Genomic DNA, 230,686 nt, shown 5'->3' on the forward strand with positions numbered 1-230,686 from the left:
ATTCGTTGTGGTCAACTAAAATAACATCTTGACCGTCTAAATTATCTTCTAATAACTCTGGTGCATCAACATTGAAGTGATCTAATGCGTATTGAGTTTCAGCTCCAACTTCACCTAAGCGATAAGCTTTAGCGCCTGCATTACCTGTTAATTGTTCAAAGTCAGCCATAATAATTGCTGATGAAATTGCGTCAGTATCTGGGTTTTTGTGTCCAAAAATGTAAGTGTTTGCCATGGATATATGTCTCCCTTATTCATTAGTTATTTTATTGATATTATATAGTTATTTTAGCATGACTATAGCTTATTCTTCTACCTCTGCGCCCAATGAGTTTTGAAAATGATTTAATGCCCATTCATGTCCAGATAGATTAAAGGAAGCAACACCCTTCTTTGGCACATGAATCTTATAACCTAAATTGTATGCGGAAATAGCAGTATGTAAAACGCAAATGTCAGTACAGACACCAACGATTTCTAATGTGCTAATTGTTCTTTCACGTAATAAACTATCTAAAGGTGTACCGTAAAATGAATCATAACGTGTTTTATCAAAGTAATGAATATTGCTTTGATATTTATTCGCTTCATAAATGTCTCCAACTGAACCATAAAGTTGTCGTCCTGAAGTACCTTCAATATTATGTGGTGGGAATAGTTTAGATTCTGGGTGGTAATTATCATTTTCATAATGTAAATCCATCATAAAAAAGATATCTTCATTATTTTTAATATAGTGATGAATGCGATTTGTAATAAATGTTTCTAATTTTTGTCCAGGTTCACCACAAGTTAACTTTCCATCAGATGCAATAAAGTCTACTGAGTAATCTACTACAATTAAAGCTTTTTTCTCCATTTAATAACATCCTTCCCAAAATAAAAAATAATCATTGTCTTCGATCATATCATTCAATTTTATTAAGTTAATTAAAAATTTCATCTAATTGCTTAAAAAATGTTTTATAAGATTAATCATAGTATATATATTTATCAAGAGGACTACAATTAAATATGAAACAAAGGAGAAATTGGATGTTCATAAATGTGAAAGATTTTGGCGCAGAAGGTCATAATAAAGTAAAAGATACAAAAGCAATTCAAAAAGCATTGAACAAAGCAAAAAATGGTGAACATACGGTGTATATCCCAAAAGGGACTTATCATATTGGCAAAGCGTTAGTGATTTATGATTCTACAACACTGCTTTTAGATGATGAAACAGTATTATTGAGATATAGCAAAGATGCACTATTAAAGAATGGGAAACCATATATTTTCTATCATGAATACAAAGGAAATAGTCATATACATATTAAGGGGGGCACATTTGATATGAATGGCTCTCATTTTCCATATAACAACACCGCTGTATGCATGGGGCATGCAGAAGACATTCAATTTATAGGTGTGACTTTTAAAAATATTGTAGGTGGACATGCCATAGATGCATGTGGTTTAAATGGATTAAGAATAGCGAATTGTTCTTTTGAAGGTTTCTTAGATATTGATGGTGATAGATTCTTTTCGGAAGCGGTTCAACTGGATATCCAAGTGCCTGGTGCTTTTCCAAAATTTGGTACAACCGATGGGACAATAACTAAAAATGCCATTATAGAAAATTGTTATTTTGGACCGTCAGATGACCCAAAAATGAAACCTTGGAATAGGGCAATCGGGTCACATGCAAGTAGATATCATCGTTATTATGAAAATATTCATATCAGAGACAATGTGTTTGATCAAATTCAAGAATATGCATTAACGCCGCTAAAATCTCAAAATACATTTATATCTAAAAATAAGTTCATAAATTGTGTAGGGGGCATACGTTTTTTAGGTGTCAAAGATGGTAAAAACGCAGCGGATCCTTATACTGGAAAAGACATGGGGACACAAGCAGGTTCTAATTTTAATGTAATTGGCAATGAATTTATTGGAAAAATGGAAAAGGATGCTATACACATTAGAAGTTATAATAATGTAAAACATACGCAAATATTTATTGTAGGCAATACATTTAATGATAAATCTCAAAAAATACATCTCGAAGATATCGATGATTTAACATTGAATCAAGACGATCATTTAGTGTCTATAGAAAAAAAGAATGTAGAAAACATAAAATAATATAAAAACGCTTTTCCCTAATTATTAGAGTAAGGGAGAAGCGTTCTTTATTATCTTATTTATAAAATGAACCAACAAGCTTGGTTTCAAAATCAAGTGTATTAAGGATAGTCATCACTTTTTTGACATCTTGTGATACAGGTGCATCTGCCTGAACAAAAAAGTGATATTGGCCTAGTTTAGTCTTCAGAGGCCGTGATTCAATCCATGATAAATTGATATTAAATAAAGCGAAAGTATTTAAAATACTCGCTAAAAGGCCAGGCTTATCGTATTTTGGTGTGATTAGGAACATTGACGTATTCGTATTACTATCGAAATTAGCATGGTTTTTAATGATTAAAAATCGTGTCGCATTATGAGCAAAATCTTGGATATGTGTATCTAAAATTTCAAAATCATAATCATTCTCGTTAGCTAGTGGAGCGATAGCCCCCGTATGTTTATTAATCATATCAAATCCTTTAACAGTGCTATCAACATAATCATAGTCAAATTGATGTTTCATAATATAATTTGAGGTTTGACTAATGGCTGGAGCTATCGAATAAACTTTCTTGATATCACTAATTTGACTACCGGCTTTACCATATAAAGCAAAATCTATATCTAAATGTAATTCGCCATGTGCATATACATTTTGTTGTGCAAGTGAATCAGCAACGATATTAATTGTGCCTTCTATTGAATTTTCAATTGGTACAATTCCTATTGATGCGTTATCTTGAGAAACATATTTGATCACTTCATATAAATTAGCTTTTGGTACAAAGTCATAATGTTGTATTCGATTTTGATTAACAAACCTCTGAGAAGCTAAATAGGAAAATGTACCTTTTGGACCTAAATAATATATTTGCATGCCTTCACCTCTAATGATGTTTTAATGGAAAGGGCACTTTGTCTCACTTGATTGTTTATAGAAAAAGTTTGGATCACGCATCGTATTATCAAAACCATGATGATAATTATTAGTTAGTGTCGGGGAAATAGGTGGTGCTAACCATGACCATTTACCTGTTACTGATCTCTGATGCTTTGCTTCATTCTTTTCAAACATTTCAAATTGTCTAGAAGCTGTTAAATGATCCACAATTGAAACACCCTGTGATTTGAATGAATGATAAACTGCGTAGTTAAGTTCGATAAGTGCTCTATCCTTATTAAAAGAATTATTTTTAAGTGTATCAAACTCGAACGCTTCTGCAACCTTTTCTAATAAATCATAACGATAACTGTCAGTAAAATTCCTTACTGCAATTTCAGTAACCATATACCAACCATTGAATGGGGCAGTAGGATAGATAATGCCACCAATTTGTAAGTCCATATTCGAAATGATAGGTACTGCATACCATTTTAAATTTAAATCTTTCAATTTAGGATAATGTTCATGCTCAATTGAGACTTCTTTGATGATGGATTTAGGATATTCATAAAATTTAATTGGGCCGTCATTGATTTGATAAATGAGGGGTAACACGTCAAAGTCGCCACCTTCTCCTAGCCATCCCAAATGTTGTGCTAATCGTGTCACATCACGTTCAGATGGGTCGCCACAATCCTCATAACCTGCATAACGTATTAATTGATTATTGTAAATCTTAGGAGGTTTGTCAGGACTGAATATAGTTATATAAGGTTTGATCTTTCCATCGTTAGTGCCCTTGATAATATGGTCTTCAATAGTTTCTAAAAAATGTGTTTCATCATTGATATCTCTAGCATCTTTGACATTAAGTGACTCCCAAAAAAATCTACCGATACACCGATTTGAATGTCTCCAAGCCATTTTAGCACCATAAGTTAATTCTTCTAATGTATGTGTGTAGGTACCAGTTTTTTCAATCTCTTGATTAATTTCTTTAAGTATCTTATCAACTTCATCTTGCGTATAATTTAATTCAGAATACATCGTTTGGATAAATGTTGTTGCTTTATCTATTAACATTTCAAACACCTCATAAGTATTATAATCGACACGATTGATTTACACATTCATTAATGATAATTGTCACGAATTTGTCGCAACGTCATAGATGTATGGGTAAAGTCATAAAATGCTTGAAAGTAAATTTTGAAATCATTCATGTGTAGTTAGTAAAACCAATTCAGTTGTTACCTAGTTAAATTGAATTATGATAAAATAATGATAAAAGAATGGTCGAAATGGAGAGATACGAGTGTACCAATTTGAAGACGACAGTTTGATGTTACAAAATGATTTATATCAAATTAATATGGCTGAAAGTTATTGGAATGATGGTATTCATGAAAGAATGGCTGTGTTTGATTTGTACTTTAGAAGTATGCCATTTAATGGTGGTTATGCAGTTTTTAATGGACTTAAACGTGTTATAGATTTTATGGATAATTTTGGTTTTTCAGATACAGATATTGAATATTTAAGATCAATTGGTTATCAGGATGATTTTTTAGATTATCTGAAAAATTTAAAATTTACAGGACATATTCATTCAATGCAAGAAGGAGAAATATGTTTTGGAAACGAACCATTGATGAGAGTAGAAGCCCCTTTAATTCAGGCACAATTACTGGAAACAGTATTATTAAATATTATTAACTTCCACACGCTCATTGCTACGAAAGCAAGTCGTATTCGTCAAATAGCGAATGACGATATTCTTATGGAATTTGGGACACGTCGTGGTCAAGAGTTAGATGCAGCATTATGGGGTGCTAGAGCTGCTTATATTGGTGGTTTTAATTCCACAAGTAATGTACGAGCAGGAAAATTGTTTGGTATACCTGTATCAGGTACTCATGCACATGCACTAGTTCAAACTTACGGTGATGAATACATTGCATTTAAAAAATATGCGGAACGTCATAAAGACTGCGTATTCTTAGTAGATACCTTCCATACGTTAAAATCGGGTGTACCTACAGCTATTAAAGTTGCTAAAGAATTGGGCGATAAAATCAATTTTATTGGTATACGTTTGGATTCAGGAGATATCGCATATCTCTCTAAAGAAGCACGTCGTATGCTAGATGAAGCAGGATTTAAAGATGCCAAAATTATAGCCTCCAATGATTTAGATGAAGAAACAATAACAAGTCTTAAAGCCCAAGGTGCTAAAGTAGATTCATGGGGTGTAGGTACGAAGCTTATTACTGGATTTGATCAACCAGCATTAGGGGCAGTATACAAATTAGTTGCTATTGAAAATAGTGATGGAGAATACAGTGATCGTATCAAATTATCTAATAATGCAGAAAAAGTAACGACTCCTGGTAAGAAAAATGTATATCGAATCATTAATAAGAAAACAGGTAAAGCAGAAGGGGATTATATTACTTTACACGGAGAAGATCCAACTAAAGAAAAGCCATTAAAATTATTCCATCCTGTACATACATTTAAAATGAAATTTATAAAATCATTTGAAGCGATTGATTTACATCATGCTATTTTTGAAAATGGTCAACTCGTTTATGATTTACCAAGTGTTCATGATGCACAAGCTTATTTAACAGAAGGACTTAAAACATTTTGGGATGAAAACAAACGTTACTTGAATCCCCAAGAGTATCCAGTTGATTTAAGTACAGCTTGTTGGGAAAATAAACATAAACGCATCTTTGAAGTGGCCGAACATGTAAAAGAAATGGAGGAAGACCATGAGTAATTTACAAGATATCGTAGTAAGAGAGATGAAAGTAAAACCTCAAATTGATGTTGAAAAAGAAGTACAAGAGATTAAACAGTTTGTTAAGAGTTACGTACAATCTCATTCATTTATCAAATCATTAGTGCTAGGTATTTCTGGTGGGCAAGATTCAACATTAGCTGGTCGCCTTGTTCAATTAGCAGTTAACGAATTACGTGAAGAAGGCAGAGAATGTCAATTTATAGCGGTTAAACTGCCTTATGGTGTGCAATCAGACGCTGATGAGGTTGAAGACGCGTTAACCTTTATTAATCCTGACCAAACAATTACTGTTAATATTAAACCTGCAGTCGATACAAGTGTAAAATCATTACAAGAAGCAGGGATTCAATTAACAGATTTCCAAAAAGGGAATGAAAAAGCAAGAGAACGAATGAAAGTACAATTTTCAATTGCTTCAAACCAATCAGGTATTGTTGTGGGAACTGACCATTCTGCAGAAAATATCACTGGGTTTTATACTAAATATGGTGATGGTGCAGCTGATATCGCGCCGCTATTTGGTCTGAACAAGCGTCAAGGTCGATCATTACTTAAATATTTAGGTGCGCCAGCACATTTATATGAAAAAACACCTACAGCAGATTTAGAGGAAGACAAACCTCAATTGCCTGATGAAGAAGCCTTAGGTGTAACATATAACGATATAGATGATTATTTAGAGGGCAAAGAGGTTTCTAGTGAAGCGAAAGAAACGATTGAAAATCATTATGTTAAAAATGCACATAAACGCGAACTTGCTTATACACGTTATACTTGGCCTAAAAATTAGAAAGTAATCTATAAACTAACCTAAGAATAGAACGTACTTTTTTATCATTTTCATAAAAAATAACGTTATTAATCATTTTATAATATTAAAGTTAAATTTGACGTGACAAAGCTTAAAATGACTGTTAAAATAATTTGAATTTCAAGTAAGAAAAGAGGAATAATATGTCAGCGATTGCTCAAAACCCTTGGTTGATGGTGTTTGCTATCTTTGTAATCAATGTGTGTTACGTCACATGTTTAACAATGAGAACCATTTTAACTTTAAAAGGTTACCGTTATGTGGCTGCGATTGTAAGTTTTGTTGAAGTCTTAATTTATGTCGTAGGTCTAGGGTTGGTAATGTCTAGTTTAGATCAAATTCAAAATATTGTTGCTTATGCATTTGGTTTTTCAATAGGTATCATTGTGGGTATGAAAATCGAAGAAAAATTGGCACTCGGTTATACTGTAGTTAATGTGACATCTTCTGAATACGAGTTAGATTTACCTAATGAACTCCGTAACTTAGGGTATGGTGTTACACACTATGAAGCGTTTGGACGAGATGGAAGCCGAATGGTAATGCAAATATTAACGCCAAGAAAATATGAATTAAAGTTAATGGATACAATTAAAAACTTAGATCCTAAAGCCTTTATCATTGCTTATGAGCCAAGAAATATTCACGGTGGCTTCTGGGTTAAAGGTGTACGTAAACGTAAACTTAAAGCTTACGAACCAGAAGAATTAGAAAGTGTTGTTGAGCATGAAGTATAAAGTAAATGATAATGAGACGATTGCTGATTGCCTACAAAGAATGAAAGCCGATGGTTATATGCCAACAAGACGCATTGAAAAGCCAATTTATAAAGAAAATAAAGATGGAAGTTTAGAAGTTTTAAAACAAGACATAATTTTTATTGGTAAGAAGATAACTGAATAACACATGACAGAGACCACTCAATAAGTTGCTTTGAGTGGTTTTGATTTTGGAATTGTGTTTGACAAAAATATGAAATAAAATAGGAATATAAGTTAATTAGAATTATACAATCGATAGGTATTCTGTTAGAATTAAAGTAAATCGTCAAAGACGAACTTTTGTGTTTATTTTACTTTTAATGTACAGATTTTGGAATTTGAAATATGAATATACATACGATAGGAGTTTAAAAAATGATTGAACGTTATTCTAGAGAAGAAATGTCGTCTATCTGGACAGACCAAAACCGTTATGAAGCTTGGCTTGAAGTAGAAATTTTAGCATCTGAAGCATGGAGTGAACTTGGATATATTCCTAAAGAAGATGTTCAAAAAATTCGTCAAAATGCAAAAGTTGATGTAGCGCGTGCTAAAGAAATAGAATTAGAAACAAGACATGATGTCGTAGCATTTACTAGACAGGTTTCAGAAACATTAGGTGACGAAAGAAAATGGGTTCATTATGGTTTAACTTCTACTGATGTTGTAGATACAGCACTTAGTTATGTCATTAAACAAGCAAATGATATTATTGAAAAAGACTTAGAAAGATTCATAAAAGTTTTAGAAGAAAAAGCTAAAAATTACAAATATACATTAATGATGGGTAGAACGCATGGTGTACATGCCGAGCCAACAACGTTCGGTGTCAAAATGGCATTATGGTATACAGAAATGAAACGTAATTTAAAACGTTTTAAAGATGTACGTGAAGAAATAGAAGTAGGAAAAATGAGTGGTGCGGTAGGTACGTTTGCGAACATTCCACCAGAAATAGAAAGCTATGTGTGTAAACATTTAGGCTTAGGTGCAGCACCTGTTTCAACTCAAACTTTACAACGTGACCGTCACGCTTACTATATCGCAACATTGGCGCTTATTGCGACTTCATTAGAAAAATTTGCAGTTGAAATTAGAAACCTACAAAAGACTGAAACACGTGAAGTTGAAGAAGCTTTTGCTAAAGGGCAAAAAGGATCTTCAGCGATGCCACATAAACGTAATCCAATTGGTTCTGAAAATATTACGGGTATTTCTCGTGTGATTCGCGGTTATATCACTACCGCTTATGAAAATGTACCATTATGGCATGAACGAGATATTTCACATTCATCCGCTGAACGTATCATGTTACCTGATGTAACAATTGCCTTAGATTATGCATTAAATAGATTTACAAATATCGTAGATCGTTTAACAGTATATGAGGATAATATGCAAGCGAATATCAATAAAACATTTGGATTAATTTATTCACAACGCGTATTACTTTCTCTAATCAATAAAGGTATGGTACGTGAAGAAGCGTATGATACAGTGCAACCTAAGGCTATGAAATCTTGGGAAACTAAAACACCTTTCAGAGAATTAATAGAACAAGATAGTAAGATTACAGATGTATTATCTAAAGAAGAATTAGATGAATGTTTCAATCCAAAACACCATTTAAACCAAGTCGACACCATCTTTAAAAGAGCAGGCTTAGAATAACATTAGAAATTATAATTAAATCCTATACAAATTCAATTAAAACTACTACACTTTACCTTGTTAGTAAGTTAAAATAGTAAAAAGAATATGCATATAGGAGCTGTTATGATGCAAATTGAAAAATTACGTGGGGATGCGTTAAATGAATTATTTGATGCAATCCTTACATTAGAGAATAGAGAAGAATGTTATCAGTTTTTCGATGATTTATGCACAGTGAACGAAATTCAATCACTTTCTCAACGACTTCAAGTTGCTAAAATGATTAAACAAGGATACACATATGCAACAATTGAACAAGAATCAGGCGCGTCAACGGCAACGATTTCTCGAGTGAAGCGTTCTTTACAATGGGGCAATGATGCATACACAATGATATTAGATCGCCTTAATATCGATACAAAAGAATAAAATAATGCAAAACGATCGTAACTATTAAAGTTCAACATCTTTAATATGTTAACGATCGTTTCTTTTTTAGTATCAAAAGTGAAAAATAAGTTATACAATTTCATATGATCTGTTTAGAACTAGCATGTTAAAAATGATATAATTTAAGGTATGTTAAAAAAAGGAGTTTCACGTAATGTATGATATTAAACAATGGCGTCATGTATTTAAATTAGACCCTGCTAAGCCTATTTCAGACGATGATTTAGATGCGATTGGTATGTCAAATACAGATGCTATCATCATCGGTGGCACTGATAACGTAACTGAAGATAACGTCATTCATTTAATGAGTAGAGTACGACGTTATCCATTACCACTTGTTCTTGAAATTTCTAACTTAGAGAGTGTTATGCCAGGTTTTGATTTTTACTTTGTACCTACTGTTTTAAATAGTAACAATGTAAAGTATCATAATGAAATGCTATTAGAAGCTTTAAAGGAATTTGGTCATGTTATTAACTTTGAAGAAGTCGTCTTTGAAGGTTATTTAGTACTAAATGAAAATAGTAAAGTTGCGCAAAAAACAAAAGCAAATACGCAATTAGATATAGATGATGTAGATTCATATGCATTAATGGCCAATGAATTATATCGTTTCCCTATAATGTATCTCGAATATAGTGGTGAATATGGGGATGTAGAGAAAGTGAAGTCAGTAGCAAATACACTAACGACAACACAATTATTTTATGGTGGCGGAATAACATCGTTATCACAAGCAAAAGAAATGGCTGAGTTTGCTGATACAATCGTCGTTGGTGATATTGTATATCAAGATATAAAGAAAGCATTAAAAACAGTTAAGATAAAGGAGTCTAGTAAATGAATTCATTAGTAAAGAATATGAATGCAGAGCAAAGTGAAGCTGTCAGAACTACAGAAGGGCCACTATTGATTATGGCAGGTGCAGGATCTGGTAAAACACGTGTGTTAACACATAGAATCGCTTATTTATTAGACGAGAAAGATGTATCACCTTACAATATTTTAGCCATAACGTTTACAAATAAGGCTGCTAAAGAAATGAAAGCTAGAGTAGAACAATTAGTAGGCGAAGAAGCACAAGTAATATGGATGTCTACATTCCACTCTATGTGCGTTCGTATATTACGTCGAGATGCAGATCGTATCGGCATAGAACGTAATTTCACGATTATTGATCCAACTGACCAAAAATCAGTGATCAAAGATGTTTTAAAGAATGAAAATATCGATAGTAAACGTTTTGAACCACGTATGTTTATTGGTGCCATTAGCAATTTAAAAAATGAATTAAAAACGCCAGAAGATGCTCAAAAAGAAGCTAATGATTATCATTCACAAATGGTTGCTACTGTGTATAAAGGCTATCAGCGTCAACTTTCAAGAAATGAAGCGTTGGACTTTGATGATTTAATTATGACAACGATTAATTTATTTGAAAGAGTACCAGAAGCTTTAGAATATTATCAAAACAAATTCCAATATATTCATGTTGATGAATATCAAGATACGAACAAAGCACAATATACGCTAATTAAATTACTAGCGAACAAGTTTAAAAATTTATGTGTTGTAGGTGATTCAGACCAATCTATCTATGGCTGGCGTGGTGCTGATATTCAAAATATCTTGTCATTCGAAGAAGATTATCCAGACGCCAAAACAATCTTCCTAGAACAAAACTATCGTTCAACAAAAACAATCTTAAATGCTGCTAATGAAGTCATTAAAAACAATACTGAAAGAAAGCCTAAAGGGTTATGGACTGCTAATACAGGCGGAGATAAAATTAATTATTATGAAGCAACAACTGAACGTGATGAAGCAGAATATGTTGTTCGTGAAATTATGAAGCATCAACGTAATGGTAAAAAATATAGTGATATGGCTATTTTATATAGAACCAATGCACAATCGCGTGTACTTGAAGAAACATTTATGAAATCAAACATTCCTTACACAATGGTTGGCGGACAAAAATTCTATGATCGTAAAGAAATTAAAGATTTATTAAGTTATTTAAGAGTGATTGCCAATAGTAATGATGATATTAGTTTACAACGTATTATTAATGTACCTAAACGAGGTGTAGGACCGTCATCAGTTGAAAAAATTCAAACTTATGCAGTTCAAAATAATATCAGTATGTTTGACGCATTAGGTGAAGTTGATTTTATTGGATTATCTAAAAAAGTAACTCAAGAATGTATCGCTTTTTACGAAATGATTCAAAATCTTATTAAAGAGCAAGAGTTTCTTGAAATTAGCGAAATCGTAGAAGAAGTACTAGTCAAATCTGGTTACAGAGATATGCTTGATAGAGAACAAACACTTGAATCACGTAGTCGTTTAGAAAACTTGGACGAATTTATGTCGGTTCCCAAAGACTATGAAGAAAACACGCCATTAGAAGAGCAATCATTAATCAACTTTTTAACGGATTTATCACTTGTAGCTGATATTGATGAAGCGGATACAGAATCGGGTGTTACATTAATGACGATGCACTCTGCCAAGGGTTTAGAATTTCCAATTGTGTTTATCATGGGTATGGAAGAGTCGCTATTCCCGCATATAAGAGCAATTAAAAGTGATGATGACCACGAAATGGAAGAAGAACGACGTATCTGTTACGTAGCAATTACACGAGCAGAGGAAACGTTATATATTACGAATGCAACAACTCGAATGTTATTTGGTCGTTCTCAATCAAATATGCCATCACGTTTCTTAAAAGAAATACCTGAAGATTTAATGGAGAGTCATTCTGGTAGTAAACGACAAACGATTCAACCTAAAGCAAAACCAACTCAAAAACGTGGATTTAGTAAACGTACAACGTCATCTAAGAAACAAGTCACATCTTCAGATTGGAAGGTAGGAGACAAAGTGACTCATAAAGCATGGGGAGAAGGAATGGTTAGTAACGTTAACGAAAAGAATGGTTCTGTCGAATTAGATATTATTTTTAAATCAGAAGGACCTAAACGATTACTTGCACAATTTGCACCAATTGAGAAAAAGGAGGACTAGTGGATGAGTCAATTACAAAATCGTGTAGATGAATTACATGATTTATTAAACCAATATAGTTATGAATACTATGTTCAAGATAACCCATCAGTGCCAGATAGTGAATACGATAAATTATTACACGAACTCATTCATATTGAAGAAGAACATCCTGAATTTAAGACACCAGATTCACCTACAGTGCGAGTAGGTGGCGAAGCACAATCATCCTTTGAAAAAGTGAATCATGATACGCCTATGCTTAGTTTAGGTAATGCTTTCAATGAGGAAGATTTAAGAAAGTTTGATCAACGTATACGAGAAAATATTGGCAAAGTAGAATATATGTGTGAACTTAAAATAGATGGTTTAGCGGTCTCTTTAAAATATGAAAACGGCCGTTTCGTACAAGGATTAACTCGTGGTGATGGTACAACGGGTGAAGATATAACTGAAAATTTAAGAACGATTCATGCCATTCCATTAAAAATTAAAGAACCACTTAATTTTGAAGTTCGTGGAGAAGCATATATGCCAAGAAAATCATTTATGAATTTAAATGAAGAAAAAGAAAAGAATGGCGAGCAACCTTTTGCAAATCCTCGTAATGCAGCAGCAGGGTCGTTACGCCAACTAGATTCTAAGCTAGCTGCTAAAAGAAAGTTAAGTGTATTCTTATATAGTATTAACGATTTTACTGACTTTGAAGCGACTACTCAAAGTGGTGCATTAGATGAATTAGATCAATTAGGATTTAAGACAAATCATGAACGTGAGAGAGTATCTGATATAGACGGCGTGCTTAAATATATTGAAAAATGGACAGCTGAAAGAGAAACCTTACCTTATGATATAGATGGCATCGTTATCAAAGTCAATGATTTGGAACAACAAGATGAAATGGGATTCACCCAAAAATCACCTCGATGGGCTATTGCTTATAAGTTTCCTGCTGAAGAAGTTGTTACAGAGTTATTAGACATTGAATTAAGTATAGGACGTACAGGTGTTGTTACACCTACGGCAATCCTCGAACCAGTGAGAGTGGCAGGTACGACTGTATCAAGGGCTTCATTACATAATGAGGATTTAATACATGAAAGAGATATCAGAATTGGTGATAGTGTTGTTGTCAAAAAGGCAGGCGATATTATCCCAGAAGTTGTGAAAAGTATTATTGACCGTCGACCTGAAGATGCTGAAACGTATCATATGCCGACGCATTGTCCAAGTTGTGGTCATGAGTTAGTAAGAATAGAAGGCGAAGTGGCTTTACGATGTATTAATCCTAAATGCCAAGCGCAGTTGATCGAAGGTCTTATTCACTTTGTTTCACGTCAGGCTATGAATATTGATGGTTTAGGTACTAAAATTATTCAACAGTTATATGAAAATGATTTGATTAAAGATGTTGCCGATATCTTTTATTTGGAAAAAGAAGATTTATTACCTCTTGAACGTATGGGAAGTAAAAAAGTTGAAAATTTATTAGAAGCTATAAAACAAGCTAAATCACAGTCGTTAGAACATTTATTGTTTGGTTTAGGCATTCGTCATTTAGGTGTAAAAGCAAGTCGTGTTCTAGCTGAAAAGTACGAAACTATGGATCGTCTTTTGACAGTAACTGAAGAGGAATTGATTGCCATTCATGATATTGGTGGTAAATTAGCACAATCAGTAGTCACTTATTTAGAAAATGATGACATTCGTGCATTAATTCAAAAATTAAAAGATAAAGATGTTAATATGACATATAAAGGTGTTAAAACTACTGAAATTGAAGGACATCCTGATTTTAGTGGTAAGACAATTGTATTAACTGGTAAATTAGAACAAATGACACGTAATGAGGCTTCGCAGTGGTTGCAAATGCAAGGTGCGAAAGTGACGAACAGTGTCACTAAGAGTACAGATATACTCATTGCTGGAGCTGATGCAGGTTCTAAATTAACTAAAGCAGAAAAGTTTGGAACGGAAATATGGACTGAAGAAGAATTTGCAACAAAACAAAATGAAATAAACAATGAGTGAGGTACGTCGATGAAGCGAACAATAATTTTACTTATCTCGACAATTTTTATTTTAACCGCATGCAGTAACGATAAAGATAAATCATCTGACCAAGAAGCAGATCATACTAAAGGAAGTCATTCATCTCAGGTCAAACAAGTGGCTACAGATAAAAACGTACAAGGCGATAATTATCGTACGATTTTACCATTTAAAGAAAGTCAATCACGTGGGTTATTACAAGATAATATGGCAAATAGCTATAACAGCGAAGGCTTTGAGAGTGGTCTGTTAGAACTAAGTAAAGAAGTTTTTCCTACAAACAAATACTTATATCAAGATGGGCAATTTTTAGATAAAAAGACAATCAATGCTTATCTTGATCCCAAATATACTAAAAAAGAAATAGAAAAAATGAGTGATAAAGAGAAGAAAGATAAAAAAGCTAATGAAAATTTAGGCCTTAATCCTTCTCATCAAGGAGAAACAAATCCAACTAAAATAGCTGAAAAATCGCCAGCCTATTTATCTAATATTTTAGAACAGGATTTCTATGGTAATAGTGATACTAAAGGTAAAAATATTAAGGGTATGACCATTGGTTTAGCTATGAATAGTGAATATTATTATCAGAAAGAGAAAGATGGCGAAACGTATAGCAAGAAGTTAGATGACAAAGAAATAGAGAAGCAAGGTAAAGCAATGGCGAGTGAAATATTATCTAGATTAAGAGAAAATAGTGACTTAAAAGATATTCCAATTCACTTTGCTATATATAAACAAAGTAGCCAAGAGTCTATTACGCCGGGTGAATTTATGGCAGGCGCAACTGCTGATGATGGTCAAACGAAAATCAATGATTGGAAAACAATTAATGAGACAACTGCTTTATTACCTTCATCTACAGCAGGTAAATATGATGAATCATTAAATAATAACTTTAAACAATTTAATGATAACCTACAATCTTATTTCTCTAACTTTACTCAAGCAGTAGGTAAAGTGAAATTTGTAGATAAAAAAGCAAAACAGTTAACAGTGGATTTACCAATTGACTATTATGGTCAGGCTGAAACGATTGGAATCACACAATATGTGACAGAACAAGCTAATAAATACTTTGATGATATAGATGAGTATGAAATTAGAATTAAAGATGGTAACAATCCAAGAGCACTAATTAGTAAAAATAAAGATGATAAAGAACCACAGGTTCACATTTATCATAATTAATTTATAAAAGTAAAAAGCGCGTAGAAAAGGTTGGCCTTTTCTACGCGTATTTTTTATTTTTCTTTAACAATTTGTTTTACTTTAGCTAAGTCTTGATTTACAAATTCTCCAGGTGAAGCCGTTAATTTACTTACAATATATGTCACAATAATACTTACAAGAAAACCTGGAATAATTTCATACATACCAAATAATTCATTTATAGAAGCTAATGGTTTAATCCATGCTATCCATATAATCACAACTAAAGCACCACTAATCATACCGCTAATAGCACCAGCTCTCGTCAAACCTTTCCAATATAATGAGAACAATACTAATGGACTAAAAGATGCACCAAAACCTGCCCAAGCATTACCAACTAAATTGAGAATTGTATCATTTGGATGCCAAGCAATAGCGATGGCTACGATAGCTACAACTAATACAGATAATCGTCCTACCATTACAAATTCTTTTTGATGTGTTGCTGCTTTTTCTTCCCCACGAATCAATTTATAAAAATCTTCAGTTAATGAGCTTGAAGTAACCAAAAGTTGAGATGAAATAGTGCTCATAATAGCAGCAAGGATCGCTGCAAGTAAAAATCCGCCAACTAGTGGGTGGAATAGTATTTGGCTCATAATAATAAATAATGTTTCTGGGTCTTCCATTTTAATATGACGTTCAGAGATAAAGGCAATACCTGTTAATCCTACGCAAACCGCACCAAGTAAGCCTATCGTCATCCAACTGATTCCTAAGCGTCTCGCTTTTGGTAATAATTTATGAGATTTAATAGACATAAATCTAACAATAATATGAGGTTGACCGAAATATCCTAATCCCCATGAAAATAGAGAAATAATACCAATTAATGTCGTGCCTCTAAATAAATCCATATTTGTTGGTTTCATTGCTGCTACTTTACTAAAAGTATCAAATCCATTTAACTGCATCATTGCTACAATAGGTACCATGACCATAGCGATTAACATAATAACACCTTGGAAAAAGTCTGTAATAGATACAGCTAAATAACCACCGAAAAATGTATAAAAGATAACAATAACAGCGACGAGAATTAATCCAAAATGATAATTTAATCCAAAGGCACTTTCGAATAATTTACCGCCTGAAACAAAACCAGAATGTGTGTATAAAGTGAAGAATATAACGATAATTAATCCTGAAATAATTTTAATAATATTTTGTTGGTCATTTAATCTGTTCTTAAAGAAATCAGGGAGTGTAATGGCATCTCCTGCAATTTCTGTATAAACTCTTAGCCTAGGCGCTACAACCCAGTAATTAATATAAGCACCCAGTGTTAGACCGATTGTTATCCAAATGGCTGACAAACCAGTACTATAAACAGAACCTGGTAATCCCATGATCATCCAACCACTCATATCCGAAGCTCCTGCGGATAGTGCAGTTATGTAAGGACCTATATTACGACCACCCAACATGAATTCACTTAAATTACCAGTTGCTTGTTTATAGCCATAAAAACCTATAATAAGCAGAATAATAAAGTAAATGGCGATCATGATGTAAGTTTGCCAATTTGCATCAACTTGTTGATTTAGTTCAGTCCCCAAATATAGCATATTAACCACTCCCTCTTATAATTCATTGATTTGTGTCACATGTAATATTATACATTATAGTTAAATGTTTAGAAAAGTGAAAAAATAAAATTTTATTTTTAAAGAACTGACAAAACAGCGATATAGCGCTTACATTATAAATTTTAATTAATATTCCCACTTATAAATATTGCATAATCATAAATGATTAATATAAAATCTAGTGTTTTAATAGAAATATATGATAAATACATATAAATAAGTTACACCTAAATGAATCAATCTTTGATTATTGGATTATGTAATGGAAATGACTAAAAACATGTTCAAAAAAGTGAGGACAGTGATTTAAATTGGCATTATGCAATAAATACTTAGATTTTTAAATGAATATTTGATACAATTTAGTGATGAATGAGTAATAAGGAGGCTTTTATTTAATGACTAAAGTAACACGCGAAGAAGTTGAACATATAGCTAATTTAGCCAGACTTCAAATTTCTCCTGAAGAAACGGATGAAATGGCCAATACATTAGAGAGTATTTTAGATTTTGCTAAACAAAATGATAGTGCAGACACTGAAGGTGTTGAACCAACATACCACGTATTAGATTTACAAAATGTATTACGTGAAGATAAAGCTATCGAGGGCATTCCTCAAGAATTAGCATTAAAAAATGCAAAAGAAACTGAAAATGGACAATTTAAAGTTCCAGCCATCATGAATGAGGAGGACGCTTAAGATGAGTATTCGCTATGAGTCTGTTGAGAATTTATTAACTTTAATTAAAAATAAAGAAATTAAACCTTCACAAATTGTAAGTGATATTTATGATGCTATTGAAGAAACTGATCCTACAATCAAATCTTTCTTAGCTTTAGATAAAGAAAATGCGATGAAAAAAGCGCAAGAATTAGATGAATTACAAGCCAAAGACCAAATGGAAGGTAAATTATTTGGTATTCCAATGGGGATTAAAGACAACATTATAACTAAGGATTTAGAAACAACATGTGCAAGTAAAATGTTGGAAGGTTTTGTACCTATCTATGAATCAACTGTTATGAATAAATTGCATAATGAAAATGCAGTTTTAATTGGTAAATTAAACATGGACGAATTTGCAATGGGTGGTTCTACTGAAACATCTTACTTTAAGAAAACAGTGAATCCATTTGATCATTCTGCTGTACCAGGTGGTTCTTCAGGTGGTTCAGCTGCGGCTGTAGCAGCAGGTTTAGTACCATTTAGTCTAGGGTCAGATACTGGTGGCTCTATTCGTCAACCTGCATCTTATTGCGGTATCGTGGGTATGAAACCAACATACGGACGTGTGTCACGTTTTGGCTTAGTCGCATTCGCTTCATCATTAGACCAAATTGGACCATTAACTCGTAACGTTAAAGATAACGCATTAGTGCTAGAAGCTATTTCTGGTTTAGATGCTAATGATTCAACAAGCGCTCCGGTTGATGATGTTGACTTTACTTCTGAAATTGGAAAAGATATTAAAGGCTTAAAAGTAGCACTTCCTAAAGAATATTTAGGTGAAGGTGTTAGCGAAGATGTTAAAGCATCAGTAAAAAATGCAGTAGAAACATTAAAATCATTAGGTGCTGAAGTAGAAGAGGTATCATTACCTAATACGAAATATGGTATTCCATCATATTATGTTATTGCATCATCAGAAGCATCAGCAAACTTAGCTCGCTTTGATGGTATCCGTTATGGTTATCACTCCAAAGAAGCACAATCACTTGAAGAACTTTATAAAATGTCTAGATCAGAAGGTTTTGGTGACGAAGTTAAACGCCGTATCTTCTTAGGAACATTCGCGTTAAGTTCAGGTTATTATGATGCATTTTATAAGAAATCACAAAAAGTAAGAACTTTAATTAAGAATGACTTTGATAAAATCTTTGAAAAATATGACATTGTTGTAGGTCCAACTGCACCAACAACAGCGTTTGATTTAGGTGATGAGATTGATGATCCATTGACAATGTATGCCAATGATTTATTAACTACACCAGTTAACTTAGCAGGTTTACCAGGTATTTCTGTTCCTTGTGGACAATCAAACGGACGCCCAATTGGATTACAATTTATTGGTAAACCGTTCGATGAAAAGACGTTATATCGTGTTGCATATCAATATGAAACACAATTCAACCTACATGACGCTTATGAAAAATTATAAGGAGTGGAAATAATGCATTTTGAAACAGTTATCGGACTTGAAGTTCATGTTGAGCTAAAAACAGACTCAAAAATGTTCTCTCCATCACCTGCACATTTTGGAGCAGAACCTAACTCAAATACAAACGTAATTGACCTTGCATATCCTGGTGTTCTACCTGTTGTTAATAAAAGAGCAGTAGACTGGGCAATGCGTGCGTCAATGGCTTTAAATATGGATATCGCTACAAATTCTAAATTTGACCGTAAAAACTACTTTTATCCTGATAATCCAAAAGCTTATCAAATTTCTCAATTTGATGAACCAATCGGTGAAAATGGATATATCGACATCGAAGTAGACGGTAAAACAAAACGTATTGGTATTACTCGTTTACACATGGAAGAAGATGCTGGTAAATCAACACATAAAGATGGATATTCTTTAGTTGATTTAAACCGTCAAGGTACACCATTAATCGAAATCGTATCTGAACCAGATATCCGTTCACCTCAAGAAGCGTATGCTTATTTAGAAAAGTTACGCTCAATTATTCAATATACAGGTGTATCTGATTGTAAAATGGAAGAAGGATCATTACGTTGCGATGCTAATATTTCATTACGTCCATATGGCCAAGAAGAATTCGGTACAAAAGCTGAATTGAAAAACTTAAACTCATTTAACTATGTTCGTAAAGGCTTAGAATACGAAGAAAAACGCCAAGAAGAAGAATTGTTAAATGGTGGAGAGATTGGTCAAGAAACGCGTCGTTTTGATGAATCAACAGGTAAAACAATCTTAATGCGTGTTAAAGAAGGATCTGACGATTATCGTTATTTCCCTGAGCCAGATATCGTACCATTATATGTAGATGACGAATGGAAAGAGCGTGTTCGTCAAACAATTCCAGAATTACCAGATGAACGTAAAGCTAAATATGTTAATGATTTAGGATTACCTGAATACGATGCGCATGTTTTAACACTTACTAAAGAAATGTCTGATTTCTTTGAAGGTGCTATAGAACATGGTGCAGACGTGAAATTAACTTCTAACTGGTTAATGGGTGGCGTAAATGAATACTTGAATAAAAATCAAGTAGAATTACAAGATACAAAATTAACACCAGAAAACTTAGCAGGTATGATTAAATTAATCGAAGACGGCACAATGAGCAGTAAGATTGCCAAAAAAGTCTTCCCTGAATTAGCAGAAAATGGTGGAGATGCGAAACAAATTATGGAAGATAAAGGTTTAGTTCAAATTTCAGACGAAGCTACTTTATTAAAATTTGTTAATGAAGCATTAGATAATAATCCTCAATCAGTTGAAGATTATAAAAATGGTAAAGGTAAAGCAATGGGCTTCTTAGTTGGTCAAATTATGAAAGCTTCTAAAGGACAAGCAAACCCTCAAAAAGTAAACCAATTACTTAAACAAGAGCTAGATAAAAGATAAATAATTTGATTTTCACTCCTATAACGTTTAGTGTAAACTATTCGTTGTAGGAGTTTTTTGAATGTCATTCTTTTTGGTGGAGAAATAAGTAGTCCTTAACTAAGATTGAAAGCATTTAGATATAAAACAAAACGTATGAATAATAATTAATACAAAAGTTAAATTAAACACTTTAATATAGTTATATTTGAAAACTTTAGCAAAGCTCATATATAAGCGCTTCTAAACAATAAATTACTATCAAGTTCTAAAAAATACTTTCAACTCGAGTGTAAATCATTTAATATTAAATATGAGTATATGAAGTCGAGGGATATGATATGAGAAAACGAGCAAGAATTATTTATAACCCGACATCTGGTAAAGAGCTATTTAAACGAATGCTACCTGATGTTTTAATTAAACTAGAAAAAGTTGGATACGAAACAAGTGCTTATGCTACAGAGCGCGAAGGTGATGCTACTTTAGAAGCAGAGCGAGCACTTAAACAACAATATGATATTTTAATAGTAGCGGGTGGCGACGGTACATTAAATGAAGTAGTCAATGGAATCGCTGAGCAACCTAATAGACCGAAATTAGGTGTTATACCTATGGGCACAGTTAATGACTTTGGACGAGCGTTGCATTTGCCAAACGACATAATGGGTGCGCTTGATGTGATAATTGAAGGACACAGTACTAAAGTTGATATAGGTAAAATGAACAGTCGTTACTTCATTAACTTAGCAGCAGGTGGTCAACTGACACAAGTCTCATACGAAACACCAAGTAAATTAAAATCTATCGTCGGGTCATTTGCGTATTACATTAAAGGATTCGAAATGTTACCGCAAATGAAGGCTGTTGATTTAAGAATCGAATATGATGATAAAGTCTTTCAGGGAGAAGCATTGCTATTCTTACTAGGACTAACTAATTCAATGGCAGGTTTTGAAAAATTAGTACCTGACGCAAAGTTAGATGATGGTTACTATACATTAATAATAGTAGAAAAGGCGAACTTAGCAGAATTAGGTCACATCATGACTTTAGCTTCAAGAGGCGAACATACAAAGCATCCTAAAGTGATATATGAAAAAGCAAAATCTATTAATATTTCATCATATACTGAAATGCAATTAAATGTTGATGGTGAATATGGCGGCAAATTACCAGCTAATTTCTTAAATTTAGAAAGACATATCGATGTATTTACACCTCATGATATTCATAATGAAGAATTACTTGATCAACCAACAGTAACACCACAGATGAAGGCTGAGGATTATCAACATAATTCAGAAGACGAAGTTTAATAAATATTTAAAGAACACAAGGTTAGGATAGGCAAGATGATATGTCCTAACCTTTTTATATGTGGGGGAAATAAAGTGGAAACATTGAAGAAAAATGATGTACTAACAGGCCAGGTTGTAGATTTAACACATGAAGGCCATGGCGTTGTAAAAATTGATAGATATCCGATATTTATCCCAAATACGTTAATAGATGAGAAGATTGAGTATAAAGTGATTAAAGTAAAGAAAAACTTTGCAATTGGAAAATTAATAAAAGTGATTACTGAAAGTGATGCTCGAGTAGAGCCACCATGTATATATTATTACAAATGCGGAGGATGCCAACTTCAGCATATGTCATATCAAGCACAACTCAATATGAAAAAAGAACAGGTGGTTAATTTATTTCACAGAAAAGCAAAATTTACAAATACAGTTATCAAAGATACTGTTGGTATGGAAGACCCTTGGCGATATAGAAACAAATCACAAATCCCCGTTGGTTTAAGTAAGGATCAGCAACCAATAATGGGATTTTACCGACAACGAAGTCATGACATCATTGATATGGAAAGTTGTTTAATTCAGGATCAACAACATCAACAAGTGATGAACGATCTAAAACAACTGATATCTGAGCTAAATATAAGCGTTTATAATGAAAAAACTAAAAAAGGATTACTTCGTCATTTAGTAGTGAGAACAGGACATTACACGAATCAATTAATGATTATATTAGTGACCAATGGTAAGGCGTTCAAACAAGCTGAATCTCTGGTGGATGCACTAGTTCGAAAATATCCTAATGTCACAAGTATTAAACAAAATATTAATGATGCACATTCAAATGTGATAATGGGGCCTCAATCTATTACGCTTTATGGTGAAGAAGAAATTGAAGATCAATTAAGTGAAGTCACTTTCAATATAAGTGATCAATCGTTCTATCAAATCAATTCACATCAAACAGAAAAATTATATCAACAAGCATTAGATTATGCCCAATTAACCGGGGATGAAATTGTACTTGATACATATTGTGGTATCGGTACAATCGCTATATACATGGCTGAAAATGCTCGACACGTATATGGTGTCGAAGTAGTACCTTCAGCAATTAATGATGCAAATCAAAATGCGACTAAAAACCAATTAGAAAATACAACTTTTGTCTGTGGGAAAGCTGAAGAAGTTATTCTAAAATGGAAAGCAGAAGGAATAAGACCAGATGTTGTTATGGTCGATCCACCAAGAAAGGGTTGCGATGAAACGTTCTTAGAAACAATATTAGAACTTAATCCTAAACGAATTGTATATATATCATGTAATCCGTCTACACAACAACGTGATGCACACATACTTAATCATCAGTATGATTTAAAAGAAATTACACCTGTTGATATGTTCCCGCAAACAACACATATTGAAACAGTGGCATTATTTGAAAGAAAATAATATCATTTGTCGAGATATTTGAAGAAGTTGATTGCTAAAACAAGACGATTATTAAAATTATATTACAAGCAACTTACTTTCTTGAAAATACCTTTAGTATCAATCCTAAACAATGTATACTAAAGTTGATTTTAGAGAAAAATGGAGGGTTGGTTGTGCATAAAATTGATTTGTTTCCACATAAAATTAATATTCGTCGCTTTGTATTAATGCAAATTGTTTTAATTATGTTTGTCATATTATTTACATATAAGTGGGCTTATACCGTGACACATATTATAGAACAAAATATTGTTATGAACTTAGTTTATGGTTTTGCTGGCTTTTTAGTTTTATTAATTATTCATGAGTTGATACATCGTGTATTATTTATTTTATTTTCTAAAGGTGAAAAGCCTAAAATGAAATATAAAAAGGGAACAATGTTATTACAATTTACTGAAACTTGCTTTAACAGATGGCAATTTAGCACAATCATGTTAGCGCCTCTTGTATTAATAAGTTCACTTTTACTTGTACTAATTAAGACTTATGCATATTCCTCGTTGATATTTATGTTTAGTATCCATATTGGCTATTGCGTGCTTGATGTTTTATTAGTGTCGTTAGCACTTGCCAGTAATTTTAAATATATTCAAAAATATGATGAAGGATTATATCTATATCAACACAAACCTAGTCAAATGAATCAAGAATAGTCAATCATTATAGTCATCTTTCTTAAAAGAGAAGATGGCTTATTTTAATGCCTTAATTTAAAAGCATGAAATTCGTGAATCGTCGTCATACATTTTATAATAAAAGTAAGATAATACTAAAAGTGAAAGTGTGGTGAAATAATGGAAGAAAGAAGAATTATTCACATTGACATGGATTACTTTTTTGCGCAAGTTGAAATGAGAGATAATCCGAAACTAAAAGGGAAACCAGTAATTGTTGGAGGAAAGGCAAGTAACAGAGGGGTCGTTTCTACTGCATCTTATGAAGCTAGAAAATATGGTGTGCATTCTGCCATGCCCATGTCACAAGCACATAAACTATGTCCTAATGGTTATTATGTAACGAGTCGCTTTGATGCTTATAGGGAAGCTTCTAAGAAAATTATGGACATATTTCGCAGTTATACTGAAATTGTAGAGCCCTTATCTTTAGATGAAGCTTATTTAGATATTACACATTTAGTGAGACCTGATCTACCAGCTTCTAAAATAGCTAATTTTATACGAAGAGATATATTAGAACAAACTGAATTAACAGCGTCTGCGGGGGTATCTTATAATAAATTTTTAGCGAAATTGGCAAGTGGCATGAATAAGCCTAATGGCCTCACAGTAATAGATTATAATAATGTACATGACATTTTAATGAATTTGGATATTGGTGAATTTCCAGGTGTTGGAAAAGCATCGGAAAAGGTCATGCATGATAATCAAATTTTTAATGGTCAAGACTTATACAATAAGGATGAATTTGAATTAATACGTTTGTTTGGAAAAAGAGGGAGGGGTTTATACAATAAAGTAAGAGGTATTGACCATAATGAGGTAAAATCGACCCGAATACGAAAATCTGTAGGAACAGAACGTACTTTTGCAACAGATGTTAATGATGATGATGAGATTTTAAGAAAGGTTTGGGAATTATCTGGAAAAACGGCGGAAAGATTAAATAAGTTACAAAAATCAGGTAAAACTGTGACGGTGAAAATTAAAACCTATCAATTTGAGACGTTATCAAAGCAAACCAGTTTAAGGGATCCTGTTAATTCAGAAACAGATATTTATAATATTGCCTATTCACTTTATACTGATTTGAAAGATCCTGATGTACCTATACGATTAATAGGTGTTACAGTAGGTAACCTAGAGCAATCAGCATATCGCAATATGACTATATATGATTTTATATAAAAGGCTAGTAATGTAAGATAATGTCTACATTATTAGCCTTTATCTTTTAAATCTTTACCATAGATATTGAGCATGCTTGGTAAATCATCATAATGTTTTAATAATCTAAAGGTGATCATTGCACAAGCTTTCGCATCATTCAACGCGTCATGATGCCCATGGAAATCAAGTTGATAATAGTCCATCATGTGTTTTAAGCCATAGCGATGTGATTGTACTGTTCTTTTTGCTAATTGATATGAACAAAAATAAGTAAGATGAGGTGTTTCTAACCCTATGGCTTGAATACTTTGATGGAGTACATTCATATCAAATGCAGCATTATGCGCCACGACTGGAAGTTGATCGATAAACTGCATCATATAGGGATATACATATGAAAAATTTGGAGAGGATGCTACATCTTCTGGATGTATACCATGTACACTAATATTTTGTTCAGAAAAATAATCATTTGGATTGACTAGAGTATGGAAGGATTCTGTAATTTGATTTTCTATTACTTTAACCATACCTACTGAACATATGCTAGTACGTTTTCCATTAGCAGTTTCAAAGTCTAGTGCGACAAATGCATTCTCGCTCATTGTATCGCTCCTTTCTATCAAAGATCATAAAATATATTTTAATATATCAAAGCTATAATGGATAGTAAAAGGGAAAAGGTTAACATCTATAAACATTCTAATTAGGGAATGTGTTTTGAAAAATGATTTTTGAAATTTCACGAAAAAAACTGCCAATTAACTTATTAGGTTAATTGACAGTCCCTCTGTTGTTAATCAATGATTTAAAGAGTTATTTTAAATTATTCTTCGTCAAATGTACGAGTAGCTAATTCTTTTTCATATAAATATAGAGTATTACAGTCATCACCAATTCGATTTAAGTAATCGATATGAGTTTCGAACATTGATTCTTCTTCGACTTGTTCGTCTAAGAACCAGTTTAAGAATGAAATTGTAGCATAATCTTTATCTTTATGTGCGATTTCTGATAAATTGTAGAAACGTTTTGTTACATCTTGCTCTTGAGCTAGACCGTCTTTAAATGTTTCTAAAATAGAACTAAAATCTACTTTAGGTGCTGGTAATGCAGTAAATTTCGCATGTCCACCACGATCGTTAATATAATCATAGATTTTTTTGCCATGGTATCTTTCTTCTTTAGCTTGTTGAATGTAGAAGTTTGCAAATCCTTCGTATGATTGAGAATCGCAATAAGATGCCATTGCCATATATGCGTGAGCAGCAAAATACTCGTGATTCATTTGTTCATTTAATGCTTCTAATAATTCTTTGTTTAACATAATATTCACCTCATATGAAAATTTTCATTTTCTTTCTCTGTTGACTAAAATGAGTATAACAAACTTATTCTCATTCGTAAATAATAATTATTATAATCTGGAGTGCATTTTTATCTTTTTAATTGAGAATCTTTTTAGTTATACCCTCTGCATGTTATAATTATGCGAGTGAATAGTAATAGGGAGGAAACAAATGAGACAATGGACTGCAACCCATTTAGCGAAGTTAGCGCGCAAGGCAAGTAGAGCCGTGGGTAAAAATGGAACTGACTTACCAGGTCAAATCGCACGTAGAGTGGATCAAAATATATTAAGAAAATTATCAGAACAAGTTGATGATATTGTCTTCATAAGTGGTACAAACGGTAAAACAACAACATCTAACTTAATTGGACATACATTAAAGGCTAATCAAATTGATATTATTCATAACAATGAAGGTGCCAATATGGCAGCAGGTATTACATCTGCCTTCATTATGCAAACAACAAAGCAAACTAAAATCGCTATTATTGAAATAGATGAAGGATCGATACCGAGAGTACTTAAAGAAGTAACGCCATCTATGATGGTATTTACAAACTTCTTTAGAGACCAAATGGACCGTTTTGGTGAAATAGACATCATGGTAAATAATATTGCTAAATCAATTAGTGATAAAGGTATAAAACTATTATTAAACGCAGATGATCCATTTGTAAGTCGACTTAAAATAGCAAGTGAGACTCGTATTTACTATGGTATGAAAGCACATGCTCATGAATTTGAACAAAGTACAATGAATGAAAGTAGATATTGTCCAAATTGTGGTCGTTTACTTAAATATGATTACATACATTATAATCAAATTGGTCATTATCATTGTGAATGTGGCTTCAAACGTGAACAACCTAAATATGAAGTATCTTCCTTCGAAACATCACCGTTCCTAAAATTAAATATAGGAAATGCCACATTTAATATGAAAATTGCTGGTGATTTTAATGCATACAATGCGCTTGCAGCCTATACTGTGTTAAGAGAATTAGGATTAAATGATGCATCTATTCAAAAAGGATTTGAAACTTATACATCTGACAATGGCCGTATGCAGTATTTTTCTTTAAATCAAAAAGAAGCGATGATTAACTTAGCTAAAAATCCAGCAGGAATGAATGCAAGTTTATCAGTTGGCGAGCAATTAGAAGAACGTAAAGTATATGTTATTAGTTTAAATGATAATGCTGCAGATGGAAGAGATACGTCATGGATTTATGATGCAGACTTTGAAAAACTGAGTCATCAAGATATTGAAGCAATTATTGTTACAGGTAATCGTGCTGAAGAATTACAACTAAGATTAAAATTAGCTGAAGTGGATGTACCTGTAATTCTTGAAAGGGATATATATAAAGCAACTGCTAAAACAATAGACTTTACAGGGTTTACAGTAGCGATACCGAACTATACTTCATTATCACCGATGCTAGAACAATTGAATCGTTCTTTTGAAGGAGGACAATCATAATGAAGCACGAATTAACGATATATCATTTTATGTCCGATAAATTAAATTTATATAGTGATATTGGTAATATTATTGCCTTAAAAATAAGAGCCAAAAAAAGAAATATTAAAGTGAATGTGGTAGAAATTAATGAAACAGAGGGTGTAACATTTGATGATTGTGACATCTTCTTTATTGGCGGTGGCAGTGATCGTGAACAATCACTTGCTACAAAACAATTAAGTAAAATTAAAACTCCATTAAAAGAAGCTATTGAGGATGGAATGCCTGGTTTAACTATTTGTGGTGGATACCAATTTTTAGGAACTAAATATATTACACCAGATGGTACAGAATTAGATGGGTTAGGTATTTTAGATTTCTATACTGAATCTAGAGAAGATCGATTAACTGGTGATATCATTATCGAAAGTGATACGTTCGGAACAATTGTTGGTTTTGAGAATCACGGGGGAAGAACTTATCACCAATTTGGTACCCTAGGTCGAGTGACACATGGTTATGGTAATAATGATACGGATTGTAAAGAGGGTATCCACTATAAGAATTTACTAGGAACTTATCTACATGGTCCTATCTTACCTAAAAACCATGAAGTTACAGATTATTTATTAGAAAAAGCTTGTGAAAGAAAAGGTATACCATTTGAACCAAAAGAAATAGATAATACTGAAGAAGAAGCTGCCAAACAAGTTTTAATAGATCGTGCAAATAAAAGTAAATAATTTAAAAGAAGAGGTTGCGACTTTTATAACGAGTCGCAACCTCTTCTTTCTTATATTTGACATCACCTTAAGCATAACGATGATCTAATATTTTATAGATTAACAATATTTCATAAATAAGGTGACTTTTAATCTGATTTTGATCAAATTCTTCTAGCTGCTTCACTGATGATTTTAGTGTTGAAGCGGATTTTCGTTCACGTTTAAATGTACCATCACATAGAATTTGGCTAATACTTGTACTAATTTTTAGAATCGCCATTTTTTCTTCAGGTGTAAAGAATACGTGTGCATCTTTAGGTAAATAAATAATGTTCGCTAAATGGGTCATCAGTAATCGATTAGTATAAGCTCTATTCGTTAATTTATTTAGTTTTTTCCAATCATCAGCCTTGTTCTGATGATATGTGAGCTCATCACGTTGATACCCAGTTAGCATATCGATTTTCTGGTTTAAATTACTGATTTGAATAATCTTTTTATTACTTTTATCAGACTGAAATCGACCAAGTAACAATTCATGACATCGTTGATTAAATAATGCGTACATTTTTTCTTCAGAGTCATAAAGATGATCTTCTAACTGATTATAATATTTAGGTGGTAAAATCATAAAATTGACTAGACCTGCTGTAACTAATCCAATTAAGGCAGTTAATAAACGTGAAAAGAAGTTAAATACATAAGCTTCATGTATACCTGGTATCATTGCAACTGACGTTAATACTGCTACTGTCGTACCTACTTGCAAATTGAGTTTAGTACAAGCTAAAATCGTCAATGTTGCACTTAATGCATAAGCAAATGGCGATTGGTCGCCAAATATAAATGTAAATATAACTGCAAATAATGCGCCAATAACTGTAGCAGGTAAACGGTGATAGCCTTTTTTAATTGAGGCTTTAGCAGTAGGTTCTATTGTTACTATAGCAGTTAATATGGCAAATATTGGTGTGAGATTTAATAGCATACAAAAGACAGTTGTAAAAAATGTAGCTAAACCTGTCTTGATAGTGCGTGCACCAATGAGATTTTTATACCATTTTTCATTCAAAATGTTGTCCCCCTTGAAAAGGGAATTTTTAAAACGATTTACGCTTTTACAAATTCTCTTTCTTAATCAAACAAAATAAAGTCATTTCTATGCATTCATGTTTAGTATATCAAAAAATTTTTGCTATAATAAGATAGAATAATAAATAAAAAGGAACGGGATAAAAATGATTGTAAAAACAGATGAGGAATTACAAGCTTTAAAAGAAATTGGCTATATTTGTGCAAAAGTAAGAGACACAATGCAAGCTGAAACTAAACCAGGTATTACAACAAAAGAGTTAGACAATATTGCTAAAGTTTTATTCGAAGAACATGGTGCGATTTCAGCGCCAATTCATGATGAGAATTTTCCAGGTCAGACATGTATCAGTGTCAACGAAGAAGTGGCACATGGCATACCTGGAAAACGTGTGATTCGTGAAGGTGATTTAGTTAATATTGACGTTTCAGCATTGAAAAATGGGTATTATGCAGATACTGGCATTTCATTTGTGGTAGGTGAAGCAAGTGATCCAATGAAACAAAAAGTTTGTGACGTTGCAACAATGGCATTTGAAAATGCAATGGCTAAAGTAAAACCAGGTACAAAATTGAGTAATATTGGTAAAGCTGTGCATGCAACAGCACGTCAAAATGATTTAACAGTTATTAAGAATCTAACAGGTCATGGCGTTGGTCAATCATTACATGAAGCACCTAATCATGTCATGAACTACTATGATCCTAAAGATAAAACACTTTTAAAAGAAGGACTTGTTATTGCAGTAGAACCATTTATTTCATCTAAAGCAACATTTGTGACTGAAGGTAAAAATGAATGGGCATTTGAAACAAGAGATAAAAGCTATGTTGCACAAATAGAACATACTGTTATCGTTACCAAAGAGGGTCCTTTATTAACAACTAAAATTGAAGATTAAAGTATATTCTTCCTTTAGATAGTAAAGTTATTCATTTTACTTAGACTAAGACTAAAGGACTAACAAGATATGGTTCCGGAGCCTATTACTGATGGTTTCGGAATTGTTTTATAATAGAACCTAATCAAGGGCGAGGTGGTTCTATGAATTACATGGAGATTTACTTAAATAAAATATTTAAAACATCATTACGATACAATATTGATGATTATAAAATGAAATTAGACAAAAAATTGAAAGATATTGAAGAGTATATAGCTTATTTAAGTGAAAAGCGAATGCAACTCAAAAAGTTAATTGACAGTATTTCTTTAGCATTAGAAAATAAATATATAGATATCGCAGATTTATATAATATTAGATGTGCAGAAGAGGTACATGATAATGAAATTGCGTCATTAAGAAATAATTTAAATCAAATTGAAGCGTATTGTGCTCAAATTGAGTCTAAAATAAGTGAACAAGCAAAAGAGAAAATGACTATAGAAAAAGAATGTCATTTAATTCATTATATGAGTGCTGTGGCATAGAAAGGTGGCGAATCATGACACATAAATATATATCAACAGAATTGTTGATATTTTTTACAGCATTAATGATTATTGCTAATTTTTATTATATATTCTTTGAAAAAATAGGATTTTTACTCGTTTTACTTTTAGGATGTGTACTTGTCTATGTAGGATATATTTACTTTCATAAAGTACGAGGTTTGTTATCCTTTTGGATTGGTACTTTATTAATTGCATTCACCTTATTATCTAATAAATATACGATTATCATTTTGTTTATATTTTTATTGATATTAATTGTAAGGTACTTAATTTATAAATTTAAACCTTTAAAAGTAACAGCAACTGAAGAAGAAGTTACATCGCCAGCATTTATTAAGCAGAAATGGTTTGGTGAGCAACGTACACCAGTATATGTATATAAGTGGGAAGATGTTCAAATCCAACATGGAATTGGAGATATTCATATCGATTTGACTAAAGCCGCGAATATTAAAGATAACAATACTATTGTTGTGAGACATATATTAGGTAAAGTTCAAGTGATTGTGCCATTAAATTATAATATTAATATCCATGCTACTGCATTTTATGGTTCAGCAAATATAAATGAAAAATCATATAAGATAGAGAATAATAATATTCATGTTGAAGAGAAGACAAAAGAAGAAAATTATACGGTTAATGTCTATGTATCAACATTTATTGGTGACCTAGAGGTGATATATAGATGAATCACTATATAAGAGCTATTGGGTCAATGCTGATATTGATATATAGTATGTTAACGGCGTTCTTATTTATTGATAAAGTTTTTGTCAACATCATTTACTTTCAAGGAATGTTTTATACACAAATTTTCGGTATTCCAGTGTTCTTATTTTTAAATATTATAGTTATATTATTATGTATTATAGTTGGATCAGTTCTAGCATATAAAATTAATCAACAGAATGATTGGATTAAAACTCAAATTGAGCGATCAATTGAAGGGGAAACTGTTGGAATTAATGATCAAAATATTGAATTGTATAGCGAGACGTTAGAAATATATCATACACTTGTCCCGTTAAATCAAGAGTTACATCGATTAAGAATGAAAACACAAAATTTAACTAACGAAAATTACAATATGAATGATGTTAAAGTTAAAAAGATTATTGAAGATGAGCGACAACGCTTAGCTAGAGAATTACATGATTCTGTAAGCCAACAATTATTCGCTGCGAGTATGATGTTATCTGCAATAAAAGAAACACAGTTAGAACCACCATTAGATCAACAAATACCCGTACTTGAAAAGATGGTCCAAGATTCACAACTAGAGATGAGAGCATTGTTACTTCATTTAAGACCATTAGGATTAAAAGATAAATCATTAGGTGAAGGTATTAAAGATTTAGTCATTGACCTTCAAAAGAAAGTACCAATGAAAGTAGTGCATGAAATTCAAGAATTTAAAGTGCCAAAAGGAATTGAGGATCATTTATTCAGAATTACACAAGAAGCAATTTCAAATACATTGAGACATTCTAATGGCACAAGAGTAACGGTTGAATTATTTAATAAGCAAGATTATCTGCTTTTACGTATACAAGATAATGGTAAAGGTTTTAATGTAGATGAGAAACTTGAACAAAGTTATGGATTAAAGAATATGCGTGAACGTGCACTAGAAATTGGTGCTACCTTCCATATCGTATCGTTACCAGACTCTGGTACACGTATTGAAGTTAAAGCACCATTAAACAAGGAGGATTCGTATGGCGATTAAAGTATTATTTGTAGACGACCATGAGATGGTTAGAATAGGTATATCAAGTTACTTATCAACACAATCTGACATTGAAGTAGTGGGAGAAGGAGAGTCTGGGAAAGATGCAATTGCAAAGGCACACGAGTTACAACCAGATTTAATTCTAATGGACTTACTGATGGATGATATGGATGGTGTAGAAGCGACAACAGAAATAAAAAAGGATTTACCTCACATCAAAGTAGTAATGCTTACAAGTTTCATTGAAGATAAAGAAGTATATCGAGCTTTAGATGCTGGTGTAGATAGTTATATTTTAAAGACTACAAGTGCTAGTGATATCGCAGAAGCGGTTCGTAAAACATACAATGGTGAATCGGTGTTTGAACCAGAAGTATTAGTTAAAATGCGTAACAGAATGAAAAAACGCGCTGAGCTATATGAAATGTTAACAGAAAGAGAAATGGAAATTTTATTGTTAATTGCTAAAGGTTACTCCAATCAAGAGATTGCTAGTGCATCTCACATTACAATAAAAACAGTTAAAACACATGTAAGTAATATTCTAAGTAAATTAGAAGTTCAAGATAGAACACAAGCAGTCATTTATGCTTTCCAACATAACTTAATTCAATAATTATAAAAAGGCCAGGTGGATGATGTTTATCAATTCCACTTGGCCTTTAATTTTATGATTAAGAATGTTTATCTTCAGAATCATTATTTTTATTTTTATTAACAATTTTATCTTTCATTGTACTTTGATCTTCTTGATACTTGTCATTAGCATCTTTATCAATATTATAATCTTCATCTTTACCAATTTCACGATGATCATTATATTCATAAGTTGTATCTTCGTTGTAATGGTTTTGGTTGTTATCATCATGTTTCAATGCTGCTTCTTCTGGTGTTTCACCTTTAATTACATGACGTTGGTGAATAATCGCATTGATTTCTGCGCCTATAATAATGATGAAACTTGTTAAGTATAACCAAATTAATAAAATAATGATACCTGCGATACTACCATACGTTTTAGAATAGTTACCAAAGTTAGAAATATACCAACCAAATGCAAATGATCCTAGTAACCAAATGATAGAAGTAAAAATAGCACCTGGCAATACAGATAGGATTTTTGTTTTTACATTAGGTGCAACTGAATATAGCACAATAAATAAAACTAAAATGATGATAAGTGGTAATACCACTCTTATTAAATTGAATACCCATTTCACTTCAGAATCTAAGCCTAATGGCCCGAATAAGTAATGACTTATTGCAGAACCTAATGTTGGTAATGCCATTGCGATAGCAAATACAACACCCATTACTACTGTAAATACAACACTTAGAAGTTTTAGTAAAATACCGTTACGACTATCTTCAACATCGTAAGCAACGTTAAATGAGTTCATAATTGCTGTCATACCGTTTGAAGCTGACCAAATTGCTAAGATCAAACCGACAGATAGTAAGCCACCACTTGAGTTCTTCGTTACATCGCCAATAACACCTTTTATGATTGATGATGTTTCAGATGGTGCACTGCTTAACATGCTAGTAATTTGGCTTTGTTCAATATTAAAGAATGGTAACAATGTTAATAAGAAAATCAACATAGGGAACATCGCAAGAACGAAATGATAAGTCATTTGTGCTGCTAAACCTGAAGCATCATCTTTACCAATTCGATAAACTAAATATGAAAAGAAATTTGAATTCTTTGTATATTTAGCAGGTTTGTTTAATCTTGATAAGAAGAAAACTTGATTATCTTTCTTAGGTTCCTTAGATTGAAACTCCTGTGGTTCAATATATGTACGGTCTACTTTAATTTTATTATCACTATTTTTGTCATCCTTATGCTCTTCGTATTCTTTTGCAGAGTTAAGGAATTTGGAACTTGTTTTTTCTTTCTTTGACATAACAATCTCCTTTAGTCCTTTGACATCGAATTTTAATTTATGATTAGTTGTAAAGAAAGGGAGTGAGAAAGAACTCATTTGGAAATGAATTCTTAAACTCACCCCCGTATTAATGGAGTGGGACAATAATATTAGAAGTATTTCACTATTTTATATAGCTAGATTACTCATTGGCTATAAAGCCAATATTCAATAAAATTGCCCATTTGGCATTCCATTACTTACCAATACGTTCATTTTTTCTATTAACAAATGTGTCTTTAGCATCTTTAATAGAACGTTCTAATTCTGGATTGTTACGACGAATTTCTTCGATAACATCTTTCCAGTACATTACTTCATCTTTAATGCTACTCACTTTAGAAGGTTTTTGAGATTTTTTGCCTTCTTTAACATTAGAGAATGATTGTTTTAATGAATTACGAGTTGATTTATCAGCTAATGTTGCTGCGCCACCGATAACAGCGCCTAATAATACACCAGGAATGAATTTGTTTTCCATAATTTTTTACCCCTCTTTCAAATTTGCATCTTTTACGATGTAGTCAATTAAATGATCACAAGATGATTGTACCATTTTATATACACCTTCAAAATTGTTTGTGTAGTATGGATCTGGTACATCACTTTCTTCCATATTACTAAATTCTAACAGTTTGAACAATTGTCCTTGAATGTTAGGATTAATTGCTTTGATATTTTCTATATTACTTTGATCCATTGCAATAATATAGTCAAAATCATCTGTTGGTTCAAATAGCTCACTAATCATACCATCAAAAGGAATTTGATGTTCATTAAGAATCTTTTGAGTACCTTCATGTGGAGGTTCTCCTAAATTCCATTTTCCAGTGCCACGAGAATGTACTTGAACATCTTTAATGCCTCTGTCTTGAAGTCTTTGTCTCATGATAGCTTCAGCCATTGGAGAACGGCAAATATTTCCAAGACATACAAAAGCAACGTCTACCATATTGATTCCTCCAAACCATGTAATTATATCCCCATTTTAATGGTTCTTCAAACAATTAGAAAGTAAATTTTTTCAATTTCTATTAAAGTTCCATAAAGTATGTTAGTTTGATAGAATATGATTACTAATATAAAGAGGTGAGACGCGTGGCATTATCTAATGAAGAGATGATTACTGAGATTAGACAAAAATTAAATATTGTCAATAAAGCACTTATCGATCCAGATAAATTTAAAGAGGCAAATCATGATGAAATTAAAGAAATTCACCAATTTGTCACTTCAAAAGATTCTTTTTCACCTAGCGAAGTCACTGCAATTGCAGATGCACTAGGACAATTACGACAATAAGGGGGAACCTAAATGAGTAACTATCAAGACAAATTAAGACAATATGCACAGCTATTAGTTAGAGTAGGGATGAATGTCCAAGATAAGCAACCCGTATTTATTCGATCATCAGTTGAAGCATTGGAACTGACTCATTTAGTCGTTGAAGAGGCATACATTGCTGGTGCTTCAGATGTAAGAGTTGAGTATGCTGATCCACGTTTAAAACTATTAAAATTTGAACATGAATCTCTAGACCACTTTGAAAATAACGACGTTAAGTCATATGATGTTGAAGCTAGAATGGACTTTGTAAAAAGAGGGGCTGCAAATCTAGCAATTTTAACTGAAGATCCAGATTTATTAAGTGGTATCGATGCAAGTAAATTAAAAGCATATCAATTACAATATTCAAAAGCGTATAAAGGTTATATGGAAGCGAGTCAAAAGAATCAATTTCCATGGGTCGTAGCAGCATTTCCATCTAAAGCTTGGGCACAACGCGTTTATCCTGATAAATCAGTGGAAGACGCATATACAACTTTTGTTGATGAAGTGTTTGATATTGTACGAGTTGATGGTAACGATCCGATTCAAAATTGGCAATCTCATGTCAAGAATTTAAGTGTGCATGCTGATAAATTGCAGAAAAAACAATATAAAGCATTACACTATCTATCAGAAGGTACAGACTTAGTTGTTGGCTTACCAAAAGGACATATTTGGGAAGATGCGACTAGTTATGTCAATGGTGATCAACAGGCTTTTATTGCTAATATACCTACTGAAGAAGTATTCACTGCACCAGATAGAAACAACGTTAATGGATATGTGACAAATAAATTGCCTTTAAGTTTTAATGGTAATATTATTGATGGCTTTACATTGACATTCAAAGATGGAGAAATCATTGATTTTAAAGCAGATAAAGGTGAAGATGTGTTAAGAGACTTATTGGATACAGATGAAGGTGCTAAACGATTAGGTGAGGTTGCGTTAGTACCAGATGATTCACCAATTTCTAATCGTAATACAATCTTTTATAATACGTTATTTGATGAAAATGCATCTTGTCATCTAGCAATAGGTTCAGCATATGGGTTCAATATTGAAGGTGGGACAGAAATGACTACCGAAGAAAAAATTGCAAGTGGTTTAAATGATTCAAATGTGCATGAAGACTTTATGATTGGAAGTGCAGATTTAACTATTTATGGCATATTAGAAGATGATACAAAAGAACTCGTATTTGAAAATGGTAATTGGGCAAACTAAACATCATGTTATATAAAATATGAGGAGTCAAAATTCATTAAGAGATAGGAAGATATGAATGGCAAAACAACAAGTGACTAAAAAAGCAATGTCAGAATCTAAAAGTTTGAAGTCTAGACAAGTCTACCCACAAGATACAAATCATCATCATACAATGTTTGGTGGTACATTAATGGCTAATGTTGATGAAATTGCAGCAATTACTGCAATGAAACATGCTGGTAACTCAGTTGTTACAGCATCGACAGATTCTGTTGATTTTTTACTACCGATTAAAAATGGGGATATTTTATCATATGAAGCGATGGTTTCGTACACAGGTAGTAGTTCAATGGAGGTATGTGTACAAATTATTATTGAAGATGTGTTCGAAGGTGAACGAAAATTAGCTGCCCTCAGCTTTTTAACTTTCGTTGCATTGGACCAAAGTGGTAAACCAACACAAGTACCTCAAGTCTATCCAGAAGATAAAGTTGAAAAATGGTTCCATGAAACTGCGCCACAACGTGTGGCCCGTCGCAAAGAACGTCGTGATGAAAGCAAAAATACAATCGAGTATTTATCAAAAATCCAACATATTGAAAGATAATACTTAAATTAATTCATAATAAAAGTACCTCTATCTCAATGCATTGAAACACATTGAGATAGAGGTACTTTATTTTAAGCTATATCTGTTTTAAATTAAAATGCTATACAAATTAGGCGTTACGAGAAAATATGTTTAGCATGCATTGCTTTTTCATTTTCTCTGAAATCTGTATTAGGGTAGTACATATTTTTCACTAAAACATTGGGTCCTAAGCACTGATATTCAGCACAATGACAGTTGAGTGATTGTGCTAAATCAGAATTGAGCCATTGATTAAAAACATCAGTCAGTTTATCTTTTTGAATATTAGAGATAGTACCATTTTCATCACCAAAATCAGTAACAATGACATTACCTGTAAATACATTTACATTTAAACGGCTACGACCATCTGGGTCATTTCGCATCGTAACGTTTTTAGCATTTCTTAATCGTTGTAATAAAAGTTGGTCATTTTCGTCATTAATACATGGATAAATAGGTAATGTACCAAAAAGCATCCATGTATCTTCGTTTCTAATATCTAATAAATGATGTATTGCTTCTTTCATTTCTTTTAATGACAACACATTTAATGAACTAGCAAAGTCAGCAGGGTACATTGGATGTACTTCATGGCGACTACATTTCATATCGTTCACAATCTCTTGATGGATTTTATTTAAATAGGGTAAAGTACTTTGATTCAACATTGTTTCTGCGGAAACGAACATACCTTGCTCAGAGAGCGTGCTAGCGTTATCAAGCATTTGTTCATATAGTTTGAGTTTCGCTTTCAAAGGTGGTTGTTTTTTCATAGCACCGAATCCCACATCTGTAAATTCTTGGATAGTACCCCAGTTATGAGAAATATGCATCACATCGATATACTCAGCGATATCTAGATATCTATCTTGTGGCAATGTTAAATTTGAATTCATTTGAACGTAAATCCCACGCTGATGTGCATATTTTAATAATGGTTTAACAACATTTTTGATGGATTTTTTTGAGAACATGGGTTCGCCACCTGTAATTGATAACGTACGTAAATTTGGTATTTCATCTAATCTACGGTATATAATATCCATGGGTAAGGGTTCGGGGTCCTTTGTTTGAAGTGTATAACCAACCGCACAATGACTACATCTCATATTACATAAATTAGTAGTTGTAAACTCTATATTGCTTAAAGTAAGTTGCCCATTATCAATGACATCATTATAGGCTTCCCAAGGATCGTTATATATTGAAATAGGTTGTTTATTAGTTGTTAACATGATAATTACTCCTAAAAGAGGAGACGTTAGTATAAAATTAGATGTGAAAAAATGTAAATCATTAGTATGTATTTGTTCATTACAAAATATATGTATATCTAACTTTTACCAAGTCTTGCTCTTTAAATTTTGTAAAAAGTACAGTAAACATTATTAAGATTATATCCCTTTTTGTCAAATTCTGTTAGGATGATATTATCAAAAAAACAAATCAAAGGAGCGCTTATTTAATATGAGTGAACAACAAACGATTGACCAAATTAAAACACGATTAAACAAATTTATTGAAGATATTGATCACGTAAACCCTGATGAAGTACGCGTTGAAGACATTGATGAGTGGATTGGATTATTAGACCAATTAGAAGAAAAAGTGAAACAAGTTTCAAAATAATTATTAGGTAATTAATAATAGTGACACTTTAGTGACGATTATTTTTCAATTGTTAGATGATGTTTAAATTCACCTAAAAGAGTGAAAGTAATAAATATAATCGAACAATAGAAAGGTGATTACATTATGAGTAAAAAAGTAGCTATTATTTTAGCAGATGAATTTGAAGATATAGAATTAACAAGCCCTAAAGAAGCATTAGAAAATGCTGGCATTGAAACTGTTATTGTTGGAGATAACGAAAACCAAGAGGTTGTAGGTAAACATGGTGAAAAAGCAACAGTTCAAGTAAGTATTGCCGATGCTAAACCAGAAGATTACGATGGTTTATTAATACCAGGTGGATTTGCACCAGACCATTTACGTGGTGATGCAGAAGGTAGATACGGCACTTTTGCTAAATATTTCACAACAAATGATGTACCTGCTTTCGCAATTTGCCATGGTCCTCAAGTATTAATTGATACTGATGATTTAAATGGTAGAACATTAACAGCAGTATTAAATGTTCGAAAAGACCTATCTAATGCGGGTGCTCATGTTGTAGACGAATCAGTAGTTGTAGATAACAACATTGTAACGAGTCGTACACCAGATGATTTAGATGATTTTAACAGAGAAATTGTTAAACAACTAGAAGACTAATTTATGAGTTTAATAAGAGTTCACAAAAGCCTGTTGATTAATTTCAACAGGCTTTGTTTATAGAATTTAAATATTAATGATCAGAAGTTATAATCATTTTTTTGACAATTTTAAGTAAAAACGTATAGAATCAAGTACACCCTGGGACTGATTTTTAAGATAAAGTATAGCTAATCCTCTTAACTACTGGTAAACTCACATTATAACAGTGAGTTTAAGTAAAGGAGCAAATGCATGAAAAGAAGCGATAGATTTGCACAATCGAATGAAACGTATCAACAAGATATGCGTGAACCTCACTATAATACTTATTATCAACCAGTAGGAAAACCACCTAAAAAGAAAAAAAGTAAACGTATTTTTTTAAGAATTTTAATCATATTAACAATTATTATTGTTCTATTTTTAGGATTAATGTATTTTATGTCTTCTAGAGCTAATGTAGATGATTTAAAATCGATAGAAAATAAAAATGATTACGTTGCTGCTGATCAAATGCCTGAATATGTAAGAGGTGCATTTATTTCGTTAGAAGATGAACGATTTTATAAGCACCATGGATTTGATTTTAAGGGTACTTCGCGTGCATTATTTTCAACATTAAGTGATCATGATGTTCAAGGTGGTAGCACGATTACACAACAAGTTGTTAAAAATTATTATTACGATAATGAACGTTCATTTACAAGAAAATTAAAAGAATTATTTGTTGCACACAAAGTTGAGAAACAATATGATAAAAACCAAATACTAAGTTTTTATTTAAATAATATATATTTTGGTGATAATCAATATACGGTTGAAGGTGCAGCCAATCATTATTTCGGTGCAACTACTAACAAAAACAATCAAAACTTAAAGCAAATTAGTGTATTGCAAAGTGCTATATTAGCTAGTAAAGTCAATGCACCAAGTGTTTATAATATCGAAGATATGTCTGATAATTTTATAAATAGAGTTAAAACAAACTTAGAAAAGATGAAGCAACTTCATTATATTTCTGATGAACAATATGAAGAAGCAATGGCACAATTAGGTAACTAAAAAGTACCCTATCACGCGCAATATAAACTGACTCAATTACAGTAATGTGTAAATGATGTTCTAATATTGTGTAGTTGATAGGGTGTTTATTTTTTTGTAAAGCAATGGTTTTTAGATAATCATCAAACTATGTCATAATATGTAATATACAATACGCAAGTGGAGGTGTATGATGCCTAAAATCACTAAGTTAGAAGTTCAAAAGAAAAATAAAGAAAGATTTAATCTATATCTTGATAACGAGTTTGAAATGGGCATTGATATTGATACTTTAGTTAAATTTAATTTAAAGAAAGATCAAATACTAGAGCCCTCAGATATGGAACAAATACAAAAGCATGATCATTATCGTAGAGGTTTAAATGATGCAATTCAATTTCTATCATATCGAAAACGCACTGAAAAAGAAGTTAGACAGCATTTATTAAAAAACGAAGTTTCTGAAGGGGCAATTCAACAAGTCATAGATTATTGTTACCAAGAAAAACTAATAGACCATGATGACTATGCAGAAAGTTTAAAAAATACAATGATTAATACAACTGATAAAGGTCCTGAAATATATAAGCAAAAGTTGTATCAAGCTGGTATAGAACCTAATATCATTGACCAATATACAGAAATTTATTTAGAACAGCAGCCACTAGAGGATATAGTTAAAGTTGTGAATAAAGTAATACGAACTAAAAAAGGTCCGACGTCTAAGCTAAAACAAAAAGTCATGCAATCATTGATGCAAAAAGGGTATACGATGGAAAGAATTAAAGAAGCTATGGATGAATTAGATTTCACAGAAGACGAAGACCAACTTGATTATATGTTACAAACAGATTTAGAAAAAGTATATAACAAGCAACAAAGAAAATATGAAGGTCAACAAGTTATTAGAAAAACGATAGAAACGCTTATGAGAAAAGGCTATAAATATGATAAAATTAAATCTAAATTAGAAGAAAGTGGTATCGAACATGGAACAGAAGAAATTGAGTGAGATGTCTGAACAAGAATTAAGACATGAAATTCAAACATATAAAGAAAAAATGAGAAAAGCAGAAATGAACGGTATTTTAAATGAATATGACGTCTATCAAAGTAAAGTCATTGTAGCAGAAAGCTACCTTGTTGATCGTAACCAAATTGAGTTAGGCCGTATTTATCAATTAAATGATGGTAGTGATCAATATTTTAAAGTAGAAAGACTGAAAGGTATATTTGCTTGGGGCTTCAGAATTAAAAGTAGTGAACCCGAAGAAGGATTACCAATTGCATTATTAAAATTGTAGAAGGATGAAATAAAATGGGAAGTTCAATCGTTTTAAAGTTACTGAAAGTCACTCACTATTATAGAAACAAAAAAACTAAAAAATGGTACTTACCTTTTGGTTACGGCGCAGAAGACATTGATTTAAATAATATTTCACTACATATATACCAAGGAGAATCTTTAGGTATTATTGGAGAACCAGGTTCATCAAAAAGGCTAATAGGAAGGTTGTTATCCGGATCTATCGAACCAGATAAAGGTAAATTAGTACAACTGGATCATATATATTATGGAGATATCGAAGATAGACGCATGATTCATCAAACTGTTAAGGATTATGTCACTCATATCGTTGAACTATTTCCTTATCAAATATCAAATCATAAAGCAGATCAAGTTATACAATATGCTCATGTAAATGAGCAACAAGTTATTTCTAAAATGTCAAAACAGGAATTTGCGCAATTGTTATTAAGCGTGGCGAGATCATGCAAATCTAACATCATCATTTTAAATCATGTGCTTCAATATTTAGATGAAACATTTATGGATAGAGCAGTTGAACTATCTAATGAATACATAGATAATAATCAAACAATGGTCTTCATCGATGATGACATTGATAAAATAGAACAAGTAAGTAACTATATTACATGGGTTTCTCATGGTCAAATTCGTATGGAAGGCTCTGTTAATCAAGTTATTCCTACCTTTAAAGAGCATGAAAAAGATAGAAAAAGTATTGAATCAAAAGAAGAACTTGCATCATTTGATCTCGATTGGAAAAAAAGTAGAACAAGAATGCCAGAAATGACTTATAATTTTAAACGAATTGAACGATATAATCATGCGAAACCACCGGTATTCTTGGTAAGATTTTGGACTTTAATGGTTAGCTTTATTTTAGGTTTAGCACTAATGGGCATATTTATATTGAATAATTTAGGCATTGTTAACGTACCTGAAAATAACCAAGCTACACTTCAATCACAATCAAAAGATACATATGAGGATAAATTGGCTTACGGAATTGCATTAAAGGGCAGTAGTAAACTTTCTGGTTCAAGCAATTTAACTTTGCCCAAATACAGTGTCGTGACTATTGATGGTGAAAACAGTAAAAATTATCGTGTTGATGTTAGTGGTAAACGTTATACTATAGCTAAGAATCAATTAGAATACTTTAATCCAGCAGGTTTATATGAAAAACATAGTTTTAAAACATTGTCTCCATTTATTAAATCCAATTACAGTAAATATGTGGATTATTTTAACAGCCATTTACATAAAGACCATGATTCTGTGAAAAAATCACTAGTACCTGAAGATGATAATCGTTTTGTGGCTGATATTACATCACAACCGATTAAAATGCTATTTAATGATGAGAATCAATTAAATGGATTTGTCATTCCGATTGTTGATAAAAGCGAGCTCAAAGATAAGTTTAATATCAAAAAGGATATTTGGATTTGTAAATCAGGAGATGGTTACTTTATTGCTGATTTAAAAGATAATAAATGGATATATATTGAATTGTAGGTGTAAACATGATCGATAATATAATATTATATTTTAAAAACTTACCACATCTTTTAACATACACCATAAAAAGGATTAAAAGTTTATGGAAGTGGTTTACTTTAAGTTTTATAGTTGGCTTAGTGTTTATTTTAATAGCAGAACTATTTTTTAAATTTACAAATGCTACAGAAGTTATCCATGGCATTTGGTTATATAGACTATTAACACTATTTGCATTTATCTTTATCATGCTCACTTTATACGGTTGTTATAGATTATACGCTAAAGATTATTTAATTACGAAATCTTTTCATATTACACCAGTAACACCTACTGTAATTACCGCTATAGTTGGAAGTGTAGTTATATTTATACTAATGACTATCATTGCATTATTGAAACCTATAAACTATGAAAGTTCATTAATAGCTACGTTATACTTTGTATTTGTTGCTATAGTGCTTATAAGTTTATTGTCAGTGACATTTGGTCTATTGAAAATTCTTAATTATAAAATTGATAAATATTTCTATATCTTTTGTATAGTAGAATTTTTTATATTACCTATTATCTATATGCCAAAGACACACTTGTCACTTGTAGAACATTTATTAATGTTAAATCCTTTATATTATGTGGTTAATGGATTGGCGCAATCAGTGTTATTTGGAAATGTGAGCGTAGCAAACATTCCTTACCACCTATACATGGTATGTTTTATTGCGATCATTTCTATTATTAATTTTGCATTGTCACGTTATGTAGCTCATGCGAAATATAGAAATCAAAATATAAAATTACAAAAAGTAGTTCAATCTAATGATGAGAAAGAAAGCTTAAATGAAATAAATAAAAATGAAAAAGTAGAGACTAATCAAAAGAAATAACGAGAAAAATAGCCAAGGACTTGGAGATTGAAGTCATCCAAGTGCCTTGGCTATTTTATTTGGCAAATAATTTACGTTGAAGTTTATCTTCGCTAAATACCCATCCAATGTAAGAGTGATCGATTTCATCTTGTTGAGTTAAATGGGCAATTGCAACAAATGCGTAATGATCGTTATTTAAATATCTCAAGTCCATTAATCTAATTTCAGTAGTACCATCTTCTAATGGTGTTGTTTGCCAACGATAAATAGATGAGAAATTTAAAAATGTTCTAATATCTTTATTGTTTTTAACTTTCCATAATAATGAATCAATTGATAAATGTTGACGTTTGACCTTATCACTAAAAACAATATTTCTACCATAGGATCTACCAACATAATCATGTTCATCTGTTTGAATCGCTATACGCCATTCCATGAATTTTAATGTAGGAATAACGAAAACTTTAACTGGATTATGTTCTTGTTTTATTTGCTTTAATGCTTGTTTTCTTAAGAATGATTGCATTTTAAATCGTACAATGTAGTATATAATGAGTACCCCGATAATTGGGAAAAAGGCTAAGTATGGATGTACACCAAATGTCCATAATGCCACGCCAATACATAAAATAATAAATATTATTGGATCGAAAGTATTAATTACACCTAGTTGAATCCACTTATTTGTAATAGGTCTTAATGCTTGTGTACCATAAGAATTAAAGATATCAACAAATACATGCAAGAAAACAGCTAATTGAGCCCACATCCATACATGTAAAGGGTTCGTATGGTTAAATATGACAAAAATTAAAAATGTGATTAAAATAGGCCATAAGATTGTAAATGGTATAGAGTGTGTAATACCTCTATGGTGTGAAATATAAGTTGAATTATCTTTTAGTTTTAATACTGTATCTCCATCAGGTATCAGTGATCCTGCAATTAATGTTGTAGCGGTTGCCGCAAATGTATCAGACATAGCAGGATCTTGTGTTGCAAGTGCTGTAAGACCAACACCAATCACGATATGCGTGGCTGTATCCATATATGTTCACTCATTTCGTCTTAATTTATAATATATTATAATCTAAAAGTTGGAATAACAAAATCAACTCACATTACTTTATATAACATGTATGTAAAATAGCCATTGTGCTTAATTTAAAACATCATAAATGTTGTAGGAAGGGAAATATATGTATTTAGAAGACAATTTTAAAAATAATATAATGCAATGGTTTAATCAAAATCAACGCTCTATGCCTTGGCGTGAAACGACGAATCCATATTATATATGGTTAAGCGAAGTCATGTTGCAACAAACTCAAGTTAAAACAGTTATTGATTATTATGATAGATTTATACAACGCTTCCCTACTATTGCTGATTTAAGTGAGGCACATGAAGATGAAGTACTCAAATATTGGGAAGGGTTAGGATACTATAGTCGTGCGCGAAACTTTCATCATGCGATTAAAGAAGTTCAACATGATTATCAAGGTATTGTGCCATCGGATCCTGAACATTTTAAATCTTTAAAAGGCGTTGGCCCCTATACACAAGCAGCGGTTATGAGTATTGCATTTGACCATCCACTCCCTACCGTTGACGGCAATGTATTTAGAGTATGGTCTAGACTGAATAATGACAGTAGAGATATAAAACTACAATCTACTCGTAAAGCATATGAACAAGAATTACTACCATATGTACAAGAAGAAGCTGGTACATTTAACCAATCTATGATGGAACTAGGTGCTTTAATTTGTACACCTAAAAATCCGCTTTGCATGTTTTGTCCAGTACAAGAAAATTGTGAAGCATATGATAAAGGAACTGTATTAGATTTACCAGTTAAAACTAAGACTGTTAAAAAGAAAACGATTGAGCAAAGTGTTTTTCTAATTCGTAATAGTCGTGGTGAATATTTATTAGAAAAAAGACAAGAAAGATTATTAAATGGTATGTGGGAATTTCCAATGTTTGAAACAGCCCATGCGATTGACCAAATATCAAAGCAATTAAATCACCAGATTGAGCCTTTATCTGAACCTATTTTTAAATTAAAACATCAATTCACACATTTAATATGGCATATTAAGGTGTATAGTGTACCAGAGGAACTTGAGATTGAATCAGTATCTCTACCTGATCATATGATATGGTTCGATTTAGAACAACGTGATCAATTTACTTTTCCAGTACCTATGGCTAAGATTTATCAATTTATTGAAGGGTAACTATAGAAAAATAAATGAATTTAAAGCATAAATTTAATTGCATCAAAGTTCAGAAGTACTTTATAAATATGATATAATCTAAATGGTTAAAAAGTATAAAGGTGGTGTGGAGTATGGTAAAAGAATCCATACCTAAAGAAGGACAAGATATAAAGATTCAAAGTTATAAGCATGATGGTAACATCCATCGTGTATGGTCTGAAACAACTATTTTAAAAGGAACTGATCATGTAATTATCGGTGGTAACGATCATACACTAGTAACAGAAAGTGATGGTCGTACATGGATTACTAGAGAACCAGCAATTGTATACTTTCATTCAGAATACTGGTTTAATGTCATTTGTATGTTTCGTGAAGACGGCGTTTACTACTATTGTAACTTGTCTTCACCGTTTGTAAGTGATGAGGAAGCTTTAAAATATATAGACTATGACCTTGATATTAAAGTTTATCCTAATGGTAAATATCATTTATTAGATGAAGATGAGTATGAACAACATATGAATCAAATGAACTACCCTCATGATATAGATGTTATATTGAGACGTAGTGTGGATATTTTACAACAATGGATTGAACAGAAAAAAGGCCCGTTCGCACCAGACTTTATTAAAGTATGGAAAGAGCGATATAAGAAAATTAGAGATTATTAAGCAAATAAGATGTAAAACATATAGAGATGGTTTATATTATTCCATGTTGCATTGGATTATTTAAAAAGATAATTTGATATGAACCAATCTCTATCAACATAGCTAAACTTGATAATCATATCATTCAGAGGTTGAGATATGTAAGTAAATTACCGTAGAATAACATTCATTAACTATTTTTCTAATTATTAGTGATAGTTGCGATGAGTTGTTATTCAAAAAGTATTTACCGTATCCAACCTCTGTTCCATTTTAAATAAATCAAAATCAAATAAAAGTGGGGGGATTACAACAAATGATTAGACGATATTTAGAATTTGTAAAACCATACAAATATCGAATCATTGCTACTATTATTGTTGGTATTATTAAATTCGGTATACCGATGTTAATTCCATTACTTATAAAATATGCGATTGATGGTGTTATTAACAATCACTCCCTAAGCGCTAGTGAAAAATATTCACATTTAGCAATTGCCATAGGTATAGCTTTATTTATCTTTTTAATTGTAAGGCCACCAATTGAATTTATAAGACAATATTTAGCACAATGGACAAGTAATAAAATTTTATATGATATTCGTAAACAGTTATACAATCATTTACAAGCATTAAGTGCTCGATTTTATGCCAACAATCAAGTTGGACAAGTGATATCACGAGTAATTAATGACGTGGAACAAACTAAAGATTTTATCTTAACAGGTCTTATGAACATTTGGTTAGATTGTATTACAATTATTATTGCTTTAACGATTATGTTCTTCCTTGATGTTAAATTAACATTTGCAGCAATATTTATATTCCCATTTTATATTTTAACTGTATATTTCTTCTTTGGAAGATTAAGAAAGTTAACTAGAGTTAGATCTCAAGCATTAGCAGAAGTGCAAGGTTTTTTACATGAACGTGTTCAAGGTATGTCTGTTATCAAAAGCTTCGCTATTGAAGACAATGAAGCACAAAATTTTGATAACCGAAATCAAAACTTTTTACAAAAAGCCTTCAAACATACAAGATGGAATGCATATTCATTTGCAGCAATTAACACTGTAACTGATATAGGTCCAATAATAGTAATTGGTGTAGGTGCGTATTTAGCTATTAGTGGATCTATTACAGTAGGTACCTTAGCCGCATTTGTTGGATATCTTGAACAATTGTTTGGACCTTTAAGACGTTTAGTTTCATCATTTACTACACTTACACAAAGTTTCGCTTCAATGGATCGTGTATTTCAATTAATTGATGAAGATTATGACATTAAAAACGGTGTAGGTGCACAACCTATAGAGATTAAACAAGGTCAAATCGAATTAAAACATGTAAGTTTCAAATATAATGAGAATGAACAAGAAGTTTTAAAAGATATTAATCTTACAATAAATAAAGGAGAAACAGTTGCTTTTGTAGGAATGAGTGGTGGAGGAAAATCTACCTTAATCAATTTAATACCAAGATTTTATGACGTTACTGATGGTGAAATACTAGTTGATCAACATAATATTAAAGACTTCTTAACAGGTAGCCTTAGAAATCAAATTGGTTTAGTTCAACAAGATAATATATTATTTTCTGACACTGTAAAAGAAAATATTTTATTAGGTCGACCTGATGCGACAGATGAAGAAGTTGTTGAAGCGGCTAAAATGGCCAATGCTCATGATTTTATTATGAATTTACAAGATGGATATGACACTGAAGTAGGGGAACGCGGTGTCAAATTATCAGGTGGGCAAAAACAAAGACTATCAATAGCACGAATTTTCTTAAATAATCCTCCAATACTAATATTAGACGAAGCAACAAGTGCATTAGATTTAGAAAGTGAAGCGATTATTCAAGAAGCACTTGATGTGTTAAGTAAAGATCGTACTACTTTAATCGTGGCACACCGATTATCAACAATCACACATGCAGATAAGATTGTAGTGATGCAAAATGGACAAATTGTCGAAACGGGCACTCATCAAGAATTAATCGATAAAAAAGGTGCATATGAACACTTATACAGTATTCAAAATTTATAAATATGACAAAGAAGAGCTTAAAGCATTTTAGTGCCTTAAGCTCTTCTTTCTGTTTGAATTGGATATTTATTGCTAACATTCATTGAGGTTTATAAATCAAAATCTTCATCAGCGATATCAATATCAGAATCTGAACGGTGATATGTGAAGAAACTAATACGTAAACGATCTAAATGTTCTAAATGATATCGATACTCTTCAATAGCTGCGATGATTTGCATAATATTGGCATAGGAATAAAGCGTTTGATATGGATTATGGATTAATTCATTTTGAAAGGCATCCATTAAATCTTTCTTTTGTGGATTATCAACTTCATATTGAAATTGAGCCACATTATATTTTGCTTTTTTAGATAAACTTTTTAAAATTTGTTCATGGAAAGCAATAAGTGAATCCAATTCTAATTTAATCTGTAATAATAATTGATTATTAAGTTGATGTAAGTCATTTTGATAACGTGACATTCTATTTAACACTTCATAAGCTAATCTAGTCGTTCTTACTACTTCTTTGAATAAAATTTTCTTTCGATATTGTGCGTGGATATGCTTTTTAAATAGTGGTCTTTCTTCGTGATAAAAATTATAAATCTGCTCTAGTTTATTGATCCTAGTATTGAGTTGTTCGCCATCTTGTTTAATATTATGAAATTCGGATGTATCATTTAATACGAGTTTAAACCATACAAATATATCAGACGAAATGTTAGCAGAATTATAATAGATTTTCGTTTCGAATTTAGGGGGCAAGAATAACAAGTTCACAATTGAAGAACTTAGTACACCAATCATCACTAAAACAAATCTAAAGAAAGCGGCAACATAGAAAGACCCTGTATGTTGTCCCATAATGATTAATGCAGTTACACTTGCTAATGTAGCAACATGGGCTAAGTTAAATCTGAATAAAATTGCAATTAATAATATAACTGTGACACCCATAATAATGAAATTATCACTAAAGATCGTCACCATAGTGACAGCCAATAACGCACCAATAATGTTACCTATAGCTTGGTCTGAAACTGTTTTTATCGACTTATAGACACTGGGTTGCATTGCAACAACAGCACTGACGCCGGCTAATGATTTAAGACCAACATTATCAGGTAGTAAAGAAGCGATAGACATAGCTAATATAATTGCTATACCAGTTTTTAAAATCCGAGCTCCAAGTCTCAAAAATAGCGCTCCTTTTAAGTTTTATTGAATATAATAATAAATTCGTATTCATTATTGTTATACACTGACTGACAATAAATTTCAAGTGAATATGAGCATTACTCATGACAATTAAATTGCATTAACTATGGCGTTTATTTTAATAAATAGAGTAGTTTAATAATAAGAGGTAAGGTAGCCAATACTTAACATGCTATAAATATAAAATTTCATAAATAGAAAATGTGATTTATTTTCAATTAGACATAGTCTAACAAACCGAAATTATAATGCTTTATATAAATAAAATCCAAGACAAAGTTTATGTCTTGGATTAATTAACGGCATCCCCAAAGCAGGATTATAGGTAAGGACTCTTTTATCACAGCCGCTTGAATAACCAAAAATTATTTCATTTGACTAAACGCATAATCAGCTGCTTTAAGTGTTTGATCAATGTCTTCTTCAGTATGTTCTGTAGTTAAGAACCAAGCTTCGAATTTAGAAGGAGCTAAATTAATACCTTGATTAAGCATTAATTTAAAGAATTTTGCAAAAGCCTCACCATCAGAATTCTCTACTTGTTCATAATGGGTAATCTTTTCATCAGTAAAGTACAATGTGAGAGAACCGTATATACGATTAATTGTTGCGGTGATTTGATGTTTTTCAATTAATTGTAATAGACCGTCTTCTAATCGTTTCCCTAGTTTATCTAATTTCTCATAAACACCGTCTTGTTCTAAAACTTCAAGTAAAGCAATACCTGCTTTCATTGATAATGGGTTACCAGCCATAGTACCTGCTTGATAAGCTGGCCCAAGTGGCGCTACATGTTCCATTATATCTTGTCGGCCGCCATAACCTCCGATTGGTAAACCACCACCTACAATTTTACCAAAAGCAGTTAAATCAGGGATGACACCAAGTAAGTCTTGAGCAGCACCATAATGAAATCTGAACGCTGTAATGACTTCATCATAAATGACTAAACTATTGTTTTCGTTAGTAATACGATTAACTTCTTCTAAAAATCCTGGTTCTGGCATTACCATACCAAAGTTACCTACTATAGGCTCTACTAAAACGGCAGCAACGTCGTCACCCCAGTGATTAATTGCCTCTTTGTATGATTCAATATCGTTAAATGGTACAGTAATCACTTCTTTAGCAACGCTTTCTGGGACACCTGCAGAATCAGGGGAGCCAAGTTGTGAAGGACCACTACCAGCGGCAACTAGTACTAAATCCGAATGTCCATGATATGAACCGGCAAATTTAATGATTTTATTACGTTTAGTATAGGCACGTGCAACTCTTATAGTAGTCATAACAGCTTCAGTACCAGAGTTTACAAATCTAATTTTTTCAAGAGAAGGAATGGCCTCTCGCAATTTCTTACTAAATTCAATTTCTAATTCAGTAGGTGTTCCATATAATACACCTTTAGCAGCTTGTTCTTGAATTGCTTTTGTAATGTGAGGATGCGCGTGACCAGTAATGATAGGACCATATGCTTGTAAATAGTCTATAAATTTGTTGCCATCTACATCATATAAATAAGCCCCTTTACCTTCTTTCATTACTACTGGTGCTCCACCACCAACTGCTTTATAAGAACGAGATGGAGAGTTTACGCCACCTAAAATATATTCATTCGATAATTCCTGAAGTCGTTCACTTTCAGTAAAGTTCATATTATCAACCTCTTTTAATTTAATATTGTCGTTTATTATCGTATCATAAAATTAACATAATGAAGAAACAGGTGATTAAATGTTAAAAAAAGGTGATCAATTCCCAGAATTTTCATTAGAAAATCAAAATGGAGAACGCATTACTAATGAAACGATAAAAGGTCAAGTGACAATATTATATTTCTATCCTAGAGATAATACACCAACTTGTACTACAGAAGCTTGTGATTTTCGAGATAATATCGAAATGTTTAATGATTTGAATGTGAATATCTATGGTGTGAGTGGTGATTCTAAGAAAAAGCATCAAAATTTTATAGAGAAACATAAGCTTAACTTTGATTTACTCGTAGATCAAGACTATCAACTTTCCAATGAAGTCGGTGTATATCAATTGAAAAAATCATTCGGTAAAGAAAGCATGGGCATAGTTCGAACAACGTTTGTTATAGATGAGCAGGGCATAGTTAAAGATGTTATTGAAAAAGTAAAAGTTAAGACCCAAATTGAAGAACTAAAAAACATTTTGGAGTGATATTGATGAAAGTAGTTAGTCTGTTTAGATTAGGAGAGTTAGAAGATAAATTAAAAGAAACATTTCCGCAGGTAGAATTTAAATTTATTAAGAAAGCTAAAAATATACCAAATGAAGACAGACAATCACTCGATATCTTAATTGGATATGATGGAAATCTAGATGAAACATTGTTAGAGGATTGCCCAAATCTTAAGTGGATTGCTTGGTATGCTACTGGTGTTAATTCTTTACCATTAAAATATATTAAGGAACACAATATTACGTTAACTAATAGTAGGGGAGTACAAGCAAAACAACTATCTGAATTCATCATTGCATTTATTTTAGATGATTATAAGAAAATGAGAACGTCTTATATTAATCAACAAAACAAGATATATGATTCGAAAATGACAGGCAGAAGATTAAATGGTGATTGCATATTGTTTTTAGGCACAGGAGCAATCGCACAACGAACAGCAAAGTTAGCGAAAGCTTTTGATATGAAGGTTATAGGTGTAAGTAAATCAGGCAAACAGAAAAAATGGTTTGATGAAGTACACAAAATTGAATATCTAAGTGACTTATTAGAAAAAGGCGATATAGTAATCAATAGTTTACCAGAAACAAATGAAACGATTCATTTATTAAAATATGAAGACTTTGAAAAAATGAAAGCAAGTACAATGTTTATTAATGTCGGTAGAGGTACAATAGTTGAGGAAGATACATTGATTGAAGCATTAAGCAATAATGAAATCAGACATGCTTACTTAGATGTATTTGAAAAAGAGCCATTAACACCAGATAACTCATTATATGAACTAGACAACGTAACTATAACTGCGCATATTACAGGAAATGATCAAGGTATTAATGAGGACGTTACAAAAATATTTATTAAAAACTTGGAACATTTTCTCAATTATAGCAGCGTAATTGAGAATGAAGTGGATCTAGAAAAAGGATATTAATGAAAATACAACTGTTTTATTGACATTTGTAAATTGTAACAGTTATATTAGTATTAAGTAATAATCATTATTAACTAGAAAGATGGTGAAAAAAATGAGCGCGGAATTAGAATCAATAGAACATGAACTTGAAGAATCAATTGCGTCTTTAAGAAAAGCTGGTATACGTATAACACCTCAAAGACAAGCAATCTTGAAATTCATGATTTCTTCAAAAACACATCCTAGTGCCGACGAAATTTATCAAGCACTTTCACCAGATTTTCCTAATATAAGTGTTGCGACAATATATAATAATTTAAGAGTATTCAAAGATATAGGCATTGTAAAAGAGCTCACATACGGTGATGCATCAAGTCGATTTGATTTCAATACTCACAATCATTACCATATTATTTGTGAAAAATGCGGTAAAATAGTTGACTTCCATTATCCACAATTAGACGAAGTGGAACAGCTAGCACAACATGTTACTGAATTTGACGTAACACATCATCGAATGGAAATTTATGGAATATGTAAAGAATGCAAAGATAAAGAAGAATAGGCATCATATACTCATAAAGATAAATCAATAGTAAATAATAATTAAAAACCATGTTTGACTCATAATAGTCAAACATGGTTTTTATATATTTAAAAGAATAAAAAAGTAATGTAAATGTTTTATATGAAAAAAATATAACATGTACTTAGAAAACTTAAGTCAGATACGAAAGAAGAGTTATTGTAAAATAGGGATCAATTTTGAGATGAGGATTACACTTTAAAAAATGATAGTTCACTTTAAATTAAAATAAGGTATACTTCGAGTAAATTTTTACAAATTAAATAGTTGAAATGCGTTGACGTTAATATAATTACTTGGTAATATATAAAAGTCGTCAAAACGATATTAACTATTTGAAAAGATTTCATTAACTTTTTAAAGTAAATGTTGATAAAGTGTAATTTTGACTATTGAACTTTCAATTCAAACATTATATTATAGATTTTGTTGAGTCATTAATAACAAAGTTCTTAAAAAAGAATTTAAATTTATTGTTGACTTCATAAAACAAACGCGATATAATAAGATATTGTAAGCGAAAAAACGAACATTGAAAACTGAATGACAATATGTCAACGTTAATTCTAATAATGTAACGAAAGTTACAACAATTAATTTAGTTTTATGAGCTAATCAAACATCATAAATTTTTATGGAGAGTTTGATCCTGGCTCAGGATGAACGCTGGCGGCGTGCCTAATACATGCAAGTCGAGCGAACAGATAAGGAGCTTGCTCCTTTGACGTTAGCGGCGGACGGGTGAGTAACACGTGGATAACCTACCTATAAGACTGGGATAACTTCGGGAAACCGGAGCTAATACCGGATAACATATTGAACCGCATGGTTCAATAGTGAAAGGCGGCTTTGCTGTCACTTATAGATGGATCCGCGCCGTATTAGCTAGTTGGTAAGGTAACGGCTTACCAAGGCAACGATACGTAGCCGACCTGAGAGGGTGATCGGCCACACTGGAACTGAGACACGGTCCAGACTCCTACGGGAGGCAGCAGTAGGGAATCTTCCGCAATGGGCGAAAGCCTGACGGAGCAACGCCGCGTGAGTGATGAAGGTCTTCGGATCGTAAAACTCTGTTATCAGGGAAGAACAAATGTGTAAGTAACTGTGCACATCTTGACGGTACCTGATCAGAAAGCCACGGCTAACTACGTGCCAGCAGCCGCGGTAATACGTAGGTGGCAAGCGTTATCCGGAATTATTGGGCGTAAAGCGCGCGTAGGCGGTTTTTTAAGTCTGATGTGAAAGCCCACGGCTCAACCGTGGAGGGTCATTGGAAACTGGAAAACTTGAGTGCAGAAGAGGAAAGTGGAATTCCATGTGTAGCGGTGAAATGCGCAGAGATATGGAGGAACACCAGTGGCGAAGGCGACTTTCTGGTCTGTAACTGACGCTGATGTGCGAAAGCGTGGGGATCAAACAGGATTAGATACCCTGGTAGTCCACGCCGTAAACGATGAGTGCTAAGTGTTAGGGGGTTTCCGCCCCTTAGTGCTGCAGCTAACGCATTAAGCACTCCGCCTGGGGAGTACGACCGCAAGGTTGAAACTCAAAGGAATTGACGGGGACCCGCACAAGCGGTGGAGCATGTGGTTTAATTCGAAGCAACGCGAAGAACCTTACCAAATCTTGACATCCTTTGACCGCTCTAGAGATAGAGTCTTCCCCTTCGGGGGACAAAGTGACAGGTGGTGCATGGTTGTCGTCAGCTCGTGTCGTGAGATGTTGGGTTAAGTCCCGCAACGAGCGCAACCCTTAAGCTTAGTTGCCATCATTAAGTTGGGCACTCTAAGTTGACTGCCGGTGACAAACCGGAGGAAGGTGGGGATGACGTCAAATCATCATGCCCCTTATGATTTGGGCTACACACGTGCTACAATGGACAATACAAAGGGCAGCTAAACCGCGAGGTCAAGCAAATCCCATAAAGTTGTTCTCAGTTCGGATTGTAGTCTGCAACTCGACTACATGAAGCTGGAATCGCTAGTAATCGTAGATCAGCATGCTACGGTGAATACGTTCCCGGGTCTTGTACACACCGCCCGTCACACCACGAGAGTTTGTAACACCCGAAGCCGGTGGAGTAACCATTTATGGAGCTAGCCGTCGAAGGTGGGACAAATGATTGGGGTGAAGTCGTAACAAGGTAGCCGTATCGGAAGGTGCGGCTGGATCACCTCCTTTCTAAGGATATATTCGGAACATCTTCGAAGAAGATGAAGGAATAACATTGACATATTGTATTCAGTTTTGATTGTTTGTTTTACAAATAATTAATGGGCCTATAGCTCAGCTGGTTAGAGCGCACGCCTGATAAGCGTGAGGTCGGTGGTTCGAGTCCACTTAGGCCCACCATTAATTAATATTTATTTGGGGGCTTAGCTCAGCTGGGAGAGCGCCTGCTTTGCACGCAGGAGGTCAGCGGTTCGATCCCGCTAGTCTCCACCATTATAATTGTACATTGAAAACTAGATAAGTAAGTAAAATAGATTTTACCAAGCAAAACCGAGTGAATTAGAGTTTTAAAGCTTGAATTCATAAGAAATAATCGCTAGTGTTCGAAAGAACACTCACAAGATTAATAACGCGTTTCCTGTAGGATGGAAACATAGATTAAGTTATTAAGGGCGCACGGTGGATGCCTTGGCACTAGAAGCCGATGAAGGACGTTACTAACGACGATATGCTTTGGGGAGCTGTAAGTAAGCGTTGATCCAGAGATTTCCGAATGGGGAAACCCAGCATGAGTTATGTCATGTTATCGATATGTGAATACATAGCATATCAGAAGGCAGACCCGGAGAACTGAAACATCTTAGTACCCGGAGGAAGAGAAAGAAAAATCGATTCCCTGAGTAGCGGCGAGCGAAACGGGAAGAGCCCAAACCAACAAGCTTGCTTGTTGGGGTTGTAGGACACTCTATACGGAGTTACAAAAGTATATATTAGACGAATCATCTGGAAAGTTGAATCAAAGAAGGTAATAATCCTGTAGTCGAAAATATATACTCTCTTGAGTGGATCCTGAGTACGACGGAGCACGTGAAATTCCGTCGGAATCTGGGAGGACCATCTCCTAAGGCTAAATACTCTCTAGTGACCGATAGTGAACCAGTACCGTGAGGGAAAGGTGAAAAGTACCCCGGAAGGGGAGTGAAAGAGAACTTGAAACCGTGTGCTTACAAGTAGTCAGAGCCCGTTAATGGGTGATGGCGTGCCTTTTGTAGAATGAACCGGCGAGTTACGATTTGATGCAAGGTTAAGCAGCTAATGTGGAGCCGTAGCGAAAGCGAGTCTGAATAGGGCGTTTAGTATTTGGTCGTAGACCCGAAACCAGGTGATCTACCCTTGGTCAGGTTGAAGTTCAGGTAACACTGAATGGAGGACCGAACCGACTTACGTTGAAAAGTGAGCGGATGAACTGAGGGTAGCGGAGAAATTCCAATCGAACTTGGAGATAGCTGGTTCTCTCCGAAATAGCTTTAGGGCTAGCCTCAAGTGATGATTATTGGAGGTAGAGCACTGTTTGGACGAGGGGCCCTTCTCGGGTTACCGAATTCAGACAAACTCCGAATGCCAATTAATTTAACTTGGGAGTCAGAACATGGGTGATAAGGTCCGTGTTCGAAAGGGAAACAGCCCAGACCACCAGCTAAGGTCCCAAAATATATGTTAAGTGGAAAAGGATGTGGCGTTGCCCAGACAACTAGGATGTTGGCTTAGAAGCAGCCATCATTTAAAGAGTGCGTAATAGCTCACTAGTCGAGTGACACTGCGCCGAAAATGTACCGGGGCTAAACATATTACCGAAGCTGTGGATTGTCCGTAGGACAATGGTAGGAGAGCGTTCTAAGGGCGTCGAAGCATGATCGCAAGGACATGTGGAGCGCTTAGAAGTGAGAATGCCGGTGTGAGTAGCGAAAGACGGGTGAGAATCCCGTCCACCGATTGACTAAGGTTTCCAGAGGAAGGCTCGTCCGCTCTGGGTTAGTCGGGTCCTAAGCTGAGGCCGACAGGCGTAGGCGATGGATAACAGGTTGATATTCCTGTACCACCTAGTATCGTTTTAATCGATGGGGGGACGCAGTAGGATAGGCGAAGCGTGCTATTGGATTGCACGTCCAAGCAGTAAGACTGAGTGTTAGGCAAATCCGGCACTCATAAGGTCAAGCTGTGATGGGGAGAGGAAATTGTTTCCTCGAGTCGTTGATTTCACACTGCCAAGAAAAGCCTCTAGATAGATAACAGGTGCCCGTACCGCAAACCGACACAGGTAGTCAAGATGAGAATTCTAAGGTGAGCGAGCGAACTCTCGTTAAGGAACTCGGCAAAATGACCCCGTAACTTCGGGAGAAGGGGTGCTCTTTAGGGTTAACGCCCAGAAGAGCCGCAGTGAATAGGCCCAAGCGACTGTTTATCAAAAACACAGGTCTCTGCTAAACCGTAAGGTGATGTATAGGGGCTGACGCCTGCCCGGTGCTGGAAGGTTAAGAGGAGTAGTTAGCTTCTGCGAAGCTACGAATCGAAGCCCCAGTAAACGGCGGCCGTAACTATAACGGTCCTAAGGTAGCGAAATTCCTTGTCGGGTAAGTTCCGACCCGCACGAAAGGCGTAACGATTTGGGCACTGTCTCAACGAGAGACTCGGTGAAATCATAGTACCTGTGAAGATGCAGGTTACCCGCGACAGGACGGAAAGACCCCGTGGAGCTTTACTGTAGCCTGATATTGAAATTCGGCACAGCTTGTACAGGATAGGTAGGAGCCTTTGAAACGTGAGCGCTAGCTTACGTGGAGGCATTGGTGGGATACTACCCTAGCTGTGTTGGCTTTCTAACCCGCACCACTTATCGTGGTGGGAGACAGTGTCAGGTGGGCAGTTTGACTGGGGCGGTCGCCTCCTAAAAGGTAACGGAGGCGCTCAAAGGTTCCCTCAGAATGGTTGGAAATCATTCATAGAGTGTAAAGGCATAAGGGAGCTTGACTGCGAGACTTACAAGTCGAGCAGGGTCGAAAGACGGACTTAGTGATCCGGTGGTTCCGCATGGAAGGGCCATCGCTCAACGGATAAAAGCTACCCCGGGGATAACAGGCTTATCTCCCCCAAGAGTTCACATCGACGGGGAGGTTTGGCACCTCGATGTCGGCTCATCGCATCCTGGGGCTGTAGTCGGTCCCAAGGGTTGGGCTGTTCGCCCATTAAAGCGGTACGCGAGCTGGGTTCAGAACGTCGTGAGACAGTTCGGTCCCTATCCGTCGTGGGCGTAGGAAATTTGAGAGGAGCTGTCCTTAGTACGAGAGGACCGGGATGGACATACCTCTGGTGTACCAGTTGTCGTGCCAACGGCATAGCTGGGTAGCTATGTATGGACGGGATAAGTGCTGAAAGCATCTAAGCATGAAGCCCCCCTCAAGATGAGATTTCCCAACTTCGGTTATAAGATCCCTCAAAGATGATGAGGTTAATAGGTTCGAGGTGGAAGCGTGGTGACACGTGGAGCTGACGAATACTAATCGATCGAAGACTTAATCAAAATTTATGTTTTGCGAAGCAAAATCATTTTACTTACTATCTAGTTTTGAATGTATAATACATTCCATTTGTCTGGTGACAATGGCAAGGAGGTCACACCTGTTCCCATGCCGAACACAGAAGTTAAGCTCCTTAGCGCCGATGGTAGTCGGACTAACGTTCCGCTAGAGTAGGACGTTGCCAGGCAAATATACTGGAGAATTAGCTCAGCTGGGAGAGCATCTGCCTTACAAGCAGAGGGTCGGCGGTTCGAACCCGTCATTCTCCACCATTTATAGCCGGCCTAGCTCAATTGGTAGAGCAACTGACTTGTAATCAGTAGGTTGGGGGTTCAAGTCCTCTGGCCGGCACCATCTTTAGAGCCATTAGCTCAGTTGGTAGAGCATCTGACTTTTAATCAGAGGGTCAGAGGTTCGAATCCTCTATGGCTCACCATTTTAATAGCGGGTGTGGCGGAATTGGCAGACGCACTAGACTTAGGATCTAGCGCCTTACGGCGTGGGGGTTCGACTCCCTTCACCCGCATATGCAGAAGTAGTTCAGCGGTAGAATACAACCTTGCCAAGGTTGGGGTCGCGGGTTCGAATCCCGTCTTCTGCTCCATTATTAGTGCCGGGGTGGCGGAACTGGCAGACGCACAGGACTTAAAATCCTGCGGTGAGAGATCACCGTACCGGTTCGATTCCGGTCCTCGGCACCATCTTATTATTAATATGCGCCCGTAGCTCAATTGGATAGAGCGTTTGACTACGGATCAAGAGGTTATGGGTTCGACTCCTATCGGGCGCGCTTATTCTACGGGAAGTAGCTCAGCTTGGTAGAGCACTTGGTTTGGGACCAAGGGGTCGTAGGTTCGAATCCTGTCTTCCCGATAGCAACAATTATTATATATATGGGGGCTTAGCTCAGCTGGGAGAGCGCCTGCTTTGCACGCAGGAGGTCAGCGGTTCGATCCCGCTAGTCTCCACCATATTAAATTTACAAACTAGATAACGGCGGTGTAGCTCAGCTGGCTAGAGCGTACGGTTCATACCCGTGAGGTCGGGGGTTCGATCCCCTCCACCGCCACTACTATTAGTTGTAAGATTATATTTGGGACCTTTAGCTCAGTTGGTTAGAGCTAACGGCTCATAACCGTTCGGTCGCAGGTTCGAGTCCTGCAAGGTCCATATAATTTTGGAGGAATACCCAAGTCCGGCTGAAGGGATCGGTCTTGAAAACCGACAGGGCCTTAACGGGCCGCGGGGGTTCGAATCCCTCTTCCTCCGTTTTATATTTGGTCTCGTAGTGTAGCGGTTAACACGCCTGCCTGTCACGCAGGAGATCGCGGGTTCGATTCCCGTCGAGACCGCCATTTTAATTTAATAGCAATTTACCTATAATCATGGAGGAATACCCAAGTCCGGCTGAAGGGATCGGTCTTGAAAACCGACAGGGCCTTAACGGGCCGCGGGGGTTCGAATCCCTCTTCCTCCGTTTTTATTATTTATTATTATCGCGGGATGGAGCAGTTCGGTAGCTCGTCGGGCTCATAACCCGAAGGTCGGTGGTTCAAATCCGCCTCCCGCAATACATAGTTTTAATAGGTCTCGTAGTGTAGCGGTTAACACGCCTGCCTGTCACGCAGGAGATCGCGGGTTCGATTCCCGTCGAGACCGCCATTATTAATATTATGGTTCAGTAGCTCAGTTGGTAGAGCAATGGATTGAAGCTCCATGTGTCGGCAGTTCGACTCTGTCCTGAACCATTTCACAAGCCGGCCTAGCTCAATTGGTAGAGCAACTGACTTGTAATCAGTAGGTTGGGGGTTCAAGTCCTCTGGCCGGCACCATCTCTTGGAGGGGTAGCGAAGTGGCTAAACGCGGCGGACTGTAAATCCGCTCCTTCGGGTTCGGCAGTTCGAATCTGCCCCCCTCCACCATCTAAATAGGGGCATAGTTCAACGGTAGAATAGAGGTCTCCAAAACCTTTGATGTGGGTTCGATTCCTACTGCCCCTGCCATGGCGGTTGTGGCGAAGTGGTTAACGCATCGGATTGTGGTTCCGACACTCGAGGGTTCGATTCCCTTCAACCGCCCTTATTATTAATGGGCTATAGCCAAGCGGTAAGGCAACGGACTTTGACTCCGTCACGCGCTGGTTCGAATCCAGCTAGCCCAGTTATTGGCGGCATAGCCAAGTGGTAAGGCAGAGGTCTGCAAAACCTTTATCACCGGTTCAAATCCGGTTGCCGCCTCCAGGTTATATTAAGCGGGAGTAGTTCAACTCTAAGAACACGTTCCTTCCCGGAACGAGGTATAGGTGTAAGTCCTATCTTCCGCTCCATAATTTACATCAAGCGGGAGTAGTTCAACTCTTAGAACACGTTCCTTCCCGGAACGAGGTATAGGTGCAAATCCTATCTTCCGCTCCATAATTTATATCAAGCGGGAGTAGTTCAACTCTAAGAACACGTTCCTTCCCGGAACGAGGTATAGGTGTAAGTCCTATCTTCCGCTCCAATTTTATATTAAGCGGGAGTAGTTCAATTCTTAGAACACATTCCTTCCCGGAATGAGGTATAGGTGTAAGTCCTATCTTCCGCTCCAATATTACTTCCAAGTGGAAGTTTTTTCTTTATATTGAGCCGGCGTGGCGGAATTGGCAGACGCGCGGGACTCAAAATCCCGTTCCTTTTTGGAGTGTCGGTTCGATCCCGACCGCCGGTATAAAATAGATAAAGTATGAGGAAAAGTGGTATTTGTGTAAACACATTTACCACTTTTTTTATATCAATAAATTTCTGTATAGAGTTCAAGTAGATTATCTTTATCATATTTTAGTTTGTATCATTTTGTAATATGATATATGATAATTTTATTATGCTTTGGAGGTTCATTATGAGTAAAAATAGTACTAAAATGGGTGGTAAAATTTTCTTTAGTAATATTCTAAATGCAGTTGGTGCAGGAGTTGTAATTGCCTTATTACCTAACGCTTTATTAGGAGAGTTACTTAAATTTTTTAAAGATGGTAATGAGATCTTAGAGACTATCTTTCGTCTTGTTACGGTTATACAGTCTTTTATGGCATTTATAGTAGGAGTTTTAGCAGCTCATCAATTTAAATTCAATGGGTCAGGTGCTGCTATTGTTGGTACTTCTGCTATGTTAGGTTCAGGCGCAATAATATTTAATAATCAAGGCATTATGATTAAAGGTATTGGGGATATAATCAATATTATTTTAGTAGTGATGATTGCCTGTTTTTTATATTTATTATTCCAAGGAAAATTGGGCTCATTTGAAATGATTATTTTACCAGTTTTAATTCCAGTTGTTAGTGGAACTATTGGTATGATGACATTACCATATGTTCAAGTCGTTACTCATACAATTGGTAAATTGATTAATTCATTTACTGATCTTAATCCATTAACGATGTCAATTTTAATTAGTGTGACTTTCTCTTTACTTATGGTTACACCAATTTCATTAGTAGCCATTGCTACTGCGATAGGTTTAACTGGATTAGGTAGTGGTGCGGCGAATATGGGTATTGTTGCTGCTTGTGTTACATTTTTATTTGGATCTTTAAGAGTTAATTCTATTGGGGTCAATTTGGTATTGCTTATTGGTGCAGCTAAAATGATGATACCTGTTTATTTAAAACATTTAATCATAGCTATTCCTCTAATCATTAATGGAGTTGTTACTGGTATTATTGCTTATTTCATAGGTATCAAAGGTACACCTTTATCTGCTGGATTTGGATATACTGGCCTTGTTGGACCTATAAATGCTTTAAACCGTATGCCTGGAGATCAAATGACAAATATTATCATGCTAGTTGTAGGGTACTTTATTATTCCATTTATCAGTGGATTTATAGTACATGAATTATGTAAAAAATTTATACAATCATATAGTGACGAAATATATAAATTTGAAATTCCTAAAGATTAAACAAAACTCTGTGTAGCCGTTAAGGCTGCACTTTTTTTATGGTATTTAAAAATAAATATTGCATATTAATGTAAGTATTTGTATAATAATGAATATTATAAAGGAGGGTTGCTTTAATGAAATATTTTATTAAAGTATTTTTGGTATTTTTAATTATAGTAGGTTCAACATTAACAATGAAACAACCCAATATTAATGCTGAAGAAAATGATACAAATTGGCAGAAAATAAAAGAGAGTGGAGAACTTCGTGTTGGCTTATCAGCTGATTATGCACCGATGGAATTTGAAAAGAATGCAAATGGGAAAACTGAATATGCTGGTGTCGATATAGAGTTAGCTAAGAAGATTGCTAAAGATAATCATCTCAAACTGAAAATTATTAATATGCAATTTGATAGTTTACTAGGTGCGCTTAAAACTGGCAAAATTGATATTATTATTTCTGGAATGACAACGACACCTGAACGTGAAAAAGAAGTAAGCTTTACTAAACCATATATGATGACTAATAATATTATGTTAGTTAAGAAAAATGAAAAAAATCATTTAAAATCTATTAGCGATTTTAAAGATAAAAAAATTGCAGTTCAAAAAGGGACAGATCAAGAAAAAATAGCTAAGACTGAAATTGAAAATGCAGATGTTACTTCATTAAATAAATTACCAGAAACTATTTTATCTGTGAAAAGTGGTAAAACTGTAGGAGCAATTCTTGAAAAACCTGTAGCAGAAGCATACATAAAACAAAATCCTGAACTTGCATTTTCAGATGTGAAATTTAATGAAGAAAAGAAACCAACTTGTATTGCAGTACCTAAAAATTCACCAATTCTATTAAAAAAATTAAATCAGACAATCAATGAAGTAAATGATAAGAATTTAATTGATAAGTATATGTCTAAAGCAGCAAACGACATGCAGGATGATGGTAATTTTTACACAAAATATAAAAGTTTCTTTATTAAAGGATTAGAAAATACAATTTTAATTTCATTTATTGGTGTAGTATTAGGTGCTATTTTAGGAGCGTTTATCGCACTAATGAAATTAAGTAAATTTAAACCATTATCTTGGATTGCTTCAATATATATAGAATTCTTAAGAGGTACACCATTATTAGTACAAGTTTTCATAGTATTTTTTGGTACTACTGCAGCACTTGGACTAGATATTTCTGCTTTAATTTGTGGAACAATTGCGTTAGTTATAAACTCATCAGCATATATTGCAGAGATATTTCGTGCGGGTATTAATTCCATCGATAAAGGACAAACAGAAGCTGCACGCAGTTTAGGTTTGAGTTACAACCAAACGATGAAATCAGTTATTATGCCACAAGCTATTAAGAATATTTTACCTGCACTAGGTAATGAATTTGTTACTTTAATTAAAGAATCATCAATTGTATCAACAATAGGTGTTGGAGAAATTATGTTTAATGCACAAGTGGTTCAAGGTATTTCATTTGATCCTTTTACACCATTATTGGTCGCAGCAGGAATGTACTTTATTCTAACCTTTGCATTATCACGCATCATGAACTTTATAGAAGGGAGAATGAAAGCCAGTGATTAAAATTCAAAATTTAAATAAAAAATTTGGTAACAATGAAGTATTGAAAGATATTAATTTAGATATTAATAAAGGTGAAGTCGTAGCTATCATTGGCCCATCAGGTAGTGGGAAAAGTACTTTATTAAGATGTATGAATTTATTAGAAACACCCACTAAAGGTCATGTCATATTTGAAGGAAACGATTTAACAAAAAAGGGTGTTCAATTAGAGCAGTTACGACAAAAAATGGGCATGGTGTTTCAAAACTTTAATTTATTTCCTCATAAAAAGGTTAAGGAAAATATTATGTTAGCCCCTAAATTGTTAAAAAAGAATGATGATTCAACTCTAAATGAACAAGCGATTGAATTACTAGATAAGGTAGGATTAAAAGATAAAGCAGATGTTTATCCTAATCAACTTTCTGGTGGACAAAAGCAGAGAGTTGCGATAGCAAGAGCATTAGCTATGCACCCAGATGTTATTTTATTTGATGAACCGACATCTGCACTTGACCCTGAAGTAGTTGGGGATGTTTTGAAGGTTATGAAGGATTTAGCAAAAGAAGGAATGACAATGGTTGTCGTTACACATGAAATGGGATTCGCAAAAGATGTCAGTGATAAAGTAATATTTATGGCGGATGGCGTTGTTGTTGAATCTGGTACACCACAGGAAATATTTGAAAAGCCACAACATGAAAGAACTAAAAATTTCTTATCTAGAGTATTATAAATATAAAATAGTTAAAAAATTAAATTATGAAAGTCTGAGAGATGTCAATTTCTCAGACTTTCATTTTTTGATAAGCTAACAGTCAATTGTTACATGTTTTTAATGATTAACGTTAATTGAATAAATATTAAATGATGTAACAAAGTCAATGTCTTACATACTTTTAATCAATAATCATACATCACTATTTATTCATATGTTAAAATAACAAGAGTATATTTTTATAATGTGGGGGCAGAATTTTGGATGTAAAGCAGTTAAAAAAAGATATCATTGAATACGCACATACAATTGGTATTGACAGTATTGGTTTTACGACTGCCGATCCATTTGATGAATTGAAACAAAAGCTAGAAGATTATCACTCAAAAGGATATGCTTCTGGGTTTGAAGAATCTGATATAGCATTAAGAACGGAACCTAAATTAAGCTTACCGACAGCGAGATCTATTATTGCGATAGCAGTTGGATATCCCAATAAACTTAAAGGAGCACCTAAAAGTGTACGTGGTGATAGACGCGGCATGTTTGCACGTGCTTCATGGGGACAAGATTATCATACAATAATGAGAAAACGATTGGATCTATTGGGAACATATATCCAATCAAAAGTACCTGATGTTGAAATTAAGTCGATGGTTGACACTGGGGTATTATCAGATAGAGCGGTAGCTGAACGTGCAGGACTCGGATTTGCAGGACGAAATGGATTTATTATTAATCCTGATTTAGGCACATGGACCTATCTAGGTGAAATGCTTGTTAGTATACCTTTTGAACCAGATGATCCTATTTTAGATAGTTGTGGAGATTGTACCATTTGCGTTGATAGATGTCCTACGGGTGCTTTAGTTGGCAATGGCCAATTAAATAGTCAAAAATGTATTAGCTTTTTAACGCAAACTAAAGGTTATTTGGCTGATGAATACAGATATAAAATCGGCAATCGACTATATGGGTGTGACACATGCCAACAAGTTTGTCCTAAAAATAAAGGCATTAATACAGAACATGACGACATTATTTTAGAACCTGAAATTTTGAAACCTAGATTAGTCCCATTATTACAAATGAGTAATAAAGAATTTAAAAATACATATGGTCATTTAGCAGGTGCGTGGAGAGGTAAAAAACCTATACAACGTAATGCTATATTAGCTTTAGTTCATTTTAATGAAACAGGTGCTATACCTGATTTAAAAGAAGTTGCGTTAAATGATCCTAGACCTATGATTAGAGGGACTGCATATTGGGCAATCGGTCAAATTGAAGGTGAAAATGCACGCGAATTTATTCATACACATTATGAAAATGAAATTGAAGAAGTCCAAGTTGAAATGTTAAAAGGCTTGGAAATGAGGAGAGAAAAATAAATGACAAACCATATTGTATTATTTCAACCCGAAATCCCTGCAAATACTGGTAATATAGCTAGAACTTGTGCTGGTACCAATACGCACTTACATTTGATTAAACCACTTGGATTTAGTACAGATGATAAGATGTTAAAAAGAGCAGGATTAGATTACTGGGAACATGTTAATATTACATATCATGAAGATATAGAATCATTTTTTGAATCAACTAATGGTGAATACTATTTGTTAACAAAATTTGGTAAGCAAACATATAGTGACTTTGATTTTTCTGATACGAACAATAATCATTATTTTATTTTTGGTAGAGAAACAACTGGATTACCAGATTGGGTCAAAGATAAGTATCAAGATACTGCATTAAGAATTCCAATGAGTGATAAAATTCGTTCATTAAATCTTTCAAATACAGCAGCGTTATTGATTTACGAAGCTTTAAGACAACAATCATTTCCTGGCTTATCATAATAAAGATGTTTGAAATTCAAAGTAGATGAACGAAAAGTTGACTACATGTTATATTAATTGGTGAGAAAATAGTATTCTATAATCATAGGTTAGTTTGAACGATAAATAATTAGGGTATAAATGAATTAATATTAACCATACTATTCTATGTAAGCAAACTAAGAGGAGTGTATTTTAAAATGGCAATGAACTTTAAAGTATTTGAAGATAAACAAAGAGTAGCTGAATATACAGCAGACATTTTGAGAAAACAATTTAATAACAACCCAATGACAATCGCAGGTGTTCATTTAACAAAAGATCATGCACCTGTATTAGATGAATTAAAAAAGAATGTTGATTTACATGCAGTTGATTTCAGTCAAATTAATATTTTAGATTATGATGAAAATCAATCATATTATGAAGCGTTAGGTGTACCACAAAGCCAAATTTATTCATTATCATACAACCAAGATGCTAATGACTTTATTTCAGATAAAATTAAAACAAAGGAAAATAAAGGTAAATTAGTCTTACAAGTTGTTTCAATTGATGAAAATGGTAATTTAGATGTAAGTGTAAGACAAGGGTTATTAGAAGCACGCGAAATCTTCTTAGTTGTTACTGGTAGTAATAAACGTGAAGTAGTCGAAAAATTATATAACGAAAATGGAAAATCTAATTTTGAACCTGCAGACTTAAAAGCGCACCGTATGGTTAACGTTATTTTAGATAAAGAAGCAGCAGCTGGATTACCTGAAGACGTGAAAGAATACTTCACAGCTCGCTTTGCATAAAGAATAAGTCAGAAAGAGGTTATCTATATGACTCAAAATAAAGATTCTAAAACGAATTACCACGAAGAAGAAAATGCAATGGTAACCGATTTAGATGATTTAAAAGACTTAGGAAAAGAAATGGAACAAATTTCTGAAGAAAATGATGAAGAAAAATTAAATCAATCTCATGATTCAGATGTTCGTTCTGATTTAGATCAAGATTAAATATTAACTCTTGTAATAGTGAAAATTCTATTGCAAGAGTATTTTTTATAGAAAAGACGAAATAATATTTTAATGGATGTCATCCATCAATTCTTGCATTATGATAAGATATTGAAGAATCATGTTTAAAAGGAGATTACATATGCTAGGGAAGTATTGGAAATATTTAATGATCGCAACTGTTATTGTAAGTTTAATTTCAATCAAGGCATTTCCATTAGCACTAGGCGCACTATACTTGCCAGTTTTATTTAAAATAGTACAATTACAGTTAAATCTTTCGAATGGTTTAATTGATGATGTCAGTGCTCAAACATTTATAAAAAGTAATCAATCTGGCATTATCATCAGTGTAATATGCTGTTTAGCTATAACAGGTATTTTAATGTATACATTAGATGGGTTTTATAATAGCTTAACAGGTATTTTAAGTATATTAATTAAAATAAGTCCATTTACGATTGTAATAAGTGCGATTTTATATATTTTAACAGCAATCGCGACTGTTCAAGCAACAAAACAAAAATTTCAATAATATATAATTAAGCTCTAGTTTTTTACTAAATTTATATTAGTAACTAGAGTTTTTTTATACAAAAAATATATGTAAACGTTTTACTTCTAAATTGATATGACAAATTGAATAGTGATATACTAGGATTAAACAATGATAATAAGGGGAGAATAAAATGTCAGTACGTATTGAACATGATACATTTGGAGAAATTGAAGTACCTGCAGATAAATATTGGGGTGCTCAAACAGAAAGAAGTAAAAGAAACTTCCCAGTAGGTAAAGAGAAAATGCCTATTGAAGTCGTATATGGATTTGCACAACTTAAAAGAGGTGCTGCATTAGCTAACAACGAATTAGGAAAATTAAGTGATGCTAAAAAAGATGCTATCGTATATGCTTGTGATAAAATTTTAAATGGTGAATTAGATGAACATTTCCCACTAGTTGTATGGCAAACAGGAAGTGGTACACAAAGTAATATGAACGTGAACGAAGTAGTTAGTTATGTAGCAAATGAATATTTAAAAGAACAAAAAAGTGATGAGTCAATCCATCCCAATGATGATGTGAATAAATCTCAAAGTTCTAATGACACATTTCCAACAGCGATGCACGTTGCACTATATCATGAAGTTGAAACTAAATTAGTACCAGCGTTAAAACATTTACGTCAAACTTTTAAACAAAAAGAAGATGAATTTGAATCTATTATTAAAATTGGTCGTACACATTTACAAGATGCTACACCAATTAAATTAGGGCAAGAAATTAGTGGTTGGCGTTATATGTTAGATAGATGTGAAACATTATTAAATGAGTCTAAACAACACATTCTAAACTTAGCAATTGGTGGTACTGCCGTAGGTACAGGAATCAATGCACACCCAGAGTTTGGTGACAAAGTTGCTAAATTTATCTCAGAAAATACAGGTTATGCATTTGTATCATCAGAAAATAAATTCCATGCATTAACTGCACATGATGAAGTTGTTCAATTGCATGGTACATTAAAAGCACTAGCTGGAGATTTAATGAAAATTGCTAATGATGTAAGATGGTTAGCTTCAGGTCCAAGAGCAGGTTTAGCTGAAATCTCAATTCCTGAAAATGAACCGGGTTCTTCAATTATGCCAGGTAAAGTTAATCCAACACAATGTGAAATGTTAACAATGGTAGCAGTGCAAGTGATGGGTAATGACACTGCAGTAGGTATCGCAAGTTCACAAGGTAACTTTGAATTAAATGTATTTAAACCAGTTATTTTACACAATACATTACAATCTATATACTTATTAGCAGATGGTATGGAAACATTTAATAATAACTGTGCTGTAGGTATTGAACCTATTGAGGAAAATATTGATAATTACTTAAATCAATCATTAATGCTTGTTACTGCTTTAAATCCACATATTGGATATGAGAAAGCTGCACAAATAGCTAAAAATGCACATAAAGAAGGCTTAACACTTAAAGAATCAGCCATTCAATCTGGTTATGTAACTGAAGAACAATTTGAAGAATGGATTAAACCAGAAGATATGGTAGACCCTCACTAGAAACAATATAATTATTAAAAGCTAGGAAGATTAAATTACATTAATCTTCCTAGCTTTTTTTTATGAAATATCATCATCTAAACTAACTGATATCCATTCTTTAGTTAATGGATGTTCTAATTCGATTTTATAACTATGTAATTCTAATTGTCTTAATGTTGAATCTCCGTATAATGGATCTCCAATTACAGGGTGTCCAATTTCTGCTAGATGTACACGAATTTGGTGTGTGCGTCCAGTATCTAATTTAATTTCTAACTCGCATACATTTTCTTTAATCATATTTGAAGATAAAATATGTGTGATCGCACGCTGACCTGTATTAGATATACGTTTCTTATTTGGATGAAACTTATCTTTACCAATTGGCATATCAATTGTTTGTGGTTTAATTGGTAATAAAGCTTTAACATGTGCTTTATAAATACGAGTGATGTCATTTTCTTCTAGCATTCTATCTAATATCTTTTTCATTAACGGATTTTTTGCCACAATTAATAAACCTACAGTTTCTTGGTCTAATCGATGTATGGGTTCTACATAATCACTATCAATAGTATAAATAAGATGATTCATTAGCGTATTACTTTCTTTTAGGTCATTTGGATGTGTTTTGACGCCTTTAGGTTTTAACACAATCGCAAAGTCGTCATTTTCATAATAAACTTGTGCATATCGATAACTTGGTAAGTAATTACTTTTTTCTTCCGGTGTAGGTATAAATACTTCATCGCCGGAATTGACCTTATCAGATAAACGACTTGTTTGTTTATTAATAGTAATATCCTTAGACATATTTAATAAGTGTAAGTCTTTTTTAGGTAACTTTAAATCTTGGAAAATCTCTCTCAATGTATATTGATCATAATTTTCAGGTATTGTAAATTTCATAAAATCCTCCTATAGTTACTTTTAATCATATCACAAAATGTATTATTGCAATATAAAATTAAAGTAATTAGTATCCTTTGAATCGCCGTCATGATTCATTATGACATTGAGCGGTTTTTTTATATTACATGAAACGGTATAATAGAATAGATATTCGAAATATTTTTGGAGGTATTTATGGAAAAACCAACACGTATCGCTCTCCTTAAAGAAATTGCAGAATTTTTGAATGAAGAAACAGAAATATACAGTATGATGCAAGGTGCAATTCAATATTTGATTGAAGGAAGTGACTTTACGACGGGTTGGATTTTCTTTATCAATCAATCTGGAAACCATGAATTAGTCTCTAGTGTGAACTTACCAGGCGCACTCTCTAAAAATCAATGCCACTATATGACTGATGGGTCTTGTTGGTGTGTACGTGCTTATCAAAATGAAAAACTGACGAAAGCCTCTAATATCATTAATTGTTCAAGAATTAATTTGGCAAATCGAGCGCATCATGAGGAAACAGATGGTATTACACATCACGCAACAGTGCCACTTAGATCTGGTGAAGAACAATTTGGATTATTAAATGTTGCAACGCCAAACAAAAGTCATTATAGCCAGGAAGATTTAGCACTGTTAGAATCAGTGGCCTTTCAAATTGGTTCGGCAATCAAGCGAATCATGTTAACCGATAAAGAAAAGGAAAATGCCCGAATTAATGAAAGAAATCGGTTAGCCAGAGATTTGCATGATTCGGTTAACCAAATGTTATTTTCATTAAAATTAACTGCACATGCTGCCTATGGTATTTCAAACGAAGAGATGTCAAAAAAAGCTTTTAAAACTATAGAGGAAACAAGTCAAAATGCGGTTAATGAAATGCGTGCACTCATATGGCAATTAAAACCTGTTGGATTAGAGCAAGGTATGTTACATGCATTAAATCATTATAGTGAATTACTACAGTTAAATTTGACCGTTCATGTGGATGGTTTGATTGATGTAACAAATATGATTGAAGAGAATGTTTATCGCATGGTTCAAGAATGTCTGAACAATGTTAGAAAACACGCACATACGAAAGAAGTAACTTTAACTTTAAAACAAACCAATGAAAAACTTTTTGTGATTGTTCAAGACGAGGGAAAAGGATTTGACAATGAAAAGCAAATGTCCAATACAGCGAATGGTTTAAAACACTTACAACAACGCACTGATATATTAAAAGGACAATTACGTATTTATTCAAAGCCATCAAAAGGTACTCGTATTGAAATAGAAATACCATTGAACTGATTATTTAAAGGAGTATAGCGATGAAGAAAATCATATTAGTCGATGATCATCATATTGTCAGACAAGGCTTAGAATTTTTATTATCTACTGTAGAAGATATAGAGGTAGTACAGGGGTTTGCTGAAGGTAAATTGTTTTTAGATTACCTTGAAAATAATGAACAACCGGATATTGTGCTATTAGATTTAGTTATGCCAGATATGAATGGTATTGAAATAACGGAATATTTGAAAAATAACTACCCTAACATTAAAATTCTGGTATTAACCAGTTATGTTGATGATGAACATGTCATTTCTGCTTTAGAAAAAGGTGCTGATGGCTATGAAATGAAAGACGTAGAACCACAGAAACTTATTGAAACGATTCATAATGTTCTTGATGGGAAGAGAATCATCCATCCAGACGCCAAACATGTTTTAGATTCTATGAGTTCTAAGCCACATTTTACAAATAAATTATCTAAAAGAGAAACAGAAGTACTTAAAGAAATGGTCAAAGGAAAGACCAATAAAGAAATTGCTAATACGTTATTTGTATCTGAAAAAACAATTAAAACACACGTGAGCCATATATTCAGTAAATTACAAGTGAGTGATCGTACACAAGCTGCAATTTATGCTATGGAAAATAAACTGATTTAATTAAAAAAATAAATATAAGTAATAATTACGCTCAATTTATGATGGTTAAATAACTAAGTTTTTACAAATTATGTTAAAAATTTAAGTATTTTGATAATTTTGCCTTTAATAAAAATGAGCTTAAAACGAAATTGACTCTTTTATTTTCATTAAAAATATATTAAGATGTAATTTGTGTTTCAAGAAATGTGTATAATTGCAATTTCTTGTGTCCGGATATAAATTCTCTTCAAGAAAGGTAGATAATAGAATGGATAGACAGAGTTTTACAGATTTAATTCAAACAAAATTTAAAATGGTTCGTATAGAAGCAGGATATACACAAGATACTATGGCTCAAACTATTGGGCTTTCAAAGAAAACGTTAGTTCAAATTGAAAAAGAACGTGTATTACCAAATTGGACAACATGTGTTTCAATTTGTGCATTATTTAGAGATTCAGATGTTTTAAATAGCACGTTTGGTTGTGATCCATTAGAAATCGTCCAAACTATTTCTAGAAATCATTGTGCATACCCAAATCACTCAACAACTAGTGATATTTATTGGAATACAATTGAAACTAGAAGCGGTTATATTTTACAAAGTAATAAAGTTAGCAATATTTACCGTGTATTAAATCCTGAAAAACAACCTATTTTCGGTACTTCTAAAATGAGAGAAGCAGAAACTTATTTCAATAGAAATGCTAAAGAAGAATTAGTTCATATTTAATTTTTTCTCGAATAAGTGATAGTAGAATCGTAAAATGATTTAATCACTTATTTTTATTAACATAGAAGATGTTTTAGTTACTGACTATACATATTAGCCTAGGTCGTCAAACAATGATGACTTAGGCTTTTATTTTATTATGGGTTATTTAAAGATACATTTTAAGTTAAAAGATATATGAAAAAGTTTCATAAGTTTAAACTAACGAAACCTAAGGAAATTAAATGCTATAATAAATCATGATTTTTATATTTTGAAGGGAGTCTATGTCATGCACGCTTTATTAATCATTTTGTTTATGATGGTGGTCGGTGCCATTATTGGTGGGGTAACTAACGTCATAGCTATCAAAATGTTATTTCACCCGTTCAATCCATATTATATTTTTAAAATAAGAATTCCATTCACACCTGGTTTAATTCCGAAAAGAAGAGATGAAATCGCAAATAAGATTGGTCAAGTTATAGAAGAACATTTGCTTACAGAAGAGCTCATGAGACAAAAATTAAATGATGGAAAAGCTAAAAGTGCGATTAACGATATTATTTTAAAACAGATACAACAACTGAAATCAGATGATATGACGATTCACCATATTGCAGAAAAATTCGATTTTAATATCGATTATTTTATAGAACATCAACTTCATGAAGAAGTAGAATCGATTTTAATGAACTATTATAGATCTCATCAACAATCTGAAGTTAAAGATGTATTACCACAAGAATTGGTTGAGCTCATTCAACATAGACTCAATGATGTTGGTGATTTGATTTGTGAACGTGCGCGAGTATATTTATCTTCTCCAAAAGGAACGAAGGACATCAATGATATGTTAGAAACATTCTTTAATGAAAAAGGGAAAATTGTAGGTTTATTACAAATGTTCATGACACGAGAGAGTATTGCTGATCGAATACAACAAGAATTAATTCGTTTAACAAATCATCCCAAAGCCAAGTCAATTATTGATCAAGTCATTCAAAATGAATTTGAAACATTCAAAAATAAGCAACTAGGGGAATTAGTATCAGAAGACCAATTTGAAAACATTGCTACAACTGCAACATCATTAATGATTACGCAATTTAATTTACAAGATAAAATAAGAAAACCTATTAATGAATTGGCTCCTCAGTTTATCCAATATTTAGAAAACGAATTATCTAACAAACTGACCAACATCATTATTCATCAATTATCAAGTAACTTAACAACGATTATGCATAAAATTAATTTAAGACAACTTGTTGAAGATCAAATCAATACCTTTGATTTAGACTATATTGAAAAAATCATTATCGATATTGCTAATAAAGAATTAAAATTAATCATGTCTTTAGGTTTTATACTTGGTGGTATTATAGGAATTTTCCAAGGTATAGTCGCAATCTTTGTCTAACTAAATGATATGTGTTACATTTATTAAGAGTGTTGAAACACAAATTAACTCAAAGGAGTGCAATGAACAATGGCAGTAAATTTATATGATTATGCAAATCAATTAGAGCAAGCATTAAGAGATAGTGATGAATACAAAGCTATTAAAGATGCTTATGCTAAAGTAAAAGATAACGAAGAATCAAAAAAATTATTTGATGAATTCCGTGAAACTCAAATGAATTTCCAACAAAAACAAATGCAAGGTGAAGAAATTCCTGAGGAAGACTTACAAAAAGCTCAAGAACAAGCTCAAGCAATTGAAAAAGATGAAAACATCTCTTCATTAATGCAAGCTGAACAAAAAATGAGCCAAGTATTCCAAGAAATTAACCAAATCATCGTTAAACCTTTAGATGAAATTTATGCTGACTAATAGTTAGTCATTTTATCAAAGCTACAGTACTTATTTAAGTGCTGTAGCTTTTTTATGTTATTGATGAATAACTATGTTCAACATCGACTGTTATGTTTCACATATGGTAAAATGATTAGATATAAAGGAATATTGTGACTGGATTTTTATTCGATAATTAGAATAGTAAATGTATTTTTATTATGTTAAATACATTTTAATTGTCTACAGTCATTAAGTGTCTTTAATAAGGAGAATAGAGCTTATGGTTAAATTTATACATTGTGCGGATTTACATTTAGACAGTCCTTTTAAATCTAAAAGTCATTTGAGTCCTAATATATTTGAGGATGTTCAAAAAAGTGCATATGAAAGTTTTCAACATATTGTTGATTTAGCATTAGAAAAAGAAGTAGACTTTATTATCATTGCTGGTGATTTATTCGATAAAGAAAATCGTACGTTACGAGCTGAAGTGTTTTTAAAAGAGCAATTCGAACGATTAGAAAAAGAACAAATTTTCGTATACATTTGTCATGGTAATCATGATCCGTTATCTACAAAGATATCATCAAATTGGCCTAAAAATGTATCTGTATTTTCAAATCAAGTAGAAACTTATCAAGCAATAACTAAAGATGGAGAGACCATTTTTATACATGGATTTAGTTATCAAAATGATGCAAGTTATGAGAACAAAATTGATAGCTTTCCATCTAGTCAGGGACAACAAGGTATACATATAGGTGTGCTACATGGTACTTATAGTAAGTCATCAGTTAAAGATAGATATACTGAATTTAGACTAGAAGATTTAAATAGTAAATTGTACCATTATTGGGCTTTAGGTCACATTCATGAAAGACAACAATTAAGTGACTTACCAGTTATTAATTATGCTGGTAATATACAAGGTCGACATTTTAATGAAAAAGGTGAAAAAGGTTGTTTACTTATCCAAGGGGATAATTTAAAGCTAACTACACAGTTCTATCCGACACAATCCATTAAATTTGAAGAAGCGACAATTGAAACTTCAGAAACGACTAAACAAGGTTTGTATGAAGCAATTCAAGCATTTAAAGATAAAGTACGAGAAGAAGGGAAAGCATTTTACCGTTTAAATGTCATTATCAATAGTGAATCAACGATGTCACCTCAAGATATATTACAAGTCGAAGAAATGATTACAGATTATGAAGAAAATGAAAAAGATTTTGTATTTATTGAGGATTTAAATTTAAAATATAAAACGAACGACGAGTCGCCTTTAGTAAATGAATTTTCGAATGATTTATTAAATGATAGAACAGTATTCGATAAAGCAATGTCAGATTTATATTTAAATCCACGAGCATCTAAATATTTAGATGACTATACAACATTTGATAAAACAGAGCTAGTCAATCATGCTGAAGACTTATTAAAGGCAGACATGAGAGGTGAACAAAATGATAATTAAATCACTTGAGATATATGGCTATGGACAATTTGTTCAACGAAATATTGAGTTTAACCAATCATTTACTGAAATTTTTGGTGAAAATGAAGCTGGCAAATCAACGATTCAAGCTTTCATCCATTCTATATTATTTGGATTTCCCACTAAGAAGTCTAAAGAGCCGCGTTTAGAACCAAGATTAGGTAATCAATATGGTGGTAAATTGACGCTTCAATTAGACGATGGAAATGTCGTTGAAGTTGAACGTATTAAAGGTAGTGCCCAAGGTGATGTTAAAGTATACCTAGAAGATGGTAGCGTGCGAGATGAAGAATGGTTACAAAAGAAATTGAATTATATATCTAAAAAAACATACCAAGGTATATTTTCTTTTGATGTCTTAGGCTTGCAAGATATTCATCGTAATTTAGACGAAAAACAGTTACAAGACTATTTACTCGAAGCGGGCGCTTTAGGATCTACTGAATTTACAAGCATGAGAGATACGATAAGTCAGAAGAAGGACGAATTGTATAAAAAGTCGGGTAAAAATCCAATTATTAATCAACAAGTGGATCAGTTAAAACAATTAGAAGCGCAAATTCGAGATGAAGAAGCAAAACTTGATACTTATCATAGATTAGTTGATGAAAAGGATAAATCGTCACGACGCCTTGATAATATTAAACAAAACTTGAACCAACTTTCTAAAATGCATGAAGAAAAACAAAAAGAAGTAGCTTTACATGATCAAACACAAGAATGGAAACAATTAGAACATGCACTCAATGTTGAACCATTACACTTCCCTGAAAAAGGAATTGATCGTTATGAAGCTGCAAATGCACAAAGACAATCCTTGCTTAGAGACATCAGTTTAAGAGAACAGCAATTGTCTCACATCAAAGAAGATAATCAATCTATAGAACCTGCTAAACAGTCTGATATCGATGCTTTTAATAGTTTATATCAACAAGAAAATGAGATTAAACAAAAAGAATATGAATTACGATCTATAGAAAAAGAAATTTCTGATAAACAACGTGATAAAGAAAGTATGCAATCGAATATCGGTTGGAATGAAACTTATCATGATGTTGATAGTTCAGAAGCAATGAAGAGTCATATTAGTGATCAAATTAAAAACAAGCAAGAACAAGTGGCTTATATTCAACAATTAGAACGTAGTATTGAAGATAATAAAATTGAACAAAACGCAAATAGCAATGAATTAGATCAATTAGAAAATCTACTTGTTCCAGAAGAAACGTTCGAAAAGAAAAAAGAGCACAAACAACAAATTGTTGAATTAAACGAGAAAGAAAACCTCTATGAAAAATTAAAAGAAACATTTGAAATTGAACAAGAGCGTAAAAGCAAACGACAAAAAATGTTGCGTATGGTATTTATTTTACTAGCAATAGTTGGCGCAGCGTTGACCGTTTTTGCATTTTTAACTCAAAACATGATTTTTGGAGTTATATTTGCAGTATTAACTGTTGTGTTTGTTATCGGTATATTCCTAGTGAAATCTAAGGAAGTAGATTATAGTGAAACAATCACACAAGAAATTGACGATTTAGAAAACCAATTAGAAGTTTTAGAAAATCAATATGATTTAGACTTTGATTTAGACGAACAGCAACGTACACGTGATCATTGGCAACATGCATTAAAAAATAAAGATGTTCTAGATGAAAAATCCAATTATATGAACAATGCTTTATCTAAGGCAGAACAACGTTTAAATGATATCAATCATAATATAGAAGTTGCGAAACAAGAGTTACATCTTTCGCCTAAAATATCAGATAGCCTAATTGTTGAAAGTATAGGTACAATGGGACAAATCAAATCAAACGACCAGTATATTGATGAATTAAATTCAAAGCGTCATCAAATAGTAAGTGATTTAGAGGCATTTTATAATCATGCAGAAGCAGTTACACAATCACAATTTACTTATTTTAACAAAATGTCGTTCTTCCATGATGTGAAACAATGGCTTAAAAACGCTGAGGATAGTAATGAAAAATGGCATAAAAATACTGAACAAAGTAAATTATTAAATGATGAGTTATCACAGCTACGAGCACACTTAGAGGAAAATAATCAAACGATTAACGAATTATTTAATCATATCGGCGTCTCAACAGAAGAAGAATACTATCAACATCATGAAAAGTATCAAACATATACTAATCAATTGACGCGTTTCAATGATTTAACAAAATATCTTGAAAATCAAAATTACTCATATGATGCTAGTTCACAATTAAGTGATAAAACCACAGCACAGTTAAATGAAGAAAATCAATTACTAGCACAGCAAGTTGATCAATATAATGAACAATATCTTGATATGCAATCTGAAGTTAGTGATCTCAATGCTCAAATTAATCATATGGAAACAGATACGACATTAACACAACTACGTCATGAGTATCATAGTCTAAAAAATAGAATGAATAGCATAGCTAAAGATTGGGCAAGTTTAAGTTACTTACAAAGTTTAGTAGATGAACATATCAAACAAATTAAAGATAAACGTTTACCACAGGTGATTAATGAAGCCATTCTTATATTCACAAATCTTACTAATGGAGCTTATACTAATATTTATTATTCAGAAGAAGCCATTCAAGTTAAACATGAAAATGGTCAAATGTACCAACCTGTAGAGTTAAGTCAATCTACGAAAGAGTTATTATATGTTGCACTTAGATTGAGTTTGATCAAAGTATTAAAACCTTATTACCCATTCCCAATTATTGTGGATGATGCGTTTGTACACTTTGATAAAGATCGTAAAGAAAGAATGATAAATTATTTAAGAACATTATCAACGGAACATCAAGTAATATACTTTACATGTACTAATGATAATATTGTTCCAACTAAAGAAATGATTACTTTAAATAAATTAGAGAAAGGCGGGAAATAATGAGAAATGTAGAAAAATTAAATCCCGGTGATTCAGTTAATCACTTCTTTTTAATCCACAGAGCAACACAAGGTGTGACAGCTCAAGGTAAAGACTACATGACGCTATATTTACAAGATAAAAGTGGAGATATCGAGGCTAAATTATGGACTGCTACGAAGGAAGATATGCAGACATTGAAGCCAGAAGAAATCGTACATGTAAAAGGTGATGTCATTAATTATCGTGGCCGTAAACAAATGAAAGTGAATCAAATTCGATTAGCGACACCTGAAGATAACATGAATACACAAGATTTCGTAGATGGTGCACCTATGTCTCCAGCTGAAATACAAGAAGCACTTTCACATTATATGTTAGATATTGAAAATGCTAATTTACAACGTATTACAAGACACTTAATTAAAAAGTATCAAGAAAGCTTCTTTACATTTCCAGCAGCTAGTTCACATCATCATAACTTTGCTAGTGGTTTAAGCTATCATGTTTTAACGATGTTAAAAGTTGCTAAATCTATTTGTGATATATACCCACTATTAAATAGAAGTCTCTTATATAGTGCCATCATTTTACATGATTTAGGTAAAGTAAAAGAGTTAAGCGGTCCTGTGGCTACGACGTATACAGTGGAAGGTAATTTATTAGGGCATATTTCTATTGCAAGCGATGAAGTGGCTGAAGCAGCAAAAGAACTTGGCATTGATGGTGAAGAGGTCATGTTATTAAGACATATGATCTTAGCTCATCACGGTAAGTTAGAGTTTGGTTCACCTAAAATGCCACATTTAAAAGAAGCCGAGATTCTATTTTTCATAGATAATATAGATGCTAAAATGAACATGTTTGAAAAAGCATTTAAGAAAACGGATAAAGGTCAATTTACAGAGCGAATTTTTGGTCTTGAAAATAGACAATTCTACAATCCAATACAATTAGATTAATATGAAAAAAAGGTGATGAACTCGAATATGAATTCATCACCTTTTTTAATTTAATCTATAATCAGTATATTTCAAAAGTGAGTAGAGATGATATAATTATATCGTCGCCTATCTCTCAGGCGTCATTAAGACGATGAGAGGGGGTGTTACTTCCATGACTGAAATCTTTGTTCATATCGCAACTACTGTTATTAGTGGTTGTATCGTTACATTATTTGCGCATTGGCTACGCCATCGTAACGACAAGTAAATAGGCGACATATGTAGCTACACTAAAAAATCCCCTCACTACCGCAAATAGTGAGGGGATTGGTGTTTCCATACTGAAATCTTTGTTACATATATTATAACATGTGTATTTAAGATTGCAAAATGTTACTATCTATTATGCTAATTACGAATTATGATCCTGTCATTCCTGGAGCACCTTGTTGCATGCTAGCGCCACCTTGTGATGATTGTTGTTCTTGTTGTTTAATCTTGTCTGGATCTAAAATTGTATCATCAACAGCTTTTTTAATATCTCTATCTTTATAATCTACTTTATATTCGTCCAGGATTTCTTTATAAGCATCAGTTAATAATTTAGGGTCTTTTTGAATTTTTTGTTCTAAAATTTTAGATTTCAGATTTGACTTTTCTGAGTTAAAGTCAGTTTCTTTGTCAGCTTTAATGATATGGTAACCATAATCAGTTTTGACAACTTTAGAAACTTCGCCTTCTTTTAGTTTAAATAGCGCTTTGTCGAAGCTTTCCATCATTTGTCCTTTTGTTACATAACCAAGGGAACCATCTTTTTTAGCACTAGATTTATCCATAGATTCTTTTTTAGCGATTTCTCCAAATTTACTTGGATCTTTAGAAACTTCTTTTTGAATTTCTTCAGCTTTTTGTTTTGCTTTTTTATCTGATAATCCTTCTTTATCACTGTCTTTAGATTTAACTTTGATTAAGATATGAGAGGCTTTTTTAGTATTATCTTTGATTTCTTTATCAGACACTTTTATCTTATCATTTAATAATTCTTTCTGATATGCGGATAAACGTTTTTGATCTTTGTAATCATCCATTGACATACCTTGTTGCTTTAAGACACTTTCAAATTGTTCCTTACCACCATATTGCTTTTCTTCTTTTTTAATATCTTTATCAATATCTTTAGTATCTACTTTATCTTTATATTTATCAGCGAGAATTTTATCTAGAGCGATACTGAATGATTTACTAGCAATTTGGTCTTTACCAATTTTCTTCATAACATCCTCAACTTTAACATCTCCAGCTTTAGATGATATGAGCGTGTTTTCTTTTGAATCTGTCGCATCTGATCCGCATGCACCTAGTAAAAGGGCACTAGCAGTCACTGGTATCATGATTTTGTTAAATGCTTTCATATGTTGTTAGCTCCTTTATGTATATAATCAACGTAAATATAACATATAAAAGGGAAGGTACCAATTCAAAACCCTCTCTTTAGGACTATAGTACTAGGTAATTTAAAGATTAAAAACAATCCCCATAAAAAAACTGTCAATCAAGATAATAACTTGAAAGACAGTTTATATTTAAACCTATATAGAAGCGATAAATTTTTCTTTCTTCAAAATGTGTATGCCAGATTGGTGTTCTTCAATATAATTCCCATAATTTGAAAACACTAAAATTTTTAAATAAAGTAAATCAAGTACAGAAAAACCAAAATTAAGTGCTAATAGAAACATACAATAATGTCCATATTGTGGAAAATACATACATAAAAAAATAAATAATGATGATATTAATATAAAAGGTAATATCAAATTGATACAAAAATAAACTTTATGGATGGGTGTGTTTACATAAGTATTAAAATATGGAATCCATTTTTTTCGTGTTAATTTATGAATTCGAAATGATTTGTAAAAGGGTAGGAAAAATAATAAATGAACCCCTTTATGTAATGGATACATAAAAAATACAAGTAAAAGCACAATTAGGAAATGTTTATCAGATAATGGCGTGTTACTAAAAAAGTACATGACTTCATAACTAAACAAAAACATTATAATGGTACCAACAATACTCATGAATGCAATTCTAGGGATACCAAATCTTTCATGAATATCAATTTGTCTTGTACATAAAAACATGCAACATGCCTCATTTCTTAGTCAATATATGTATGGTATTATCTATTGAATTATGGATGAAGTCAATAGGAATTTAGGATAAATCAATCAAATAATATTTTTTTAATAGGTGTGTCAATATATTAGAAAACCCTATTCAACAATTGCAATCGATGATTACATTTTTGAATAGGGAATACCATACAATAAATTATTTATTTTTCTTTAGAAAATGTATTACTAATTTCTTCGCCACGGTTTTGTAAATTCTCAATGTGAGATTTTAGCTTTTCAATATTAGGGTTAATATCAGACTTGAAGTTACCGATTAATGTTTTAATTTCATCACCGATTGAACTACCGAACTCTGTACCTTCATTTTTAATTTGTGAACTATAATTTAATATGTCATTAAATGATTGTTTCATTGTTTCTAGTTCACGTTGTAACTCTGATTGAGCGCCAGTTGGCTGTCCGCCATCAATAGTGTTATTCTTAACGCTTTGGTCATCACGATTACGCAATGATACTGCGAAACCAGCGGCAACACCTACGCCAATACCAAACAATACGCGTGTTACTTTCATTATAAATCTCCTCACTTTTATATCTCGGATAATTGTATTATTCATCTTATACCCATTTTAATACAAATTAAGCATGATTATTCAAATTGAGCTTGAATTTGAGCAGCAATTTCTTTTTTAGTTTCATCATTTATTACATCTTCATGTGTTTCCCACTTATAACCAAAGCCATCAATGTCATTTTCATATCTTGGAATCAAATGGAAATGTAAATGGAAAACTGATTGATCAGCGAATTCACCATTATTTTGTATAATGTTTAAGCCATCAGGATTAAATGCTTTTTTAATTGCATTCGCTACTTTAGGAAGGGCAACACCAATATGTTTCATTGTTTCTTCATCTGTTTCAAAGATATTTGCTGAAGCTTTTTTAGGAATTAAAAGTGTATGACCTTTCGTTACTTGAGAAATATCTAAAAAGGCATAGACATAATCATTTTCATAAATTTTAAAGCTAGGAATTTCACCAGTAATAATTTTACTGAAAATCGTTTCAGACATGTTGATTACACTCCTCTTCTCTTCATCTTAAAATATATTATAGCATTACTAACAAAAATTCGTCATTCATCATAGCTAATTTTAGGTGTAATTCATAATTTTTGATACAATAGGTCTCGTGGAGGTGCCTTATGACAGTAAAAGTAGAACATCTAACAGGTGGTTACGGTAAACGACCTGTAATTAAAGATATCAATTTTGAATTAAGAGAAGGCGAAATCGTTGGATTAATAGGTCTAAATGGTGCTGGTAAAAGTACTACTATCAAACATATGTTAGGACTTTTAACTCCTACATCTGGATCATTATCAATTTCTAACACTAATATAACTGACGATATTGAAACATATCGTCGAAAATTATCATATATTCCAGAGTCACCAGTTATTTATGAAGAATTAACGTTACAAGAACATATTGAAATGACTGCAATGGCATATGGACTATCACAAGATGAAGCAATGAAAAGGGCAGAACCGTTATTAAAAATATTTAGATTACAAGATGAATTAAAGGTTTTTCCAAGCCATTTTTCAAAAGGTATGAAACAAAAAGTGATGATTATATGTGCGTTTATCGTAAATCCTGAATTGTATATTATTGACGAACCATTTTTAGGTTTAGATCCGTTAGGTATACAGTCCATGCTTGATTTAATGGTAGAAAAGAAAAATGAAGGGCGCACTGTGTTGATGAGTACACATATCTTAGCAACTGCCGAACGCTATTGCGATCGTTTTATTATTTTAGATAAAGGTGAAGTTGTCGCTTTTGGAAATTTAGATGAATTAAGGGCACAAACTGGGCTCAACCATCATACACTAGATGATATTTATATACATGTTACTCAAGGTGGACATGCCAATGAATAATCAAGCAACAATATTATTTAGAAAGCGTCAAAAGGCGATACGTAAAGAAAAAAATTACTATAATAAATTTATTTTTAATGGTCATTTTACAGTCTTTCTTTTAATCTTGTTTGGTGCTTTTATCATGGGGTATGGTGAGTGGTTAAAACATATACCGGAGCATATTGATTATGCACTTATAACTAGTATCATTTTGGCGATTGCTTCATTATTTCCATTAAGAACATTATTAAAAGAAGCAGATCAAATCTTTTTATTACCATTTGAAAAGTACATGAAACGCTATATGACATTAAGTATACAATATAGTTACTTTGCAAGAATAGTAACGCAATTGGTATTACTCATCGTACCATTGCCATTATTTTATAAATTGAATCATCACCATTTGCAATACTATATTGTTTTTGTAGTAATCGCACTCATTCTACCTTATTTAGTGTTATGCCTAAGATGGATTGGTTATCGATTAGGTGTATCAACTTGGTTAATGAATATAGGCTTTTTTATTATTTTAAGTATGAACTATTATTTGATCCTCGGATTACAAACGTATTTAGCGTTAATTGTCACTTTATTAATTTTAGTATTGATTGCTACTTTAAAACCTAAAGCAGACAAACAATTATATCCATGGGATAGAATGATTGGATTAGAACATAGACATCATACAAATTATTATAAATTTGTAAATATGTTTACCGATGTCAAACATTTGAGAGAGTCAGCGGTTAGACGTAGTTATTTAGATTTTATTTTACCGGTACCGAAAGGTCGGAAATTTAATGCTAATCAAATGTACTTATATTTATTTATACGAAGTTTTGTACGAGGTAGAGATGCTTTCAGTATCATATTAAGATTGACACTTATAGCAGTGATATTAATGGTATGGCTTTCAAATCCGGTAATCTCTATATTAATAGGTAGTTTATTTATGTATATCACATTATTACAAATGTCTCAGTTCTATACTCAACAAGCTTATGGACTATGGCCACAGGTTTGGCCTGTACCTGATACAATTGTTATCAAAGGTTATGAGAAGTTTTTATATAGACTTATGATTATTATTGGTTTGATATTTACAATTACATTTTCAATTACGAATCCAACATTATTTTTCTTTTCAATCGTATTCTTCTTAGTTGGATATTTAACGATTAGAAGTACGATTAAAAAATTAAAATACCAAGAAACATTATTAAGAGATTAAATAAAAAGTTGTCCTAATAGCAAAAGTAATATCTTTGCTATAGGACAACTTTTTTATTTTTAATTATGATCTACTGGATATAAGTAACGTTCAAAGTAACTTGAATGTTGGCCACTATATCCAAAGAATTGATTTAATGCTGCTTTAGAAAAATGATCTTGGAATAAGTCAGATGACTTAAAGTCTTCATATGCACTACGATTAGCAAAACCAAAATACAATTTATATGTATTGCCTTCTAATGGTCGTAATAATCGATAACTTTTGAACCCGCCGAAATTGTCAAAAGGTGCACCAAAATGAAGTAATTGTTTTTCTAATTGATTTTTATGATCTTCAGATGAAGGAATGAATAGAGCGCAGTAAAAATGTTCTTCATTAAATTCGCCCACGCTATATAATACTTCATATGCACTTGGATGTTTTAGTACAGATTTTCCTTCAGTTTCTTCTAATATAACTGAAGTATCTGATGCTGAATATTGGAATAAATCATGGTCTGGATTATTAAGTTGAATTTGATTTAAAAATCCATAAGTCCCATAAGATGTATATAAATTCATGACAGTTACCTCCCTTGTTTTTATTAATTATACGATTATCATTTTTTATTTTCTACCTTAAAAGTCTGATTTTTAAAATAAATGTATAAGAATGTATTGATTTATTACAAATTAAACTGAAATTAAATGGAATTATATTATATCCATGATATAAAATGACGAGTTATTATATTGAATTTCAATATCTAAATAAAAAATTATGACAATTTGTAAGTAGTTCATATTTCCAAATAATTTTACTATGTCTTTTTTATGACATTTAAGCACAATAAAATACGAACGAACATACAATATGATATTATAGATAAGAATGATTTTAATTTAGGGGGACTAAATGGTGCATACCAAGAATGATACGATTTTAAAAATGATAAAAGGTGAAAAGACATCCCATACACCAGTCTGGTTTATGCGTCAGGCAGGGAGGTCACAACCAGAATACCGTAAATTAAAAGAGAAATATTCGTTATTCGAGATTACGCATCAACCTGAATTATGTGCATATGTCACACACTTACCAGTTGATAATTACAATACAGATGCTGCGATTTTATATAAAGATATTATGACACCGTTAAAACCTATTGGTGTAGATGTTGAAATTAAATCTGGAATCGGACCAGTGATACAAAATCCAATTAAATCAGTACAAGATGTTGAAAAACTTTCTCAAATTGATCCAAAACGAGATGTACCATATGTTTTAGATACGATAAAAATATTAACTGAAGAAAAATTAAATGTACCGTTAATTGGTTTTACTGGTGCTCCATTCACTTTAGCTTCATATATGATAGAAGGCGGACCATCTAAAAATTACAATTTAACTAAAGCAATGATGTATCGAGATGAAGCTACTTGGTTTGCTTTAATGGATCATTTGGTTGCTATTTCCATAGATTACGTTAATGCACAAATAGAAGCAGGTGCCGAGTTGGTTCAAATCTTTGACTCTTGGGTAGGCGCTTTAAATGTTCAGGATTATAGAAAATATATTAAGCCAGGTATGGATAAACTAGTAAATGGTATTAAGCGTCAACATCAAGTTCCAGTTATATTGTTTGGTGTTGGTGCGAGTCATTTAATTAACGAATGGAATGATTTACCAATTGATGTGCTAGGTTTAGACTGGAGAACATCCATTCAGCAAGCTCAACAAATGGGCGTAAACAAAACATTACAAGGCAATTTAGACCCATCATTGCTATTAGCGCCATGGGAAGTAATTGAAGAGAGATTAAAAGACATTTTAGACCAAGGTATGTCTAGAGGCAAACATATCTTTAACCTTGGGCATGGTGTCTTCCCAGAAGTTCAACCAGAAACACTTCGCAAAGTAAGTCAATTTGTACATGATTATACTCAACAGTAGTTCTATTAATTCAATTTGAATAACGTAAGTAATATGATTAGATTAAAGGGTGGTTTTATAAATGAGTAAAACAATAGGATTATTAGTAATGGCTTATGGCACACCTTACAAAGAAAGTGACATTGAACCTTATTATACTGATATCAGACACGGTAAAAAACCAACAGATGAAGAACTACAAGATTTAAAAAACCGCTATGAATTTATTGGTGGATTGTCACCATTAGCAGGTACTACAGACAGACAAGCAGAAGCATTAAAAGATGCCTTAAACGACGCATATGACGATGTTGAATTTAAGTTATATTTAGGTCTTAAACATATTTCACCATATATAGAAGAAGCGGTTGAGTCTATGAATAATGATGGGATTACTGAAGCAGTAACTGTAGTTTTAGCACCACATTATTCAAGCTTTTCAGTCGGCTCTTATGATGAACGTGCTGATCAAGAGGCTGAAAAATACGGTATTCAATTACATCATGTTAAACATTATTATCACCAACCGAAATTCTTAGAATTTTGGACTAACCAAATTAATGATACTTTAAAACAGATTCCATCTGAAGAACATGACGATACTGTATTAGTTGTATCTGCACACAGTCTACCTAAAGGATTAATTGAAAGAAACAATGATCCATATCCTAAAGAGCTACATGACACAGCAGAACAATTAAAAGTTAAATCAAATATTATCCATGTTGCTGAAGGTTGGCAATCAGAAGGTAATACTGGTACACCTTGGTTAGGGCCTGACGTACAGGATTTAACAAGAGATTTATATGATGCGCATGGCTATAAAAACTTTATCTATACACCAGTAGGATTTGTATGCGAACATTTAGAAGTTTTATATGATAATGACTATGAATGTAAAGTTGTTTGTGACGACATCGGTGCAAATTATTATCGTCCAGACATGCCTAATACGCATCCATTATTTATCGGTGCAATTGTAGACGAAATTAAATCAGTATTTTAATAGAAGGAAGCGTGAATGATTTTGAGTAAGAATGTAGCAATCATCGGTGCAGGTATAACCGGCTTAACAAGTGCTTACTATATGAAAAAACAAAATCCTCATTTAAATGTAACCATTTATGAGGCAACCAATCGACCAGGTGGAAAAATCCAAACATACCGTAAAGATGGCTATACGATTGAATTAGGCCCAGAGTCTTATTTAGGTAGAAAAACGATTATGACTGATATAGCTAATGAAATTGGATTAGGTAATGATTTAATTACCAATACGACAGGTCAATCATACATTTATGCTAAAAATAAATTATATCCGATACCGGGTGGTTCTATTATGGGCATACCAACGGATATTAAACCTTTTATCAAAACTAAATTAATTTCACCATTAGGTAAACTTAGAGCTGGATTAGATTTATTTAAAAAGCCTATCGAGATAGAAGATGACATTTCAGTAGGTGATTTCTTTAGACAACGTTTAGGTGATGAAGTTCTTGAGAATTTAATTGAACCACTAATGGGTGGTATCTATGGTACAAATATAGATGACTTAAGTTTAATGAGTACATTTCCCAATTTTAAAGAAAAAGAAGAAGCCTTTGGTAGCTTAATTAAAGGTATGAAAGATGAAAAAGAACAACGTATTAAACAACGTCAATTATACCCAGGTGCGCCTAAAGGACAATTTAAACAGTTCAAGCATGGTTTAAGCTCATTTATCGAAGCACTTGAAGAAGCTGTTAAAAATCAAGGTGTAGACATTCAATATAACACTAAAGTTGAAGATATTATTGTATCTCAAAGAGACTATCAAGTGGTTGTTGATGGTAAAAATGAAGTATATGATGGTGTATTAGTCACTACACCTCAACAAGTGTTTATGCAATGGTTCAATCATGATCCAGCGTTTGATTATTTCAATACGATGGATTCAACAACAGTGGCAACAGTTGTCCTAGCATTTGATGAAAAAGATATTGAAAATACTTATGATGGTACTGGTTTTGTAATTGCTAGAACAAGTAATACAGATATTACGGCATGTACATGGACATCTAAAAAATGGCCATTTACAACACCAGAAGGCAAAGTTTTAATAAGAGCTTATGTTGGTAAACCAGGTGATACTGTTGTGGATGATCACACAGATGAAGAAATTGTTTCTATAGTACGTCGTGATTTAAAACAAATGATGACATTTAAAGGTGATCCTGAATTCACAATAGTCAATCGATTACCGAAAAGTATGCCTCAATACCATGTAGGTCACATTAAACAAATTAGAAAAATTCAAGAACATATTAAACGAACTTATCCGCGATTAAAAATTACAGGGGCGCCATTTGAAGCGGTTGGCCTACCTGATTGTATCCAACAAGGTCATAATGCGGTTGATGAAATGCTAGAGGAATTACGTTAATACGTTTTATAATTTAATTAAAGCACTTTAAAAGGATAACAATGTCTTTTTAAAGTGCTTTTGATATAGAATAAAGATAAATACGTTCATGATAAAGACTGCTACTTAATCTAGAAGTGAGGTTGATAAAAATGACAGATGTCATCATTGTTCATTCAAGTGTAGGAAATGCACATAATCATTGGTATGAATGGTTAGGTCACAATTTAACGTTAGAAGGATATAAAGTCTCTCTTTTTAATTTAGAAGCTAATACTCCTGCTAAAATTGATATGTGGGTTAAGCAAATGCAACAACAATTAAATGTAAGAAAGAAAGATACATATTTTGTAACACATGGATTTGGAACGATAGCGACTTTGAAATTTATAGAAACATTAGAACAAAATGTTGAAGGGCTATTCAGTATTGCTGGTTTTAAAGATGATGCAGTAGACATAGATGAAAATATTGATTTACATGGAGTAACGATTAATTATGAACGAGTTAAAAGTAAAGTAGATCATTTTTATGGTTTGAGTTCTAAAAATGATACACATGTTTCATATAAAGAAACGAAGCGACTTATGGATACCTTAGATGGACGTATGAGAGTTGTTGAAGATGGTGGCCATTTTATGGAAGAGGATGGTTTTACTACATTCACATCACTACAAAATCGTATGCAAGGATTTATGACGCAATAGGGTAGGGAAATTAATAATATAATTTTAAATATGCGCCGTACTTATTTAGAATAGATAAGTATGGCGTTAGTCATTTGATATTGTGATCCATTTAGTAGCAGTAAGGGACGAAAAACAGAAAACATGAAAAATAGAAGATGATCATTTAATAGAAAAGGTATCAATATTGGATGAAAGTTAATATAATAGAAGGCCATTTAGACACTTTTGTTATAAAATGAAATCAAGTAGTAATTTTTACACATTTTAATTTGGAATTAATATTGACTAATAGTAACAAACTTAATATACTAATAAAGTGTTAAGCGAGAGCGTATTAAAGCAACTTGAACGTATCGATTGTTTTATTAATTCAAACAATGTAAATTTAGTTTTAAAAAAGTGTTGACTTTATTAAGCTAATGATGGTACAATAATCAAGTAGTCAAAAATAATATTATCGCGGGATGGAGCAGTTCGGTAGCTCGTCGGGCTCATAACCCGAAGGTCGGTGGTTCAAATCCGCCTCCCGCAATACATAGTTTTAATAGGTCTCGTAGTGTAGCGGTTAACACGCCTGCCTGTCACGCAGGAGATCGCGGGTTCGATTCCCGTCGAGACCGCCATTATTAATATTATGGTTCAGTAGCTCAGTTGGTAGAGCAATGGATTGAAGCTCCATGTGTCGGCAGTTCGACTCTGTCCTGAACCATTCGTCATTTTTGGCGGTTGTGGCGAAGTGGTTAACGATTCGGATTGTGGTTCCGACATTCGAGGGTTCGATTCCCTTCAACCGCCCCATAATCGTATTACATTTCACATGCGGGTGTAGTTTAATGGCAAAACCTCAGCCTTCCAAGCTGATGTTGTGGGTTCGATTCCCATCACCCGCTCCATTATTATTCCACAGTAGCTCAGTGGTAGAGCTATCGGCTGTTAACCGATCGGTCGTAGGTTCGAGTCCTACCTGTGGAGCCATGGCTCCTTGGTCAAGCGGTTAAGACACCGCCCTTTCACGGCGGTAACACGGGTTCGAGTCCCGTAGGAGTCATACAAACAGAAGTGAAATATCGCTTCTGTTTTTTTATTTATCATATTATGATGGAGAGTTGTCCGAGCTGGCCGAAGGAGCACGCCTGGAAAGTGTGTAGGCGCCACAAGCGTCTCGAGGGTTCGAATCCCTCACTCTCCGTAAAAACGCCTAGAATGGTTTTAATCCATTCTAGGCTTATTTTTGTTTTCTTTTAAATTAGGCATTAATTTGAGGATAAGAGAATTTAAATGAAAGTCTAAATTCTAATAAAAGTGAGTAAAGTTGCCCAATCAAAAATTGAAGACCATAAAGAAAGACAACCACACAACGTTAAAAAAAGAAATGAAACATTAGAATTATATATTGAGAAATAAAATAAAAATGTTATAATATATATAAGTCAACGACCATGCGTGGACTTTAAAACAAAATACATTAATTACAGTAGCCGTCTTACTATGAGGCAAGGCGTAATAATGAATATCATAGTATTATGCAGGATTGAGTTTTGTACTCTTCCTGCTTTTTTAATTTAAAGAGGTACATCATGAGAATTTATACAATTAAACAAAAAATTATATTATAGAGATTGAAGTATTACTATTTAAATCTCTATTTTTTTTATGGATAAATTCAAATGAAAGTTATAAGAGAAGTCAATATGATTATGAGTCACTGTTTAACAATATAATAAATGTTAGTAATCACCAGATTTGGGATTATAAAAATAGAAGGGGTTAAGGTTATCAGAAATTTGGCAATTGATTTTGAAAACATTGCAATTATTTTATGTCTGTTTATAATTTCAAAGTCATATATGAAGCATATCTGAGTATCTTAGTAACAATAATATTTATAATATATTCTTTTTCATTCAAACTTTGTCTACCAATTAAATAAAACTATATCCACATATAGCATATCAAACATATAAGAAAAACCCTAAAGCGATACGATAAGGTATGCTTTAGGGCCATAGGATTATGGAACTTGAGTTCCAGGATGATCATGATGCAGATTATTTGTTACCAAATAAACCTTTGAAGAAATCTACTGCTTTTTTGATAAGATCTGTGATAAATTGCATTGTGATTCACCTCCTATAATTTGTATCTTTAATATAAATCTTTTTTAATCTTTTTAGGGATTTTTTTCTTATTTTATATACGTATTTCCCAAGGTGTAGTTTTTATAATTTAAAAGGACATTCTTGAATGCAAGGGTGTAGATATACATTTATTTCTACATACTTTATTTAGAAATTTAAGATTTGACCACTGATAGATTCAATTAAAATCGTTATAATTAAATATGTAATGATAAATGGAGGAATGACTCGTGGACTTTTGGTTAAAAGAACAATCTATCAAGAATAAAAATAAAATAGCTGTGACTGATGGACAACACTCGCTTACATTCAAAGCTTTATATGATGAAGCGCATGGACTTTCACAACATTTAAACCAATTATCTCAGTCAAGAATTGGTTTACATATTAATAATCGAATTGAGTCATTGATTTTAATACATGCATGTTGGCTTGCTAATATTGAAATTGCGATGATTAATACTCGGTTAACGACTAATGAAATGATTGCTCAAATGAATTCAATCGATGTTAATACAATTATCACAACGACATCTTTAGAATTAGAAGGTTTTAATATATACAATATTGAGGAAATTCAGCTTTTAAATCAAATAGAAGATCAAATGAATATTTTTAAATTAGAAAATATCGCATCAATCATGTTTACATCGGGTACGACTGGTCCACAAAAGGCTGTGCCTCAAACGTTTAAGAATCATCTAGCAAGTGCAGAAGGATGTAAAAGGAGCTTAGGATATAGTCAACAATCTAAATGGTTATCTGTACTCCCGATTTATCATATATCAGGTTTGAGTGTGATATTACGTAGTGTGATGGAAGGATTTACTGTCAGACTATTAGAGAAATATAATACAGAAAATATGCTTGATATTATTAAAAATGAAGATATTACTCATGTGTCACTTGTGCCACAAACATTAAAATGGTTAATGGATGCAGGTTTAGAAAAGCCATATCAATTAGAAAAGATTCTGTTAGGTGGCGCAAAGCTTTCTTCAAATTTAATTCAACAAGCATTAGATTATCGCTTGCCTATTTATAATTCGTTTGGAATGACTGAAACATGTTCACAATTTTTAACTGCGACACCAGATATGTTGGCTCAACGATATGATACAGTTGGTAAACCGAGTGATAATGTCAAAGTTAAAATTAAAGATGCTGATCAAAATGGTCACGGTGAATTACTCATAAAAGGGGTAAATGTAATGAATGGTTATTTATATCCTTCTAATTTAACAGATACATTTGAAGATGGCTTTTTTAAAACAGGTGATATTGCTGAAATTGACGATGATGGCTTCGTTATGATTTATGATCGTCGTAAAGACTTAATCATTAGTGGTGGAGAAAATATCTATCCATACCAAATTGAATCTGTAGCTAAACATTTTCCTGAAATTGAAGACGCCGTATGTATTGGTCAAAATGATGACACTTGGGGTCAAGTACCGGTACTATATTATATCGCCCAAGACCACTTTGATAAAAATGATTTACAACAACATTTCTCCACACATTTAGCTAAATATAAAATACCTAAAGCCTTTTATGAAGTAAATGAATTACCATATACTTCAACAGGTAAACTACAAAGAAATAAAGTGATGTCAAAGGAATCTGAAAATGAAGATTAATGAGTTGAAGTTTTACTTGTATAGTCAGGCATTTAAATCACCTATTGTGACACCTAAAGTGTCATTAGACAAAAGAGAATGTTTAATCATCGAACTGATTACTGAAACAGGTGATACGTATTTTGGTGAGTGCAACGCCTTTAAAACACCATGGTACGATAAGGAAACTATATCTTCTGTTAAACAACAGATCGAACAGTGGTTTGTATCAATTAAGAATAAGGATGTATATTCATTTGAAGAATGGCAGTCGCTATTGAACACATTAAATCATTGTCCGGCAGCCCGCAGTACAGTTGTCATGGCGTTATATCAAATGTATTATAAACTTAAAGCATTTAAGGTTGAATATGGTGCTACCGTCAGTGGATGGAGTGATGCCCAATTTGCGACGTTAAAGCAAACGCAACCTAAACGTATAAAAGTGAAATATTCAAATCAATTAATTTCTGATATTAATAAATTAAAGTCATTAGAATTTCCATTTGATATTGTCATCGATGCAAATGAGTCACTCGATATCAATCAATACCAAGAAATAAATAAAGATATGAATCAAAATATATTATATATAGAAGAACCGTTTGCTAATATTAATACCTTAAAACAGTTTGATAATGAACCGCAATTACCTATTGCAATTGATGAAAAGGCAACATCAATTGATGATATTCAGTTTATTGTTTCGCATTATCAAATTGATACTGTTGTACTCAAGCCGTTTAGATTAGGTGGTATTGACCGTGTTATAGAAACCATTGATTATCTAAAAAATAGGGGTATTAATATTGTTGTAGGTGGTATGTATGAATACGGATTGAGTCGTTATTTTACTGCAATGTTATCTCAATATGGTGATTATCCTGGTGATGTGACGCCAGCAGGCTATTATTTTGAAAATGACTTTGTGGAAAATGAAGGTATTTTAAAAGAGGGAATGATTGAATTCATTCCCCCTGTAGTAGATAGAAGTAAATTAGAATGTATTAATGGTGATGTTTAGACTTATTTTTAGCAAGCGGTACTGGGTCATAGCCACCTTTATGTAGTGGATGGCATTTGAGTATGCGTCGAATGCCTAAATATAATCCTTTGAAAGCACCATGATATTGAATCGCTTCACGCGTATATTCTGAACATGTAGGATAAAAGCGACATGTAGGTGGTGTTAATGGAGAAATATAGCGTTGATAAAAATGTATCAAGGCTAAGAATATTTTTTTCATAAAAAAGCCTCCAACCAGAATTTTGAATACAGTTATTTTAACATATTATAAAGGAATGTGATGTACTTGAAGTTTTTAGATAAAGACCAAAGAGAAGTGCAGTTAACATATAAAGCGAATACAGATAATCCAACAGGTAATCACGTTCTTGCAATACCAGTATACCAAGGGAAGTTATTATTTACTCGACATAAAAATAGAGGTATTGAATTTCCTGGCGGCAAAAGGGAACATGGAGAATCAAGCATTGATGCTATCCAGCGTGAATTATATGAAGAAACCGGTGCATATATAGAAGAAATACAGTACATTGCTCAATATACTGTGAAAACTAACGATGCCTCTAGGTTTGTCAAAGATGTTTATTTTATTCAAGTTTCATCTTTAGCCAATCGAACTGACTATTTAGAAACAGATGGCCCTTGTCTTTTTACTTCTATAGAAGACATACCATATAGTGAACGTAGTTTTTTGCTACAAGATGACGCCATTTTACACTGTTTTGAAAGGGTGATTTCACTTGGACTTTATTAAAACGAAAAGAATGCCGATTGAAATAGCTACGCACCAGTTTGATGAAATCACTTATGATGTTGATCATCTAAAAGTGAAGGCACTAATGATGACACCATATAGTAAAGTTAATAGAATAGTGGTTTATTTAAGAGGCGGAAAAGGACAAGTTGGTCGGGTACGAGCAGCTCGCTTAATGCAATTTGCTAATGAACAGACACTTGTTGTGGGTCCTTATTATAGAGGTAATAATGGTAGTGAAGGTAAAGATGAGTTTTATCGAGGAGATTTAAATGATGTCACTGAACTTATACGCATATTACATTCAAAATATCCCAACGCGTTTATACATATGATTGGATTTTCTCGTGGTGGGTTGCAAGGCTTGCTAACATTTCAAGATTTACCAGTTGATAGTTATATCATTTGGGGTGGTGTTTCTGATATACATTTAATGTATGAAGAGCGTGTGGATTTAAGAGGGATGCTGAGAAGAATGGTTGGGCACCCTAAAAAAGATCATGAAGCATATGAAGTTAGAGAAGCGATACAATATATTACACCGCAAAGTCCACCGATTTTAATTGTACATGGTGGTAAAGATAAACAGGTAGGTATTCATCAAGCTTATTATCTAGAACGACGATTGAAAGACATTGGTGTGCATTATGATACACTTTATCAAATGGAAGAAGGACATGTACCTCGACCATTTGCTTTAAAAGAAACTTTAAAGTACATACATAAATGGATGACTCAAATAGAAATAAACAAAAAATAGGGAGTGGGACAGAAATAATAAAGAACCACTAATCATTGAATATGAAGTGGTTCTTACGCATTAGCCACAGCTAATGTGTACTTTAAAATAGGAATACATGAGTGAAACTCATGCATAAGAAATACTAATTTCTAAAGAAAAAGTATTTCTTTATCGTTGTCCATCCCCAACTTGCATTGTCTGTAGATTTTCTTTTCGAAATTCTCTATGTTTGGGGCCCGTCCCCCCGGCAAGGTTGACTAGAAATGAAAAAGCTTGGTACATTAGACCGTCTTTGTAATTCATTACTTAGACGGTTTTATGCATGAACTTTTAAGTTCATGTATACCTCTTAAACTTAATCTGAACACATGAGTTAATACTCATGTGTAAGTCATTCTAATTTCTTTAAGAAAAAGAATGACTTTACAGTCAACTACTGCCTAAATATGAATGTAACTTGAAATATATATTTATGTCCCAGCCTGTTTTACTTTTATTTATTGAAAGCACCTTTGTCAGAAATGTGTTCGACTTCAGGGCCGAATTTTTTGAAGTTATCTTCAAATCTTTGGATAAGATCATTTGCTTGTGCTTTATATTTTTCAGCGTCGCTCCAAGCATTGATAGGATTTAAGATTGTTTTTGGTACATCTTTAATTTCAACTGGAATATTTAAACCAAATGTTGAGTCTTTTGTAAACTCTGCATCTTTTAATTTCCCTGAGATAGCTTGGTTAACCATTTGACGCGTATAGTGTAAACTAATTCTTCTACCAACACCATATTTACCGCCAGTCCATCCAGTGTTAACTAAATAAACATCAACATCATGTTTATCAATTAATTCTCCTAAAAGATCTGCATAAACTGTAGGATGAAGTGGTAAGAAAGGTGCGCCGAAACAAGTAGAGAATGATGGTTCAGGTTCTGTTACACCACGTTCTGTACCTGCTAATTTAGACGTGAAACCACTTAAGAAATGATACATTGCTTGATCTTTATTTAATTTTGAAATTGGAGGAATCACTCCAAATGCATCTGCAGTTAAAAAGATAATCGTATTAGGATGTGCTGCTTTTGAAGGTAATACAATATTATCAATATGATGAATAGGATAAGCTGCTCTTGTATTTTCAGTGAATTTATTATCATCGAAATCAACAGTACCGTCTTCTTTAACGACTGTGTTTTCTAAGATAGTGCCGTATTCAATAGCATCATAAATTTGTGGCTCTTTTTCTTTTGAAAGATTGATTGCTTTTGCATAACAACCACCTTCAATGTTGAACACGCCATTTTTATTCCAACCATGTTCATCGTCACCGATTAATTTTCTTTCAGGATCAGCTGACAACGTTGTTTTACCTGTACCTGATAAACCAAAGAATAGTGCTACATCGCCTTTTTCTCCCACGTTAGCAGAGCAATGCATACTCATAATATCTTGCATAGGTAATAGGTAATTCATTACTGAAAAGATACCTTTTTTCATTTCCCCAGCATATTCTGTACCACCGATTAAAATCACTTTATGTTTAAATGACACAATGACAAACGTTTCAGTCTTCGTGCCATCAACTTCAGGATCAGCTTTGAAATGTGGTGCAGATACAATTGTAAAGTTAGGTTTGATTGATTTTGCTTCTTCTTTAGATTCAGGACGAATGAACATGTTATGTGCAAATAAATTATGCCATGCTAATTCGTTAATGACAGTTAATTTCAAACGTGAATCTTTATCACTACCTGCGTAACCATTAAAAACATATAATTCGTCTTTCTTGCCTAAGTAGTCTAATACTTTATTGTAAAGCTTTAAAAATGTTTCTTCATCGATAGGTTGATTGACGTCTCCCCAATCTACATTATCTCTATATGAAGGTTCAGTAACGATAAACTTATCCTTAGGTGAGCGGCCAGTGTATTTACCAGTGCTAGCATTAATAGCACCTAATTCAGTAAGTTCACCTTCATTATTATCTAATATTTTATTGTAAAGTTGAGTTGTTGATAGTTGAAACTTTGTTGATGGTTTTTCTAATAATTGTTTAATTTTAGTCGTTTCAGAGTATGTATCAATCGACATACTTAATCCCTCCAGATAGTTATAATGTAAGCCTTTACATTTCAATAGTATAACATATCAATTTAATTAATCCACCGTAAATTATTACTAAAATAACTTAAATCATAAATTGACATTAATTCTCTTATTAGGTAGTATTAATTTTAACGGATTCTCTTATCCTGAGTGGTGGAGGGACATGGACCCAATGAAACCCAGCAACCTCTTTTTACATATAAAAAGAAAGGTGCCAAACCGTTTGCAGACGTATAATGTCTGAACGATAAGAGCGAATGGACGTATAAGAGCCTTCACTCTATCTAGGTAGTAGTAGAAGGCTCTTTTATTTAGCTCAAATAAAAGAGAATTATCGTAATATATTTTAAAAGGAGCAAAACATGACTAACAATAAACGATTATTTACTTCAGAATCAGTAACTGAAGGACATCCAGATAAAATTGCTGATCAGGTATCTGATGCAATCTTAGACGAAATTCTTAAAGACGACCCTAATGCACGTGTGGCTTGTGAGACTACAGTGACAACTGGAATGGCATTAATTTCAGGTGAAATATCAACGACGACATATGTTGATATTCCGAAAGTTGTAAGAGAGACCATTAAAGAAATTGGTTATACACGTGCTAAATATGGTTACGATTCACAAACGATGGCCGTTTTAACTGCCATTGATGAACAATCACCAGATATCGCTCAAGGTGTTGATACAGCATTAGAATACCGTGATGATATTTCTGAAGAAGAAATTGAAGCAACTGGTGCAGGTGACCAAGGATTAATGTTTGGTTATGCTACAAACGAAACAGATACTTATATGCCGTTACCTATTTTCTTATCTCATCAATTAGCGAAACGTCTATCAGATGTACGTAAAGATGACATTATAGACTATTTACGTCCGGATGGTAAGGTTCAGGTCACTGTAGAATATGATGAAAATGATAAACCTAAACGTATTGATACTATTGTTGTGTCAACGCAACACGCTGAAGATAAATCTTTAGAAGAAATTCAAGAGGATATTAAAAAACATGTTATTTATCCAACTGTTCCAGAATCATTAATGGATGATAAGACAAAATTCTATATTAATCCTACAGGACGTTTTGTAATCGGTGGACCACAAGGGGATGCTGGATTAACAGGACGTAAAATTATCGTGGATACGTATGGTGGTTATGCACGCCATGGTGGTGGTTGCTTCAGTGGTAAGGATCCAACTAAAGTAGACCGTTCTGCTGCTTATGCTGCTAGATATGTAGCGAAGAATATTGTTGCTGCAGAATTAGCTGAACAATGTGAAGTCCAACTTGCATACGCAATAGGTGTAGCTGAACCAGTATCAATAGCTATAGATACCTTCGGAACAGGTAAAGTAACAGAGGCTGAATTAGTTGAAGCGGTTAGAGCAAACTTTGATTTAAGACCAGCTGGTATCATTAAAATGTTGGATTTAAAACAACCTATTTATAAACAAACCGCTGCATATGGTCATTTCGGACGTACTGACGTATTATTACCATGGGAAAAATTAGATAAAGTCAACGTTTTAAAAGATACGATTAACAAAGTTTAAACGAAATAACTTATGGGATGTTTGAAATATAATAAGATAAATTGCGACTAAATGTCGAAAATGTCATCATTATGTTTTATAATTAGTTGTATTGATCATATAAAAGGAGCGTTGATGTGATGAGTTTATCTTCACCTATTGGTATAGGGTTAATTGTTGCAGTAGTCATTGCATTTATCTTTTTTGTACTATTTTTAATTGCTTTAAATAGTAAGAAAAAGATTAAGCAACAAACAGAAGAAGAATACCAACAAAAAGAACAAAGTATAAAGGCATCTCATGAAGAAGCTTTAGAAAAAGAACGTATTGAGAATAAAAAGGCAGTTACGAAACAAAAAGAAGATTATGAAGCTACAGTAAATAGTAAAGAAAGAGAAATTGATGCATTAAAGCTATTCTCTAAAAACCATAGTGAATATGTAACTGATATGCGATTAATTGGTATTCGTGAGCGTTTAGTCAATGAAAAACGTATTCGTCCTGAAGATATGCATATCATGGCTAATATTTTCCTACCAACAAATGAATTAAATAAAATTGAAAGAATTAGTCATCTCGTTCTTACTCGTACTGGTTTATATATTATTGACTCTCAATTACTAAAAGGTCATGTATATAATGGGATTAGCGGTGCTCAGTTTTCTGAGTTACCAACTATGGAACAAGTATTTAATACGTTGGAATTAGATCAATCAACACCACAAACATTAGTACTTGATCAAAATAATGATCAAAAATCATTATCATTTATAAACTATTCAGACGAAATTCAACAAATACAGAATGTAGCAGGTGACTTACAAAGTAAATTAAATACAAAGTATACACCAACGTCTATTCTTTACTTTAATCCTAAAAATGATGGGGATGTTACTATTTCGAACTATGCTCAAAATAGTAATGTCAAAGTATTAGTTGGACCAGAACAACTTGATGAATTCTTTAACAAATTTGTATTCCATGGACGTATTCAATATAATGTCGACGATTTACAACAAATCATGGAACAAATTGAATCCTTTAATTAAATTTCAACTAAGCTAGTAGAGGTTTTAACTCTACTAGCTTTTTTAGTTTTGAGCACAGAAATTGAATTTTATATGACTTACGTTTAATCTAAGTTTGATTTACTTTCATAGGGTATAGAAATAATGAAATTGTATTTAAGGAGTGGGAATGTATGGACAATATTAAATTTTATAATGGACACACGATGCCGAAAGTTGGTCTAGGTACATTTAGAGTAGAAAATAATGATGATTGTACAAAAGCTGTTAAATACGCAATTGAAAATGGATATAGAAGTATCGATACAGCAAAGGTATATGGTAATGAAGAAAAAGTAGGCCAAGGTATTAAAGAAGGACTTGAATCCACTGGTTTAAAACGTGAGGATTTATTTATTACTTCAAAATTATGGTTAGAAGATTTTGGTAGAGAAAATGTTGAACAAGCTTATGAAAATAGTTTGAAAAGATTAGACTTAGATTATCTAGATTTATATTTAATGCATTGGCCAGGTACGAATGAAGCACTAATGATAGATACATGGCAAGGTATGGAAGATTTATATAAACAAGAGCGTGTTAAAAACATTGGAGTGAGTAACTTTAATGTAGATCATTTTGAAGCATTATTGGCTCAAGTATCTATTAAACCAGTCATCAATCAAGTTGAATTCCACCCATACTTAACTCAAAAAGAGTTAAGACAATATTTAGATGTTCAAAATATCGTGATGGAATCTTGGTCACCATTAATGAATGCTCAAATATTGGATGATGAAATAGTTAATCAGGTAGCACAAGAAGTTGGGCAAACGCCAGCACAAGTGATTATTAGATGGAACTATCAACATCAAGTAGTAACAATCCCTAAATCTGTGACACCACACCGTATAGATGAAAATCTAAATATATTAGATTTTGAATTGAATGATGACCAAATGAAAAAATTAGATGACCTTAATCAAAATAAAAGAATTGGACCTGATCCATCAGAATTTAATGGCCAATAAAAAAGACAAAACCACGTCCTCAAATTGAAAGGGGGGACGTGGTTTTAATATATCATCAACTATTGAAATAAATGATAAGCCCAATAACAACTTAAAAATGCGCCTACAAATTGCAAGAGTGTATAAATAATAAAAGGTATAGGCTTAAATTTAGGTGATACCATGCCTACAAGTTCATTAGATAAGGTTGAAAATGTTGTTAATCCGCCTAAAATACCTGTGATGAAGAATGAATTTATCCAATTGATGTGCAGTGATAATCCAGATACGGTGCCAATTAACACACATCCCATAATATTAACTATCAATGTACCCACAGGTAATTTGGTAATAAATTGATTGAAGTAATTTGATATTATCGCACGGATCATCGCACCGATGCCGCCACCAAGCATAACTAATATCATTGTCTTTATCATAACTGCTCACCTAATTTCTTACCTAGTAAACATAAAAGAATGCAAAGGATGTAACTTATCAAAGCATAAATGATTAATAACGCCCATTGTTGCTGATTATACATTTGAACGAGTTCGAATTGAAATGTAGAAAATGTAGTCAATGCACCCATGAATCCAGTAGTGACGGCTTTTTTTAATAAAGGATTGTTGTTAAATAGCTTAATTGTTAAAGCCGACAAAAATCCCATAAAAAAGCCACCTATTAAATTGGCGCTTAATGTGCCTATAGGTATGTCATGTCCATGATTAAAGAAAGAAAACAGATATCTCAATAATGCACCAAAGGCACCACCGATAAAAATATAAAAATATTGCATTTTCAAAAGTCCTTTCAATTTAATCTGTTTTAAAATATAAAATCATATATCTTGAGTTAGTTGAATGTCATATATAAAACTAAATCAACCAATTCTCATAGAAAAGGTTGATTTGAATAAATCCACACTACGTTATCCATTAAAAAAGGAAACCATAGGTATGTAATGAGGATAAAATATGAATGATAATTACGATGAAAATAAGAATAGGTAAAAACTTACTGGCAATTCTTATCCAATCTTGCTTTTCACGCGCGTGTTTGATAGATTTATCTGCAAATATCACTGAAGCAATCAATATAATGACATTGATCACACTACATGCAATGACCAGTTTAACGAATGAACCTAAAACACTATTCAATAAAGGATTATTTGTATTAAAGAAAAAGCTTATCGCTAATAATATTAATGTAATATAAAAGTAGATTTTTGATTTTGACATGCGCATCCTCCTAGATGGTTATCATTACAATATACTACCATTTTTTAGGATATGAGAATAGTATAAATTAATATAAAAAATGCGTTGAAAATCGAAATCCTATGATATAGGCAAATAATTCGCTTACATTTCAAAAGCATGTTATAAATTATTTATAAATAATTAATGAAGTTATGTTAAATTAAAGCATTTACATACTTAAATATAGTAATCAATAACATTAAATCAATGTTATCGATTAAGGAGGAATTCATTATGAGACAATTAAACGTAGAAGTATTTGCTGACGGTGCAGATATCGAAGAAATGAAAGCAGCATACAAAAACAAACAGGTTGATGGATTTACAACTAATCCTAGTTTAATGGCAAAAGCTGGCGTAACAGATTATAAAGCATTTGCTGAAGAAGCAGTGAGAGAAATTCCGGATGCTTCAATTTCATTTGAAGTATTCGCAGATGATTTAGAAACAATGGAAAAAGAAGCTGAAATCTTAAAACAATATGGTGATAATGTATTTGTTAAAATTCCTATTGTTACAACTGATGGTACGTCTACCATTCCATTAATTAAAGCTTTATCAGCTAAACAAGTAAGACTGAATGTAACTGCTGTTTATACGATTGAACAAGTTAAACAAATTACTGAAGCTGTAACTGAAGGGGTACCAACATATGTATCTGTATTTGCTGGTCGTATCGCCGACACTGGTGTAGATCCATTACCATTGATGAAGGAAGCTGTCGAAATTACACATAGTAAAAAAGGCGTTAAATTATTATGGGCTAGTTGCCGTGAATTATTTAATGTAATGCAAGCTGATGAAATTGGTGCTGATATCATTACATGTCCTGCAGATGTTGTTAAGAAGGTCAATAATAATTTAGGTAGAGATGTCGAAGGACTATCTATTGATACAGTCAAAGGCTTTGCTAAAGATATTCAAAGTTCAGGGTTATCTATTTTATAAATAATCATAAAATGATAGAAGATGAAGAATGAGTCAAAATAGTAGCCAATCGCACGTACATATTTTCAACTTTTATTTTAAGTAAACAATGTACGTTAGATTGGCTTTTCTTATTAAGATTTTTAATTTTGAATTGAATGATTGTTCAAAGTCATCTATGATATATAAATAACCAATTAGAGTAGAGGTGCAATTCTAGCTATGGATAAAAAGACATTTAGTGCTAGAGTAAAAAAGCAATTATGGTTCTTAAATAATAATGAAAAAGAACAACTTAATCAGGAATTGAACCAATTGGATGAACATGAGACTGATGTTTTAAATAAGCCTGTCAAATTTTCAAATCAATTTTTAAGAACTCAAGTATTTAGACAAAAAAATATAAGTTCATTTAGTCTAATTCTATTATTGATGGGAATCGTTTTTACATATGTGATATTATTAGGTGGCTTTCTATTTGGATTAATTACAAGTCTCACAGCTGTTAATTATTTTATTAATCCACAAGTCACTTTATCAACAGTAACAGTGATATTAATTATCGTAGGTGCGATTCTATTGATGATTATTTCTCTGTTCTTAATTAAGAAAGTAACTGCATTTTTTACTAAAAAGTTATTAGAATATAAATTTAATAAGCAGAATACGAATGTGTAATCAAATGGCAAAGAAGTAAGCTTTCTTGCCATTTTTTTATTATAGAAGTGTAAGGTTCGTCTACTACTAGAGATTTAGTATTAGAAAACTGTATGAGTGTGGCATCGCTTTTTGATTGAATTCCAATAATATAGTATGCATTAATATAAATTTGAATAGGAGAACGATGATTTTTAAGAGGGAACAAGATAAGTGTCTCATTAACGTAAAGAGGTATCTTTTTATTAATTTGAAGTAGTCGTTTAGCAAGTTTCTTTTGAAGCGGTAATGATTTTTGATGTAATTCTAATAGATATATTAATGTATTATTGATAGTAAGCGGTAGTGAAATGGCATATTGTTGATAATGACATCGAGTAACACTTTTTGGACCTATCTCTGTTTCAATATATAATAATTGAGATGTTGTAATTTGATTCATGTTGTCATTCCTTTTCTAGGTTGTATTGTAAATGCTGCATAATTTTGGATTGAGTTACTTTTTTAATTTTCTTAATAGTTGATATAGAAAGATGCATTATATTTGCGATTTCAAATTGTTTATAACCCAATAATTTTAAATCTAACCATTGTTTTTCTTGATTATTTAATAGATAATAAATGTCTTGCAAAAGTAATGCATCTTCGTTTAAAAATTGAATGGGTTCATTTTTTGAGTAGACAGTTGTATCAATATTTATAGTAGATAATTTTTTGTTTTCTTTGCGAAATATATCGATAAGATAATAGTTTAGCCTAATAAAAAGATAAGAGGATAATTTGTGAGATTTTGAGGGTTGATAATTATGAGTTAAGTGCCATAATTGGATTAACAGTAATTGATAAAACTCGTCATAATTATAAGTGATTTGGTATCTTTTTAACAAATAATGTATGATTTTGTTGTACTCTTGATAGATAATCTTGAATTCCAAAGTTTTCTCCTATTTATGTACATAAAGCGTTTTTCCGGATAAAATGAATTTAAAATATTTAATAAAAAATTTCATTTGCTTAATTGTAAAAATAGGTGTTAAATAGTAAGCATAGAAAATAACTAGGTATTTAAATTTTACAATTACATTGTCGTATTGTTTAAATAGAGCAAAGTTTGATAGGAGGTACGTATGGATTACGCACACTTAAATTTAGAACATTTTTTCGCACGCAATGACGATTTAGATCGAATTAAAGATCGCTCAGATTTTGTAATGATTAATAATTTTACTAATGAAATGAAATATAGAGATGGTGAAATTGAAGGAACAATTGATTTAAATCAATATTTTTATAAAAATAGATCACAAGCTGTAAGTTTTATCATGATGGAATATAAAAATCATAATAAATAATGGTAAAGGTTTAGACATAGAAATTGAATTGACACTATCATATGTAAATTGCATGCATATAATTCGTGCATCATTTTCCTGAAGATAGTGTCAATATTGTTGTCTAAATCTTTTTCATCTCAAAAGTTTCATTTTTATTACTTTTTATTTATGAATTTGTAACAAAGTATATATTAAATTGTGAATCAGAATTAATAATGTTAAACTTTATTATCGTAATACAATTGAAAAGAATAACAACATTGACCTAAGAGGTGTGAATATGACGAAGCACAAAAAGGGATCTATTGTTGCAATTTTAGGATTGCTGATTATCTTTGTAATTGGAGCAATTATCTTTTTCTCAATGGTTTCTGACCAAATCTTCTTTAAACACGTAAAAGAAGAACAGAAGATTGAGAAATTAGATGTAACTTTAGATAAAGCCGCAAAGAAACAAATAGATAACTATACGAGTCAACAAGTATCGAATAAAAACAATGATGCGTGGAGAGATGCATCATCAACTGAAATAAAATCAGCTATGGATAGTAGTCAATTTATCGATAGTGACGTACAAAAATATCAGTTTTTAGATTTATCTAAATATCAAGGTATTGATGAAAAAAGAATTAAGCGTATGTTAGTTGATCGACCAACTTTATTGAAACATACTGATGACTTTACAAAAGCAGCGAAAGATAAACATGTAAATGAAGTTTATTTAATTTCACATGCGTTATTAGAAACAGGTGCTGCTAAGAGTGAATTATCTAAAGGTGTAGAAATTGATGGTAAGAAATACTACAACTTTTACGGTGTAGGAGCATTAGACAAAGATCCTGTTAAGACAGGTGCTGAATATGCTAAAAAACATGGTTGGGACACACCTCAAAAAGCCATTTATGGTGGTGCTGATTTCATTCATAATCATTTCTTAAAACATGAAGATCAAGATACACTATACAGTATGAGATGGAATCCTAAGAATCCTGGTGAACATCAATATGCAACTGACATTAAATGGGCTGAAAGTAATGCCACTATCATCGCGGATTTTTATAAAGATATGAAAACTGAAGGTAAATATTTCAAGTTATATGTTTATAAAGATGATAAAGATCATTTGAAGAAATAATGAAGCTAATATGGAAAAATGCCTGCAACGGTAATAACTGTTGTAGGCATTTTTGTATACGTTAACTGTATTATTCAGCTTTATTATGACGTGTCATCCATAAAAATATTATAATAGTGAGTGCTATGATTTTAGAAATTAATTTCATTTCATCACCTCTTAGAAAGATTTTATCACAAATTATAAAGGATTAAATTGTTGAAGATTAGGATATATATGAGTAAATATGAAAGTCTAATTTTTGATAATCTATGAACTTGAAAAAGGAATTATTAAGAAAAATTATCACAGAAATAGATTTTAGATAAAGGATGATATAACAATGCGAGTAGCTATAATAGGAATGGGCACAGCCGGTGTCAGTGTTTTACGTCAACTTGTCAAACATGACCATTTTGAAAAATTAAAAGTAGATGTGTATGATGACCGCAATAATATGGGACAGGGTGTTCCTTTTCAAAATGATAGTAGTGAATTACTTATTAATATGCCGTCTAAAAAAATGAGTTTAAATTTAGATGATGATGAAGAGTTTTGGAAATGGTATCAACATCAGCAAGAATTTGAATTCGATAATCCTACATATTTACCACGTTTTGTATTTGGACATTATATGAAATCATATTTATCCAAATTTGATGATCAATATGAAAATATAACAATTATCAATCATAAAGTACGTGAAATATTTACGACTTCAAAAGTAGACGAAACAAATCTTAAATATTACGTTTGTACCTCAGATGATATGAAAGAATGGCGAGAATATGATTACTTATTTTTAACCTTTGGTACATTTGCATATCACGATCCATATCATTTAAAAGGTATAAAAGGGTTTAAACCGACACCTTACCCTACATACAATTCATTAGATGATGTAAATGAAGATGATAGAATTGCAATTCTTGGTACTGGTCTAGCAAGTCTAGATGTTATTCGATATGTCACTGCACATCACCCTAGATTGCCTATTTTAATGACTAGTCGATCTGCCAATTTACCTAGTGTAAGAGGTCAAATGGTAGATATAGAATTTACACATTTAACAAAACAAAAGTTTAATGATTTACAGGCACAGAATTATGGGAATGTCCCATTAGATATAGCAGTAGATTTATTTTTAAAAGAATGTAGCGACTATGGTATAGATTTTGAAAAATTAATCAATAGAAGAACTGGAAATCATATTAATGATTTAAAGTTTGATTTAGAACATGAAAAGGAAATGGGAATTTTCCAAAGTATAATTGAATACTTAAAGGAAAATTTAAATTGGATTTGGAATAGTTTAAGTTTTGAAGATCAACAAATATTCCAAGAGAAATATACTAAAATGATTCAACTCAATTCTAATCCAATGCCACCTAGAACTGCGAAATTACTTATTGAGTTATTAGAAAAAGAGGCGTTGATTATCCGTAAAAATTTAAAAAATGTATATCATGAGGACGGATTATTCCATTTACAATATGAAAATGAGAATGACATTGAAGATTTTAATGTAGTCATTAATGCAACTGGATCTAAAAACCATTTATCTGAGCTAGATGAAGATGACCAATTAATTCGTAATTTAGAAAATAGGCAAATTGTACAATCTCATCCCATGGGTGGTATACAAATTATTCCTGAAACGAACCAGGTTATTAGTCCTAGATTTGGTACTTTAACTAATGTCATAGCGATAGGACAAATGACAAATGGCGTCAATAAACTTAGAAACGGTGTCAAAATGATTGTTAACCAAGTGGCTAATGCAGTTGATAGATTGTATGACACTCAACAAGACTTTGAAAATATAAACGAAGAGAGCATTTAGCGTTGATTAATGATATTCGGTTATTTTTAAATCCATATTTTATTTAAAAGAGAAACAAAATCCGATGATTTAATTTAAAAGTATTACTTTAATTAAGTACAATGTATAGTAATTGTATTTTTGAAAAAGGTGTAGTATGATTTGAATTGTAGTAAATCAGAATACAATACTCAATTAACCTTTAACAATTTCATATAAAATTCTTTCGGGGCAGGGTGAAATTCCCAACCGGCAGTTATATGAGCCTGCGACCTGCTAACATTTGTTAGTGGCTGATCTAGTGAAATTCTAGAGCCGACAGTTAAAGTCTGGATGGGAGAAAGAATGACGTTTATCGACATTAACATATATTTGTATAAGTATGTGTATTAATAAGTATATTTTTATTTTTTAGATATAAATATGCTTGTTTAAAAATATATGATTTCGCCTTATGCCTTGAAATGTATCATTTCATTGGTGTAAGGCTTTTTAATTTTAGAGGTGATATTTTGAGTAAATTTATGAATTATGCTATTCAACTTGCACAAATGGTTGATGGACAAACAGGTGTTAATCCTCCTGTAGGTTCGGTTGTCGTCAAAGACGGTAGAATAGTTGGTATTGGTGCTCACTTACGAAAAGGTGATAAACATGCTGAAGTTCAAGCTTTAGACATGGCACAATCAGAAGCAAAAGGTGCGACAATATATGTATCATTAGAACCATGTACACATCATGGTTCAACGCCACCATGTGTAGATAAAATCATCGAAGCAGGTATTCAAAAAGTCATTTATGCTGTTAAAGATACTACACTCATTTCAAAAGGTGATGACATATTGAAGAATGCAGGCATTGAAGTTGAATTTCAATATAATGCCGTTGCAGCCCAACTTTATCAAGATTTCTTCACTGCTAAAAGGAATGGCATTCCCGAATTAACTGTGAAAGTTTCTGCTAGTTTAGATGGTAAACAAGCTACCGATGATGGCGAGAGTAAGTGGATTACTAATAAGGATGTAAAAAAAGATGTTTATCAATTACGTCATAGTCACGATGCAGTATTAACCGGACGTAAAACGATAGAAGCTGACGATCCTTTGTACACGACAAGGATAGCTGACGGTAAACATCCAATTCGTGTCATACTTAGTAAAAGTGGCAAATTAGATTTTGGTCAACAACTATTTCACGACAACGCTTCTCCCATTTGGATCTATACAGAAAATAAAAATTTAACAGTAGACAATAGTAATGTAACTATTATATATATGGAACAATGTGAGATTAAATCTATTTTAAAAGATTTATATCATAAAGGTATCGGGAAACTGTTAGTCGAAGCAGGTCCCGAAATTACTTCAGAATTTCTCCAATCAGATCATTTAGATCACCTTGTACTTTATTTTGCCCCGAAAATAATAGGTGGTTCTGGTAAGAATCAATTTTTCCAAACTGACCAAATTATATCATTACCAGATACAACTCAATTTGAAATTGTTAATTCCACGTTAATACATCAAAATATTAAATTAGTTTTGAGAAAGAAGTGATTGCAAATGTTTACAGGCATCATTGAAGAAATAGGAACGGTACAAGAAGTTCGTAATCAAAATTCAGTTCGAACATTAGTAATTACTGCCGAAAAAATACTAGAAGACATGCATATTGGTGATTCAATTAGTGTGAACGGTGCGTGTTTGACTGTCATTGATTTTGATGACCAAACATTTTCTGTTCAAGTGATTAAAGGCACAGAAAATAAAACTTACCTCTCTGATGTTCAACGCCATACGAAAGTTAATTTAGAAAGAGCGATGAGTGGAAACGGCAGATTTGGTGGTCACTTTGTGTTAGGTCATGTTGATCATTTAGGAACGATTTCTAAAATTAATGAATCTGCCAATTCAATGATTATCCAAATTAAAGCATCCAAATCCATACTTAATCAAATGGTTAAACAAGGATCGATAACAGTTGATGGTACAAGTTTAACGATTTTCGATCTTCATTCAGATGCTTTTGATATACATTTGATTCCTGAAACAAGACGTTCCACCATCTTATCTAGTAAAAAAGTGGGAGATAACGTACATTTAGAATCAGATGTATTATTCAAATATGTTGAAAATATTTTAAATCATAATCAATCGAGTTTAACAGAAGAAAAACTAAAAGCATTTGGTTTTTAGGGGAGGCAATAAACATGAAGTTCGACAGTATTGAATTAGCCTTAAAAGCTTTAAAACAAGGTGAAAGTATTATTGTAGTTGATGATGAAGATAGAGAAAATGAAGGCGACTTAATAGCAATAACTGAATGGATGAAAGACGATACGATTAATTTCATGGCTAGAGAAGGTCGTGGGTTAATTTGTACACCTATCAGTTCAAGTATTAGTGAACGCCTAGAGCTCCATCCGATGGAATCACATAACTCAGACGTGTATGGGACAAATTTTACTGTAAGTATTGACCATAAGAATACAACAACAGGTATCAGTGCGAATGAGAGAACACTAACTGCAAGAGCACTAATCGAAGAGCATGCAAAAGCTTCAGATTTTAACCGTCCAGGTCACTTATTTCCTTTAATTGCTAAAGATAATGGTGTGTTAGAAAGAAATGGGCATACAGAGGCGGCAGTAGATCTTGCTAAATTAACAGGTGCTAAACCTGCAGGTGTAATTTGTGAAATTATGAATAATGATGGGTCTATGGCTAAGGGTGAAGATCTTCAAGCATTTAAAGAGAAACATCAATTAGTTATGATTACGATTGAAAGTTTAATAGAATATCGTCAAGTTAATGAATCACATGTAAATCTTAATGCGAAAGTAAAAATGCCAACCGATTTTGGTACATTTGATATGTATGGTTTTACAACTGATTATAGTGAAGAAGAAATCGTCGTTATAACTAAAGGTGATATTAGATCACATGAAAATGTGCGTATCCATTCTGCATGCCTTACGGGTGATATTTTCCATAGCCAACGATGTGATTGTGGTGCTCAATTAGAAGCTTCGATGAATTATATAGAACAAAACGGTGGAATGATTATCTATTTACCTCAAGAAGGGCGTGGCATAGGACTCATGAATAAATTACGTGCCTATGAATTAATTGAAAAAGGTTATGATACTGTTACAGCTAATTTAGCATTAGGATTCGATGAAGATTTACGAGATTATAATATAGCTGCACAGATTCTTAAATATTTTGAAATAGAAAAAGTAAATTTATTAAGTAATAATCCGAAGAAATTTGAAGGATTAAAAGAATATGGCATTAATATTCAACAACGTATAGAAGTGATTGTACCAGAAACACAATATAATCATGACTATATGACAACTAAAAAAGAAAAAATGGGACATTTAATTTAGGAGGATCATAAAATGAATTTTGAAGGAAAATTAGTAGGTAAAGATTTAAAAGTTGCTATTGTAGTGAGTAGATTTAATGATTTTATTACAGGACGTTTGCTAGAGGGTGCTAAGGATACTTTTATTCGTCACGATGTTGACGAAAATAATATTGATGTCGCTTATGTACCTGGTGCTTTTGAAATTCCTATGGTTGCAAGAAAATTAGCTCAAACAGGTAAATATGATGCAGTAGTCACATTAGGATGTGTCATAAGAGGGGCGACATCGCATTATGATTATGTTTGTAATGAAGTTTCAAAAGGTGTATCAAAAGCTAATGAGTCAACAGATGTGCCTGTTATATTTGGTATATTAACTACGGAAAGTATTGAACAAGCAGTTGAACGTGCAGGAACTAAAGCAGGTAATAAAGGTTCTGAAGCGGCTGTAAGTGCAATAGAAATGGCTAATTTATTGAAACAATTTTAAACAAGAAAGGAGAGGGACAGAAATAATAAAGAACCACTAATCATTGAATATGAAGTGGTTCTTACGCATTAGCCACAGCTAATGTGTACTTTAAAATAGGAATACATGAGTGAAACTCATGCATAAGAAATACTAATTTCTAAAGAAAAAGAATGACTTTACAGTCAACTACTGCTTATACATGAATGTAACTTGAAATATATATTTATGTCTCAACCTGTACAGCCTGCCTACAAAATTAGTATTTTGTGGGCAGTTTTTTTTAATGATTTTATTTACGTAAATACTTAGTAGTTAACCCTACAAGAGAAGCAACACTTATACCAATAGCTGAGAAAACACCAACTTTTTTCAATGTCTCTGGTGTCGCAAATTCTTTAACTGCTAATGATAAATTTTGTGGGCGTTCTGCTAATCTTCTCATAAAGTAAGCAAACCAATCATCACCATAAGGGACATATACTGTAAAATGATAGCCCTCATTGGCAATTGTTTGAGCTAACTCTGAACGGAAACCATATAGCATCTGGAATTCCATTTGCTCTTTTTCGATATGATTTTCTTTCATAAATTGTTTCACATGGTTAATAATATTATGATCATGTGTTGCAACTGAAGTGAAATTACGCGCATTTAAAAGTCTTTTTTCAATTATTTTAATATAATTTGCGTCAATCTCTTCTTTAGTTTGGTATGCAATAGAGGCATCCTCTTTATATGCCCCTTTAACGAGTCTTAATCGTAACTCAGGATATTTATCAATCAGTTTTTCAGCATCATAGAGATATGCTTGAATCACTGTACCAACATTTTTGAATTCTCCCTTTAATCGATCTAAAACTTCAATAATTTGTTGTAAGCTATCATATTTTTCAGTATCTATATTGATATGCATGTTCCCATATTCATTAGCTTTAAGTAAAATTTCTCTCAAATTTTGGTATGCAAGTTCTAAGTCAAATTCACTACCTAATAAACTTAATTTGACTGACATATGTGCATCAACATGGTATTGGCTTATGGCTTCCATGATTTCTAATATTTCTTGTTTAGCTTGTTGACTTTCTTGCTCTGTTGTCACAAATTCCCCTAAGTTATCAACAGTAACAGAAATCTTGTTTTCATTTAAATACTCAATTGTTTCTATCAATTGTGGAATTGTGTTACCAGCTACTACTTTGTTAGCACCAAGTCTTGGACCAACTTGTTTAGCAGCATTATTTAAATAACTGTTATTAGACAAAGTTATAAATACATTTTTGAAAACTCCCATCGTACATACCTCCATAACCAAATATCATTGGTAGTTTTAAAATAGTGTATCATGAAACATATTTTTGAGAAAGCGTTTACATAAAGAATTTAATAATGTTTTTAGTAATATTACACGGTTTTGAGGTAGGCATGTCTGCATGTTTAAGATAATAGATTAAAATGGCAATTAATTGTAATGTTTTGGTATAATTATGCTATTGAAGATTTTTGAAAAAAGGGGCAATTTAAGAATGTGGAAGTGGGAAACTGAAAATGACGCAAAAGGCGTTGTTGTCATTGCTCATAATATATTAGAACATACTGGTCGATATGCCTATGTTATTACGATGTTAAGAAGAAATGGTTATCATGTCATAATGGGTGATCTACCTGGACAAGGCCAAACGTCTAGAGCTAATAAAGGACAAATTGAAGATTTTAATGAATATCATGAGAATATATTAGAATGGATTAAAATTGCTAATGAGTATAAAATTCCAACCTTTATTCTTGGTGTAGGTTTAGGTGGTTTAATTTTAATTAACTTATTAGAGCGAATTGAATTACCCGTTGAAGGTTTAATGCTCATTTCACCATTATTAGAATTTAAACAATCAGGTAAGGATAGAAAGAATAAATTACTCTCTAATGTTGGTAAAGTATCCAAAGATACTCGATTTAAAATTGGTATCACAGCTCAAGACCTAACACGTAATGATGAAGTTATTGAAGATACAGTCAATGATGGATTAATGTTGAAAAAAGTGACATATCATTGGTATAACCTTGTAAATGAAATGATGAAAGAGACAATGGAACACATCAAAGATATCAAACCATTACCAACTTTAATTATGACAGGTAGTGAAGATATCATTTCAGAAATCAATGCAACTGAAACATTTAAAGATAAACTAGTAACAAATGAGTTATATTATAAAGTATGGAATGGTTTATACCATGAGATTCATAATGAGCCAGAGCGAGACCAAGTGATGCGTTATGTACTAACTTTCCTTAATAATAGTGTAAATACTATGGGATTTATTGTTGAAGAAGATGAAATTGAAGATATATGATTCTAACCAGGTTGTTTAAGCAACCTGGTTTTTTTGTGAAAAAGTAGTAGAAAACTATTAATCTTTTTTATAAGGTTAATGGAGATAAATACGTAAAATCTTTTTTAATTTATAGTTGCAATTTTAATGTAATATTGATATATTTTGTTTGGATTAAAAATATAATTTTAATATGTAATAAGACTTCGTGTATTGAAATCGAACCATTTTACAAAATTATATTTTTATATGTCACATTTATAGTAAAATACACAAGTCTTAACCAAGCATTTCATTTATCAAATGTTCTGTTAATATGAACAAGCAATATTGACAATTTTTCAATTAACCGATGATAGAAATTTGGGAGTCGGTTATTTTAGAAAATGATAAAATTAACTTGTTATTTTGGGAGATGTTAACTATGAATCAAAATGAAAATGAAAGAGTTTATGGTATTTTACAGTTAGACAAGTTGTTAGCCGATGTTAATTCTATATTTGAAACAATTCAAAAAGAATATGACATGTCTAAAGAAGAGATTTTAATTTTATTAAACCTATGGGAAAAAGGTTCAATGACATTAAAAGAAATGGACGAGTTTGTTGAAATTAAGCCGTATAAGCGAACAAGAACTTACAATAATTTAGTTAATTTAGGGTGGATATATAAAGAGCGTCCACATGACGATGAACGTACTGTTATTATTCATTTTAATGAAAAATTAGCAAAACAAAAAGATGGTTTACTTGATTTCATTGGGGAAACAATTACATCGAAATCAGAACCTATGCAGACAAGCTTAAAATCAATCTTAGCTGTATAATATCAAAAAAGAAGGGGCCCTTTTTAGGTCCCTTCTTTGTCGCGTTAATAACGTTAACCTCTTTTTTCAATAGCGCATATGAATGGTGCATTATTCTTTTGATTTATAAACTGATATTGTAAGACGTGTGCTTGTTTTTGATCTAAATGTGTTAAATAATCCATTAATGCATCTCGTTCAATTTTACCTTCATCATGACCATGATAAATCACTAATATAATGATACCTTCTTCATTCAATAAATCAAAAATATTTTGGATGGCACTTATAGTTGTTTGATGTGTAGTAACGATTGATTTATCACCTTTAGGTAAATAACCAAGATTAAATATAGCAGCATCGACATTGCCGATATGGTCTTTAGTAATATATTGTTTTACATTTTCATGACCATCTTTAATCAGTTTTACATTTGAATAGTTAGATACCTTCATTTTAGTATTATCGATAGCCAATTGTTGAATATCAAAGCCATATACAAATCCATGAGGCACTTGTTGTGCCAAGAATAAAGTATCGTTTCCATTACCACAAGTAGCGTCAATGACGATACTAGAATCAGTAATATGACTTTGAATCAGAATCTTTGAAAAGGGGAGTATCCGTTCTAGTTTCATGATTTCACCTTATGTTCAAACTTTTTACCTTGATATGAATCTCGACGTGCTAATTCATTGTCTATCTCATTTAGCACTTCCCATTTATTTACACTCCACATAGGGCCAACCATTAAGTCAATTGGACCATCTCCTGTAATACGGTGAATAATCATTTCAGGTGGAAGAATTTCAAGTTGATCACATACGAGGTTTGTATAATCCTCTTGTGACATGAATTCTAACATGCCTTTTTCATATTGTTTTACCATTGGCGTGCCCTTTAATAGATGTAATAAATGAATCTTAATTCCTTGGACGTCCATTTGAGCAACTTCACGTGCAGTTTCCATCATCATGTTATAGTCTTCACCTGGTAACCCATTAATGATATGTGTACATACGTTGATATTATGCTTACGTAATTTAGCGACACCTTCATAATACGTTTGCATATCATGTGCACGATTAATTAAGTCCGAAGTCGTTTGGTGTACAGTTTGTAAACCAAGTTCTACCCAAAGATAAGTTCTTTGATTTAATTCTGCTAAATATTCAACAACATCGTCAGGTAAACAGTCAGGACGAGTAGCAATTGATAAACCTACAACGCCTTCTTCTTTCAGGACAGGTTCATATTTTTCTTTTAATACTTCTACAGGAGCATGTGTATTTGTAAAGGCTTGAAAGTAAGCGATATATTGACCTTCACTCCATTTTTCATGCATTCTTTCTTTGATTTGTTGGAATTGTACTTCAATAGGATCAGCACGATTTCCTGCAAAATCGCCACTACCAGCTGCTGAACAAAATGTACATCCACCATGAGCTACAGTACCATCTCTATTTGGACAGTCGAAACCACCATCTAAGGCAACTTTAAATATTTTTCGACCAAATTTATTTTTTAAGTGATAATTCCAAGTGTGATATCTTTTATCTTCAAAAGCATACGGGAAGAAATTACCCATAAGACATTTTCCTTTCTGTTTTGTATCTAAATAAAGATTTTAACATACTTTAATGTTATAGTGTCTATTATAGATTGAGAAAAATATAAAGAGGAGAACGCAAGAAATGAATATACCAAAATCAGTATGGTGGCTTGTAATAGGTATGGCTTTAAATATTACGGGCGCCAGCTTTTTGTGGCCATTAAATACGATTTACATGAAAGAAGAACTTAATAAAAGTTTAACAATTGCTGGTATAGTTTTATTAATTAATTCTTTGGGTATGGTTGTAGGCAATTTACTTGGCGGTGTATTATTCGATAAACTTGGTGGTTATAAAACCATACTTATCGGCACATTTACTTGTTTATTTAGTACGACATTACTAAATTTATTTCACGGTTGGCCGTGGTATGCTGTATGGCTTGTACTACTAGGATTTGGCGGCGGTATGATTATCCCCGCAATTTATGCTATGGCTGGAGCAGTATGGCCAAATGGTGGTAGACAAACGTTTAATGCCATTTATTTAGCGCAAAATATTGGCGTTGCATTAGGTGCAGCATTAGGTGGATTTGTTGCAGAGTTAAGTTTTAATTATATATTTATAGCAAATCTAGTTATGTATGTACTTTTCGCCATAGTGGCAATCACGCAATTTAATTTAGAAATTAACGCTAAAGTTAAAAGACAAGATAATATTGATTTAAATAATCAAGAGAATATTAGTAGATTTATCTCTTTATTATTAGTTTGTGTCGTATTCGCTATATGTTGGATTGGTTACATACAGTGGGAAACTACAATTGCTTCATTTACGCAATCTATCCATATATCAATGTCTCAGTACAGTGTATTATGGACAATAAATGGAATTATGATTTTAATAGCACAACCTTTAATAAGACCTATTATTATCCTTTTAAAAGGCAATTTAAAAAAGCAAATGTTTGTAGGAATATTAATATTTATGGGATCATTTTTAGTAACTAGCTTTGCACATCAATTTTCAATGTTTGTTATCGGTATGGTGATATTAACATTTGGTGAAATGTTTGTTTGGCCAGCAGTACCAACCATAGCCAATCAGTTAGCACCTAAAGGAAAAGTAGGGCAATACCAAGGTATTGTAAATTCAGCATCGACAGTTGGCAAAGCTCTAGGGCCATTGTTTGGTGGTTTACTCGTAGATTTATTTAATATGCGAATGATGTTTTTAACCATGATCATATTACTAGGTTTAGCTATCATCATTTTAAGCCTTTTTGCGAAAAGTAAAGCTGCTAAAAAATATTTAGACTATCAATCAAATTAGAATAATGAAAAATTGACATTAACCTCTTGCAATCATACGCATAATCAAATACTATTAATTTGTAATAACATGTTATTAGACGCTTTTCTACAGAGAACTAGTGTGGTGAGAACTAGTGTTAAGGACTATAAATAACATTATTAAACATATAACGAATTTAATGATGACATCTCTTACTATTGAATGAAGTGCGCAGAATATGCGAATAAGGGTGGTAACGCGGCTATGGTCGTCCCTTAATCACTAGTGAGGGGTGTCTTTTTATTGAATAGGAGGAAACGTATTGAATTACAATCATAACGAAATCGAGAAGAAGTGGCAAAAATATTGGGAAGACAACAAAACATTTAAGACACAAGATAATTTAGGTCAGAAGAAATTTTACGCATTAGATATGTTTCCATATCCATCTGGTGCTGGTCTACATGTAGGACATCCAGAAGGTTATACTGCAACAGATATCATATCACGTTATAAGCGTATGCAAGGGTATAATGTACTTCACCCAATGGGATGGGATGCATTTGGTTTACCTGCAGAGCAATATGCCCTAGACACAGGGAATGATCCACGTGAATTTACTCAAAAAAATATTCAAACATTTAAACGTCAAATACAAGAATTAGGATTTAGTTATGATTGGGATAGAGAAGTTAATACAACAGATCCTAACTATTATAAATGGACACAATGGATTTTTATTCAACTTTATAATAAAGGATTAGCATATGTAGATGAAGTAGCAGTCAACTGGTGCCCAACACTAGGTACAGTACTCTCAAATGAAGAAGTTGTTGATGGTGTTTCAGAACGTGGTGGTCATCCAGTATATAGAAAACCAATGAAACAGTGGGTACTTAAAATTACAGAATATGCAGACCGATTATTAGAGGATTTAGAGGATTTAGATTGGCCTGAATCAATTAAAGATATGCAACGCAATTGGATTGGTCGTTCAGAAGGTGCTAGAGTTTCATTTAATGTTAAAGATACAGATGAAAAAGTAGAAGTCTTTACAACTAGACCTGACACTATTTTTGGTACGTCATTCTTAGTATTAAGTCCGGAACATACTTTGGTCAATCAAATTACGAGTGATGATAAATTAGAAGAGGTAAAAGCATATCAAACAGAAGCATCTAAAAAGTCTGATTTAGAACGAACAGATTTAGCTAAAGGCAAAACAGGTGTATTCACAGGTGCTTATGCAATCAATCCTGTTTCAGGTGAGCAACTTCCAATATGGATTGCGGATTATGTACTTTCGACTTATGGTACAGGAGCGGTTATGGCAGTACCTGGACATGATGAACGTGATCATGAATTTGCAGAAAAATTTGAGCTTCCTATAATTGAAGTTATTGAAGGTGGCGATGTACAGACCGAAGCGTACACTGGTAATGGACCACATGTGAATTCAGGAGAATTAAATGGTCTGTATAATGACGAAGCCATTTCAAAAGCAATCGAGTTATTAGAAGCGAATCAAGCTGGTGAGAAAAAGGTTAATTATAAATTACGTGATTGGTTGTTTAGTAGACAACGATATTGGGGAGAACCAATACCAATTATTCATTGGGAAGATGGATCTATGTCAACGGTACCTGAGTCAGAATTACCATTATTACTACCTGAAACAGATGAGATTAAACCATCAGGTACAGGTGAGTCACCACTTGCTAACATTGATGATTTTGTTAATGTCACAGATGAAAAGACAGGTATGAAAGGTCGTCGTGAAACAAATACGATGCCACAATGGGCAGGTAGCTGTTGGTATTATTTAAGATACATTGATCCTGACAATGATAAAATGATTGCAGATCCAGAAAAATTAAAACATTGGTTACCAGTAGATTTATATATTGGTGGTGTAGAACACGCAGTCCTTCACCTTTTATATGCTCGTTTCTGGCACAAAGTACTTTATGATTTAGGTGTAGTGCCAACAAAAGAGCCTTTCCAAAAATTATACAATCAAGGTATGATTCTTGGTGAAGGAAATGAAAAAATGAGTAAATCTAAAGGAAATGTAATTAATCCAGATGACATTGTAAATTCACATGGTGCTGATACACTTCGTTTATATGAAATGTTTATGGGACCATTAGATGCAGCAATAGCATGGAGTGATAAAGGACTTGATGGATCACGTCGTTTCTTAGATCGAGTATGGCGATTAATTGTAAAAGAAGATGGCTCATTATCAGATAAGATTGTTGAAACTAATAATAAATCATTAGATAAAACTTATAATCAAACTGTTAAAAAGGTAACAGAAGATTTTGATACATTAGGATTCAATACAGCGATCAGTCAATTAATGGTATTTATTAATGATTGCTATAAAGCGGATGAAATTTATAAACCTTATATAGAAGGTTTTGTAACAATGTTAGCACCAATTGCACCTCATATTGGTGAAGAATTATGGGATACATTAGGGCATTCTGATACCATTACGTACCAACCTTGGCCTACTTATAATGAATCATTATTAGTTGATGATGAAGTTGAAATCGTTGTTCAAGTTAATGGGAAATTAAGAGCTAAAATTGAAATACCTAAAGATTTATCTAAAGAAGAAATGCAAGATTTAGCATTAGCAAATGATAATGTTAAGATGAGTATTGAAGGTAAAGAAATTAAAAAAGTCATTGCAGTACCGCAAAAACTTGTTAATATCGTTGCTAAATAGATAATACTAAAGGAGTTTTACAAATGGAATCAATTACAATAGATCAATTAAAAGAGAAAATTTTGGACTCAAATCCAATTAATATTGTAGATGTACGAAATAATGATGAAACAGCTATGGGAATTATTCCAGGGGCGAAAACAATTCCAATGAATGAAATTCCTGACCATTTAAATGAATTTGATACTAATCAAACTTATTATATTATTTGTGCTGCAGGTGCAAGAAGTGCTAGAGTCGTTGAATATTTAGAGGACTCAAATATTCATGCTGTTAATGTAGAAGGCGGTATGAATGAGTGGGGCACAGAAGGATTAGAAATTAATAATATTTAAGTAAGATCTATCAATAGAGCTAGATTAAATGCTATGTAAATATAGCACTTTAATCTAGCTTTTTTTAATTATGAAGATCATTTCAAGTTTAACATCTTAAAATACAGATATATATGAATAAAAACGTACACTATTTTATTTTTATTTTTTGTACTAGATTTAGAATAATATTGGTGTTAAAATCAAAATAACTATTAATTAATTGAGCGAATGGTTTAAATAGCGATTTAATTCATTTAAGATACAAACACTAAAAATGTTCATTAATTATAAACAACAAGAAGTGCAACAAGGAGGAACAATTAATGAATTTATTTAGAAAAGAAACCTTTAGTATTAGAAAATTTAAAGTTGGTATATTTTCTACGTTAATTGCTACTGTAGCTTTTTGGTCATCAACGCATACCCATTTAGCACAGGCTGATGAAACAAACTCACAACCAGTTGATGATGTGCAAAAACTACAAGAAATAACAAGTAATGGACAATTGGATAACAAAGAAGAGCTTAAAAATAATCAAGAAACAATATCCGAAACGGGTGTTTCTGATGTTTCAAATCAAGTCAATCCCAATAATGATTCTGTAAACACAAATAATCAACAGACTCAAATTGATATAAATGAAAATACAAACAGTTCAATTATTAAAGAGACACAATCATCTAATAATGAATCGACTACGATGATTGAAGGAGCATCGCCTATCAAGACTGATGATACAGTAAATCATGTAAAACCTGTGTCTGAACAAATGTCGGTTAAACCTAAACAACAGGCTGAAGAAAAAATTCAAAATATGAATGCGGTAATGGAACCCGCAACTAAACCTAAGAAAAGACATCGTCGTGATGTAAGTAACACACCTACAGTTGCGGGTGGTACTGGCCCACAAAATGGAACACCGCAAAATACGAATGGTGAATTTTCTATAGATGATGCAACGATTGACCCAAATATAAATAATATTGGAAACAATACATTAAATTATCGTTTTACATTTGAAGATGTAGGTGTTAAACCAAGTGAAAATCGAAATAATCCACAAGTGATTGTATTGAATAGTTTACCTGGATTTAATTTGATTGATGGTGGTAAAGTAGGGGTACTTAATGCCGTTTTAGAAAGAACACAAGTATTCCATCCTGGTGATAGAAATAATAAACAAGCGCAAGGTACGGTTCTTGCATTAGGAAGAGTAGAAGGTAATGATCCTAACAATCATGGTGACTTCAATGGTATTGAAAAAGAAGTGACTGTAAATCCTAATTCAGAAATTATTTTTGATTTTAATACTATGGCAGCCGGTAACGGTAAAGGTGGTACAAACTTAGTAATTAAAGATGCGAATACCAACACTGTTATAGGAAATGGGGACATTCAAGCTGGAGATATGCTTCGTTTATTTAAAGTGCCTGATAACGTTTCGAACATCAAAATTCAATTAATACCTAATAACGATATAATGGGTAATGTAAGAAGACTTGAAAAAAACCAAGATGGATACAGATATTATGATTTTATCGATAATGTAGGTATTCGTTCAGGGTCACATTTATATATAAGTGGAAGAAATAAAGAAAATAATGTTAAAAATAATACAAACTTTACTGTAACAACACAAGTTACGAATAATGGTAAGTCTGGCGCTTCTATGTTACCAGGTGCATTTGAATATTCTATGCAGTTACCTGAAGGTATTGAATATGTACCTAATTCTATAACAACAAGCTTTCCTGATGGAAACGGTCCTAACGATGTGATGAATCCCCTGACAGAGAACTATGACCAAGGTACTCGAACACTTACTTTTACTAGTAATGGAATTACATCAGCGACACCTACTCAAGGAGAACCTACCAGCTTATTAGCCAATAAAACATTAAATGTAACATTTAATTTAAGAGTTAAAAATGTAGCTAATCCAAAACAAGTGACTTTTTCAGATGCAATTAAATCTAAGACTTATACACAAACTTATTTGAATGGAGAACCACCTCAAAGCACAGTGAATGGTGTTCCATATCAAGTTAATATAGTCATGAACAAAGATGATTTACAAGCGCAATATAATTGGGGCGTAGTTCCATCAGATTATACGTATGCATCATACCAAGAATATAATCGTCTAAAACAACAAGCGCTAACGATTTTAAATGAAGATCGTAACCATGTCCCTTTAAATCAACAAGTCTCACAAGCTACAATTGATAATTTATTACATCAAATGCAACACACACTGATTTCTCGTGTAGACGCTGCACGTGAACTTGGACAAAAAGCAGATGATAGATCTGATGAAGTAGATACTGTTAATGATTTAACAGACGATGAAAACGATGCTTATAGAGGGCAAATTACTAATTTAAAAAATGATGCATTAAACCATATAGATGATCAAACTACGGACGATGGTGTAACAAGAGAGAAAGAAGCGGGAATTAACAAGATTAATCAAGTCAATATAGTTCCTGTTATAAAACCCAATGCGAGACAAGCTATAAATGACAAAGCAAATGAGCAAAGACAAAGAATTCAACAAGATCCTGTAGCAACAAAAGAAGAAAAAGAAGCAGCAAATGCACAAGTTGATAATCATGTTGCAACTGCAATGAATAACATTAATCAGGCACATACAAATGATGCTGTAAACGACGCTAAAAATAATGGTATGAACGAAATTAATTCTGATGTACCCGCCAATACGTATCGTGCAAACGCAATAGCAGCTATTAATCAAGCTGTAGTCAAGCAACGTGAGCAAATTAATCAAAATCAAGAAGCAACTCAAGAAGAACGCGACAATGCACTTAATGAACTTAACCAAGCATCTGAGCAAGCGATTCAAAATATAAAACAAGGCATATCAAATAGTGACGTCGATGATGCTAAAAATAAAGGTATTGATGCCATCTTAGACATTGCACCTGTCACAATTGTTAAGCAAGCGGCGAGAGAGGCAATCGCTAATAATGCGCAACAAAAAATTGCAGATATAAATACGAATCATGAAGCGACTTTAGAGGAACGAGAAGCAGCTATTCAGTTAGTCAATCAAGCTGTTACTTCAGCAAATGATAATATATTAAAAGCTAATACTAATAATGATGTTGATGTGGTTAAGAATAATGCATTAAACCAAATACAAGCGATTACACCTGCAACTATCGTTAAAACAAACGCTAAAAATGCATTAAATCAAAAAGCACAAGAACAACACAATATTATTTTTAGTAACAATGAGGCAACAGTTGAAGAACAACAAGCAGCTCAACTTATATTAGATCAAGCATTAAACACTGCAATAAAAAATATTGATAATGCGGATACCAATCAACAAGTAACAGATGCTAAAAATAATGGGCTACAAGAAATTGGGAATGTCCAACCTTCAACACAAGTTAAAACGGATGCTAGAAATGCGGTTACCAATAAAGCAAATGAAGCTATTACTAATATTAACGCAACACCTGGTGCTACTAGAGAAGAAAAACAAGAGGCAGTTGATAGAGTTAATAATTTATTGAATCGCGCTTTAAATGACATTAATACCGTTAATACAACACCAATGGTTGAAGCAATTAAAAATACAGCACTTAATGATATTGGTAATGTACAACCAAATGTAACTAAAAAGCAAGAAGCTATTGGCATATTAAATAATAATGCTGCAACTAAAAAACAAAATATAAATCAAACACCTGATGCAACAACTGAAGAAAAAGAGGCGGCCATTACAGAAGTGAATCAAGCACTTAATCAAGCTATTGAGCAGGTGAACCAAGCTGATACTAATGCACAAGTAGATCAAGCACAACAAAATGGTGATCATAATATTAATCAAATACAAACGCATGTGGTAAAAAAACCTGAAGCACTAAATATCGTAACTCAACAATATAATAATAAATTAGCTCAAATTAATCAGACACCTGACGCTACAATTGAAGAGAAAAATACTGCTATTCAACAATTAAATCAAAATAAGCAACAAGCATTGGAAGCCCTCAATCAAGCACAAACTAATCAAGAAGTTGATCAAGTCAAAGACCAAGCGATTCAAAATATAGATGCGATTCAAGTTAATGTTGTAACTAAGCCTGACGCAAGACAAGCCTTAATAGATGCTAAAACTGATCAAGAACGTGTCATTAATTCTACACAAGATGCTACAGTAGAAGAGAAAAATGCAGCTTTACAAAAGTTAGAGCAAATATTTAATCAAGCAAATGCTTCAATCAACCAAGCACAAACTAATCAAAAGGTAGAAGATGTACGTCAACAAGCAATTGACCAAATCAATACGACTTTACCTGAAACAATCGTTAAAAATAATGCTAGAAATAATATAGAAACAGAAGCTAAGCAACGTGATAATGTAATAGATAATAATGTTGAATCTACAGTAGAGGAAAAAGATGCTGCAAAACAATTGGTCGATCAAGCTAAAAATCAAGCGCTACAGAATATTGCCCAAGCTCAAACTAATCAAGAAGTTAATAATGCTGTAGCAAATGGAAATCAAGAAATACAACAAATTGTTCCAGAGACGATTGTTAAAACAACAGCAAGACAAACGTTACTTAATGCTATAAACAATAAAAAACAAGAGGCAATTGATAATAAAGAAGCAACTCAAGATGAAAAAGATATGTTTATTAATAATTTGAATAATGAATTAAATGATTTAAATAAACAAATAACCGCTGATAATACCAATCAAGAAGTTGCAACTACCAAAGACAATGGATTAGAAAATATTAATCAAATAGTGTTCAAGCCTACTGTTAAACAAAATGCTAGAGATGCAATACAAAAACTTGTTGATCATCAACAAGATTTAATTAATCAAGCCAATGATGCTACCAATGAGGAGAAAAACAGTGCATTAGATAGATTGCAAAATGCTGCAAATCAATTATTAACAGATATTAATAACGCAACTACGAATGCACAAGTAAATCAAATTCAAACAAAGAGCGATGCTTTGATTCCTAATATATTACCTCATATAGTTGTTAAAGAAAATGCAAGAACAATGATAAATCAAACCGTAGGAAATCAAGATAAGATAATTAATGGCGTTGAAGATGCAACAGTAGAGGAAAAAGATACAGCTACTAATGATGTAAATATTGTTGCTAATAAAGCTAAAAATGATATTAATCGATTAACAGATGATACTGAAGTAGAAAATACTAAAAATAAAGCAATTAATGATATTGAACAAATTTTACCTTCTACTAAAGTAAAAACAGATGCAAGAGATTCATTAAATCAAACTTCAGAATTAAAATTGAACGATTTATCATTAACGCCTGATGCTACCAATGAGGAAATCAATGTAGCTAAAGCTTTAGTAGAAAAATTATTAAATCAAGCATTGACTCAAATAAATCAAGATAAAACAACGAATCAAGTGAACCTAACAGAACAACAAGGAGTTAAAGCGATTAATGATGTTCAAGTTAATGTAGTTAAAAAGAATGAAGCAAGAACTGCAATCACTAACGTTGAAGATAATAAAAGCCAGTTGTTTAATAATAACGATGAAGCAACAACTGAAGAAAAAGATGAAGCGATTCAACAATTAAAGACTATACTTCAAAATGCATTAAAAGCTTTACAGTCAGATCAAACTAATCAACAAGTTGATCAAACAGAAAATCAATCAATAGAAGATATAAATAATGTAAAACTTAATATCGTAAAAAAACCTGCAGCCATAAATGCAATTGACCAAGCTTCTACAAAACAAGATCAAGAGATTAATCTAACCAATGAAGCAACAACTGAAGAAAAAGAAATAGCTTTACAACAATTAAAAGCAGCAGTAAACCAATACACTAATGAAGTCTCTAGTGCACATACAAACCAAAATGTTGCGGATGTATTATCAAAAGCATTAAAAGAAATTGAACAAATAATGCCTAATATTGAAGTGAAACCTGCTGCGATAGAAGCATTAAAACAATTATCAAGCCAAATTAAAACTCAAATTAATGAGACAAATGAGGCAACTTTAGAGGAAAAAGATGAAGCTATCAATCAATTGGAAGAAGCGTTAAAAAATAGTATTGACACTGTAGACCAATCGTTAACTAATGCAGAAGTTGCTAAAGCTAAATTAGAATGGGAAACTTTAATCAAAAGTATTAAACCACTTATTAAAGTGAAACCAGAAGCAAATGAAGCCTTAACGTCAATCGCTCAACAAGTAATTCAAGATTTTGAACGTATATCTGAAGCTACACAAGAAGAGAAAGATCAAGCTATTGCGAAGGTACATAAAGAATTGGAAATAGCCAAGATATTAGTATTAAAAGCATTAACAAATGAAGAAGTAGCGCAAGTTAAACTTAAAGAAGTACAACTCATTGAACATATTCAACCAGTAATAGAAGTTAAACCTACTGCAAAAGATGACATTAATCTTGTTGCAAATGAAATCAAAGAAAAAATCAATCAACTTAAAAATGTTAATCCTATAGCAATCAAAAATGCTTTAGATAGAATTGAGAATATTTTAAACGAAGCAAATATGCTTATCAAAGACGCAAAAACAAATGCTGAAGTAGCACAAATTGTTAAAGAAACAATTGAAAAACTAAAAGCAATTCAATTACCTACAGAGGAAATGCAAGTAGAAAAAACTATAGAGAAAGCAAAAGAACCAGTTTTAGTTTGTGTAACTAGTGATAATACTATTGTTATTGAAAAAGAAATAAAGGACAGCTGTATATTGAAAGAAGAAGCGACCCAAATGTTGCCTAATTCAGGTGTTACTAATTATCAACATCCAATCGTTCCTATTATGTTTACATTTGGAATAGCAATATTTGCAAGTAGTCTAAAACGTAGAAAAAAAGATAATTAAATTTCGAAGTGAAATAAATGAAACATGAATGAGTTGTTAAGATTATAGTTATTATGATTATTAAAATAATAGTAACAACTTTGAAATAAAATTGTTACTCAATGGACTAGATTTAAAATTATATTGATGATAAAATCAATAATAAATAAATAGGTTGTACAAATTTATATTATGCGTACAACCTATTTGTTATAGAAATAAATTTTTAATACTCAACATCACGATTTATACACCTAGGAGGATAGTCATTATGAATTTATTTAAGCAACAAAAATTTAGTATTCGTAAGTTTAATGTTGGTATTTTTTCAGCATTAATAGCAACGATAGCATTTTTAGGCGTAAATCCTAATAGTGCAGATGCTGCTGAACAAGATAACGTCAATGTTGGTGGACCATTGACTGAAAATGCTGTTAACCAAGGGCAACCAACTGATCAGGTAACACCAAACGAAAATAAAGCTGGGAATGTTGACCCTACAACAGAACAAGTATCACCGCAAAATACTGCAACTCAAGAACAAAATCAACAACAAAATGATAATCAAAATGCGGTTGAAACAAATAATGCACCAAGCATTGATCAAGTAGCAACTGAAGTTAATAGTGAAGCAAATCAGCCTAATGCTATTACTGACCAACCAGTAAACGAAGATAATCAAGAGCAAGCTCAAACACAGGCTATTCATGAAAAAGCTCAAGAAACACCAAAAGAAAAACAAGATAAAGAGGCACCAGTTGATCATAATGAAGGATTAAATAAACAAGACAAACCAGTTGCTACTGTTGAAAATAATCAAACACCTAAAAAACGAAATAAACGTGATGTGGGTGATGATCAAAATGGTAATAACGTAGCCCCTAATCAAAATCAACCAGTTAATACTCAAGATGAAGCATTAGAAAATGCTAAACAAGGTGCAACAAATGAGATTAATCAGAAAGCTACTGAAAAAAATCAAGTAATAGAAAATACGACAGAAGCTACACAAGAAGAAAAACAACTTGCATTAAACGATGTAGCACATCAACAATTTAATGCTAATAATAACATCAATCAAGCAAACACAACGAATGACGTAACAACAGCTAAAAATAATGGAATTGCAGCCATTGATGCTATAAATGTACAAGCACGTACAAGAGATGCAGCTAGAAATGCAGTAGTTCAAAAAGTTGCAGACCAAATTTTGACAATTAATAATAATCCAGATGCAACAGATGAAGAAAAACAAGATGCAGTTAACCAAGTACATCAAACAGAACAACAAGCATTAAAAGATATTAATGCTGCTAATACAGAAAATGAAATTAATGGTATTCAAACACAAAATGTTAATGCAATTGGCAACGTTGTTCCTACTTCATTAGCTAAACCTAATGCAATTGCAGAAGTAAATCAAGCAGCTGCTACACAAAATGGTGACATTGATACAAATCAAAATGCTACAAATGAAGAAAAAGCTGTTGCAAAAGAACAAGTTGATGGGTTAGTTAAAAATGCAACTACTAATATTAACGATGCTACTAATAATCAAGATGTAACTCAAGCCAAAGAATTAGGAATTAATCAAATCAAAGCAGTTACACCAGCAACAACAATTAAAGACGATGCTAAAAATGAATTAAATCAATCAGCAGACCAAATTAGAAATAATAATACAAATAATTACTTAGATGCAACAACAGAAGAAGTTAATGCAGCTAATAATCAGGTTGATCAAATCGTAAACCAAGGTAATACTGCAATAGGTGCAGCAAATACAACAGAAGAAGTTAATGAAGCTAGAGACCACGGTATTCAAGAATTACAAAATATAGCTCCAGACGTTGTCAAAAAACCAGCTGCTAGAAATGAAATTAATCAAGCTTTTGAACAAAAGAAACAAGCAATTAATGATTCAAATCAATCAACAACAGAAGAAAAAAATGATGCTATCAATGTTTTAGTTCCTAGGAAAAATGAAGCAGATAATAATATTGATCAAGCATTAACAAATGATGAGGTTTCTACTGCAGTTACAAACGGTATAAATCAAATTAATGATGTTACGCCTTCAACTGACAAGAAACAACAAGCGAAATCAACAATTGCACAAGATGCAGAAAATAAAAAACAATTACTTAATCAAGATACAAACTCAACAACCGAAGAACATAATGCAGCTAATGCAAATGTAGATGCGGCCGTTACTAAAGCAAATAACGATATTGATCAAGCAGCAAGCAATGCCGATGTTGATAATGCAGTGACAACAAATCAAGCTGATATCAATCAAATTCAACAAGAAGCACAAGTTAAACCAGCTGCAAAAGCCGAAATTGCTCAAAAAGTCACTGATCAAGAAGCCGTTATTCAAAATACTCGTGGTACAACTACAGAGGAAAAAAATGAAGCTCAACAAGCATTACAGAATGCAAAAACACAAGCAGAGCAAGCTATTGATGCTGCTCAATCAAATGCCGATGTTGAAAATGTGAAGAATGAAGAAATTGCAAAAATTGAAGCAATTACGCCATCTAAAGATTATAAAAATAATGCTATAGCTGAATTAGAAAACGTAGCAAATCAACGTAAACACGATTTAACACAAGATCCAGATATGACTAAAGAAGAATATGATTATGCGATAGATTCAGTCGATCGTATGTTAGGACAAGGAAGCGCTAACGTATATCAAGCTGGAAACAAACAAAGTGTTGATGATAATAAAAATGATGGTATTAATACTATCAATCAAGTTCAAGCCTTTGTAACAACTAAAGCTAATGCTAGAAATGAAATTACTCAAGCTGCAGATCAACGTAAAGCTACATTCCCTAATGATAATAATGCAACAACAGAAGAAAAAGAAGAAGCATCAAACAACGTTGACGCTATCGTTGCAGCTTCAAATGAACAAATTAACCAAGCTAAAACTGACGCAGCAGTAAATCAAATTAAAGATCAAACGATTCAAGAAATTAATCAAGTTACACCTGCGAATACTAAAAAAGAAACAGCATTAGCGAATATTAAAACGAAACAAGACCAACAAACTTATATTATTAACAATGAACCTAATGCAACAGCAGAAGAAAAAGAAGCGGCATTACAAGCATTAACTCAAGCAGTGACTACAGCTAATGATGAAATTAATGCTGCAACTACAAATGCACAAGTTGAAACTGCAGTGCAAAATGGTGAAACTAATATTAGTAATGTTATACCTCAAACTCAAACTAAAACAAACGCTAAAAATGAAGTTGATCAAGCAGCAGCAAATCAAAATGCAGCTATTGAACAAAATCAAGATGCAACAACAGAAGAAAAAGACGCGGCTAAACAACTAGTAGCTCGCACACAAAATAATGCAAATCAAGCTATTGTAAATGCAGAAAATGCTGCAGATGTTGAGACTAAAAAGAATGAAGGCATTAATAGTATAGGTCAGATTACTGCTGATACAGGAATTAAAACAGCTGTTAAAACAGATTTACAAAATCAAGCTAACGATAAAAAACAACAAATAGCTAATAATAATGGTTCTACGGAAGAAGAAAAACAAGCTGCAAATACAAAAGTTGATGATGCATTACAACAAGGTTTAACAGATGTGACTAATGCTCAAAGTATCGTTGATGTTAACAATGCAGTTAAATCAACTGATCAAGCTATTCAATCAGTTCAACCAGAAACAACAGTAAAAGACAATGCAAAACAAGCAATTCAAAATAGCATTAATCAACAAAAAGAAGTTATAAACCAAAATCCTGAGGCTACTCAAGAAGAAAAACAATTAGCTTCTAATAAATTAGATGATATTGCAAATCAAGTAACTGGTAATATTGACCAAGCAAATACAAGTAACGATGTAGACCAAGCTAAAAATGAAGGTACAACTCAAATCAATCAATTTGTTCCATCTATTGTTAAGAAATCAAATGCAAATCAAGAACTAGATAACACGGCTGATTTAAAACAAGAGGAATTAGATAAAACACCTAATGCAACACAAGAAGATATCGCGGAAGCAAAACAAGCTGTTCAAAAAGCATTAACAACTGCAAAAGATCAAGTTGCTCAAGCACAAACTGATCAAGATGTAGATAATGCTAAGTCAAATGGTTTAGCTGAAATTAAAGCTATCCAACCAATTGGAACACTTAGACAAGCTGCATTAGAAGAATTTACAGATGTCTATAACGATAAAGTGAGTGAAATAGAAGCGGATATTGATGGAACGAGAGAAGAAGTTAACGATGCACTTAAAGATTTAGAAGCAATTAAAACGCAAGCTGAAGCATCAATTAACCAAGCTATTAATGTAGCTAGATTAACTGCTGCAAAAGAACATGCTATAGAAAATGTAAATCAATTTGACGTAACATTCACTAAAAAGCCATCAGCAATCGTTTCTATTAATCAAGTTGCTACAACTAAAGAAAATGAAATTAATGCAAATACTACTGCTACAGCACAAGAAAAAGAAGCGGCTATTCAAAATGTTAAAGAACAATTAGAAATTGCTGAAATCAATATCAATAATGGTGAAACAAATCAAGAAGTTGAGGATGCCTTAACTAACGGAGAAACTGCAATTAATGGTATTAATCCAGAAGTTGTAACTAGACCTAACGCGATTAATTCAATTGATAATTTAGCAACTCAATTAAAAGAAACATTTGCAAATACACCTGGTGCAACAGTTGATGAATTAAATGAAGCTAATCAACAAGTCGATCAAATCGTACAATCTGCTAAAACTGAAATTGCCAATACAACTTCTGATATTGATATTGCTCAAATCAAAGCCAATGCAATGAATGATTTAAATGCAGTCGTAGTAAATGTTGAACAAAAAGCAATTGCTGCTAATACGCTTAAAGAACAAGCAGACAAGGTTCAAGACATGATTGATTCCAACGATGACGCTACTGAAACTGAAAAATTAGCAGCTGAAGAACAACTAAATGATATTTTAGAACAAGGTCTATCTGATATTGATGCTAAAGATACTAACGATGACATTACTAAAGTAAAAGAAAGTGCTTTAGAACAACTTAAAGCAATTAATGTCGTTGCGGTGGTAAAACCAGAGGCAAGAAATACAATTGCAAATCTTGTTCAAAAACAAATCGATAAAATTAATCAAACTCCTAAAGCAACTAAAGAAGAGAAAGAAGCAGCGATTGAACAATTAAATCCAATCGAACAAAATGCGATTGAACTTATTAAAGCAACACCATCTGATTCTGAAGTGAAAACGATTGTGAAAGACGCTGAACAACAAATTTCACAAATCGAAGCACAAGCGTCAATCAAAGATGAGACAGAAAAAGAAATTAATAAGCATATCCAACAGCAAAAAGTAATAATCAATAATGCTGATGTTTCTCAAAGACAAAAAGATAAAGCATTAAGTCAATTAGATCGTCTTGCTTCACTTATTGCTGATCAACTAGACGCTGCTGATACAAATGAAGCAGTTATAAAAGTGAAAGAAGAAGCTATTGAACAAATTGAAGCAATTCTTCCAGAAACAGATCAACAAAGTCCACAAAAACCTGATGTAGGCTCTAATCCTACTAAAGAAGCAAATGGAAATGACGAAGGTAACGATGAATCAAACACATTAACTAAAGATGAGTCTGAAGAAACAATAGAAACAGACTCAGAAGTTGATAAACAAGATAGTTCAGAAACATTACCTGAAACTGGACAACATGATAATCAATTACCTTTAGCTGGTATTACATTTGCTGCAGGTGCTGCATTAGTAAGTAGAAGACTGGCTCAAAAGAAAGACGAATTAAAATAAAACAATATATTAACAGAGTCTAGAGAAATCTAGACTCTGCTTTTTTTAATTTTATTAATTATTTTATAGATTTATGTTTACCGGCATTTAAACCCGCTACATGTCCAGTGACTAATGCGCTTGTTATATTATAACCGCCAGTATAACCGTGAATATCTAATACCTCACCGCATAAAAATAGACCAGGAACTAATTTAGACATCATCGTTTTAGGTTCAATTTCTTTTAATGATACGCCTCCACCAGTAACAAAAGCTTTATCAATAGGTAAGGTCCCATTAACTTTAAATGTAAATCCTTTTAATAAGTTAACAATTGTATTCAATTGTTGATTGGATAAATGGTGTGATGTTGTTTCGTTATCGATATTAGCTTGTTCTAGTATAAATAATAAATAGCGTTCTTCAATCAGACCATGTAAACTATTTTTAATGAATTTATCTGGTTCATCTTTTAGCATACGTCTAATTTGTTGCGTAAGTTCTTCTTGATTTAACTCTGGAAAAGCGTCAAGTGACATTAGAATTTCTTTTTTCTTTTGATTCTTTTGTTCTTTATATACAAATTGACTACATCTTAATGCAGCAGGTCCACTGACACCAAAATGCGTGAAAATCATATCCATTTGATGACTGATTCGTTTTTTACCATTTTTCTTTAATACGGATAGTTCTACATCTTTCAAACTTAAACCTTTTAGTGTTTTATTTTTAATAAAGCGCTCGGGTGAGGTGATTGGCACTTCAGTAGGAAACAATTCAGTTATGGAATGTCCTAAAGATATTGCGAATTGATAACCGTCACCTGTCGAACCTGTTTGTGGAACACTCGTACCACCCGTTGCTATAATCACACTCATTGCTTCATATATTTGTTGGGCTGTTTCTACCTTAAAAATACCATCTTCATTTACAGATAGATGAGTCACAGCAGTTTCTTCTTTAACAGTGACTTGTTGTTCATTAATTGTACTTACTAACGTGTCAACGACATCTTGGGCCTTGTTTGAAACGGGGAACATTCTACCGTGATCTTCTTCTTTTAATTTAACGCCCCGATCTTCAAAGAATTCAATAATGGATTTATTATCAAATATTGAAAAAGGACTATATAAAAACTTACCGTTACCTGGTATGTTTTTAATTATTTCTGCATAGGGTAAGCGGTTGGTAACATTACAACGACCACCACCTGAAATTTTTAATTTTCTACCAAGACCTTTTTTCTTTTCTAATATAAGAACTTGATTACTATTAGAACTAGCAGCTACAGCAGCCATTAAACCACTTGGGCCACCACCGATGATGATTGTTTGATACATATTAACTTCCTCCAATGAATATTCAACACTATTGTATATGAATCAAAAAATATATGCTACAGAAGTTGTATAATTAGATGACAATGCATAAAATAATAACTATAATAGAAAACTTGAAGTATTATGAGATACATAACCCAATTTTAAAGGATAAATAATGATTAATTCGTTTTCATCATCTCAACATTTAAAATTATTATAAAATCAATCCCCATGTTAGTCTTTTTGTGATATATTTTATAATAATGTAAGCTAATGATAACGAACGCAACATGATTTCAACTTGTATTAATAAACTTTTAAAGATAGGAAGATAGTTAATGAGCGAAAGTAAAGAAATGGTTCGAGGGACCTTTTTAATTACACTAAGTATTTTAATTACGAAAGTTCTCGGTGTACTATTTATTATTCCATTTAACCATTTAATAGGCGGACAAGAAAATATGGCACCGTTCACGTACGCCTATGCACCATACAATATTGCGATAGCTGTAGCTACAGCAGGGGTGCCACTTGCAGCCTCAAAATATGTAGCTAAATATAATGCATTAGGTGCATATAAAGTCAGTCAGAAATTTTATAAATCAAGTTTTATTGTCATGAGTATTACCGGTGTACTAGGATTTTTAATTCTATATTTCCTAGCGCCATTTATTTCAGAATTAACTTTATCTCGTAATGCGTCAGATAAAAATGGATGGTCTGTGGCAGATATCACTTGGATTATTAGAATTATCAGTATGGTAGTTATTTTTATCCCTGTATTAGCAACTTGGAGAGGTATCTTCCAAGGTTATAAATCAATGGGGCCTACTGCAGTATCTGAAGTAACTGAGCAAATAGCGCGAGTGATTTTTATCTTAGTAGGTAGTTACTTAGTCTTAAATGTATTTGATGGCACAGTACTAATGGCGAATGGTATTGCAACATTTGCTGCAGCTATTGGCGCTATAGCAGGTATCCTTACATTATGGTATTACTGGAGAAAACGTAAGAAAAATATTGATAAAATGGTATTATCAGATTATACCGATATCAATGTTTCATACGGCAATATGTATAAAGAAATCATAAAATATAGTATTCCGTTTGTTATAGTAAGTTTAAATTTTCCATTATTTAATTTAGTCGATCAATTTACACATAATGGTGCATTATCTGTAGTAGGTGTATCATCACAATTACAAGACATTTTCTTTAATATGTTAAATATGTCGACAAATAAAATTGTTATGATTCCTACATCGTTAAGTGCTGGTTTTGCAGTAAGTTTAATTCCATACATTACCAAAACGTATGAAGAAGGTCGCTTTGAAGAAATGCATAGACAAATCAGAACGTCAATTGGTGTACTGATGTTTATTACAGTCCCAGCAAGTATTGGTATTATGGCATTAGCACAGCCATTATTTACAGTCTTTTATGGATATGACCCAGTAGTTCAAGGTCATGATCCTAACTTTGATGGTAGTAGATTACTGTTTATCTATGCACCAGTTGCAATTCTAATTTCACTATTAAGTGTGACTGCATCTATGTTACAAGGTATAGATAAACAAAAGTTAACCGTTTACGTTATTTTAGGTGCTGTTGCTATTAAATTAATCCTTAACTATCCACTTATTATGTTATTGCATACACCGGGGGCCGTACTTAGTACGTCAATTGCATTACTCTTTGCAATTGGATGTAACTTCTACATCTTAAAGAAATATGCACAGTTCAAATTTAGTTATAGTTGGATTCACTTCGGTAAAATCTTTTTATATTCATTTATTATGATGTTAGGTGTAGAGTTAGTATTCTTTATTGGAAAATTATTCCTAGCACCTAGTAAATTAGGTTATTTAATCATTATTGCTGTAGGCGTTGTTGTAGGTGCTGCTATATATGGAGGTATAACAATTAAGACTAAATTTGCAGATGAGTTTTTAGGTGATATTCCTGAAAAAATCAGACGTAAAGTTGGTTTCTTAAGATGAGATTAGATAAGTTCTTAGCTAATATGGGTATAGGTACACGCAATGAAGTTAAGCAAAGTTTAAAAAAAGGTTACGTTAAGGTGAATGATAAGGTGAATAAGTCACCTAAAACGCAAATTAATCCTGATGAAGATATCATTACAGTTAATGGTGAAAAAATTATATATATCGATAAAGTGTATATCATGTTAAATAAGCCATCTGATGTAGTGTCAGCGACAGAAGATGATAAACATCAAACTGTAATCGATTTAATCCCTGAGTACAAACACTTGGGGATTTTCCCTGTAGGTAGGTTAGATAAAGATACTGAAGGGTTATTACTAATCACTAATGATGGTCAATTTAATCATAATTTGATGAGTCCAAATAAACACGTGCCTAAAACATACGAGGTAGTATCAAAAAATGATGTGACACAAAGCGATGTAGAACGTTTTAAAGAAGGATTAGAATTGTCTGATGGGTTACTAAAACCTGCACAATTAGAAATCATTGAAAATCGAAGATCACGTGTTACGATATACGAAGGTAAATATCATCAAGTTAAAAGAATGTTTCATGAGATTGAAAATGAGGTATTACAATTAAAACGTATTAAAATTGCTAATTTAGAGTTGGATACATCACTTAAATTAGGCGAATTTCGTTTATTAACTGAAGAAGATTTTAAATTACTTTTAAACTAAAGAAAGAGAAGGTGTTTGAATATGGCAAAAGGTACAAATTTATTTAGAGTAGTATTAGGTTTAGGTGGTGCTGCAGCAGCAGTTCTATTATCTCGTAAAGAAAGCAGAGACAAATTAAAAGATCAATATAATCAATACAAAGAAAATCCAGAATCATATAAAGCGAATGCTAAAGACTTTGCAAACCAAATTAGTTCTAAAGCTAACGAAACAATTCAAGATGTTAAAAGTAATCCAAAAGGTTACGTAGAAAGAATTAAAAATGATCCAAAAGCATTCTTTGAAGAAGAAAAAACTAGATTCACAAAATTAGATGAGAATAAAGCTGATGATTTAGAAGAAGGTAAATTTGATGATGAAGGTGGCGCTACAGCTAATAATAATTTACGCGTCGTATCAGAAGAAGATTTAAAAAATAATAAAAATGCCTTAGAAGATAAAAAATAATTGTGAATCACTTATATGCCTGTACACGTTTTTAAGCTAAATGTGTACAGGCATTTTTTTGTAATAAAAATTTAGAAAATTTAGTAATTTTTCTAACATCTTACTGTAGTTTCGGTGTAACTTCATGTAAAATGGAAAATAACTTATTAAAAAAGGAAGTCGAATTCGAATGTGGAAAGAAAAAGTTCAAGAATACGAAAACCAAATCATTGAAGATCTAAATGGATTATTGTCAATAGAGAGTGTAAGAGATGACAGTAAAGCAAACGACGATGCACCAGTAGGCCCTGGCCCAAAAGAAGCCTTAAATTATATGTATCAAATTGCTGAAAGAGACGGCTTTTCTACGCATGATGTTGATCATATCGCTGGTAGAATTGAAGCGGGTAAAGGTGACGATGTATTAGGTATTCTTTGTCATGTTGATGTTGTACCAGCTGGCGATGGATGGGATTCAAATCCGTTCGAACCCGTAGTGACTGACAATGCTATCATTGCTAGAGGCACATTAGATGATAAAGGGCCTACGATTGCGGCTTACTATGCTGTGAAGATATTAAATGATATGAAAGTAGATTGGAAGAAACGCATTCATATTATTATTGGGACAGATGAAGAATCTGATTGGAAATGTACCGATCGTTATTTCCAAACGGAAGAAATGCCCGCTTTAGGATTTGCACCAGATGCTGAATTTCCCGCGATTCATGGTGAAAAGGGTATTACGACTTTTGACTTAGTACAAAATGAAATGGCTGAAGATGTAGATGAACCAGACTATGAATTACTAGCGTTTAATTCAGGGCAACGTTATAACATGGTGCCTGATCATGCAGAAGCTAAAGTATTAGTTAAAGAGCACATGACTGATGTAATTCAAAACTTTGAATACTTTTTAGAAACGCATCATCTTCAAGGTGAAAGTACTGTAGATAGTGGTATTCTTATATTAACTGTTGAAGGTAAAGCTGTTCATGGTATGGATCCTTCTTTAGGAATTAACGCAGGCCTATATCTTTTAGAATTCTTAGCTACGTTAAATTTAAATAAAAGTGCAAAAGATTTTGTAAACTTTAGTAACCAATATTTACACGAGTCTCACTTTGGAGAAAAAATGGGAATGAAATTCCATACTGATATTATGGGTGATGTAACTACAAATATTGGTGTGATGACTTATGATAATGAAAATGCAGGACGTTTTGGTGTGAATCTAAGATATCCTCAAGGCTTTGAATTTGAAGAAGCTATTGATCGTTTCTCAAAAGAAATTGAAGCATTAGGATTTAGAATTGAAATGGGTAAAGTACAAAAGCCACATTATGTGGATAAAAATGATCCATTTGTTCAAAAATTAGTGACTGCATACAGAAACCAAACTGGAGATATGACAGAACCGTATACAATTGGTGGCGGTACTTATGCGAGAAACTTAGACAAAGGTGTGGCATTTGGCGCAATGTTTAGCGACTCTGAAGACTTAATGCATCAGAAAAACGAATACATCACGAAAAAGCAACTATTTAATGCAACGAGTATTTATCTCGAGGCGATTTACTCATTATGTGTGGAGGGATAATTTATGACAAAAGTTTTTATTAATGGTGAATTTTTAGAACAAGAAGAAGCAAAGGTCTCATATGAAGATAGAGGTTACGTGTTTGGAGACGGTATCTATGAATATATTCGTGCATACGAAGGTAAGTTATTTACAGTTAAAGAACATTTTGAGAGATTTTTAAGAAGTGCTAATGAAATAGGATTAGACCTTAATTATACAGTCGATGAATTAATTGAATTAGTACGTAAATTATTAGATGTTAACGGTGTTAAAAATGGAGGGATTTATATTCAAGCAACACGTGGTGCTGCACCACGAGAACATTCTTTCCCAACGCCGCCTGTGAAACCTGTGTTAATGGCATTTACTAAGAGTTATGACAGACCGTTTGAAGATTTAGAAAAAGGTATTTATGCTGTAACCACTGAAGATATTCGTTGGTTACGTTGTGACATTAAAAGTTTGAATCTTTTAGGAAACGTATTAGCTAAAGAATTTGCTGTAAAATATAATGCGAGCGAAGCAATTCAACATCGTGGTGAAACAGTTACAGAAGGTGCTTCAAGTAATGTCTATGCGATTAAAGATGGAAAAGTGTATACGCATCCTGTGAATAACTTTATTTTAAATGGTATTACAAGAAAAGTTATTAAATGGATTTCAGAAGATAAAAATATTCCATTTATTGAAGAAACGTTTACAGTTGATTTTCTAAAAAATGCAGATGAAGTGATTATATCTAGTACGTCAGCTGAGGTCATGCCTGTAGTTAAGATTGATGGAGAAGATGTCGGAAATGGCAATGTAGGCGACGTTACGAGACAGCTTCAAGATGGATTTAACGAATATATCAAAACACATAGTTTATAAGTTAAATAATTATCAAAATTTCTCCAACTATCTCACTCTAAATATGTTATAATATAAGTCAAAGTAGTTTTATAATTTTTAAAAGAGCGGACTAGTAAAATGTGTCTTTTAGTTTCTCATTTTTAGTTGAAATATAATGATAAAAATTATAAAATCTTCTATGAGTGATAAAAAATGAGGACGCAATTTTAAAGCATATTTTTAGTGACAAAAATATAAAAATTAGCCAACTCACAAAACTGTAAAATTAATTTAAATGAGCGTGTAGATATGACTATACGGTTTCTATAAATTAGAATATATGGCTCTTGAAAACATATTTCTGGAGCCATTTTCTAATTGAAAGTGAGGTGAACGTGTTGGAGCAGTTTTATCAGTTAGGGTGGACATTAGATTCAGCAGGTGGTGCTTCTGGTGAAGCTTATATGGCTGAACAAGATGGACAGAAGTTGTTTTTAAAACGAAATACTAATCCTTTTATTGCAGCATTATCTGCAGAGGGTATTGTACCTAAATTAGTTTGGACGAAAAGAATTGAAACTGGTGAAGTAGTTACGGCGCAACATTGGAAAAACGGTCGCGAATTAACAGCGAACGAAATGCAACAGCCTAGAGTAGCCAAAATATTGAAGAAAATCCATAATTCCAAACCATTATTGACAATGCTGAAAAGAATGGAAATGGAACCCATTACACCAGAAATTATGTTGAATAAAATCAATGCATCTCTTTCAAGAGAAGTATTAACGCATCATGTTGTTAGAAAAGCATTAACATATTTAGAAGACCATATACCTAATTTAGATTCAAGATTTTTCACTGTAGTACACGGAGACGTCAATCACAATAACTGGCTTTTATCAGATCGTGACGAGCTATTTTTAGTAGATTGGGAAGGTGCTATGATAGCAGATCCTGCAATTGATATAGGTATGCTGCTTTACAACTACGTTCCTGAAAATAAATGGTCTAAGTGGTTTGAAACATATGGCGTTCAAGAAAGTCTAAATCTAAATAAGCGTATGAAGTGGTATACAGTTATTCAATCAATTGGTATGGTTCAATGGTACGAAGAACAAAAGCGTTTTAAAGATATGAATACTTGGCTTGAATTTTTAAATGAAGTGATGAATAGCAACTTATTTATATAAGGAGAAATTGAGTATGAGAGTTCGCTACAAACCTTGGGCGGAAGATTATTTGAAAGACCATCCAGACTTAGTGGATATGGATGGTTCGCATGCTGGACATATAGATGAATGGTTTGATAAAAAGCAACCTATTTATATTGAGATTGGCTCGGGTATGGGACAATTTATTACAACACTTGCCGCACAACATCCAGACATTAATTTTGTGTCAATGGAACGTGAAAAAAGCGTCATGTATAAGGTCTTAGATAAAGTAAAAGAGCAAAATTTATCGAATCTTAAAATGATTTGTAATGATGCGATTGAACTTAATGAATACTTTAAAAATGGTGAAGTTTCTAGGATTTATCTTAATTTTTCTGATCCATGGCCTAAAAAACGTCATGCTAAAAGAAGACTCACATATCATACATATTTAGCACTATATAAACAGATTTTAGTTGAAGACGGAGAAATCCATTTTAAAACAGATAATAGAGGTCTTTTTGCGTTCAGTTTAGAAAGTATGTCTCAATTTGGTATGTATTTTACTAAGATGAATTTAAATTTACATGATGAAGACGACGAAGATAATATATTAACAGAATATGAACAGAAGTTTTCTGAAAAAGGTTCTAGAATTTATCGTATGGAAGCTAAATTTCATAAAAATATATAATAAAAAGACAAGTTCCTTAACTGGGACTTGTCTTTTTTGTTATTAAAATATGTTCTGAATTGCCATGTAGTCATTCTATAATAGCACTAAGTCATTTATTGCTAATGGTCTATAAATATTATAGATTATAATTAAGTTTGAATGTATAAAAACTGAAATAAGGAAGTGATTTTATGAAGTTAGGTGCATTAACAATCGATGATATAAATGGAGGAAATACGCATATAGATGGTGGCGCAATGTTTGGTGTGGTTCCTAAACCACTTTGGACAAGAAAATATAAAGTGAATGACAAGAATCAAGTTCATACGCCTACACATCCAATTCTCATTCGACACCCAAAATATAATATTTTAATAGATGCAGGTATTGGAAATAATAAGTTAACTGACAAGCAAAAAAGAAATAGTGGTGTTACACAAGAAAGTTTTATTAAAGAAGAATTAGCGTATTTTGGACTTACACCTGATGATATTGATTTGGTTTTAATGACTCATTTACATTTTGACCATGCTGCGGGACTTACAGATGAAAATGGACACGCTCTGTTTAAAAATGCTACACATTATATTCAACAAGATGAATGGCATGAGTTTCTAGCACCTAATATACGTAGTCAGGCAACATATTGGAAGGAAAATCAAGGTGAATATGATGAAAGAGTTATTTTATTTAAGGATGAAATCGAACCAGTTCCAGGTATTAAAATGATTCATACTGGTGGACATAGTTTTGGTCATTGTATCATCACTATCGAAAGCGAAGGGCAAAAAGCAGTACATATGGCCGACATTTTCCCAACCTTGGCTCATCGTAACCCACTATGGGTTACAGCATATGATGATTATCCTATGACATCTATTCAAGAAAAAGAAAGATGTATTCCGTATTATATTTTTAATGATTATTGGTTCTTGTTTTATCATGACGAGAACTACTTTGCACTAAAATTTGAATCTGATAAGCACAATATTAAAGAAACAGTTAAACGTGCATATAGACTATACTAAAACAATGAGAAAGGTTATAGCTTTGTTCAAGAATCTCAATATTTTTGAGTGAACAATCTATAACCTTTAATTTTATATTAATGTGTAGTCTATAATTCTATAATATTCAACACTTCACCTGAATAGGCATCTGCATAAAAATCATAATCTACAAGTTGTCCATTTTTAGTTGCAGTTATGCCACCAAGATAAACTGGTCTATTAGCATTAATGTTAGGATCGTTGAGAGGTTGATGTACGATATATGAGCCTTTAACGTCCATAAAATAAGTTTTAACTTCATTTAATAATTTATCGGGATTATAATATTTTTTCTTAGCTAGGTATGCAACGATACCAGCTGATATGATTACAACCGTACAAGCACCTATGATAGATATATTTTTACAATTTAAACACTTCATCATTGTATCTCCCTTATTCATAATTCATATTATTAGTTTACCATAATGAAGATGATATAATAAGTTATAAGGAGTGAAGCTTTAAATGACTATAAATGAAAGTATAACACTAGATAGAATAAAACATCTTACTGAATTACATGGTGCACCAGGTTTTGAAGATGATATTAAAACATATATGAAAGATCAAATGACACCCTTTGTAGATGAGTTTATTGATAATAAAATGGGTGGCTTTTTTGGAGTGAAAAAATCCGCTAAACCGAAAGCAAAACGTGTGATGGTAGCTGCTCATATGGATGAAATTGGATTTATGATTACACAGATTACCGATAATGGTATGATTCAATTTACAAACCTTGGTGGCGTTGCTAATGATATTTGGCAAGGTCAAAGACTCAAAGTGAAAAGTCGTAATAATGAAGAAATTACAGGAATTGTATCTAATATACCTAAACACTTTAGAAGTGGAAATGAAGGTGTACCTCAAATTAGTGATTTAATGTTAGATATTGGTGCTACGACGGCTAATGAGGTTAGAAAAAGGGGTATTGAAATAGGCGATACAATAGTTCCAGACACACCATTTACACAATTATCGAAGTATCGATTTAGTGCTAAAGCATGGGATAATCGATATGGTTGTCTCATCGCGATAGAGATATTAGAATTGTTGAAAGATATCGAATTAGATGTAGATTTATATGTTGGCGCAAATGTTCAAGAAGAGGTTGGCCTACGCGGAGCTAAAGCATCTGCTGAACTTATTAAACCGGATGTTGCGTTTGTAGTGGATTGTTCTCCTGCAAATGATATAAAAGGTCCTAATCAGTTATCCGGTGCGCTAGGGGAGGGGACATTGATTCGTATTAAAGATGGAACAATGATCTTAAGACCTTCGTTCAGAGATTATTTACTTCAATTAGTCAATCAGTATGATATTCCTCATCAATATTATATGTCTCCAGGTGGAACTGATGGAGGCGAGATTCATAAAGCAAATGAAGGAATTCCTACAGCTGTTATAGGTGTGTGTGCACGTTATATTCATAGTACGGATGCTGTATTTGATATTAGAGATTACTATGCAGCTAGACAACTATTAAATAAAGCAATTATAAATTTAAACGAAGCACAAATTGAAACGTTACAATATCATTAATTTACAGGAGTGGAGATCGTGTTAAAACTAGAATCAGAACAACAATTTGAAGAATTAAAACAAGACAATACGGTGTTTGAATTTACAGCTGATTGGTGCCCAGATTGTAAAGTTATTGAACCAGAATTACCACAATTAGAAGAGAAATACCCATCGTTTAAATTTGTCTCAGTAGATCGTGATCAATTTATAGATATTTGTATTGAAAATGGGATTATGGGGATTCCAAGTTTCTTAGTTTATCGCAATGGTGAATTGCTAGGAAGTTATATTGGTAAAGAAAGAAAATCCATCGAACAAATTGATACATTTTTATCACAATATATTTAATTGAATAGTTGAAAAATATATTTAAAAACCTGTTTTTTTCTGTTACTATCCATTGTTTTATTGTAAACTATTAAGAGGTGCGAAATAGGAGTGTTATAAATGAATGTCTTTCAAATGAGAGATAAAATTAAACAACGTTTAAACCATTTAGACGTTAATTATAAATTTGATCGTGAAGATGAAACATTAAGAATTTATAGAAAAGACAATCATAAAGGTGTCACAATTAAATTAAATGCTATTGTCGCAAAATATGAAGAAAAAGAAGAAAAAATAGTTGATGAAATTATTTATTATATAGACGAAGCAATTGCACAAATGGCGGATCAGGGACTTGAACAACTTAAAGATATTCAAATTATGCCAGTAATCCGTGCTACGAGTTTTGATAAGAAGACTAAAGAAGGCAATGCCTTTATTTATGAAAATCACACCGCAGAAACAAATATTTACTATGCATTAGATTTAGGTAAATCTTATCGACTCATAGACGAGAGCATGTTAGAAACGTTAAATATGACACAACAACAAGTCAAAGAAATGTCTTTATTCAATGTTAGAAAATTAAACAATCAATATAGTACAGATGAAGTTAAAGGAAATATCTTTTATTTTATTAATTCTAATGATGGCTATGATGCAAGTCGTATTTTAAATACTTCTTTTTTAAATGATATTCAAGATCAATGTGAAGGTGAAATGTTAGTAGCAGTGCCACATCAAGATGTATTAGTTATTGCGGACATTCGTAATAAAACAGGTTATGATGTTATGGCGCATTTAACTATGGAATTTTTCACTAAAGGTCTTGTACCTATCACGTCACTATCATTTGGTTACGATAAAGGTCATCTTGAACCAATATTCATTTTAGGTAAAAACAATAAGCAAAAAAGAGACCCAAACGTGATTCAGAGATTAGAAGCAAATCGTAAAAAATTTAATGATAAAAAATAAATAAAAAGGAGAAAAAGTATGAATTTATTTTATAATCCCAATGGTGTAGGAGACGTTGCTTTCTTACAAATTGAACCTGCAGAAGGTGAATTTAATTATAGAAAAAATAATGATGTTGTAGAAATTACTAAAGAAGATGATAACCAAGTAGTTGGATATAATTTCTTTAATATTTCAAATCATATTCAAATTGAAGGCAATGGTCATATCAAATTAACAGAAGATATTGTTGAACAATTACAGCAAATGATAAAAAACAATGGTTTTACGTTTGAGTTAAATGCAGATTTATCACCTAAATTTGTTGTTGGTTATGTTGAAACTAAAGAAAAACACCCAGATGCAGACAAATTAAGTGTTCTTAATGTAAACGTTGGTAATGACACATTACAAATTGTTTGTGGTGCACCGAATGTTGACCAAGGACAAAAAGTGGTTGTTGCAAAAGTTGGAGCAGTTATGCCAAGTGGTATGGTCATTAAAGATGCAGAACTTAGAGGTGTTGCATCTAGTGGAATGATTTGTTCTATGAAAGAGCTAAATTTACCAAATGCCCCTAAAGAAAAAGGTATCATGGTATTAGATGATAGTTATGAAATTGGACAAGCATTTTTTGAATAAAAAAGGAAGGTAGTGAAAGTATGAGCTGGTTTGATAAATTATTTGGCGAAGATAATGATTCAAATGAAGATATATTGCGCAATAAAAATAAAAGACGCCAGGCAAATCAATCGAATGATACTCATCATGACTCATTACTGCCACAAAATAATGATATCTATCATCGTCCAAAAGGGAAGTTTCGTTTCCCAATGGAAGGTTTTGAATCAGGAAATGCGGAGTCTGAAAACACAACTACTCAAGATGTGCACCGGTCAAATGTCAATCATGATATAGAGGAATTCCGTACTCAAGACAATAAAAGACATCGTCGTAGAAGAAATCATGACAATGAAGAAGGTAGTTTCGATTCTAGTTATCAATCTAAAGGTTATCAATCTAGAAAGAAGAAAGATCCCAATCCTTATACAACGACATCAACACACCGTCAAATTTCTCCTACGTCACTTGGCAATTCGAGTACGAAAAATCATAATACAACGTCCAACACGCAACCTAGGATGAAATTACAATCTGAACGATTTAAATCTAATTATAAAACTCAATCTGAATATACATATCACAAAAGTGATTTTAGAGCGTCAGAAGTACCGTCTGCCATTTTCGGCACGAAACAAAGACGTCCGATTGAAAATGGTGTTATACCACCTAAAGATAGTGGGGAAAATAGCACTCATGTAACAGTAGATAATCGAAATGATAGAGACTATGTAAATCAGAATTCAAGAGCGTTTTCATCTAATTCAAAGGCAAACGCTCAACAGCAACATCAAGATTCACAGCAATCAAATTACAATACTATTAATAATGAATTATCTACAGGTAATGAAAATGTAGCATCGACTACTACACCAAATCATTCTAAAAAGGATAATACGATAAATATTAATAATATTTATGCATCACAAATTGTCGAAGAAATTCGTAGAGAACGTGAACGTAAAGTCCTTCAGAAACGTCGATTTAAAAAAGCGTTACAAGAAAAAAGACAACAAAATCAAGAGTCTAATGAGGATAGTATCCAAAAAGCAATAGATGAAATGTATGCTAAACAAGCACAACAATATGTAGGCGATAGTTCATTAGACATCGAAGATCAAGAAGAGTTTAATGATAGCGTTGCTAATAGCAATAGTAATATAGAAGAGGATAAATTAGATGACTCTACTGTATTAGATACAGATAACCAAGAAAAATCTAATCATCACTATAATTACGAAGAAATAGATTTAAATGATATCACTCAAAGACACGAAGTGAATGATGATGATGTTACGGTATCTGACGCAGTCAATCATGATAATGATAATGATTCTGTACAGGATCAATTGGAGCATCATTCAATAGATAACGCAACTGAAGATGAAATCGTACAACAAGATTCTGAGGATAAAACGCAAAGTTATGACAATGGTGACAGGGGTCATGAAATGGTTAATAGTGAACCTGAATTATCTAATCACGTTGATGATGCAGAATATCGTGAAATCGATGAAAGTGACTCTTCAGCTAATCATGTAACTTCTGAGCCAATATCAATGTCACAAAAAGCGAGTGAATCTCAACAAAAATCTAGTGAGCATCATTGGCAACAAAGAAGAGGGCATAATGCTGTTACACAAAGTGTTGATCATGAAATAGAATATGCTAAGAAGCGTAAACGTCAATCCGATATAAAAAGTGAAACATCATCAGAATCAGATAGCGCTTCAGAAAATCAAAGTGACTCAACTAAAAATAATGACGAGACTTCTAGTGATAATACAAGTATGTCATCAGCTAAGCCAATGGATGTGGCAAGTACTTCTGAACGTCAATATGAATCAATGTCATCAATAGATGAAAATATCCAACGAGATAATAGTTCAAACCATTCATCATCTGAATCAATACAATCTAGTACTAAAGAGCAAATTGAATCAAATTCTGAAAATACAAGTAGTTCTGATAAACAATCCAACTCACTACAAACTCAACATTCCAGTACACCTAAGAAACGTGTTACTGGTGGTAAACCATTTAATGTCGTAATGACACCATCAGATAAAAAGCGAATGATGGATAAGAATAAAGGTAAAAGAGTTAATGTTCCTGAATTAGCACCAGAAGATAAGAAACAAGCATCGCGTTCTAGCGAAGATACTAAGTCAACATCAATGTCACATCATACTAGTACATCGGAGCCGTTTTCTAATCAGGAAGCAAGTCATTCTTCTGAAAGTGTTCAAATGAGTCATTCAACACCAAACACTCATTCGGAAGCTGTGAATACGACGTCTACAGAATCAATTCATGTTGATGATAATCAATCTGTAGTAAGTAAACAAAATAGTTCATCATATGTTACTGACAATGAGTTAAATCATCATCAAGATGATAGTCAAGTTGGAATCAATCATCTTAATGAGCAAGAAACGTCAGGTAATTCAGAAGAACCTCAAGTACAAAAACCTACAATTCGAAAAGGACCAAATATAAAATTACCAAGTTATGATTTACTTGAAGAACCTGAGCCACATGAAGTTAATGAAGAATGGATCGATGATAAGAAACAGGAATTAAATGATGCATTGTATTACTTCAATGTGCCAGCTGAAGTACAAAATGTCACTGAAGGCCCAAGTGTAACACGCTTTGAATTGTCAGTTGAAAAAGGAGTAAAAGTATCAAGAATTACCGCACTACAAGATGACATTAAGATGGCATTAGCTGCTAAAGATATTCGTATTGAAGCACCAATACCAGGAACTAGTCTTGTAGGTATTGAAGTGCCTAATCAAAATCCAGCTAAAGTGAATTTGAGATCGATTGTAGATTCAGAACCATTTAAAAATGCGGAATCAAAATTAACAGTTGCAATGGGATATCGCATTAACAATGAACCTTTATTAATGGATATAGCTAAAACGCCACATGCTCTGATTGCAGGTGCGACTGGTTCAGGTAAATCAGTATGTATTAATAGTATTTTGATGTCTTTACTGTATAAAAATCATCCTGAAGAACTAAGGTTATTATTAATTGATCCAAAAATGGTGGAATTAGCACCGTATAACGATTTACCTCATCTCGTATCACCAGTTATTACAGATGTTAAAGCTGCCACTCAAAGTTTAAAATGGGCAGTTGAAGAAATGGAACGCAGATATAAATTATTTGCACAATATCATGTGAGAAATATTACTGCATTTAATAAAAAAGCATCATATGAACAAAGAATGCCTAAAATTGTTATAGTAATAGATGAATTAGCCGACTTAATGATGATGGCACCACAAGAAGTTGAACAATCTATAGCACGAATTGCTCAGAAAGCACGTGCATGTGGTATTCACATGTTAGTAGCTACTCAACGTCCATCAGTTAATGTCATTACAGGATTAATAAAAGCTAATATTCCAACTAGAATTGCATTTATGGTATCATCGAGTGTAGATTCTAGAACTATACTTGATAGCGGTGGTGCAGAACGTCTACTAGGATATGGTGATATGCTTTACCTAGGTGGCGGAATGAATAAACCAATCCGTGTTCAAGGTACATTTGTCTCAGATGAAGAAATAGACGATGTTGTAGATTTCATTAAACAACAACGTGAACCTGAGTATTTATTTGAAGAAAAGGAATTATTAAAGAAAACACAAACTCAAGCACAAGATGATTTATTTGATGATGTGTGTGAGTTCATGATTAATGAAGGACATATATCTACTTCATTAGTACAAAGACATTTCCAAATTGGGTATAATAGAGCAGCCAGAATCATAGATCAGTTAGAACAATTGGGATATATCTCTGGAGCTAACGGTTCTAAACCTAGAGATGTTTATATTACTGAGGCGGATTTAAATCAAGATTAAAATTTAGTAAGGAGTTTTATAATGACACACTATCATTTTGTCGGTATTAAGGGTTCCGGCATGAGTTCATTAGCACAAATTATGCATGATCTTGGACATGAGGTGCAAGGCTCAGATATAGAAACTTATGTATTCACTGAAGTTGCTCTAAGAAACAAAGGCATAACAATTTTACCGTTCGATGCGAATAATATAAAAGAAGACATGGTGATAATTCAAGGGAATGCCTTTCCTGATAGTCATGAAGAAATTGTTAAAGCACATCAACTTAAATTAGATGTGATTAGATATCATGATTTTCTTGGTCATGTAATTAATCAATACACGTCTGTTGCTGTTACAGGTGCACATGGTAAAACATCTACAACAGGCTTATTATCACATGTAATGAATGGCGACAAAAAGACATCATTTTTAATTGGTGATGGTACTGGAATGGGATTACCTGGTAGTGATTATTTTGCATTTGAAGCATGTGAGTATCGTAGACATTTCTTGAGCTATGACCCTGACTATGCAATTATGACAAATATTGATTTCGACCACCCAGATTATTTCAAAGATGTTGAAGACGTATTTGATGCTTTCCAAGAGATGGCGCATAATGTTAAAAAAGCAATTATTGCTTGGGGTGACGATGAATACCTTAGAAAATTAGAAGCAGATGTACCCATTTATTATTATGGATTTAATGAAACTGATGATGTATACGCTAAAAATATTCAAATTACAGAACAAGGTTCTCAATTTGACGTTTACATCAATGGTGAATTCTATGGTCAATTCCTATCACCACAATATGGAGACCATAATATCTTAAATACACTAGCTGTTGTTACAATTAGTTATCTTGAGAAAATGAATATTGATAATATTAAAGAGGCATTAGAAACTTTTGGTGGTGTAAAACGTCGTTTTAATGAAACAAAAGTATCAAATCAAGTATTAGTAGACGATTATGCTCACCATCCAAGAGAAATTAATGCTACAATTGAAACAGCTCGAAAAAAATATCCACAAAAAGAAGTTATTGCAGTATTCCAACCACATACATTTTCAAGAACTCAAGCATTTTTAGAAGAATTTGCAACGAGTTTAAGTGCAGCAGACCATGTTTTCTTATGTGAAATTTTTGGTTCTATAAGAGAAAATACTGGTGAATTAACTATTCAAGATTTAATTAACCGTATTGATGGTTCAGCTTTAATTGATGAAAGTGGTATAGATGTATTAGAAAAATTTGATAATGCAGTTATTTTATTTATGGGTGCTGGTGACATCCAAAAAATGCAAAAAGCGTATTTAAATAAAATTGGTGTAAAAAAAGATTTCTAATATGTTTATAATGATTTCTCAAGGGTATTAAATATTAATGAATTTTATAATTAGGTATTTAGGAGGCGTTTTTAATGGATTGGATTTTACCAATTGCCGGAATTATCGCTGCGATAGCGTTCTTAATTTTATGTATCGGTATCGTTGTAGTGTTAATTTCTGTTAAGAAAAATTTAGATCACGTGGCTAAAACACTTGATGGTGTTGAAGGTCAAGTACAAGGTATTACAAGAGAATCTACGGACTTACTTCATAAAGTAAACCGTTTAACTGAAGACATTCAAGGTAAAGTTGATCGTTTGAATTCTGTAGTAGATGCTGTTAAAGGTATCGGTGACTCAGTTCAAACATTAAACGGTTCAGTTGACCGTGTAACTAACTCAATTACGCACAATGTTTCTCAAAACGAAGATAAAATTTCTCAAGTAGTACAATGGTCAAATGTTGCAATGGAAATTGCTGACAAATGGCAAAATAGACACTACCGTCGAGGAAGTGCAAATTACAAAGCAAACACAGTAGCAAATGATACAGATCATAGTTACACTACTCGTGTTGATAAATAATTAATAAGAATGAACTAAATGCACTTAAATGAGGTTGTTACTTGTTTAAGTGCATTTGTTATAGGGAGGAATAAATCATGGAACACTATAATCGTGATGATTTTGAAAGAAATAATACTGGAAATGATTTATACAGCCGTCATACTCGTATAAATAATCAATCACCACAACGTAAAGATTTCGTAGTTAGCTTTATTACAGGAGCAATTGTAGGGTCTGCTTTAGGTTTATACTATAAGATGAAAGTCTTTGAAAAAGCAGATCAAGCTATTGCAAAAGAAAAAGAATTACGTGAAAAAGCATTAAATTATAAATCACAAGCTGAACAACATATTGAAACGGTTAAAACACGAGTAGAAAACTTTAGAAATAAATCTAATAATGGTGTTTCTTCAGATGAATTATCAGCTCAAAAAGTAGCGATTCAAAGAGAAGTGAGTGATCATAATCTTGCAGACCAATCTCCTGAAGCGAGAGAAATCCAAGAAGCAAAATTAGAAGCTGACAATCATTCAAAAGTTGGTGCGAGTGCAACTGAATTAGCAGCACAACAAAATGCAATTAAATCTGAAACAAATCATGACCAATTAGCAGATCAATCACCACAAGCGCGTGAAATTCAAGGTGCAAAAGTTGAAGCTATGCGTAATGATCAACAAACTGCAACACCTTCATCAAAGGAACTTGCAGCACAACAGAATGCGATTCAAGCAGAATCGAATCATGATACATTAGCAGATCAATCACCACAAGCAAGAGAAATCCAAGAAGCAAAAGCAGATGCAAAAAGTAAACAAGCAAATTCTAATATTGATAACAATAAGCATGTATCTGACAAAGAAATTGCTATGGCACAATCTGCTATTAAAGAAGAATCATCTTTATCAGATCCATCTCAAACTAAAGAACAATCAACACAAACATCTAATGCTGATAAATTAGCTAGTGCGGCTCATACAAAGAAACAAAAAATGAACAATGATTCACAAGTATTGGCAGACACTAATGCATTTACTAAAGAACAAGACGTAGCTAAAAACAACAAACAAACTACGCCAAGTTTAGTCGATCAAACAAATCAAAATAGTTCAAAAGCTAATGATGGCTCATTCGCTAATAGATTAGCAACAGCAGCCAAAGATAAACAAGCGAAGTTAACTAAAGGTTCTAAAGAATCACAATTAACAAACGCTTTATTAGCAGAGGCACCTATTGCCAAATCAAAAATGACTAAAGTGCCTAACTTAGTAACTAAATCTTCAACTAATGACACAAAAAATAGTAAATCAAGTCAAACAACTAATAAGCAATCTTCAAAAAAACAAAATAAAGCACAATTTGATAAAGGTGTCGTAACACGTCAAAATAACGCATCAACAAAATCTAATAACAAAAATAAGACACAAACGAAAACGTCAAAACAATCAACAAAAACACCAAGTCAAAATAAAAATCAAAAGCAACAAGGTAAACAACAACCAACACAACAAAAGGTAGAAAAAACGACTAGTAAAATTGAAAAACGTACGTTCAATGACTAATTAGTTTGTATTTAATATGAGTTAATATTATGATATAAATATAAGCACTCATTGATTAGTATTTGATTTTTAAAGTGAAATTAAATGTATCATTTTAGAGTGGAACCCATCATTTATTCATTAACAGGATAGATGACGTTCTGCTCTTTTTATTTTCGTAAAAAGAGTTGTCATAATACTTAAGAATATACGTATATTTTTAGAAAATTTAATCAATTCTAACAATTAGAGCTTGAACTATAAAATGTTAATTGTTAGAATGATTCGTAAATACATTTAATTTATCGCTTTAAAGTGATACATATAAATGTGCAACTATAAGATAGAGGTGAAGTAACTATGAGTAATAAATTAGAAACGTACAGACAAGAAATTGTTTCGCTTAACGATCAGATTTTAGAATTGCTATGCCGTCGAGGTGAATTAGCACAAAAAATTGGGGAAGAAAAAATCAAGCAGGGAACACGCGTATATGATCCACAACGTGAAAAAGAAATGATCAATGACCTTTTAGATAAAAATAAAGGACCATTTAATGACAATGTCATTAAACAATTATTTAAAGAAATTTTTAAAGCCTCTACAGACTTACAAAAATCAGAAAACGAAAAGCATTTATACGTATCTCGTAAATTAAAACCAGAAGATACGATTGTTCATTTTGACAATGGTGGCATGTTCGGTGAAGGACATAAATCTTTCGTATTCGGTCCATGTTCAGTTGAATCACAAGAGCAAGTAGATGCTGTAGCAGCAGATTTACAAGCAAAAGGTGAAAAGTTCATTCGTGGCGGGGCATTTAAACCACGTACATCTCCATATGATTTCCAAGGTTTAGGTGTTGAAGGACTTAAGATTTTAAAAAATGTTAAAGATAAATATAATTTAAACGTTATTAGTGAAATCGTGAACCCAAATGACTTTGAAATTGCTGATGAATATCTTGATGTTTTCCAAATTGGTGCACGTAACATGCAAAACTTTGAATTATTAAAAGAAGCAGGACGTACAAATAAACCAATTTTTTTAAAACGTGGATTATCAGCAACGATAGAAGAATTCACATATGCAGCTGAATATATTGCTTCTCAAGGTAATAGAAATATCATTCTATGTGAACGTGGTATTAGAACATATGAAAAAGCAACTAGAAATACATTAGATATTTCTGCAGTACCTATTTTAAAACAAGGGACACATTTACCTGTAATGGTTGATGTAACACACAGTACAGGTCGAAAAGATATTATGTTACCAACTGCAAAAGCAGCATTAGCGGTTGGTGCTGATGGTGTTATGGCTGAGGTACATCCGGATCCTTCTGTTGCTTTAAGTGATGCAGGTCAACAAATGGATTTAAATGAATTCAATGAATTCTATAAAGAATTAAAACCTTTAGCTGACATGTATAACGATAAGAAGCTTAAATAAAGCATTGACCTAGAACATAAATATGTTCTAGGTTTCTTTTTATGTAACAAATATGATCATTAAAGTGGCTATATAAAAGTACTTATTAATAAAATTAATTTGAATCTCTGTTGAGTTATATCATAGTTGCTTTTCATGGTAGTGAAGTCATTTTATTAATGAGTAATGAAACTAAAAATCTGACAGAAATGTGAACGTCAAAACAAATTTATTTCACTGAATCTCTAAATATGGTAAACTTTGAAAATAATATGAAAACATGATACTAAAGCGTATGAAGCGCTTTCAAGGAGGAAACTATGACTGTAACAATATATGACGTAGCTAGAGAAGCTAGAGTATCGATGGCAACGGTCTCTCGTGTAGTTAACGGAAATCAAAATGTTAAACCAGAAACTAGAAATAAAGTAAATGAAGTTATTAAAAAATTAAACTATCGACCAAATGCTGTTGCACGTGGACTTGCAAGTAAACGTACAACGACTGTAGGTGTCATTATCCCTGATATTTCTAATGTGTATTATTCTCAACTTGCACGTGGTTTAGAAGACATTGCAACGATGTATAAATATCATTCAATTATTTCCAATTCTGATAATGATTCAGAAAAAGAAAAAGAGATTTTTAATAATCTTTTAAGCAAACAAGTTGATGGCATTATTTTCTTAGGGGGTACCATTTCAGAAGAAATCAAAGAACTTATTAATCAATCTTCAGTTCCGGTTGTTGTATCAGGTACAAACGGTAAGGATGACCATGTTGCGTCAGTAAATATTGATTTTGAAAAAGCAGCTGAAGAGGTAACACAACAACTTATAAAACAAGGTGCTAAATCATTTGCATTAGTTGGTGGCGATTATTCTAAAAAAGCACAAGAAGATGTACTTTCAGGTTTAAATAAAGTAATATCTGAAAATCAATTAAAATTAGATGAGTCACTTCATTTATCAGGAGCTGAAAGCTACAAAGAAGGTATGAAAGTCTTCGATAAAATTAAAGATAATTTACCAGATGCAGTTTTATCTATTAGTGATGAACAAGCTATCGGTATTTTACATGGTGCATTAGATGCAGGTATTAAAGTACCTGAAGAATTACAAATTGTAAGTTTTAATAATACGCGTTTAGTTGAAATGGTTCGATCACAATTATCTAGTGTGATTCAACCATTATATGACATCGGTGCTGTTGGTATGAGATTACTAACGAAATATATGAACGAAGAAGAAATTGATGAACCCAACGTGATTTTACCACATAGAATTGAATATAGAGGAACAACTAAATAGTTAAAAATAAAGCACACCGTTTATGCGGTGTGCTTTTAATTTGAAAGGTCATACCAACTGGCAACTAAATTCGATATACGTGCATTTTTTTCTGAAATTTCAGCAGTGCGTGGAATATAAGTATAGTCATTCAAACGGTCTTCCCATCTTTTAGGTAGTGTTACTGAACTATAATGCTTCCATTTATTAATCCAATTTAGAGGTAAGTAGCCTTGTTGAATTGGTTCATTAATTAAACTTAAATATAGATGACTCCATGCACGTGGAACAACACGCCACAAATTATAACCTCCACCACCAAACATAATTATTTTATTTTCTGTATATTTTTCAGCTAAATCCTTAAGCATATATGGTAGGTGATAAAGTGAACTTAAAGTACAACTCATATGTGTTAATGGGTCTCTATAATGGATGTCGACACCATTAACACTCAAGATAATATCAGGTTTGAATGCAGCTATGACAGGTTCAACTGTTGATTTGAAAGATTCTAAAAATGATTCATCTTCCGTATAGGGTTCTAAAGGTACATTGACAGTATAACCATATCCTATATCTTCACCACGTTCTGTATAATGACCAGATCCTGGGAATAAAAATTTACCTGTTTCATGGATAGAGTAAGTTAAAACTTCATTACTAGTGTAAAAACTCCATTGCGTTCCATCTCCATGGTGTGCATCTGTATCTATAATCATAACGCGTTGATTATAGCGATTAACTAAATATTGGGCTGTAATAGCAACATCGTTATAAATACAAAAACCATTTGCTCGACCGGCTAAGGCATGATGTAAGCCTCCACCCAAATGACAACCATTTGTATAAGTGCCATCCATAATTTTATCAGCTAAATTAAGCGCGCCACCTACAATTCGTGCACAATGTTGATGCATGTGTCTAAAAGGAACTGTATCTTCATTAAAGCCATATTTTTTAGCCTCTTCGGCACTTAATATACCGTGAGATGCATGTTTGATGGCTTGTATATAATCATATTTATGAATCAAACCAATTTCATCATCAGTTGCAATTCTTGGTTCTAATATGTTTTCTTTTGTTAAAAATTGTGCATCTAACAACAACTCAGTCGTTAATTTTAAACGCATTTGATTGAAAGGATGCTCGTTATTAAATCTATATTTTAATATATCATCTGAATAAACATAACCTGTTCTATTTTTAGTACTCATAAGATCATCCCTTTCAAACAACTAATAAAAGAAGCGATTTTGAAATCTAATATCATCAAATGCATGTTGTTGATCTAATGTGATACGTTTACCAATTCTTGCCATTAAACAATTAGCCGGGTGACTGGTAATTTCAGGGTCATCTGTTGCAAATACTTCTAGACCACCTTTTTGCATTAACTTCTGCATGAGCCGTTTATATTCGAATACGTCTAACTGTGCATACTTCAAATCCCAATGCCAATAATATTCAGTAGTAAGTACAATAAAGTCTTCAAACTCATCTCCAGAAAGACTAAGTTGAATTAATCGACCACCTAGATGCAGATGGCGATACGATTTACTTAATTCAATTGCACCGAGTTCTAATAAATAAGGGAGATGACTAGTAGACCATCTTTCAAGTTCATCAGGATAATGATAGGTAACGTAACCGATTATATGTTGCTCTAGTCGTATAATATATACTCTTCCTTCAGGCAATGTAGTAATTTCTAACAATGCTTCAAATTGTTCTTTAGAAGAACGAAATGCATTAAGTCCTTCATCAAAAGTAAGCGTTTTCAAAAAAGAGTGTGAAACAGGGCCTTCAATTTTGTATTTGACATTATCAATTTCAATATTATCAGTAACATAAGTTTTAATGTGTTTCATTTTTTCACATCCTCATCAAATTGCCTCAAATCCTTACTATTATTATACTTATTTTCTTGTAATATAACAAAAATGTTGTGATTAATAAATAAATGTTTTGAATAATGTGACAATTATATGTATAATTCATTTTAAAGAAAGCGATTACATAAAGTTGAAGGGGGATTTTCTTATGAAAGTTGAAGTTTATCAAAGCGAACCTGGAAATTATAACATGCAAGATTATGAGCAAACTTACAAAGATTTTGATTGGAAGAATGTTGAACAAGCCTTTTCTTGGAGTAAAACAGGAAAAATCAATATGGCATATGAATGTATCGATAGACATGTTGATGAGGGTAAGGGAGACAAAGTGGCGCTCAATTATAAGGATGAGCGACGTCATGAGTCATATACGTTCGAAGATATGAAAAAATACTCAAATAAGGCAGCTAATGTATTAAAAAATGAAGCTGATGTTAAAAAAGGGGATAGAGTATTTATCTTTATGTCAAGAACGCCAGAATTGTATTTCGCTTTCTTAGGAATTTTGAAAATTGGTGCAATCGTTGGACCTTTATTCGAAGCATTTATGGAAAAAGCTGTTGCAGATCGCTTAGAAAATAGTGAAGCAAAAGTAATCATTACAAATAAAGCATTGTTACCTAGAATCCCAAAAGATAAATTACCACATTTAGAAAAAATTGTTGTTGTCGATGATGATGTTGAAGAAGGCTATGTAGATTTTAATCGTTCCTTTAAAGAAGCAAGTGAAGATTTTGAAATTGAATGGTTAAATGAAGATGATGGCCTCATCTTACATTATACATCTGGGTCTACAGGACAACCTAAAGGTGTATTACATGTCCAAAAAGCCATGTTAGTACATTACATTTCAGGTAAATATGTTTTAGACTTACAAGATGATGATGTGTATTGGTGTACAGCAGACCCGGGTTGGGTAACTGGTACGTCATACGGAGTTTTTGCACCTTGGTTAAATGGTGTGACAAATTGTATTGTTGGCGGACGCTTCTCTCCAGAACAATGGTATAAAATGATTCAAGACTTTAAAGTGACAGTGTGGTATACTGCGCCAACTGCTTTAAGAATGTTAATGAGTGCTGGTGATGATGTTGTAGATAAATATGATTTATCATCACTACGTTCAATTTTATCTGTTGGTGAACCGTTAAATCCTGAAGTAATTAAATGGTCTAAAGATGTATTCCATAAACGTGTGTTAGATACTTGGTGGATGACGGAAACAGGTGGACATATGATTGTGAACTATCCAGCTATGGATATTAAATTAGGTTCAATGGGTAAACCGCTACCTGGTATTGAAGCGGCAATTGTTGATGATGAAGGTAATGAGTTACCTCCAAATCGTATGGGTAACCTAGCCATTAAAAAAGGATGGCCTTCAATGATGCATGCTATCTGGAAAAATCCAGAAAAATATGATTCATATTTTATTGGTGATTGGTATGTTTCAGGAGACTCTGCTTATAAAGATGAAGATGGTTACTACTGGTTCCAAGGTAGAGTTGATGATGTCATTATGACTGCCGGTGAACGTGTCGGCCCATTCGAAGTAGAATCAAAATTAGTAGAACATGAGGCAGTAGCCGAAGCAGGTGTTATCGGTAAACCTGATCCAGTACGAGGTGAAATCATTAAAGCGTTTGTAGCTTTAAGAGAAGGTTATGAACCATCAGATGAATTAAAACAAAGTATTAAACAATTTGTTAAAGAAGGATTATCAGCACATTCAGCACCTCGAGAAATTGAATTTAAAGACAAATTACCTAAAACACGTTCTGGTAAAATTATGCGCCGTGTATTAAAAGCTTGGGAGTTAGATTTAGATGCAGGTGATTTAAGTACAATGGAAGATTAGATGATTGATTAAGTAGTGTTAGCAAAATAACTATTTCCATACATTAACGATTAAGATAAATATGATTGAGTTTAGTATTTCTAGACTCAATCATATTTTTTGAATATTTCTGATAATAGTAATGTAAACGTTATCAAATATTCGACATCATTGATTGAGTCGGTTATTATTAAAGTTGTAAGAGAATGAGAGTCATTACATATCAAACATTCTTACACTTATTTTTCTATTTATATTATTTACAAGGGGTTGAAATAAGTTGGCACATTTATCAGATTTAGAAATTGCGAATCAATCAAAAATTAGACCTATTAGTGAAATAGCTAAAGAGGCAGGGATTCCAGCAGAAGCCTTAGAGCAATATGGACATTACAAAGCTAAAATTGATATTAACCAAATAAAACCTAGAGATAATAAGGGTAAAGTTGTATTAGTAACAGCAATGAGTCCAACACCAGCAGGGGAAGGTAAATCGACAGTTACAGTTGGTCTATCAGATGCATTTCATGAATTAAAAAAGAATGTCATGGTAGCATTACGTGAACCAGCATTAGGACCAACATTTGGTATTAAAGGTGGTGCTACTGGTGGTGGATATGCACAAGTATTACCTATGGAAGATATCAATTTACACTTTAACGGTGACTTCCATGCGATTACTACAGCGAATAATGCATTATCAGCATTTATCGATAACCACTTACATCAAGGTAATGAATTGGGCATCGATCAACGTCGTATTGAATGGAAACGAGTATTAGATATGAATGATCGTGCTTTACGTCATGTTAATGTTGGTCTGGGTGGTCCGACAAATGGAGTACCACGTGAAGACGGCTTTAATATTACAGTTGCATCCGAAATTATGGCTATCTTATGTCTTAGCCGAAGCATTAAAGACTTAAGAGAAAAAATTAGTAAAATCACAATTGGTTATACACGTGATCGTAAGCCTGTGACTGTTGCTGATTTAAAAGTTGAAGGTGCTTTAGCAATGATTTTAAAAGATGCAATTAAACCTAACTTAGTACAATCAATTGAGGGAACACCAGCACTTGTACACGGTGGACCATTCGCTAATATCGCACATGGATGTAACTCTATTTTAGCGACAGAAACTGCACGTGAATTAGCTGATATTGTAGTTACTGAAGCTGGATTTGGCTCTGATTTAGGTGCTGAGAAATTCATGGATATCAAAGCGCGTGAAGCAGGTTTCGAGCCATCAGCTGTAGTTGTAGTAGCTACTGTGCGTGCCTTAAAAATGCATGGTGGCGTTGCGAAAGATAATTTAAAAGAAGAAAATGTAGATGCTGTTAAAGCAGGTATTGTTAACTTAGAACGTCATGTAAATAATATTAAGAAGTTTGGTGTAGAACCAGTTGTAGCTATCAATGCATTTATTCATGATACAGACGCAGAAATTGAATTTGTTAAATCTTGGGCTAAAGAAAATGGCGTAAGAATTGCATTGACTGAAGTTTGGGAAAAAGGTGGTAAAGGTGGCGTTGATCTTGCTAACGAAGTATTAGAAGTTATTGATCAACCTCAAAACTTCAAACCACTTTACGAATTGAATCAACCTTTAGAAGATAAAATTGAAACAATCGTTAAAGAAATCTACGGTGGTTCAAAAGTAACATTCTCAAGTAAGGCTCAAAAACAATTAAAACAATTTAAAGACAATGGTTGGGACCATTATCCAATTTGTATGGCTAAAACGCAATACTCATTTAGCGATGATCAAACAGCTTTAGGTGCACCAAGTGATTTTGAAATTACAATTCGTGAATTAGAAGCGAAAATAGGTGCAGGATTTATTGTTGCATTAACAGGTGCAATTATGACAATGCCTGGTTTACCTAAAAAGCCAGCAGCATTAAATATGGATGTTACAGATGATGGACATGCAGTAGGCTTATTCTAAATTTAATTAACAAACCCGGTAATGATTATTACCGGGTTTTGCTGTTTAACTTGCATTTTTATTGGGTTTTGTAAGTAAATGTGATTTAATACGATATTTTAATGCTTCTCTATACTCACTTTTAGATATTTTTTCTTCTACTAACATTCGTTTAAGTACATAATGTTGTCTTTGAATACTATAATCTATTTGATTATCTGGTTTTAAATTACCATTTTCTTCGTAGGGTGTATAACCATAAGGGCTTTGTAATAAGCCGATTAAATATGCTGATTGAGCAATATTTAAATCTTTAGGTGGAATCCCAAATAAACTATAAGACGCTGAAGAGATACCTGTTATATTGGCACCGTTATAATCTCTACCAAAAGGTACAATATTTAAATACGTATAAATAATTTCTTTTTTAGACATTATACGTTCAAGTCTTTGTGCTAATATAATTTCATTAGCCTTTCGACTATAAGTTTTTTCATTAGAAAGTACTTGGTTTTTAATTAATTGCTGTGTTATCGTGCTGCCACCGGAACTTTGGTCATTTTGCAATATGTCTTGAAACATTGCTCGTATAATGGCCTTAGGTAAAATCCCATTATGTTGGAAGAATAAAGTATCTTCTGAAGAGGTTAATGCTTTAATGACCTCTGGACTAACATGTTTTGGACCAACAATTAATGAGTTTAAAGAATGATCATATTCGTCTAAAATATCATTATTTTTATAATTAATTAGGTCATCACCAGCAAAGTGAATTACTTTATGTTTAAGTGCGTCGTCACTTATAGATGAAGCTTCTTTAGTCAATTGATGAAAATATATGATGGCTGCTAACAAGATAATAATCGTAAACATTAAACCAATTAGAAAAATGGAAACGATGATATGTTTGAGTTGCTTATAATACTTTTCAAATCGAAACATTTTATCATGTTGTTGTTTCTTCATATTATCCATAGCAAACCTCCTTTATTTAGACCTATTATACCATAGTCGTAAAGTTGACTTTTAAAATAATGTTAACTATAATTAATGGCAAATACATAAGTTTCAGATGAAGGACAAGTAGCTTTTTAGAGATTTTTTAGAGAGTTAGTGGTTGCTGAGAACTAACATGATCTAACTAGTGAATACACCTTATATAACAGTCTGACGTTTGATTAATGAACGTATCATTAGTAAAGAGATAAGAGAGTGTTTATGGATTTCATTATTTAATCTATATATACCTTTAATTCAAGTATGGTGGTACCGTGCAATTGCGCCCTTACATGTAAATATGATGTAAGGGTGCTTTTTTGTTGATTAAATAAATCTATCAATCATACTTATACAAATTTCTAGAATTGGTCTTTAATTCTAAGTTTTACGTTCATCTTAACTTATGAAAATACATAATATATAGGAGGAAGAGAAATATGACAAATGCATTAATAGAAGATTTAAAGTGGCGTGGCTTGATTTATCAACAAACAGATGAAGCGGGAATAGAGGAATTATTAAATAAAGAACAAGTAACGCTTTATTGCGGTGCAGACCCAACTGCTGATAGTTTACATATTGGTCATTTACTTCCATTCTTAACATTAAGACGTTTCCAAGAACACGGCCATCGTCCAATTGTTTTAATCGGTGGCGGTACAGGTATGATTGGAGATCCATCAGGTAAATCAGAAGAACGTGTGTTACAAACAGAAGAACAAGTAGAAGCCAATGTGCAGGGTATTAGTAATCAAATGCATAAATTATTTGAATTTGGTACCGATAAAGGAGCAGTATTAGTAAATAATAAAGACTGGTTAGGTCAAATTTCATTAATTAGTTTTTTACGTGATTATGGTAAGCATGTCGGTGTCAATTACATGTTAGGTAAAGATTCTATTCAAACTCGTTTAGAACATGGTATTTCATATACTGAATTTACGTACACTATTTTACAGGCTATCGATTTCGGTCACTTGAATCGTGAATTAAATTGTAAAATTCAAGTCGGTGGTTCAGACCAATGGGGTAACATTACAAGTGGTATCGAATTGATGAGACGTATGTATGGCCAAACTGAAGCTTATGGATTAACAATTCCTTTAGTAACAAAATCTGATGGCAAGAAATTCGGAAAGTCAGAATCAGGTGCTGTTTGGCTAGATGCTGATAAAACAAGCCCATATGAATTTTATCAATTTTGGATTAATCAATCAGATGAAGATGTGATCAAGTTCTTAAAATACTTTACATTCTTGAGTAAAGAAGAAATCAATCAGTTAGAACAATCTAAAGAAGAAGCACCTCACAAACGTGAAGCTCAAAAAGCTTTAGCTGAAAATGTGACACGTTTTATCCATGGTGAGGATGCCCTGAATGATGCGATTAGAATTTCACAAGCATTATTTAGCGGGGATTTAAAATCTTTATCAGCGAAAGAATTAAAAGAAGGTTTTAAAGACGTACCTCAAGTTGAATTATCTAAGAATACAACTAATATTATTGATGCATTGATTGAAACAGGGATTGGATCATCTAAACGTCAAGCCCGTGAAGATGTTAATAATGGTGCGATATATATTAATGGTGAACGCCAACAAGATGTTAACTACGAATTAACTGATGAAGATAAAATCGAAGGTGCGTTTACGATTATTCGTAGAGGTAAAAAGAAATACTTCATGGTTAACTACAAATAATAGTTGTAATATGTTGTGTGTAGGAGGTAAAGTGTGAATAAAGAAGAAGTCATCATGACAGGGTTACGCAATATGTTTAATAAAATAGCGTGGTTAAATAAAAGTGAAATGCAAGAGGCATTAAAAGATTATAAGTCTAGTGAAGTGCATTGCATTGAAGCGATACACGAATTAGATAATCCTAACGTTAGAAGTTTAACGGAACAGCTATTTATGACTAGAGGTGCAATTAGTAAATTAACGAAACGATTACAATCTAAAAAGTTAGTTGAAAGTTATCAAAATGAGCATAACAAAAAAGAAATTTATTTTCGACTTACGCCTAAAGGACAACAAGTATATCACACACATCAACAACTTCATGCAAAATTTGATGCACGAGATCAAGACGTTTTTGAAAGTTTAACACAACAAGAGTTCGAAAGCATTCAACATTTTATAGAAAAGTATAATCAACATTTGGATAAAGAAATTAAAAATAAAAGACTACAACATTAAGTATGATATTTCGAAAAAAGTGCTCTAATTAATTTTAGAGTACTTTTTTTATTGGCATTTTGTTGACAAGGAAACTAAAAGGGTGTAAATTTGTTGACGAAGAAACAAAAAAGGAGACGTTTTGGTCAATGAAAGAGACACAACATCAGATACCAAAAGAAACAATGAATGCGGCATGGGCAATAGCGATTGGAGCCATTGCACCTATGTTAGATTCAACTATGATTAATATTGGTATACAACAACTTAATCAAACATTTCATACTAATATAGATATCGTTCAATGGGGAATTACTGGATATATTTTAGCACTTGCTATAGCTATTCCTTTTTCAGGGTGGTTAATGAATCATTTTAATAGTAAATATACTTTTATTATAGCTATGCTAGTTTTTGGTATTACTTCATTATTTGTAGGAATCAGTTCGTCAGTGAGTATATTTATTCTATTTAGAATCTTTCAAGGATTTAGTGCGGGAGTTATTACATCACTTATGTTTACCTTACTGGTAAAGACTGCTGGACAAGATCATATAGGGAAGGTTATGGCAATCGTCAGTACACCTATGATCTTTGGACCAATTCTCGGCCCTACATTAGGTGGATTTATTATTCATTTAGCCTCATGGCGGTGGATGTTTTTTATTAACATAGTAGTTTCACTCATTTCTGTACTACTCATGATGAAATATGTACCATCATTCAAACCATTTGATAAGCATAAAAAATTAGATATATGTGGAATTCTCTTATTAGGCATTACGAGTGCAACATTGATTTATGGTATCAGTCTAGCTGGGACGATAGGTTCATTTATGGATAGTAAAGTTATGACATTTATATGCATTGGAGTGGCAGCTATTGTTGTTTATATTTTTTATAACAAACTATGCCATTTTAATACGGTACTACCTTTAAATTTGTTTAAAAGTAAAACGTATTCAGCCTCTATGACAGGATTATTATTAGCTAATGTAGGCATTATGGGGCCGATGGTTATTCTACCTTTATACTTTCAAGAATTTAAAGGTTACTCCGCTATTGGTGCAGCACTAGCGCTAATTCCTCAAGGCATAGGTATGTTAATCACACGACCATATATCGGAACATCTATTGACCGGATAGGGGCCAAAAAAGTTATATATATTAGTATCGTGATTGCTATTCTAGGCACAATTCCATTGATATTTGTTGATGATGAATCATCTATTGCATGGTTGTCGTTCATTTTATTTATTCGTGGATGTAGTGTTGGTGGTATCAATTTAGGTTTAATGGCCGATGCCTACAAAGGTGTTTCTCAGAATCAGTTATCTGAAGCTGGCGTAGGAATTAACATGATTGAAAATATCGGTGCAAGTTTTGGTACAGCAATCATAGCAACTGTTGTAGCTTCTAATTTATCCATGAGACATAGTCATCATGAAATGAGTCATTCAATTGTGGGCTTTCATGAAGGTTTTCTAGTTTCAATGATTGCGATTATACTCATTTTAATTCCAACTTATTACTTAGGTGAAAATAAAACAGGTATGGATGAAAACTAATTTCATCCATACCTGTTATTTATTTATTCTGCAAATTGACTTTGTTTTTCTGAAGAAGTCTGAACTTGTTTCTTCAGTTTCACATCGATTGTTTCAGTTTTACCATCTCGAATAATCGTCAATTTAACGTGTTCACCTGGTTTCTTATTCTCATATAGGTATGTTCGTAAATCTGTGTCTTCTTTTACTGATTTTCCGTCTACCTTAGTGATAATATCTCCTTTTTTCAAGTCACTATCATGATCAACTTTAGCTACATATACGCCAGATTGACTATCCGTATTTAATTCCTTCTTATATGAATCTGGAATATCGCTTAAATTAATTAATCCGATACCTATAGAAGGGCGTTCTATTTTACCGTGTTTAACTAATTGTTCAATGGTAACTTTGACTTCGTTACTTGGTATAGCGAATCCAATTCCCTCAACTTGTTCTGAGGCTATTTTCATAGAGTTTATGCCAACTAAATTACCGTTGATATCTACCAAGGCACCTCCAGAGTTACCAGGGTTAATTGCTGCATCAGTTTGAAGTACATTTACTTTTGTATTTCCACCAGTGGTATTTGCATCAATAGTACGTTCATTTGCTGAAATAATACCTGAAGTAACTGAATTAGCAAATTCTAGGCCTAGAGGGTTACCCATAGCAAATACACTATCACCTGTTTGTACTTTAGATGAATTAGCAAAGTCTATAGCTTTGATACCTTTCGTATTATTAATTTTTAATACGGCAATATCAGTGACTGCGTCTTTACCAACTAATTTTGCTTTAACTTGTTTAGAATTGTGTAACTGAACCTTAATCTCAGAAGCACCATCGATAACGTGATTATTGGTAACGATATATGCTGAACCATCACTTATTTGATAGATAACTCCTGATCCAATACCAGCTTCTTCAGGCTTAGATGTCTTTCCATTCAGTAAATCGTCCAAGTTCGTTGACTTTTGCATATTAATAACACCTACAATTGCTGGTGATACATCTTTAATCATCTCATGAACTGAACTATATTTATCACTTTTACCATCCAATTGGTTACCACCTTTACTATTAGAAGCTTCATTAACAGTGGCACCATTTTGATTGAAAATGGTATGATCTAGTAGTTTACCAATACCCAATACAAGTAATGCACCTATGATACCTGCTATTAATGCAACGAGTATAGTTTTAAACCAAGGAAACTTAGGTTTATTATATCGAGATGGCTGATTGTTAGAATCAAAGGATTGATTCATTTGTGTATAATCTGACATATTTGACCTCCAATTAATTTTTCTCACAATATAATTATGTAATTTTTTTCACAAAAACGCTAGTTTTCTGCAATCAGACTTTAGACTTATTTCATGCTTATCTTGTTCAACAAGTATGTAAATGATAAAATCTAAATGTTAAATAGAAAACAATAAGAGTAGGTGTAACTATGTATAAAGTGATTAGTAGTATCTTGTATTTTATTTTAGTAAAGTTAGGTAAATCTTTATTTGTTATAGGTAAAGAAAATATACCAAAAGACAATCAATATGTTGTGACTTGTACACATGAAAGTTATAACGAAGTGATTATGTTAGGTATGGCTATTTATCCAAACCAAATTCATTATATGGCTAAAAAAGAACTATTTAGTAATAAATGGGGCGGTAAATTTTTAACTGCATTAAATGCATTTCCGGTTGATAGAGAAAATCCAGGGCCAAGTACATTAAAAAGACCGATTAAATTATTAAAAGAAAACAAAACAGTTGGCATATTCCCAACTGGTCATAGAACATCTGCAGAAGGTGCACCATTAAAACGAGGTGCGGCAACAATAGCCATGTTAGGTAAAGCACCTATATTACCTGCAGCATATGTAGGTCCAAAAAAATTACATGGGCTCGTTACTTGGCAAGCATTAATAAAGTTTGGTGAACCTATTGATACAAGTAATTTACCAAAAGACTTAAAAAGAAATGAAAAAGTAGATTACTTAACAAAAGAAATCGAACGCCAAACAACAGCATTGCAAAAAGAATTAAATGAATTAGCTAAAAATTTATAATTAAACATTAAGGTTGGATAGGGATTCAATGAAATATTTGAATCATATCCAACCTTTTTAATATGTTTTTTAATGTATAAGTAAATAGACAATATGTGTCCTCCATCATTGTTATGATGTACAAAACATTTTAAATTTTAGGGGGACATTTTAAATGAAAAGAATAATTGTATTATGTTTAGGCATGCTTATTTTGTTAGCAGCATGCGGTAGTAAAGTAGATGGTACATATAAAAATGATGAAATGAGCATTAAAGCAAGTAAAGATAGTGATCGTGCAACTTTACATCTAAAATCACTAGAAAATGATGGTGGTATTTTCGGAGTAGAAAAAAATGATGGAAATGTTGAAGGGCGAATTGACAAAGATAAAAAAACAATGTCATTTGATGTGCAGGGTGAAACCATGAAATTTGATTATAAAGTTAAAGGGGATAAACTCATATTAATTAATCCAGATAAAGATGATGAAAAAATTGAATTGAAAAAAGAGTAATTTAATTTTGTGGTAGAAAAAGAATTTCACTCAATTGTATATTGAAAGATGTTAACAGTATGAAGAAAATAATAGTGGTTACACTTACAATGGTATTTTTATTAACAGCTTGTGGTAATCAAATCTATGGTAAATATAAGGTGAAAGACAACGGAGGGACAATAGAAATTAAGAAAAACGATAAGTTTGAGATTTCTAATGAAAATGAAAAAGGCGTCTTGAATGGTAAAATTAATAAAGATGATAAAATCATAACAATATATTATGAAAATCATCCAATGAAAATAGACTATAAGCTAGAAGATGATACATTAGAATTAAAGTTAAAGGCAGGTTCTGACGAAGAAGTTGTCAAAGCAAAAAAAGTAAAATAATGAGTATATATCATGCCCGTTAAAATCAAGATTCGATATTAACGGGCATTAATTTTATTGTTTGATTTTCTCGAATTTTCTCTCACTATCATCGGGTTTTTCATCCGGTTTTTCTAACGCGTAAATCGCCTTTTTACCAACTTTTAAATAACCAGTTGAACCGCCCAAATTAATTTTTGCAAGGTCTTTATGGTCTTTATCATCTTTTATTGATCCTTCTGCAGTTTCACCGTCAGTTGTGACTTTAAGCGATTCACCTTTAATAGTGATAATATCACCATTCTCATTTTGCCATTTACCTTCAGCCTTTTTAGTAGGGCTACTTGAACATGCTACTAATAATACACTTAAAATTGAAATTAATACTAAAATCTTTTTCATATAGCTCAACCTCCTTATTGATTGGCCTCATTTTATCAAAAAATCAAAAAGTTGTGTATAACATATTTTGCTTAATTTGTTATAAATAGATTAGTATAAAATATCATAATTACTTTTATTTCAATGTGAGTTTTAATAGATGTGTTATTCTGTCAAATTTGAAAAAATAAAAAACTTGAAAAGTTCATAATTAGCATGAAAATGCAATTTTAATTATCTATTGATTCTGATACAATATGTAAGGATATAAGTTGATATGACAGTGATTTACATCATTTTTTCATACATATAAATTTACTAATTGGATGATAAAGATGAGCAGTTAAAAATTGTCATTTAATCATTCAACAAAAATAAAGGGGGATTGTTACATGTTTAAATTTTTTCAGAATTTAGGTCGTTCACTTATGTTACCAGTTGCTGTATTACCAGCTGCTGCTATTATTGTTGGTATAGGTAACGCGCTTAACGCTTTGCATGCCTTACCTCAAGTGGCTCAATTCTTTGTTGCAGTAGGAACTACTATTCTTGAGCAACTAGGTATATTATTTGCTATAGGTGTTACAATAGGTATGGCAAAGAAGAATGATGGTGCAGTCGCATTAGCTGCAGCATTAGGCTTTTTTGTAGTAACCAAAGTATTATCACCAGATAAATTAGCACCAATATTGCATGTTAAGCCATCTTCATTAGGTGAAGCATTTGACAAGATGGATAACGGCAACGTATTTGTTGGTATCATTATTGGTCTTATTGCGGCTTATACCTATAATCGATTTAGTGAGACAGAGTTACCACTCGCATTATCATTTTTCAGTGGTAAACGTCTGGTACCTATACTAACCGCATTTTTCTGTACATTTATAGCTGTTATTCTATTATTTGTATGGCCAGTTGTATATAATGCTATTGTGACGTTTGGTACTTGGATTGTAGGTATGGGGCCATTTGGCGCATTTATTTATGGTGTAGCCAACCGTTTATTAATTCCAACGGGTTTACATCATGCATTAAATACAGTATTTTGGTTTGATACAATTGGAATCAATGATATTGGTAAGTTCCAAACAGGTAAAGATGCTGTACATGGTATTACTGGTCGTTACCAAGCAGGGTTCTTCCCAATTATGATGTTCGGTATGCCTGCTGCAGCACTAGCAATGTATCATACAGCTAAAACATCTCAACAAAAACAAGTATATGGTTGGTTCCTAGGAAGTGCGATTGCTGCCTTTTTCGTAGGTGTTACAGAGCCAATTGAATTTGCATTTATGTTTGTTGCACCTATATTATATGTTATTCATGCATTGTTAACTGGATTATCATTATTTATTGCTGCTACTTTCCACTGGACAGCAGGATTTTCATTTAGTGCAGGACTCATTGATTATGTGTTATCTCTAATTAATCCTGTAGCCAATCATCCTTTAATGCTATTAGTTCAGGGTGTGGTATTCTTCATTTTATATTATGTCATCTTTAGATTTGTAATACAGGTCTTTAATTTAAATACAATTGGACGAGGTGACAATGAATTAGTTGATCCAACTGATGAGGATGCTATTGAAAAAGAAAATGCTGATACTAAACAAAGTAGTGGAAGTAAATATAGTAAATCAGCTGCACAAATTCTTGATGGTTTGGGTGGCGCTCAAAATATTACAACATTGACAAATTGTGCGACAAGACTCAGATTAGAGCTTGAAGACAATGCTATCATTGATGAACAAAAAATTAAAAACGCAGGTGCTGTAGGTGTGACTAAGAGTGGTAAACATTCTACTCAAGTCATCATTGGTACTCATGTGCAGCAAGTTGCAGACGAGATAGAGAAGCAAATGGAAGCATAATATTTTTTAATACTGTAGGGCAAATTCAAATGATGAATTTGCTCTATTTATTTTCAACATGTATATTATATAGTATCAGAATTTTCTGAAAGGGAGTTTGTAGATGAAATCAGTATTGTTTGATGTGGATGGTGTATTTTTAAGTGAAGAACGTTGCTTTGATGTGTCAGCTTTAACAGTCTATGAGTTACTTATGGATCAAATGTATTTAGGTTTAAAACCTGACATAGATCTAAGTCTACTTAAAAATGAAGACATTGCTCGAATTAGATCGGATATATTCGTCAATGATGAAGTTTTAAAAAAGTTGAAATCACTTGGTTTAAACTCTAATTGGGATATGCTATATATTGTATTTAGTTTACATTTTATTCAAATATTAAAAGAACTATCATCTAATGAAGTTGAAAAGATACTTCAGTATCAACAGATTAGTGGTAATCTATTACAAGAAATAGGCCAATTGATAAAGTTCGATGATCAGATTGATTACCCATTGCCACTTAAATTTTTAGAACATGTGGAAAGCGGGAAGTCTAATATCTTCACTCGTTTACAAGATTATGCAAGAAATGAATTAAATACAAATCAAGTTTCATTCTTTGAATTTAAAAGTCCACTTTGGCAATTAACACAATCAATATATCAAGAATGGTATTTAGGGTCAGCATTGTTTAAAGATGTTGAAGGTTATGAACCATACAAAGATAATAAAAGTGGTTTTATTCATCATGAAATTTTATTACGTCCTATTAAAGAGATTCAACATCTATTAAATGATTTGCAAGATAGTGGCTATCAAATTGCAATTGCTACAGGTAGACCAAGAACGGAAACACTCGTGCCATTCGAATCACTGAATCTACTATCATATTTTGACGAAATGAATATTGTGACAGCAAGTGAAGTATTAAAATCTGAAACGATGTTTCCTGAATACAAACCTTTAGGGAAGCCGAATCCATTTAGTTATATTGCAACATTAAATGGAAATAAGGAAGAGGAATACTTCAAATATATAACTCATCAAAATAATATAGTTAAAAAAGAGGAAGTATTTATTGTAGGTGATTCACTAGCAGATTTATTAAGTGCGAAGAAAATTGGCGCTACATTTATAGGAACTTTAACTGGATTAAAAGGTGAAAATGCTAAGAAAGAATTAGAAAATAACGGTGCCGATTATATTGTTAATCACGTAGGGAATATAAGAGACATATTATTATAATAATAAAGCTACAGAATATAAAAGAGATGATGGAAAGTCTTCACTCATATATTCTGTAGCTTTTATTGTGTTACAGAGTTAATTTAGTGCTTATAATCTTATTAAATGGTATCGCATTGTTAAGTTCAGCAACAAGTGCATGTGATGCTGGTTGGTCAATAGATAATATCATGAGTGCTTGACCACCTTCATTCGTTCTGCCTAATGTCATTGAACCAATATTGATACCTTTATTTCCTAATAAATTGCCTGTTTTACCAACTATACCTGGTTGATCATTGTGACATGTTACGATTTGATATTGACTTGGTTTGAAATCTAATGAGAAATTATTGATTCTAACAATTCTTGGTCCAAAGCCTGATAAAACCGTACCGCCGATTTTAATTGTGTCTTTATCATTAGATAATGACAATTCTATATAGTTACTAAAACCTGATTCATTTTTATTTTTTTCAATATGATAGGTCACATCTTGCTGATTTAATAAAGCTAAAGCATTGATAATATTGACCTCATCTGCAAAGTCATCTTTTAAAATATGCGTCACTACGGTTCTTGAGATGAGGCTTGTATCTATTTTTGCTACATCTCCACCGTAAGTAATCGTAACTTCACTTGGTGCACCTTCTAAGAGTTGAATACCGAATTCCCCAATAGTAGTGGCTAATGATAAGTAATCTTTAACATTTTGGTCAACCTCATTCATGTCCATTTTAGGTGCGTTAACCGCATGTTCTACGGTACCTTTTGTTAAAATATCAATGATTTCATTTGAAACAGAGACAGCTACTTTTTCTTGCGCTTCAACAGTAGATGCACCTAAGTGAGGTGTCACTATAATTTTATCATGTTTAATTAATGGTGAATCTAAAGGCGGTTCATGCTCAAATACATCTATGGCAGCTCTTGAAATTTGAGATTGGTCTAAGGCCTTGATAAGTGCATCTTCATCAATTATGCCTCCTCGGGCAACATTAATAATTTGTAAATTAGGTTTAGCAAGATTAAAGAAGTTCTCGCCAACAATACCTTTTGTTTTAGGTGTTAATGGCGTATGAACGGTTACAAAATCTGACTTTGAGGCAATCTCTTCTACAGTAGCTAGTTGAATATCTAATGATTTAGCTTTATCTTCTGTTAAATAAGGATCGAATGCCAATATTTGCATTCCAAAACTTTGTGCACGCTTGGCTACGCCTAACCCAATACGACCTGCACCTATAACACCTAATGTTTTCTTATATAATTCTGTTCCGCGAAACGCTTTTCTATCCCATTTTCCAGATTTAAGAGATTGATGGGCTTGTGGTATATTACGAGCCATAGCTAAAATCATTGCAATGGAGTGTTCAGTTGCTGAGATAGTATTGCCATCAGGTGCATTGATGACTAGAATGCCTTTTAATGTTGCAGCCTCTATATTAATATTATCGACACCGACACCTGCTCTAGCAATTACCTTTAAATTTGATGCAGCTGTAATGATTTGATCTGTGACTTGCGTTTGGCTTCTCACTATTAATCCATCATATTGTGGAATTATCTTTACTAAAGCCTCATCAGTTAAATCAGTATAAATATCGACGTCAAAATCAGGATGTTCTAATAAACTTTTAATACCTTCATCTGAAATTGGATCAGAAACTAAAATTTTATGACTCATGCTGAATTACCTCCATAAATTTTGTTACACCTTTACCAATATAATTTGCGTTTCTATATTCAGTAAGAATAAGTTCTAAGGCAGAAACAACGGATAGAATATCGAATGGTGAGACTTTCCCCATATGACCAATTCTAAGTATTTCACCTTTAAGATGTCCTTGACCACCAGCAATAGTAATATTAAATCTAGATTTAAGTTGATTTTTAATCAATGCCAATTCATCTTTGGAATTTGGAATAAATGCTGTAACAGTGGGGGAAGCTACATCATCTTTAACTAATAATTTTAGGTCAAGTGCTTTAAGTGCAACACGTAGTGCGTCACGAATCATATAATGACGTTGAATAACATGGTTCAAACCTTCATGTTTTACTAAATCGACGTAAGCATTTACACCTCTAAATAACGATACATTAGGTGTGAAAGGTGTAGAGTGTTTCGTAGATGCATCTACGTATTTGTTTAAATCAAGATAAAATCTTGGTGTAGTCACTTCATTAAATCTTGACTTTGCTCTGTTATTATAAGCGACAAAAGCTAAACCTGGTGGTAACATTATTGCTTTTTGACTACCTGACACTAAAACGTCGATATGGTCTTTGACCAAGTCGACATCAACAGCACCAATACAACTTACGCCATCGACTACAAAATAGATATCTGAATCATATGATTTAATTGTTTGTCCAAGTTCATGAATCGGGTGTAATACACCAGTTGAGGTTTCACAAAATTGTGTGAAAATAGCAGTGACTTTGACATTTAAACTTTTGAGATAATCTAAGAAAGAATTGATATCAACGGATTCGCCCCAAGTAACATCATAAATATGGACATTTTTATAATATGTTTCAGCTATTTGTTTGAAACGATTACCAAAGGCGCCGGATACAATAATGACAATATGATCTTCAAGATTAGCGATATTTAACATACTTGCTTCTAATACACTCGTGCCACTCGATGTTAATATCAAGACATCATTTTGGGCACCGAATATTGGTTTTAAGCCACTGTAGGCATTTTCGGCGATTGTTTCAAAATCAGATGAACGATGACCTACCATAGGTAATTGAATTTGAGACATAATTTCATCTGGCACTGGGGTTGGTCCAGGTGTAAGTAAAAGGGGTTGATAATAATGCATAAGTCATTCCTCCAAGTGTAATATTCAACTATTTTAACAAATATTCTGAAAATTTAAAAGGTGAAATTAATAGCTATCAGAGTTTAGAAATTATTGCCCTATATCTGATAGCTTGAAAGTTATTTTACAGTTGGTTCTATCTTGACGATAACATTGTTTTTAATTGAGTTAGAAATCATGCAATTATTATCAGCAATTTTCAATAATTTTGGTAATCGTTTTTCTAAATTGTCTTTATCATTGTCTGCCACTTTGATTTCTGGATAATGTGTGATGGATGTCATTTTGAATTTTGCATTTTCAAATACAGCATTGCCGATGGATTGCTGTGTAATTGAAATGTCTTTATAACCAGCTCTTTCAAGTGTTGCTGCCAAGGAAATAATATAGCAAGATGATGCTGCACTAACTAACAGTTCATCAGGATTAGTACCTATACCAGTACCTTCCAAAGACGAAGGAATAGAAATTTGTTCATTAATCACATCACCAATAACTTCTCCTACTTCATTTCTACCACCTTGCCAAGTGGTTTGAACTTTAAAGTCATGTTGAACCATTTAGATTGACCTCCTGTGTCATTATGGTAATTTAAGTTTAGAACATTATTAATCAGATGAAAAGAAAGGTGACTTTCATGTCGAATGAACGTTCAAATCAATCATATCAGTTAATAGCTCATCGTGGATTACCACAAGACTATCCTGAAAATACATTAATAGGGTACCAACACGCGTTAGCATTACCCATTGATATGTTAGAAATTGACTTACATTTTACAAAGGACAAACAACTAGTTGTCATTCATGATGATACGATTGATCGTACATCTAATGGAAAGGGTAAAGTTAAAGATTATACATTAGAAGAATTAAAAAAATTTGATTTTGGTTCTTATCATGATAAGCGTTTTAAAGACGAACAAATCCCAACATTCGATGAAGTATTAGACATACATTCTAAAAGTTCTAAAAAGTTGCTAATTGAAATTAAAAAGCCTAGCCAATACCCTGGAATTGAAAAAATGATTGTAGATAAACTTAAAGATTATCATATTCCATCGTCTAAAGTTATATTACAATCTTTTGATTTTGAAAGTATAAATAAATTAGCACAAATGAATGTTCCATATGAACTAGGTGTATTAATTAGTAAGAAAAAATATTGGTATAAATCACCTGATTTTAAAGCAATTGCAGAAATTGCTAACTATATTAATCCTAATTACAGCATTGTTAATAAACATTTTATGGAAAAAGCACATGTTGAACATTTAAAAGTGATGCCATATACTGTCAATGATTCTAAAGAAGCAAGGAAACTCATAGATTTACATGTTGATGGCATTATTACGGATATACCTGATAGGTTATAAGGAAAAATCAATATGCAGAAAGGGGAGTGGGACAGAAATCATAAAGAACCACTAACCATTGAATATGAAGTGGTTCTTACGCATTAGCCACAGCTAATATGTACTTTAAAATAGGAATACATGAGTGAAACTTATGCATAAGAAATACTAATTTCTAAAGAAAAAGTATTTCTTTATCGTTGTCCATCCCCAACTTGCATTGTCTGTAGATTTTCTTTTCGAAATTCTCTATGTTTGGGGCCCGTCCCCCCCGGTAAGGGTGATTAGAAATGAAAAAGCTTGGTACATTAGACCGTCTTTGTAATTTATTACTTAGACGGTTTTATGCATGAACTTTAGTTCATGTATACCGCTAAAGCTTAATTTGAACACATGGGTCAATACGCATGTGTAAGTCATCTACGCCTATATATGAATGTAACTTGACGTATATATCTATGTCCCAGCCTGTAATTATTTATGGAAATAAAAAAACACCCAATCTCCAAAGAGAAAGGGTGAAGAATATAAACATATTATCTTGAGTAGTACTCAACGATTAATTGTTCATTGATTTCAGCTGGTAACTCGCTACGTTCAGGGAAACGAACGAAAGTTCCTTTTAAGCTGTCTGCATCAAAGTTTAAATATTCAGGAACAAAGTTGTTGATTTCAACAGACTCAGTAATGATATTTAATTTTTGAGATTTTTCACGAACAGCGATTTCTTGACCAGGTTTTAATGAATATGATGGAATGTCTACACGACGGCCATCAACTTCGATATGACCATGGTTAACTAATTGACGTGCTTGACGACGAGTACGTGCTAAACCTAATGAGTAAACTACTGCGTCTAAACGACTAGCAAGTAAAATCATGAAGTTTTCACCATGTACACCGTATTGTTTAGCAGCGATGTCAAATGTGTTACGGAATTGACGTTCTGTCATTCCATATAAGTAACGTAATTTTTGTTTTTCACGTAATTGTAAACCATATTCTGATAATTTTTTACGTTGGTTTGGACCATGTTGTCCTGGTGCGTAAGGACGTTTTTCTAATTCTTTACCTGTACCGCTTAAAGAAATACCTAAGCGACGAGATTTTTTCCAGTTTGAACCTCTGAATCGAGCCATAATAAGACTCCTCCTTTTTCTTTTTTGTTGTTATGAATAAACAAAAAAGAGTGTTATATGCTTATTAAGATATGTTGTTTTATGTGTCTTCACCTTATAGCGACAGTTACACGGCACGTCCGCATTGGGAACAACATAGAGCTCAATAATATACAACTGCTATTTTCGTTAATTCACACAAACTTCATTGTAACAGTTTATGCGTAAGAGTCAATACTTTTAATTAAACTATTTAATTTGGTTTTCTATGATTGAAACCACTTTTTCTAATTCTTTGCGGTCTTCATCATTAAATCTGCTTTTTATTGGCGCATCAATATCTAAAACACCAATAATTTTATTGTCCTTATGTATTGGAATGACAATTTCAGAATTACTATTTGCATCGCAGGCAATGTGTCCAGGAAATTGGTGGACATCTTTAACAACTTGTGTTTCATTATTAGAGACTGCTGTACCACAAACTCCCTTACCAATTTGGATATGTACACAAGCAGGATGACCTTGGAAAGGACCTAAAATCAGTTCGTTATTTTCAATTAAGTAAAAACCAACCCAATTAACTTGGTCTAAGTGATCATTGAGAAGTGCAGATGTATTACTCAATATCGCTATTAAATTTGATTCATCCTCTATTAAGCTAATGAGTTGTTTTTGTAGTAAGTCATAATTTGTGTTTTTGATGTCTGACATAATGTCTCCCCTTAACCGTTATTTTATATAAGTATAAGGTGTTTAAAATATTCTATCAATAAATACATTTTCTGATTTAATGAGAAGACAAATTACGTTATAATATAGAGTGATAACATAGGAGGAGAAGTATATATGGTGTTATATATCATTTTAGCAATAATAGTTATAATATTGATTGCTGTGGGTATCATGTTCTATTTGCGATCGAATAAACGACAGCTCGTTGAAAAAGCTGAAGAACGTAAATTAGATATTGAAAAATTACCTTTTGATCAAAATATTAAAAAATTATCTAGTTTAAACCTAAAAGGTGAAACTAAAACGAAGTACGATGCAATGAAGAAAGACAACTTAGAAAATACTAATCAATACTTAGCTCCTGTTGAGGAAAAAATTCACAATGCCGAAGAACTTTTAGATAAGTTTAACTTTTCAGGTGCTCAAGCGGAAATTGATGATGCACATGAATTAATGGATCAATATGAAGCAAGTTATAATAATCAAGTTTCACAAGTTGATGAAATAGTTGCATTACATAAAGATAACGAATCATTATATGAAAAATGCAAAGTAGATCACCGCGAAATGAAGCGAGATATTTTAGCTAATCGTCACCAATACGGTGAAGCTGCTGGTCCATTAGAATCAGAAATTGAAAACTTTGAACCAAAGTTATCTCAATATGAAGTTTTAAAAGCAGACGGCAATTATGTTCAGGCGCATAACCATATTTCAGCGTTACATGAAGAAATGCAACAATTAAAAGAATATATGGAAGAAATTCCAGAATTAATTCGTGAAGCTCAAAAAGAACTTCCTGGTCAATTCCAAGATTTAAAATATGGTTGTAGAGATTTAAAAGTTGAAGGCTATGATTTAGATCATGTTAAAGTGGATGGCACTGTTCAAAGCCTTAAAACAGAATTGAGTTTCGTAGAACCAATGATTAGTAGATTGGAATTAAATGAAGCGAACGACAAACTTGAATATATCAATGATAAGTTAGATGAAATGTATGACTTAATCGAGCATGAAGTTAAGGCAAAGAATGAAGTTGAAGAAACTAAAGATGTTATCACCGATGACTTATTCAAAGCCAAAGATATGAATTATACATTAAAAACAGAAATTGAATATGTTCGTGAGAATTACTATATTAATGAATCAGATGTTCAAAGCGTCAGACAATTTGAAAATGAAATTCAAAATCTAATCTCAGTATACGATGAAATTCTTAAAGAAATGTCTAAATCCGCTGTTAGATACAGTGAAGTACAAGATAATTTACAATATTTAGAAGATCATGTAAGTGTGATTAATGAAAAGCAAGATAAATTACAAAACCATTTAATCCAATTACGTGAAGATGAAGCGGAAGCTGAAGATAACTTACTACGCGTACAATCTAAAAAAGAAGAGGTTTATCGACGCTTATTGGCTTCAAACTTAACAAGTGTGCCAGAACGCTTCATTATTATGAAGAATGAAATCGATTATGAGGTGCGTGAAGTTGATGAACAATTTAGTCAAAGACCAATTCACGTCAAACAATTAAAAGATAAAGTTGCTAAAATCGTCATTCAAATGAATACATTTGAAGATGAGGCGAACGATGTATTAATTAATGCAGTTTATGCTGAAAAATTAATTCAATATGGTAACAGATATCGTAAAGATCACCAAAGTGTTGATAAAAGCTTAAATGAAGCAGAACGTTTATTTAAAAACAATCGTTATAAGCGTTCTATTGAAATTTCAGAACAAGCACTTGAAAGGGTAGAACCCGGAATTACGAAACATATTGAAGAGCAAGTAATTAAATCATAACGATTTGAATTGATATCAAGACATGGTTTCCATTTTATTGGAAGTCATGTCTTTTATTTTTACAAAAAAATAGTATAATGCATGAGTATGCTTATTTAGAAAAGCTTTTTATTAGTTAAATAACGATATAATTATAGTTGAACTGAACAAATAATTCCGCATTGCATTCTCAAAATGTAAATAAACGATATTAAGAATATTTGGAAAGTAGTATATAGAATTAGCAAAGTAAAAAATGTAGAAAGTGAAGTGTTATCAGTGATTTATTTAGATAATGCAGCGACAACCAAAGTAGATCCAAGTGTCTTGAATTCATTTGTAAAGGTAAATGAAACACTTTATTATAATCCTAATAGTCCTCATCAAGCAGGCTTACAAGCAGAAAGATTATTGCAACAAGCGAAAGAACAAATTAATCAAGCACTTAGATTAAAAAACGCTTATGATATTATTTTTACAAGTGGTGCTACAGAATCTAATAATATAGCGCTAAAAGGAATAGCTTATCGCAAAAAAGATACAGCCAATGAAATCATTACATCAGTATTAGAACATCCTTCGGTATTAGAAGTAGTAAGATATTTAGCTGAAAAAGAAGGTTTCGTATTAAAATACGTCAATGTTAAATCAAATGGTCAGATAGATATTGAACATTTGAAATCCATCATGAATGAACGGGTAGGACTTGTGACATGTATGTATGTCAATAATATTATGGGGCAAATTCAACCAATACAACAAATTGTCAATGTGCTAAAAGATTACCCTAAAGTGCATTTTCACGTAGATGCAGTTCAAGCTTTAGGTAAAATACTATTAGATTTAGAAGGTATTGATAGTTTAAGTTTAAGTGGTCATAAATTTAACGGTTTAAAAGGACAAGGACTTTTAATCACAAGAACAGCACATAATATCGAACCCATTATACATGGTGGAGGACAAGAATTTGGTGTGCGCAGTGGTACAGTTAATTTACCTATGGCAGTATCTATGGTAAAAGCTATTAATAATGCAGTGAAACAGACGGATGAATTGCATCAGAAGTTGACGTCTTACCAACAACAAATTAGAGAGATGGTTCAATCTTATCCTGGTGTTAAAATAAACTCACCTAAAGATGCTGCTCCACAAATCATCAATATAGGATTTCCTGGCGTCAAAGGTGAAGTGTTAGTCAATGCATTCTCTAAACAAGATATTATGGTATCAACTACGAGCGCGTGCTCTTCAAAAAGAGGTAAGCTCAATGAAGTATTACTTGCAATGGGTATTTCAGAAAAACAAATTGAAGGAAGTATTAGGATATCAATGGGGCAAATGACTACACAAAAAGATATCGATAGCTTTAAAGAAAAATTTGAAATGATATATGAAGAAGTGAAGGAGTTGTTGAAGTAATGAAATATGACCATTTAATAGTTAGATATGGTGAGTTAACACTTAAAGGTTCTAACCGTAAAAAATTTGTGAACCAATTAAAAACCAATGTGACACGAGCTTTAAAGCCCTTAGATGGATTCCATATTAAAGGTAAAAGAGATCGTATGTACATTGAGTTATTCGAAGAAGCGGACATTGATGAAATCATTCATCGATTATCCAAAGTCTATGGTATCAAATCAATAAGTCCAGTATTGAAAACAGAAAAGAATGATCAAGCCATGGCTGATGTCGCTGTACAATTAGCACAATCATTTGATAAGGGTTCAACATTTAAGATTGATGTTAAGCGATCAGATAAGTCCTATCCTAAAGATACTTATGAGCTACAACGAGAAATCGGTGGAGCGGTATTAAAAAATGTGGAAGGATTAACTGTAGATGTGAGACAACCACAACATGAAATTCGTGTAGAAGTACGTCTAGATGCAATCTATATATATGTGGAAGTCATTCAAGGATCTGGAGGTCTACCAGTAGGTACAGGCGGTAAGACCTTATTAATGTTATCTGGCGGTATAGATTCACCAGTTGCAGGTATGGAAGTAATGAAACGCGGCGTGACAATTGAAGCGATACATTTCCATAGTCCTCCATTTACGAGTGAAAAAGCTAAAGAGAAGGTAATAGAATTAACACGTATTATGTCTGAACGTGTTGGTCCAATTAAATTGCACATTGTACCTTTTACAGATTTACAAAAACAAATCAATAAGTCAGTTCATCCAAGATATACGATGACATCAACTCGTCGATTAATGATGAGAGTAGCAGATCAATTAGTCCATAAAATTGGCGCTTTAGGTATCGTTAACGGTGAAAACCTTGGGCAAGTAGCAAGTCAAACACTAAATAGTATGTATGCGATTAATCATGTTACATCAACACCAGTGTTACGACCTTTATTAACACTTGATAAGGAAGATATTGTAAAGAAAGCTAAAGAAATTGGTACATTTGAAGTTTCTATTCAACCTTATGAAGATTGTTGTACTATTTTTACACCTAAAAACCCAGTAACTGAACCAGACTTTAATAAAGTGATGGAATACGAAAGTGTGTTTAACTTTGATAGTATGGTAGATGATGCAGTTGAAAATATAGAAACAATTGTAGTAGATAAAAATTATAAATCTGAAAAAGATAAATCAACAGATGCTTTAATGGAAGATTTATTCTAATAAATAATCGCAAAGGGGTCATGACATGGATTGGGATATATATGTCATATTGATTATTGTTTTGTTTGGATTTTTAGCATCATTTATAGATTCAGTCGTTGGTGGTGGAGGATTAATTTCTACTCCAGCACTACTAGCAATAGGTCTCCCACCTGCTGTTGCATTGGGAACAAATAAATTAGCAAGTTCATTTGGGACGCTGACAAGTACTATCAAGTTTATTAGATCAGGTAATGTTGATTTAAAAATAGTGTCAAAATTGTTTCCATTTGTCCTAATAGCATCTTCAGGTGGTGCTTATTTAGCAACAATCCTACCTGCACACCTTTTAAAACCATTAATTATAGTTGCGTTGTCATTAGTATTTATTTATACGTTAGTTAAAAAAGATTGGGGTTCAATAAGAACATTCACCACCTTCACACCAATGAAAGCCGTGATGTTTTTCACAGCATATCTTATTATCGGTTTCTATGATGGGTTTATAGGCGGTGGTACAGGATCATTTATGTTATTTGTATTACTCATGTTTGGTTTTGATTTTTTAAGTGCAGCAGGCAATGCTAAAGTGCTTAATTTTGCATCCAATGTAGGGGCTTTAATACTATTTATGATATTAGGACAAGTTGATTATTTTTATGGACTAATTATGGCAGTCAGCATGATTATTGGTTCATACGTTGGTGCACAATTTGCTATAAGCAAAGGTGTAGGGTATGTTAAATTGCTATTTATAACAGTCACTGCAGTATTGATATTGAAAAATGCATATGACTACTTATTACCTATTTTCATAAATTAATATAATTAAAATAAAAGCAAATCTTTAATGAAGTTGATGTACTTAGACACTAGAACAATCAATTCATACAAAGGTTTGCTTTTTTATTAACAAATTGTAAGTTATTAAGTCAAAAATCATTTATCAATATATATAATGAATTTTTAAGATATAAAAGTTTAAAATTGAATTTGGTCATATTGATGTCGTATGATATTAATGGATGAAAAATATAAATAGGAGGTCATATTTATGACTGAAATTACATTTAAAAATAACCCGGTAACATTATCAGGACAACAAGTGAATGAAGGAGATGTTGCCCCAAATTTCACAGTACTAGATAACGATTTAAATCAAAAATCTTTAGATGACTATGCTAATAAGAAAAAATTGATTAGTGTTGTTCCATCAATCGATACTGGTGTATGTGATCAACAAACACGTAAATTTAATGAAGAAGCATCACAAGAAGATGGTGTTGTATTAACAATTTCAGTTGACCTACCATTTGCACAAAAAAGATGGTGTGCATCTAATGGCTTAGATAATGTAGTGACATTAAGCGACCATAGAGATTTATCATTTGGTGAAAACTTTGGTGTAGTTATGGAAGGAATGCGATTATTAGCGCGCTCCGTTTTCGTACTAGATCAAGACAACAAAGTGGTATATAAAGAAATTGTAAGTGAAGGTACAAACTTCCCAGATTTCGAAAAAGCTTTAGAAGCATATCAAAATTTATAAATTGAGATTTACAACTATTTGTCTAAAGGTGGAAACTTTTAGAATATAGTGTGAGAAATAAGCATCCATTGTTTTAACAAGTGATAATATGACAGCAACTGATTTCACTATGAAAGCGATGGATGCTTTTTATAGAGAGGGATTTAAATGGCAGAAGAAAATACGATTATGGAAAGATTATTCCATCATTTAGATGAAAAAGCGAAGACTTTAAACCAAGAAAATGGGCAAAGTTTTATAGAAAATCTAGGACTAGCGATGGAAGATATCTATACTAATCAACGAGAAATGTTAGAACAAGCTACACTTCAAGATAGAAGAAAGGCATTCCAATTTGCATATTTAAGTTTAATGCAAGAGGAAAATATACAGGCTAATCATCAAATTACACCAGATTCAATCGGTTTGATTTTAGGATTTTTAGTACAACGATTTACACAAGATAAAGAAGAGTTGCATGTTGTTGATATTGCAAGTGGTGCAGGCCATTTAAGTGCTGCTGTTAAGGAAGTATTAACTGAGACGACTATTATGCATCATCTTATTGAAGTAGATCCAGTGCTTTCTAGAGTGAGCGTCCATCTTGCAAATTATTTGGAAATACCTTTTGATGTATATCCACAAGATGCAATTATGCCACTACCATTAGAAGAATCTGATATTGTCATTGGTGATTTACCGATTGGCTATTATCCAGTAGACGAACGTAGTAAAGAAATGAAATTAGGTTTCGAAGAGGGGCATAGTTACTCCCATTACTTACTAATTGAACAAGCTGTTAATGCATTAAAAGGGGCAGGATATGCATTTTTAGTTGTTCCTAGTGAGTTGTTCTCAGGAGAACATGTGAAACAGTTAGAAAAATTCATTACTACAGAAACAGAAATGCAAGCATTTTTAAATCTACCACCTACGTTATTTAAAAATGAAAAAGCACGAAAATCTATACTTATATTACAGAAGAAAAAAGCAGAAGTAACAAAACCAGTTGAAGTGTTCTTAGCGAATATACCTGATTTTAAAAATCCACAACAATTCCAAGGTTTTATTACTGAATTAAATCAATGGATGGACACAAATCATACAAAAAAATAATCTGTAACAGTATAGAATTCAAACTGTATTAATGATAAAATAAAATGTGAAAAATATAACTAAACAAATGATGGAGGACAAAATCTTATGTCAAAATTAATTTTGGCGATTAATGCTGGTAGTTCATCTTTGAAATTCCAGCTTATTAGAATGCCTGAAGAAAAAACAGTAACAAAAGGCGTAGTAGAAAGAATTGGTATGGACGATTCTATTTTTACAATTCTTGTTGAAGGGGAAAAATTAACTGAAGTCAGAGATATTAAAGATCATGAAGAAGCAGTTAACTTGATGTTAGAGAAATTTAAAGAACATCACATTATCGAAGATATCAATGAGATTCAAGGTACAGGTCACCGAGTAGTGCACGGTGGTGAAACATTCCCTAAATCAGTAGTTGTGACTGATGAAGTTGAACAGCAAATTGAGGCATTAAGTGAACTAGCACCATTGCATAACCCTGCCAATTTAATGGGTATTAGAGCATTTAGAAAGTTATTACCTGATATCCCACACGTTGCTGTTTTTGATACATCTTTCCACCAAACTATGCCTGAACAAGCATATTTATATAGCTTGCCATATCGTTATTATGAAGATTATGGTATCCGTAAATATGGTTTCCATGGCACTAGTCATAAATATGTATCACGACGTGCTGCAGAAATATTAGGTAAACCAATTGAAGATTTACGTATTATTTCATGTCATATTGGTAACGGTGCTTCAATCGCTGCTATTGATGGCGGAGAGTCAATTGATACGTCAATGGGATTCACACCATTAGCAGGTGTTACTATGGGTACACGTTCAGGTAACTTAGATCCAGCTTTAATTCCATATATTATGGAAAAAACTGGTAAAAATGCTGATGAAGTACTTAATATCTTAAATAAAGAATCTGGTTTATTAGGTATTACTGGTACTTCAAGTGACTTACGTGATTTAACGGAAGAAGCTAAACATGGTCGTCATAGAGCGCGTGTAGCACTTGATTTATTTGCTTCTAAAATTCATAAATACATCGGTTCATATGCCGCAAGAATGCACGGTGTAGATGTCATTGTATTTACAGCAGGAATAGGTGAAAACTCTCATATTATTCGTGGTAAAGTATTAGAAGGCTTAGAATTTATGGGCGTTTATTGGGATCCTAAGAAAAATGAAAACCTCCATGGTGAAGAAGGAGATATTAACTATCCACATTCACCTGTTAAAGTACTTATAGTACCTACAGATGAAGAAGTAATGATATCTAGAGATGTTATTAAATATGGTGGTTTAGAAACTGAAGAAACATCTTCAGATGAAAACGTTGAATCAAAATAGAAATTGCATAAAAAGGAGCGACATTGTCGTTCCTTTTTTTAGTTTGAAGAGATAATCAGATTTCGTATAGTGAAAGAACAGATAATTTAAATTAAATATTACGAAAAATAGAAGCAAACTTAAACAACATATTAAAAGGCCAGTAAATGATCTCATTTACTGGCACAAAAATGATTATTTCAATCACTATTTTTATTATTAATTAATTTGAATATCTTTCACGTAATTGTGGTGTAGCAACTTGAGGTTGGAAATCATTTGGCATTTCTTCAGTTCTTACTACTAGTACGTCACATGGTGCGTGTCTAACGATGGCTTCAGAAACAGAGCCTACGATAAAACGCTCAACGGCATTAAGACCTGACGTACCACTCATAATTAAGTCTGCACCAACTTCAGGTGCGATTTTTTTAGGGATAATTGCTTTTGGTGAACCAAATTCTAAACGCGTTTCAACGTTTGTAACACCAGCATTTGTAGCAACTTCTTTATAACCATTTAATAACTCTTCAGAGAAGTGTTTTGATTTTTCAGTAAATTGAGCATCATATACCTCATAAGAAGAATAAGTTCTTGAATCAATGACATTCACAATTGTTAGTTTAGCATCGTTACGTTTTGCTACGCCAACTGCTTTATTAAATGCCCATTCTGCTTCGTGTGAACCGTCGACTGCGATTAAAATATTTTTGTAAGTAATCATCGTCAGTACCCCTTTCGTCTTTTCTTACTTATATATTACCACATTTTTCAGAAAATATTACTCTAAAAATTAACATTTTTGTGTATTTTTGTAGGCGCTTTCATTTGTGTTTTAGTAGGCTTTCGCGTTACTATAATGGAGGAGGTGTGTGGAATGAAAATAGGTATTCCTAAAGAGATAAAAAACAATGAAAACAGAGTAAGTCTATCACCAAGCGGTGTACATGCCTTGGTTGAACAAGGACACACTGTTTTAGTTGAAACTAATGCTGGAATGGGCTCATACTTTGAAGATATAGATTATAAAGAAGCAGGAGCTGACATTGTTTCAGAAGCGTCACAAGTCTGGGATGTTGATATGGTCGTTAAAGTTAAAGAACCATTAGAAGAAGAATATCAATATTTCAAAGAGGGGCTAATTTTATTCACTTATTTACATTTAGCAAATGAAGAAAAACTTACACAAGCACTTGTAGATAATAAAGTGATTGGTATTGCTTATGAAACAGTACAATTGCCAGATCGATCATTACCATTGTTAAGTCCGATGAGCGAGGTTGCAGGTAGAATGGCAACACAAATCGGTGCTGAATTTTTACAAAAATTTAATGGTGGAATGGGTATCTTACTTGGTGGTGTACCAGGTGTACCTAAAGGTAAAGTAACAATTATTGGTGGAGGCCAAGCAGGTACAAATGCAGCTAAAATTGCATTAGGTTTAGGTGCTGATGTAACTGTATTAGACGTCAATCCTAAACGTTTACAAGAGTTAGATGATCTATTTAATGGTAGAGTGCATACCATTATGTCTAACCCATTAAATATTGAAATGTATGTTAAAGATAGTGATTTAGTAATAGGGGCAGTATTAATTCCTGGCGCTAAAGCACCAAATCTTGTAACAGAAGATATGATTAAACAAATGAAAAATGGTTCTGTAATTGTAGATATCGCAATTGACCAAGGTGGTATTTTTGAAACAACAGATAAAATTTCAACACATGATGATCCAACATATATCAAACATGGCGTTGTTCATTATGCAGTTGCTAATATGCCTGGTGCAGTACCACGTACATCTACATTAGCATTGAATAATGCTACATTACCTTTTGCTCAGATATTAGCAAACAAAGGCTATAGAGAGGCATTTAAATCTAACCATGCTTTATCTTTAGGTTTAAATACGTATAAAGGTCATGTAACACATCAAGGTGTTGCAGAAGCATTCAATATGAAATACACAACTGTTGAAGATGCATTAAAATAATCCAAAATCTTCAAAATATAAATAACGCCCTCAAATGTATCCAACTCATTTGAGGGCGTTAATAATATTTAAGACAGAATTATTTTTCGTAATGCGTTAAGATTTCACAACCGCTATCTGTAACTAAGATATCATCTTCAATACGAACACCAGCAACACCAGGAACGTAAATACCAGGTTCAATGGTAATGACCATTCCCGCTTCTAAAACATTATCGTTAGTGCTAGAAACATCTTGGTATTCATGTTCTTCTAAGCCTAAACCATGACCAAGACGATGAGGGAAGTAGTCGCCATAGCCCGATTGATCAATAATATCTCTCGCGATTTTATCTATTTCTTTTAATTTAACACCTGGACGAATAGCATCAATTGCTGATTTTTCAGCATCAAGAACAATATTATATATATCTAATGCTTCTTTGCTAGGTGTACCATATTGTACTGTTCTAGTCATGTCACTACAATAGTGATTATAGATGACACCTAAATCGAAGAGAACTAGCTCATTATTTTGTAATTGACGATTACCTGGAACACCATGTGGTGAAGCAGCGTGATCGCCAAATAATACCATAGTGTCAAAGCTCATTTCATTCACACCATATTTCTTAATTTCATTTTCAATATGATTTACAACTTCACGTTCACTGATTCCTTCTTTTAAATAGTTCACACCGATTTCAATACATTTATCTGCTAAATGAGCAGCATGCTTAATTTTTTCAATTTCATCAATTGACTTGATATTTCTTAAATTTTTAATTGTTTGGTCGATATCACCATATTGTTCAACATGAAATGCTTGTGTTATTTCACGTTGGCGTTTAACTGTTAAATGCTCACTTTCGATAAGCATATGTTGAAATGATTGTTGGTATAAATCGAAAGGATTTTCAGTGTCTAAATAACCTATAATTTGACCGTCAAAAGGAGATGCTTTAACTTCTTCAACTTCCATTTTAGGACAGAATAACACTGTTTCACCACTAGCTTGAATTAATAATGCAAATAATCTTTCGTGTGGTTCGCTACGATAGCCAGTAAAGTAATAGATGTTTAGTGGTGTAGTAATCCAAGCAGCATCAGCATTTTCTTTTTGTAGATAATTAATAATTTCATTGATTTTTGTCATGAAGTTTTTCCTCCTTAAAATGATTAACTTAATTTTATGCTAAAAAACAACATATTTCAAAGTTTGAATCATTCCTTTACTTTCGTGTTATAAAACATAGTTGCTAGGGTATAATAAGCATATAAACGATTAGGAGGGCTAAGATAATGAAACTTTCATTTCATGGTCAATCAACAATTTATTTTGAAGGAAACGGTAAAAAAGTCATTGTAGATCCTTTTATTTCAGGAAATGATAAATGTGATTTAGATGAACAAAGATTAGATGTAGATTATATTATTTTAACTCATGGTCATGAAGACCACTTTGGCGATGTAGTAGAATTAGCTAATAGAAATCACGCTACAGTTATCGGTTGCGCAGAAATTGCTGGATATTTAAGCACTTATCATGGTGTAGAAAATGTAAGAGGTATGAACATTGGTGGTAAAGCTGAATTAGATTTCGGTAGCGTTAAATACGTACAAGCTTTCCATAGTTCAAGTTATACACATGAAAATGGTATTCCTGTATATTTAGGTATGCCAATGGGTATTGTAATTGAAGCAGAAGGTAAAACTATTTACCATACAGGAGATACAGGTCTATTTAGTGATATGGAATTAATAGCTAAACGACATCCTGTAGATGTATGCTTTATCCCAATTGGTGATAATTTCACAATGGGCATAGATGATGCAACTTATGCTATAAATGAATTCATTAAGCCTAGCATTTCAGTACCAGTTCATTACAATACTTTCCCATTAATTGAACAAGATCCAGAGCAATTTAAAGATGCAGTTAAAGTAGGGGAAGTTCAAATATTAGAGCCAGGACAAGAGGTTCAATTCTAGTCAATTTTGTCGGAGCAGGACGGAAATAAATTTTATTAAAATGTTATTTCCGTCCCGCTTTTATTTTTCAGTAAATAAAAAACACTAATTATCTAGTAAAGACGAGTAAGTCTTTATAGATAACTAGTGTAAATGAGTTAAGTAAGATATTATTTTACGATAAGCACAGGGATAGTTGCTCGTTTAGCAACTTTGTGACTTACGCTACCAAGAACGAATTTTTTCTTTTCTTCAGCTTTGCGGTTACTTAAAACCACGATTTCATATTTACCGCTATTTGCATGTTTGAGCAGTTCTTCTTTAGCATTACCACGAACAATAATTTGATCGTAATCAATACCATAGCTTTCTAATATGTTACGTGTTTTTTCTAAACGTTTACTACGTTCTTCGGTAATTTTGTCTAAATGAACACCAGCTTTGATAGATGCTTGAGCATCTTGTTCATTAATAGCATTTAAAATAGTGACTACCGCGTCATCTGCAGCAAGTTTAGATACTTCTTCTAAAGCTTTTTCATTTTTTAATTGAGTGTCTACACCTAGTAAAATCTTTTTATACATAAGTCCACCCCTCCTCAATTCCATTCTAATAAAAAAAGATGGATATTTCCATTTAAATTAAAAGGTTTTTTAATAAAATTACCATTTTACAAAAGTTGTAAATTTAATATTAGGGTTTTGAATATTTAGGAGTGTGCGTCAATGATTTTTTTTGATTAAAAAGTTATAATAGGCATAACATTGTTCTAAGAAGAGGTAACGTAATGACTAAACATGAACAAATTTTAAAACATATTGAATCATTAGCAATTGGTTCAAAAATTTCAGTTAGAAAAATCGCCAAAGATTTAGCTGTTTCTGAAGGTACAGCCTATAGAGCAATTAAGGATGCGGGGCAGATAGGATTAGTTACAACTATTGATAGAGTGGGGACCGTTAGGATTGAAAAACGAAATCGAGATGAAATAGATAATTTAACATTTAATGAAATTGCCAATATTGTTGAAGGCCAAATTATTGCCGGTAAGAATGGCGTCAATAAAACAGTCTCAAACTTTGCCATTGGTGCTATGGAATTAAGTGATATCTTAAGATATATTGGACCACAAACTTTATTAATTATAGGAAATAGAAGAAATGTACAACTCGAAGTATTGAAACGTGGTACAGCCATTTTAATTACAGGTGGATTTCAGCCAACAAAAGAAGTCATTCAGTATGCTGATGAGCATGACTTACCAGTATTATCATCTAGCTATGATACGTTCTTAGTTGCAAATATTATTAACCGCGCTATGTTCAATCAAAAAATCCGGAAAGAAATTTTAGTGGTAGAAGATATTGTGAAACCAATAAACGAACTTTCTGTATTATTAAACACGATGACTTTGGATGATTATAAACAAATCGCGAATGAAACAGGTCATACACGTTTTCCTGTTGTGAATAAAGATTACAAGTTAGTAGGTATAGTAACCAGTAGAGAAATTATTAATATGAGCGACAATGATATGATTGAAGATGTTATGACGAAACATCCAATTAGTGTTAAATTGTCAAACACAGTCGCGAGTTGTGCACATTTATTAATCTGGGAAGGTATTGAATTACTACCAGTTACTGATAATAATAAAAAAGCAGTCGGCGTTATCAATAGACAAGATGTATTGAAATCTATGCAATTATTAGGGAGACAACCACAAATTGGTGAAACGATTAATGATCAAATTGCCAAACATATAACTATTAATCATGATGGTATTCAAACTGATGTATCCCCATTATTAACTAATCATTATGGTACTTTAAGTAAAGCAGTATTTGTAGGAATCATTGAAGAAACTTTACGTCATGAGATGAGAAAATATAAAAAGGGTAATGTGATGATAGAAAGCTTAAATATCATTTACTTGAAAACAGTGCCGATTGAAACGGGTATTGATGTTAAATATGAAATGCTTGATGTAGGGAGATACTTTGCTAAATTAGAAGTGACGATGTACTGTCAGAATGAAAAAGTAGCGATTGCATCAGTTATATGTCAAATGTTTGAGGGATACTAATCAAAGATAAACTAGAGGAGTTAATAAAATGGAAACACTAATGAACGATATAATGAAAGAAATTGAATCAAATGAAACAATAATTATTCATCGACATGTAAGACCCGACCCAGATGCATATGGTTCACAATTAGGTTTGAAATATTATTTACAACTTAAATTTCCTGATAAACATATATTTGCAGTGGGTGAGGAAGAAGCGTCACTTAATTTTATAGGGACATTTGATCACGTAGAGGACAACACTTATAAAGAAGCGCTTGTAATCGTATGTGATACTGCGAATGCGCCACGTGTGGATGACCAAAGGTTTAAATTAGGAAAGAAAGTATTGAAGATTGACCATCACCCAGCAGTAGATCAATACGGTGATATTAATTTAGTTAATACAGATGCTTCTTCTACAAGTGAGATCATTTACGATATGATTCCTCATTTCAATGATGAAAGTATCATTAATGAAGATGTCGCACGTGTACTATATCTAGGTATTGTAGGAGATACTGGCCGCTTCTTATTCGGTAATACAACACAACATACAATGGAAGTTGCAGGAAAACTACTTGGTTTCCCATTTGATCATAATGCTGAGCTCAATAAAATGTCTGAAAAGGACCCTCGCTTAATGCCATTTCAAGGTTATGTACTACAAAATTTCGAATTGCATAGTGATGGCTACTGCCAAGTCAAAATTACTAAAGATGTATTAGAGCAATATAAAATTAAAGCAAATGAAGCATCTCAATTTGTAAATACAGTAGCAGATATTCAAGGACTTAAAATCTGGATGTTTGGTGTAGACGAAGGAGATCAAATTCGATGTCGTTTACGCTCTAAAGGGCAATATGTCATTAATGATATAGCAAATGATTTTGGTGGTGGCGGTCATCCTAATGCCTCAGGTGTCTCAGTATATAGTTGGGAAGAATTTGATGCATTAGCACACGCTTTACGTCAAAAGCTTAATTAAATAAAAAAAGAAAGGAGTCATACAAACATGGTTGCATATTTAAATATTCATACGTCATACGATTTATTAAATTCTAGCTTAAGAATATCGGATGTCGTTAAAAAAGCTAAGAACGAAGGCATTGAACACCTTGCAATCACAGATACTAATGTTTTGTATGGCTATCCTAAATTTTATGATGCGTGTTTAGAAGCGGGGATACACCCCGTTTTTGGTATGACCGTCTATTTAACTGATGGGTTGTATCAATTGGAGACTGTACTATTGGCACAAAATAATGATGGCTTAAAAGATTTATATCAATTATCATCAGCGATTAAAATGAAAGAAAAAGAAGATATTCCTATTGAGTGGTTGAAACGTTATGCAAATCATCTCGTCATCATATTTAAAAGTGCCGAAGAACATCATTTACAATTTATTGATGCTTTTAATGATAAAGAACATGTCTATCTTAACCAAGATTGTATTGCGATTAATCATAGATCGTTTGTTTGGTTGAATACCATGCGTTATTTAAATAATGAAGATGCCGATACGATTTCAGCACTTCAAGCCATTAAAGAAAATAGTAAATTAGATTTAGTAGCTGAACAAGAAGATTACCATGAACATCTATTTAATAAAAATGAACTTCGAAATTTGGAATGTAGTGACGAATTAATTGTTAATACTGACAAAATTGCACAAATGTGTACCGCAGAGTTAAATTATCATCAATCTTTATTACCTCAGTTCCAAACGCCTAATGGTGAAACTTCTAAAATATACTTATGGCAGAAACTTGAAGATCAGTTAAATCATTTAAATTTGAAACAACCAGAATATTGGAAAAGATTAAAACATGAGTATGACATTATCACAAATATGGGCTTTGAAGATTATTTCTTAATCGTAAGTGATTTAATTCATTATGCTAAAACACATGATGTGATGGTTGGACCAGGGCGTGGATCTTCAGCAGGCTCATTGGTAAGTTATCTACTTGGTATTACAACAATAGATCCTATAAGATTTAATTTACTTTTTGAACGTTTTTTAAATCCCGAACGAGTAACGATGCCTGATATTGATATTGATTTTGAAGATACACGACGTGAAAAAGTCATTCAATATGTTCAAGAAAAATATGGTCAATTACATGTTTCCGGAATTGTAACATTTGGTCATTTACTTGCAAGAGCTGTTGCACGAGACGTGGGACGTATTATGGGGTTTGATGAAATAACGCTAAATGAAATTTCTAAATTAATCCCACATAAATTAGGAATCACTTTAGAAGAAGCTTATCAAAATGATGAATTCAAACAATTTGTTCATCGTAATTATCGTCATGAACGATGGTTTGAAATATGTAAAAAGTTAGAAGGTCTACCAAGACATACGTCAACTCACGCAGCAGGGATTATTATTAATGATCATGCTTTGTATGAGTATGCACCTTTGACCTTAGGAGATACAGGATTACTAACACAATGGACAATGACTGAAGCTGAACGCATTGGTTTATTAAAAATTGACTTTTTAGGTTTAAGAAATCTATCCATCATTCATCAAATTATCAATCAAGTTAAAAAGGATTTGAATATCAACATTGAAATAGAACGTATACCTTTTGACGATCCAAAAGTTTTTGAATTATTGTCTCAAGGAGATACGACTGGTATTTTCCAATTAGAGTCAGATGGCGTACGCCGAGTATTGAAAAAGTTAAAACCTGAACATTTCGAAGATATCGTTGCTGTTACTTCGTTATATAGACCTGGACCTATGGAAGAAATTCCAACTTATATTACACGAAGACATGACCCATCAAAAGTTGAATATTTACACAAAGACTTAGCACCTATTTTGAAAAATACCTATGGCGTTATTATTTATCAAGAGCAAATTATGCAAATCGCTAGTCAATTTGCCAACTTTAGTTATGGTGAAGCAGATATTTTAAGACGTGCAATGAGTAAAAAGAATAGAGCCGTACTTGAAAGTGAAAGACAGCACTTTGTTGATGGTGCTAAACAAAATGGCTACGACGAATATATGAGTAAACAAATTTTTGATTTAATATTAAAATTTGCTGATTATGGTTTTCCTAGAGCACATGCAGTTAGTTATTCGAAAATCGCTTATATAATGAGTTATTTAAAAGTGCATTATCCTAATTATTTCTATGCCAATATATTAAGTAATGTAATTGGCAGTGAGAAAAAAACAGCTGCTATGATTGATGAGGCTAAACATCAGAGTATTACGATACTACCACCCAATATAAACGAAAGTCATTGGTTCTATAAAGCAACAAGCGATGGTATCTATTTATCACTAGGTGCTATTAAAGGTGCGGGATATCAAAGTGTGAAACTGATCGTAGACGAAAGATATCAAAATGGTGACTTTAAAGATTTCTTTGATTTTGCAAGACGATTACCTAAAAGAGTAAAAACCCGAAAATTATTAGAATCTTTAATTTTAGTGGGTGCCTTTGATATATTCGGTAAAAATCGAGCTACTTTATTACATTCAATTGACCAAGTCATTGATCAAGTAACCGATATAGAACAAGATGATATGTTATTCGATTTCTTCACACCAAAACAATCTTATGAAGAAAAAGAAGAATTACCAGATCAATTAATAAGTGAATATGAAAAAGAATACTTAGGATTTTATATCTCTAAGCACCCTGTAGAGAAAGAATTTAACAAGAAACAATATTTAACGATATACAAATTAAGTAATGCCAAAAACCATCAGCCTATTTTAGTGCAGTTTGATCAAATTAAACGAATTAGAACAAAGAATGGTCAAAATATGGCATTCGTAACCTTGAATGATGGTATTCATTTACTGGATGGCGTCATATTTCCAAATCAATTTAAAAAATATGAACTTGATATATCTGAGGAACAAATTTATGTCGTTCAAGGAAAATTCGATAAACGAAATGGAAAAACGCAGTTGATTATCAATGATATTTATACAGAGGAAGCATTTGAATCATTGAAATTGAACCAAACCAAACAAATTATTGTTAGAAAAGTTGATCAAGTTGAAGGGTTCTATCAATATTTAGATCAGGAAAATATAGATCAATCCATTGAGGTTTTATCATTCAATGATCAAACAAATGAAATGTCAAGATTAGGTTATATTAAGAAAAATTCAGCTTTTTTAACTGATTTAGTTAAGTTATTTAAACCAAGTGATATCCGTTTTGTATAACTTTTATCTAGAATTGAATTGTGATATAGTAAACTGATGATTTATATTTTAATCATCAGTTTATTTTTATAATTGTTTTTTGTTCTATTTGTTTGTAAATGTCATTATCTTATTCATTGATTAATGATAAAATATGAATGATCAGCAGAAAAAATAATTATAAAAGTAGTGACTGATAATTAAATCATTGCTAGTTTTAATTCACTCTAGAACCTGTAGGTAAGCAATTCATTATTATTAGAATGTGAAAACGTATTATAATAATAAACGAATGATAACTAGCATCATCTAATTCTTATAACTAAATAAATAGGGGTTGATTTTTGATGTCTTTAAGAGACGAAGCACTAGAAATGCATAAAGAAAACCAAGGTAAATTAGAAGTAACACCTAATGTTAAAGTTACTAATAAAGAAGAATTAAGTTTAGCCTATTCACCAGGTGTTGCTGAACCATGTAAAGAAATTCATGAAGATGAAAGAAAAGTATATGACTATACAATTAAAGGTAATACAGTAGCGGTAGTTACTGATGGAACAGCAGTATTAGGTTTAGGGAACATTGGCCCGGAAGCTAGTATTCCTGTTATGGAAGGTAAAGCTGTATTATTTAAAAGTTTTGCTGGTGTGAATGGTGTGCCTAATGCACTTGATACAACAGATACTGAGGAAATTATTAATACAGTTAAATTAATCCAACCCAATTACGGTGGTATAAACTTAGAGGATATCTCAGCACCACGTTGCTTTGAAATTGAAGAACGATTGAAAAAAGAAACAAATATTCCGGTTTTCCATGACGATCAACATGGAACAGCAATAGTCACAATGGCAGGATTAATCAATGCTCTTAGAATCGTTGATAAAGATTTATCAGATATCAAAGTAGTTCTAAATGGAGCAGGTGCAGCAGGAATAGCTATTGTGAAGCTATTATATTCTTATGGTGTTAGAAATATGGTTATGTGTGATTCAAGAGGTGCTATATTTGAAGGCAGAAGCTATGGCATGAATGATACGAAAGAATATGTCGCTAAATGGACAAACAAAGATAAAACTGAAGGCGAGCTTAGCGAAGTCATTAAAGATGCTGACGTATTTATAGGTGTATCTATAGCAGATTTACTTTCTAAAGAAATGGTAGAGAGTATGGCCAAAGATCCAATTATATTTGCAATGGCAAATCCTAATCCTGAAATCAATCCGAACGATGCTAAAGACGCTGGTGCCAAAGTTGTTGGAACTGGACGTTCAGATTATCCAAACCAAATTAATAATGTATTAGCTTTCCCAGGTATATTTAGAGGTGCATTGGATACTGAAGCAACCCATATTAATGAAGAAATGAAAAAAGCTGCAGTAGAAGCAATTGCAGACTTAATCGACAGTAAAGAATTAGAACCGAATTATTGCATTCCTGGACCATTTGACAAACGTGTTGCACCATCTGTAGCTCGCGAAGTTGCCAAAGCGGCGATGGAATCAGGAGTAGCTCGAATTGAAGTTAATCCACAAGATGTGTATGATAAAACAATGAAATTAACAGACTTAAAATAATATTGATAAATATATTCATATAGAATATTATATTTGGATGAAGTTTAAATATAACGACATTTATAACGTGTAGGTTACAAATGTCGTTATAGTACTTTATCACTATACATAATTATAAATGCTTCATGAGTATAAATTTAATCCTTATAAAGGTCAGAGGTTTTTGGAGGTTTTCCTATGTTTAAAGATTTTTTTAATCGAACAAAGAAAAAGAAATATCTAACAGTTCAAGATTCTAAACAAAATGATGTGCCAGCAGGAATCATGACTAAATGTCCTAAATGCAAAAAGATCATGTATACCAAAGAATTAGATGAGAACCTAAATGTATGCTTTAATTGTGACCATCATATTTCATTATCTGCGTACAAAAGAATCGAAGCGATTTCGGATGAAGGTACATTTAATGAATTTGATAAAGGCATGACATCTGCTAATCCTTTAGATTTTCCTGGATACATTGAAAAGATTGAAAAGGATCAGAAAAAGACAGATCTAAATGAAGCAGTTGTTACTGGAACTGCTAAATTAGAAGGAATTGAATACGGTGTAGCAGTAATGGATGCACGATTTAGAATGGGTAGTATGGGATCAGTTGTAGGTGAAAAAATTTGTCGAATTATTGATTATTGTACTGAACATCGTTTGCCGTTTATTTTATTCTCTGCTAGTGGTGGCGCTCGTATGCAAGAAGGTATTATTTCATTAATGCAAATGGGTAAAACGAGTGTGTCATTAAAAAAACATTCTGACGCAGGATTATTATATATTTCATATATCACGAATCCTACAACTGGTGGCGTGTCTGCAAGTTTTGCATCAGTTGGCGATATTAATTTAAGTGAACCCAAAGCATTAATTGGTTTTGCTGGACGACGTGTTATTGAACAAACCATTAATGAAAAATTACCTGAGGATTTCCAAACTTCAGAATTTTTATTAGAACATGGTCAACTCGATAAAGTGATACATCGTAAAGATATGAGAACAACACTTGCAAATATATTAAATCTACATCAAGAGGTGAAAAGCTAATGCTTGATTTTGAAAAGCCACTTTTTGAAATTAGAAAGAAAATTGATTCGTTGAAAGAATCTCAAGAAAAGAATGATGTTGATTTACAAGAAGAAATCGATATGCTTGAAGCTTCTTTAGAACGTGAAACAAAAAAGGTTTATACAAATTTAAAACCATGGGATAGGGTACAAATAGCTAGATTACAAGAAAGACCAACATCCTTAGACTATATTCCTATGATATTTGATTCTTTTATAGAATTACATGGAGATCGTAACTTTAGAGATGATCCAGCTATGATTGGCGGTATTGGTTATTTAAACGGTAAAGCAGTTACTGTTGTTGGCCAACAACGTGGTAAAGATACTAAAGACAATATATATCGCAATTTTGGTATGGCTCATCCAGAGGGATACCGAAAAGCATTAAGACTTATGAAACAGGCTGAAAAGTTTAATCGACCAATATTCACATTTATTGACACGAAAGGTGCATACCCTGGTAAAGCAGCTGAAGAAAGAGGTCAAAGTGAATCGATTGCCACTAATTTAATAGAAATGGCTTCTTTAAAAGTACCTGTCATTGCAGTCGTTATTGGTGAAGGTGGAAGTGGTGGTGCCCTTGGTATTGGTATTGCTAACAGAGTATTAATGCTTGAAAACAGTACATACTCTGTAATTTCTCCAGAAGGTGCAGCAGCATTACTATGGAAAGATAGTAATTTAGCTAAAATTGCTGCAGAAACAATGAAAATCACAGCACATGACTTACATGAATTAAATGTAATAGATGATGTGATTAATGAGCCACTTGGCGGTGCACATAAAGATATAGAAGTTCAAGCACAATCTATTAAAGATGCGTTTGTTGCTCATTTAAATGAATTAGAACAACTTGATAAAGAACAATTAGCTGAAGATCGCTTTAATAAATTTAGAAATATTGGTTCTTTTATAGAATAAGAGGAATAGAGTAGTAGTCATTTTATAGACTATTGCTCTATTTTTATTATCGTTAAAATAAAAGTCATAATTAAAAACGTTTACATCAATATAAGTCCTTTCTTTTGATGGAAGTAGTAAAAAATTTGTGGTAATTTAGAGTTGAAGATAAATCTAGTTATAGAAAGGTATGTCGTCATGAAGAAAATTGCAGTTTTGACTAGCGGTGGAGATTCACCGGGGATGAATGCTGCCGTTAGAGCAGTTGTACGTACAGCAATTTACAATAATATTGAAGTTTATGGTGTATATCACGGTTATCAAGGATTAGTAGAAGATGATATTCATAAACTTGAATTAGGATCAGTTGGAGATACTATCCAACGTGGTGGGACATTCTTATTCTCAGCAAGATGTCCTGAATTTAAAGAAGAAGAAGTACGTAAAGTTGCTATTAACAATCTACGTAAAAGAGAAATTGAAGGCTTAGTAGTCATTGGCGGGGATGGCAGTTACCGTGGCGCTCAACGTATAAGTGAAGAGTGTAAAGAAATACAAACCATTGGTATTCCTGGTACAATTGATAATGATATTAACGGTACTGATTTTACGATTGGATTCGATACAGCACTTAATACGATCATTGATTCAGTCGATAAAATTCGTGATACAGCATCAAGTCATGCTAGAACATTTATCGTTGAAGTAATGGGTCGTGATTGTGGTGACTTAGCACTATGGGCAGGCTTATCTGTAGGAGCTGAAACGATTGTCGTACCAGAAGTTGATACAGATATTAAAGAAGTAGCTGAAAAAATTGAGCAAGGTATCAAACGTGGTAAAAAACATTCAATCGTTATGGTTGCTGAAGGATGTATGAGCGGTCAAGAATGTGCTGATGAATTAAGTAAATATATTAATATTGATACAAGAGTATCAGTATTAGGACACATTCAACGTGGAGGTAGCCCTTCAGGAGCTGACCGTGTTTTAGCATCTAGATTAGGTGGTCATGCCGTTGAATTATTAAAGAAAGGTGAAACTGCCAAAGGTGTTGGTATTAAACATAACCAATTAACAGCGACACCATTCGATGAAATATTTGGTCATTCAACTCATAAGTTTGATCAACAAATTTATCAACTAGCTAAAGAGTTATCTATATAAATTTCAGGAGGATTTTAAAATGAGAAAGACTAAAATTGTATGTACTATTGGGCCAGCTTCAGAATCAGAAGAAATGCTTGAAAAATTAATGAATGCTGGTATGAACGTGGCACGTTTGAACTTTTCACACGGAAGCCATGAAGAACATAAAGGTAGAATTGATACAATTCGTAAAGTTGCTAAACGTTTAAATAAAACAGTAGCTATCCTTTTAGATACAAAAGGACCAGAAATTCGTACACATAACATGAAAGATGGCATCATCGAATTAGAAAAAGGTAAAGAAGTTATTGTAAGCATGACAGAAGTTGAAGGTACTCCAGAGAAATTCTCTGTAACTTACGACAACTTAATTAACGATGTTCAAGTAGGTTCATATATTTTATTAGATGATGGTTTAGTTGAATTACAAGTTAAAGACATTGACCATGATAAAGGTGAAGTTAAATGTGACATCTTAAATAGTGGTGAATTAAAAAATAAAAAAGGTGTTAACTTACCAGGTGTAAAAGTAAACTTACCAGGTATTACTGACAAAGATGCAGACGACATTAGATTTGGTATCAAAGAAGATGTAGATTTCATCGCAGCAAGCTTCGTTCGTCGTCCAAGTGACGTTTTAGATATTCGTGAAATCTTAGAACAAGAAAAAGCAAATATTACTATTTTCCCTAAAATTGAAAACCAAGAAGGTATCGATAATATCGAAGAAATTCTTGAAGTTTCTGATGGTTTAATGGTAGCTCGTGGTGATATGGGTGTTGAAATTCCACCTGAAAAAGTACCAATGGTTCAAAAAGACTTAATTAGAAAATGTAATAAATTAGGTAAACCAGTTATCACAGCTACACAAATGCTTGATTCCATGCAACGTAATCCACGTGCAACTCGTGCAGAAGCGAGTGACGTGGCTAACGCAATCTATGATGGTACAGATGCAGTAATGTTATCTGGTGAAACAGCTGCTGGTTTATATCCAGAAGAAGCAGTTAAAACAATGAGAAACATTGCAGTATCTGCTGAAGCTGCTCAAGATTATAAAAAATTACTATCTGACAGAACTAAATTAGTTGAAACATCATTAGTGAATGCAATTGGTATCTCAGTGGCACATACAGCTTTAAACTTAAATGTTAAAGCGATTGTAGCAGCAACAGAAAGTGGTTCAACAGCGCGTACAATTTCTAAATACCGTCCACATTCAGATATTATTGCTGTAACACCAAGTGAAAAAACTGCACGTCAATGTGCTATTGTATGGGGTGTTTATCCAGTAGTTAAAGAAGGACGTAAAAATACTGATGCATTATTAAATAATGCAGTAGCAACTGCTGTTGAAACTGAAAGAGTTCAAAATGGTGATTTAATCATCATTACTGCAGGTGTACCAACAGGTGAAAAAGGTACAACAAATATGATGAAAATCCACTTAGTTGGAGACGAAATTGCTAAAGGTCAAGGTGTAGGTCGTGGTTCAGTAGTAGGTACTGCTGTTGTCGCTGATTCTGCAAGTGATTTAAAAGGCGTTGATCTAAGTGATAAAATTATCGTTACTAACTCAGTAGATGAAACATTAGTACCATACGTAGATCAAGCTATTGGTTTAATTACTGAAGAAAATGGTATTACATCTCCAAGTGCTATTGTTGGTTTAGAAAAAGGTATACCAACAGTAGTGGGTGTTGAAAATGCTACTAAAGAAATTAAAGACGATATGTTAGTTACTGTAGATGCAGCAAATGGTAAAGTATTCGAAGGATATGCTAACGTACTTTAATCATTAACACATTAATTAAATAGATTGATGATGAAATTAGAATCACCACTTCCAAATATAATTGTTTGGAAGTGGTGATTTTGCTATTTAACCAGTTTGTCATAAAATCAGTTCACTTTTCTAATATCTAAATGAGATAAATATGTATGGTGGGGCTATGGAAGAAAAATTTAGATTGTATGTAAGTGTGTGATATTAAATAAAAAAAGCCAGTAAATGATTTGATGATAAATCATTTACTGGCTAATTATTTACTTGTTTAAAGTTTAACGTTATTTAGATTCTGTACTTGCTTTTTTATATCTCCAATACATTAATCCTAATAATACAAACCATAAAGGTGTTAAATAAATTGCGCGTCTAGTTGTTTCATTAACAAATAGTAAACCGAATACTAAGATAAAGAATAATAAGATGACGTAGCCCATATATTTACCACCAGGTAATTTATATGTAGACGCCTTGTGTAATTCTGGATTTTTACTACTGTAATTAATATAAGCAATGATAATTAACGCCCATACGATTAGGAACAATACTGTAGATAATGTTGTTACATATGTGAACACCAATGTTGCATCTGGGAAAATGTAATTCAATAATGCTGCAATTAATAGTAATGCAGAAGATCCAATAATTGCTACATGTGGCACACCGTTTTTGTTTGTCTTGCTAAATGCAGGTGGTGCCTGTTTATTATCAGATAATCCGAACAACATTCTACTGTTTGAGAAAATACCACTATTACATGATGATGCTGCAGCAGTTAATACAACAAAGTTGATTAAACCAGCTGCAAATGGAATACCAATAAGTGTAAATAATTTAACAAATGGACTATTATCTGGGTCGACTTTATCCCAAGGAATGATTGACATGATCACTGCTAGGGCACCGACGTAAAAAATTAAAATTCGAATTGGTACGCTGTTAATTGCCTTAGGAATAGTTGACTCAGGATCCTTTGTTTCACCGGCAGTTACACCAATCATTTCGATACCAACGAACGAGAACACTGCCATTTGGAATGACATGAAGAAACCTGATGCACCTTTAGGGAATATACCGTGGTTATATAGATTAGTTAAACTTGCATGTCCAAATTGTGTTTTGTATGCAAATAAAATCATAATAGCACCAACGATTATTAACCCTATAATGGTTACAATTTTAACAATCGAGAACCAAAACTCTAATTCTCCAAATAACTTAGCACTTAACAAGTTAAATGACATTAAAATAAGTACACAGAATAATGCGCTAATCCAGTTAGGTATATGTGGGAACCAGAAACTAACATATTTAGCTACTGCGGTAACCTCTGCCATACCAGTTATTATCCAACATAACCAATATGTCCACCCAGTAACAAATCCTGCAAATGGACCTATATATGTATTAGTTACGTCCGCAAAAGATTTGAAATTTGTGTTTTGAATAATAATTTCGCCTAATCCACGCATAAACATGAATAGCATGAATCCAATAAAAATGTACGTGAGTAGTATTGAGGGACCCGTCATGGCAATCGTTTGTCCAGCGCCCAGGAATAATCCTGTCCCAATAGCGCCTCCAATGGCAATTAATTGCACATGGCGATTGCTCAATTCTCTTTGTAGATTATCAGCCATAAGACCTCTCCCTTACTTTTAGATAATTATATTATGCACTTAAATCGCTTTTTATACAATTTATTTATTAAAAAAGTGTTAAAATACACTTCGAGATAATTAGCAATTTATAATCAAGCATGATAACCAAATAAAAACTTTGTATTCAATTTAATTTTCAAAATAATTTAAAAGGCCAAAATGTTGGTTTCATGGTACTTAGAACATTTTTAACATTTAAGTTATATATGAATCAATACCAAACTTACATATATATAGTAATTTATTTTGTTTCACAAAAACTTAATAATTAGCTATAATACTAGTTGAAAGCCATTTCATAAAGAAATAGTAAAGGGGAAATTTATCATGGCAGAATTACAAAGAGGTTTGGAAGGGGTAATTGCAGCTGAAACTAAAATCAGCTCAATCATCGATAGTCAATTAACATACGCAGGATATGATATTGACGATCTTGCAGAAAATGCCCAATTTGAAGAAATCATCTTTTTATTATGGAACTATAGATTGCCAACTAAAGACGAATTACAAGAACTTAAATCAAAATTATATGAGTATATGACACTTAATCCTAGAGTGTATAAACATTTTGAAGAGTATGTAACTGACAAAGTACATCCAATGACTGCATTACGTACTTCAGTATCATACATTGCTCATTTTGATCCAGACGCTGAAGATGAAGCAGATGAAAAGAAATATGAAAGAGCAATTCGTATTCAAGCAAAAATCGCATCATTAGTAACAGCATTTTCACGTGTACGTGAAGGTAAAGAACCATTAAAACCAAATTCAGATTTAAGCTATGCTGGAAACTTCTTATACATGTTAAAAGGTGAATTACCTACTGATATTGAAGAAGAAGCATTTAACAAAGCATTAATCTTACATGCTGATCACGAATTAAATGCATCAGCATTCACAGCTCGTTGTGCAGTATCTTCTTTATCTGATATGTATTCAGGTATTGTAGCTGCTGTTGGTTCATTAAAAGGGCCTTTACATGGTGGTGCTAATGAACGCGTTATGGCTATGTTATCTGAAGTAGGTTCATTAGATAATGTAGATAACTATTTAGACGAAAAAATAGCAAATAAAGAGAAAATTATGGGCTTCGGTCACCGTGTATATAAAGAAGGCGACCCTCGTGCTAAATATTTACGAGAGATGAGTAGAAAAATTACTGAAGAAACTGGACAAAGTGAATTATATGAGATGTCATTAGCTATTGAAAAACGTATGAAAGAAGAAAAAGGATTAATTCCTAACGTTGATTTCTTTAGTGCGACTGTTTATCACAGTATGGATATTCCACATGATTTATTTACACCAATCTTCGCAGTAAGTCGTACATCTGGTTGGATTGCACACATTCTTGAACAATACAGAGATAATAGAATCATGCGTCCAAGAGCAAACTACATTGGTGAAACGAATCGTAAATATGTTCCTATTGAAGAAAGATAATCAAATCATCTATAGTATTAGGTGAATTTAAACAAATTACTTGGAGGTCAAATTTTATGACAGCAGAAAAAATTACTCAAACTAAAGATGGATTAAATGTACCAAACGAACCAATCATTCCTTTCATTATCGGTGACGGAATTGGACCAGATATTTGGAAAGCAGCAAGTCGTGTTATCGATGCTGCAGTTGAAAAAGCTTATAATGGTGAAAAACGTATCGAATGGAAAGAAGTTTTAGCTGGACAAAAAGCATATGACAATACTGGTGAATGGTTACCACAAGAAACTTTAGACACAATTAAAGAATATCTAATTGCTGTTAAAGGGCCATTAACTACACCAATTGGTGGCGGTATTCGTTCATTAAATGTAGCATTAAGACAAGAATTAGATTTATTCACTTGCTTACGTCCTGTACGTTGGTTCCAAGGTGTACCGTCACCAGTTAAACGTCCTCAAGACGTAGATATGGTTATTTTCCGTGAAAATACTGAAGATATCTATGCAGGTATTGAATTCAAAGAAGGTACGCCTGAAGTTAAAAAAGTGATAGATTTCTTACAAGATGAAATGGGAGCAACTAATATTCGATTCCCTGAAACTTCAGGTATTGGTATTAAACCAGTTTCTAAAGAAGGTACTGAAAGATTGGTTAGAGCTGCTATCCAATACGCAATCGATAACAATCGTAAAGCAGTAACTTTAGTTCACAAAGGTAACATTATGAAATTTACTGAAGGTTCATTTAAACAATGGGGTTACGATTTAGCTCATAATGAATTTGCTGATCAAGTATTCACTTGGCAACAATATGATGAAATTGTAGAAAAAGAAGGTAAAGATGCTGCGAATGAAGCTCAATCAAAAGCTGAACAAGAAGGTAAAATTATTGTTAAAGACTCAATCGCTGATATCTTCTTACAACAAATCTTAACTCGTCCATCTGAACATGAAGTTGTTGCTACAATGAATTTAAATGGTGACTATATTTCAGATGCGTTAGCTGCCCAAGTTGGAGGAATTGGTATTGCACCAGGTGCAAATATCAACTACGAAACAGGTCATGCTATCTTTGAAGCTACTCACGGAACAGCGCCTAAATATGCTGGTTTAAACAAAGTAAATCCATCTTCTGAACTATTAAGTTCAGTATTAATGTTAGAACATTTAGGATGGCAAGAAGCTGCTGATAAAATTACAGACTCTATTGAAGCAACAATTGCTTCTAAAATTGTTACTTATGACTTCGCTCGTCTAATGGATGGTGCGACTGAAGTATCAACTTCTGAGTTTGCTGACGAATTAATCAAAAACTTAAAATAATAGATGTTATTAAAGTAAACGGATTGGGAAACCAATCCGTTTTTTTATTAAGTTTTTGTAAATTCCTAGTGTTTTAATATCATTTTTTATAAAAAAATGATAGTTTAATTAATGAAATGACAATATTAATCCAATGTTACCTTAATATAAGTAGCATATTAAATGGATTGTTAAGTTTATGTAAATTTGATGTGTAGGTATGTTATTTGTATTTAAACATCAGTTATAATAAACATGTAATTTAAATGGGGGAGGCACATCATGTCACAAAAAGTATTAGTCGTTGACGATGAACAATCGATCGTTACGTTACTTAAATATAATTTAGAAACAGCTGGATACATAGTAGAAGTAGCCTATGACGGTGAAGAAGCACTACAAAAGGTTGAATCGTCTCAACCAGATTTAATTGTATTAGACGTCATGTTACCGAAAAAAGATGGTATTGAAGTTTGTAAAACAATTAGATCTGATAAAAATTTAGTACCTATTCTTATGCTAACTGCTAAAGATGATGAATTTGATAGAGTATTAGGTTTGGAACTGGGTGCTGATGACTATATGACTAAACCTTTCTCACCTAGAGAAGTCGTGGCAAGAGTTAAAGCAATATTAAGACGTTCACAATTTGTAAATGAAGTCGAGCATAATGAGACGGATGATGAGGATATTATTATTGATTCAATTCGCATTCGTCCTGAATTTTTCGAAGTATATAAAGATGATGAGTTATTAGAACTCACACCAAAGGAATTTGAATTATTACTTTATCTTATTGAACGACAAGGTCGTGTCATTACAAGAGAACATATGTTGAATTCTGTATGGAATTATGAGTTCGCTGGTGATTCTCGTATCGTTGATGTCCATATTAGCCATTTGAGAGACAAATTAGAAGAAAACCCTAAACAACCTAAATTGATTAAAACTGTAAGAGGATTAGGCTATAAATTGGAGCGTCCTAAAAGTTAATGTTGAAATTTCACCATCGTCTTTTAATATTAATTAGTACCATTACGATTATTAGTTTTATAGGTTTAGGTGCTATTGTCCACAACATGATTTATCAAACATTAACTCAAAATCAAACTAAAGAACTCGAAAAAGAAGCACGTAACTATGTTAGTTTATATAATGATAATAAAAAAAGTGAAATTAAAAATATTGCAAATAATCAAGAAAATATCATCGTTATCAAAAAAAATGATAAAGTGATATTTACGACAAATAAAAAAGAAAAAATAGATAAACGCATAGATAACGAAGCTAATCCTTCACAGTTAATTCATAAAAATACAAAACTTGGTTTGAAGTATACTTTCAAAAGTCAAATTGATGATAAAACTGTTTACATAAGTGGTATTAATGATGAAATATTAGACCTGCAAAAAGAAATGTGGAAGTATCTATCAATTGTAGGTGTGATTGTATTAATCACAGTTTATCTAGCTAGTAGAAGTATCAACCGTACATATATTCGACCTATAAATGAAGTGACATATGCTACGTCATTACTAGCAGATGGTTATTATCATGTTCGTGTACCTGAAAGTAATGTCAAAGAGACTAAGGCTTTGTTTGTAACAACCAATGAGCTTGCTAGACGTCTACAAAAATTAAATAACAGACAAAAAATTCAATCTAATAGATTGAAAACGACATTGGAAAATATACCTAGTTCAGTGCTAATGATTGATAAGCATGGTGAAATTGTCGTGGCAAACTCGGCATACTATGAAGTATTTAGTCCGGATCAAAGTGTGGAAAATAAAAGTTATATTGGTTTTATAAATGATAAAATCGAAAAATTAATCATGGAAAGTTTTAGAACTGAGAAAGTGATTTATGAACAGATTGAAGTAGATATTAATAATGTTCACACAAAATATTTTGATGTATCATGTGTACCAATTCTTTCTAAATCAAAGAAAAAGCTACAAGGTATGGTTGTTGTATTACATGATATTACTAATTTGCAAAAGTTAGAAAATCTACGTCGAGAATTTGTAGCAAATGTATCTCATGAACTTAAAACACCAATTACTTCAATTAAAGGATTCGCTGAAACGTTAATTGAAGGTGCGAAAAATGATGAAGATTCGCTTAATATGTTCTTGAATATCATCTTGAAAGAATCAAACAGAATTGAATCACTTGTGATGGATTTACTAGATTTATCCCATATTGAACAACAAAATGAAATTACAACGAGTTATATGAATTTATCAGAATTAGCTTATACAACGATAGATAATTTACAAAATCAAGCTCAGAATAAAAATATAACAATTGAATCTAATATTGAACAGGACGTTATTTTCAAAGCAAATGAAAATAAAATTGCTCAAGTTATTACGAATTTATTGTCAAATGCTATCAATTATTCAACCAATGATAATAAAGTCATAGTAAGTGTGTATCGTGAAGGTAAAAAAGTAAACTTAGAAATTCAAGACTTCGGTATAGGGATTAGTGCTGAGGAACAGAAACATATTTTCGAAAGATTTTATCGAGTTGATAAAGCACGAAGTAGAGATTCTGGAGGTACTGGGTTAGGATTATCAATCACTAAGCACATTGTTGAAGCACATAATGGAAGAATTAGTGTAGTTAGTCGCTTAAATGAAGGTTCGACCTTTAAAGTGACGTTTATTGATGAAGATTAAAAATATTAAGAACCACACCCTATTGATTGAATTCATATAGGTATGTGGTTCTTATTTTAGTTATATGAATTGTGAGGCAATGGTACTTTATGTTTAATGACCATACATTGTTTATGCTAAAATATATTTAAATATGTGCTGGAGGTTTATAACGTGAATAAATTAGTATTAATTGATGGTAATAGTTTAAGTTTTAGAGCATTCTATGCTTTGCCATTACTTTCAAATAAGGCAGGCATACATACAAATGCAGTATATGGCTTTGCGATGTTACTAGAAAAAATTCTTAAAGAAGAACAACCTAATCACTTTTTAGTGGCGTTTGATGCAGGTAAAACAACTTTCAGACATTCTAAATATAGTGAATATAAAGGTGGCAGACAAAAGACACCACCTGAATTAAGTGAACAATTTCCATATATTCGTCAATTATTAGATGCATATCACATAAAAAGATATGAATTAGAGAATTATGAAGCAGATGATATAATTGGTACTTTGAGTAGAGAAGCGGACAAAGCTGGGTTTGAAACTATCATTATTACAGGTGATAGAGATTTAACGCAACTCGCTACGGATCATGTCACAATTTACTATACTAAAAAAGGTGTAACAGATGTTGATCATTATACACCTGAATTTATCGCAGAAAAATATAATGGATTAACACCAAATCAAATTATTGATATGAAAGGGTTAATGGGTGATACTTCTGATAATATACCAGGTGTAGCTGGCGTAGGTGAAAAAACAGCGATTAAATTACTAAATCAATTCAATACTGTAGAAGGTGTCTATGACAATATAGAAAGTGTTTCAGGTAAAAAGCTTAAAGAAAAGCTTGAAAATAGTAAAGATGATGCTTTAATGAGTAAAGATTTAGCTACTATTAATGTTGAAAGTCCAATCGAAGTTAAATTAGAAGATACTAAAATGGATGAGCACTTAGATGAAACTGAAAAAATTGAGCTCTTTAAAAAATTAGAGTTTAATCAGCTATTAGCAGAAATAGATTCAGTAGAGGCAACACAAGAACAAAAAGATAAAACTTTTGAAGTTGAGTCGAATTTTGATCACATTAATTTTTCAGATTTAGATGAGGCAACCATTCATTTTGAACTAGAAGATAGTAATTATTTAAAAGACAATATATTAAAATTTGGACTTTATACTGGGGAACATCATGTTGTAATTAATGCAGATGAGATTAAGCAATTTTCAGATTTAGTCAATTGGTTAGAAAACCCCAATACAGCCAAAACTGTTTATGATGCTAAGAAAACTTATGTTGTTTCACATAGACTAGATATCGATATTCAAAACATCCAGTTTGATGTGATGTTGTCTAGTTATATCATCGATCCATCAAGAACGATTGACGATGTGAATTCAGTTGTTTCTTTATATGGACAACATTATGTGCAAGATAACGTGACTATTTATGGTAAGGGTAAAAAGCATCATGTACCAGAAGATGAGATCTTAAATAAGCATGTTGCATCAATAATTGAAGCGGTAAGTGAATCAAAAGCTGAAATGCAAAAACAGTTGAAAGAATATAACCAAGAATCATTATTAGCAGATTTAGAACTACCGTTAGCTGAAATATTAAGTGAGATGGAAGAGATTGGAATCTTTACTGATGTTAAAGATTTACAACAAATGGAGAAAGAGATACAAGAAAAGCTAGATGTTTTAATTAAAAATATTCACGAAGCTGCCGGTGAAGAATTTAACATCAATTCTCCAAAACAACTTGGCGTAGTGTTGTTTGAAACACTAGAATTACCTGTGATTAAAAAAACAAAAACGGGCTATTCTACTGCTGTCGATGTATTGGAACAGTTACAAGGCCAACACCCAATTATTGATTATATTCTAGAATATCGCCAATTATCAAAATTACAATCTACTTATGTAGAAGGATTACAAAAAGTGATTAGTGATGATCATCGTATTCACACACGTTTTAACCAAACATTAGCGCAAACTGGTCGCTTATCAAGTGTTGATCCAAATTTACAAAATATACCTATTCGTCTAGAAGAAGGTAGGAAAATTAGAAAAGCATTTAAGCCTACATCATCTGATAGTGTTATATTAAGTGCCGATTATTCTCAAATTGAATTACGGGTTTTAGCTCATATTACTCAAGATGAAAGTATGAAAGAAGCATTTATTAATGGGCATGACATTCATACTGCGACTGCAATGAAGGTTTTCGATGTGGAAGCGGATGAAGTTGATAGTTTAATGCGTAGACAAGCGAAAGCAGTTAACTTTGGAATTGTGTATGGCATTAGTGATTATGGGTTAAGCCAAAGTTTAGGAATTACACGTAAAAAGGCGAAAGCATTTATTGATGATTATTTAGATAGTTTTCCAGGAGTCAAACAGTATATGTCAGATATTGTGAAAGATGCTAAAGCACAAGGTTTTGTAGAAACATTATTACATCGTCGTAGATATATTCCAGATATTACTAGTCGTAATTTTAATTTAAGAAGTTTTGCAGAAAGAACGGCAATGAATACGCCAATTCAAGGTAGTGCGGCAGATATTATCAAATTAGCTATGGTGCAATTCAATAAGGAAGTACAACATACTGATTATCACGCGAAACTATTATTACAAGTTCACGATGAATTAATCTTTGAAGTTCCAAAAGATGAAGTAGCATCGTTTAGTAAGTTTGTAGAAGAAATTATGGAGTCTGCATTAAAATTAGATGTGCCACTAAAAGTTGACTCAAGTTACGGTGCGACGTGGTATGATGCAAAATAAAGGAAGGTTTGAATATGCCGGAATTACCAGAAGTAGAACATGTTAAAAGAGGAATTGAACCATTTGCCGTAAATACTACTATTAATAAAATAACTTTTTCTGAAAATGTAAAAAAAGGTAAAGAAGATGGACGAGAGACGATTATCAAAGGAATGACACTCGAAAGTTTTCGACGCTTAACAGAAGGCTATACAATTAACCAAATAGAGCGAAGAAGTAAATATATTGTATTTTATATTAATCGTGATGCAGAGCAACGTATTTTAATTAGTCATTTAGGTATGGCAGGTGGTTTCTTCGTTGTTAATCATTTAGAAGAGATTAATGTGCCTAATTATCGTAAACATTGGCAAGTTATTTTTGAATTAGATAATGGAAAAAAATTAATCTATTCAGATATTCGTCGCTTTGGGGAAATTAGAAATGTGAGTAGTTTTGATTCATATCCTTCATTTTTGAGCATAGCTCCGGAACCCTTTGACGAAGAAGCACTGCAACATTTTTTAGATTGTACGAATAAAAAGAATTATTCTAAAAAACCGATTAAACAAGTGATTTTAGATCATAAAGTTATATCTGGCTGTGGAAACATTTATGCATGTGAAGCGCTATTTAGAGCAGGTATTTTACCTAATAGACTAACACAAGAATTATCAAATCAAGAAAAAGAAATGGTGTTTTATCATGTTCGATCTGTATTAAATGAGGGTATTAAATACGGAGGAACTAGCATTTCCGATTATCGTCATGCTGATGGTAAAACAGGGGAAATGCAGTTACATCTGAATGTATATAAACAAAAATATTGCAAGGTATGTGGGCACTCAATTGAAACTCAAGTCATCGCATCTAGAAATAGTCACTATTGCCCGACTTGTCAGAAATAAAGGAAGCGTGAAAATATGTCAAAAGTAATAGGACTTACTGGTGGTATCGCATCAGGTAAATCAACTGTATCTGAATTGTTAACTGCATTTGGTTTTAAAGTAGTAGATGCTGATACAGCTGCAAGAGAAGCAGTTGCTAAAGGAACACCAGGTATAGAGAAAGTAAGAGAAGTTTTTGGCGATGAAGCTATTGATGAAAATGGTGAGATGGACAGAAAATATATGGGTGATTTAGTATTTAATTATCCAGGTGAACGTATTAAGTTAAATGAAATAGTCCATCCTATAGTTAGAGAAATAATGGAAGAAAAGAAGCAACAATTTTTAAAAGAAGGCCATAATGTTATTATGGATATTCCTCTTTTATATGAAAATGAATTGCAAGATACTGTTGATGAAGTATGGCTTGTTTACACATCAGAAAGTATTCAAATCGATCGTTTAATGGAAAGAAATGATTTAACTCAAGAGGAAGCAAAAGCAAGAGTATATAGCCAAATATCTATTGATAAGAAAAGTAGAATGGCAGATCATGTGATTGATAATCTTGGAGATAAACTAGAACTAAAGCAAAATTTAGAACGGTTGCTTAGTGAAAAAGGTTTTATCGAGAAATAATTCAAAAAGAGATTTTTATTAACCCTGAGACATTAATAAATGCCTTAGGGTTTTATTATGTGAATACTTACTTTAGAAATTTTCTGTTTTTTTAGTTTTGATAATCTTAAATTCATTGTTATTTAATAACTAATTCTTATTAAGTTTGATTAAAATTTGTATTTGTAAAGTTTTGGTAAACGCTTTCAAATGTAATTTATTATGTTATACTAATGCCATAAAGTATAACATATAAATTAATGGTCAAGGGGTGCTTTAAATGACAACGAATATAGCAATTAACGGTATGGGTAGAATAGGTAGAATGGTATTAAGAATTGCATTGAAAAATGAAAACTTAAGCGTAAAGGCAATTAATGCAAGTTACCCTCCAGAAACAATTGCACATCTTATCAATTATGATACAACTCATGGTAAGTACGATGAGAAGGTAGAAGCCATTGAAAATGGCATTCGTTATAAAAACCAAGATATCAAATTAGTTTCTGATAGAAATCCTGAAAACTTACCTTGGAAAGAACTTGATATAGATGTTGTCATCGAAGCAACTGGTAAATTCAATCATGGTGATAAAGCTATTGCACATATCAACGCAGGTGCAAAAAAAGTATTATTAACAGGTCCATCTAAAGGTGGCCATGTTCAAATGATTGTGAAAGGTGTCAATGATGATAAATTAGATGTTAATAAATTCGATATTTTCAGTAATGCATCATGTACAACTAACTGTATTGGCCCAGTTGCAAAAGTATTAAATGATGAATTTGGTATCGTGAACGGTCTGATGACTACAGTACACGCAATTACTAATGACCAAAAGAATATTGATAATCCGCATAAAGATTTGCGTAGAGCACGTTCATGTAATGAAAGTATTATTCCGACATCTACAGGCGCAGCTAAAGCATTAAAAGAAGTGCTACCTGAAGTAGAAGGTAAATTACATGGAATGGCATTAAGAGTACCAACTAAAAACGTTTCTCTTGTAGACTTAGTAGTAGATTTAGAACAAAATGTAACAGCTGATCAAATTAATGACGCTTTCAAAAATGCAAATTTAGATGGTGTATTGGATGTAGAAAGTGAACCACTTGTTTCAGTAGATTTTAATACAAATCCTAATTCTGCAGTAATTGATGCACAATCAACAATGGTTATGGGCGATAATAAAGTTAAAGTAATCGCTTGGTATGATAATGAATGGGGATATTCAAATAGAGTTGTTGAAGTAGCAGAGCAAATTGGTAAGTTGATAGAATCTCATAAAACAGTAGAAGCTGTGTAAAATTAATTTTTAAGAGACTGTCAGTCTAATCTTTAATATGAAGGTTAGATTGGCAGTTTTTTGTTCAAAATAAAATGTAGATGCCAAAGTTATCTAGAAATTAAATAGAAAAAAGTTGACTTTAACATCATTTTTGAAAATGTCACATTTTTTATTTAGGTTGTTATATTTAATGATATAAATTAGTTTACACTTTTAGACATATAATTTAAAAGGTGCTTTCTTTTGTAACGTGTGAATTTATAGTATAATTGAGAATAATCTAAATAGAAAAGGGTGACAATCATGAAATGCCCAAAATGTAATTCAACACATTCAAGAGTAGTAGATTCACGTCATGCAGAAGATGCGAACGCGATTCGTCGAAGAAGAGAATGTGAAAATTGTGGTACAAGGTTTACAACATTCGAACATATAGAAGTGAGTCCATTAATAGTAGTGAAAAAGGATGGAACTAGAGAACAATTTTTAAGAGAAAAAATCTTGAATGGATTAGTTAGATCATGTGAAAAACGTCCAGTGAGATATCAACAACTAGAGGATATAACTAATAAAGTGGAGTGGCAATTAAGAGATGAGGGGCATACTGAGATTTCATCTAGAGAAATTGGAGAACATGTAATGAACTTATTAATGCATGTAGATCAAGTTTCTTATGTTCGCTTTGCCTCTGTTTATAAAGAGTTTAAAGATATTGACCAACTGTTAGCTTCAATGCAAGGTATTCTGAATGATAATAAACGGAGTGATTTATAAATGGGGTTAAATTCCTTTGAATTAGGTTTAAGACCACAAGATAGTTTTGAAGTGATTCAAGATTTTTATTTAAATTCACAGCATCTTGAAATATTAAATCGACTGTTTACACCTTTAATTGGGCCTCAAGCAATTGGTTTATATCACTTTATGCATCAATTTTCAAATGATGTTGAGCAACCACTCACCCATTATGTCATTATGAATGAACTTAAAGAAAATTTAATCGACTTTAGAAATCAAATGGATTTATTAGAAGCCATTGGTTTGATGAAATCATTTGTAAAACATGATGAACAACAAACACATTTTATATATCAATTGATTCAACCTCCGTCACCATCTCAATTTTTCAATGATCCTATGTTATCTGTATTTTTATATAGTGAAGTTGATAAAAAAAGATATCAGGTTCTAAAGAAACATTTTGAACAAACTTTTAGAGATTTATCACAGTATCAGCAAACAACCAGAAAGTTTACAGATGTCTTTAAAGTACCCAATAGAATATTAGATATCGATACACAAAATATACCTAAAGCGAGTGAATATCAAGGATTGGATTTATCTAATGAATCTTTTGATTTTGATATGTTGAAACAGATGTTACATAACCATTTCATCTCAAATGAAATAGTGACAAAGGATGCTAAAAGTCTAATTGTTCAACTCGCAACTTTATATGGTTTAACGGCTGATGCGATGAAACATATTATATTGAATTCAATTACAAGTGCGCAGCAATTATCTTTTGAAGAGATGCGTAAACAGGCACGTTCTTATTATTTAATAGAACATGAAAATCAATTACCTAAGTTAGAATTGAATAAAAACATTAAACACAGTGACATTTCGACCCAAAATAATGAAATTCCTGATCCTGAAAATGACACGGAACAATGGCTTCAACTGTTAGAACAGACGAGTCCGATTGATATGTTAGCATCTTGGTCTGAATCAGAACCAACATTATCTCAAAAAAATATGATTGAAGAATTAATTCATAGAGAAAAAATGAACTTCGGTGTTATTAACATCTTATTACAATTTGTTATGCTTAAAGAAGATATGAAATTACCCAAATCTTATATTTTTGAAATTGCTTCAAATTGGAAAAAGAAAGGTATAACAACGGCTAAGCAAGCTTATGAATATGCCTTGAAAGTTAATCAACCTAAACCATCAAACGAGAATAAATCACAATCATATCAAGGCTATAATCGTAAAAGTAAATTGGTTTCTAGGGAGAAAACGCCTAAATGGTTAGAAGAAAGAGATAATCCAAACGCTACAGCACTTTCAAAAGATGAAAAAGACGATCAATTTGAAAAGGATAGACAAGCATTCTTAGAACAATTAAATAAAGATTGGGAGGAGGATTAGATGGAAAGCTTTAAGAATATTGTAGGTTCAAATAAAGATTTCGAAAAGAGAATTGCTAAAATACGTCAACAGGTTGTAAATGATCCTGATGTGAAGCAATTTTTAAATGAACACCAATCAGAACTAACCAATGCTATGATTGATGAAGACTTAAACGTCCTACAAGAATATAAAGACCAACAAAAGCACTATGATGGGCATAATTATAATGAGTGTCCTAACTTTGTTAAAGGTCATGTGCCAGAATTATATATTGAAAACGAACGCATTAAAATTCGCTATTTGCCATGTCCATGTAAAGTAAAATATGATGAAGAAAGACTTAATTCTCAATTGATTACATCACATCATATGCAGAGAGATACCTTAAATGCAAAAATTAAAGATATTTATACTACTGGACGAAATCGTTTGGATATTGCAATGCAAGTTAATGATATATGCAAAAAGTTAATTAATGGTGAAAATGTCAAAGGGCTTTATCTGTATGGACCTTTTGGTACTGGAAAGTCATTTATTTTAGGTGCTATAGCAAATCAACTTAAAGCTAAAAAAGTGCCATCTACAATAGTTTATCTTCCCGAATACATTCGTACACTAAAAGGTGGGTTTAAAGATGGTAGTTACGAAAGAAAACTACAAAGAATTAGAGAAGCCAACATATTAATGTTAGATGATATCGGTGCAGAAGAAGTAACGCCGTGGGTTAGAGATGAAGTTATTGGGCCTTTATTGCATTACAGAATGGTTCATGAATTACCCACTTTCTTTACTTCAAATTTAAGTTATGATGAATTAGAACATCATTTATCAATGACACGTGAAGGCGCAGAAAAAACAAAAGCGGCTAGAATTATTGAACGCATTAAAACATTATCCACACCTTATTTCTTGAAAGGTGAAAACTTTAGAAACAATTGATATTTTCATAAAATGTTGTATAATAGAATCAAATCTAAATCGTTGAAACTGTTGAAGACATGATAATTTAATCACTGTTACACAGAAAGCCGTTGATTGATGAGAATACGGTTAATATATTAAATTATTACTACTTTAATGCATGGTATTTGTAATGAATACTCGGCTCAAGACCGTTATCTTATGTAGAGAAGTCGTTAAATAACTTATTTTTAAATGAGTAAGGTTTTAACGCTTAACTAGGGTGGTACCACGACAATCTCGTCCCTGATTCAGGGGCGGGATTTTTTTATTTTCTCTACACTTTTACATTGATTTTTATTCAATAAGTCAACGATATGATTTTTATAATTTAGGAGGTAATAGTATGGATCAAATTAATATTCAATTTCCAGATGGTAATTCAAAGGCATTTGATAAAGGCACTACTACTGAAGATATAGCGCAATCAATTAGTCCAGGGCTACGTAAAAAGGCAGTTGCAGGTAAATTTAATGGACAAATGGTAGATTTAACACGACCGTTAGAAGAAGATGGTGAAATTGAAATCGTTACACCAGGTAGTGATGAAGCATTAGAAGTATTGCGTCATTCAACTGCACATTTGATGGCTCAAGCATTAAAACGTTTATACGGGGATGTTAAATTTGGTGTAGGTCCTGTCATCGAAGGCGGTTTCTACTATGATTTTGATACTGAAGAAAAAATTTCATCAGATGACTTTGAAAAAATTGAAAAAACAATGAAAAAAATTGTTGATGAGAATCATAAAATCGAAAGAAAAGTAGTTACTAGGGATGAAGCTAAAGCATTCTTCAAAGATGATCCATACAAATTAGAATTAATTGATGCAATACCTGAAGATGAAAATGTGACATTATATTCTCAAGGGGAATTTACTGATTTATGTAGAGGGGTTCATGTACCATCTACGTCTAAAATAAAAGAATTTAAATTATTATCAACAGCTGGCGCGTACTGGCGTGGAGATAGTAATAATAAAATGCTACAACGTATTTACGGTACTGCGTTCTTTGATAAAAAAGATTTAAAAGCACATTTAGAAATGTTGGAAGAACGTAAGGAACGTGATCATCGTAAAATCGGTAAAGATTTAGAATTATTTGCTAATAGTCAACTTGTTGGTGCAGGTTTACCACTATGGTTACCTAATGGTGCTACAATTCGTCGTGAAATTGAACGTTATATTGTGGATAAAGAAGTAAGTATGGGATATGACCACGTATATACACCAGTTTTAGCAAATGTTGATTTATATAAAACTTCAGGACATTGGGATCACTATCAAGAGGATATGTTCCCCCCAATGAAATTAGATGAGACAGAGGAAATGGTATTACGTCCAATGAACTGTCCACACCATATGATGGTTTATAATAATAAACCACATTCTTATAGAGAATTACCTATTCGTATTGCCGAATTAGGTACTATGCACAGATACGAAGCTAGTGGGGCTGTATCAGGACTACAACGTGTAAGAGGTATGACTTTAAATGACTCACATATCTTTGTTAGACCAGATCAAATTAAAGAAGAATTCAAACGTGTAGTTAACATGATTCAAGATGTATATAAAGACTTTGGATTCGAAGACTACCGTTTCAGATTAAGTTATAGAGACCCAGAAGATAAAGAAAAGTATTTTGATGATGATGAAATGTGGAATAAGGCTGAGAACATGATTAAAGAAGCGGCTGATGAATTAGGATTATCATACGAAGAAGCTATTGGTGAAGCGGCATTTTATGGGCCTAAATTGGATGTTCAAGTTAAAACAGCTATGGGTAAAGAAGAAACATTATCTACAGCACAACTAGATTTCTTATTACCAGAACGTTTTGAACTGACATATATTGGTCAGGATGGAGAACACCATAGACCAGTAGTGATACACCGTGGAGTTGTATCTACAATGGAACGATTTGTTGCATTCTTAACTGAAGAAACTAAAGGTGCATTCCCAACTTGGTTAGCACCGAAACAAGTAGAAATTATTCCAGTTAATTTAGATTTACATTACGACTATGCAAAATCAATACAAGATGAATTGAAATCTCAAGGCGTACGTGTTGAAATCGATGACCGTAATGAAAAAATGGGTTATAAAATCCGTGAAGCTCAAATGCAAAAAATTCCATACCAAATCGTGGTAGGAGATAAAGAAGTAGAAAACAATGAAGTAAATGTTCGTAAGTATGGTTCACAAGACCAAGAGACATTAGAAAAAGATGAATTCATCTGGAATTTAGTAGACGAAATCCGTTTGAAAAAGCATAGATAAACTTGAAATTTAAGCGCAGTTCATGTATATTACAAGTTAGTTAAATAAAAAGTTGAGTTAGAGGTTGCAATATTAAAGAGTCGCTTGTCAGAAGTCTTATGGGACGTATGTTGAACAAGTTAAAGGTAATATTGCCGAAACAAGTGATAACCATAATTATGATTTGTTGGGACAGTTCTCGAAAGAAACTGTACTGTCACAGAATGTGATGTGCTACCTTATATAGATAAAAGCAAAGTGGTTGCATATCTTAAAGGTATGTAGCCACTTTTTTGTTTTAAATTTATAAATAAAAGTAACATGATTAAGTGAGGTATCGTGTAGTCATATAAATGAAGATATAGAACTTAACGTGTTGTTTCTTTAATAAATAATAAAACAAAATCATAACTGCCTCTAAATACAAAGAAAGGAATCTTCTATGAGTAAAAACAAAAGTCAAAACGAAGGTATACAAAGAGGTTTAAAAGACCGTCATATATCTATGATAGCCATTGGTGGTTGTATTGGTACAGGTCTATTTATGACTTCGGGTGGAGCCATTCACAGTGCTGGAGCATTAGGTGCTTTGATTGCATATGCGATTATTGGAGCAATGGTATTCTTCTTAATGACATCACTTGGCGAGATGGCCACATATTTACCAGTTTCAGGATCATTTAGTACTTACGCCACACGATTTGTAGATCCATCACTTGGATTTGCATTAGGATGGAATTATTGGTTTAACTGGGTTATTACTGTAGCTGCAGATGTAACAATTGCCGCGCAAGTCATACAATATTGGTCCCCAATGCAAAGTGTGCCTGCTTGGGTCTGGAGTTGTATATTTTTAGTAATTATCTTTGCACTTAACTCATTGTCAGTTCGAGTATATGGTGAGAGTGAATATTGGTTTGCACTAATAAAAGTTGTTACTGTCATCATATTTATTGTGATAGGTTTATTAACTATTGTAGGTATTATGGGCGGTAAATTCGTTGGTTTTGAAACGTTTACTAAAGGAAGCGGCCCAATCCTTGGTGGCAACTTAGGAGGGAGCTTACTTTCAATATTAGGGGTATTCCTAGTTGCTGGTTTCTCATTCCAAGGTACTGAATTGATAGGGATAACAGCAGGGGAATCTGAAAATCCTGAAAGAGCCGTTCCAAAAGCTATTAAACAAGTATTCTGGAGAATATTATTATTTTATATATTAGCTATATTCATCATTGGTATGTTAATACCTTATGATAGTAGTGCACTTATGGGTGGAGAAAATAGTATCTCTACATCACCATTTACATTAGTATTCAAGAATGCTGGACTTGCATTTGCAGCATCATTTATGAATGCAGTTATTTTAACATCAGTATTATCTGCAGGTAATTCAGGAATGTATGCATCTACTAGAATGCTATATTCAATGAGTAAAGATAAACTAGCGTTTAATTCATTTTCAAAAACGAATAAAAATGGTGTGCCGCACATATCATTAATTGTAACTGGAATTATTGTTGTAGTGATTTTTGCAGTACAACATTTTAGTGGTGATGCATATGAATATATCGTAGCTGCTAGTGGTATGACAGGATTCATTGCTTGGGTCGGTATAGCTGTAAGTCATTATAGATTTAGACGTGCATTTGATAAACAAAATTATGATAAATCTAAACTAAAATATACGGCTAAATTATTCCCATTTGGCCCGATATTTGCTGGATTTTTATGTATTATCGTAATATTAGGTCAAGATGTCGATTTTATTAAAACAGGAGACTTTGATTTAAATAGATTTATTATTACTTATATGGGTATTCCAGTATTCTTAGCATTCTTTATTTATCATAAAGTAAGATATAAAACAAAGAAAATCCCATTAGAACAGGTAGATTTACGTCAAGATGTGTCAATGGAAGAAGTAAGACATCACGATTAATAAAAAAAGTAGTTGACGAATACATTTATTGTTGATATGATTAATAACGTTGAATACGAAACGAACCAAGTAGAAGCTCCCGCTTCTCACCTGTAGCGACGCAACAAGCAGTTGGCAGGTTAATCATGTTACACAATTAATGTGTGAAGAAGAGCGGGTAGTGATACTCGCTCTTCTTTTTTGCTTGGGACAATTTCGTAAAATTCTGGGAGGTGTCAACCATAGCAAAAGATCAGACTCAAATTAATGAGAAAATTCGTGCAAAAGAACTTCGTTTAGTAGGTCAAGATGGTGAACAAATAGGTGTTAAATCAAAACAAGAAGCGTTAGAAATGGCTGAACGTGTTGATTTAGATTTAGTAATCGTAGCACCAAATGCTAAACCACCTGTTGCAAGAATTATGGATTACGGTAAATTCAAATTCGAACAACAGAAAAAAGAAAAAGAAATGAAGAAGAAACAAAAAACAATTAACGTTAAAGAAATTCGTTTAAGTCCAACAATTGAGGAACATGATTTCCAAACAAAATTGAAAAACGGACGTAAATTCCTTTCTAAAGGCGATAAATGTAAAGTTTCAATTCGTTTCAGAGGTCGTGCCATTACTCACAAAGAAATTGGTCAACGCCAGTTAGAAAAATTTGCTGAAGAATGTAAAGACCTTGCAACAATCGAACAAAAGCCTAAAATGGAAGGCCGTCAAATGTTCCTTATGTTATCACCAATTAATGAAAAATAATTAATAATAATTTCTAGGAGGAAATGAATCATGCCTAAAATGAAAACTCACCGTGGAGCAGCGAAACGTGTTAAAAGAACTGGTTCAGGTCAATTAAAACGTTCAAGAGCTTTCACATCTCACTTATTTGCAAACAAAAACACTAAACAAAAACGTCAATTACGTAAAAGTAGATTAGTTTCTAAAAGCGATATGAAACGTGTAAAACAATTATTATCTTATAAAAAATAATACGACTAACGAATAAAGAATAATTACGTAGATAGTATCTAAGGAGGAATTTAATATGCCACGAGTAAAAGGTGGAACAGTAACAAGAGCACGTCGTAAAAAAACGATTAAATTAGCTAAAGGTTACTTCGGTTCAAAACATACATTATATAAAGTAGCAAAACAACAAGTAATGAAATCAGGTCAATACGCATTCCGTGACCGTCGTCAACGTAAACGTGATTTCCGTAAATTATGGATTACACGTATTAATGCAGCAGCACGTAAACATGATATCAGCTATTCACGTTTAATGAACGGATTGAAAAAAGCTGACATCGATATCAACCGTAAAATGTTATCTGAAATAGCTATTTCAGACGATAAAGCATTCGGTGAATTAGTATCAAAAGCTAAAGACGCTTTAAAATAAGCTTAACTCATAAAAGCTGAGACATTTATATGATGTCTCAGCTTTTATTTATATATCTTTCTATTTAAATATAAAATTGTTTAAGCATTGATATAAATTAAGAAGATACGTTAATCATCGCGAATCAAAAATAAGTTTGATAGAATAATATCATAAAGAAAATATAAAGGAGTTTAATATGTCTAAATTTGATGAGCAAATTATAGTAGTGCCAAGAACAACGCTTTTCGATAATGAAAAGAATGCATTCAATGGATTTTTATCAAAAAATGATGAAAAAGGTAATAATATTTTTAATTCATTAAGACAGTATGATGTGAAACGTAGAGGAGACATGGAAGAGGATCCAGGTTTTAAACAACTTATTTCATATTGTTTATTAGAAAATCAAAATGGTGAAATTCTTGTTTATGAACGTCTTTCTGGCGGCGGTGAAGAAAGATTGCACGGACAATCTTCGATTGGCGTCGGTGGACACATGAATGATGTAGTAGGGGCAGATTCAATTAATGAAGTACTGAGAGTAAATGCCCAAAGAGAATTAGAAGAAGAAGTAGGTTTGCCTACTGAAGATTCTCAAAATATGGAATACCTAGGTTTTATCAATGATGACAATAATGAAGTAGGTAAAGTTCATATGGGTGTAGTATTTAAAATAACAGTCAATTCAAATGATGTAGAAGCTAAAGAAACGGATACGCTAAGAATCAAATGGATTGAAAAAGGGAAAATAGAATCATACGATGACTTTGA

199 protein-coding genes, 38 tRNA genes, 3 rRNA genes, 3 riboswitches and 1 other annotated feature (2 of these 244 running past the window's edge) are annotated in these 230,686 nt (G+C 32.5%); of the genes, 192 read left to right on the forward strand and 48 right to left on the reverse strand.

What is annotated here, in order from left to right; all coding sequences use genetic code 11:
• Positions 1–235, reverse strand: the start of a protein-coding gene (locus P7F85_RS04520; protein ID WP_002466143.1) for a manganese-dependent inorganic pyrophosphatase. Its footprint begins 695 nt before the window's first position; only the first 235 of its 930 coding nucleotides appear in the window; the start codon lies at positions 233–235; its stop codon lies beyond the left edge, outside the window.
• A gap of 69 nt (positions 236–304) precedes the next feature.
• On the reverse strand, positions 305–859 hold the full coding sequence (locus tag P7F85_RS04525) for a cysteine hydrolase family protein (RefSeq protein WP_002466155.1): 555 nt from the start codon (positions 857–859) through the stop codon (positions 305–307).
• Between the two features lie 176 nt (positions 860–1,035).
• On the opposite strand from P7F85_RS04525, the gene P7F85_RS04530 reads away from it, so the two are divergent.
• Positions 1,036–2,130: a glycosyl hydrolase family 28-related protein gene (locus P7F85_RS04530; RefSeq protein ID WP_046464267.1), complete on the forward strand. Its 1,095-nt coding sequence runs from the start codon at positions 1,036–1,038 to the stop codon at positions 2,128–2,130.
• 55 nt (positions 2,131–2,185) lie between these two features.
• On the opposite strand, the gene P7F85_RS04535 is transcribed toward P7F85_RS04530, so the two are convergent.
• The gene (locus P7F85_RS04535) at positions 2,186–2,992 is read right to left on the reverse strand and encodes a prephenate dehydratase (protein ID WP_002466139.1); all 807 of its coding nucleotides are present in this window, start codon (positions 2,990–2,992) and stop codon (positions 2,186–2,188) included.
• A gap of 21 nt (positions 2,993–3,013) precedes the next feature.
• Positions 3,014–4,081 (reverse strand): nitric oxide synthase oxygenase, encoded by a 1,068-nt coding sequence (locus P7F85_RS04540; RefSeq protein WP_046464268.1) that lies wholly within the window; start codon positions 4,079–4,081, stop codon positions 3,014–3,016.
• A 232-nt stretch (positions 4,082–4,313) separates the two neighbouring features.
• Here P7F85_RS04540 and P7F85_RS04545 point away from each other — a divergent pair, with 232 nt between their 5' ends.
• The 10 genes from P7F85_RS04545 to P7F85_RS04590 all read left to right on the forward strand — a co-directional run bounded on the left by P7F85_RS04545 (position 4,314) and on the right by P7F85_RS04590 (position 15,740).
• Entirely contained in the window at positions 4,314–5,783 is a 1,470-nt protein-coding gene (locus tag P7F85_RS04545) for a nicotinate phosphoribosyltransferase (RefSeq protein ID WP_002466130.1), read from the forward strand.
• Complete coding sequence (gene nadE / locus P7F85_RS04550; protein ID WP_015364851.1) at positions 5,776–6,597, forward strand: ammonia-dependent NAD(+) synthetase; 822 nt, start codon at positions 5,776–5,778, stop codon at positions 6,595–6,597. The genes P7F85_RS04545 and nadE overlap by 8 nt, the downstream gene beginning before the upstream one ends.
• A gap of 164 nt (positions 6,598–6,761) precedes the next feature.
• Positions 6,762–7,355 carry a DUF2179 domain-containing protein gene (locus P7F85_RS04555; protein WP_002452264.1) on the forward strand — a complete coding sequence of 198 codons (594 nt, stop codon included), beginning with the start codon at positions 6,762–6,764 and terminating at the stop codon, positions 7,353–7,355.
• On the forward strand, positions 7,339–7,521 hold the full coding sequence (locus P7F85_RS04560) for an NETI motif-containing protein (protein ID WP_026088922.1): 183 nt from the start codon (positions 7,339–7,341) through the stop codon (positions 7,519–7,521). Before P7F85_RS04555 ends, P7F85_RS04560 begins: the two co-directional genes overlap by 17 nt.
• A 233-nt stretch (positions 7,522–7,754) precedes the next feature.
• Positions 7,755–9,050: an adenylosuccinate lyase gene (gene purB / locus P7F85_RS04565; RefSeq protein ID WP_015364852.1), complete on the forward strand. Its 1,296-nt coding sequence runs from the start codon at positions 7,755–7,757 to the stop codon at positions 9,048–9,050.
• Positions 9,051–9,158: 108 nt separating this feature from the next.
• The gene (locus tag P7F85_RS04570; protein ID WP_002452267.1) at positions 9,159–9,461 is read left to right on the forward strand and encodes a YerC/YecD family TrpR-related protein; all 303 of its coding nucleotides are present in this window, start codon (positions 9,159–9,161) and stop codon (positions 9,459–9,461) included.
• A 175-nt stretch (positions 9,462–9,636) separates the two neighbouring features.
• Entirely contained in the window at positions 9,637–10,329 is a 693-nt protein-coding gene (locus tag P7F85_RS04575; RefSeq protein ID WP_002466119.1) for a heptaprenylglyceryl phosphate synthase, read from the forward strand.
• Entirely contained in the window at positions 10,326–12,518 is a 2,193-nt protein-coding gene (gene pcrA / locus P7F85_RS04580; protein ID WP_002466142.1) for a DNA helicase PcrA, read from the forward strand. Before P7F85_RS04575 ends, pcrA begins: the two co-directional genes overlap by 4 nt.
• A 3-nt stretch (positions 12,519–12,521) precedes the next feature.
• A complete protein-coding gene (gene ligA / locus P7F85_RS04585; protein WP_046464269.1) occupies positions 12,522–14,528 on the forward strand; it encodes an NAD-dependent DNA ligase LigA in 2,007 nt (668 codons plus the stop codon).
• Between the two features lie 9 nt (positions 14,529–14,537).
• Positions 14,538–15,740, forward strand: a complete 1,203-nt coding sequence (locus P7F85_RS04590; protein ID WP_015364854.1) for a CamS family sex pheromone protein — start codon at positions 14,538–14,540, stop codon at positions 15,738–15,740.
• Between the two features lie 53 nt (positions 15,741–15,793).
• On the opposite strand, the gene putP is transcribed toward P7F85_RS04590, so the two are convergent.
• A complete protein-coding gene (gene putP, locus P7F85_RS04595; protein ID WP_447158569.1) occupies positions 15,794–17,332 on the reverse strand; it encodes a sodium/proline symporter PutP in 1,539 nt (512 codons plus the stop codon).
• Between the two features lie 419 nt (positions 17,333–17,751).
• On the opposite strand from putP, the gene gatC reads away from it, so the two are divergent.
• From gatC to dinB, 7 genes are all read left to right on the forward strand, one after another.
• On the forward strand, positions 17,752–18,054 hold the full coding sequence (gatC, locus tag P7F85_RS04600; protein WP_002452273.1) for an Asp-tRNA(Asn)/Glu-tRNA(Gln) amidotransferase subunit GatC: 303 nt from the start codon (positions 17,752–17,754) through the stop codon (positions 18,052–18,054).
• 1 nt (position 18,055) lies between these two features.
• A complete protein-coding gene (gene gatA / locus P7F85_RS04605) occupies positions 18,056–19,513 on the forward strand; it encodes an Asp-tRNA(Asn)/Glu-tRNA(Gln) amidotransferase subunit GatA (RefSeq protein WP_002466125.1) in 1,458 nt (485 codons plus the stop codon).
• A gap of 12 nt (positions 19,514–19,525) precedes the next feature.
• On the forward strand, positions 19,526–20,953 hold the full coding sequence (gene gatB, locus P7F85_RS04610; protein ID WP_002452275.1) for an Asp-tRNA(Asn)/Glu-tRNA(Gln) amidotransferase subunit GatB: 1,428 nt from the start codon (positions 19,526–19,528) through the stop codon (positions 20,951–20,953).
• A 320-nt stretch (positions 20,954–21,273) separates the two neighbouring features.
• Positions 21,274–22,251: a diacylglycerol kinase gene (locus tag P7F85_RS04615; RefSeq protein ID WP_447158570.1), complete on the forward strand. Its 978-nt coding sequence runs from the start codon at positions 21,274–21,276 to the stop codon at positions 22,249–22,251.
• A 75-nt stretch (positions 22,252–22,326) separates the two neighbouring features.
• Positions 22,327–23,688, forward strand: coding sequence for a 23S rRNA (uracil(1939)-C(5))-methyltransferase RlmD (gene rlmD / locus P7F85_RS04620; protein ID WP_002466102.1), 1,362 nt, complete (start codon positions 22,327–22,329; stop codon positions 23,686–23,688).
• A 155-nt stretch (positions 23,689–23,843) separates the two neighbouring features.
• Positions 23,844–24,386, forward strand: coding sequence for a DUF3267 domain-containing protein (locus P7F85_RS04625; protein ID WP_002466107.1), 543 nt, complete (start codon positions 23,844–23,846; stop codon positions 24,384–24,386).
• Between the two features lie 141 nt (positions 24,387–24,527).
• A complete protein-coding gene (gene dinB, locus P7F85_RS04630) occupies positions 24,528–25,598 on the forward strand; it encodes a DNA polymerase IV (RefSeq protein WP_002466110.1) in 1,071 nt (356 codons plus the stop codon).
• 32 nt (positions 25,599–25,630) lie between these two features.
• On the opposite strand, the gene P7F85_RS04635 is transcribed toward dinB, so the two are convergent.
• Positions 25,631–26,185, reverse strand: coding sequence for a 3'-5' exonuclease (locus tag P7F85_RS04635; RefSeq protein ID WP_002466136.1), 555 nt, complete (start codon positions 26,183–26,185; stop codon positions 25,631–25,633).
• A 221-nt stretch (positions 26,186–26,406) separates the two neighbouring features.
• Entirely contained in the window at positions 26,407–26,907 is a 501-nt protein-coding gene (gene ftnA / locus P7F85_RS04640) for an H-type ferritin FtnA (protein WP_002466148.1), read from the reverse strand.
• Positions 26,908–27,100: 193 nt separating this feature from the next.
• On the opposite strand from ftnA, the gene P7F85_RS04645 reads away from it, so the two are divergent.
• Together P7F85_RS04645 and P7F85_RS04650 are read left to right on the forward strand one after the other, a co-directional pair.
• Positions 27,101–28,414 carry a lipid II isoglutaminyl synthase subunit MurT gene (locus P7F85_RS04645; protein WP_046464270.1) on the forward strand — a complete coding sequence of 438 codons (1,314 nt, stop codon included), beginning with the start codon at positions 27,101–27,103 and terminating at the stop codon, positions 28,412–28,414.
• Entirely contained in the window at positions 28,414–29,139 is a 726-nt protein-coding gene (locus P7F85_RS04650; protein WP_002466154.1) for a lipid II isoglutaminyl synthase subunit GatD, read from the forward strand. Before P7F85_RS04645 ends, P7F85_RS04650 begins: the two co-directional genes overlap by 1 nt.
• A 67-nt stretch (positions 29,140–29,206) precedes the next feature.
• Here the strand turns inward: P7F85_RS04650 and P7F85_RS04655 are convergent, their stop codons facing one another.
• A complete protein-coding gene (locus P7F85_RS04655) occupies positions 29,207–30,193 on the reverse strand; it encodes an FUSC family protein (protein ID WP_031464159.1) in 987 nt (328 codons plus the stop codon).
• A 166-nt stretch (positions 30,194–30,359) separates the two neighbouring features.
• Here P7F85_RS04655 and map point away from each other — a divergent pair, with 166 nt between their 5' ends.
• The 5 genes from map to vraR all read left to right on the forward strand — a co-directional run bounded on the left by map (position 30,360) and on the right by vraR (position 34,020).
• Positions 30,360–31,115 (forward strand): type I methionyl aminopeptidase, encoded by a 756-nt coding sequence (gene map / locus P7F85_RS04660; RefSeq protein ID WP_002466104.1) that lies wholly within the window; start codon positions 30,360–30,362, stop codon positions 31,113–31,115.
• A 143-nt stretch (positions 31,116–31,258) separates the two neighbouring features.
• Entirely contained in the window at positions 31,259–31,645 is a 387-nt protein-coding gene (locus P7F85_RS04665; protein WP_002466133.1) for a DUF2543 family protein, read from the forward strand.
• Positions 31,646–31,659: 14 nt separating this feature from the next.
• A complete protein-coding gene (gene vraT / locus P7F85_RS04670) occupies positions 31,660–32,361 on the forward strand; it encodes a cell wall-active antibiotics response protein VraT (protein ID WP_002466140.1) in 702 nt (233 codons plus the stop codon).
• Positions 32,358–33,401, forward strand: coding sequence for a sensor histidine kinase VraS (gene vraS, locus P7F85_RS04675; protein WP_002466111.1), 1,044 nt, complete (start codon positions 32,358–32,360; stop codon positions 33,399–33,401). Before vraT ends, vraS begins: the two co-directional genes overlap by 4 nt.
• Positions 33,391–34,020 carry a response regulator transcription factor VraR gene (gene vraR / locus P7F85_RS04680; RefSeq protein WP_002466112.1) on the forward strand — a complete coding sequence of 210 codons (630 nt, stop codon included), beginning with the start codon at positions 33,391–33,393 and terminating at the stop codon, positions 34,018–34,020. Before vraS ends, vraR begins: the two co-directional genes overlap by 11 nt.
• A gap of 58 nt (positions 34,021–34,078) precedes the next feature.
• Here vraR and P7F85_RS04685 read toward each other — a convergent pair whose 3' ends face one another.
• The 3 genes from P7F85_RS04685 to P7F85_RS04695 form a co-directional block, all read right to left on the reverse strand.
• Complete coding sequence (locus P7F85_RS04685; RefSeq protein WP_002466159.1) at positions 34,079–35,314, reverse strand: YihY/virulence factor BrkB family protein; 1,236 nt, start codon at positions 35,312–35,314, stop codon at positions 34,079–34,081.
• A gap of 217 nt (positions 35,315–35,531) precedes the next feature.
• On the reverse strand, positions 35,532–35,816 hold the full coding sequence (locus tag P7F85_RS04690; protein ID WP_002466132.1) for a YtxH domain-containing protein: 285 nt from the start codon (positions 35,814–35,816) through the stop codon (positions 35,532–35,534).
• Positions 35,817–35,822: 6 nt separating this feature from the next.
• Positions 35,823–36,287 (reverse strand): low molecular weight protein-tyrosine-phosphatase, encoded by a 465-nt coding sequence (locus P7F85_RS04695; protein ID WP_002466141.1) that lies wholly within the window; start codon positions 36,285–36,287, stop codon positions 35,823–35,825.
• Between the two features lie 146 nt (positions 36,288–36,433).
• Between P7F85_RS04695 and P7F85_RS04700 the strand changes: the two genes are divergently transcribed.
• Genes P7F85_RS04700 through P7F85_RS04710 form a run of 3 tightly spaced genes read left to right on the forward strand, consistent with a single transcriptional unit; the run spans position 36,434 to position 38,480 of the window.
• Entirely contained in the window at positions 36,434–36,637 is a 204-nt protein-coding gene (locus tag P7F85_RS04700; protein WP_002466135.1) for a DUF1128 domain-containing protein, read from the forward strand.
• 12 nt (positions 36,638–36,649) lie between these two features.
• Positions 36,650–37,891: an aminopeptidase gene (locus P7F85_RS04705; protein WP_002466147.1), complete on the forward strand. Its 1,242-nt coding sequence runs from the start codon at positions 36,650–36,652 to the stop codon at positions 37,889–37,891.
• Between the two features lie 58 nt (positions 37,892–37,949).
• Positions 37,950–38,480: an acyl-CoA thioesterase gene (locus P7F85_RS04710; RefSeq protein ID WP_002452295.1), complete on the forward strand. Its 531-nt coding sequence runs from the start codon at positions 37,950–37,952 to the stop codon at positions 38,478–38,480.
• Between the two features lie 119 nt (positions 38,481–38,599).
• On the opposite strand, the gene yfkAB is transcribed toward P7F85_RS04710, so the two are convergent.
• Entirely contained in the window at positions 38,600–39,742 is a 1,143-nt protein-coding gene (gene yfkAB, locus P7F85_RS04715) for a radical SAM/CxCxxxxC motif protein YfkAB (protein WP_002466151.1), read from the reverse strand.
• A gap of 232 nt (positions 39,743–39,974) precedes the next feature.
• Here yfkAB and P7F85_RS04720 point away from each other — a divergent pair, with 232 nt between their 5' ends.
• From P7F85_RS04720 to P7F85_RS04750, 7 genes are all read left to right on the forward strand, one after another.
• Positions 39,975–40,136 (forward strand): SE1561 family protein, encoded by a 162-nt coding sequence (locus tag P7F85_RS04720; protein WP_001830395.1) that lies wholly within the window; start codon positions 39,975–39,977, stop codon positions 40,134–40,136.
• Positions 40,137–40,262: 126 nt separating this feature from the next.
• Positions 40,263–40,781 (forward strand): type 1 glutamine amidotransferase domain-containing protein, encoded by a 519-nt coding sequence (locus P7F85_RS04725; protein ID WP_015364861.1) that lies wholly within the window; start codon positions 40,263–40,265, stop codon positions 40,779–40,781.
• A 234-nt stretch (positions 40,782–41,015) separates the two neighbouring features.
• Positions 41,016–41,825: a monofunctional peptidoglycan glycosyltransferase SgtB gene (sgtB, locus tag P7F85_RS04730; RefSeq protein ID WP_002466157.1), complete on the forward strand. Its 810-nt coding sequence runs from the start codon at positions 41,016–41,018 to the stop codon at positions 41,823–41,825.
• 172 nt (positions 41,826–41,997) lie between these two features.
• Positions 41,998–42,816, forward strand: a complete 819-nt coding sequence (gene recX / locus P7F85_RS04735) for a recombination regulator RecX (protein ID WP_002466116.1) — start codon at positions 41,998–42,000, stop codon at positions 42,814–42,816.
• Positions 42,794–43,108: a YfhH family protein gene (locus P7F85_RS04740; protein ID WP_015364863.1), complete on the forward strand. Its 315-nt coding sequence runs from the start codon at positions 42,794–42,796 to the stop codon at positions 43,106–43,108. Before recX ends, P7F85_RS04740 begins: the two co-directional genes overlap by 23 nt.
• 14 nt (positions 43,109–43,122) lie before the next feature.
• Complete coding sequence (locus P7F85_RS04745; RefSeq protein ID WP_002466103.1) at positions 43,123–44,631, forward strand: ATP-binding cassette domain-containing protein; 1,509 nt, start codon at positions 43,123–43,125, stop codon at positions 44,629–44,631.
• A gap of 8 nt (positions 44,632–44,639) precedes the next feature.
• A complete protein-coding gene (locus P7F85_RS04750) occupies positions 44,640–45,500 on the forward strand; it encodes a hypothetical protein (RefSeq protein WP_002466145.1) in 861 nt (286 codons plus the stop codon).
• A gap of 55 nt (positions 45,501–45,555) precedes the next feature.
• Here the strand turns inward: P7F85_RS04750 and P7F85_RS04755 are convergent, their stop codons facing one another.
• A complete protein-coding gene (locus P7F85_RS04755; RefSeq protein ID WP_002466098.1) occupies positions 45,556–46,533 on the reverse strand; it encodes a metal-dependent hydrolase in 978 nt (325 codons plus the stop codon).
• Between the two features lie 151 nt (positions 46,534–46,684).
• On the opposite strand from P7F85_RS04755, the gene mutY reads away from it, so the two are divergent.
• The 3 genes from mutY (at position 46,685) to P7F85_RS04770 (ending at position 50,416) form a co-directional block, all read left to right on the forward strand.
• Complete coding sequence (gene mutY / locus P7F85_RS04760; protein WP_002466100.1) at positions 46,685–47,728, forward strand: A/G-specific adenine glycosylase; 1,044 nt, start codon at positions 46,685–46,687, stop codon at positions 47,726–47,728.
• Positions 47,729–47,841: 113 nt separating this feature from the next.
• A complete protein-coding gene (ntdP, locus tag P7F85_RS04765; RefSeq protein ID WP_046464271.1) occupies positions 47,842–48,384 on the forward strand; it encodes a nucleoside tri-diphosphate phosphatase in 543 nt (180 codons plus the stop codon).
• A 295-nt stretch (positions 48,385–48,679) separates the two neighbouring features.
• Positions 48,680–50,416: an ABC transporter ATP-binding protein gene (locus tag P7F85_RS04770; protein ID WP_002466149.1), complete on the forward strand. Its 1,737-nt coding sequence runs from the start codon at positions 48,680–48,682 to the stop codon at positions 50,414–50,416.
• Between the two features lie 89 nt (positions 50,417–50,505).
• On the opposite strand, the gene P7F85_RS04775 is transcribed toward P7F85_RS04770, so the two are convergent.
• Entirely contained in the window at positions 50,506–51,600 is a 1,095-nt protein-coding gene (locus tag P7F85_RS04775) for an FUSC family protein (protein ID WP_447158571.1), read from the reverse strand.
• A gap of 386 nt (positions 51,601–51,986) precedes the next feature.
• On the reverse strand, positions 51,987–53,276 hold the full coding sequence (locus P7F85_RS04780) for a glutamate-1-semialdehyde 2,1-aminomutase (RefSeq protein WP_002466123.1): 1,290 nt from the start codon (positions 53,274–53,276) through the stop codon (positions 51,987–51,989).
• 79 nt (positions 53,277–53,355) lie between these two features.
• Between P7F85_RS04780 and bcp the strand changes: the two genes are divergently transcribed.
• The 45 genes from bcp to fumC all read left to right on the forward strand — a co-directional run bounded on the left by bcp (position 53,356) and on the right by fumC (position 72,008).
• Positions 53,356–53,811, forward strand: coding sequence for a thioredoxin-dependent thiol peroxidase (gene bcp / locus P7F85_RS04785; RefSeq protein ID WP_002466137.1), 456 nt, complete (start codon positions 53,356–53,358; stop codon positions 53,809–53,811).
• A 5-nt stretch (positions 53,812–53,816) separates the two neighbouring features.
• The gene (locus tag P7F85_RS04790; protein ID WP_002466115.1) at positions 53,817–54,767 is read left to right on the forward strand and encodes a phosphoglycerate dehydrogenase; all 951 of its coding nucleotides are present in this window, start codon (positions 53,817–53,819) and stop codon (positions 54,765–54,767) included.
• A 94-nt stretch (positions 54,768–54,861) separates the two neighbouring features.
• Positions 54,862–55,314, forward strand: coding sequence for a peroxide-responsive transcriptional repressor PerR (perR, locus tag P7F85_RS04795; protein ID WP_002452366.1), 453 nt, complete (start codon positions 54,862–54,864; stop codon positions 55,312–55,314).
• Between the two features lie 652 nt (positions 55,315–55,966).
• A 16S ribosomal RNA gene (locus tag P7F85_RS04800) occupies positions 55,967–57,519 on the forward strand.
• Positions 57,520–57,613: 94 nt separating this feature from the next.
• Positions 57,614–57,690, forward strand: a tRNA-Ile gene (locus P7F85_RS04805).
• 17 nt (positions 57,691–57,707) lie between these two features.
• Positions 57,708–57,783 (forward strand) — tRNA-Ala (locus P7F85_RS04810).
• Positions 57,784–57,946: 163 nt separating this feature from the next.
• Positions 57,947–60,868 (forward strand): 23S ribosomal RNA (locus P7F85_RS04815).
• 70 nt (positions 60,869–60,938) lie between these two features.
• Positions 60,939–61,053: ribosomal RNA gene (gene rrf, locus P7F85_RS04820) — 5S ribosomal RNA — on the forward strand.
• The 16S, 23S and 5S rRNA genes sit together here with 30 tRNA genes alongside, the layout of an rRNA operon.
• Before the next feature lie 9 nt (positions 61,054–61,062).
• Positions 61,063–61,138 (forward strand) — tRNA-Val (locus tag P7F85_RS04825).
• Between the two features lie 6 nt (positions 61,139–61,144).
• Positions 61,145–61,220, forward strand: a tRNA-Thr gene (locus tag P7F85_RS04830).
• Between the two features lie 6 nt (positions 61,221–61,226).
• Positions 61,227–61,302 (forward strand) — tRNA-Lys (locus P7F85_RS04835).
• A gap of 8 nt (positions 61,303–61,310) precedes the next feature.
• Positions 61,311–61,392 (forward strand) — tRNA-Leu (locus P7F85_RS04840).
• Between the two features lie 3 nt (positions 61,393–61,395).
• Positions 61,396–61,470: transfer RNA gene (locus P7F85_RS04845), tRNA-Gly, on the forward strand.
• A gap of 8 nt (positions 61,471–61,478) precedes the next feature.
• Positions 61,479–61,567: transfer RNA gene (locus tag P7F85_RS04850), tRNA-Leu, on the forward strand.
• Positions 61,568–61,582: 15 nt separating this feature from the next.
• Positions 61,583–61,656, forward strand: a tRNA-Arg gene (locus tag P7F85_RS04855).
• Between the two features lie 9 nt (positions 61,657–61,665).
• A tRNA-Pro gene (locus tag P7F85_RS04860) sits at positions 61,666–61,739 on the forward strand.
• Positions 61,740–61,761: 22 nt separating this feature from the next.
• Positions 61,762–61,837: transfer RNA gene (locus P7F85_RS04865), tRNA-Ala, on the forward strand.
• Between the two features lie 24 nt (positions 61,838–61,861).
• Positions 61,862–61,935: transfer RNA gene (locus P7F85_RS04870), tRNA-Met, on the forward strand.
• Between the two features lie 27 nt (positions 61,936–61,962).
• Positions 61,963–62,036, forward strand: a tRNA-Ile gene (locus tag P7F85_RS04875).
• A gap of 9 nt (positions 62,037–62,045) precedes the next feature.
• Positions 62,046–62,135, forward strand: a tRNA-Ser gene (locus tag P7F85_RS04880).
• 10 nt (positions 62,136–62,145) lie between these two features.
• A tRNA-Asp gene (locus P7F85_RS04885) sits at positions 62,146–62,221 on the forward strand.
• 32 nt (positions 62,222–62,253) lie between these two features.
• A tRNA-Ser gene (locus P7F85_RS04890) sits at positions 62,254–62,343 on the forward strand.
• A 20-nt stretch (positions 62,344–62,363) separates the two neighbouring features.
• Positions 62,364–62,437, forward strand: a tRNA-Met gene (locus P7F85_RS04895).
• Between the two features lie 15 nt (positions 62,438–62,452).
• Positions 62,453–62,528: transfer RNA gene (locus P7F85_RS04900), tRNA-Asp, on the forward strand.
• A gap of 13 nt (positions 62,529–62,541) precedes the next feature.
• Positions 62,542–62,614: transfer RNA gene (locus P7F85_RS04905), tRNA-Phe, on the forward strand.
• 8 nt (positions 62,615–62,622) lie between these two features.
• Positions 62,623–62,698 (forward strand) — tRNA-Thr (locus tag P7F85_RS04910).
• A 6-nt stretch (positions 62,699–62,704) separates the two neighbouring features.
• Positions 62,705–62,788, forward strand: a tRNA-Tyr gene (locus tag P7F85_RS04915).
• Positions 62,789–62,795: 7 nt separating this feature from the next.
• Positions 62,796–62,869 (forward strand) — tRNA-Trp (locus tag P7F85_RS04920).
• A 2-nt stretch (positions 62,870–62,871) separates the two neighbouring features.
• Positions 62,872–62,944 (forward strand) — tRNA-His (locus tag P7F85_RS04925).
• Between the two features lie 11 nt (positions 62,945–62,955).
• Positions 62,956–63,027 (forward strand) — tRNA-Gln (locus P7F85_RS04930).
• A gap of 5 nt (positions 63,028–63,032) precedes the next feature.
• A tRNA-Cys gene (locus P7F85_RS04935) sits at positions 63,033–63,106 on the forward strand.
• An 11-nt stretch (positions 63,107–63,117) separates the two neighbouring features.
• A tRNA-Gly gene (locus P7F85_RS04940) sits at positions 63,118–63,192 on the forward strand.
• Positions 63,193–63,205: 13 nt separating this feature from the next.
• Positions 63,206–63,280, forward strand: a tRNA-Gly gene (locus tag P7F85_RS04945).
• Between the two features lie 13 nt (positions 63,281–63,293).
• Positions 63,294–63,368 (forward strand) — tRNA-Gly (locus P7F85_RS04950).
• Between the two features lie 12 nt (positions 63,369–63,380).
• Positions 63,381–63,455: transfer RNA gene (locus tag P7F85_RS04955), tRNA-Gly, on the forward strand.
• 37 nt (positions 63,456–63,492) lie between these two features.
• Positions 63,493–63,575, forward strand: a tRNA-Leu gene (locus tag P7F85_RS04960).
• A 171-nt stretch (positions 63,576–63,746) separates the two neighbouring features.
• Positions 63,747–64,811, forward strand: a complete 1,065-nt coding sequence (locus P7F85_RS04965; protein WP_002466798.1) for a PTS transporter subunit IIC — start codon at positions 63,747–63,749, stop codon at positions 64,809–64,811.
• Positions 64,812–64,987: 176 nt separating this feature from the next.
• Positions 64,988–66,388, forward strand: a complete 1,401-nt coding sequence (locus tag P7F85_RS04970) for an ABC transporter substrate-binding protein/permease (RefSeq protein ID WP_232013285.1) — start codon at positions 64,988–64,990, stop codon at positions 66,386–66,388.
• On the forward strand, positions 66,381–67,103 hold the full coding sequence (locus tag P7F85_RS04975; protein WP_002466809.1) for an amino acid ABC transporter ATP-binding protein: 723 nt from the start codon (positions 66,381–66,383) through the stop codon (positions 67,101–67,103). Before P7F85_RS04970 ends, P7F85_RS04975 begins: the two co-directional genes overlap by 8 nt.
• 242 nt (positions 67,104–67,345) lie before the next feature.
• The gene (queG, locus tag P7F85_RS04980; protein ID WP_002466804.1) at positions 67,346–68,476 is read left to right on the forward strand and encodes a tRNA epoxyqueuosine(34) reductase QueG; all 1,131 of its coding nucleotides are present in this window, start codon (positions 67,346–67,348) and stop codon (positions 68,474–68,476) included.
• Positions 68,477–68,947: a tRNA (uridine(34)/cytosine(34)/5-carboxymethylaminomethyluridine(34)-2'-O)-methyltransferase TrmL gene (gene trmL / locus P7F85_RS04985; protein ID WP_002466802.1), complete on the forward strand. Its 471-nt coding sequence runs from the start codon at positions 68,477–68,479 to the stop codon at positions 68,945–68,947.
• A gap of 179 nt (positions 68,948–69,126) precedes the next feature.
• Positions 69,127–69,726 carry a 6-phosphogluconolactonase gene (locus tag P7F85_RS04990; RefSeq protein WP_015364870.1) on the forward strand — a complete coding sequence of 200 codons (600 nt, stop codon included), beginning with the start codon at positions 69,127–69,129 and terminating at the stop codon, positions 69,724–69,726.
• Positions 69,727–69,753: 27 nt separating this feature from the next.
• On the forward strand, positions 69,754–69,933 hold the full coding sequence (locus P7F85_RS04995; RefSeq protein WP_002466824.1) for an SAS053 family DNA gyrase inhibitor: 180 nt from the start codon (positions 69,754–69,756) through the stop codon (positions 69,931–69,933).
• 142 nt (positions 69,934–70,075) lie between these two features.
• A complete protein-coding gene (locus P7F85_RS05000) occupies positions 70,076–70,468 on the forward strand; it encodes a hypothetical protein (protein WP_015364871.1) in 393 nt (130 codons plus the stop codon).
• A 154-nt stretch (positions 70,469–70,622) separates the two neighbouring features.
• A complete protein-coding gene (gene fumC / locus P7F85_RS05005) occupies positions 70,623–72,008 on the forward strand; it encodes a class II fumarate hydratase (protein WP_002466811.1) in 1,386 nt (461 codons plus the stop codon).
• Between the two features lie 60 nt (positions 72,009–72,068).
• On the opposite strand, the gene P7F85_RS05010 is transcribed toward fumC, so the two are convergent.
• Complete coding sequence (locus P7F85_RS05010) at positions 72,069–72,899, reverse strand: RluA family pseudouridine synthase (protein ID WP_002466807.1); 831 nt, start codon at positions 72,897–72,899, stop codon at positions 72,069–72,071.
• Positions 72,900–73,076: 177 nt separating this feature from the next.
• Between P7F85_RS05010 and P7F85_RS05015 the strand changes: the two genes are divergently transcribed.
• The 9 genes from P7F85_RS05015 to P7F85_RS05055 all read left to right on the forward strand — a co-directional run bounded on the left by P7F85_RS05015 (position 73,077) and on the right by P7F85_RS05055 (position 82,919).
• Positions 73,077–74,189, forward strand: a complete 1,113-nt coding sequence (locus P7F85_RS05015) for a GAF domain-containing sensor histidine kinase (protein ID WP_002466816.1) — start codon at positions 73,077–73,079, stop codon at positions 74,187–74,189.
• 20 nt (positions 74,190–74,209) lie between these two features.
• Positions 74,210–74,833 carry a response regulator gene (locus P7F85_RS05020; RefSeq protein WP_002466822.1) on the forward strand — a complete coding sequence of 208 codons (624 nt, stop codon included), beginning with the start codon at positions 74,210–74,212 and terminating at the stop codon, positions 74,831–74,833.
• Positions 74,834–75,083: 250 nt separating this feature from the next.
• Entirely contained in the window at positions 75,084–75,548 is a 465-nt protein-coding gene (xdrA, locus tag P7F85_RS05025) for an XRE family transcriptional regulator XdrA (protein WP_002452105.1), read from the forward strand.
• A gap of 271 nt (positions 75,549–75,819) precedes the next feature.
• Entirely contained in the window at positions 75,820–76,950 is a 1,131-nt protein-coding gene (locus P7F85_RS05030; protein ID WP_002466808.1) for a DUF445 domain-containing protein, read from the forward strand.
• A gap of 69 nt (positions 76,951–77,019) precedes the next feature.
• The gene (locus P7F85_RS05035) at positions 77,020–77,364 is read left to right on the forward strand and encodes a YlbF/YmcA family competence regulator (protein ID WP_002452107.1); all 345 of its coding nucleotides are present in this window, start codon (positions 77,020–77,022) and stop codon (positions 77,362–77,364) included.
• A gap of 244 nt (positions 77,365–77,608) precedes the next feature.
• A complete protein-coding gene (locus P7F85_RS05040) occupies positions 77,609–78,805 on the forward strand; it encodes a metallophosphoesterase family protein (RefSeq protein ID WP_002466812.1) in 1,197 nt (398 codons plus the stop codon).
• Positions 78,795–81,728: an ATP-binding protein gene (locus P7F85_RS05045; RefSeq protein WP_002466810.1), complete on the forward strand. Its 2,934-nt coding sequence runs from the start codon at positions 78,795–78,797 to the stop codon at positions 81,726–81,728. The genes P7F85_RS05040 and P7F85_RS05045 overlap by 11 nt, the downstream gene beginning before the upstream one ends.
• Positions 81,728–82,669 (forward strand): 3'-5' exoribonuclease YhaM, encoded by a 942-nt coding sequence (yhaM, locus tag P7F85_RS05050; protein ID WP_002466800.1) that lies wholly within the window; start codon positions 81,728–81,730, stop codon positions 82,667–82,669. Before P7F85_RS05045 ends, yhaM begins: the two co-directional genes overlap by 1 nt.
• Before the next feature lie 154 nt (positions 82,670–82,823).
• Positions 82,824–82,919 carry a type I toxin-antitoxin system Fst family toxin gene (locus tag P7F85_RS05055; RefSeq protein ID WP_015364873.1) on the forward strand — a complete coding sequence of 32 codons (96 nt, stop codon included), beginning with the start codon at positions 82,824–82,826 and terminating at the stop codon, positions 82,917–82,919.
• A gap of 151 nt (positions 82,920–83,070) precedes the next feature.
• Here P7F85_RS05055 and prsA read toward each other — a convergent pair whose 3' ends face one another.
• The 4 genes from prsA to P7F85_RS05075 all read right to left on the reverse strand — a co-directional run bounded on the left by prsA (position 83,071) and on the right by P7F85_RS05075 (position 85,867).
• Entirely contained in the window at positions 83,071–84,063 is a 993-nt protein-coding gene (gene prsA / locus P7F85_RS05060; RefSeq protein WP_002466825.1) for a peptidylprolyl isomerase PrsA, read from the reverse strand.
• A 177-nt stretch (positions 84,064–84,240) separates the two neighbouring features.
• Positions 84,241–84,798 (reverse strand): DUF3267 domain-containing protein, encoded by a 558-nt coding sequence (locus tag P7F85_RS05065; RefSeq protein WP_002466819.1) that lies wholly within the window; start codon positions 84,796–84,798, stop codon positions 84,241–84,243.
• A gap of 194 nt (positions 84,799–84,992) precedes the next feature.
• Positions 84,993–85,364, reverse strand: coding sequence for a YtxH domain-containing protein (locus P7F85_RS05070; RefSeq protein WP_031464024.1), 372 nt, complete (start codon positions 85,362–85,364; stop codon positions 84,993–84,995).
• Positions 85,365–85,441: 77 nt separating this feature from the next.
• Positions 85,442–85,867 carry an HIT family protein gene (locus P7F85_RS05075; RefSeq protein WP_002466803.1) on the reverse strand — a complete coding sequence of 142 codons (426 nt, stop codon included), beginning with the start codon at positions 85,865–85,867 and terminating at the stop codon, positions 85,442–85,444.
• Between the two features lie 131 nt (positions 85,868–85,998).
• On the opposite strand from P7F85_RS05075, the gene ecsA reads away from it, so the two are divergent.
• Together ecsA and ecsB are read left to right on the forward strand one after the other, a co-directional pair.
• Positions 85,999–86,739 (forward strand): ABC transporter ATP-binding protein EcsA, encoded by a 741-nt coding sequence (gene ecsA / locus P7F85_RS05080; protein WP_002466806.1) that lies wholly within the window; start codon positions 85,999–86,001, stop codon positions 86,737–86,739.
• Positions 86,732–87,955 carry an ABC transporter permease EcsB gene (ecsB, locus tag P7F85_RS05085; protein WP_002466814.1) on the forward strand — a complete coding sequence of 408 codons (1,224 nt, stop codon included), beginning with the start codon at positions 86,732–86,734 and terminating at the stop codon, positions 87,953–87,955. Before ecsA ends, ecsB begins: the two co-directional genes overlap by 8 nt.
• A 59-nt stretch (positions 87,956–88,014) precedes the next feature.
• On the opposite strand, the gene traP is transcribed toward ecsB, so the two are convergent.
• Positions 88,015–88,518, reverse strand: coding sequence for a signal transduction protein TRAP (gene traP, locus P7F85_RS05090; RefSeq protein WP_002466817.1), 504 nt, complete (start codon positions 88,516–88,518; stop codon positions 88,015–88,017).
• Between the two features lie 334 nt (positions 88,519–88,852).
• On the opposite strand from traP, the gene hemE reads away from it, so the two are divergent.
• The 12 genes from hemE to P7F85_RS05150 all read left to right on the forward strand — a co-directional run bounded on the left by hemE (position 88,853) and on the right by P7F85_RS05150 (position 94,151).
• Complete coding sequence (gene hemE / locus P7F85_RS05095; protein ID WP_002466820.1) at positions 88,853–89,890, forward strand: uroporphyrinogen decarboxylase; 1,038 nt, start codon at positions 88,853–88,855, stop codon at positions 89,888–89,890.
• Between the two features lie 61 nt (positions 89,891–89,951).
• Positions 89,952–90,875: a ferrochelatase gene (gene hemH, locus P7F85_RS05100; protein ID WP_002466815.1), complete on the forward strand. Its 924-nt coding sequence runs from the start codon at positions 89,952–89,954 to the stop codon at positions 90,873–90,875.
• A gap of 21 nt (positions 90,876–90,896) precedes the next feature.
• Entirely contained in the window at positions 90,897–92,294 is a 1,398-nt protein-coding gene (gene hemY / locus P7F85_RS05105; protein ID WP_015364876.1) for a protoporphyrinogen oxidase, read from the forward strand.
• Positions 92,295–92,425: 131 nt separating this feature from the next.
• Complete coding sequence (locus tag P7F85_RS05110) at positions 92,426–92,980, forward strand: RBBP9/YdeN family alpha/beta hydrolase (protein ID WP_002452122.1); 555 nt, start codon at positions 92,426–92,428, stop codon at positions 92,978–92,980.
• A gap of 440 nt (positions 92,981–93,420) precedes the next feature.
• Positions 93,421–93,494 (forward strand) — tRNA-Met (locus tag P7F85_RS05115).
• Between the two features lie 15 nt (positions 93,495–93,509).
• Positions 93,510–93,585, forward strand: a tRNA-Asp gene (locus P7F85_RS05120).
• 13 nt (positions 93,586–93,598) lie between these two features.
• Positions 93,599–93,671, forward strand: a tRNA-Phe gene (locus tag P7F85_RS05125).
• A 13-nt stretch (positions 93,672–93,684) separates the two neighbouring features.
• Positions 93,685–93,760, forward strand: a tRNA-His gene (locus tag P7F85_RS05130).
• Between the two features lie 21 nt (positions 93,761–93,781).
• Positions 93,782–93,855: transfer RNA gene (locus P7F85_RS05135), tRNA-Gly, on the forward strand.
• A gap of 7 nt (positions 93,856–93,862) precedes the next feature.
• Positions 93,863–93,937, forward strand: a tRNA-Asn gene (locus P7F85_RS05140).
• A gap of 1 nt (position 93,938) precedes the next feature.
• Positions 93,939–94,010: transfer RNA gene (locus P7F85_RS05145), tRNA-Glu, on the forward strand.
• A gap of 52 nt (positions 94,011–94,062) precedes the next feature.
• A tRNA-Ser gene (locus P7F85_RS05150) sits at positions 94,063–94,151 on the forward strand.
• Positions 94,152–95,010: 859 nt separating this feature from the next.
• On the opposite strand, the gene P7F85_RS05155 is transcribed toward P7F85_RS05150, so the two are convergent.
• The gene (locus P7F85_RS05155) at positions 95,011–95,079 is read right to left on the reverse strand and encodes an epsilon family phenol-soluble modulin (protein ID WP_100066984.1); all 69 of its coding nucleotides are present in this window, start codon (positions 95,077–95,079) and stop codon (positions 95,011–95,013) included.
• Between the two features lie 251 nt (positions 95,080–95,330).
• On the opposite strand from P7F85_RS05155, the gene menE reads away from it, so the two are divergent.
• Entirely contained in the window at positions 95,331–96,740 is a 1,410-nt protein-coding gene (menE, locus tag P7F85_RS05160) for an o-succinylbenzoate--CoA ligase (RefSeq protein WP_002466826.1), read from the forward strand.
• Positions 96,730–97,743, forward strand: a complete 1,014-nt coding sequence (menC, locus tag P7F85_RS05165; RefSeq protein WP_002466818.1) for an o-succinylbenzoate synthase — start codon at positions 96,730–96,732, stop codon at positions 97,741–97,743. The genes menE and menC overlap by 11 nt, the downstream gene beginning before the upstream one ends.
• Here menC and yidD read toward each other — a convergent pair.
• Positions 97,727–97,966 (reverse strand): membrane protein insertion efficiency factor YidD, encoded by a 240-nt coding sequence (gene yidD, locus P7F85_RS05170; RefSeq protein ID WP_002452125.1) that lies wholly within the window; start codon positions 97,964–97,966, stop codon positions 97,727–97,729. The genes menC and yidD overlap by 17 nt on opposite strands.
• 60 nt (positions 97,967–98,026) lie before the next feature.
• Here yidD and ytkD point away from each other — a divergent pair, with 60 nt between their 5' ends.
• Positions 98,027–98,500, forward strand: a complete 474-nt coding sequence (gene ytkD / locus P7F85_RS05175) for an RNA deprotection pyrophosphohydrolase (RefSeq protein WP_002466823.1) — start codon at positions 98,027–98,029, stop codon at positions 98,498–98,500.
• Positions 98,501–98,510: 10 nt separating this feature from the next.
• On the forward strand, positions 98,511–99,260 hold the full coding sequence (locus tag P7F85_RS05180) for an alpha/beta hydrolase family protein (protein ID WP_161767517.1): 750 nt from the start codon (positions 98,511–98,513) through the stop codon (positions 99,258–99,260).
• Between the two features lie 475 nt (positions 99,261–99,735).
• Here the strand turns inward: P7F85_RS05180 and pckA are convergent, their stop codons facing one another.
• Positions 99,736–101,328: a phosphoenolpyruvate carboxykinase (ATP) gene (gene pckA / locus P7F85_RS05185; RefSeq protein WP_002466245.1), complete on the reverse strand. Its 1,593-nt coding sequence runs from the start codon at positions 101,326–101,328 to the stop codon at positions 99,736–99,738.
• Between the two features lie 153 nt (positions 101,329–101,481).
• A riboswitch (SAM riboswitch) is annotated at positions 101,482–101,597 on the forward strand.
• Positions 101,598–101,705: 108 nt separating this feature from the next.
• Here pckA and metK point away from each other — a divergent pair.
• The 3 genes from metK to P7F85_RS05200 all read left to right on the forward strand — a co-directional run bounded on the left by metK (position 101,706) and on the right by P7F85_RS05200 (position 104,922).
• Complete coding sequence (gene metK / locus P7F85_RS05190; RefSeq protein WP_015364877.1) at positions 101,706–102,905, forward strand: methionine adenosyltransferase; 1,200 nt, start codon at positions 101,706–101,708, stop codon at positions 102,903–102,905.
• 119 nt (positions 102,906–103,024) lie between these two features.
• Complete coding sequence (locus P7F85_RS05195) at positions 103,025–103,933, forward strand: NERD domain-containing protein (RefSeq protein WP_002466230.1); 909 nt, start codon at positions 103,025–103,027, stop codon at positions 103,931–103,933.
• Between the two features lie 152 nt (positions 103,934–104,085).
• Positions 104,086–104,922 carry an aldo/keto reductase gene (locus P7F85_RS05200; RefSeq protein WP_002466227.1) on the forward strand — a complete coding sequence of 279 codons (837 nt, stop codon included), beginning with the start codon at positions 104,086–104,088 and terminating at the stop codon, positions 104,920–104,922.
• 59 nt (positions 104,923–104,981) lie between these two features.
• On the opposite strand, the gene P7F85_RS05205 is transcribed toward P7F85_RS05200, so the two are convergent.
• The 3 genes from P7F85_RS05205 to P7F85_RS05215 form a co-directional block, all read right to left on the reverse strand.
• Positions 104,982–105,338 (reverse strand): fluoride efflux transporter FluC, encoded by a 357-nt coding sequence (locus tag P7F85_RS05205; RefSeq protein WP_026088921.1) that lies wholly within the window; start codon positions 105,336–105,338, stop codon positions 104,982–104,984.
• A complete protein-coding gene (gene crcB / locus P7F85_RS05210) occupies positions 105,338–105,700 on the reverse strand; it encodes a fluoride efflux transporter CrcB (protein WP_002466225.1) in 363 nt (120 codons plus the stop codon). Before crcB ends, P7F85_RS05205 begins: the two co-directional genes overlap by 1 nt.
• Before the next feature lie 139 nt (positions 105,701–105,839).
• Positions 105,840–106,145: a hypothetical protein gene (locus tag P7F85_RS05215; protein ID WP_002466223.1), complete on the reverse strand. Its 306-nt coding sequence runs from the start codon at positions 106,143–106,145 to the stop codon at positions 105,840–105,842.
• A gap of 255 nt (positions 106,146–106,400) precedes the next feature.
• Here P7F85_RS05215 and P7F85_RS05220 point away from each other — a divergent pair, with 255 nt between their 5' ends.
• Both P7F85_RS05220 and P7F85_RS05225 read left to right on the forward strand, forming a co-directional pair.
• The gene (locus P7F85_RS05220; protein WP_002466243.1) at positions 106,401–107,114 is read left to right on the forward strand and encodes a transaldolase; all 714 of its coding nucleotides are present in this window, start codon (positions 106,401–106,403) and stop codon (positions 107,112–107,114) included.
• Between the two features lie 201 nt (positions 107,115–107,315).
• Entirely contained in the window at positions 107,316–107,771 is a 456-nt protein-coding gene (locus P7F85_RS05225) for a hypothetical protein (RefSeq protein WP_002466233.1), read from the forward strand.
• Here P7F85_RS05225 and P7F85_RS05230 read toward each other — a convergent pair.
• Positions 107,746–108,192, reverse strand: a complete 447-nt coding sequence (locus P7F85_RS05230; RefSeq protein WP_002466246.1) for a competence protein ComK — start codon at positions 108,190–108,192, stop codon at positions 107,746–107,748. The genes P7F85_RS05225 and P7F85_RS05230 overlap by 26 nt on opposite strands.
• 4 nt (positions 108,193–108,196) lie before the next feature.
• Positions 108,197–108,685: a sigma-70 family RNA polymerase sigma factor gene (locus P7F85_RS05235; RefSeq protein ID WP_002466234.1), complete on the reverse strand. Its 489-nt coding sequence runs from the start codon at positions 108,683–108,685 to the stop codon at positions 108,197–108,199.
• A gap of 192 nt (positions 108,686–108,877) precedes the next feature.
• Here P7F85_RS05235 and P7F85_RS05240 point away from each other — a divergent pair, with 192 nt between their 5' ends.
• From P7F85_RS05240 to ribH, 7 genes are all read left to right on the forward strand, one after another.
• On the forward strand, positions 108,878–109,102 hold the full coding sequence (locus P7F85_RS05240) for a hypothetical protein (protein ID WP_015364880.1): 225 nt from the start codon (positions 108,878–108,880) through the stop codon (positions 109,100–109,102).
• Positions 109,103–109,364: 262 nt separating this feature from the next.
• Entirely contained in the window at positions 109,365–110,219 is an 855-nt protein-coding gene (locus P7F85_RS05245; protein WP_015364881.1) for an N-acetylglucosaminidase, read from the forward strand.
• A 322-nt stretch (positions 110,220–110,541) separates the two neighbouring features.
• Complete coding sequence (locus tag P7F85_RS05250) at positions 110,542–112,041, forward strand: FAD/NAD(P)-binding protein (RefSeq protein WP_002466241.1); 1,500 nt, start codon at positions 110,542–110,544, stop codon at positions 112,039–112,041.
• A gap of 197 nt (positions 112,042–112,238) precedes the next feature.
• A riboswitch (FMN riboswitch) is annotated at positions 112,239–112,369 on the forward strand.
• Positions 112,370–112,532: 163 nt separating this feature from the next.
• Positions 112,533–113,576 carry a bifunctional diaminohydroxyphosphoribosylaminopyrimidine deaminase/5-amino-6-(5-phosphoribosylamino)uracil reductase RibD gene (gene ribD, locus P7F85_RS05255; protein WP_002466226.1) on the forward strand — a complete coding sequence of 348 codons (1,044 nt, stop codon included), beginning with the start codon at positions 112,533–112,535 and terminating at the stop codon, positions 113,574–113,576.
• Positions 113,577–113,582: 6 nt separating this feature from the next.
• Entirely contained in the window at positions 113,583–114,215 is a 633-nt protein-coding gene (gene ribE, locus P7F85_RS05260; RefSeq protein WP_002466238.1) for a riboflavin synthase, read from the forward strand.
• A gap of 14 nt (positions 114,216–114,229) precedes the next feature.
• On the forward strand, positions 114,230–115,411 hold the full coding sequence (ribB, locus tag P7F85_RS05265) for a 3,4-dihydroxy-2-butanone-4-phosphate synthase (protein ID WP_015364882.1): 1,182 nt from the start codon (positions 114,230–114,232) through the stop codon (positions 115,409–115,411).
• A 12-nt stretch (positions 115,412–115,423) separates the two neighbouring features.
• The gene (gene ribH / locus P7F85_RS05270; protein ID WP_447158572.1) at positions 115,424–115,882 is read left to right on the forward strand and encodes a 6,7-dimethyl-8-ribityllumazine synthase; all 459 of its coding nucleotides are present in this window, start codon (positions 115,424–115,426) and stop codon (positions 115,880–115,882) included.
• Between the two features lie 271 nt (positions 115,883–116,153).
• Here ribH and P7F85_RS05275 read toward each other — a convergent pair whose 3' ends face one another.
• Entirely contained in the window at positions 116,154–117,155 is a 1,002-nt protein-coding gene (locus P7F85_RS05275) for a proline dehydrogenase family protein (RefSeq protein ID WP_002466244.1), read from the reverse strand.
• 232 nt (positions 117,156–117,387) lie between these two features.
• Here P7F85_RS05275 and P7F85_RS05280 point away from each other — a divergent pair, with 232 nt between their 5' ends.
• A complete protein-coding gene (locus tag P7F85_RS05280) occupies positions 117,388–118,215 on the forward strand; it encodes an alpha/beta fold hydrolase (protein WP_002466222.1) in 828 nt (275 codons plus the stop codon).
• A 403-nt stretch (positions 118,216–118,618) separates the two neighbouring features.
• The gene (locus tag P7F85_RS05285) at positions 118,619–119,020 is read left to right on the forward strand and encodes a transcriptional regulator, SarA/Rot family (protein ID WP_002466236.1); all 402 of its coding nucleotides are present in this window, start codon (positions 118,619–118,621) and stop codon (positions 119,018–119,020) included.
• Positions 119,021–119,073: 53 nt separating this feature from the next.
• On the opposite strand, the gene P7F85_RS05290 is transcribed toward P7F85_RS05285, so the two are convergent.
• Positions 119,074–119,637, reverse strand: a complete 564-nt coding sequence (locus P7F85_RS05290; protein ID WP_002466231.1) for a class I SAM-dependent methyltransferase — start codon at positions 119,635–119,637, stop codon at positions 119,074–119,076.
• Positions 119,634–120,587 (reverse strand): TIGR01212 family radical SAM protein, encoded by a 954-nt coding sequence (locus P7F85_RS05295; protein ID WP_002452150.1) that lies wholly within the window; start codon positions 120,585–120,587, stop codon positions 119,634–119,636. Before P7F85_RS05295 ends, P7F85_RS05290 begins: the two co-directional genes overlap by 4 nt.
• Before the next feature lie 106 nt (positions 120,588–120,693).
• Between P7F85_RS05295 and P7F85_RS05300 the strand changes: the two genes are divergently transcribed.
• The 5 genes from P7F85_RS05300 (at position 120,694) to P7F85_RS05320 (ending at position 137,592) form a co-directional block, all read left to right on the forward strand.
• Positions 120,694–121,884, forward strand: coding sequence for an MDR family MFS transporter (locus P7F85_RS05300; protein WP_002466235.1), 1,191 nt, complete (start codon positions 120,694–120,696; stop codon positions 121,882–121,884).
• Positions 121,885–122,167: 283 nt separating this feature from the next.
• Positions 122,168–124,582 (forward strand): leucine--tRNA ligase, encoded by a 2,415-nt coding sequence (gene leuS, locus P7F85_RS05305; RefSeq protein WP_002466237.1) that lies wholly within the window; start codon positions 122,168–122,170, stop codon positions 124,580–124,582.
• 23 nt (positions 124,583–124,605) lie between these two features.
• Positions 124,606–124,917 (forward strand): rhodanese-like domain-containing protein, encoded by a 312-nt coding sequence (locus tag P7F85_RS05310; RefSeq protein WP_002466229.1) that lies wholly within the window; start codon positions 124,606–124,608, stop codon positions 124,915–124,917.
• Between the two features lie 305 nt (positions 124,918–125,222).
• On the forward strand, positions 125,223–131,792 hold the full coding sequence (locus P7F85_RS05315) for a SasC/FmtB family protein (protein WP_031464020.1): 6,570 nt from the start codon (positions 125,223–125,225) through the stop codon (positions 131,790–131,792).
• A 250-nt stretch (positions 131,793–132,042) separates the two neighbouring features.
• Positions 132,043–137,592, forward strand: coding sequence for a YSIRK signal domain/LPXTG anchor domain surface protein (locus P7F85_RS05320; protein ID WP_046464406.1), 5,550 nt, complete (start codon positions 132,043–132,045; stop codon positions 137,590–137,592).
• 58 nt (positions 137,593–137,650) lie between these two features.
• On the opposite strand, the gene P7F85_RS05325 is transcribed toward P7F85_RS05320, so the two are convergent.
• Complete coding sequence (locus tag P7F85_RS05325; RefSeq protein WP_447158573.1) at positions 137,651–138,913, reverse strand: NAD(P)/FAD-dependent oxidoreductase; 1,263 nt, start codon at positions 138,911–138,913, stop codon at positions 137,651–137,653.
• A 320-nt stretch (positions 138,914–139,233) separates the two neighbouring features.
• Here P7F85_RS05325 and P7F85_RS05330 point away from each other — a divergent pair, with 320 nt between their 5' ends.
• The 8 genes from P7F85_RS05330 (at position 139,234) to P7F85_RS05365 (ending at position 147,281) form a co-directional block, all read left to right on the forward strand.
• Positions 139,234–140,895 (forward strand): putative polysaccharide biosynthesis protein, encoded by a 1,662-nt coding sequence (locus P7F85_RS05330; protein ID WP_002466179.1) that lies wholly within the window; start codon positions 139,234–139,236, stop codon positions 140,893–140,895.
• A complete protein-coding gene (locus tag P7F85_RS05335; RefSeq protein ID WP_002466183.1) occupies positions 140,892–141,584 on the forward strand; it encodes a pseudouridine synthase in 693 nt (230 codons plus the stop codon). Before P7F85_RS05330 ends, P7F85_RS05335 begins: the two co-directional genes overlap by 4 nt.
• 21 nt (positions 141,585–141,605) lie before the next feature.
• Positions 141,606–142,031 carry a YtxH domain-containing protein gene (locus tag P7F85_RS05340; RefSeq protein ID WP_002466185.1) on the forward strand — a complete coding sequence of 142 codons (426 nt, stop codon included), beginning with the start codon at positions 141,606–141,608 and terminating at the stop codon, positions 142,029–142,031.
• 169 nt (positions 142,032–142,200) lie between these two features.
• On the forward strand, positions 142,201–143,610 hold the full coding sequence (gene pepV, locus P7F85_RS05345) for a dipeptidase PepV (protein WP_015364889.1): 1,410 nt from the start codon (positions 142,201–142,203) through the stop codon (positions 143,608–143,610).
• A gap of 3 nt (positions 143,611–143,613) precedes the next feature.
• The gene (gene dat / locus P7F85_RS05350) at positions 143,614–144,462 is read left to right on the forward strand and encodes a D-amino-acid transaminase (protein WP_015364890.1); all 849 of its coding nucleotides are present in this window, start codon (positions 143,614–143,616) and stop codon (positions 144,460–144,462) included.
• Positions 144,463–144,821: 359 nt separating this feature from the next.
• Positions 144,822–145,613, forward strand: coding sequence for a phosphotransferase family protein (locus P7F85_RS05355; protein ID WP_015364891.1), 792 nt, complete (start codon positions 144,822–144,824; stop codon positions 145,611–145,613).
• A gap of 13 nt (positions 145,614–145,626) precedes the next feature.
• Entirely contained in the window at positions 145,627–146,271 is a 645-nt protein-coding gene (trmB, locus tag P7F85_RS05360) for a tRNA (guanosine(46)-N7)-methyltransferase TrmB (RefSeq protein ID WP_002465599.1), read from the forward strand.
• A 173-nt stretch (positions 146,272–146,444) separates the two neighbouring features.
• Positions 146,445–147,281, forward strand: coding sequence for a YtnP family quorum-quenching lactonase (locus tag P7F85_RS05365; protein ID WP_031464015.1), 837 nt, complete (start codon positions 146,445–146,447; stop codon positions 147,279–147,281).
• 89 nt (positions 147,282–147,370) lie between these two features.
• Here the strand turns inward: P7F85_RS05365 and P7F85_RS05370 are convergent, their stop codons facing one another.
• On the reverse strand, positions 147,371–147,685 hold the full coding sequence (locus P7F85_RS05370) for a PepSY domain-containing protein (RefSeq protein WP_015364892.1): 315 nt from the start codon (positions 147,683–147,685) through the stop codon (positions 147,371–147,373).
• Between the two features lie 85 nt (positions 147,686–147,770).
• Here P7F85_RS05370 and P7F85_RS05375 point away from each other — a divergent pair, with 85 nt between their 5' ends.
• From P7F85_RS05375 to ccpA, 10 genes are all read left to right on the forward strand, one after another.
• The gene (locus P7F85_RS05375; protein ID WP_002467406.1) at positions 147,771–148,847 is read left to right on the forward strand and encodes a M42 family metallopeptidase; all 1,077 of its coding nucleotides are present in this window, start codon (positions 147,771–147,773) and stop codon (positions 148,845–148,847) included.
• A gap of 18 nt (positions 148,848–148,865) precedes the next feature.
• Positions 148,866–149,177 carry a thioredoxin family protein gene (locus P7F85_RS05380; protein WP_002467409.1) on the forward strand — a complete coding sequence of 104 codons (312 nt, stop codon included), beginning with the start codon at positions 148,866–148,868 and terminating at the stop codon, positions 149,175–149,177.
• Positions 149,178–149,276: 99 nt separating this feature from the next.
• Entirely contained in the window at positions 149,277–150,134 is an 858-nt protein-coding gene (locus tag P7F85_RS05385) for a DUF1444 domain-containing protein (protein WP_002467410.1), read from the forward strand.
• Between the two features lie 18 nt (positions 150,135–150,152).
• On the forward strand, positions 150,153–150,755 hold the full coding sequence (gene ytpR, locus P7F85_RS05390; RefSeq protein ID WP_002467403.1) for a YtpR family tRNA-binding protein: 603 nt from the start codon (positions 150,153–150,155) through the stop codon (positions 150,753–150,755).
• 20 nt (positions 150,756–150,775) lie between these two features.
• Entirely contained in the window at positions 150,776–154,615 is a 3,840-nt protein-coding gene (locus P7F85_RS05395) for a DNA translocase FtsK (RefSeq protein WP_015364894.1), read from the forward strand.
• A 21-nt stretch (positions 154,616–154,636) separates the two neighbouring features.
• Complete coding sequence (gene murC, locus P7F85_RS05400; protein WP_002467396.1) at positions 154,637–155,950, forward strand: UDP-N-acetylmuramate--L-alanine ligase; 1,314 nt, start codon at positions 154,637–154,639, stop codon at positions 155,948–155,950.
• Positions 155,951–156,024: 74 nt separating this feature from the next.
• Positions 156,025–156,516: a DUF948 domain-containing protein gene (locus P7F85_RS05405; RefSeq protein ID WP_002467416.1), complete on the forward strand. Its 492-nt coding sequence runs from the start codon at positions 156,025–156,027 to the stop codon at positions 156,514–156,516.
• 77 nt (positions 156,517–156,593) lie between these two features.
• Positions 156,594–158,057 (forward strand): smooth muscle caldesmon, encoded by a 1,464-nt coding sequence (locus P7F85_RS05410; protein ID WP_447158574.1) that lies wholly within the window; start codon positions 156,594–156,596, stop codon positions 158,055–158,057.
• 339 nt (positions 158,058–158,396) lie between these two features.
• Positions 158,397–159,488 carry a bifunctional 3-deoxy-7-phosphoheptulonate synthase/chorismate mutase gene (locus tag P7F85_RS05415; protein WP_046464404.1) on the forward strand — a complete coding sequence of 364 codons (1,092 nt, stop codon included), beginning with the start codon at positions 158,397–158,399 and terminating at the stop codon, positions 159,486–159,488.
• Positions 159,489–159,787: 299 nt separating this feature from the next.
• Positions 159,788–160,777, forward strand: coding sequence for a catabolite control protein A (gene ccpA, locus P7F85_RS05420; RefSeq protein ID WP_002467400.1), 990 nt, complete (start codon positions 159,788–159,790; stop codon positions 160,775–160,777).
• Between the two features lie 35 nt (positions 160,778–160,812).
• Here ccpA and P7F85_RS05425 read toward each other — a convergent pair whose 3' ends face one another.
• Both P7F85_RS05425 and P7F85_RS05430 read right to left on the reverse strand, forming a co-directional pair.
• Positions 160,813–161,973, reverse strand: a complete 1,161-nt coding sequence (locus P7F85_RS05425; RefSeq protein WP_015364897.1) for an acetoin utilization protein AcuC — start codon at positions 161,971–161,973, stop codon at positions 160,813–160,815.
• Positions 161,974–161,994: 21 nt separating this feature from the next.
• Positions 161,995–162,627 (reverse strand): GNAT family N-acetyltransferase, encoded by a 633-nt coding sequence (locus P7F85_RS05430; RefSeq protein WP_002467408.1) that lies wholly within the window; start codon positions 162,625–162,627, stop codon positions 161,995–161,997.
• Positions 162,628–162,799: 172 nt separating this feature from the next.
• Between P7F85_RS05430 and acsA the strand changes: the two genes are divergently transcribed.
• Together acsA and P7F85_RS05440 are read left to right on the forward strand one after the other, a co-directional pair.
• Positions 162,800–164,509 (forward strand): acetate--CoA ligase, encoded by a 1,710-nt coding sequence (gene acsA / locus P7F85_RS05435; protein ID WP_015364898.1) that lies wholly within the window; start codon positions 162,800–162,802, stop codon positions 164,507–164,509.
• Between the two features lie 259 nt (positions 164,510–164,768).
• Positions 164,769–166,436: a formate--tetrahydrofolate ligase gene (locus P7F85_RS05440; RefSeq protein WP_002467398.1), complete on the forward strand. Its 1,668-nt coding sequence runs from the start codon at positions 164,769–164,771 to the stop codon at positions 166,434–166,436.
• 45 nt (positions 166,437–166,481) lie between these two features.
• Here the strand turns inward: P7F85_RS05440 and P7F85_RS05445 are convergent, their stop codons facing one another.
• On the reverse strand, positions 166,482–167,390 hold the full coding sequence (locus tag P7F85_RS05445; protein ID WP_002467399.1) for a transglycosylase domain-containing protein: 909 nt from the start codon (positions 167,388–167,390) through the stop codon (positions 166,482–166,484).
• A gap of 461 nt (positions 167,391–167,851) precedes the next feature.
• On the opposite strand from P7F85_RS05445, the gene tyrS reads away from it, so the two are divergent.
• The 3 genes from tyrS to P7F85_RS05460 all read left to right on the forward strand — a co-directional run bounded on the left by tyrS (position 167,852) and on the right by P7F85_RS05460 (position 171,159).
• On the forward strand, positions 167,852–169,114 hold the full coding sequence (gene tyrS / locus P7F85_RS05450; RefSeq protein WP_002467407.1) for a tyrosine--tRNA ligase: 1,263 nt from the start codon (positions 167,852–167,854) through the stop codon (positions 169,112–169,114).
• Positions 169,115–169,147: 33 nt separating this feature from the next.
• Complete coding sequence (locus tag P7F85_RS05455; RefSeq protein WP_002467411.1) at positions 169,148–169,612, forward strand: MarR family winged helix-turn-helix transcriptional regulator; 465 nt, start codon at positions 169,148–169,150, stop codon at positions 169,610–169,612.
• A gap of 128 nt (positions 169,613–169,740) precedes the next feature.
• A complete protein-coding gene (locus tag P7F85_RS05460; protein WP_015364900.1) occupies positions 169,741–171,159 on the forward strand; it encodes a DHA2 family efflux MFS transporter permease subunit in 1,419 nt (472 codons plus the stop codon).
• Between the two features lie 23 nt (positions 171,160–171,182).
• On the opposite strand, the gene P7F85_RS05465 is transcribed toward P7F85_RS05460, so the two are convergent.
• Positions 171,183–172,409 carry a S1C family serine protease gene (locus P7F85_RS05465; protein ID WP_370657650.1) on the reverse strand — a complete coding sequence of 409 codons (1,227 nt, stop codon included), beginning with the start codon at positions 172,407–172,409 and terminating at the stop codon, positions 171,183–171,185.
• A gap of 188 nt (positions 172,410–172,597) precedes the next feature.
• Here P7F85_RS05465 and P7F85_RS05470 point away from each other — a divergent pair, with 188 nt between their 5' ends.
• The 3 genes from P7F85_RS05470 (at position 172,598) to P7F85_RS05480 (ending at position 174,085) form a co-directional block, all read left to right on the forward strand.
• Positions 172,598–173,215, forward strand: coding sequence for a lysophospholipid acyltransferase family protein (locus P7F85_RS05470; protein WP_002467413.1), 618 nt, complete (start codon positions 172,598–172,600; stop codon positions 173,213–173,215).
• Positions 173,216–173,369: 154 nt separating this feature from the next.
• Complete coding sequence (locus P7F85_RS05475) at positions 173,370–173,711, forward strand: hypothetical protein (RefSeq protein ID WP_015364902.1); 342 nt, start codon at positions 173,370–173,372, stop codon at positions 173,709–173,711.
• Positions 173,712–173,770: 59 nt separating this feature from the next.
• Positions 173,771–174,085 (forward strand): hypothetical protein, encoded by a 315-nt coding sequence (locus P7F85_RS05480; RefSeq protein WP_015364903.1) that lies wholly within the window; start codon positions 173,771–173,773, stop codon positions 174,083–174,085.
• Between the two features lie 54 nt (positions 174,086–174,139).
• On the opposite strand, the gene P7F85_RS05485 is transcribed toward P7F85_RS05480, so the two are convergent.
• Positions 174,140–174,466: a hypothetical protein gene (locus P7F85_RS05485; RefSeq protein ID WP_002467164.1), complete on the reverse strand. Its 327-nt coding sequence runs from the start codon at positions 174,464–174,466 to the stop codon at positions 174,140–174,142.
• 371 nt (positions 174,467–174,837) lie between these two features.
• On the opposite strand from P7F85_RS05485, the gene nagE reads away from it, so the two are divergent.
• A complete protein-coding gene (gene nagE, locus P7F85_RS05490) occupies positions 174,838–176,316 on the forward strand; it encodes an N-acetylglucosamine-specific PTS transporter subunit IIBC (protein WP_046464403.1) in 1,479 nt (492 codons plus the stop codon).
• Positions 176,317–176,419: 103 nt separating this feature from the next.
• Entirely contained in the window at positions 176,420–177,544 is a 1,125-nt protein-coding gene (locus P7F85_RS05495; protein WP_002467167.1) for an HAD family hydrolase, read from the forward strand.
• A gap of 70 nt (positions 177,545–177,614) precedes the next feature.
• Here P7F85_RS05495 and serA read toward each other — a convergent pair whose 3' ends face one another.
• The 3 genes from serA to P7F85_RS05510 form a co-directional block, all read right to left on the reverse strand.
• Complete coding sequence (gene serA, locus P7F85_RS05500) at positions 177,615–179,210, reverse strand: phosphoglycerate dehydrogenase (protein WP_002467161.1); 1,596 nt, start codon at positions 179,208–179,210, stop codon at positions 177,615–177,617.
• On the reverse strand, positions 179,200–180,360 hold the full coding sequence (locus P7F85_RS05505; protein WP_002467166.1) for a pyridoxal-phosphate-dependent aminotransferase family protein: 1,161 nt from the start codon (positions 180,358–180,360) through the stop codon (positions 179,200–179,202). The genes serA and P7F85_RS05505 overlap by 11 nt, the downstream gene beginning before the upstream one ends.
• A gap of 119 nt (positions 180,361–180,479) precedes the next feature.
• Positions 180,480–180,920, reverse strand: coding sequence for an OsmC family protein (locus P7F85_RS05510; protein WP_015364905.1), 441 nt, complete (start codon positions 180,918–180,920; stop codon positions 180,480–180,482).
• 77 nt (positions 180,921–180,997) lie between these two features.
• On the opposite strand from P7F85_RS05510, the gene P7F85_RS05515 reads away from it, so the two are divergent.
• The gene (locus tag P7F85_RS05515) at positions 180,998–181,735 is read left to right on the forward strand and encodes a glycerophosphodiester phosphodiesterase (protein ID WP_002467123.1); all 738 of its coding nucleotides are present in this window, start codon (positions 180,998–181,000) and stop codon (positions 181,733–181,735) included.
• Positions 181,736–182,250: 515 nt separating this feature from the next.
• On the opposite strand, the gene rpsD is transcribed toward P7F85_RS05515, so the two are convergent.
• Together rpsD and P7F85_RS05525 are read right to left on the reverse strand one after the other, a co-directional pair.
• Positions 182,251–182,853: a 30S ribosomal protein S4 gene (gene rpsD, locus P7F85_RS05520; protein ID WP_002467124.1), complete on the reverse strand. Its 603-nt coding sequence runs from the start codon at positions 182,851–182,853 to the stop codon at positions 182,251–182,253.
• Between the two features lie 228 nt (positions 182,854–183,081).
• Positions 183,082–183,546, reverse strand: coding sequence for a GAF domain-containing protein (locus P7F85_RS05525; protein WP_002467125.1), 465 nt, complete (start codon positions 183,544–183,546; stop codon positions 183,082–183,084).
• 135 nt (positions 183,547–183,681) lie between these two features.
• Between P7F85_RS05525 and ezrA the strand changes: the two genes are divergently transcribed.
• From ezrA to P7F85_RS05560, 7 genes are all read left to right on the forward strand, one after another.
• Positions 183,682–185,376, forward strand: a complete 1,695-nt coding sequence (ezrA, locus tag P7F85_RS05530) for a septation ring formation regulator EzrA (RefSeq protein WP_046464402.1) — start codon at positions 183,682–183,684, stop codon at positions 185,374–185,376.
• A gap of 258 nt (positions 185,377–185,634) precedes the next feature.
• Positions 185,635–186,774: a cysteine desulfurase family protein gene (locus P7F85_RS05535; RefSeq protein WP_031464011.1), complete on the forward strand. Its 1,140-nt coding sequence runs from the start codon at positions 185,635–185,637 to the stop codon at positions 186,772–186,774.
• The gene (gene thiI / locus P7F85_RS05540) at positions 186,774–187,997 is read left to right on the forward strand and encodes a tRNA uracil 4-sulfurtransferase ThiI (RefSeq protein WP_015364908.1); all 1,224 of its coding nucleotides are present in this window, start codon (positions 186,774–186,776) and stop codon (positions 187,995–187,997) included. The genes P7F85_RS05535 and thiI overlap by 1 nt, the downstream gene beginning before the upstream one ends.
• Before the next feature lie 25 nt (positions 187,998–188,022).
• A complete protein-coding gene (locus P7F85_RS05545; RefSeq protein WP_002466568.1) occupies positions 188,023–188,799 on the forward strand; it encodes a sulfite exporter TauE/SafE family protein in 777 nt (258 codons plus the stop codon).
• A gap of 231 nt (positions 188,800–189,030) precedes the next feature.
• Positions 189,031–189,525 carry a thiol peroxidase gene (gene tpx, locus P7F85_RS05550; RefSeq protein WP_002466570.1) on the forward strand — a complete coding sequence of 165 codons (495 nt, stop codon included), beginning with the start codon at positions 189,031–189,033 and terminating at the stop codon, positions 189,523–189,525.
• Between the two features lie 147 nt (positions 189,526–189,672).
• Positions 189,673–190,620 carry a class I SAM-dependent methyltransferase gene (locus tag P7F85_RS05555; protein WP_015364910.1) on the forward strand — a complete coding sequence of 316 codons (948 nt, stop codon included), beginning with the start codon at positions 189,673–189,675 and terminating at the stop codon, positions 190,618–190,620.
• 87 nt (positions 190,621–190,707) lie between these two features.
• Positions 190,708–191,946, forward strand: a complete 1,239-nt coding sequence (locus P7F85_RS05560) for an acetate kinase (protein ID WP_046464401.1) — start codon at positions 190,708–190,710, stop codon at positions 191,944–191,946.
• A gap of 202 nt (positions 191,947–192,148) precedes the next feature.
• Here P7F85_RS05560 and P7F85_RS05565 read toward each other — a convergent pair whose 3' ends face one another.
• Complete coding sequence (locus P7F85_RS05565; protein WP_002452204.1) at positions 192,149–192,649, reverse strand: universal stress protein; 501 nt, start codon at positions 192,647–192,649, stop codon at positions 192,149–192,151.
• 153 nt (positions 192,650–192,802) lie between these two features.
• Here P7F85_RS05565 and ald point away from each other — a divergent pair, with 153 nt between their 5' ends.
• A complete protein-coding gene (gene ald, locus P7F85_RS05570) occupies positions 192,803–193,918 on the forward strand; it encodes an alanine dehydrogenase (protein WP_002466569.1) in 1,116 nt (371 codons plus the stop codon).
• Between the two features lie 79 nt (positions 193,919–193,997).
• Here ald and P7F85_RS05575 read toward each other — a convergent pair whose 3' ends face one another.
• Positions 193,998–195,053, reverse strand: a complete 1,056-nt coding sequence (locus P7F85_RS05575; protein ID WP_015364911.1) for a M24 family metallopeptidase — start codon at positions 195,051–195,053, stop codon at positions 193,998–194,000.
• Positions 195,054–195,199: 146 nt separating this feature from the next.
• Here P7F85_RS05575 and P7F85_RS05580 point away from each other — a divergent pair, with 146 nt between their 5' ends.
• Complete coding sequence (locus tag P7F85_RS05580) at positions 195,200–195,889, forward strand: metal-dependent hydrolase (protein ID WP_447158575.1); 690 nt, start codon at positions 195,200–195,202, stop codon at positions 195,887–195,889.
• Between the two features lie 149 nt (positions 195,890–196,038).
• On the opposite strand, the gene P7F85_RS05585 is transcribed toward P7F85_RS05580, so the two are convergent.
• Entirely contained in the window at positions 196,039–196,452 is a 414-nt protein-coding gene (locus P7F85_RS05585; RefSeq protein WP_002452208.1) for a universal stress protein, read from the reverse strand.
• A 203-nt stretch (positions 196,453–196,655) separates the two neighbouring features.
• Here P7F85_RS05585 and P7F85_RS05590 point away from each other — a divergent pair, with 203 nt between their 5' ends.
• The 8 genes from P7F85_RS05590 (at position 196,656) to pyk (ending at position 208,604) form a co-directional block, all read left to right on the forward strand.
• The gene (locus P7F85_RS05590; RefSeq protein ID WP_002465953.1) at positions 196,656–197,954 is read left to right on the forward strand and encodes a DRTGG domain-containing protein; all 1,299 of its coding nucleotides are present in this window, start codon (positions 196,656–196,658) and stop codon (positions 197,952–197,954) included.
• 28 nt (positions 197,955–197,982) lie between these two features.
• Complete coding sequence (locus tag P7F85_RS05595; RefSeq protein ID WP_002465952.1) at positions 197,983–198,924, forward strand: DHH family phosphoesterase; 942 nt, start codon at positions 197,983–197,985, stop codon at positions 198,922–198,924.
• Positions 198,925–198,951: 27 nt separating this feature from the next.
• On the forward strand, positions 198,952–202,146 hold the full coding sequence (locus P7F85_RS05600; protein WP_031464009.1) for a DNA polymerase III subunit alpha: 3,195 nt from the start codon (positions 198,952–198,954) through the stop codon (positions 202,144–202,146).
• A 326-nt stretch (positions 202,147–202,472) separates the two neighbouring features.
• Positions 202,473–203,702: an NAD(P)-dependent malic enzyme gene (locus P7F85_RS05605; RefSeq protein ID WP_015364914.1), complete on the forward strand. Its 1,230-nt coding sequence runs from the start codon at positions 202,473–202,475 to the stop codon at positions 203,700–203,702.
• Between the two features lie 177 nt (positions 203,703–203,879).
• Positions 203,880–204,737 (forward strand): acetyl-CoA carboxylase, carboxyltransferase subunit beta, encoded by an 858-nt coding sequence (gene accD / locus P7F85_RS05610; RefSeq protein WP_002465452.1) that lies wholly within the window; start codon positions 203,880–203,882, stop codon positions 204,735–204,737.
• Positions 204,737–205,681, forward strand: coding sequence for an acetyl-CoA carboxylase carboxyltransferase subunit alpha (locus tag P7F85_RS05615; protein ID WP_046464400.1), 945 nt, complete (start codon positions 204,737–204,739; stop codon positions 205,679–205,681). The genes accD and P7F85_RS05615 overlap by 1 nt, the downstream gene beginning before the upstream one ends.
• 177 nt (positions 205,682–205,858) lie before the next feature.
• Positions 205,859–206,827: a 6-phosphofructokinase gene (gene pfkA, locus P7F85_RS05620; RefSeq protein ID WP_002465451.1), complete on the forward strand. Its 969-nt coding sequence runs from the start codon at positions 205,859–205,861 to the stop codon at positions 206,825–206,827.
• 19 nt (positions 206,828–206,846) lie between these two features.
• Positions 206,847–208,604, forward strand: coding sequence for a pyruvate kinase (pyk, locus tag P7F85_RS05625; RefSeq protein WP_002465449.1), 1,758 nt, complete (start codon positions 206,847–206,849; stop codon positions 208,602–208,604).
• Between the two features lie 272 nt (positions 208,605–208,876).
• Here pyk and P7F85_RS05630 read toward each other — a convergent pair whose 3' ends face one another.
• A complete protein-coding gene (locus P7F85_RS05630) occupies positions 208,877–210,235 on the reverse strand; it encodes an amino acid permease (RefSeq protein WP_015364915.1) in 1,359 nt (452 codons plus the stop codon).
• A 348-nt stretch (positions 210,236–210,583) separates the two neighbouring features.
• Between P7F85_RS05630 and P7F85_RS05635 the strand changes: the two genes are divergently transcribed.
• From P7F85_RS05635 to P7F85_RS05715, 17 genes are all read left to right on the forward strand, one after another.
• A complete protein-coding gene (locus P7F85_RS05635) occupies positions 210,584–211,702 on the forward strand; it encodes a citrate synthase (protein ID WP_002467394.1) in 1,119 nt (372 codons plus the stop codon).
• Positions 211,703–211,758: 56 nt separating this feature from the next.
• Positions 211,759–213,027: an NADP-dependent isocitrate dehydrogenase gene (gene icd, locus P7F85_RS05640; RefSeq protein ID WP_002452219.1), complete on the forward strand. Its 1,269-nt coding sequence runs from the start codon at positions 211,759–211,761 to the stop codon at positions 213,025–213,027.
• 261 nt (positions 213,028–213,288) lie between these two features.
• The gene (locus tag P7F85_RS05645) at positions 213,289–213,999 is read left to right on the forward strand and encodes a response regulator transcription factor (RefSeq protein ID WP_002467392.1); all 711 of its coding nucleotides are present in this window, start codon (positions 213,289–213,291) and stop codon (positions 213,997–213,999) included.
• The gene (pnpS, locus tag P7F85_RS05650) at positions 213,999–215,693 is read left to right on the forward strand and encodes a two-component system histidine kinase PnpS (RefSeq protein WP_015364916.1); all 1,695 of its coding nucleotides are present in this window, start codon (positions 213,999–214,001) and stop codon (positions 215,691–215,693) included. Before P7F85_RS05645 ends, pnpS begins: the two co-directional genes overlap by 1 nt.
• A gap of 153 nt (positions 215,694–215,846) precedes the next feature.
• Positions 215,847–218,477 (forward strand): DNA polymerase I, encoded by a 2,631-nt coding sequence (polA, locus tag P7F85_RS05655; protein WP_015364917.1) that lies wholly within the window; start codon positions 215,847–215,849, stop codon positions 218,475–218,477.
• A gap of 14 nt (positions 218,478–218,491) precedes the next feature.
• Positions 218,492–219,364, forward strand: a complete 873-nt coding sequence (gene mutM, locus P7F85_RS05660; RefSeq protein WP_002466023.1) for a bifunctional DNA-formamidopyrimidine glycosylase/DNA-(apurinic or apyrimidinic site) lyase — start codon at positions 218,492–218,494, stop codon at positions 219,362–219,364.
• 15 nt (positions 219,365–219,379) lie between these two features.
• The gene (coaE, locus tag P7F85_RS05665) at positions 219,380–219,982 is read left to right on the forward strand and encodes a dephospho-CoA kinase (protein ID WP_002466017.1); all 603 of its coding nucleotides are present in this window, start codon (positions 219,380–219,382) and stop codon (positions 219,980–219,982) included.
• A gap of 259 nt (positions 219,983–220,241) precedes the next feature.
• Positions 220,242–221,267, forward strand: coding sequence for a type I glyceraldehyde-3-phosphate dehydrogenase (gap, locus tag P7F85_RS05670; protein WP_002466024.1), 1,026 nt, complete (start codon positions 220,242–220,244; stop codon positions 221,265–221,267).
• Between the two features lie 285 nt (positions 221,268–221,552).
• Positions 221,553–222,023 carry a transcriptional regulator NrdR gene (gene nrdR, locus P7F85_RS05675; protein ID WP_002451763.1) on the forward strand — a complete coding sequence of 157 codons (471 nt, stop codon included), beginning with the start codon at positions 221,553–221,555 and terminating at the stop codon, positions 222,021–222,023.
• On the forward strand, positions 222,024–223,406 hold the full coding sequence (locus P7F85_RS05680; protein WP_002466027.1) for a replication initiation and membrane attachment family protein: 1,383 nt from the start codon (positions 222,024–222,026) through the stop codon (positions 223,404–223,406).
• A complete protein-coding gene (gene dnaI, locus P7F85_RS05685) occupies positions 223,407–224,327 on the forward strand; it encodes a primosomal protein DnaI (RefSeq protein WP_015364918.1) in 921 nt (306 codons plus the stop codon). It abuts the gene before it with no gap.
• 367 nt (positions 224,328–224,694) lie between these two features.
• Positions 224,695–226,632: a threonine--tRNA ligase gene (thrS, locus tag P7F85_RS05690; RefSeq protein WP_019235947.1), complete on the forward strand. Its 1,938-nt coding sequence runs from the start codon at positions 224,695–224,697 to the stop codon at positions 226,630–226,632.
• A gap of 50 nt (positions 226,633–226,682) precedes the next feature.
• Positions 226,683–226,856: riboswitch (Lysine riboswitch) on the forward strand.
• A 197-nt stretch (positions 226,857–227,053) separates the two neighbouring features.
• Entirely contained in the window at positions 227,054–228,550 is a 1,497-nt protein-coding gene (locus P7F85_RS05695) for an amino acid permease (protein WP_002466018.1), read from the forward strand.
• Between the two features lie 61 nt (positions 228,551–228,611).
• Positions 228,612–228,735 (forward strand) — a sequence feature (ribosomal protein L20 leader region).
• Between the two features lie 27 nt (positions 228,736–228,762).
• Entirely contained in the window at positions 228,763–229,290 is a 528-nt protein-coding gene (infC, locus tag P7F85_RS05700; RefSeq protein ID WP_002466019.1) for a translation initiation factor IF-3, read from the forward strand.
• 30 nt (positions 229,291–229,320) lie between these two features.
• The gene (rpmI, locus tag P7F85_RS05705; RefSeq protein WP_002451769.1) at positions 229,321–229,521 is read left to right on the forward strand and encodes a 50S ribosomal protein L35; all 201 of its coding nucleotides are present in this window, start codon (positions 229,321–229,323) and stop codon (positions 229,519–229,521) included.
• Between the two features lie 55 nt (positions 229,522–229,576).
• Complete coding sequence (gene rplT / locus P7F85_RS05710) at positions 229,577–229,933, forward strand: 50S ribosomal protein L20 (RefSeq protein WP_002451770.1); 357 nt, start codon at positions 229,577–229,579, stop codon at positions 229,931–229,933.
• A gap of 178 nt (positions 229,934–230,111) precedes the next feature.
• A protein-coding gene (locus tag P7F85_RS05715; RefSeq protein ID WP_002467531.1) for an NUDIX domain-containing protein crosses the window boundary here: on the forward strand, positions 230,112–230,686 show its 5' portion. Its footprint extends 34 nt past the window's final position; 575 of the gene's 609 nt are visible here — the first part of the coding sequence; its start codon is at positions 230,112–230,114; its stop codon lies off the right edge, out of view.

The organism is Staphylococcus sp. aM (genome assembly GCF_052975125.1).

Bases quoted from the DNA above. Each gene is read 5' to 3' on its own strand.
- P7F85_RS04525 (WP_002466155.1), bottom strand. From the start codon at position 859: ATGGAGAAAAAAGCTTTAATTGTAGTAGATTACTCAGTAGACTTTATT.
- P7F85_RS04530 (WP_046464267.1), top strand. From the start codon at position 1,036: ATGTTCATAAATGTGAAAGATTTTGGCGCAGAAGGTCATAATAAAGTA.
- P7F85_RS04535 (WP_002466139.1), bottom strand. From the start codon at position 2,992: ATGCAAATATATTATTTAGGTCCAAAAGGTACATTTTCCTATTTAGCT.
- P7F85_RS04540 (WP_046464268.1), bottom strand. From the start codon at position 4,081: ATGTTAATAGATAAAGCAACAACATTTATCCAAACGATGTATTCTGAA.
- nadE (WP_015364851.1), top strand. From the start codon at position 5,776: ATGAGTAATTTACAAGATATCGTAGTAAGAGAGATGAAAGTAAAACCT.
- P7F85_RS04555 (WP_002452264.1), top strand. From the start codon at position 6,762: ATGTCAGCGATTGCTCAAAACCCTTGGTTGATGGTGTTTGCTATCTTT.
- purB (WP_015364852.1), top strand. From the start codon at position 7,755: ATGATTGAACGTTATTCTAGAGAAGAAATGTCGTCTATCTGGACAGAC.
- P7F85_RS04570 (WP_002452267.1), top strand. From the start codon at position 9,159: ATGCAAATTGAAAAATTACGTGGGGATGCGTTAAATGAATTATTTGAT.
- P7F85_RS04575 (WP_002466119.1), top strand. From the start codon at position 9,637: ATGTATGATATTAAACAATGGCGTCATGTATTTAAATTAGACCCTGCT.
- pcrA (WP_002466142.1), top strand. From the start codon at position 10,326: ATGAATTCATTAGTAAAGAATATGAATGCAGAGCAAAGTGAAGCTGTC.
- ligA (WP_046464269.1), top strand. From the start codon at position 12,522: ATGAGTCAATTACAAAATCGTGTAGATGAATTACATGATTTATTAAAC.
- P7F85_RS04590 (WP_015364854.1), top strand. From the start codon at position 14,538: ATGAAGCGAACAATAATTTTACTTATCTCGACAATTTTTATTTTAACC.
- putP (WP_447158569.1), bottom strand. From the start codon at position 17,332: ATGCTATATTTGGGGACTGAACTAAATCAACAAGTTGATGCAAATTGG.
- gatC (WP_002452273.1), top strand. From the start codon at position 17,752: ATGACTAAAGTAACACGCGAAGAAGTTGAACATATAGCTAATTTAGCC.
- gatA (WP_002466125.1), top strand. From the start codon at position 18,056: ATGAGTATTCGCTATGAGTCTGTTGAGAATTTATTAACTTTAATTAAA.
- gatB (WP_002452275.1), top strand. From the start codon at position 19,526: ATGCATTTTGAAACAGTTATCGGACTTGAAGTTCATGTTGAGCTAAAA.
- P7F85_RS04615 (WP_447158570.1), top strand. From the start codon at position 21,274: ATGAGAAAACGAGCAAGAATTATTTATAACCCGACATCTGGTAAAGAG.
- dinB (WP_002466110.1), top strand. From the start codon at position 24,528: ATGGAAGAAAGAAGAATTATTCACATTGACATGGATTACTTTTTTGCG.
- P7F85_RS04635 (WP_002466136.1), bottom strand. From the start codon at position 26,185: ATGAGCGAGAATGCATTTGTCGCACTAGACTTTGAAACTGCTAATGGA.
- ftnA (WP_002466148.1), bottom strand. From the start codon at position 26,907: ATGTTAAACAAAGAATTATTAGAAGCATTAAATGAACAAATGAATCAC.
- P7F85_RS04645 (WP_046464270.1), top strand. From the start codon at position 27,101: ATGAGACAATGGACTGCAACCCATTTAGCGAAGTTAGCGCGCAAGGCA.
- P7F85_RS04650 (WP_002466154.1), top strand. From the start codon at position 28,414: ATGAAGCACGAATTAACGATATATCATTTTATGTCCGATAAATTAAAT.
- map (WP_002466104.1), top strand. From the start codon at position 30,360: ATGATTGTAAAAACAGATGAGGAATTACAAGCTTTAAAAGAAATTGGC.
- P7F85_RS04665 (WP_002466133.1), top strand. From the start codon at position 31,259: ATGAATTACATGGAGATTTACTTAAATAAAATATTTAAAACATCATTA.
- vraT (WP_002466140.1), top strand. From the start codon at position 31,660: ATGACACATAAATATATATCAACAGAATTGTTGATATTTTTTACAGCA.
- vraS (WP_002466111.1), top strand. From the start codon at position 32,358: ATGAATCACTATATAAGAGCTATTGGGTCAATGCTGATATTGATATAT.
- vraR (WP_002466112.1), top strand. From the start codon at position 33,391: ATGGCGATTAAAGTATTATTTGTAGACGACCATGAGATGGTTAGAATA.
- P7F85_RS04685 (WP_002466159.1), bottom strand. From the start codon at position 35,314: ATGTCAAAGAAAGAAAAAACAAGTTCCAAATTCCTTAACTCTGCAAAA.
- P7F85_RS04690 (WP_002466132.1), bottom strand. From the start codon at position 35,816: ATGGAAAACAAATTCATTCCTGGTGTATTATTAGGCGCTGTTATCGGT.
- P7F85_RS04695 (WP_002466141.1), bottom strand. From the start codon at position 36,287: ATGGTAGACGTTGCTTTTGTATGTCTTGGAAATATTTGCCGTTCTCCA.
- P7F85_RS04705 (WP_002466147.1), top strand. From the start codon at position 36,650: ATGAGTAACTATCAAGACAAATTAAGACAATATGCACAGCTATTAGTT.
- P7F85_RS04710 (WP_002452295.1), top strand. From the start codon at position 37,950: ATGGCAAAACAACAAGTGACTAAAAAAGCAATGTCAGAATCTAAAAGT.
- yfkAB (WP_002466151.1), bottom strand. From the start codon at position 39,742: ATGTTAACAACTAATAAACAACCTATTTCAATATATAACGATCCTTGG.
- P7F85_RS04720 (WP_001830395.1), top strand. From the start codon at position 39,975: ATGAGTGAACAACAAACGATTGACCAAATTAAAACACGATTAAACAAA.
- P7F85_RS04725 (WP_015364861.1), top strand. From the start codon at position 40,263: ATGAGTAAAAAAGTAGCTATTATTTTAGCAGATGAATTTGAAGATATA.
- sgtB (WP_002466157.1), top strand. From the start codon at position 41,016: ATGAAAAGAAGCGATAGATTTGCACAATCGAATGAAACGTATCAACAA.
- recX (WP_002466116.1), top strand. From the start codon at position 41,998: ATGCCTAAAATCACTAAGTTAGAAGTTCAAAAGAAAAATAAAGAAAGA.
- P7F85_RS04740 (WP_015364863.1), top strand. From the start codon at position 42,794: ATGGAACAGAAGAAATTGAGTGAGATGTCTGAACAAGAATTAAGACAT.
- P7F85_RS04745 (WP_002466103.1), top strand. From the start codon at position 43,123: ATGGGAAGTTCAATCGTTTTAAAGTTACTGAAAGTCACTCACTATTAT.
- P7F85_RS04750 (WP_002466145.1), top strand. From the start codon at position 44,640: ATGATCGATAATATAATATTATATTTTAAAAACTTACCACATCTTTTA.
- P7F85_RS04755 (WP_002466098.1), bottom strand. From the start codon at position 46,533: ATGGATACAGCCACGCATATCGTGATTGGTGTTGGTCTTACAGCACTT.
- mutY (WP_002466100.1), top strand. From the start codon at position 46,685: ATGTATTTAGAAGACAATTTTAAAAATAATATAATGCAATGGTTTAAT.
- ntdP (WP_046464271.1), top strand. From the start codon at position 47,842: ATGGTAAAAGAATCCATACCTAAAGAAGGACAAGATATAAAGATTCAA.
- P7F85_RS04770 (WP_002466149.1), top strand. From the start codon at position 48,680: ATGATTAGACGATATTTAGAATTTGTAAAACCATACAAATATCGAATC.
- P7F85_RS04780 (WP_002466123.1), bottom strand. From the start codon at position 53,276: ATGAACTTTACTGAAAGTGAACGACTTCAGGAATTATCGAATGAATAT.
- bcp (WP_002466137.1), top strand. From the start codon at position 53,356: ATGTTAAAAAAAGGTGATCAATTCCCAGAATTTTCATTAGAAAATCAA.
- P7F85_RS04790 (WP_002466115.1), top strand. From the start codon at position 53,817: ATGAAAGTAGTTAGTCTGTTTAGATTAGGAGAGTTAGAAGATAAATTA.
- perR (WP_002452366.1), top strand. From the start codon at position 54,862: ATGAGCGCGGAATTAGAATCAATAGAACATGAACTTGAAGAATCAATT.
- P7F85_RS04965 (WP_002466798.1), top strand. From the start codon at position 63,747: ATGAGTAAAAATAGTACTAAAATGGGTGGTAAAATTTTCTTTAGTAAT.
- P7F85_RS04970 (WP_232013285.1), top strand. From the start codon at position 64,988: ATGAAACAACCCAATATTAATGCTGAAGAAAATGATACAAATTGGCAG.
- trmL (WP_002466802.1), top strand. From the start codon at position 68,477: ATGACAAACCATATTGTATTATTTCAACCCGAAATCCCTGCAAATACT.
- P7F85_RS04990 (WP_015364870.1), top strand. From the start codon at position 69,127: ATGGCAATGAACTTTAAAGTATTTGAAGATAAACAAAGAGTAGCTGAA.
- P7F85_RS04995 (WP_002466824.1), top strand. From the start codon at position 69,754: ATGACTCAAAATAAAGATTCTAAAACGAATTACCACGAAGAAGAAAAT.
- P7F85_RS05000 (WP_015364871.1), top strand. From the start codon at position 70,076: ATGCTAGGGAAGTATTGGAAATATTTAATGATCGCAACTGTTATTGTA.
- fumC (WP_002466811.1), top strand. From the start codon at position 70,623: ATGTCAGTACGTATTGAACATGATACATTTGGAGAAATTGAAGTACCT.
- P7F85_RS05010 (WP_002466807.1), bottom strand. From the start codon at position 72,899: ATGAAATTTACAATACCTGAAAATTATGATCAATATACATTGAGAGAG.
- P7F85_RS05015 (WP_002466816.1), top strand. From the start codon at position 73,077: ATGGAAAAACCAACACGTATCGCTCTCCTTAAAGAAATTGCAGAATTT.
- P7F85_RS05020 (WP_002466822.1), top strand. From the start codon at position 74,210: ATGAAGAAAATCATATTAGTCGATGATCATCATATTGTCAGACAAGGC.
- xdrA (WP_002452105.1), top strand. From the start codon at position 75,084: ATGGATAGACAGAGTTTTACAGATTTAATTCAAACAAAATTTAAAATG.
- P7F85_RS05030 (WP_002466808.1), top strand. From the start codon at position 75,820: ATGCACGCTTTATTAATCATTTTGTTTATGATGGTGGTCGGTGCCATT.
- P7F85_RS05035 (WP_002452107.1), top strand. From the start codon at position 77,020: ATGGCAGTAAATTTATATGATTATGCAAATCAATTAGAGCAAGCATTA.
- P7F85_RS05040 (WP_002466812.1), top strand. From the start codon at position 77,609: ATGGTTAAATTTATACATTGTGCGGATTTACATTTAGACAGTCCTTTT.
- P7F85_RS05045 (WP_002466810.1), top strand. From the start codon at position 78,795: ATGATAATTAAATCACTTGAGATATATGGCTATGGACAATTTGTTCAA.
- yhaM (WP_002466800.1), top strand. From the start codon at position 81,728: ATGAGAAATGTAGAAAAATTAAATCCCGGTGATTCAGTTAATCACTTC.
- P7F85_RS05055 (WP_015364873.1), top strand. From the start codon at position 82,824: ATGACTGAAATCTTTGTTCATATCGCAACTACTGTTATTAGTGGTTGT.
- prsA (WP_002466825.1), bottom strand. From the start codon at position 84,063: ATGAAAGCATTTAACAAAATCATGATACCAGTGACTGCTAGTGCCCTT.
- P7F85_RS05065 (WP_002466819.1), bottom strand. From the start codon at position 84,798: ATGTTTTTATGTACAAGACAAATTGATATTCATGAAAGATTTGGTATC.
- P7F85_RS05070 (WP_031464024.1), bottom strand. From the start codon at position 85,364: ATGAAAGTAACACGCGTATTGTTTGGTATTGGCGTAGGTGTTGCCGCT.
- P7F85_RS05075 (WP_002466803.1), bottom strand. From the start codon at position 85,867: ATGTCTGAAACGATTTTCAGTAAAATTATTACTGGTGAAATTCCTAGC.
- ecsA (WP_002466806.1), top strand. From the start codon at position 85,999: ATGACAGTAAAAGTAGAACATCTAACAGGTGGTTACGGTAAACGACCT.
- ecsB (WP_002466814.1), top strand. From the start codon at position 86,732: ATGAATAATCAAGCAACAATATTATTTAGAAAGCGTCAAAAGGCGATA.
- traP (WP_002466817.1), bottom strand. From the start codon at position 88,518: ATGAATTTATATACATCTTATGGGACTTATGGATTTTTAAATCAAATT.
- hemE (WP_002466820.1), top strand. From the start codon at position 88,853: ATGGTGCATACCAAGAATGATACGATTTTAAAAATGATAAAAGGTGAA.
- hemH (WP_002466815.1), top strand. From the start codon at position 89,952: ATGAGTAAAACAATAGGATTATTAGTAATGGCTTATGGCACACCTTAC.
- P7F85_RS05110 (WP_002452122.1), top strand. From the start codon at position 92,426: ATGACAGATGTCATCATTGTTCATTCAAGTGTAGGAAATGCACATAAT.
- menC (WP_002466818.1), top strand. From the start codon at position 96,730: ATGAAGATTAATGAGTTGAAGTTTTACTTGTATAGTCAGGCATTTAAA.
- yidD (WP_002452125.1), bottom strand. From the start codon at position 97,966: ATGAAAAAAATATTCTTAGCCTTGATACATTTTTATCAACGCTATATT.
- ytkD (WP_002466823.1), top strand. From the start codon at position 98,027: ATGTACTTGAAGTTTTTAGATAAAGACCAAAGAGAAGTGCAGTTAACA.
- P7F85_RS05180 (WP_161767517.1), top strand. From the start codon at position 98,511: ATGCCGATTGAAATAGCTACGCACCAGTTTGATGAAATCACTTATGAT.
- pckA (WP_002466245.1), bottom strand. From the start codon at position 101,328: ATGTCGATTGATACATACTCTGAAACGACTAAAATTAAACAATTATTA.
- metK (WP_015364877.1), top strand. From the start codon at position 101,706: ATGACTAACAATAAACGATTATTTACTTCAGAATCAGTAACTGAAGGA.
- P7F85_RS05195 (WP_002466230.1), top strand. From the start codon at position 103,025: ATGAGTTTATCTTCACCTATTGGTATAGGGTTAATTGTTGCAGTAGTC.
- P7F85_RS05200 (WP_002466227.1), top strand. From the start codon at position 104,086: ATGGACAATATTAAATTTTATAATGGACACACGATGCCGAAAGTTGGT.
- crcB (WP_002466225.1), bottom strand. From the start codon at position 105,700: ATGCAATATTTTTATATTTTTATCGGTGGTGCCTTTGGTGCATTATTG.
- P7F85_RS05215 (WP_002466223.1), bottom strand. From the start codon at position 106,145: ATGTCAAAATCAAAAATCTACTTTTATATTACATTAATATTATTAGCG.
- P7F85_RS05220 (WP_002466243.1), top strand. From the start codon at position 106,401: ATGAGACAATTAAACGTAGAAGTATTTGCTGACGGTGCAGATATCGAA.
- P7F85_RS05225 (WP_002466233.1), top strand. From the start codon at position 107,316: ATGGATAAAAAGACATTTAGTGCTAGAGTAAAAAAGCAATTATGGTTC.
- P7F85_RS05230 (WP_002466246.1), bottom strand. From the start codon at position 108,192: ATGAATCAAATTACAACATCTCAATTATTATATATTGAAACAGAGATA.
- P7F85_RS05240 (WP_015364880.1), top strand. From the start codon at position 108,878: ATGGATTACGCACACTTAAATTTAGAACATTTTTTCGCACGCAATGAC.
- P7F85_RS05245 (WP_015364881.1), top strand. From the start codon at position 109,365: ATGACGAAGCACAAAAAGGGATCTATTGTTGCAATTTTAGGATTGCTG.
- P7F85_RS05250 (WP_002466241.1), top strand. From the start codon at position 110,542: ATGCGAGTAGCTATAATAGGAATGGGCACAGCCGGTGTCAGTGTTTTA.
- ribE (WP_002466238.1), top strand. From the start codon at position 113,583: ATGTTTACAGGCATCATTGAAGAAATAGGAACGGTACAAGAAGTTCGT.
- ribB (WP_015364882.1), top strand. From the start codon at position 114,230: ATGAAGTTCGACAGTATTGAATTAGCCTTAAAAGCTTTAAAACAAGGT.
- ribH (WP_447158572.1), top strand. From the start codon at position 115,424: ATGAATTTTGAAGGAAAATTAGTAGGTAAAGATTTAAAAGTTGCTATT.
- P7F85_RS05275 (WP_002466244.1), bottom strand. From the start codon at position 117,155: ATGGGAGTTTTCAAAAATGTATTTATAACTTTGTCTAATAACAGTTAT.
- P7F85_RS05280 (WP_002466222.1), top strand. From the start codon at position 117,388: ATGTGGAAGTGGGAAACTGAAAATGACGCAAAAGGCGTTGTTGTCATT.
- P7F85_RS05285 (WP_002466236.1), top strand. From the start codon at position 118,619: ATGAATCAAAATGAAAATGAAAGAGTTTATGGTATTTTACAGTTAGAC.
- P7F85_RS05290 (WP_002466231.1), bottom strand. From the start codon at position 119,637: ATGAAACTAGAACGGATACTCCCCTTTTCAAAGATTCTGATTCAAAGT.
- P7F85_RS05295 (WP_002452150.1), bottom strand. From the start codon at position 120,587: ATGGGTAATTTCTTCCCGTATGCTTTTGAAGATAAAAGATATCACACT.
- P7F85_RS05300 (WP_002466235.1), top strand. From the start codon at position 120,694: ATGAATATACCAAAATCAGTATGGTGGCTTGTAATAGGTATGGCTTTA.
- P7F85_RS05310 (WP_002466229.1), top strand. From the start codon at position 124,606: ATGGAATCAATTACAATAGATCAATTAAAAGAGAAAATTTTGGACTCA.
- P7F85_RS05315 (WP_031464020.1), top strand. From the start codon at position 125,223: ATGAATTTATTTAGAAAAGAAACCTTTAGTATTAGAAAATTTAAAGTT.
- P7F85_RS05320 (WP_046464406.1), top strand. From the start codon at position 132,043: ATGAATTTATTTAAGCAACAAAAATTTAGTATTCGTAAGTTTAATGTT.
- P7F85_RS05325 (WP_447158573.1), bottom strand. From the start codon at position 138,913: ATGTATCAAACAATCATCATCGGTGGTGGCCCAAGTGGTTTAATGGCT.
- P7F85_RS05330 (WP_002466179.1), top strand. From the start codon at position 139,234: ATGAGCGAAAGTAAAGAAATGGTTCGAGGGACCTTTTTAATTACACTA.
- P7F85_RS05335 (WP_002466183.1), top strand. From the start codon at position 140,892: ATGAGATTAGATAAGTTCTTAGCTAATATGGGTATAGGTACACGCAAT.
- P7F85_RS05340 (WP_002466185.1), top strand. From the start codon at position 141,606: ATGGCAAAAGGTACAAATTTATTTAGAGTAGTATTAGGTTTAGGTGGT.
- pepV (WP_015364889.1), top strand. From the start codon at position 142,201: ATGTGGAAAGAAAAAGTTCAAGAATACGAAAACCAAATCATTGAAGAT.
- dat (WP_015364890.1), top strand. From the start codon at position 143,614: ATGACAAAAGTTTTTATTAATGGTGAATTTTTAGAACAAGAAGAAGCA.
- trmB (WP_002465599.1), top strand. From the start codon at position 145,627: ATGAGAGTTCGCTACAAACCTTGGGCGGAAGATTATTTGAAAGACCAT.
- P7F85_RS05365 (WP_031464015.1), top strand. From the start codon at position 146,445: ATGAAGTTAGGTGCATTAACAATCGATGATATAAATGGAGGAAATACG.
- P7F85_RS05370 (WP_015364892.1), bottom strand. From the start codon at position 147,685: ATGAAGTGTTTAAATTGTAAAAATATATCTATCATAGGTGCTTGTACG.
- P7F85_RS05375 (WP_002467406.1), top strand. From the start codon at position 147,771: ATGACTATAAATGAAAGTATAACACTAGATAGAATAAAACATCTTACT.
- P7F85_RS05385 (WP_002467410.1), top strand. From the start codon at position 149,277: ATGAATGTCTTTCAAATGAGAGATAAAATTAAACAACGTTTAAACCAT.
- ytpR (WP_002467403.1), top strand. From the start codon at position 150,153: ATGAATTTATTTTATAATCCCAATGGTGTAGGAGACGTTGCTTTCTTA.
- P7F85_RS05395 (WP_015364894.1), top strand. From the start codon at position 150,776: ATGAGCTGGTTTGATAAATTATTTGGCGAAGATAATGATTCAAATGAA.
- murC (WP_002467396.1), top strand. From the start codon at position 154,637: ATGACACACTATCATTTTGTCGGTATTAAGGGTTCCGGCATGAGTTCA.
- P7F85_RS05405 (WP_002467416.1), top strand. From the start codon at position 156,025: ATGGATTGGATTTTACCAATTGCCGGAATTATCGCTGCGATAGCGTTC.
- P7F85_RS05410 (WP_447158574.1), top strand. From the start codon at position 156,594: ATGGAACACTATAATCGTGATGATTTTGAAAGAAATAATACTGGAAAT.
- P7F85_RS05415 (WP_046464404.1), top strand. From the start codon at position 158,397: ATGAGTAATAAATTAGAAACGTACAGACAAGAAATTGTTTCGCTTAAC.
- ccpA (WP_002467400.1), top strand. From the start codon at position 159,788: ATGACTGTAACAATATATGACGTAGCTAGAGAAGCTAGAGTATCGATG.
- P7F85_RS05425 (WP_015364897.1), bottom strand. From the start codon at position 161,973: ATGAGTACTAAAAATAGAACAGGTTATGTTTATTCAGATGATATATTA.
- P7F85_RS05430 (WP_002467408.1), bottom strand. From the start codon at position 162,627: ATGAAACACATTAAAACTTATGTTACTGATAATATTGAAATTGATAAT.
- acsA (WP_015364898.1), top strand. From the start codon at position 162,800: ATGAAAGTTGAAGTTTATCAAAGCGAACCTGGAAATTATAACATGCAA.
- P7F85_RS05445 (WP_002467399.1), bottom strand. From the start codon at position 167,390: ATGGATAATATGAAGAAACAACAACATGATAAAATGTTTCGATTTGAA.
- tyrS (WP_002467407.1), top strand. From the start codon at position 167,852: ATGACAAATGCATTAATAGAAGATTTAAAGTGGCGTGGCTTGATTTAT.
- P7F85_RS05460 (WP_015364900.1), top strand. From the start codon at position 169,741: ATGAAAGAGACACAACATCAGATACCAAAAGAAACAATGAATGCGGCA.
- P7F85_RS05465 (WP_370657650.1), bottom strand. From the start codon at position 172,409: ATGAATCAATCCTTTGATTCTAACAATCAGCCATCTCGATATAATAAA.
- P7F85_RS05470 (WP_002467413.1), top strand. From the start codon at position 172,598: ATGTATAAAGTGATTAGTAGTATCTTGTATTTTATTTTAGTAAAGTTA.
- P7F85_RS05475 (WP_015364902.1), top strand. From the start codon at position 173,370: ATGAAAAGAATAATTGTATTATGTTTAGGCATGCTTATTTTGTTAGCA.
- P7F85_RS05480 (WP_015364903.1), top strand. From the start codon at position 173,771: ATGAAGAAAATAATAGTGGTTACACTTACAATGGTATTTTTATTAACA.
- P7F85_RS05485 (WP_002467164.1), bottom strand. From the start codon at position 174,466: ATGAAAAAGATTTTAGTATTAATTTCAATTTTAAGTGTATTATTAGTA.
- nagE (WP_046464403.1), top strand. From the start codon at position 174,838: ATGTTTAAATTTTTTCAGAATTTAGGTCGTTCACTTATGTTACCAGTT.
- P7F85_RS05495 (WP_002467167.1), top strand. From the start codon at position 176,420: ATGAAATCAGTATTGTTTGATGTGGATGGTGTATTTTTAAGTGAAGAA.
- serA (WP_002467161.1), bottom strand. From the start codon at position 179,210: ATGAGTCATAAAATTTTAGTTTCTGATCCAATTTCAGATGAAGGTATT.
- P7F85_RS05505 (WP_002467166.1), bottom strand. From the start codon at position 180,360: ATGCATTATTATCAACCCCTTTTACTTACACCTGGACCAACCCCAGTG.
- P7F85_RS05510 (WP_015364905.1), bottom strand. From the start codon at position 180,920: ATGGTTCAACATGACTTTAAAGTTCAAACCACTTGGCAAGGTGGTAGA.
- P7F85_RS05515 (WP_002467123.1), top strand. From the start codon at position 180,998: ATGTCGAATGAACGTTCAAATCAATCATATCAGTTAATAGCTCATCGT.
- rpsD (WP_002467124.1), bottom strand. From the start codon at position 182,853: ATGGCTCGATTCAGAGGTTCAAACTGGAAAAAATCTCGTCGCTTAGGT.
- P7F85_RS05525 (WP_002467125.1), bottom strand. From the start codon at position 183,546: ATGTCAGACATCAAAAACACAAATTATGACTTACTACAAAAACAACTC.
- ezrA (WP_046464402.1), top strand. From the start codon at position 183,682: ATGGTGTTATATATCATTTTAGCAATAATAGTTATAATATTGATTGCT.
- thiI (WP_015364908.1), top strand. From the start codon at position 186,774: ATGAAATATGACCATTTAATAGTTAGATATGGTGAGTTAACACTTAAA.
- P7F85_RS05545 (WP_002466568.1), top strand. From the start codon at position 188,023: ATGGATTGGGATATATATGTCATATTGATTATTGTTTTGTTTGGATTT.
- tpx (WP_002466570.1), top strand. From the start codon at position 189,031: ATGACTGAAATTACATTTAAAAATAACCCGGTAACATTATCAGGACAA.
- P7F85_RS05555 (WP_015364910.1), top strand. From the start codon at position 189,673: ATGGCAGAAGAAAATACGATTATGGAAAGATTATTCCATCATTTAGAT.
- P7F85_RS05560 (WP_046464401.1), top strand. From the start codon at position 190,708: ATGTCAAAATTAATTTTGGCGATTAATGCTGGTAGTTCATCTTTGAAA.
- P7F85_RS05565 (WP_002452204.1), bottom strand. From the start codon at position 192,649: ATGATTACTTACAAAAATATTTTAATCGCAGTCGACGGTTCACACGAA.
- ald (WP_002466569.1), top strand. From the start codon at position 192,803: ATGAAAATAGGTATTCCTAAAGAGATAAAAAACAATGAAAACAGAGTA.
- P7F85_RS05575 (WP_015364911.1), bottom strand. From the start codon at position 195,053: ATGACAAAAATCAATGAAATTATTAATTATCTACAAAAAGAAAATGCT.
- P7F85_RS05580 (WP_447158575.1), top strand. From the start codon at position 195,200: ATGAAACTTTCATTTCATGGTCAATCAACAATTTATTTTGAAGGAAAC.
- P7F85_RS05585 (WP_002452208.1), bottom strand. From the start codon at position 196,452: ATGTATAAAAAGATTTTACTAGGTGTAGACACTCAATTAAAAAATGAA.
- P7F85_RS05590 (WP_002465953.1), top strand. From the start codon at position 196,656: ATGACTAAACATGAACAAATTTTAAAACATATTGAATCATTAGCAATT.
- P7F85_RS05595 (WP_002465952.1), top strand. From the start codon at position 197,983: ATGGAAACACTAATGAACGATATAATGAAAGAAATTGAATCAAATGAA.
- P7F85_RS05600 (WP_031464009.1), top strand. From the start codon at position 198,952: ATGGTTGCATATTTAAATATTCATACGTCATACGATTTATTAAATTCT.
- P7F85_RS05605 (WP_015364914.1), top strand. From the start codon at position 202,473: ATGTCTTTAAGAGACGAAGCACTAGAAATGCATAAAGAAAACCAAGGT.
- accD (WP_002465452.1), top strand. From the start codon at position 203,880: ATGTTTAAAGATTTTTTTAATCGAACAAAGAAAAAGAAATATCTAACA.
- P7F85_RS05615 (WP_046464400.1), top strand. From the start codon at position 204,737: ATGCTTGATTTTGAAAAGCCACTTTTTGAAATTAGAAAGAAAATTGAT.
- pfkA (WP_002465451.1), top strand. From the start codon at position 205,859: ATGAAGAAAATTGCAGTTTTGACTAGCGGTGGAGATTCACCGGGGATG.
- pyk (WP_002465449.1), top strand. From the start codon at position 206,847: ATGAGAAAGACTAAAATTGTATGTACTATTGGGCCAGCTTCAGAATCA.
- P7F85_RS05630 (WP_015364915.1), bottom strand. From the start codon at position 210,235: ATGGCTGATAATCTACAAAGAGAATTGAGCAATCGCCATGTGCAATTA.
- P7F85_RS05635 (WP_002467394.1), top strand. From the start codon at position 210,584: ATGGCAGAATTACAAAGAGGTTTGGAAGGGGTAATTGCAGCTGAAACT.
- icd (WP_002452219.1), top strand. From the start codon at position 211,759: ATGACAGCAGAAAAAATTACTCAAACTAAAGATGGATTAAATGTACCA.
- P7F85_RS05645 (WP_002467392.1), top strand. From the start codon at position 213,289: ATGTCACAAAAAGTATTAGTCGTTGACGATGAACAATCGATCGTTACG.
- pnpS (WP_015364916.1), top strand. From the start codon at position 213,999: ATGTTGAAATTTCACCATCGTCTTTTAATATTAATTAGTACCATTACG.
- mutM (WP_002466023.1), top strand. From the start codon at position 218,492: ATGCCGGAATTACCAGAAGTAGAACATGTTAAAAGAGGAATTGAACCA.
- coaE (WP_002466017.1), top strand. From the start codon at position 219,380: ATGTCAAAAGTAATAGGACTTACTGGTGGTATCGCATCAGGTAAATCA.
- gap (WP_002466024.1), top strand. From the start codon at position 220,242: ATGACAACGAATATAGCAATTAACGGTATGGGTAGAATAGGTAGAATG.
- nrdR (WP_002451763.1), top strand. From the start codon at position 221,553: ATGAAATGCCCAAAATGTAATTCAACACATTCAAGAGTAGTAGATTCA.
- P7F85_RS05680 (WP_002466027.1), top strand. From the start codon at position 222,024: ATGGGGTTAAATTCCTTTGAATTAGGTTTAAGACCACAAGATAGTTTT.
- dnaI (WP_015364918.1), top strand. From the start codon at position 223,407: ATGGAAAGCTTTAAGAATATTGTAGGTTCAAATAAAGATTTCGAAAAG.
- thrS (WP_019235947.1), top strand. From the start codon at position 224,695: ATGGATCAAATTAATATTCAATTTCCAGATGGTAATTCAAAGGCATTT.
- P7F85_RS05695 (WP_002466018.1), top strand. From the start codon at position 227,054: ATGAGTAAAAACAAAAGTCAAAACGAAGGTATACAAAGAGGTTTAAAA.
- rpmI (WP_002451769.1), top strand. From the start codon at position 229,321: ATGCCTAAAATGAAAACTCACCGTGGAGCAGCGAAACGTGTTAAAAGA.
- rplT (WP_002451770.1), top strand. From the start codon at position 229,577: ATGCCACGAGTAAAAGGTGGAACAGTAACAAGAGCACGTCGTAAAAAA.